Annotated in this window: 181 protein-coding genes and 1 pseudogene (2 of these 182 running past the window's edge); 98 read left to right on the top strand and 84 right to left on the bottom strand. The window is 67.4% G+C overall.

Going from position 1 to position 230,686, the window contains the following annotated elements:
• A protein-coding gene (locus BST42_RS05205) for an IclR family transcriptional regulator (protein WP_276009623.1) crosses the window boundary here: on the bottom strand, positions 1 to 587 show its 5' portion. It extends 175 nt beyond the left edge of the window; only the first 587 of its 762 coding nucleotides appear in the window; its start codon is at positions 585 to 587; its stop codon lies off the left edge, out of view.
• An 89-nt stretch (positions 588 to 676) separates the two neighbouring features.
• On the opposite strand from BST42_RS05205, the gene BST42_RS05200 reads away from it, so the two are divergent.
• The 3 genes from BST42_RS05200 to BST42_RS05190 all read left to right on the top strand — a co-directional run bounded on the left by BST42_RS05200 (position 677) and on the right by BST42_RS05190 (position 4,353).
• Positions 677 to 2,017 carry an FAD-binding oxidoreductase gene (locus BST42_RS05200; protein ID WP_083117510.1) on the top strand — a complete coding sequence of 447 codons (1,341 nt, stop codon included), beginning with the start codon at positions 677 to 679 and terminating at the stop codon, positions 2,015 to 2,017.
• Positions 2,014 to 2,799, top strand: coding sequence for a DAPG hydrolase family protein (locus BST42_RS05195; RefSeq protein ID WP_237159284.1), 786 nt, complete (start codon positions 2,014 to 2,016; stop codon positions 2,797 to 2,799). Before BST42_RS05200 ends, BST42_RS05195 begins: the two co-directional genes overlap by 4 nt.
• 114 nt (positions 2,800 to 2,913) lie before the next feature.
• Positions 2,914 to 4,353, top strand: a complete 1,440-nt coding sequence (locus BST42_RS05190; protein ID WP_165760786.1) for a PE-PPE domain-containing protein — start codon at positions 2,914 to 2,916, stop codon at positions 4,351 to 4,353.
• 84 nt (positions 4,354 to 4,437) lie between these two features.
• Here BST42_RS05190 and ilvD read toward each other — a convergent pair whose 3' ends face one another.
• Positions 4,438 to 6,135, bottom strand: coding sequence for a dihydroxy-acid dehydratase (gene ilvD / locus BST42_RS05185; RefSeq protein WP_083117507.1), 1,698 nt, complete (start codon positions 6,133 to 6,135; stop codon positions 4,438 to 4,440).
• A gap of 80 nt (positions 6,136 to 6,215) precedes the next feature.
• On the opposite strand from ilvD, the gene BST42_RS28965 reads away from it, so the two are divergent.
• The 5 genes from BST42_RS28965 (at position 6,216) to BST42_RS05165 (ending at position 11,090) form a co-directional block, all read left to right on the top strand.
• The gene (locus BST42_RS28965) at positions 6,216 to 6,809 is read left to right on the top strand and encodes a DUF305 domain-containing protein (RefSeq protein WP_110918478.1); all 594 of its coding nucleotides are present in this window, start codon (positions 6,216 to 6,218) and stop codon (positions 6,807 to 6,809) included.
• Positions 6,810 to 7,100 carry a copper-sensing transcriptional repressor RicR gene (ricR, locus tag BST42_RS28960; protein WP_110918477.1) on the top strand — a complete coding sequence of 97 codons (291 nt, stop codon included), beginning with the start codon at positions 6,810 to 6,812 and terminating at the stop codon, positions 7,098 to 7,100.
• 71 nt (positions 7,101 to 7,171) lie between these two features.
• A complete protein-coding gene (locus tag BST42_RS05175) occupies positions 7,172 to 8,392 on the top strand; it encodes an MFS transporter (protein ID WP_435406011.1) in 1,221 nt (406 codons plus the stop codon).
• A 145-nt stretch (positions 8,393 to 8,537) separates the two neighbouring features.
• Positions 8,538 to 9,575, top strand: coding sequence for a L,D-transpeptidase (locus BST42_RS05170; RefSeq protein ID WP_083117505.1), 1,038 nt, complete (start codon positions 8,538 to 8,540; stop codon positions 9,573 to 9,575).
• A 66-nt stretch (positions 9,576 to 9,641) separates the two neighbouring features.
• Positions 9,642 to 11,090 (top strand): alpha/beta hydrolase, encoded by a 1,449-nt coding sequence (locus BST42_RS05165; protein WP_237159256.1) that lies wholly within the window; start codon positions 9,642 to 9,644, stop codon positions 11,088 to 11,090.
• Here the strand turns inward: BST42_RS05165 and BST42_RS05160 are convergent.
• Entirely contained in the window at positions 11,056 to 12,270 is a 1,215-nt protein-coding gene (locus BST42_RS05160; protein WP_083117504.1) for an MFS transporter, read from the bottom strand. The two genes, BST42_RS05165 and BST42_RS05160, sit on opposite strands and share 35 nt — an antisense overlap.
• Positions 12,271 to 12,375: 105 nt before the next feature.
• Between BST42_RS05160 and BST42_RS05155 the strand changes: the two genes are divergently transcribed.
• A complete protein-coding gene (locus BST42_RS05155) occupies positions 12,376 to 12,717 on the top strand; it encodes an ArsR/SmtB family transcription factor (RefSeq protein WP_435406010.1) in 342 nt (113 codons plus the stop codon).
• A gap of 1 nt (position 12,718) precedes the next feature.
• On the opposite strand, the gene BST42_RS05150 is transcribed toward BST42_RS05155, so the two are convergent.
• Positions 12,719 to 13,234, bottom strand: a complete 516-nt coding sequence (locus BST42_RS05150) for a nitroreductase family protein (RefSeq protein WP_083117503.1) — start codon at positions 13,232 to 13,234, stop codon at positions 12,719 to 12,721.
• A gap of 4 nt (positions 13,235 to 13,238) precedes the next feature.
• Positions 13,239 to 15,215 carry a M13 family metallopeptidase gene (locus BST42_RS05145; RefSeq protein ID WP_083117502.1) on the bottom strand — a complete coding sequence of 659 codons (1,977 nt, stop codon included), beginning with the start codon at positions 15,213 to 15,215 and terminating at the stop codon, positions 13,239 to 13,241.
• A gap of 70 nt (positions 15,216 to 15,285) precedes the next feature.
• On the opposite strand from BST42_RS05145, the gene BST42_RS05140 reads away from it, so the two are divergent.
• Positions 15,286 to 15,873, top strand: a complete 588-nt coding sequence (locus BST42_RS05140) for a hypothetical protein (RefSeq protein ID WP_083117501.1) — start codon at positions 15,286 to 15,288, stop codon at positions 15,871 to 15,873.
• Complete coding sequence (locus tag BST42_RS05135; protein ID WP_083117500.1) at positions 15,870 to 16,559, top strand: hypothetical protein; 690 nt, start codon at positions 15,870 to 15,872, stop codon at positions 16,557 to 16,559. The genes BST42_RS05140 and BST42_RS05135 overlap by 4 nt, the downstream gene beginning before the upstream one ends.
• Here BST42_RS05135 and BST42_RS05130 read toward each other — a convergent pair.
• The 3 genes from BST42_RS05130 to BST42_RS05120 are packed head-to-tail and all read right to left on the bottom strand — an operon-like array spanning position 16,546 to position 20,403.
• Positions 16,546 to 16,968 carry a CoA-binding protein gene (locus tag BST42_RS05130; protein WP_083117499.1) on the bottom strand — a complete coding sequence of 141 codons (423 nt, stop codon included), beginning with the start codon at positions 16,966 to 16,968 and terminating at the stop codon, positions 16,546 to 16,548. The genes BST42_RS05135 and BST42_RS05130 overlap by 14 nt on opposite strands.
• 4 nt (positions 16,969 to 16,972) lie before the next feature.
• Positions 16,973 to 17,467 carry a transcriptional regulator gene (locus tag BST42_RS05125; protein ID WP_083117498.1) on the bottom strand — a complete coding sequence of 165 codons (495 nt, stop codon included), beginning with the start codon at positions 17,465 to 17,467 and terminating at the stop codon, positions 16,973 to 16,975.
• Positions 17,464 to 20,403, bottom strand: a complete 2,940-nt coding sequence (locus BST42_RS05120) for an MMPL family transporter (protein ID WP_083117497.1) — start codon at positions 20,401 to 20,403, stop codon at positions 17,464 to 17,466. Before BST42_RS05120 ends, BST42_RS05125 begins: the two co-directional genes overlap by 4 nt.
• A 276-nt stretch (positions 20,404 to 20,679) precedes the next feature.
• On the opposite strand from BST42_RS05120, the gene BST42_RS05115 reads away from it, so the two are divergent.
• The 4 genes from BST42_RS05115 to BST42_RS05100 all read left to right on the top strand — a co-directional run bounded on the left by BST42_RS05115 (position 20,680) and on the right by BST42_RS05100 (position 23,816).
• Positions 20,680 to 21,216, top strand: a complete 537-nt coding sequence (locus BST42_RS05115) for a hemophore (RefSeq protein WP_083117496.1) — start codon at positions 20,680 to 20,682, stop codon at positions 21,214 to 21,216.
• A 166-nt stretch (positions 21,217 to 21,382) separates the two neighbouring features.
• The gene (locus tag BST42_RS05110) at positions 21,383 to 21,754 is read left to right on the top strand and encodes a heme-binding protein (RefSeq protein WP_083117495.1); all 372 of its coding nucleotides are present in this window, start codon (positions 21,383 to 21,385) and stop codon (positions 21,752 to 21,754) included.
• A 57-nt stretch (positions 21,755 to 21,811) separates the two neighbouring features.
• Complete coding sequence (locus BST42_RS05105) at positions 21,812 to 22,480, top strand: response regulator transcription factor (protein WP_170310646.1); 669 nt, start codon at positions 21,812 to 21,814, stop codon at positions 22,478 to 22,480.
• Between the two features lie 7 nt (positions 22,481 to 22,487).
• Positions 22,488 to 23,816 carry a HAMP domain-containing sensor histidine kinase gene (locus BST42_RS05100; RefSeq protein ID WP_083117494.1) on the top strand — a complete coding sequence of 443 codons (1,329 nt, stop codon included), beginning with the start codon at positions 22,488 to 22,490 and terminating at the stop codon, positions 23,814 to 23,816.
• On the opposite strand, the gene BST42_RS05095 is transcribed toward BST42_RS05100, so the two are convergent.
• Together BST42_RS05095 and BST42_RS05090 are read right to left on the bottom strand one after the other, a co-directional pair.
• A complete protein-coding gene (locus tag BST42_RS05095; protein ID WP_083117493.1) occupies positions 23,813 to 24,190 on the bottom strand; it encodes a DUF3054 domain-containing protein in 378 nt (125 codons plus the stop codon). The two genes, BST42_RS05100 and BST42_RS05095, sit on opposite strands and share 4 nt — an antisense overlap.
• A 25-nt stretch (positions 24,191 to 24,215) precedes the next feature.
• Entirely contained in the window at positions 24,216 to 25,400 is a 1,185-nt protein-coding gene (locus BST42_RS05090) for a lysylphosphatidylglycerol synthase transmembrane domain-containing protein (protein WP_083117492.1), read from the bottom strand.
• 76 nt (positions 25,401 to 25,476) lie between these two features.
• On the opposite strand from BST42_RS05090, the gene BST42_RS05085 reads away from it, so the two are divergent.
• A complete protein-coding gene (locus BST42_RS05085; protein WP_083117491.1) occupies positions 25,477 to 26,631 on the top strand; it encodes an AI-2E family transporter in 1,155 nt (384 codons plus the stop codon).
• On the opposite strand, the gene mmpL3 is transcribed toward BST42_RS05085, so the two are convergent.
• Genes mmpL3 through trmB form a run of 3 tightly spaced genes read right to left on the bottom strand, consistent with a single transcriptional unit; the run spans position 26,632 to position 31,200 of the window.
• Complete coding sequence (mmpL3, locus tag BST42_RS05080) at positions 26,632 to 29,706, bottom strand: trehalose monomycolate exporter MmpL3 (protein WP_083117490.1); 3,075 nt, start codon at positions 29,704 to 29,706, stop codon at positions 26,632 to 26,634.
• A 49-nt stretch (positions 29,707 to 29,755) separates the two neighbouring features.
• Positions 29,756 to 30,445 carry an NYN domain-containing protein gene (locus BST42_RS05075; protein WP_110918475.1) on the bottom strand — a complete coding sequence of 230 codons (690 nt, stop codon included), beginning with the start codon at positions 30,443 to 30,445 and terminating at the stop codon, positions 29,756 to 29,758.
• Positions 30,442 to 31,200 carry a tRNA (guanosine(46)-N7)-methyltransferase TrmB gene (gene trmB / locus BST42_RS05070; RefSeq protein ID WP_083117488.1) on the bottom strand — a complete coding sequence of 253 codons (759 nt, stop codon included), beginning with the start codon at positions 31,198 to 31,200 and terminating at the stop codon, positions 30,442 to 30,444. Before trmB ends, BST42_RS05075 begins: the two co-directional genes overlap by 4 nt.
• A 93-nt stretch (positions 31,201 to 31,293) precedes the next feature.
• Here trmB and BST42_RS05065 point away from each other — a divergent pair, with 93 nt between their 5' ends.
• The 5 genes from BST42_RS05065 (at position 31,294) to BST42_RS05045 (ending at position 38,145) form a co-directional block, all read left to right on the top strand.
• On the top strand, positions 31,294 to 32,196 hold the full coding sequence (locus tag BST42_RS05065; protein ID WP_083117487.1) for a hypothetical protein: 903 nt from the start codon (positions 31,294 to 31,296) through the stop codon (positions 32,194 to 32,196).
• The gene (locus tag BST42_RS05060; protein WP_083117486.1) at positions 32,193 to 33,626 is read left to right on the top strand and encodes a hypothetical protein; all 1,434 of its coding nucleotides are present in this window, start codon (positions 32,193 to 32,195) and stop codon (positions 33,624 to 33,626) included. The genes BST42_RS05065 and BST42_RS05060 overlap by 4 nt, the downstream gene beginning before the upstream one ends.
• A 153-nt stretch (positions 33,627 to 33,779) precedes the next feature.
• Positions 33,780 to 35,606 carry a phosphoenolpyruvate carboxykinase (GTP) gene (locus BST42_RS05055; protein WP_083117485.1) on the top strand — a complete coding sequence of 609 codons (1,827 nt, stop codon included), beginning with the start codon at positions 33,780 to 33,782 and terminating at the stop codon, positions 35,604 to 35,606.
• Between the two features lie 64 nt (positions 35,607 to 35,670).
• Entirely contained in the window at positions 35,671 to 37,206 is a 1,536-nt protein-coding gene (fadD4, locus tag BST42_RS05050; RefSeq protein WP_083117482.1) for a fatty-acid--CoA ligase FadD4, read from the top strand.
• Positions 37,207 to 38,145 carry an enoyl-CoA hydratase/isomerase family protein gene (locus BST42_RS05045; RefSeq protein ID WP_083117481.1) on the top strand — a complete coding sequence of 313 codons (939 nt, stop codon included), beginning with the start codon at positions 37,207 to 37,209 and terminating at the stop codon, positions 38,143 to 38,145.
• A gap of 113 nt (positions 38,146 to 38,258) precedes the next feature.
• Here the strand turns inward: BST42_RS05045 and BST42_RS05040 are convergent, their stop codons facing one another.
• Together BST42_RS05040 and BST42_RS05035 are read right to left on the bottom strand one after the other, a co-directional pair.
• Positions 38,259 to 38,978: a GntR family transcriptional regulator gene (locus tag BST42_RS05040; RefSeq protein ID WP_083117479.1), complete on the bottom strand. Its 720-nt coding sequence runs from the start codon at positions 38,976 to 38,978 to the stop codon at positions 38,259 to 38,261.
• Between the two features lie 6 nt (positions 38,979 to 38,984).
• The gene (locus BST42_RS05035) at positions 38,985 to 40,142 is read right to left on the bottom strand and encodes an acyl-CoA dehydrogenase family protein (RefSeq protein ID WP_110918474.1); all 1,158 of its coding nucleotides are present in this window, start codon (positions 40,140 to 40,142) and stop codon (positions 38,985 to 38,987) included.
• A gap of 169 nt (positions 40,143 to 40,311) precedes the next feature.
• Here BST42_RS05035 and BST42_RS05030 point away from each other — a divergent pair, with 169 nt between their 5' ends.
• The 14 genes from BST42_RS05030 (at position 40,312) to BST42_RS04965 (ending at position 54,291) form a co-directional block, all read left to right on the top strand.
• Complete coding sequence (locus BST42_RS05030; protein ID WP_110918499.1) at positions 40,312 to 41,232, top strand: hotdog family protein; 921 nt, start codon at positions 40,312 to 40,314, stop codon at positions 41,230 to 41,232.
• Between the two features lie 107 nt (positions 41,233 to 41,339).
• A complete protein-coding gene (locus BST42_RS05025) occupies positions 41,340 to 42,521 on the top strand; it encodes a CoA transferase (protein ID WP_083117476.1) in 1,182 nt (393 codons plus the stop codon).
• Positions 42,515 to 43,804 carry an amidohydrolase family protein gene (locus tag BST42_RS05020; protein ID WP_083117474.1) on the top strand — a complete coding sequence of 430 codons (1,290 nt, stop codon included), beginning with the start codon at positions 42,515 to 42,517 and terminating at the stop codon, positions 43,802 to 43,804. The genes BST42_RS05025 and BST42_RS05020 overlap by 7 nt, the downstream gene beginning before the upstream one ends.
• A 148-nt stretch (positions 43,805 to 43,952) precedes the next feature.
• Complete coding sequence (locus BST42_RS05015; protein ID WP_133057416.1) at positions 43,953 to 44,432, top strand: hypothetical protein; 480 nt, start codon at positions 43,953 to 43,955, stop codon at positions 44,430 to 44,432.
• Positions 44,429 to 45,337 carry an ABC transporter substrate-binding protein gene (locus BST42_RS05010; RefSeq protein ID WP_165760785.1) on the top strand — a complete coding sequence of 303 codons (909 nt, stop codon included), beginning with the start codon at positions 44,429 to 44,431 and terminating at the stop codon, positions 45,335 to 45,337. The genes BST42_RS05015 and BST42_RS05010 overlap by 4 nt, the downstream gene beginning before the upstream one ends.
• Positions 45,334 to 46,404 (top strand): ABC transporter substrate-binding protein, encoded by a 1,071-nt coding sequence (locus BST42_RS05005; RefSeq protein ID WP_083117471.1) that lies wholly within the window; start codon positions 45,334 to 45,336, stop codon positions 46,402 to 46,404. The genes BST42_RS05010 and BST42_RS05005 overlap by 4 nt, the downstream gene beginning before the upstream one ends.
• The gene (locus BST42_RS05000) at positions 46,401 to 47,294 is read left to right on the top strand and encodes an ABC transporter permease (RefSeq protein ID WP_083117470.1); all 894 of its coding nucleotides are present in this window, start codon (positions 46,401 to 46,403) and stop codon (positions 47,292 to 47,294) included. The genes BST42_RS05005 and BST42_RS05000 overlap by 4 nt, the downstream gene beginning before the upstream one ends.
• Positions 47,291 to 48,109 (top strand): ABC transporter ATP-binding protein, encoded by an 819-nt coding sequence (locus BST42_RS04995; RefSeq protein ID WP_083117469.1) that lies wholly within the window; start codon positions 47,291 to 47,293, stop codon positions 48,107 to 48,109. Before BST42_RS05000 ends, BST42_RS04995 begins: the two co-directional genes overlap by 4 nt.
• Positions 48,106 to 49,008, top strand: a complete 903-nt coding sequence (locus BST42_RS04990) for a carbon-nitrogen hydrolase family protein (RefSeq protein WP_083117467.1) — start codon at positions 48,106 to 48,108, stop codon at positions 49,006 to 49,008. The genes BST42_RS04995 and BST42_RS04990 overlap by 4 nt, the downstream gene beginning before the upstream one ends.
• Positions 49,005 to 50,528 (top strand): amidohydrolase family protein, encoded by a 1,524-nt coding sequence (locus BST42_RS04985; protein WP_083117466.1) that lies wholly within the window; start codon positions 49,005 to 49,007, stop codon positions 50,526 to 50,528. The genes BST42_RS04990 and BST42_RS04985 overlap by 4 nt, the downstream gene beginning before the upstream one ends.
• Entirely contained in the window at positions 50,525 to 51,907 is a 1,383-nt protein-coding gene (gene hydA / locus BST42_RS04980) for a dihydropyrimidinase (RefSeq protein ID WP_237159253.1), read from the top strand. Before BST42_RS04985 ends, hydA begins: the two co-directional genes overlap by 4 nt.
• Entirely contained in the window at positions 51,904 to 52,611 is a 708-nt protein-coding gene (locus BST42_RS04975) for a GntR family transcriptional regulator (protein ID WP_083117464.1), read from the top strand. The genes hydA and BST42_RS04975 overlap by 4 nt, the downstream gene beginning before the upstream one ends.
• Before the next feature lie 32 nt (positions 52,612 to 52,643).
• The gene (locus BST42_RS04970; protein WP_083117462.1) at positions 52,644 to 53,054 is read left to right on the top strand and encodes an allophanate hydrolase-related protein; all 411 of its coding nucleotides are present in this window, start codon (positions 52,644 to 52,646) and stop codon (positions 53,052 to 53,054) included.
• Complete coding sequence (locus BST42_RS04965) at positions 53,035 to 54,291, top strand: Zn-dependent hydrolase (protein WP_165760784.1); 1,257 nt, start codon at positions 53,035 to 53,037, stop codon at positions 54,289 to 54,291. Before BST42_RS04970 ends, BST42_RS04965 begins: the two co-directional genes overlap by 20 nt.
• Positions 54,292 to 54,323: 32 nt before the next feature.
• On the opposite strand, the gene BST42_RS04960 is transcribed toward BST42_RS04965, so the two are convergent.
• From BST42_RS04960 to BST42_RS04950, 3 genes are read right to left on the bottom strand one after another with little or no spacing between them, the layout of a single operon-like run.
• A complete protein-coding gene (locus BST42_RS04960) occupies positions 54,324 to 55,487 on the bottom strand; it encodes an acyl-CoA dehydrogenase family protein (RefSeq protein ID WP_083117460.1) in 1,164 nt (387 codons plus the stop codon).
• On the bottom strand, positions 55,487 to 56,587 hold the full coding sequence (locus BST42_RS04955) for an acyl-CoA dehydrogenase family protein (protein ID WP_083117459.1): 1,101 nt from the start codon (positions 56,585 to 56,587) through the stop codon (positions 55,487 to 55,489). Before BST42_RS04955 ends, BST42_RS04960 begins: the two co-directional genes overlap by 1 nt.
• Positions 56,588 to 56,591: 4 nt before the next feature.
• Complete coding sequence (locus BST42_RS04950; RefSeq protein WP_165760783.1) at positions 56,592 to 57,479, bottom strand: alpha/beta hydrolase; 888 nt, start codon at positions 57,477 to 57,479, stop codon at positions 56,592 to 56,594.
• 128 nt (positions 57,480 to 57,607) lie between these two features.
• Between BST42_RS04950 and BST42_RS04945 the strand changes: the two genes are divergently transcribed.
• Both BST42_RS04945 and BST42_RS04940 read left to right on the top strand, forming a co-directional pair.
• Entirely contained in the window at positions 57,608 to 59,551 is a 1,944-nt protein-coding gene (locus BST42_RS04945; protein ID WP_083117456.1) for a flavin-containing monooxygenase, read from the top strand.
• Positions 59,552 to 59,558: 7 nt separating this feature from the next.
• The gene (locus BST42_RS04940; protein ID WP_083117454.1) at positions 59,559 to 60,584 is read left to right on the top strand and encodes an alcohol dehydrogenase catalytic domain-containing protein; all 1,026 of its coding nucleotides are present in this window, start codon (positions 59,559 to 59,561) and stop codon (positions 60,582 to 60,584) included.
• A 1-nt stretch (position 60,585) separates the two neighbouring features.
• Here the strand turns inward: BST42_RS04940 and BST42_RS04935 are convergent, their stop codons facing one another.
• Positions 60,586 to 62,223, bottom strand: coding sequence for an amidohydrolase (locus tag BST42_RS04935; RefSeq protein ID WP_083117873.1), 1,638 nt, complete (start codon positions 62,221 to 62,223; stop codon positions 60,586 to 60,588).
• 101 nt (positions 62,224 to 62,324) lie between these two features.
• Here BST42_RS04935 and BST42_RS04930 point away from each other — a divergent pair, with 101 nt between their 5' ends.
• The 3 genes from BST42_RS04930 to BST42_RS04920 all read left to right on the top strand — a co-directional run bounded on the left by BST42_RS04930 (position 62,325) and on the right by BST42_RS04920 (position 66,125).
• Positions 62,325 to 63,311 (top strand): glycoside hydrolase family 6 protein, encoded by a 987-nt coding sequence (locus tag BST42_RS04930; protein WP_083117451.1) that lies wholly within the window; start codon positions 62,325 to 62,327, stop codon positions 63,309 to 63,311.
• Between the two features lie 140 nt (positions 63,312 to 63,451).
• Entirely contained in the window at positions 63,452 to 64,648 is a 1,197-nt protein-coding gene (locus BST42_RS04925) for an alpha/beta hydrolase (protein WP_083117450.1), read from the top strand.
• Between the two features lie 58 nt (positions 64,649 to 64,706).
• Entirely contained in the window at positions 64,707 to 66,125 is a 1,419-nt protein-coding gene (locus BST42_RS04920) for a WS/DGAT/MGAT family O-acyltransferase (protein ID WP_083117449.1), read from the top strand.
• Here the strand turns inward: BST42_RS04920 and BST42_RS04915 are convergent.
• Genes BST42_RS04915 through BST42_RS04900 form a run of 4 tightly spaced genes read right to left on the bottom strand, consistent with a single transcriptional unit; the run spans position 66,122 to position 70,676 of the window.
• Positions 66,122 to 67,063, bottom strand: coding sequence for a DUF4436 family protein (locus BST42_RS04915; protein ID WP_237159252.1), 942 nt, complete (start codon positions 67,061 to 67,063; stop codon positions 66,122 to 66,124). The genes BST42_RS04920 and BST42_RS04915 overlap by 4 nt on opposite strands.
• On the bottom strand, positions 67,056 to 68,342 hold the full coding sequence (locus BST42_RS04910) for an alpha/beta hydrolase (RefSeq protein ID WP_083117448.1): 1,287 nt from the start codon (positions 68,340 to 68,342) through the stop codon (positions 67,056 to 67,058). Before BST42_RS04910 ends, BST42_RS04915 begins: the two co-directional genes overlap by 8 nt.
• Positions 68,311 to 69,936, bottom strand: a complete 1,626-nt coding sequence (fadD12, locus tag BST42_RS04905; RefSeq protein WP_083117447.1) for an acyl-CoA ligase FadD12 — start codon at positions 69,934 to 69,936, stop codon at positions 68,311 to 68,313. The genes BST42_RS04910 and fadD12 overlap by 32 nt, the downstream gene beginning before the upstream one ends.
• Entirely contained in the window at positions 69,936 to 70,676 is a 741-nt protein-coding gene (locus BST42_RS04900) for a 1-acyl-sn-glycerol-3-phosphate acyltransferase (protein ID WP_276009813.1), read from the bottom strand. Before BST42_RS04900 ends, fadD12 begins: the two co-directional genes overlap by 1 nt.
• Before the next feature lie 154 nt (positions 70,677 to 70,830).
• On the opposite strand from BST42_RS04900, the gene BST42_RS04895 reads away from it, so the two are divergent.
• The gene (locus BST42_RS04895; protein WP_083117445.1) at positions 70,831 to 71,613 is read left to right on the top strand and encodes a crotonase/enoyl-CoA hydratase family protein; all 783 of its coding nucleotides are present in this window, start codon (positions 70,831 to 70,833) and stop codon (positions 71,611 to 71,613) included.
• Position 71,614: 1 nt separating this feature from the next.
• Here BST42_RS04895 and BST42_RS04890 read toward each other — a convergent pair whose 3' ends face one another.
• From BST42_RS04890 to BST42_RS04880, 3 genes are read right to left on the bottom strand one after another with little or no spacing between them, the layout of a single operon-like run.
• On the bottom strand, positions 71,615 to 72,661 hold the full coding sequence (locus tag BST42_RS04890) for an acyl-CoA dehydrogenase family protein (protein WP_083117444.1): 1,047 nt from the start codon (positions 72,659 to 72,661) through the stop codon (positions 71,615 to 71,617).
• Positions 72,658 to 73,857, bottom strand: coding sequence for an acyl-CoA dehydrogenase family protein (locus tag BST42_RS04885; protein ID WP_083117443.1), 1,200 nt, complete (start codon positions 73,855 to 73,857; stop codon positions 72,658 to 72,660). The genes BST42_RS04890 and BST42_RS04885 overlap by 4 nt, the downstream gene beginning before the upstream one ends.
• Before the next feature lie 5 nt (positions 73,858 to 73,862).
• Positions 73,863 to 74,705 (bottom strand): PaaI family thioesterase, encoded by an 843-nt coding sequence (locus BST42_RS04880; protein WP_435406009.1) that lies wholly within the window; start codon positions 74,703 to 74,705, stop codon positions 73,863 to 73,865.
• Between the two features lie 274 nt (positions 74,706 to 74,979).
• Here BST42_RS04880 and BST42_RS30280 point away from each other — a divergent pair, with 274 nt between their 5' ends.
• Entirely contained in the window at positions 74,980 to 77,490 is a 2,511-nt protein-coding gene (locus BST42_RS30280) for a hypothetical protein (RefSeq protein ID WP_165760782.1), read from the top strand.
• Between the two features lie 53 nt (positions 77,491 to 77,543).
• Here the strand turns inward: BST42_RS30280 and BST42_RS04870 are convergent, their stop codons facing one another.
• Complete coding sequence (locus tag BST42_RS04870) at positions 77,544 to 78,173, bottom strand: TetR/AcrR family transcriptional regulator (protein ID WP_083117442.1); 630 nt, start codon at positions 78,171 to 78,173, stop codon at positions 77,544 to 77,546.
• Positions 78,174 to 78,311 (bottom strand): hypothetical protein, encoded by a 138-nt coding sequence (locus BST42_RS29540; RefSeq protein WP_165760781.1) that lies wholly within the window; start codon positions 78,309 to 78,311, stop codon positions 78,174 to 78,176.
• A 264-nt stretch (positions 78,312 to 78,575) separates the two neighbouring features.
• On the opposite strand from BST42_RS29540, the gene BST42_RS04865 reads away from it, so the two are divergent.
• Together BST42_RS04865 and BST42_RS04860 are read left to right on the top strand one after the other, a co-directional pair.
• A complete protein-coding gene (locus tag BST42_RS04865) occupies positions 78,576 to 80,405 on the top strand; it encodes an acyl-CoA dehydrogenase (protein ID WP_083117441.1) in 1,830 nt (609 codons plus the stop codon).
• Positions 80,406 to 80,424: 19 nt separating this feature from the next.
• The gene (locus BST42_RS04860; RefSeq protein WP_083117440.1) at positions 80,425 to 80,883 is read left to right on the top strand and encodes a MaoC family dehydratase; all 459 of its coding nucleotides are present in this window, start codon (positions 80,425 to 80,427) and stop codon (positions 80,881 to 80,883) included.
• 60 nt (positions 80,884 to 80,943) lie between these two features.
• Here BST42_RS04860 and BST42_RS04855 read toward each other — a convergent pair whose 3' ends face one another.
• Both BST42_RS04855 and BST42_RS04850 read right to left on the bottom strand, forming a co-directional pair.
• Entirely contained in the window at positions 80,944 to 82,416 is a 1,473-nt protein-coding gene (locus BST42_RS04855) for an aldehyde dehydrogenase (protein WP_083117439.1), read from the bottom strand.
• Positions 82,417 to 82,457: 41 nt separating this feature from the next.
• Positions 82,458 to 83,234: a class I SAM-dependent methyltransferase gene (locus BST42_RS04850; RefSeq protein WP_083117438.1), complete on the bottom strand. Its 777-nt coding sequence runs from the start codon at positions 83,232 to 83,234 to the stop codon at positions 82,458 to 82,460.
• A gap of 101 nt (positions 83,235 to 83,335) precedes the next feature.
• On the opposite strand from BST42_RS04850, the gene BST42_RS04845 reads away from it, so the two are divergent.
• Complete coding sequence (locus BST42_RS04845) at positions 83,336 to 84,493, top strand: glycosyltransferase family 4 protein (RefSeq protein WP_083117437.1); 1,158 nt, start codon at positions 83,336 to 83,338, stop codon at positions 84,491 to 84,493.
• Between the two features lie 71 nt (positions 84,494 to 84,564).
• Here BST42_RS04845 and BST42_RS04840 read toward each other — a convergent pair whose 3' ends face one another.
• From BST42_RS04840 to pgfA, 7 genes are all read right to left on the bottom strand, one after another.
• The gene (locus BST42_RS04840; protein ID WP_083117436.1) at positions 84,565 to 85,104 is read right to left on the bottom strand and encodes a TetR/AcrR family transcriptional regulator; all 540 of its coding nucleotides are present in this window, start codon (positions 85,102 to 85,104) and stop codon (positions 84,565 to 84,567) included.
• A complete protein-coding gene (locus BST42_RS04835; protein WP_083117435.1) occupies positions 85,088 to 85,534 on the bottom strand; it encodes an SRPBCC family protein in 447 nt (148 codons plus the stop codon). Before BST42_RS04835 ends, BST42_RS04840 begins: the two co-directional genes overlap by 17 nt.
• A gap of 31 nt (positions 85,535 to 85,565) precedes the next feature.
• A complete protein-coding gene (locus BST42_RS04830; RefSeq protein ID WP_083117434.1) occupies positions 85,566 to 87,260 on the bottom strand; it encodes a diol dehydratase reactivase ATPase-like domain-containing protein in 1,695 nt (564 codons plus the stop codon).
• A gap of 2 nt (positions 87,261 to 87,262) precedes the next feature.
• The gene (locus BST42_RS04825; protein ID WP_083117433.1) at positions 87,263 to 87,598 is read right to left on the bottom strand and encodes a diol dehydratase small subunit; all 336 of its coding nucleotides are present in this window, start codon (positions 87,596 to 87,598) and stop codon (positions 87,263 to 87,265) included.
• The gene (locus BST42_RS04820) at positions 87,595 to 89,814 is read right to left on the bottom strand and encodes a propanediol/glycerol family dehydratase large subunit (protein ID WP_083117432.1); all 2,220 of its coding nucleotides are present in this window, start codon (positions 89,812 to 89,814) and stop codon (positions 87,595 to 87,597) included. The genes BST42_RS04825 and BST42_RS04820 overlap by 4 nt, the downstream gene beginning before the upstream one ends.
• Before the next feature lie 141 nt (positions 89,815 to 89,955).
• Complete coding sequence (locus BST42_RS04815) at positions 89,956 to 91,689, bottom strand: MmpA family trehalose lipid delivery protein (protein ID WP_083117870.1); 1,734 nt, start codon at positions 91,687 to 91,689, stop codon at positions 89,956 to 89,958.
• An 8-nt stretch (positions 91,690 to 91,697) separates the two neighbouring features.
• Complete coding sequence (gene pgfA, locus BST42_RS04810) at positions 91,698 to 92,897, bottom strand: cell envelope lipid trafficking protein PgfA (RefSeq protein ID WP_083117431.1); 1,200 nt, start codon at positions 92,895 to 92,897, stop codon at positions 91,698 to 91,700.
• Positions 92,898 to 93,068: 171 nt separating this feature from the next.
• Here pgfA and BST42_RS04805 point away from each other — a divergent pair, with 171 nt between their 5' ends.
• Genes BST42_RS04805 through BST42_RS04790 form a run of 4 tightly spaced genes read left to right on the top strand, consistent with a single transcriptional unit; the run spans position 93,069 to position 97,783 of the window.
• Positions 93,069 to 94,247 carry an acyltransferase family protein gene (locus tag BST42_RS04805; protein WP_110918473.1) on the top strand — a complete coding sequence of 393 codons (1,179 nt, stop codon included), beginning with the start codon at positions 93,069 to 93,071 and terminating at the stop codon, positions 94,245 to 94,247.
• 33 nt (positions 94,248 to 94,280) lie between these two features.
• A complete protein-coding gene (locus BST42_RS04800) occupies positions 94,281 to 95,606 on the top strand; it encodes a glycosyltransferase (protein WP_083117430.1) in 1,326 nt (441 codons plus the stop codon).
• 4 nt (positions 95,607 to 95,610) lie between these two features.
• Positions 95,611 to 96,822, top strand: coding sequence for a glucosamine kinase (locus tag BST42_RS04795; RefSeq protein ID WP_083117429.1), 1,212 nt, complete (start codon positions 95,611 to 95,613; stop codon positions 96,820 to 96,822).
• Positions 96,812 to 97,783: an SIS domain-containing protein gene (locus BST42_RS04790; RefSeq protein ID WP_083117428.1), complete on the top strand. Its 972-nt coding sequence runs from the start codon at positions 96,812 to 96,814 to the stop codon at positions 97,781 to 97,783. The genes BST42_RS04795 and BST42_RS04790 overlap by 11 nt, the downstream gene beginning before the upstream one ends.
• Position 97,784: 1 nt before the next feature.
• Here BST42_RS04790 and BST42_RS04785 read toward each other — a convergent pair whose 3' ends face one another.
• From BST42_RS04785 to BST42_RS04770, 4 genes are read right to left on the bottom strand one after another with little or no spacing between them, the layout of a single operon-like run.
• Positions 97,785 to 99,251, bottom strand: a complete 1,467-nt coding sequence (locus tag BST42_RS04785; protein ID WP_083117427.1) for an AMP-binding protein — start codon at positions 99,249 to 99,251, stop codon at positions 97,785 to 97,787.
• Complete coding sequence (locus BST42_RS04780) at positions 99,244 to 100,233, bottom strand: phosphotriesterase family protein (protein ID WP_435406008.1); 990 nt, start codon at positions 100,231 to 100,233, stop codon at positions 99,244 to 99,246. The genes BST42_RS04785 and BST42_RS04780 overlap by 8 nt, the downstream gene beginning before the upstream one ends.
• 11 nt (positions 100,234 to 100,244) lie before the next feature.
• Positions 100,245 to 104,495, bottom strand: a complete 4,251-nt coding sequence (locus BST42_RS04775) for an alpha-(1->3)-arabinofuranosyltransferase (RefSeq protein WP_083117426.1) — start codon at positions 104,493 to 104,495, stop codon at positions 100,245 to 100,247.
• A 46-nt stretch (positions 104,496 to 104,541) separates the two neighbouring features.
• The gene (locus BST42_RS04770) at positions 104,542 to 104,715 is read right to left on the bottom strand and encodes a DUF2613 domain-containing protein (RefSeq protein WP_071948071.1); all 174 of its coding nucleotides are present in this window, start codon (positions 104,713 to 104,715) and stop codon (positions 104,542 to 104,544) included.
• Between the two features lie 140 nt (positions 104,716 to 104,855).
• Here BST42_RS04770 and BST42_RS04765 point away from each other — a divergent pair, with 140 nt between their 5' ends.
• Together BST42_RS04765 and BST42_RS04760 are read left to right on the top strand one after the other, a co-directional pair.
• Entirely contained in the window at positions 104,856 to 106,067 is a 1,212-nt protein-coding gene (locus BST42_RS04765) for a glycoside hydrolase family 3 N-terminal domain-containing protein (protein WP_083117425.1), read from the top strand.
• Between the two features lie 50 nt (positions 106,068 to 106,117).
• Positions 106,118 to 106,738, top strand: a complete 621-nt coding sequence (locus tag BST42_RS04760; RefSeq protein WP_083117424.1) for a TetR/AcrR family transcriptional regulator — start codon at positions 106,118 to 106,120, stop codon at positions 106,736 to 106,738.
• On the opposite strand, the gene BST42_RS04755 is transcribed toward BST42_RS04760, so the two are convergent.
• On the bottom strand, positions 106,735 to 107,550 hold the full coding sequence (locus BST42_RS04755; RefSeq protein ID WP_083117867.1) for a MaoC/PaaZ C-terminal domain-containing protein: 816 nt from the start codon (positions 107,548 to 107,550) through the stop codon (positions 106,735 to 106,737). The genes BST42_RS04760 and BST42_RS04755 overlap by 4 nt on opposite strands.
• A 40-nt stretch (positions 107,551 to 107,590) precedes the next feature.
• The gene (locus tag BST42_RS04750) at positions 107,591 to 108,961 is read right to left on the bottom strand and encodes a 3-oxoacyl-ACP reductase (RefSeq protein ID WP_083117423.1); all 1,371 of its coding nucleotides are present in this window, start codon (positions 108,959 to 108,961) and stop codon (positions 107,591 to 107,593) included.
• 66 nt (positions 108,962 to 109,027) lie between these two features.
• On the opposite strand from BST42_RS04750, the gene BST42_RS04745 reads away from it, so the two are divergent.
• Positions 109,028 to 110,380: an acetyl-CoA C-acetyltransferase gene (locus tag BST42_RS04745; protein WP_276009633.1), complete on the top strand. Its 1,353-nt coding sequence runs from the start codon at positions 109,028 to 109,030 to the stop codon at positions 110,378 to 110,380.
• Between the two features lie 220 nt (positions 110,381 to 110,600).
• On the opposite strand, the gene BST42_RS04740 is transcribed toward BST42_RS04745, so the two are convergent.
• The 3 genes from BST42_RS04740 to BST42_RS04730 all read right to left on the bottom strand — a co-directional run bounded on the left by BST42_RS04740 (position 110,601) and on the right by BST42_RS04730 (position 125,126).
• Positions 110,601 to 111,827: an alpha/beta hydrolase family protein gene (locus BST42_RS04740; RefSeq protein WP_110918498.1), complete on the bottom strand. Its 1,227-nt coding sequence runs from the start codon at positions 111,825 to 111,827 to the stop codon at positions 110,601 to 110,603.
• Positions 111,828 to 112,001: 174 nt separating this feature from the next.
• Positions 112,002 to 113,837 carry an acyl-CoA dehydrogenase gene (locus BST42_RS04735; protein ID WP_083117420.1) on the bottom strand — a complete coding sequence of 612 codons (1,836 nt, stop codon included), beginning with the start codon at positions 113,835 to 113,837 and terminating at the stop codon, positions 112,002 to 112,004.
• A gap of 303 nt (positions 113,838 to 114,140) precedes the next feature.
• Positions 114,141 to 125,126 (bottom strand): type I polyketide synthase, encoded by a 10,986-nt coding sequence (locus BST42_RS04730; protein WP_083117419.1) that lies wholly within the window; start codon positions 125,124 to 125,126, stop codon positions 114,141 to 114,143.
• Positions 125,127 to 125,482: 356 nt separating this feature from the next.
• Between BST42_RS04730 and BST42_RS04725 the strand changes: the two genes are divergently transcribed.
• The 3 genes from BST42_RS04725 (at position 125,483) to pe (ending at position 131,061) form a co-directional block, all read left to right on the top strand.
• Positions 125,483 to 126,892, top strand: coding sequence for a condensation domain-containing protein (locus BST42_RS04725; RefSeq protein ID WP_083117418.1), 1,410 nt, complete (start codon positions 125,483 to 125,485; stop codon positions 126,890 to 126,892).
• Positions 126,893 to 126,970: 78 nt separating this feature from the next.
• Complete coding sequence (locus BST42_RS04720) at positions 126,971 to 129,949, top strand: MMPL/RND family transporter (protein ID WP_083117417.1); 2,979 nt, start codon at positions 126,971 to 126,973, stop codon at positions 129,947 to 129,949.
• On the top strand, positions 129,946 to 131,061 hold the full coding sequence (gene pe, locus BST42_RS04715) for an acyltransferase PE (RefSeq protein WP_083117416.1): 1,116 nt from the start codon (positions 129,946 to 129,948) through the stop codon (positions 131,059 to 131,061). The genes BST42_RS04720 and pe overlap by 4 nt, the downstream gene beginning before the upstream one ends.
• A gap of 19 nt (positions 131,062 to 131,080) precedes the next feature.
• On the opposite strand, the gene BST42_RS04710 is transcribed toward pe, so the two are convergent.
• On the bottom strand, positions 131,081 to 131,719 hold the full coding sequence (locus BST42_RS04710) for a GAP family protein (RefSeq protein ID WP_083117415.1): 639 nt from the start codon (positions 131,717 to 131,719) through the stop codon (positions 131,081 to 131,083).
• A gap of 11 nt (positions 131,720 to 131,730) precedes the next feature.
• Positions 131,731 to 133,440 (bottom strand): AMP-binding protein, encoded by a 1,710-nt coding sequence (locus BST42_RS04705; RefSeq protein ID WP_083117414.1) that lies wholly within the window; start codon positions 133,438 to 133,440, stop codon positions 131,731 to 131,733.
• Positions 133,441 to 133,558: 118 nt separating this feature from the next.
• On the opposite strand from BST42_RS04705, the gene BST42_RS04700 reads away from it, so the two are divergent.
• Positions 133,559 to 134,041, top strand: coding sequence for a flavin reductase family protein (locus BST42_RS04700; protein ID WP_083117413.1), 483 nt, complete (start codon positions 133,559 to 133,561; stop codon positions 134,039 to 134,041).
• A gap of 24 nt (positions 134,042 to 134,065) precedes the next feature.
• On the opposite strand, the gene BST42_RS28955 is transcribed toward BST42_RS04700, so the two are convergent.
• The 5 genes from BST42_RS28955 to BST42_RS04680 all read right to left on the bottom strand — a co-directional run bounded on the left by BST42_RS28955 (position 134,066) and on the right by BST42_RS04680 (position 138,244).
• Positions 134,066 to 134,221, bottom strand: coding sequence for a hypothetical protein (locus BST42_RS28955; protein WP_110918472.1), 156 nt, complete (start codon positions 134,219 to 134,221; stop codon positions 134,066 to 134,068).
• Positions 134,222 to 134,329: 108 nt separating this feature from the next.
• On the bottom strand, positions 134,330 to 135,085 hold the full coding sequence (locus BST42_RS04695) for a succinate dehydrogenase/fumarate reductase iron-sulfur subunit (protein WP_083117412.1): 756 nt from the start codon (positions 135,083 to 135,085) through the stop codon (positions 134,330 to 134,332).
• Positions 135,086 to 135,087: 2 nt separating this feature from the next.
• Positions 135,088 to 137,004: a fumarate reductase/succinate dehydrogenase flavoprotein subunit gene (locus BST42_RS04690; protein ID WP_083117411.1), complete on the bottom strand. Its 1,917-nt coding sequence runs from the start codon at positions 137,002 to 137,004 to the stop codon at positions 135,088 to 135,090.
• Between the two features lie 37 nt (positions 137,005 to 137,041).
• Positions 137,042 to 137,878, bottom strand: coding sequence for a succinate dehydrogenase subunit SdhC (gene sdhC / locus BST42_RS04685; protein ID WP_083117410.1), 837 nt, complete (start codon positions 137,876 to 137,878; stop codon positions 137,042 to 137,044).
• Positions 137,879 to 137,947: 69 nt separating this feature from the next.
• A complete protein-coding gene (locus BST42_RS04680; RefSeq protein ID WP_083117409.1) occupies positions 137,948 to 138,244 on the bottom strand; it encodes an Rv0250c family protein in 297 nt (98 codons plus the stop codon).
• Positions 138,245 to 138,398: 154 nt separating this feature from the next.
• Here BST42_RS04680 and BST42_RS04675 point away from each other — a divergent pair, with 154 nt between their 5' ends.
• On the top strand, positions 138,399 to 139,160 hold the full coding sequence (locus BST42_RS04675) for an isocitrate lyase/PEP mutase family protein (RefSeq protein ID WP_435406007.1): 762 nt from the start codon (positions 138,399 to 138,401) through the stop codon (positions 139,158 to 139,160).
• Between the two features lie 78 nt (positions 139,161 to 139,238).
• Here the strand turns inward: BST42_RS04675 and BST42_RS04670 are convergent, their stop codons facing one another.
• From BST42_RS04670 to BST42_RS04615, 12 genes are all read right to left on the bottom strand, one after another.
• Positions 139,239 to 142,142, bottom strand: coding sequence for an MMPL/RND family transporter (locus BST42_RS04670; protein WP_083117407.1), 2,904 nt, complete (start codon positions 142,140 to 142,142; stop codon positions 139,239 to 139,241).
• Complete coding sequence (locus BST42_RS04665; protein WP_083117866.1) at positions 142,139 to 142,579, bottom strand: MmpS family transport accessory protein; 441 nt, start codon at positions 142,577 to 142,579, stop codon at positions 142,139 to 142,141. Before BST42_RS04665 ends, BST42_RS04670 begins: the two co-directional genes overlap by 4 nt.
• 14 nt (positions 142,580 to 142,593) lie before the next feature.
• Positions 142,594 to 143,109, bottom strand: coding sequence for a MarR family winged helix-turn-helix transcriptional regulator (locus tag BST42_RS04660; RefSeq protein ID WP_237159248.1), 516 nt, complete (start codon positions 143,107 to 143,109; stop codon positions 142,594 to 142,596).
• A gap of 163 nt (positions 143,110 to 143,272) precedes the next feature.
• Positions 143,273 to 143,824, bottom strand: coding sequence for a GNAT family N-acetyltransferase (locus BST42_RS04655; RefSeq protein WP_083117406.1), 552 nt, complete (start codon positions 143,822 to 143,824; stop codon positions 143,273 to 143,275).
• Between the two features lie 10 nt (positions 143,825 to 143,834).
• Positions 143,835 to 144,728 carry a 5-oxoprolinase subunit C family protein gene (locus tag BST42_RS04650; protein WP_083117864.1) on the bottom strand — a complete coding sequence of 298 codons (894 nt, stop codon included), beginning with the start codon at positions 144,726 to 144,728 and terminating at the stop codon, positions 143,835 to 143,837.
• Positions 144,725 to 145,366: a 5-oxoprolinase subunit B family protein gene (locus BST42_RS04645; RefSeq protein WP_083117405.1), complete on the bottom strand. Its 642-nt coding sequence runs from the start codon at positions 145,364 to 145,366 to the stop codon at positions 144,725 to 144,727. Before BST42_RS04645 ends, BST42_RS04650 begins: the two co-directional genes overlap by 4 nt.
• A 24-nt stretch (positions 145,367 to 145,390) precedes the next feature.
• Complete coding sequence (locus tag BST42_RS04640; protein ID WP_083117404.1) at positions 145,391 to 146,116, bottom strand: queuosine precursor transporter; 726 nt, start codon at positions 146,114 to 146,116, stop codon at positions 145,391 to 145,393.
• Positions 146,117 to 146,130: 14 nt separating this feature from the next.
• Complete coding sequence (locus BST42_RS04635; protein ID WP_083117403.1) at positions 146,131 to 147,117, bottom strand: ABC transporter substrate-binding protein; 987 nt, start codon at positions 147,115 to 147,117, stop codon at positions 146,131 to 146,133.
• 9 nt (positions 147,118 to 147,126) lie between these two features.
• A complete protein-coding gene (locus tag BST42_RS04630) occupies positions 147,127 to 147,726 on the bottom strand; it encodes a LysE/ArgO family amino acid transporter (RefSeq protein ID WP_083117402.1) in 600 nt (199 codons plus the stop codon).
• An 82-nt stretch (positions 147,727 to 147,808) separates the two neighbouring features.
• Complete coding sequence (locus BST42_RS04625; protein WP_083117401.1) at positions 147,809 to 147,988, bottom strand: hypothetical protein; 180 nt, start codon at positions 147,986 to 147,988, stop codon at positions 147,809 to 147,811.
• 143 nt (positions 147,989 to 148,131) lie between these two features.
• Positions 148,132 to 148,935, bottom strand: coding sequence for a siderophore-interacting protein (locus BST42_RS04620; protein ID WP_083117400.1), 804 nt, complete (start codon positions 148,933 to 148,935; stop codon positions 148,132 to 148,134).
• Entirely contained in the window at positions 148,935 to 149,543 is a 609-nt protein-coding gene (locus tag BST42_RS04615; RefSeq protein WP_165760780.1) for a TetR/AcrR family transcriptional regulator, read from the bottom strand. The genes BST42_RS04620 and BST42_RS04615 overlap by 1 nt, the downstream gene beginning before the upstream one ends.
• A gap of 86 nt (positions 149,544 to 149,629) precedes the next feature.
• Between BST42_RS04615 and BST42_RS04610 the strand changes: the two genes are divergently transcribed.
• The 7 genes and pseudogenes from BST42_RS04610 (at position 149,630) to BST42_RS04585 (ending at position 155,085) form a co-directional block, all read left to right on the top strand.
• Positions 149,630 to 150,880 (top strand): cytochrome P450, encoded by a 1,251-nt coding sequence (locus BST42_RS04610; protein WP_083117398.1) that lies wholly within the window; start codon positions 149,630 to 149,632, stop codon positions 150,878 to 150,880.
• 71 nt (positions 150,881 to 150,951) lie between these two features.
• Positions 150,952 to 151,224, top strand: coding sequence for a hypothetical protein (locus BST42_RS04605; RefSeq protein ID WP_083117397.1), 273 nt, complete (start codon positions 150,952 to 150,954; stop codon positions 151,222 to 151,224).
• Positions 151,221 to 152,120 (top strand): LysR family transcriptional regulator ArgP, encoded by a 900-nt coding sequence (locus tag BST42_RS04600; RefSeq protein ID WP_083117863.1) that lies wholly within the window; start codon positions 151,221 to 151,223, stop codon positions 152,118 to 152,120. Before BST42_RS04605 ends, BST42_RS04600 begins: the two co-directional genes overlap by 4 nt.
• Before the next feature lie 63 nt (positions 152,121 to 152,183).
• A complete protein-coding gene (locus BST42_RS04595; RefSeq protein ID WP_083117396.1) occupies positions 152,184 to 152,453 on the top strand; it encodes a hypothetical protein in 270 nt (89 codons plus the stop codon).
• 185 nt (positions 152,454 to 152,638) lie between these two features.
• Positions 152,639 to 153,391, top strand: a pseudogene (locus tag BST42_RS04590) (L,D-transpeptidase); the annotation flags it as partial.
• Between the two features lie 68 nt (positions 153,392 to 153,459).
• Positions 153,460 to 153,591 (top strand): hypothetical protein, encoded by a 132-nt coding sequence (locus BST42_RS30275; RefSeq protein WP_264046616.1) that lies wholly within the window; start codon positions 153,460 to 153,462, stop codon positions 153,589 to 153,591.
• 27 nt (positions 153,592 to 153,618) lie between these two features.
• Positions 153,619 to 155,085 (top strand): peptide MFS transporter, encoded by a 1,467-nt coding sequence (locus tag BST42_RS04585; RefSeq protein ID WP_083117861.1) that lies wholly within the window; start codon positions 153,619 to 153,621, stop codon positions 155,083 to 155,085.
• Here the strand turns inward: BST42_RS04585 and BST42_RS30390 are convergent.
• Genes BST42_RS30390 through BST42_RS04565 form a run of 4 tightly spaced genes read right to left on the bottom strand, consistent with a single transcriptional unit; the run spans position 155,082 to position 161,412 of the window.
• Entirely contained in the window at positions 155,082 to 158,219 is a 3,138-nt protein-coding gene (locus BST42_RS30390) for a long-chain-fatty-acid--CoA ligase (RefSeq protein WP_083117395.1), read from the bottom strand. The two genes, BST42_RS04585 and BST42_RS30390, sit on opposite strands and share 4 nt — an antisense overlap.
• Positions 158,216 to 159,271, bottom strand: a complete 1,056-nt coding sequence (locus tag BST42_RS04575) for an acyl-CoA dehydrogenase family protein (RefSeq protein WP_083117394.1) — start codon at positions 159,269 to 159,271, stop codon at positions 158,216 to 158,218. Before BST42_RS04575 ends, BST42_RS30390 begins: the two co-directional genes overlap by 4 nt.
• A gap of 1 nt (position 159,272) precedes the next feature.
• Positions 159,273 to 160,487 (bottom strand): acyl-CoA dehydrogenase family protein, encoded by a 1,215-nt coding sequence (locus BST42_RS04570; protein WP_083117393.1) that lies wholly within the window; start codon positions 160,485 to 160,487, stop codon positions 159,273 to 159,275.
• Between the two features lie 13 nt (positions 160,488 to 160,500).
• Positions 160,501 to 161,412 (bottom strand): enoyl-CoA hydratase, encoded by a 912-nt coding sequence (locus tag BST42_RS04565; RefSeq protein WP_237159279.1) that lies wholly within the window; start codon positions 161,410 to 161,412, stop codon positions 160,501 to 160,503.
• Positions 161,413 to 161,622: 210 nt separating this feature from the next.
• On the opposite strand from BST42_RS04565, the gene BST42_RS04560 reads away from it, so the two are divergent.
• The 5 genes from BST42_RS04560 to BST42_RS04540 are packed head-to-tail and all read left to right on the top strand — an operon-like array spanning position 161,623 to position 168,279.
• Positions 161,623 to 162,732, top strand: a complete 1,110-nt coding sequence (locus tag BST42_RS04560; RefSeq protein WP_083117391.1) for an LLM class flavin-dependent oxidoreductase — start codon at positions 161,623 to 161,625, stop codon at positions 162,730 to 162,732.
• A 17-nt stretch (positions 162,733 to 162,749) separates the two neighbouring features.
• Positions 162,750 to 165,287, top strand: a complete 2,538-nt coding sequence (locus BST42_RS04555) for an FAD-binding oxidoreductase (protein WP_083117390.1) — start codon at positions 162,750 to 162,752, stop codon at positions 165,285 to 165,287.
• 13 nt (positions 165,288 to 165,300) lie between these two features.
• Positions 165,301 to 166,356, top strand: a complete 1,056-nt coding sequence (locus BST42_RS04550) for an alpha/beta fold hydrolase (RefSeq protein ID WP_083117389.1) — start codon at positions 165,301 to 165,303, stop codon at positions 166,354 to 166,356.
• Between the two features lie 13 nt (positions 166,357 to 166,369).
• Positions 166,370 to 167,470 carry a 3,4-dihydroxy-2-butanone-4-phosphate synthase gene (locus BST42_RS04545; protein ID WP_083117388.1) on the top strand — a complete coding sequence of 367 codons (1,101 nt, stop codon included), beginning with the start codon at positions 166,370 to 166,372 and terminating at the stop codon, positions 167,468 to 167,470.
• A 38-nt stretch (positions 167,471 to 167,508) separates the two neighbouring features.
• Positions 167,509 to 168,279 (top strand): SDR family oxidoreductase, encoded by a 771-nt coding sequence (locus BST42_RS04540; protein ID WP_083117387.1) that lies wholly within the window; start codon positions 167,509 to 167,511, stop codon positions 168,277 to 168,279.
• 17 nt (positions 168,280 to 168,296) lie between these two features.
• Here the strand turns inward: BST42_RS04540 and BST42_RS04535 are convergent, their stop codons facing one another.
• A complete protein-coding gene (locus BST42_RS04535) occupies positions 168,297 to 169,502 on the bottom strand; it encodes a TetR/AcrR family transcriptional regulator (RefSeq protein WP_083117386.1) in 1,206 nt (401 codons plus the stop codon).
• A 197-nt stretch (positions 169,503 to 169,699) separates the two neighbouring features.
• Between BST42_RS04535 and BST42_RS04530 the strand changes: the two genes are divergently transcribed.
• A complete protein-coding gene (locus BST42_RS04530) occupies positions 169,700 to 170,662 on the top strand; it encodes a helix-turn-helix transcriptional regulator (RefSeq protein ID WP_083117385.1) in 963 nt (320 codons plus the stop codon).
• Positions 170,663 to 170,666: 4 nt separating this feature from the next.
• On the opposite strand, the gene BST42_RS04525 is transcribed toward BST42_RS04530, so the two are convergent.
• Positions 170,667 to 171,530, bottom strand: a complete 864-nt coding sequence (locus tag BST42_RS04525; RefSeq protein WP_083117384.1) for an alpha/beta fold hydrolase — start codon at positions 171,528 to 171,530, stop codon at positions 170,667 to 170,669.
• A gap of 195 nt (positions 171,531 to 171,725) precedes the next feature.
• Here BST42_RS04525 and BST42_RS04520 point away from each other — a divergent pair, with 195 nt between their 5' ends.
• Positions 171,726 to 172,058, top strand: a complete 333-nt coding sequence (locus tag BST42_RS04520; protein ID WP_083117383.1) for a hypothetical protein — start codon at positions 171,726 to 171,728, stop codon at positions 172,056 to 172,058.
• Positions 172,059 to 172,072: 14 nt separating this feature from the next.
• Here BST42_RS04520 and BST42_RS04515 read toward each other — a convergent pair whose 3' ends face one another.
• Complete coding sequence (locus BST42_RS04515; protein ID WP_083117382.1) at positions 172,073 to 172,831, bottom strand: DeoR/GlpR family DNA-binding transcription regulator; 759 nt, start codon at positions 172,829 to 172,831, stop codon at positions 172,073 to 172,075.
• Between the two features lie 10 nt (positions 172,832 to 172,841).
• Entirely contained in the window at positions 172,842 to 174,809 is a 1,968-nt protein-coding gene (locus BST42_RS04510; protein ID WP_110918470.1) for a PTS mannitol transporter subunit IICBA, read from the bottom strand.
• A gap of 172 nt (positions 174,810 to 174,981) precedes the next feature.
• Between BST42_RS04510 and BST42_RS04505 the strand changes: the two genes are divergently transcribed.
• The 3 genes from BST42_RS04505 (at position 174,982) to BST42_RS04495 (ending at position 177,395) form a co-directional block, all read left to right on the top strand.
• The gene (locus tag BST42_RS04505; protein ID WP_083117380.1) at positions 174,982 to 176,040 is read left to right on the top strand and encodes a zinc-dependent dehydrogenase; all 1,059 of its coding nucleotides are present in this window, start codon (positions 174,982 to 174,984) and stop codon (positions 176,038 to 176,040) included.
• A gap of 90 nt (positions 176,041 to 176,130) precedes the next feature.
• A complete protein-coding gene (locus BST42_RS04500; protein ID WP_083117379.1) occupies positions 176,131 to 176,685 on the top strand; it encodes a CsbD family protein in 555 nt (184 codons plus the stop codon).
• A gap of 29 nt (positions 176,686 to 176,714) precedes the next feature.
• On the top strand, positions 176,715 to 177,395 hold the full coding sequence (locus BST42_RS04495; RefSeq protein WP_083117378.1) for an IF2 family translation initiation factor: 681 nt from the start codon (positions 176,715 to 176,717) through the stop codon (positions 177,393 to 177,395).
• Positions 177,396 to 177,453: 58 nt separating this feature from the next.
• On the opposite strand, the gene BST42_RS04490 is transcribed toward BST42_RS04495, so the two are convergent.
• From BST42_RS04490 to BST42_RS04480, 3 genes are read right to left on the bottom strand one after another with little or no spacing between them, the layout of a single operon-like run.
• Positions 177,454 to 178,914, bottom strand: a complete 1,461-nt coding sequence (locus tag BST42_RS04490; RefSeq protein WP_083117377.1) for an aldehyde dehydrogenase family protein — start codon at positions 178,912 to 178,914, stop codon at positions 177,454 to 177,456.
• 1 nt (position 178,915) lies between these two features.
• A complete protein-coding gene (locus BST42_RS04485) occupies positions 178,916 to 180,109 on the bottom strand; it encodes an acyl-CoA dehydrogenase family protein (protein WP_083117376.1) in 1,194 nt (397 codons plus the stop codon).
• A 3-nt stretch (positions 180,110 to 180,112) separates the two neighbouring features.
• Positions 180,113 to 181,456 carry an NAD-dependent succinate-semialdehyde dehydrogenase gene (locus tag BST42_RS04480; protein WP_083117375.1) on the bottom strand — a complete coding sequence of 448 codons (1,344 nt, stop codon included), beginning with the start codon at positions 181,454 to 181,456 and terminating at the stop codon, positions 180,113 to 180,115.
• A gap of 108 nt (positions 181,457 to 181,564) precedes the next feature.
• Between BST42_RS04480 and BST42_RS04475 the strand changes: the two genes are divergently transcribed.
• On the top strand, positions 181,565 to 182,170 hold the full coding sequence (locus BST42_RS04475; RefSeq protein WP_083117374.1) for a helix-turn-helix domain-containing protein: 606 nt from the start codon (positions 181,565 to 181,567) through the stop codon (positions 182,168 to 182,170).
• A gap of 46 nt (positions 182,171 to 182,216) precedes the next feature.
• Entirely contained in the window at positions 182,217 to 182,465 is a 249-nt protein-coding gene (locus tag BST42_RS04470) for a hypothetical protein (protein WP_083117373.1), read from the top strand.
• 6 nt (positions 182,466 to 182,471) lie between these two features.
• On the opposite strand, the gene BST42_RS04465 is transcribed toward BST42_RS04470, so the two are convergent.
• Together BST42_RS04465 and BST42_RS04460 are read right to left on the bottom strand one after the other, a co-directional pair.
• Complete coding sequence (locus tag BST42_RS04465) at positions 182,472 to 184,205, bottom strand: sulfatase-like hydrolase/transferase (RefSeq protein ID WP_237159278.1); 1,734 nt, start codon at positions 184,203 to 184,205, stop codon at positions 182,472 to 182,474.
• 31 nt (positions 184,206 to 184,236) lie between these two features.
• Positions 184,237 to 184,707 (bottom strand): SRPBCC family protein, encoded by a 471-nt coding sequence (locus BST42_RS04460; protein ID WP_083117371.1) that lies wholly within the window; start codon positions 184,705 to 184,707, stop codon positions 184,237 to 184,239.
• Positions 184,708 to 184,774: 67 nt separating this feature from the next.
• Here BST42_RS04460 and BST42_RS04455 point away from each other — a divergent pair, with 67 nt between their 5' ends.
• From BST42_RS04455 to BST42_RS04445, 3 genes are all read left to right on the top strand, one after another.
• The gene (locus BST42_RS04455; protein WP_083117370.1) at positions 184,775 to 185,374 is read left to right on the top strand and encodes a GNAT family N-acetyltransferase; all 600 of its coding nucleotides are present in this window, start codon (positions 184,775 to 184,777) and stop codon (positions 185,372 to 185,374) included.
• A 93-nt stretch (positions 185,375 to 185,467) separates the two neighbouring features.
• Entirely contained in the window at positions 185,468 to 186,826 is a 1,359-nt protein-coding gene (locus BST42_RS04450) for a hypothetical protein (protein WP_083117369.1), read from the top strand.
• 61 nt (positions 186,827 to 186,887) lie between these two features.
• Positions 186,888 to 188,222, top strand: a complete 1,335-nt coding sequence (locus tag BST42_RS04445; RefSeq protein ID WP_083117368.1) for a salicylate synthase — start codon at positions 186,888 to 186,890, stop codon at positions 188,220 to 188,222.
• A 6-nt stretch (positions 188,223 to 188,228) separates the two neighbouring features.
• Here the strand turns inward: BST42_RS04445 and BST42_RS04440 are convergent, their stop codons facing one another.
• Complete coding sequence (locus tag BST42_RS04440) at positions 188,229 to 189,824, bottom strand: (2,3-dihydroxybenzoyl)adenylate synthase (RefSeq protein WP_110918469.1); 1,596 nt, start codon at positions 189,822 to 189,824, stop codon at positions 188,229 to 188,231.
• Positions 189,825 to 189,935: 111 nt separating this feature from the next.
• Here BST42_RS04440 and BST42_RS04435 point away from each other — a divergent pair, with 111 nt between their 5' ends.
• From BST42_RS04435 to BST42_RS04355, 17 genes are all read left to right on the top strand, one after another.
• Entirely contained in the window at positions 189,936 to 193,349 is a 3,414-nt protein-coding gene (locus tag BST42_RS04435) for a non-ribosomal peptide synthetase (RefSeq protein ID WP_083117366.1), read from the top strand.
• Positions 193,342 to 199,782 (top strand): non-ribosomal peptide synthetase, encoded by a 6,441-nt coding sequence (locus BST42_RS04430; protein ID WP_083117365.1) that lies wholly within the window; start codon positions 193,342 to 193,344, stop codon positions 199,780 to 199,782. Before BST42_RS04435 ends, BST42_RS04430 begins: the two co-directional genes overlap by 8 nt.
• Positions 199,779 to 204,059 carry a non-ribosomal peptide synthetase gene (locus BST42_RS04425; RefSeq protein WP_083117860.1) on the top strand — a complete coding sequence of 1,427 codons (4,281 nt, stop codon included), beginning with the start codon at positions 199,779 to 199,781 and terminating at the stop codon, positions 204,057 to 204,059. The genes BST42_RS04430 and BST42_RS04425 overlap by 4 nt, the downstream gene beginning before the upstream one ends.
• On the top strand, positions 204,056 to 205,345 hold the full coding sequence (gene mbtG, locus BST42_RS04420; RefSeq protein ID WP_110918468.1) for an NADPH-dependent L-lysine N(6)-monooxygenase MbtG: 1,290 nt from the start codon (positions 204,056 to 204,058) through the stop codon (positions 205,343 to 205,345). Before BST42_RS04425 ends, mbtG begins: the two co-directional genes overlap by 4 nt.
• Positions 205,326 to 205,538: an MbtH family protein gene (locus tag BST42_RS04415; RefSeq protein ID WP_083117364.1), complete on the top strand. Its 213-nt coding sequence runs from the start codon at positions 205,326 to 205,328 to the stop codon at positions 205,536 to 205,538. Before mbtG ends, BST42_RS04415 begins: the two co-directional genes overlap by 20 nt.
• Before the next feature lie 88 nt (positions 205,539 to 205,626).
• Positions 205,627 to 207,456, top strand: a complete 1,830-nt coding sequence (gene eccA, locus BST42_RS04410; protein WP_083117858.1) for a type VII secretion AAA-ATPase EccA — start codon at positions 205,627 to 205,629, stop codon at positions 207,454 to 207,456.
• A complete protein-coding gene (gene eccB / locus BST42_RS04405; RefSeq protein ID WP_083117363.1) occupies positions 207,456 to 208,982 on the top strand; it encodes a type VII secretion protein EccB in 1,527 nt (508 codons plus the stop codon). The genes eccA and eccB overlap by 1 nt, the downstream gene beginning before the upstream one ends.
• Entirely contained in the window at positions 208,979 to 212,974 is a 3,996-nt protein-coding gene (eccCa, locus tag BST42_RS04400; protein ID WP_083117362.1) for a type VII secretion protein EccCa, read from the top strand. Before eccB ends, eccCa begins: the two co-directional genes overlap by 4 nt.
• The gene (locus tag BST42_RS04395; RefSeq protein WP_083117361.1) at positions 212,971 to 213,282 is read left to right on the top strand and encodes a PE family protein; all 312 of its coding nucleotides are present in this window, start codon (positions 212,971 to 212,973) and stop codon (positions 213,280 to 213,282) included. Before eccCa ends, BST42_RS04395 begins: the two co-directional genes overlap by 4 nt.
• Positions 213,282 to 214,820: a PPE family protein gene (locus tag BST42_RS04390; protein ID WP_083117360.1), complete on the top strand. Its 1,539-nt coding sequence runs from the start codon at positions 213,282 to 213,284 to the stop codon at positions 214,818 to 214,820. The genes BST42_RS04395 and BST42_RS04390 overlap by 1 nt, the downstream gene beginning before the upstream one ends.
• A gap of 13 nt (positions 214,821 to 214,833) precedes the next feature.
• A complete protein-coding gene (locus BST42_RS04385; RefSeq protein ID WP_083117359.1) occupies positions 214,834 to 215,127 on the top strand; it encodes a type VII secretion protein EsxS in 294 nt (97 codons plus the stop codon).
• On the top strand, positions 215,127 to 215,414 hold the full coding sequence (locus BST42_RS04380; RefSeq protein WP_083117358.1) for a WXG100 family type VII secretion target: 288 nt from the start codon (positions 215,127 to 215,129) through the stop codon (positions 215,412 to 215,414). The genes BST42_RS04385 and BST42_RS04380 overlap by 1 nt, the downstream gene beginning before the upstream one ends.
• Positions 215,415 to 215,417: 3 nt before the next feature.
• Positions 215,418 to 216,257 (top strand): ESX secretion-associated protein EspG, encoded by an 840-nt coding sequence (locus BST42_RS04375; RefSeq protein WP_083117357.1) that lies wholly within the window; start codon positions 215,418 to 215,420, stop codon positions 216,255 to 216,257.
• 18 nt (positions 216,258 to 216,275) lie between these two features.
• Positions 216,276 to 217,667 (top strand): type VII secretion integral membrane protein EccD, encoded by a 1,392-nt coding sequence (gene eccD / locus BST42_RS04370; protein WP_083117356.1) that lies wholly within the window; start codon positions 216,276 to 216,278, stop codon positions 217,665 to 217,667.
• On the top strand, positions 217,664 to 219,031 hold the full coding sequence (mycP, locus tag BST42_RS04365; RefSeq protein ID WP_083117355.1) for a type VII secretion-associated serine protease mycosin: 1,368 nt from the start codon (positions 217,664 to 217,666) through the stop codon (positions 219,029 to 219,031). The genes eccD and mycP overlap by 4 nt, the downstream gene beginning before the upstream one ends.
• Complete coding sequence (eccE, locus tag BST42_RS04360) at positions 219,028 to 219,906, top strand: type VII secretion protein EccE (RefSeq protein ID WP_083117354.1); 879 nt, start codon at positions 219,028 to 219,030, stop codon at positions 219,904 to 219,906. The genes mycP and eccE overlap by 4 nt, the downstream gene beginning before the upstream one ends.
• Positions 219,907 to 219,931: 25 nt before the next feature.
• Positions 219,932 to 220,642 carry a siderophore-interacting protein gene (locus BST42_RS04355; RefSeq protein WP_083117857.1) on the top strand — a complete coding sequence of 237 codons (711 nt, stop codon included), beginning with the start codon at positions 219,932 to 219,934 and terminating at the stop codon, positions 220,640 to 220,642.
• Here BST42_RS04355 and BST42_RS04350 read toward each other — a convergent pair.
• Both BST42_RS04350 and BST42_RS04345 read right to left on the bottom strand, forming a co-directional pair.
• Complete coding sequence (locus BST42_RS04350; protein WP_083117353.1) at positions 220,608 to 221,633, bottom strand: CopD family protein; 1,026 nt, start codon at positions 221,631 to 221,633, stop codon at positions 220,608 to 220,610. The two genes, BST42_RS04355 and BST42_RS04350, sit on opposite strands and share 35 nt — an antisense overlap.
• Positions 221,634 to 221,728: 95 nt before the next feature.
• Complete coding sequence (locus BST42_RS04345; protein ID WP_083117352.1) at positions 221,729 to 222,925, bottom strand: DNA polymerase domain-containing protein; 1,197 nt, start codon at positions 222,923 to 222,925, stop codon at positions 221,729 to 221,731.
• A 66-nt stretch (positions 222,926 to 222,991) separates the two neighbouring features.
• On the opposite strand from BST42_RS04345, the gene fadD2 reads away from it, so the two are divergent.
• Positions 222,992 to 224,671: a long-chain-fatty-acid--CoA ligase FadD2 gene (fadD2, locus tag BST42_RS04340; RefSeq protein WP_083117351.1), complete on the top strand. Its 1,680-nt coding sequence runs from the start codon at positions 222,992 to 222,994 to the stop codon at positions 224,669 to 224,671.
• A gap of 126 nt (positions 224,672 to 224,797) precedes the next feature.
• Complete coding sequence (locus BST42_RS04335; protein WP_083117856.1) at positions 224,798 to 226,636, top strand: DUF1214 domain-containing protein; 1,839 nt, start codon at positions 224,798 to 224,800, stop codon at positions 226,634 to 226,636.
• 10 nt (positions 226,637 to 226,646) lie between these two features.
• Here BST42_RS04335 and BST42_RS04330 read toward each other — a convergent pair whose 3' ends face one another.
• The 3 genes from BST42_RS04330 to BST42_RS04320 all read right to left on the bottom strand — a co-directional run.
• Positions 226,647 to 228,845, bottom strand: coding sequence for an acyl-CoA dehydrogenase family protein (locus BST42_RS04330; RefSeq protein ID WP_083117350.1), 2,199 nt, complete (start codon positions 228,843 to 228,845; stop codon positions 226,647 to 226,649).
• Between the two features lie 155 nt (positions 228,846 to 229,000).
• Positions 229,001 to 230,323: an MFS transporter gene (locus BST42_RS04325; protein WP_083117349.1), complete on the bottom strand. Its 1,323-nt coding sequence runs from the start codon at positions 230,321 to 230,323 to the stop codon at positions 229,001 to 229,003.
• A protein-coding gene (locus tag BST42_RS04320; RefSeq protein ID WP_237159245.1) for a 2-hydroxyacid dehydrogenase crosses the window boundary here: on the bottom strand, positions 230,301 to 230,686 show its 3' portion. Its footprint extends 601 nt past the window's final position; the window shows 386 of its 987 coding nt (coding positions 602–987); its start codon lies beyond the right edge, outside the window; the stop codon is at positions 230,301 to 230,303. Before BST42_RS04320 ends, BST42_RS04325 begins: the two co-directional genes overlap by 23 nt.

The raw sequence follows: 230,686 nt of genomic DNA, 5'->3' as shown, positions 1-230,686 counted from the left end.
TACGCCACCCGGTCGGTGCGGATGGTCCGGATCTCGGCGCGCACCCGATCGGCGTTGTCCGGCTCGAGGGCGGCAAGCACCTGGTCGACGTCGTCATCGCCCAACAACGCCAGAACCGCCTTCCCATTGGCGGTGTCGCACAACGTGAATCGCCCGCCGATCGCCGAGACCGCACGCAACCGGTGCGGCGACTCGATCTGGTCGATGAACAACATCTGGCCACCGCGATATACCGAGAGGTCGACCGTTTCACCGGTGGCCTCGGCCACCCGCTCCAACGTGGACCGGAATGCCGACGTGATGTGGGCCGCGTCGGCGTTGACCAGGCCGAGCAGGCGGTCCCCGAGGACGATGCGGCCGTCGTCGTCCACGGCGGCGAACCCCACCTCGACCAGACCGACGAGGAGTCGCCGGGCGGTTGACTTGGCCAGTCCCAGTCGGCTGTGCAGGTCGACCAGGCGCAGCCGGCCCGGGGCGGTGGCGATTTCGTCGAGCGCTGCCGCGGCGCGACGCAGTACCTGTATGCCGTCGTCACGGGCATTCGCGGGACGTCCATCACCGACCACAGAAATTTTCGCGTCAGTCAACTGACATCCCTTCCGTTGGCGTCGCCGCGGCGGTAATGTGCCGCAATACGGATCATAGCGATTCGCTATGTGAACCATAGGAGGCTTCGGTGGGGTCACTTCCCGAGGGTCGGCATTTCTTTCACGGTGACGACGGCTACGAGAGCGCACGCCAGGCGACGGTGTGGAACCAGCGGGTTCCCGACCGCTACCCGGATGTCATCGTCGCGGCGGTCGACGCCGACGACGTCGTGGCGGCGCTGCGCTACGCCAAAGCGAACAACAAACAGGTCAGCATCAAGTCCGGCGGCCACAGCTGGGCGGCCAGCCACCTGCGCGACGGCGCGGTGCTGCTCGACATGAGCCGGGTCGACCAGACCAGCATCGACGCCGACGCGATGACGGCGGTCGCGGGACCGGGCAAGGGCGGCAGCGTGCTGGCCGCCGAGCTCGATGCGGTCGGGCTGTTCTTTCCCGCCGGGCACTGCAAGGGCGTGTGCATCGGGGGCTACCTGCTGCAGGGCGGTTACGGCTGGAACAGCAGGGTGGTCGGACCGGCCTGCGAAAGCGTCATCGGGCTGGACGTGGTGACCGCCGACGGCGACAAGATCTACATCGACGCCGACCATCATCCGGACCTGTACTGGGCCGCGCGCGGCGCCGGACCGGGGTTCTTCGCCGTCGTCACCGCGTTCCACCTCAAGCTCTACCCGAAGCCCGCAGTGCTGGGCAGCAGCTTCTACGCCTACCCCATCGAGCTCGCCGACGAGATCTTCACCTGGGCCCGCGACATCTCCGCCGACGTGGACCGGCGGGTCGAACTGCAGATCGTCGCCACCAAGAGCGTGCCCAACGCGGGCATCGACCGGCCGGCGATCGTGATGGCCTCGCCGGCGTTCGCCGACACCGAGGCGGAGGCCAAAGAAGCGTTCGGCCTGCTCGACCGATGCCCGGTGGTCGACAAGGCACTGATCGCCGTGCCGTATGCGCCGATGGGCCTGCCGGATTGGTACACCGCGGTGATGAGCAACTACCTGGAGGACCATCGGTACACCGCCGACAACATGTGGACCAACGCCTCGGCCGCCGAGTTGATGCCGGGCATCCACCGCATCCTGGACACTCTGCCGCCGCACCCCGCGCACTTCCTGTGGCTGAACTGGGGCCCGTCGCCGCAGCGCCAGGACATGGCCTACAGCTTGGAAAGCGAGATCTACCTGGCGCTGTACGCCGGCTGGATGGACCCGAACGACGACGAAAAGTACAGCGACTGGCCACGATCCAACATGGCGTCGATGGCATCGCTGGCGACCGGCATCCAGCTGGCCGACGAGAATCTGGGCCGCCGCCCCGCCAAGTTCGTCACCGACGAGAACATGGCCCGGCTCGACCGGGTGCGAGCCCAGTACGACCCCGACGGCCGGTTCCACAGCTGGATGGGGCGACTCTGATGGCCGAGACCTACCTGGGTTACCGCCCCGGAGACGATGACACCGCATGGGGTAAGTACTTCAACCCGCAGATGGCCGAGCTACCCCGTCATGCGGTGATCGCACTCGAGCACGGTCCGCAGGCCGACCAGGCTATGCTCGGATTCGATTCGGCTGCAACGCTTCTCGACGAGGGATACCAACAGACCGAGAACGGCTACGGCGCGCTGCGTGGCGGCGGATTCCACGTCGCGATCCGCACCGACATGCCCGGCGTCACGCCGGCGATGTGGGACTGGTGGTTCGGCTGGCACGGCAGCGAGTCCAGCCGCTACAAACTGTGGCATCCGCGTGCGCATGCGTCGGCGCACTGGGGCGACAGCGGGCCCGATGGCGCCTACGTCGGACGGACCTCGATCATCGAGGAATACCTAGGCTCGGCCTACGCCAAGGCGGCCATCGCGTTCCTCGAACCGTCGGCGCTGGGCCTCGACGAATCGCGGCTGGGCACCGATGTCGCGGTGTGCGCGCGACTGGGCTCCAGCGAGGTGCCGGTCGACATCGGCTGGTTCATCCATCACGTGCGGGCTGTGCCGGGCGGCGCGGAAATGCGATCGCGGTTCTGGATGGGTGGTCCGTACATCGGGGTGCGCCGCGGCAACCGCCTCGCCGATTCGGTGATCCGCCCGATCGCCGCGCACCAACTGCCGGAGCCGCGGGATCTGCTGGTGCACTGCGCGCAGGAGATGAACCACCTCGCGAGCTTCCTGCCGAAAATTTACGCGGAGTTCGCTGAAACCTGACCAGCGTCACCTCTGGCAACAGAGATTGCCAAATCCCCACCGCTGCCGACCTGAGGGGTTATGTTCGCAGAACAGCCTCGTGGGGGCAGCGATCGGGGGTTTCAGATGGTAGCTGTGGCGTTTTCAAAGAAGATCCGGCGGGGTTTGACGGCCGGAACCAGGAAGACCGCGTTGCTTGGCGCAGCCGCCGCCACCGCTGTGGCCATGACGATGGGCACGGTCGCCGAACCGGTGGCGCCCGCCGCAAACGCCCTGACCCTCGACACCACCACGACCGGGCCGCTGCTGTGGCTGGTCAATCAGCTCGGAGTGGACAGCTACACCTTCGACAACATCCCCGTCGTCGGATCCATCACCCTGGCTTTCGACTGGCAGAAAGCCGACCCGGTCGGACTGAACAACCTCCTGAACGCGGAGCCGTTCGGTGGATTCGTTCTCGGCACCGCGACCCGGCCGAACATCCTGGCCAGCAGTCCCACCGGCCCGCTGCTGATCGCCTCGGGCACAGGCGTTCCCGCTGCGCTGCAGACCTATCAGGCGCTGCTGTCCAGCGCCAATGGCAACACCCTGCCCGGCTACGATCCGCTGGTCGCTGCCGGCAAGGTCAGTTCGATCACCGGCCAGCCGTGCTCGTCGGGTCTCACCTGCGTCCAGGGCACCAACGTCACCAACCTGCCGATTGCGTTGGTGCGCAACCCCGAGACACCGAACGGCGGCCTGTACTCGCGGTTCGCCCCGGTCTTCAATCTGTTCGGGATGAATCCGGTCAGCCCCAACGCGGGCTCCGGATCCAGCCTCGGCATCAGGTTCAACGGTGCGTTCGTCAACGTCGCTCTCGGCTATGACATGTTGTCGGACTTCCCGGAGACGCTGAACCCGTTCTCTCTGGCCAACTCCGTCATGGCGAGCGTGCTGCCCACCTACCTGCTCGGCGGCGCGGAACTGCAGGGCACCAGCATCAACACGATCGAGGGCAACCTCATCGCGCTGCTGACCCTGGGCACTCCCAGCACCACGTACAGCACACTGGTACCCACCGATCTGCCCTTGCTGGAGCCGCTGCGGCTGCCGTCACGCATCCTCAACGCGGTCTTCAAGGCGGCGAAGATCCCGATCACACTGGGCACTCCGCTGGCCGATGCGCTGCAACCGGCCCTGTCGATTCTGGTGAACATCGGCTACACCGATGTGCAGACACCCAGCGAGGGCGGCACCTACAACCGGACGTATGACCAGTCGTCGCAATACGTTCCGTTCCTGTCGAAAGCGACGCTGACCCCGCAGGAATGGGCCGCGGTTCCCGGCGACGTGGTCAAGGCGCTGGTCACCGGCTTCCGGGATGTGTTGAGCGGCAAGCCCACGACGACGCCCGCGCCGGCCCCGGGGCCCACGGCATCTGCGGCTGCCGCAGCACCGACCTTGGCGGCCGTACCCTCGCCGAGCGCCAAGTCCGGCAAGCCGTCGAAGAAGTCGAGTTCGACGTCGAGCAAGAAGGCGTCAGCGCCCAAGCCGTCGGCCAAGAAGGGTGTGGGCGGGTCCAAGCGGGCCAGCTAGTTGTGGGTGCTGACCGCCCCGAGTGTGGGCCTCATGCACGGAATTCGAGCGATTTCCGTACACAAGGCCCACAGTGGGAACCGACTACCCGCAGACGGCGCCGTTCGCGGCCGAGCCGACCAGCTTGCGGTACTTGGCCAGTACACCGGTGGTGTACTTCGGCGCGGGCGGGGTGAATCCTGCCTTGCGCGAATCGAATTCGGCGTCATCGACCAGGACGTCCAGCGTGCCCTTGGCCACGTCGAGGCGGATCCGGTCACCGTCCTGGACGAACGCGATCGGCCCGCCGTCGACCGCCTCCGGTGCGATGTGCCCGACACACAGGCCGGTGGTGCCGCCGGAGAACCGGCCGTCGGTCATCAACAGCACGTCCTTGCCGAGGCCGGCACCCTTGATCGCACCGGTGATCGCCAGCATCTCGCGCATGCCGGGGCCGCCCTTGGGGCCCTCGTAGCGGATGACGACGACGTCATTGGCGACGATCGTGCCGTCCTCCAGGGCATCCATCGCTGCGCGCTCGCCGTCGAAAACCCGTGCGGTGCCCTCGAACACGTCGGAGTCGAAGCCGGCCGACTTGACCACCGCGCCCTCCGGGGCGAGCGAGCCGTGCAGGATCGTGATGCCGCCGGTCGGGTGAATCGGATTGCTCAGCGCGCGAAGCACTTTGCCGTCCGGATCCGGTGGCGCGATGTGGGCGAGGTTCGCGGCCATGGTCTCACCGGTGACCGTCATGACGTCACCGTGCAACAGGCCGGCGTCCAACAGTGCTTTCATGACCACCGGCACACCGCCGATGCGGTCGACGTCGAACATCACGTGCTTGCCGAACGGCTTGACGTCCGCCAGGTGCGGCACCTTGGCGCCGATGCGGGTGAAGTCCGCCAGATCCAGCTTCACGTTGGCCTCGTGGGCGATCGCCATCAGGTGCAGCACCGCGTTCGTGGACCCACCGAATGCCATCACGACCGCGATCGCGTTCTCGAAGGCTTCCTTGGTCAGGATGTCGCGGGCGGTGATCCCGCGGCGAAGCAGTTCCACGACGGCTTCGCCACTGCGCCGGGCGTAACCGTCGCGGCGCCGGTCGGTGGCCGGCGGGGCCGCGCTGCCCGGCAGCGACATCCCCAGCGCCTCGGCTGCGGACGCCATCGTGTTGGCGGTGAACATGCCGCCGCAGGCGCCTTCGCCCGGACAGATCGCCCGCTCGATGGTGTCGACGTCCTCGCGGGACATCAGTCCGCGCGCGCACGCGCCGACCGCCTCGAACGCGTCGATGATCGTCACGTCCATCTCGGTGCCGTCGGACAGCTTGGCGCGGCCCGGCAGGATCGAACCCGCGTAGAGGAACACCGCGGCCAGATCCAGTCGCGCGGCGGCCATCAGCATGCCGGGCAGCGACTTGTCGCAGCCCGCCAGCAGCACCGAACCGTCGAGGCGCTCGGCCATCATGACCGTCTCGACGCTGTCGGCGATCACCTCTCGGGACACCAGCGAGAAGTGCATGCCCTCGTGGCCCATCGAGATGCCATCGGACACCGAGATGGTGCCGAACTCCATCGGATAACCGCCGGCACCGTGCACACCCTCCTTGGCGGCCTGCGCGAGCCGCTGCAGCGACAGGTTGCACGGCGTGATCTCGTTCCACGACGACGCCACCCCGATCTGCGGCTTGGCGAAGTCCTCGTCACCCATGCCTACCGCGCGGAGCATCCCGCGGGCAGCGGCCTTCTCCAGGCCGTCGGTGACGTCGCGACTGCGGGGCTTGAGATCGGGGGTTTGGCTCACCGGACAAGTATGCCGTGGTCGGGGATGCCCACCAAATTTCTTTTTATACCCCCGAGGGGTATTGAAGGTACGGTGAAAACATGACATCCACGCCCAGCCGCATCGTCGCGGTCGCCGCGGCCTTCGCCACTGCCGTCGTCGTGTCGTCCTGCAGCAAGACCGAGGACCACACCCAGCACGCCCCCGCGACCGCATCGACCAGCGAAGCGGTGGCCGCGCACAATGCCGACGACGTCATGTTCGCCCAGATGATGATCCCGCACCACCAGCAGGCGATCGATCTCGCGGCGATGGCTGCCGTACACACCACCAACCAGGCCGTCCGCACGCTGGCCGGCAAGATCTCGGACGAACAGCAACCCGAGATCGACCAGATGACGGCACTGCTGCAGCAGTGGAACGTCGACCCCGCGATGGGAGACCACAGCGGGCACGGCGCGGCGATGCAGGGCATGGTCGACGACGCGACGATGACCAAACTCAAATCGCTCAACGGGCCGCAATTCGACACACTGTGGTTGCAGGCGATGATCGGCCACCATCAGGGCGCCATCGAGATGGCCAAGGCCGAGATCGCCAACGGTCAGAGCGCCGACCTGACCGCGATGGCCAAGTCCATCGTCACCGCGCAACAGGCTGAGATCGACCAGATGAAGCAGATGCTTGGAGGCTAAATGACTGGCGCACATGGCTATTCGTCGCAGAAAGACAACTACGCCAAGCGGCTGCGTCGCATCGAGGGTCAGGTCCGCGGCATCGCGAAGATGATCGAGGAGGACAAGTACTGCATCGACGTGCTGACCCAGATCAGCGCTGTCAACAGTGCGCTGCAGTCCGTTGCGCTCGGCCTGCTCGACGAACACCTCGGGCACTGCGTCAGCCATGCCGTCGCCGAGGGCGGCGACGAGGCCGACAAGAAGCTGGCCGAGGCCTCGGCTGCGATCGCGCGCCTGGTCCGCTCCTGACGCAGCACCGCCCGGCGACATAGGCCGGTCAGATAAGCCGGAGTCGGCGCGTGAGCCGATACCGTGAACCCGTGCCCACAGTGCAGCGCACGTGGACACCGCGAGTCGCCACAGCGCTGGCCGTGCTGGCCGCCGCGGCGTTCATCTACGTCACCGCCGAGATCATGCCGGTGGGAGCGCTGTCCGCCATCGCGCGCGACCTACACGTCAGCGAAGCGATGGTCGGCACCCTGCTGGCCAGCTACGCCCTGGTGGCCGCACTGGCCACGATGCCGCTGGTCCGGTGGACGTCGACCTGGCCGCGACGGCGCACGCTGTTGTGGACGCTGGCCTGCCTGTCGATTTCGCAACTGATCTCGGCGCTGGCGCCGACCTTCACGGTGCTGGCCGTCGGCCGGGTGCTGTGCGCGCTCACCCACGGATTGATGTGGTCGGTGATCGCGCCGATCGGGGCGCGGTTGGTGCCGCCGAGCCACGCCGGCCGCGCCACCATGGCGGTCTACGTCGGCACCGGCCTGGCGCTGGTGGTCGGCAGCCCACTGACCGCCGCGATGAGCGAGCTGTGGGGCTGGCGGCCCGCGGTCGGCGTCATCGCCGCGGCGTCGGTGCTGGTGCTGGTGGCGGCACGGCTGGCGCTTCCGGCGATGGCGTTGACCGGCGCGGCCGGCGGCGCGCGGCCCCGCAGAATCCTCCATCACCGCAACCGCCCGCTGCTGATACTGAGCGTGCTGACGCTGGTGGGTGTCACCGCCCACTTCATCTCCTACACGTTCATCGTGGTGATCATCCGGGACGTGGTCGGTGTGCGCGGGGCCCACCAGGCCTGGCTGCTCGCGGCCTACGGGGTGGCCGGCCTGACCGGCATGGCGTTGCTGGCCCGGCCGGGGGACCGGCGGCCGAAGGCGGCGGTGATGGGTTGTCTGGCCGCGTCGTCGCTGGCGTTCGCGGGACTGGCGGCGCTTGGTCACCTCGGGTGGCGCACCGTCGCCGTCGCAGCGGCCGGGGCGCTGGCGATCGTGTTGTGGGGTGCCACCGCGAACGCGATGCCGCCCATGTTGCAGGCCGCGGCGATGCGGCACTCGCCGCAGGATCCCGACGGCGCCTCCGGGCTCTACGTGGCGTGCTTCCAGGTCGGCATCATGGCCGGCTCGCTGACCGGCGGGCTGCTCTACCAACGGGCCGGAGTCGCGATGATGCTCACCGCGTCATGCGTGCTGATGCTGGGCGCGTTGGCCTGCGTGATGGTCAGCCGGGGCCTGTTCGCGGACCACCCGGCTACCAGCGAAAAGTAACGCTTCTCACCCCGTTCCCGACGATCTGCACAGTTCAGGGCAGTGACGGAGTTCGCGGCCGGGTTCGCTGGCCGATGAACTCCAGAAGTGCACCCAGCGTGTTATGTCAGACTGGGACAGAGTCGGTATCGAGGGAGTTTGGGTTATGACGCTGCGGGTGAAGGGGGCGATCGCCACCACGCTGTGCGTGGTCGGAGTGGCCGCCGGAATCAGTCTCGGCAGCGGTTCGGCGTTCGCCGATCCAGACCAGGCGCCCGCCGATCCCGGGATCGCCGACGTGCCACCCGCGCAGGTGCCCGCACCCGATCCGTTCGCGCCCCCACCGGTCGACCCGGCGGCATTCCCGCCGCCCGCTCCGGCCGGAGACCCGGCCGTCCCGCCGCCCGACCCGGTGGCCGCCCAGCAGGCCGCCGCGGCAGCCGCCGGTCCGGTCAAGGGCCAGAACCCGACGCCGTACACCGGTGACCCGGTGTTCGCGCCGCCGTCATTCAATCCGGTGAACGGCGCGATGGTCGGCGTCGCGAAGCCGATCATCATCAACTTCGCGCGTCCGATCGCCAACCGGCCGATGGCCGAGCAGGCGATCCACATCTCGTCGGTGCCGCCCGTTCCCGGGGCGTTCTACTGGACCACCGACACCCAGGTGCGCTGGCGGCCCTACAACTTCTGGCCAGCCGGCACCGTCGTGAACATCGACGCCAGCGGCGCCAAGTCCAGCTTCCGGGTGGGTGATTCGTTGGTGGCCACCGTCGACGACAAGACCCATCAGATGACCGTGACCAAGAACGGCACGGTGCTGAAGACCTTCCCGGTGTCGATGGGCAAGCCGGACGGCAAGCACGAGACCAAGAACGGCACCTACTACGTGCTGGAGAAGTTCCCGGACATCATCATGGATTCGGCCACCTACGGCGTGCCGAACACCTCCCCGGAGGGCTACAAGCTCAAGGTCCAGTGGGCGGTGCGGATCGACAACAGCGGCGCCTTCGTTCACAGTGCGCCGTGGTCGGTCGCCGATCAGGGCAAGCGCAATGTCAGCCACGGCTGCATCAACCTTTCGCCGGACAACGCCAAGTGGTTCTACGACAACTTCGGCAGCGGCGACCCGATCGTGATCAAGAACTCGGTCGGCACGTACAACAACCCCGACGGCGCCGACGACTGGCAGTGGCAGCTCGCGTAGCCAGTCGTCCACTGGCCTAACCGGTCTCAAAGCTCAGGCACAGAAACGAACTCCACAATGGGGTTCGTGCCGCCTACCCCGACACCGCCGCCGACGCCGACGGCACCGCTGCCTCAGCTGCCCGCGCCGGACTTCCACCAGTACGCGCACGGGGTTTCGCTGCTGGGCGGCTGGCTGCCGCTGACCATCGAGATCGTCGCCGCGATTGCGCTGATCGTCGCGATCGGTTGGCGGCGGAGCAGGCGCTGGTGGCTGCTGTGGCTGCCGGTCTGTGTGGTCGTCGGCCTGCTCGGCGCGCTCGCCGCGCGCATGTACGTCAACTCCGAGGGGCTGGCCTCAGACCCGGCGCCGTTCTACTTGTGGGTCTGGGTAGGGGTTTTCGCGGCCGGGATCGCGGTGGCGATCCTGGGCTGGCGAGGAAATTCCTGGTGGCGACGAGGTGTCGCCGTCCTGGCGATTCCGTTGACCTTGGTTGCGGCGCTGCTCGCGCTGAACAAATGGGTCGGCTATTACCCGAGCGTCCAGACTGCCTGGGGCGCGTTGACCGCCGGACCGCTGCCCAACCAGATCGACGCCGCCGACCTGCCCGGCCTTCGCAACACCGTGCAGACGGCAGGCAAGCTCGTCGAGGTCGACATACCGTCAGACGCAAGCGGATTCAAACACCGCAGTGAATACATCTACCTGCCGCCGGCCTGGTTCGCGGGTGCGACTCCACCCCGGTTGCCGGTCATCATGATGGTCGCCGGCGAGTTCAACACCCCGGCTGACTGGATCCGCACCGGCAACGCGATGCCGATCATCGACGGGTACGCGAAAGATCATGGCGGACAAGCGCCGATCTTCGCGTTCGTCGATTCCGGGGGCAGCTTCAACAACGACACCGAATGTGTCAACGGTCCCCGCGGCAACGCGGCCGATCACCTGACCAAGGACGTCCGGCCTTATGTGGCAGAGCATTTCGGTGCGTCGGATCAGGCGGCCAACTGGGCGGTGGTCGGCTGGTCGATGGGCGGCACCTGCGCGATCGATTTGACCGTCATGCATCCGGATCTGTTCAGCACCTTCGAGGACATCGCCGGTGACCACGGCCCGACCTCGGGGACCAAGGAACAGACGATCAGCCGGCTGTATGGCGGAGACGCCGCCAAGTGGGACGAGTTCGACCCGCGCACCGTGATGATGCGGCACGGCCCGTATCAGGGCGTCGCGGGCTGGTTCGAGGACACCGTGACACCGACCAACACCGCATCACCGTACGGCGGGGGCAGTGGGCACCGGCCACAATCCGACGCCCCCACCGGCTTCGGCGGCCATGACGAGTTCAAGGACTCCGACGAGGCCGGGGCTGCCGACGATCTGTGCGCGACGGCGAAGACGGTCGGCATCTCGTGCTCGGTACACCGGATCATCAGCTTCCACACCTGGCAGTTCGCCGAGCGGGCCTTCTCCGATGCGCTGCCGTGGCTGGCCGCTCAGATCAAGACGCCGGGCGCGACGGACTCGCCGGCCTGACACCCACTGCCGCAGCACCTAGGCAGGCCAGCGCCACGATCGTCGCGAACCACGGGAACACCTGCGCCAGAGGCCATTTGGTGGCAGCCCAGCCCGCCGCGATCGTCGGCAGTGCCATCGCGGTATAGGCCAGCAGGTAGAACGCCGACATCGTCTCGCCGCGGCGGTCCGAGGGCACCACGTCGGACAGGTGACGCAGCGAGCCGCCGAAACCGAGGCCGAACGTCGCGCCCAGCAATGCGGCGGCGGCGAACACCAACGGCCAACGGTGGGTGAGCAGCACCGGGATCGTCAGCAGCAGAGCGGCCGCCATGCCGATGTCGCCGATCACCGCCGAGCGCCTGGCCGGAATCCTGGTGGCGACCAACTGCGCCATGGCCGCGCAGAACGCGGTCACGCCGACCACGCCGCCGCCGAACACCAAGTTGTGCACGTGGGTCTGTTGCGCGGCCAGCGACGGGTACAGCGACAGCAGTACTCCGAGCACCGACCACGATGCCATCGCGCCGAGCGCGGCGAACCAAAAGTCCTCGCGGATCGATTGCGGCACAGACGGTTTGCTGATCCGGATTCGGCCGCCGGTGCGGCCCTCATGGGTCTCCCGCAGGGCAACCACGCCGATGCCGACGATCGCGCACACCACCGCGACGACCGCATACGGGGTGCGCAGCGGGTGCGCGACGTACTGCGCCAGCAGCGACGAACCGACGATGGCCACCGTCATGCCGATGTTGAAGCTCACGCCACTGAGCTGACCGCTGCGCACCCCGTGGTGCGGCCGCAGGTCCAGCAGCGCGGCGGCGGCGGCGACGACGATCGAGCCGACAGCGGCACCGTGAATTGTGCGGGCCAGCAGCAGCATTTCGATGCTGTCGGCGATCAGGAAGATACCCAGACCGGCGATCAGTGCGATCAGCGCACCGAGGAGCACCGGCTTGCGGCCGACGACGTCGGAGATGCGGCCGGAGACCAGCACCGCGGCCAGCGCGGCGAAGGCGTACACCGCGAACACGACGGTGGTGGCGAGCGGCGAGAGATGCCAGTTCGATTCGTAGATGCCGTACAGCGGCGCGGGCAAGCCCGAGACGCCGAGCGCGACGCCGCTGAGCACCAGAAGCAGGGGGTACGCCCAGCGCTGGGCGGCGACGTCGGCGGGTGACGTCTCCTGCACACAGGCCATGACAACTCCGGAGTAGTTTGATGGTCATCGAACTTGTTCGAGCGTACGCTAGGTTTGATGACGATCAAACTTCGCAGGCCGTGACGGCGGACACAGGAGACAACCGTGGTTGAGGTGGAGGCATTCCACACCGACAGCTATCCGGTGCATCCGGTCGGGCCGCTGCACCAGGTGCTCGCGGCGCTACAGGATCCCGCCCGGCTGGAGATGATCCGGCGACTGCGCAACGCGGGCACACCGCTGCAGTGCAGCGCGCTCTACGACGGCATCAACAAGTCCACCGCCACCCACCACTTCAAGATCCTGCGCGAAGCCGGATTGCTCGAGCGACTGGTCCTCGGCGGCCTCACCCACCAGCGGCTGCGCGCCGACGAAGTCGACGCGGCACTACCAGGGCTGCTGGCCTCGGTGGTCGACGGTGCCAACCGCGAAGCGGGCGCGCGCTGACCTACCAGCTGCCGCGGTGGACGACCTCGTCGAACGGGCGACGGTTGGGCTTGCGAATCGGTGTGAGCGGACGGTCTTCGGGATACCCCAGCCCCAGCAGATAGGCGACCAGATAACCGGGCGGGACACCGAGGATCGATCGGGCCTTGTCCTGTTCGCCGATCGCCGAATGTCCGGTGCCGATACCCAGGTCGGTCGCGGCGATCGCCATCGCCATGGTGGCTTGGCCCAGGTCGTACTGGTCGAGGAGCTTCGTCCGCTCGTCAGGTGGCTCGGGAATCACCAGTGCGATCGCGGCGCGGGCCTTCGCGATGTGGCCGGCGCCGACCCAGACCGTCGAGAGTTCTTGCAGCGTGGCCGGATCCGTGACGATCACGAAATCCCAGTGCTGGTTGTTGCGCGCCGAGGGTGAACGCCATCCGGCCTCCAGAATCCGGTCGATGTCGTCGCCCGGTATCGCGTTCGAGGTGTAGCTGCGCACATTGCGCCGAGCGCGTATGGCATCCCAGGCTTCCATGGCGTCAGCTCCAGATGCGGACGCGCCGGTCGGGTTCCAGGTACAGCGCGTCGTCCTCACTGACGTCGAACGCCTCATAGAACGCGTCCATGTTCCGGATCACGCCGTTGCAGCGGAACTCCGGCGGCGAGTGTGGATCGGTCGCCAGGCGCCGAATCGCCTCGGCCTCACGAGATTTCGTACGCCACACCTGAGCCCAGCCGAAGAACACCCGCTGGCGGCCGGTCAGCCCGTCGATCACCGGAGCTTCCTTGCCGCCCAGCGACAGCTCGTAGGCCAGCAGCGCGATCGAGAGCCCACCCAGGTCGCCGATGTTCTCCCCGACGGTGAACGCACCGTTGACGTGGTGGCTCGGCGCGAGCCCGCGCGGCACGAACTCCTCGTACTGCTCGATGAGTTGTCTTGTGCGCGTGCCGAACTCGGCGCGGTCCTCGTCAGTCCACCAATCGACGAGGTTGCCGTCACCGTCGTATTTGGCGCCCTGATCGTCGAATCCGTGTCCGATCTCATGACCGATCACGGCACCGATCCCGCCGTAGTTCGCCGCGTCGTCGGCTTCGGCATCGAAGAACGGCGGCTGCAGGATCGCCGCGGGGAACACGATCTCGTTCATGCCCGGGTTGTAGTAGGCGTTTACGGTCTGCGGGGTCATGAACCACTCGTCGCGGTCGACCGGTCCGCCGAGCTTGGTCAGCTCCCGGTCATGGGCTACCTCGGCGCCGCGAATCACATTGCCGTACAGGTCGTCTCGATCGATCACCAGCGTCGAGTAGTCGCGCCACTTCTTCGGGTAGCCGATCTTCGCGGTGAACTTGTCCAGCTTGGCGAGCGCGCGCTGCCGTGTCTCCGGCGTCATCCACTCCAGGTCGTTGATGCTGACCCGGTAGGCCTCGCGCAGGTTGTCGACGAGTACGTCCATGCGGGCCTTGGCATCCGGCGGGAAGTGCCGCTCCACATAGAGCCGTCCGACCGCGTCACCCATCAGGCTTTCCACCAGCGACACCGCCCGCTTCCAGCGTTCGCGGATCTGCTCGGTGCCCGAAAGCGTACGACCGTAGAAGTCGAAGTTCGCTTCCACCACCGCCTCGGTCAGGTAGGCGGCCCTGGCGTTGATCAGCCGCCAGCGCGCCCAGTCCTGCCAGTCGGCGAAGTCGTGACCCGACCACAGCTCGGCGAACGCCGTGAGGTAATCAGGTTGACGCACAACCAGTTCGGCCACCACGTCCGGGGTGGTGCCCTGCGCGCCGATCCAGCCTGCCCAGTCGAAGCCGGGCGCTTCGGCGGTCAGATCGGTGAAGTTGCGCAGGTTATAGGTCAGATCCGCGTCACGGCGCTTGACGACATCCCAGTGCGCGGCAGCCAGTTTGGTCTCCAGTGCCACGATCCGCGCGGCGCGCTCGATGTGGTCGTCGGCCGTGCCGCCAAGGACGAGGGCGAACATCGTGGCGATGTGTGCCGGGTAGGCACCCAGGATCGAGGCGTGCTGCTCGTCGCGGTAGTACGACTCGTCCGGCAGGCCCAGACCCGACTGCGTGACGTGCAGCAGGTAACGCGTCGAGTTCTTGGAATCGGTGTCGATGTAAAGGCCGACGCCGCCGCCCACCCCGGTGCGCTGCAACGAGCCGATCACCGCGGCCAGCGCCGCCGGATCCGCCGCCGCATCGATATGCGCCAGTTCGTCGAGCAGCGGCTGCACGCCGCGGCGCTCAACGGCCTCGGCATCCAGGAAGCTCGCATACAGGTCGCCGATCCGTTGCGCATCCGTGCCGGGCTCACCGCCCGCGGACATGATGAGCTCTCGCACCTGTTCCTCGGCCCGGTCGTACAACGTCCGGAACGCGCCGTCGGTGGCCCGGTCACCGGGGATGGTGTACTCGGTCAGCCACCGTCCGTTGACGTGGCCGAACAGATCGTCTTGGGGGCGAACCTGGGCTTCGACGTGGGACAAGTCGATACCCGAGCGCAGCGTTTCTACCGTCACCCAACCATCCTTACCAGAGGTCCGACCTCGGCGTCCGGCCCGCAGGTGGCCGCCCGGTAGCCTCGCCTTCATGCCCGAGGCCGAACCGACCGATGACGGCGCCGACGAGCGGACCTTCACCGGCTACGGCGTTGCCTCCGCCGTTCTCGGTGTGGTGGCCGTCGCGGCCGTCGTACTCGGCGCGCTGATCTGGTCCGGGCACCACGACGCCGCCGACGAGCGGGCGTATCAGTCCAAGGTGATGTCGGCCGCCGCGAACTGGACAACTGTTCTGATCAACATGAACGTCGACAACGTCGACGCCAGTCTGGCCAAACTTCACGACGGCACCGCCGGCCAGCTCAACTCCGATTTCGAAGCCGCCATCAAGCCCTACCGCGAGGTGGTCCGCACCCTGCAGGCCCGCACCACCGGACAGATCGAGTCGGTGTCCTTCGAGGCGGTCCACCACGATTTGAACGTGCAGCCGGGTAAGGCCCCGCAGGCTCCCGCGCTGCCGCCGGAACTGGCCGAACGCACCGACTCCGTGCTGGTGGTCGCCACCTCGGTCAGCGAGAACTCCGGCAACAAGCCCACGACCGTGCGCTGGAACCTGCGGCTCGGCGTCTCCGACGTGGACGGCAAGCTGATGATCTCTCGGCTGGAGTCGCTGCGATGAGGAACCTGGCCCGCGTCCTGGCCTTCGACATCGTGGCTCCGCTGGCCGCCATCGCGGCCCTGCTGGCCATCGGTGTGGTACTCGGCTGGCCGCTGTGGTGGGTGGCGGTCTGCTCGATGCTGTGCCTGCTCATCGTCGAGGGCGTGACCGTCAATATTGTGCTGTTCCGCCGGGATTCGGTCACCGTCGGCACCGACGACGACGGTCCCGGCCTACGCCTGGCCGTCGTCGCGCTGGCCACCACGGCGCTGGTCGCCACCGTCGTCGTCGGCTACACCCAATGGACGCGGCCGGACCGGGATTTCACCCGCGACTCCGCCGAAGTGGTGCGCATCGCGACCGCCGCGTCCGAAGCCACTGCGACGTTCACCCCGGCCGACCCGATGTCGTCGATCGACCGGGCCGCGACGTTCATGGCACCCGACCGGGCCGATGCGTTCAAGAACGAATTTGGCAAGGCCACTTCGGATCTGGCCAAGAAGAACATCTCCGCCACGGCGCAGACCATGTCCGCCGGCCTGGAGGCGCTCGGTCCCACGGCGGCCAGCGTGGCGGTGGTGATGCGGGGCACCCAAAGCCAGCCGGGTCAGCAGCCCAGCACCGCGGTGCTGGCGTTGCGGGTCAGCCTGGCCAAGCAGGACGACCGCTGGCAGGTTCTCGACATCTCGCCGATCAACGCCCGATGAGCCGGGCGTAGTCCACCTTCAAACACCGGTCCATCACGACGCGCAGCCCGGCGGCGTGCGCCTGCTCAGCCACCTCGTCATGCCACAAACCCTGTTGCAGCCACAGGTATTTCGGATGCGGGCTCAGCGCGAGGGTGTCCGCCAGCACCGCAGGAAGATCGTCGTAGCGGCGGAACACGTCGACCATGTCCGGCACCACGGGTAGATCGGCCAGCGACGGATAGACCGGGGTGCCGTCGATGTCACTGATGTTCGGGTTCACCGGATATAGCTCGAAATCGCTGAACCGCGCCAGGTATTGGTACACGTCATAGCTCGGCCTGGCCGGGTTGTCAGAGGCGCCCACCACCGCAACCGTGCGGGTGTCACGCAGAATCGCTTCCAGCTCAGCCGAATTCGGCGAGGACACCGGCCTACTCCCCGCCGGACGCGCGCTGGGCACGCATCTTGGCGAAGCGGTCCGACAACCTGCGCATCCGGATCATCAGCGACGCGGGCGGACTGACCGTGCCGTCGAGGTAGGAGATCAGATCCGATTGGGCAACCCCGATGCGGGAGGCGAATTCCTGCTCGGCCAAGCCGGACCGGTCGAGCAGCAGCCGGACGTGCCGGGCAGCCTCGGCGCGCTCGTTGGCCTCCAGGTGGCTACGGGCGCGCAGCAGCACCTCGGCCAGTGCCTTGGAGATGCCGTACGGCTGGGAGTGTTCGAGCACTTCCTCGACCTGGCGGGCGGTCCGGCCGTAGGGATCGCGCTTGATGGCCATCACGATCCGCTGCCAGACGGTGATGTCGCCGGTCTCGAGCGCCTCGCGGATCGAGGCCGTTGGCCAGAACTCGACGGGACGGGGATCGATGTACGACTGCGCGGCCGCTGCGGGTACGGCATCGCGTTCCGCTGCCACCGTCACCTCGCCTCCTCCAGGATCGCCACCGCCACCGCAAGGCAACGCTGCCTGATCCGCTCCCATTCGGCGGCTCCCTCCGGCCCTGCCCACCGCTCGTCGTCGCCGACGTCGGACGGGTCGGGGTCGGCCAGCCGGCGGACCAGCTGAGTTGCCACCCATTGTCGCTTAGGTTGTCCAGAACAGTAATACCGGTCCATCCCTGCGAGTACCACCGCGGCGGTCTCGGTATCCATCCCACCCACCAGGTCGGCGAACTCGGCGAAATCCGACCGGCTGTTACGGCACATGATCAGGAACGCCTGCATGCGCAGCGTCTCCGCACACGTCGGGATCTGCAGCCGGTCACCGGTCGACAGCTGCACGTGGGTGGTCTCCACCGGGCTGAGCCGCTCCACGCCGCCGCGCCGGTCGTCGGCGGCCCCGGTCTCCAACGCGTCGAGGGCGATCGCGAGCCGGCCCCGCCACATCGTGACCGGGTGGATCGGCCGCGGCGCCGACGTCCTGGCGCTGCGGTAGCCGCGGATCAGCTTGACGGTCGACGTACCGCCCGGGCCGATGCGGATGGGCCTCGCGCGGGCGTCGTCGCTGCCCTTGACCTTGCCTGCCAGCTCGGTGCATCCGGTGAACGCCAGCGGATCTGCCACGCTGACGGCGTCCGGGGCCAGGGTCTTCAGCTTGGCTGCGCCCTTGACCACCATCTTCAGATCGGCGGCGGGCGGCGCCAGTGACGAGATGTCGTCGGGGATGACGACGAGGTCCCCGAGATCGACCTTGGGCAGCGGCTTCTCGAAGTCGACCGACGGCAGGATCCGGGCCAGCCACGCCGGCAGCCACCAGTTCCACTGGTCGAACATCGCCATCAACGCGGGCACCAGGATCAGCCGGACGATCGTGGCGTCGACGGCGATGGCCACCGCACACGCCACCCCGAGTTCGGCGACCAACGGCATGCCGGCGAACGCGAACCCGATGAACACCGCGATCATGATCAGCGCGGCGCTGGTGATGGTGCGGGCACTGGTGGACACGCCGTAGGCGACGGCGTCGCGGGTGTCACCGACCTGCACGTAGCGCTCCCGGATCCGGGTGAGCAGGAAGATCTCGTAGTCCATCGACAGGCCGAACGTCATCGCCAGCACCAGTGGCGGGATCGTCGAGTCGATGGAGGTGATCCGATGAAAGCCCAGCCCTTCCAGCCAGCCCCACTGGAAGACCATCACCAGGCTGCCGTAGGCCGCGGCGACGGACAGCACCGTCATCAGCACGCCCTTGAAGGCCAGGAACACCGACCGCACCGAGATCAGCAGCATCACGAACGCGATCGCCGCGACGAACACGAACACCAGCGGTTGGGTGTGCCCAACCCGGTCGTCGAAGTCCTTGATCAGTGCGGTCGGGCCTCCGACGTCGATCTGCGCGCCCTTCGCCGCGGGCAGTGCGGTGAGGTGGCTGCGCATCCAGTCGATCGAGTTGCGGGCGGCGAGGTCCTCGGGGTCCACCGACAGGATCGCCGAGATCAGTGCGCTGCTGTTGTTGTCGGCGAACACCGGCGTAGACACCGAGACGACGTCGGGCGCCTTCGAGATCTCGGTGTTGATCGCGTCCAGCGCGGCGGCGTTCTTCGGGTCGGAGGCCGCGCCACCCGGGAAGGTGACCAGCACCCGCACCGGGCCCAGCGCGCCCGGCCCGAGCGCCTGGGCGGCCGCGGCCACCCCGCCGCGGACCTCATGGGTGGCCGGGAACTGGCGCTGCATGCTGTTGCCGAGCACCATCGAGAACGCGGGTGCGGCCATCAGCAGGAGCACCGCCGTCGCCCCCAGCGCCGACAGCCACGGCCGGCGCATCACCTCGCCGACCCAGCGGGTCCAGAACCGCGATTGGGTCGCCTCGGCGCGGCGTGACCACTGCAGCATCCGCGAACGTCGGGCCACCGGCCTGCCGAACGTGGCCAGCACCGCCGGCGTCAATGTCGTCGAGGTCAGCACCGCGACCGCAACGGCCAGGATCGCGCCGGTGGCCATCGACCGCAGCACCGGCGTGTTGATCAGGTAGATGCCGGTCAGCGAGGCGATCACGGTCAGACCGGACAGCAACACCGCCAGACCCGAGGTGCCCATCGCGGCGTCGGCGGCCTGCTGCGGGTCACGGCCGGCCCGCAGTTCCTCGCGGTAGCGCATCAGGATGAACAGTGAATAGTCGACGGCCAGCGCGATGCCGAACATCGACACCGTCGACGTCACGAACACCGACATGCTCATCACAGTCGACAGCAGATAGACCACGCCCATGGTCACCACTACGGTGCACACGGCCAGCAGGAGCGGGACCGCCGCGGCAGCCAGCGAGCCGAACACCGCGAGCAGAACAATCAGAACGATCGGCAGGTTCCATCGCTCGGCCTCGGCGATGTCGTGCTTGGTGCTGGTCTGGGCGGCGGCGCCGAGCGCCCCCTGGCCGATCACGTACAGCTTGACCCGGCCGTTCTGGATCTGGCCCGGCTGGTCGCCGGTCACCCCGATCTTCTGGCGCAGCTGCCGCGCGACGTCGACCGCACCGGTGTTGTTGAAGTCCAGCCGCAGGGACACCACGTAGGGCCGGTCCGGGGCGGGTGCGGGCTGACCCTGGTTCGGCACCACCACGACGCTGGGGACCTGTTTGGCCGCCTCTTCCAACTGCGCGACGGCACTGTTCATGTCGGCGTAGCTGGCGTCGGCGCGAGGCGCGGCCACCAAGGCGAGAGGGGAAGCGCCCTGGTCGGGGAAATGGTCCTCGAGTTGATACTGCACATGCAGCGACTGGGACCCGGCCACGTCGAAGCCACCACCGGTCAGGTGATTGGACTCGGTGAGGGCCAGATACACCGACGGCACCAATGCCAGCAACCAGCACGTGAACACCAGCCAGCGGAATCTGCGCAGGTTGCTGCTGAGGCGCATCATGAACTGCTGGATGGCTGTCTCCCCGCATTCTCCCCGGATTGCGTGGTTGCGAGCGTACCGCAGATGCCTGTGCGCTGACCTGTCGTGATCGGCGGTCTTAGCTGGATTGAGACCTTCTGATCAGGCGCTCGTTACCCGCGCACGAGTGGCGGACCTGCCGTTGCCGATGGCAGGATGTCCACCGACCACACCAGGGGTCGGGGACCGTGCCGAGTCGTAGCGACGCTGCGCCGCGGCGTGACGTCATTCAAACGTCAGCGAAGTCGAGGAGTCCCCATGTCTGCGTCCACCATCTCCGCGACCGCGCCACTGCGCCGCGGGGTGTGCGCTGTGTTGGCCGCCACCGCCGCCGGCGGTGCCGCCCTGTTGGCGCTGTCGACATCGTCGGCGACCGCCGCCCCCGACCCGTGCGCGGCCAGTCAGCTCGCCAAGACGGTCGGCGCGGTGGCCACCAACACCGGGACCTATCTGGACGCGCACCCGCAGACCAATCAGGCGTTGACGACGATCTCCCAGCAGCAGGCCGGTCCGCAGACGGTGGTGGCGCTGAAGAGTTATTTCGACGCCAACCCGCAGGCCGCCAAGGACCTGCAGGCCATCCAGCAGCCACTGACGAGTATGTCCACCCAGTGCAAGTTGCCGGTGAGTCTGCCGCAGCTGCTCGGCGTGCTGCAGTCGGCTCAGACCGGCGGTCTGCCCGCACCGGCGCCGGGCGTGCTGACGGCTACGACACCGGCGCAACAGCTCTCCGGCAGCCAGGCTCCGCTGGGCAACGGCCCGCTGCCGGGCCCGGCCACGATTGGTACTCGCTGAATCGGCGCGTGCGCCGCTCCCTCATAAGCGGCCCTGAGCAGCCACATCGGAACATTCTCACGATTGGTTAAGCTCAAGGCGCGAAAGTCTGCAGCAATTCTGCTTAGCTTTCTTCTGTCAGTACCGGTTACTGGCAGTGCTTCTCCCAACGCTAAGGAGTCCGAGCATGTTGCTTAATGCCCGTCTGGCCCGTCGCGCGGTCGTCGGAGCGATCGGCACGGGCGCCGTCGCCGGCGCGATGCTGATTGGCGCGGCCCCGTCGGCGCTGGCCGATCCGCCGCCGAACTGCACCGCCGCCGACCTCGCCGGTGTGGCCGCGGGTGTGTCCGCGGCGACGTCGGCCTACCTGTTCACGCACCCGGACGTCAACGCGTTCTTCACCGGTCTGGAGGGTGCGCCGCGCGACACCATCCGGTCCGAGGTGAAGCAGTACCTGGACTACAACCCCTCGGTGAAGGCCGACCTGCAGGGCATTCGTCAGCCTTTGGTCGATCTGAAGAACCGCTGCGGTAACGCTCCTGACGTTCCTGGCGCCTAGCCCGCGGTGCGGGTAGGACAGCAGCCCGCCCAGGAAGGCGCTGGCCGCACCGTCCTGATGGTCGACGACGACCCGGACGTCCGGACTTCGGTTGCCCGCGGATTGCGGCACTCGGGGTTCGACGTCCGGGTAGCGGCGACCGGCAAGGAAGCGTTGCGGCTGTTGGCGAACGAGAATCACGACGCGTTGGTGCTCGACGTCCAGATGCCGGAGCTCGACGGTGTCGCGGTGGTAACCGCGCTGCGGGCACTGGGCAACGACATTCCGATCTGCGTACTGTCGGCGCGCGACACCGTCAACGACCGGATCGCAGGCCTGGAAGCGGGCGCCGACGACTATCTGACCAAGCCGTTCGATCTGGGCGAGCTGGTGGCCAGGCTGCATGCGCTGCTGCGGCGGGCGTCGCATTCACACGAGGGTTCCGACGCCGTGACGATCGGGCCGCTGACCATCGACACCGCCCGGCGGCTGGTGTTCGTCAACGGCGACCGGGTCGAGCTGACCAAACGCGAATTCGACCTGTTGGCGGTGCTCGCCGAGAACTCCGGTGTGGTGCTGTCCCGGCAGCGGCTCCTGGAGCTGGTGTGGGGCTACGACTTCGACGTCGACACGAACGTCGCCGACGTGTTCATCAGTTACCTGCGCCGCAAGCTCGAACGCGAGGGTGTGCCCCGGGTGATCCACACGGTGCGGGGCATCGGGTACGTCCTGCGGTCGGAGCCGTGATCCGGTCGTGAGTTCACTGGGCCAGAGCCTGTCCCTGCGCAGCCGGGTCGCACTGGCCGCCGCGGTGGCCGCCGCGATCGTGGTCGCGCTGCTGGCGGCGCTGACCTCGGTCGTGCTGGCGAACAACGATGAGGCGCAACTGGACAAGCGCCTCGACTCGATCGTCGACGCCAGCATGTACCCCGAACAGCTGCGTGATCCCAGTCGGGTGGTGACGACGGGACGATCCCGGCGTACCGGCCAGGTGATGTTCCAGCGCGGGTTCCAGTTGCCGCCGCTGCCGCCCGGGACCGCGACGGTCACCGTCAACGGCTTCGACTATCGGGTGCGGACGGTGAGCGTCGACCAGTCCGGCGGGATCCTGGTCTCGATCGGTATCCGCGCCGACAGCATCCTGTTGAGTCGCGCCCGAATTCCGCTCTACGTATTGATCGTCTGTCTCGCGGTGATGGTCGCGCTGGCGTTGGGCTGGATCCTGGCCGGCCCGGCGATCCGGCCGCTGCTGAAACTCACCGAGCAGACCAGGCGGTTGGGGACCGGCCACGATCGCCTCGATCCGGTGCACGGCTCCCGGGAGGCCGAGGACCTGTCCGAGGCGATGATCGCCATGTTGAACCGGCTCGCGGATGCCCAAGCGGCCACCACGAATTCGCTTCAGGCTGCACAGGATTTCGCGGCCAACGCCGCCCACGAACTGCGCACCCCGCTGACCGCGATGCGCGCCGATCTGGACACTCTGCGTATCCACGATTTGCCGCCCGAGGAACGCGACGAGGTGGTCGGCGATCTGGCGCGCGCGCAGCGCCGGGTGGAGGCGATCATCACTGCGCTGGGGCAGCTGGCGTCGGGGCAGCTGGCCCGCGCCGAGGACCGCGAGCCGATTGATGTCGCCGAGATGCTCGATCGGGTTGCGCGGGAGAACATCCGGTCCGGGGTGGGGGAGATCATCGTGGAGGCCGATGAGGCCGGCACGGTGTGGGGCTGGCCGGCCGGGTTGCGGTTGGCCGTGGACAACCTGGTCCGCAACGCGATCACTCACGGCGGAGCCACCCGGATCGTGCTGCGTGCCCGCCGCCAGGGCCCGCTGCTGGCCATCACCGTCGACGACAACGGCCGTGGCCTGCCGGCCGAGGAGCATCGAAAAGTGTTGGGCCGCTTCGCTCGTGGCAGCACAGCCACCGCGGGCGGTTCAGGTCTCGGCTTGGCGCTGGTGGCTCAGCAGGCCGCGCTGCACGGCGGCGATATCGAACTCTCCGACGGCCCGCTCGGCGGCTTGCGCGCCGTGTTGACGGTCTCGACGGCCCCGGAACCGCTCGCCCCGGCGGGGCAGGCTTAACCGCTGCGTTTGCGGACGACGGCGGCGACGCCGCGCCAGCCCAACAGCAGCACCGCCGTCACCACCGACGCCACGATGATGAAGCTCACCGCAACCCCCTGAGAACTGGCCTTGCGCAACAACATTCCCACCACGACGGTCGAAAGCCAGACGATCACACCGGTCGGCGCGATCGCGGTCGGTGCGCGCCAGGCCCGGGAGATCAGCCAACCGGCCAGGGTGCCGGACAGAAACGGCCATGCCGTCTCGGCGACGCCGGCAAGCGTCAAGCCCTCGGCGTGGCTGCGGCGACCGATCGCGCAGAACACCACGACGCAGACGATGTCGCCGGCCAACGCCAGTACGGCCGGGCGGGTGTCGCTACGAACTGCCATGCTCGGATTCAAGCACACCGTCGGATCAGGGCCGGGTGTCGTCGTCGTGGTCCGGGCATGGCGGCGGCACCGGACCCTGGAGCGCGGTGTCGGCCGGATCGTCGACGACACCACGGCCGCTTTCGGCTTGCGCTTCGGCTGCGGCGATCTCGTCGGCCACGGCGTCCGGGTCCAGGGGGCCTTCGGTCCGGAACAGGAAGAAGAACACCACCCAGCCGATCGTCGAGATGAAGATCCAGCTGACCAGCCGATAGATCAGCATCGCCGAGATCGCGCCGGACAGCGCCATCCCGCTGGAGACCAGGCCGGGCACCAGCACGGCCTCCACGACCAGCAGGCCGCCGGGCATCAGCGGGATCGAGCCGACCGCGCGGGCGGCGGCGTAGGCGACGGTCAGACCGGCCAGCGACGGTCTCCCGCCGGTGGCGTAGGCGGCGAAAGCCAGGCACGCCACGTCGCACACCCAGTTGAAGAACGACCAGCCGAACGCCACCCCGAGGGTGCGGCGGCTCAAGCTGACCGATTCCAGTTGGTTCAGCGTTTCGCGCCACCTGCGCAGACCGGTGTCGGTGGGCTTACCGCGTACCGAGTTGACCCAGCCCAGGACCTTGACGCCGATGCCGTCGATGAGTTCGGGCCGGGTCGCCACCGCCTGCGCGAGCAACAGCAGGGCGATGAACCCGCCGAGGGTGAACAGCAGCGAGAACGGATTGTTCTTGGCGCCCAACAGGAATGCGCCGCCGAGGCCCAGCAGCGCCAGGCCCACGACCTGCAGCGCGCCCGACATCACCAACTGCCAGGACGCGACCACCGGAGAGGCGCCCCACAGCCGCTGCTGCCGATAGACGAACGTCGCCGAGAGCACGGGACCGCCGGGCATCGTGGTGCTCAGCGCATTGCCTGCGTAGAACGCCGCTTCGGAGCGCCACTGGTGGACGATCACCCCGGCCGAACGCAACAGCGTCCGCTGGATCTGGGCGAAGCTGTGCATCGACAGCATGGCCGCGGCGGCCGCCGCCAGCACCCACCAGCCGTTCGCGGAGATCAGGCTTGTCCAGGCTTTGGCCAGTTGATCCCACACCAGGGTGGCCTCGACGACCAGCACGATCAGCGCGACGCCGAGCACCGCCCAGCGGACCCACCAGTACTTCCCGCGTACCGGGGGGCCGTGATCCTCGCGGGCGGCGTTCACCGACGCGTCGTAGGACACGCAGATCAGCGTAACGGTCCAGGCGTGTCTCGACGGTCTCCGCCTGCGGGATGTCGAGCCGGTTACGCTTGGCCGCATGCCGGCCACCCGCGTTTCGGACGACGACTCGGTCGATCCCTTCCTCCGTAAAACCGCAGCGTGGTCCTGGCGCCTGCTGGTGGTCGGGGCGGCCATCGTGGCCTTGCTGTGGGTCGTCAGCCGCCTCGAGGTCATCGTGGTTCCGGTGGCACTGGCCACCATGCTGGCCGCCCTGCTGCTGCCTGCCGTGGACTGGCTCGACCGTCGCGGAGCTCCCCGGGGCGGGGCGGTGGCCCTGATCCTGCTCGGCGGCTTCGCGATATTCGGCGGGATCCTGACTTTCGTTGTCAGCCAGTTCGTTTCGGGTCTGCCAGGCCTGGTGGAGCAGGTCACCTACAGCATCGACGGCTTGCGCCGGTGGCTCGTCGACGGCCCTGCGCACCTGAGTCGCGAACAGATCGACAACGCAGGCAACACGGCCATCAAGGCGCTGCGTGACAACCAGGAGCAGCTGACCACCGGCGCACTGTCGACGGCGGCCACCCTCACCGAGCTCGTCACCGGCGCGCTGCTGGTGCTGTTCACCCTGATCTTCCTGCTGCACGGCGGCCGCAACATCTACAGCTTCGTCACCAAGATCATTCCGTCGCACGCCCGCGAGCGGGTGCGGGACGCAGGCCGGGCCGGCTTCGGCTCGCTGATCGGCTACGTGCGGGCCACCGCGCTCGTCGCACTCGTGGACGCCGTCGGTATCGGCACCGGCCTGGCGATCATGGGCATCCCGCTGGCGCTGCCCCTGGCCTCCCTGGTCTTCCTCGGTGCGTTCATTCCCCTGGTGGGCGCCGTGGTCACCGGATTCCTCGCGGTGGTGGTAGCGCTGCTGGCCAAAGGTGTGGTCTACGCGGCGATCACGCTGGGGCTGATCATCGCGGTGCAACAGCTCGAGGCGCACATCCTGCAACCGCTGGTGATGGGGCGCGCGGTGTCGATCCACCCGCTGGCGATCGTGCTGGCCATCTCGGCCGGTGCCGTGCTGGCCGGCATCGTCGGCGCGCTGTTGTCGGTGCCGTTGGTGGCCTTCCTCAACAGCGCCATCCGGGTTCTCGTCGCCGACGACCCCGCCGAGGAGGCAGCCGAACTCGAGGAGAACGACGACGGCATCATCCTCAATGCCGAGCCCGACGTCGTCCCGCCCAAGCGCGAGCGGGACTAGCTACAAGCGACCTTCGCGGCGCAGCAGATCCGCCGCGCTGACCCCGCCACCGCTACCGCGACGGCGTTGCTCATCGCCCTCTTTCTTGCCGCGTGAGTTCAGCTTCTCGGTCGCCACCTCGGAGTCGCCCTGATCGGGTCGGCTGACCGGGATGGCGCGGGTCTCCTCGGCGCTGAGCGCGGGGGAGACGTCGTCGTTCTGCTCGCGCTGGGCCGGGATCGCTGTCGTCGCGTCCTCCGGAGCCGACATCGCCTGAGTCGGCTGTGCCGACGGCTGCTGCGGCGGAGTCGGAGTCGAGCCCGGCTGCAACGACCCCCGGCCGCTTCGCTCCTGCCCGCCGGATCCCCGCAGCTCACCCAGCCACGACTCGATCTCCCGATCCGGCGCCGGTGGCGCTGGCGGGCGGTTGGTCCTGGCCGCCGAAGCAGCGGTGTTCACCGCGTTCTTGACGGCGTTCTTGGCCACCGAGAACCTGGTCGTCGGTGCTTCGGCGATTCCCCGGTCGCTGCGCTCCTGCCCGCCGGCGGTGATTCCCCGGTCGCTGCGCTCCTGCCCGCCGGCGGTGATCTCGGTGCGGGCTTCGACCGGATCCGGCATCCGTGCGGTTCCGGCGGCCGACGGGGCTTCCTGCGGCGGCGGCGGGTTGCGGTATTCGGCGCGGCCCACCACACGCGGCATCGCGCGGCCCTCGACAGGATGGGTCGGGTCGTGCGCCGGGCGTCGGGCCCCGGCTGCCGATACCGGTGCACCGGCACCCACGAGGGCGGGATCCGGTTCCCGCACGACCGGCCGCTTGCGCTCGTCGGTCAGGTGGGTCTCGCCGAGGCCGATCCGCACCTGCAGGCGCTTCATCCAGCGCGGCGCCCACCAGCAGTCGTCTCCGAGCAGCTTCATGATGGCTGGGACCAGGAACATCCGGATGACGGTGGCGTCCAGCAGCAAAGCGATCAGCAGACCGAAGGCCAGATACTTCATCACGACCAGGTCGGAGAACGCGAATGCTGCGACCACCACGGCGAGCACCAGCGCGGCACCGGTGATGAGTCGGCCGGTGGTGGCCGTGCCGATCCGGATGGCCTCCGCGGTGGACAGGCCGCGCTCGCGGGCCTCCACCATCCGGGAGACCAGGAACACCTCATAGTCGGTGGACAGACCCCAGATGACCGCGATGATCAGGCCGATCATCGGGGCGAACAACGGCTGTGGCGTGTAATTCAACAGCCCGGAACCGTGTCCGCCCTCGACGAACATCCAGGTCAGAATGCCCATTGTGGAACCCAGCGTCAATGCGCTCATCAATGCGGCCTTGATGGGAAGCACCACCGAGCCGAACGCCAGGAACATCAGGACGGTGGTGGTGAGCACCAGGATCAACACCATCAGCGGCAGCTTGTCGAACAGCGTCAAGATGCTGTCCTGTGCCAGCGCCTGGGTACCGCCGACCAGGACCGTAGTACCCCGGGGTGGGGTCAGCGCGCGCAGCTGTTGGATCTTCTGGGGTGCGGTACTGCTGTCTATCAGGCCGTTCTGAATTACCCGCACGGACGGGTCCTTCGATCCGCCGTTCTGGGCCGAGCGCTCCTCCCACATCTTCGAGGGGTCGTCGCTGCCGGCGAAGCCGGACACCGTTTGCGCTTCGGCACGGAGATCGTCGAGCTGCTGATCGGTGACCGGCGAGCCGTTGTTGGTTTTGATGACCAGGGTCAGCGGTTCGGTGCGGAAACTGGAGAACTCTTTGTCGAACTGCTCCTGGGCGCTGCGCACCGGATTGTCCGGCGGCAGGTACTTCTCGCTGAGCCCGCCCAACGCCAGCTGCCCCATCGGGATGATGAGCAACGTCATGATGATCACGATGGGAGCGGCAAAAGCGATTGGCCGCTTCATCACCACATTGACCAGGCGGCCCCAGAATCCCTTTTCGACCTCCTCGCGGGTCTTGGTCTTCTGGGTTTTTTCGATAAACCAGTCGATGATCTTTCGCGAGAACGGCCAGTTGGCCAGGAACGGCACTCTGAGCAGAGTCCGGACCCCGAGCGCGTCGACATTGGCACCAAGAATTCCCAGGACCGCGGGCAGCACTGTGATCGACAGGAAGGCCGCAAGCAGCACCGACGCGATGATCGCGTAGGTGATCGACTTGAGGAAGCCGAGCGGGATCAGCAGAAGCGGTAGCGATGACGCCACGATGATGACCGAGGAGAACGCGACGGTGCGTCCCGATGTCATCACCGACCGCCGTACCGCCGCTTCGACGTCGTACCCTTCGGCAAGTTCCTCCCGGAACCTGCTGACCACGAACAATCCGTAGTCGATGGCGATGCCGAAGCCCATCATCGTCACGACGGGCTGGGCGAAGAAGTGCACCGGTCCGAACTCGGCGGTCAGCCGGAGGATGCCGAGCGCCCCGCCGATGGTGAGACCACCGATGATGGCGGGCAACGCGGCCGCGACGGCGCCGCCGAAGACGAAGAACAGAACGACGGCCACCAGCGGGACGATCGCGAGCTCGGCCCGTTGCTGGTCGGTGCCGATAGTCCCAGTGAGCTCGCTGGCCAGCGGATTGAGGCCGGCGAGTTGGATAGTCCCGCCGTTGATCTTCTTCAGCGCCGGCTCGATGGTTTGGTAGTTCTTCAGGATGGTGTCGTCGTCGTCGCCCTTGAGGGGGATGCTGACGAAGGTATGACGTAGATCCGCCGTCTTCATCTGATTGACGGTCGGGTCGGTGGTGTCGGGGGCTTTCAGCCAGCCGACCCAGCCCACGATCTGGTCGGGGTGGTCCTTGACCACCTGATCGAGTTCATCGGTGACCGTCTTCTGCCAGTTCTTGTCAGTCACCTTCTCGTCGCCGGGCGGCGTCAGGATGGCGACGACGTGGCTGGTGCGGTCCCGGCCGTACACCTCGTCGGCGAGCGTCGAGGCCCGCACCGACTCGCTGCCGTTGTCGTAAAAACCGCTCTGGGTGACGTGCTTACCCAAGGAGGCCCCGTATACGGCGCCACCGAGGCACAGCGCGACCATGACCCCGATCACGATGTATCGATATCGATACACAGTTCGACCCCACCAGGCGAACACCTAAGCTCCTAACCAAATCTTCTGCGACCTGCGCATCGGTTTCTCCTACTCAGACGCGCGATGTCAGTAATGAGGACAGCGGCCGGAACGGTTGTAGCCATGCCCCCTGCTCTGGGAGCGAATCTAGGCCGATTCGCGGCAGCGGCTCTCGGAAAACACCAGGAATGTCCTCCAGGTCGACAAACTCCAAGGTATCCGACGCTAACGCCCAGCTGGCATGTTCGCGAAATCCGAGCACGTAGGCGGGGGTGCCCGACTTGGCGATTTCCTCCAGCGGCGCGCGAAAGGCCTGCCCGTCGGCCGAGGCGACCAGGACGGCGGCCAGGCCCTCTGTGCGACGCAGCTCGATGTGGGCCAACATGTCGGAGTCGACGTCGCTGTCCTCGTCGATCTTGGGTTTGGCGAACACGGCGAAACCTACATTGCGCAGCGCTTCCACCCAGGGGCGAACGACGTCCGCGCTGCCGGGCGCGATGTTGGTGAATACTGTCGCCTCCGGTTCCACCGAGATGTCCGGGTGGCCGGCCGACAGTTCGGCGGTGCGGTTCAGGAGCCAGCGGCCCAGCGCGTCGAATCGCGGCCGGTGTGCGGCGGTCGGTCGACCGCCGAGGATCGAACCCAGCCCCATGTCCAGGTTGGGCGCGTCCCAGACCAGAAGTACCCGCTGAATCGGCGGACTCACCGGCTGATCCCCGCTGTCCGGCAGCGCGGGTGCTGTTGCGTCTTCGATCACACTCATCGCTGCCTCACCCAGAGGAGTTCGGCCACCGCGCTGCCCGCCTCAGCGGCCTTCGTCTCGTATTTGGTCCTCGGACGTTGCACCGAGATCGGCAGCTCGTCGCCGGGCTGCGCGCGACGCAGCAGCGGTTCGGCATCGCCTGCCTCGGCGATCTGCTCGGCGTAGCCCGCGTGGTCGGTCGCGGCGTGCAGCACACCGCCCGGCCGCAGCCGGTCGGCGATCAGCGAGATCGTGGTCGGCTGCAGCAGTCGGCGCTTGTGGTGCCGTGACTTCGGCCACGGGTCGGGGAAGAACACCCGTACCCCGGTCAGCGAGCCCGTGCCGAACATATTCTCCAGGACGTCGACGGCGTCGCCGCGGACCAGCCGGATGTTGGATACACCTTCGCGGCCGACCGCGCTGAGCAGCTGAGCCAGCCCACGTTTGTAGACTTCGGCCGCCACGACGTCGATGTCCGGCTCGGCCATCGCCATCGCCAGCGTCGAGGTGCCGGTTCCGCAGCCGATCTCGAGGACGACGGGCGCCTGCCTGCCGAACCACGCGGTGGTGTCCAGCAGGCCCGCGGGATCCTCGCCCTCGCGTGCCATAGTGCCCATCTCGGGCCACAGCCGGTCCCACGCGTCCTGCTGCGACTCGGTCAGCGTCGAGCGCCGCGAACGGAAGCTGGTGATCCGTGGATAGGGATGCGCCGGCCAGGCATCGGGCGTGGCTGAGCCACCGTGGCGCTGCGCATGCATCCGTCCATGGTCGCTCATGAACAGAGGTGTACCCGCTCCGTGGTGCAGATTGATACCCAACAGTTGCCTTCTCCTGGTAGTGGCTCGCGCCACACGCCCGCTGATGCCAGCATGTCCGATGTGGTGGGGCTGCCGGTGCGGGTCAGGGTGGTCGGCCGACCCGGGTGCGGCCGGCGCACGGTGACCCGCGTGCTGCGTGGGGCCGGTGTGGCAGTGGTGGCACCGACTGCAGCCGCCGACCTGGACGTTCACGTATTCGCCGAGACGTTGAAGCCGGAGGACCGGCGCGCGCTGACCAGATCGTCGCGGCCCGTCGTCGCCGTCCTCAACAAGGCGGACCTGACCGGATTCGGCGGCGCGGGACCGGTCGCGGCCGCTACTGAGCGCTGCCGGCTGCTCGGCGAGAGCGTGGGTGTGCCGGTATATCCCTTGGCCGGTTTGGCCGCGGCCGCCGCGGTGGACGATCGGATCCTGGACGACGAGGTGCTCGGCGCGCTGCGAACGCTGACCGCCGACCCGGCCGACCTGGGCTCGACCGACCGCTTCGTGACCGGTGAGCACAAGCTGCCGGACGCGGTGCGGCAGCGGCTGCTCGTCGACCTCGACCTGTTCGGCATCGCGCACGCGGTGCTGGCGCTGCGTAATGGCGCGGGCCGGGCCGAAGTGAGCGCGGCGCTGCGCGCGGCGAGCGCGCTCGACGGGTTGCTCGGCGGGCTCGAGGCGGCCGCGGCACCGGTGCGCTACGAGCGGCTGGCCGGACTGGGTTCGGCCACCGACGAGGCCGTCGCCGCGAGGATGGCCGCGGCTATCGAGGTGGTGCGGGCCGTGGGGATGATCGTCGATGCTGACGTCAGCGCGGAGGCCCACCTGCGGCGTGCCGTTGCGTGGCAACGGTATTCGCGCGGGCCGGTGTCGCGCCTGCACGCCTGCTGCGGTGCCGACATCGCGCGCGGCTCGCTGCGGCTGTGGGAACGCGCAGGCGGTGTTCCCGAAGCGGTAGAGGCCGAGCCGTGACCGACCGCGTCGAGTCGCTGGTGTCGCAGATCGACCCGGCCCTGCCGATGCCCCCCGTCGTCCGGCGCGACGTGGTGCTGGTGGCCGGTCCGTGGCTGGCTGGGACCAGCAGCGTGGTCATCGCCCTGCGGGACCGGCTGCCCGAGCACACCGTGGTCGAAGCCGACGAGCTCGCCGCCGGCCAGGCGCCGGCAGCGGTGGTGTTCGTGGTGTCGGCCACGGCGCCGCTCACCGAGTCGGACTGTGCGCTACTGGATTCCGTCGCCGCCGACACCGACGTGGTCATCGGGGTGGTGGCCAAGATCGACGTCCATCGCACCTGGCGCGAGGTGCTCGACGCCGATCGTGCACTGCTCGCGCAGCGGGCGCCCCGCTACCGCGACGTGCCGTGGGTGGGTGCGGCCGCCGCGCCCGATCTCGGGGCGCCCGTCGTCGACGAGCTCGTCACCGCGCTGCGCGAGATCCTCGCCGACGAAACGGCAGACCGACGAAATCGCTTGCGGGCCAAGGAGAATCAACTGCTTACAGCGAATCGGCGGTTGGCGGCCGCCGTGATCGGCCGCGGCCGGGATGCGAGGCTGGAAGCCCTGCGTGCTCAGCGCGCCGCGGCGTTGCACCGATACCGGGTGGACAAGTCGCAGCGGTCCATCGCGCTGCGCGCCCAGATCCAGCAGGCCCGCCTTGAGCTGACGTATTTCGCCCGCAACCGGTGCGCGTCGGTGCGGACCGAGTTGCAGGAAGACGTGGCGGCCCTGAGCCGACGCGGCCTTGCCCGGTTCCCCGACGAGGTTCGACGCCGGGCGGGCGAGGTGGCGAACGACGTCGGCGCCGGCGTCGCCCGGCACCTGGCCGACGTCGGCGAGGAAGTGGGTCTGGCGGTCGGGCCGGTCGGCGCACACCCCACCGTCGAGGTGGACGCCCCGCCGTCGCGGGCCCGCGGCGCGGAGAACCGATTGATGCTGCTGCTGGGAGGCGGCTTCGGGGTGGGGGTGGCGTTGACGCTGACCCGGGTGTTCGCGGACTTGGCGCCGCGGTGGGCGGTCGGCGGCGCACTCGGCGGCGCCGTGATCGGGGTCGCCCTGACTGTGTGGGTGGTCGGGGTCCGCGGCCTCTTGCATGACCGGGCCGTCCTCGATCGGTGGGTGGTGGAGGTCATAAGCCGACAGCGCACCGCGATGGAGGAGTGGGTGGCCACCCGGGTGCTCGGGGCCGAGGCGGCGCTGACTCGTGCCGCCGCCGAACGCGACGCCGCGGACCAGTCCCGCACCGAGGACGCCATCGCCCGGATCGACCGCGAGATTCGCGAACATGCGAGCGCGGGTGCCCGTGCTCTCGCGCTACGGGACCGGCATGTCCCAGTGATCGAGAGTGCGCTGGCGGCGATCCGGGACGAATTCGATGCGTTGAATACAGCCGAACAGGCCAATTAGCGCGCTTCTGAATCGTTCCTGTGAGTCATCGGACATAATCCCGATTAACCGCGGGTATCTCACCCGCGTTAACCTACTTTTCAGGGAGGACCGTGTCTCGGCGCGGAATCCGGCCTGCGTCCTGGCCATAAAAGTAAGCAGGAGAATAGAGCGATGACTTCAGCGACCATCCCCGGTCTGGATAACGCACCGACCAAGCATCAGGGCCTGCTCGCTTGGGTCCAAGAAGTCGCCGAACTCACGCAGCCCGACCGGGTGGTCTTCGCCGACGGCTCCGAAGAGGAATACCAGCGGCTGTGCGACGAACTGGTCGCCGCCGGAACCTTCACCAAGCTGAGCGACTCCGAGGAGCCGAGTTCGTATCTCGCGCGTTCGGCCCCGTCGGACGTGGCGCGCGTCGAGTCGCGCACGTTCATCTGCTCGGAGCGGGAGATCGACGCCGGCCCCACCAACAACTGGATGGACCCGGCCGAGATGCGCGGCCTCATGACCGACCTGTACCGCGGGTCGATGCGCGGCCGCACCATGTATGTGGTGCCGTTCTGCATGGGCCCGCTCGGCGCCGACGACCCCAAGCTCGGCGTCGAGATCACCGACTCCGAATATGTGGTCGTCTCGATGCGGACGATGACGCGGATGGGCAAGGCCGCGCTGGAGAAGATGGGCGAGGACGGCTTCTTCGTCAAGGCGCTGCACTCACTGGGCGCGCCCCTCGCGCCGGGCGAACAAGACGTTCCGTGGCCGTGCAACGACACCAAATACATCACCCACTTCCCGGAGACCCGCGAAATCTGGAGCTTCGGTTCGGGTTACGGCGGCAACGCGTTGCTGGGCAAGAAGTGCTACTCGCTGCGGATCGCCTCGGCCATGGCGCATGACGAGGGCTGGCTCGCCGAGCACATGCTGATCCTCAAGCTCATCTCGCCGGAGAACAAGTCGTATTTCGTCGCCGCCGCGTTCCCGTCGGCGTGCGGCAAGACCAACCTCGCGATGCTGCAGCCGACCATCCCCGGCTGGCGCGCCGAGACCGTCGGCGACGACATTGCCTGGATGCGCTTCGGCAAGGACGGCCGGCTGTACGCCACCAACCCGGAGTTCGGCTTCTTCGGCGTCGCGCCGGGCACCAACTGGAGCTCGAACCCGAACGCGATGAAGACCGTCGCGGCAGGCAACACCGTCTTCACCAACGTCGCGCTCACCGACGACGGCGGCGTCTGGTGGGAGGGCCTGGAAGGCGACCCGCAGCACCTGATCGACTGGAAGGGCAATGAGTGGACGCCCGACTCGGAGGAGAAAGCCGCTCATCCGAACTCGCGCTACTGCACGCCGATGTCGCAGTGCCCGACGCTGGCACCTGAGTGGGATGACCCGCAGGGCGTGCCGATCTCGGCCATTCTGTTCGGCGGCCGCCGCAAGACCACGGTGCCGCTGGTGACGCAGGCCCGCGACTGGCAGCACGGCGTCTTCATCGGCGCGACGCTGGGCTCCGAGCAGACCGCCGCCGCCGAGGGCAAGGTCGGCACCGTCCGTCGTGACCCGATGGCCATGCTGCCGTTCCTGGGCTACAACGTCGGCGACTACTTCGCCCACTGGATCAATCTGGGCAAGAACGCCGACGAGTCGAAGATGCCGAAGATCTTCTTCGTCAACTGGTTCCGTCGCGGCGACGACGGCCGCTTCCTGTGGCCGGGCTTCGGCGAGAACAGCCGTGTGATGAAGTGGATCATCGAGCGGGTCGAGGGCAAGGCCAACGGCTCCACCACGCCGATCGGCATCGTGCCGAGCGCCGCCGATCTGGACCTCGAGGGGCTGGACGCCGATCCGGCCGACGTCAACGAGGCACTGGCGGTCAACGTGCAGGAATGGCGTGACGAGCTCCCGCAGATCGAGGAGTGGTTCTCCTTTGTCGGCGAGAAGCTGCCGACCGGGGTGAAGGACGAGTTCGAGGCGCTCAAGCAGCGTCTCGCCGAAGCCGAGTAGTTTCTGAGCAGGCAGCGCAGGCCCAGTTGACACCTGTCAACTGGGCCTGTCGTATTGTGCTCCCATGCAGATCCGCGAGTATGCGCAGGCCACTCCCGACAAGCCGGCCGTCATCCTGTATCCGTCCGGAAAGACCGTCACGTTCGGCGAGATGGAAGCCCGGGCCAACCAGCTGGCACACCTGTTCCGGCAGGCCGGGTTGCGCGAGGGCGACGCCGTCGCGATCCTCATCGAGAACAACGAGCACTTCCACACCGTGTTGTGGGCGGCGCGTCGTTCCGGGCTCTATTACGTGCCGATCAACACGCACCTGACTGCGGCCGAAGCCGCGTACATCATCGACAACAGTGAGGCCAAGGCTGTCGTCGGCTCGGCCGGCCTGAAGGACACCCTCGCCGGGCTTGCCGCGGAGCTGCCCAAGGGGCTGCCACAGCTGCGCATCATCACCGACGGTGAACTCGACGGCTGGCTCAGCTACCCGGAATGCATTGCGGACCAACCAGTTACACCCATCGACGACGAGATCGAGGGCGACCTGCTGCAGTACTCGTCGGGAACGACGGGGCGGCCCAAGGGGATCAAGCGCGAGCTTCCACACCTGCCGCCCACCGAGGTGCCCGGCCTGATGGCCGCACTGATCGGATTCTGGATGAACCCCGACGCGGTCTACATCAGCCCCGCTCCGCTGTACCACACCGCTCCCTCGGTGTGGTCGATGCAGACGCTCGCGGCGGGCATCACAACCGTGGTGCTGGAGAAGTTCGATGCGCAGGGTTGCCTGGACGCGATTGCGCGGCACAAGGTCACCCACGGTCAATTCGTCCCGGTGATGTTCACCCGAATGCTGAAACTGCCTGAGGACGTTCGCAATTCGTACGACATCTCGAGCCTGCAGCGGGTCATGCACGCCGCCGCGCCCTGTCCGGTCGAGATCAAGAAGCAGATGATCGATTGGTGGGGCCCGATCGTCGACGAGTACTACGCCTCGTCCGAGGCAATCGGGTCGACGTTGATCTTCGCCGAAGACTGGCTCACCCATCCGGGCTCGGTCGGCAAGCCGATGGCGGGCGGCCTGCACATCCTCGACGAGGACGGCAACGAGTTGCCGCCCGGCCAGGCGGGGGAGATCTACTTCGAGGGCGGCATGGACTTCGAATACCTCAACGACGCCGAGAAGACCGCGAAGTCGCGCGACAGCCACGGCTGGAAGACGGTCGGCGACATCGGTTATCTGGACGAGGAGGGCTACCTCTACCTCACCGACCGCAGGCACCACATGATCATCTCGGGCGGGGTGAACATCTACCCGCAGGAAGCCGAGAACATGCTCGTCACACACCCGAAGGTGATGGACGCCGCGGTGTTCGGTGTACCCGATGACGAGATGGGCCAAAGCGTCAAGGGTGTGGTCCAGCTGGTCGACGCCTCGGACGCGACGGAGGAATTCGCCGCCGAGCTGCTGGCGTGGTTGCGTGATCGGCTCTCGCACTACAAGTGCCCGCGGTCGATCTCGTTCGAGTCGGAGTTGCCCCGCACCGACACCGGCAAGTTGTACAAGCAGGAACTGATCGTCAAGTACTCGCCCGCGCCGACCGGCTAGATGCGTCTCGTCGACCTGTCCGACCCGCCTCCGATCGGGGTCACCGGTCCGCCGGGCGTCGTCGTCGCGGTCGGGGCGCCGTCGACACCTGAGGGCGAATTCTGGCTCGACACAGCCACCTTCGCGCTGGCCGCGACCGAACAGGAAGACCGACGGTACGTCTTCGTGGGGTCGGTCGACGATGCGGTGGCCGAGCTGCGGGAGCGTTGCGAGCGCTGGCCGTATGCTTCTGCGGTCTGTGATGACGTTCTGCGGTCGGTCGACGTGACCGGCCCCGCGCTCCCGGGCATAGTCACCGAGTCGCTGGCGTACTCGACGCTGCAGTCCGGCCCGGAGTTCGCCCGTTGGCTGGACTCCCGCGGTCCGGCGTCGGTGTCGGACATTGCCGACCCGGTGCTCGCCGAGCGGGACGGCGGAACCCTGCGAATCCGGTTCAACCGCCCGCAGCGCCACAACGCGTTCAGCACCGACGCCCGGGCCCTCCTGCTGGAGGCGCTGACCGTCGCGCTGCTCGATGACACCGTCACCGAGCTGGTGCTCAGTGGCAATGGCGCATCCTTCTGCAGCGGTGGCGATCTCGGTGAGTTCGGCACCTTCGCCGACCCGGCTTCGGCGCATCTGGCGCGCACCCGGCACAGTCCGGCGTTGGCCCTCGACGAATTGAGCCGGCGCCTCGGGCGGGCCTGCCGGGCCGATATCCACGGCCGCGTTCTCGGCAGCGGACTGGAGATGGCGTCGTTCTGCGGTTGGGTCAGCTGCCACCCCGACGCGGTGCTGGGATTGCCGGAGCTGACGCTGGGCCTGATCCCCGGCGCAGGCGGAACCGTCAGCATCACCCGGCGGATCGGCCGTTGGCGCACAGCATATTTGGTGTTGTCCGGCCAGGCCATCGACCCGGCTACCGCGCTGTCGTGGGGCCTGGTGGACGAAGTCGCCTAGTGCCCCGTCATGCGCCGAACGTGGTTGTTGTCGTTGACGTTTCGTCGATTCTCAACGACAACCCACACGCTCGGCGGTCGCGACCACTGCGAACGACCTAATGAGTCACGAACCTAGCTCGAGCGGCGCAGGGTGACCCGGTAGGTGTACTGCTCGGGCAGGAAGTGACTGACCGACAGCTCCACCGGGGTGCCGGTGGTATCGGAGTACAGCCGGTCCACCCGCAGCATCGGGTGGTTGAGCTCGCAGCCCAGCGCCTTGGCAACGGGGTCGTCTGCGGGCGCGACCGTGATCGACTGGGCTGCTTCGTCGATAGGCTGATCCAGGTGCGGTTCCAGGACACCGATCACGGTGTTGGTGCCGACCGCGCCGGTGGTCAACTCCGCGGAGTCGAACACCAGGCGGGCCACGGACTCCGGCAGGTGCACGGTGGTCACCACGAACGGAACTCCGTCATGCAGACGACGGAACACCACGGTGTACACCACATCGTGGTCGAGGCGCAGCCTGCTGGCCGCTGTCACGTCAATTCGGCGCGAAAGGCCTTGCAGCACTTCCATGCTGGTGTCTTCGGACAAACTCATCAGGTCCTCGATGGAGCCGAGTTGTCGCAGATATCCCCGATTGGCGTACGTCCCGCGGCCCGGCACCCGGTACACCACACCTTCGGCCACCAGATCCTGGAATGCCCGGCGCACCGTCTGCCGCGACAGCCCGTGCTCGGCAACCAGTTCGGACTCCGTGGGCAACCGGACGCCGTCGGGGTAGGCCCCGGCCGCGATCTCGTCGCGAAGTCGTTGCCGCAGAACCTGATACGCGGGTTCGGGTTTCATGGTCGGTCAGATGCCGCCTCGCGCGACCAGTTGACCGGCGATCACATTGCGCTGGATCTCGTTGGTGCCCTCACCGACGATCATCAATGGTGCGTCGCGGAAGTACCGTTCCACGTCGTATTCGGTGGAGTAGCCGTAGCCGCCGTGGATGCGCACCGCATTGAGCGCGATCTCCATCGCCACCTCCGAGGCGAACAGCTTGGCCATCCCCGCTTCCATGTCGCAGCGATCGCCGCTGTCGTATCGTTCGGCGGCGTAGCGGGTGAGCTGGCGCGCTGCGGTGAGCTTGGTTGCCATATCGGCCAGATAGTTGCCCACCGCCTGGTGCTTCCAGATCGGCTGGCCGAAGCTCTCCCGGTCCTGGGCATAGGCCAGCGCGTCCTCCAAGGCCGCCGTCGCCACCCCGAGGGCGCGCGAGGCGACCTGAATGCGCCCCGTCTCAAGGCCTTTCATCATCTGGCTGAAACCGCGACCGGGTGCACCGCCCAGGATCGCCGAGGCCGGCACCCGGCAATCCTCGAAGGCCAGTTCGCAGGACTCCACGCCTTTGTAGCCGAGCTTGGGCAGGTCTCGCGAGATCGTCAGCCCTGCCGTGGGTGACTCGACCAGCACCACCGAGATGCCCTTGTGGCGGGGCGTGGCGTGCGGATCGGTCTTGCACAACAATGCGATCAGGCCCGACCGGCGGGCGTTGGAGATCCACGTCTTGGCCCCGTTGATCACCAGTTCGTCGCCGTCGGCGCGGGCAATGCACGCCATGTTCTGCAGATCCGAGCCGCCGCCCGGCTCGGTGAGCGCCATCGTCGCGCGCACCTCGCCGGTGGCCATTCTCGGCAGGTAGGTCTGCTTCTGCTCCTCGGTGCCGAAGATCTCCAGCAGCTTGGCGACCACGGTGTGACCGCCCATCGCGCCGGCCAGGCTCATCCAGCCGCGGGCGAGTTCCTGGGTGACTTCGACGTAGCAGGGCATCGACACCGGGTTGCCGCCGTACTGCTCGCTGACCGCCAGGCCGTAGATCCCGATCTGCTTCATCTGCTCGATCCACGCCTCGGGGTAAGTGTTGGCGTGCTCGACCTCGCGGACCGACGGTTTGACGTCGCGGTCGATGAACGCCCGCACGGTCTCCACCAGCATGGTCTCTTCGTCGTTGAGTGCAGCGCTCACGTAGTCCGCTCCAAAAAATCGTGAAATGTACGGCCATATTGACATGTGCCGCGCAGAAGCACCAGGATGGGCGACTGTGACTTTGTACGGCCATATAGGCGGAGGCGAGTCGGGTGGACCGTATTTCGACGATCTGGTGATCGGCCAGGTCTTCGACTGGGCGCCGTCGATGACGTTGACCTCCGGCGCCGCCGCCGGCCACCAGGCCATCGTCGGTGATCGGCTGCGGTTGTCCCTGGACGCCGGGCTGGCATACGCCGTGGTGGGCAGCACCGCGGAGCTGGCCCATCCCGCGCTGGTGTGCGACGTTGCGATCGGCCAGAGCACCTTGGCCACCCAGCGGGTCAAGGCCAACCTGTTCTACCGGGGGCTGACGTTCTACCGCTATCCGGTCATCGGCGACACGATCTTCACCCGAACCGAGGTGGTCGGGCTGCGGCAGAACAGCGCCAAGCCCGGACGGGCGCCCACGGGCCTGGCGGCGCTGCGGATGACCACCATCGATCAGGTCGGCCGACTGGTACTGGACTTCTACCGCTGCGCGATGCTGCCGATGAGCCCTGGCGCGCCGGACACCGGGCACGCCGACGACCTGTCCCTGATCGGCGCCGAACTGCCCGCGGCGGCCCAGCCGACAGCCGACTGGAATGCGGTGGCGTTCCGCGAGCGGGTTCCCGGCCCGCATTTCTACCCGGACATGGCCGGTTCGGTGCTGCGCAGCACCGGCGATGTGGTGAGCTCCGCGCCGGAGCTGGCCAGGCTGACCCTGAACGTCGCTGCCACCCACCATGATTCGCGGGTAGGCGGGCAGCGGTTGGTGTACGGCGGCCACACGATCGGGTTGGCGTTGGCTCAGGCCGCGCAGCTGCTGCCGAATCTCGCGACGGTGCTGGGGTGGGCGTCGTGCGATCACACCGGTCCGGTGCACGAGGGCGACACCCTGTACAGCGACCTGCACATCGAGGCGGCCGATCCGCTGCCCGGCGACCGCGGCGGGGTGCTCACCCTGCGGTCGGTGGTCTATGCCGTGGCCGATGAGGGCGACGATCGGCAGGTGCTGGACTGGCGGTTCACCGCCCTGCATTTCTGATCCGCGCGACAATCCTGGGCAATCACCAGCCCGCCTCATCGAGATCGACGCTGGCGGTTGTCGCAGGATCTCTGCGGGGGCGTCCGGGCGCGCGCGACAATGGCCGGGTGAACGACACCGGCGCCGACTGGGCCAGCAGTGGCCTGGCTTGGCTGACCGGCCTGTCCGACGGCCCGCCCGACCATTCCAGGTCGGCGGTGCTGACCCGCGCCGACGGCATCGCCACCGAGCTGACTCAACTGCTGGGCATCCAGGTCGACACCGCCGCCACCCTCACTGGGCGGGCCGCTCAGCTCGGCCTGCACCGGCAGGGACGAATCTCGGCCGGCGGCGCCACCCGGCTGATGCGCACGCGCGACGGCTGGTGGGCGCTCACGCTCTCCCGCGCCGACGACATCGAGGCCGTCCCCGCGCTCGTCGAAGCCGATACCGTGGCCGACGACCCGTGGCCCGCGGTCGAGGAGTGGGCGGCCTGTCGTCGCGGCGACGACGTCCTCGACCGGGCCACCCTGTTGGACCTGCCTGCCGCCCGGCTCGGCGAGACGGCGCCGGCGGAACCCATCGTGCGATCGGATGGCCGTCCGACAGCGCCCCGCTCAGCCGAGGGGCTTCTGGTCGCCGACCTGTCGTCGATGTGGGCGGGCCCGCTGTGCGGTCAGCTTCTCGCGACGGCGGCGGCCACCGTCGTGAAGGTTGAGAGCCCGACCCGGCTCGACGGGACCCGATCGGGTGATCCGGTCTTCTACGATTGGATGAATCACGGAAAGCTCTCCTATGCAGTCGATTTCGACAGCACTAGCCTTCGCGCACTGCTGGCCGCCGCGGACGTCGTCATCGAAGGCTCGCGGCCCGGTGTGCTGGCCCGGCGCGGCGCGAGTCCGGAAGCCTTGCCCGGCCCCGACGGCCGGGTGTGGTTGCGCATCACCGGCCACGGAGCGCAGTCACACCGGGTGGCGTTCGGTGACGACGCGGCCGTCGCGGGCGGACTGGTCGGCATCAGTGCGAGCGGCCCGGTCCTCTGCGCCGACGCCATCGCCGATCCCCTGACCGGGCTCGAAGCCGCCCTGGCCGTCGCCCGTTCGCTGCGCCGTGGCGGTGGTGAGACCATCGAGATCGCGATGGCCGGCGTCGCGGCCACCTACGCGGTATTGCCCACCGGGTCGTCGCTGTCGCCGATTCGGGCTGTACCCCCGAGGCCACCCCGGCGGGTTGCCCCGGCGGCACCACCGGGTGCGCACAATGCCATAGTCGACGCCATTGTCGCCCAGCGAAATTCGGTCCGATGCTGATCCAGCGGGCCCAGCTGTTGGACGGGCGAATGGTCGACATCCGGCTGGGCGCCTCGATCGACGAGGTTGCCGACTCGTTGACCCCCCGCCGCGGCGAGGACATTTTCGACGCCACGGGCGGCACGGTCATACCGGGCCTGCACGATCACCACGTGCACCTGCGGGCCGCCGCGGCCGCACTGGACTCCGTGCAGGTCGGCCCCGCGCTGGTCCACAGCCGCGCGGAATTCGCCGCCGTGCTCGCCAACGCGCCGATCGGCGATGACGGCTGGGTCCGGGCCGTCGGCTACCACGAATCCGCCGCGGGCCCACTGGACCGCGGGGTGCTCGACGAGCTCACTCCCGCTGTGCCGGTACGCATTCAACATCGCAGTGGCGTGTTGTGGTTCCTCAACTCCGCGGGCCTGTCCGCGGTGGGGTTGCCCGACCATCCCGACGGCAGACTGCGCAGCTATGACAACTGGTCGGATGCGGTCGCGCGCCGCGACACCTCGCTGGCCACGGTCAGCAGGCGGCTTCTCGGCTACGGCGTCACCGGCGTCACCGATGCCACCCCAAACCTCGGCGCCGACGACATCATCACCCTGACCGAGGAACACCGGCACGGTGGGTTGCATCAGAACGTGCATTGGTTGGCACCGGGAAAGCGCATCCTGCACGATGATTCGCTCGATCTCGACGAACTCACCGAGTGGATCGCCGCACAGCACCGGGAGAACAGAGCTGTCGCCCTGCATTGTGTGACGGCGGGCCAGCTGGTGGTCACACTGGCCGCGCTGCGGGCAGCGGGCGCCCACTCCGGCGACCGGATCGAACATGCTGCGGTGGTTCCCGAGGACGCCCTCGCCGACCTCGCCGACATCGGTGTGCTGGTGGTGACCCAGCCGAACTTCGTCGCCGAACGTGGTGATCAGTACCTGATCGACGTCGACGCCGTTGACCAGCCCGCGCTGTGGCGGCTGGCATCGCTGACACACGCCGGGGTGCGGGTGGCCCTGTCGACGGACCAGCCGTTCGGTGATGCCGACCCGTGGGCGTGCATGCGCGCCGCGGTGCACCGCACCACCAAGATCGGTGAGGTGCTGAACTCCGACGAATGCGTCTCGGCCACAACGGCACTCACCCTGTTCACCGGACATGCCGAGCGTCCCGACGTGCCAAGGACAGTAGAGCCGGGTCAACCCGGTGACCTGTGCGTGCTGAGCGCGCCGCCCGCCGAGGTGCTCGACGCCCTCAGCGCCGACCTGGTGACCGCCACCGTCATCGGCGGTCACGTCCACTAGCCGACCGGTCGGCCGATCGTGGTGAGGAACCGTTAACACGGAGCGCCGGTCTGGGTAACGCGATCGAAACGGTCGCCGCCTCTAATAGCTGACTATGCGTTGTATACAGGACACAACCGGTCAGCTGACCGTTGTCGAGTGGCATGGTGTGGCTCCCGATCACGCATTCGACCACCTCGATCGGGTACTGAGCCGCCGCCTGCACATCGCGACCGGCAGCAGTCGCCCGTGCTGCGGGGCACAGACCGAACTGGTAGCGCTGCACCCCGACGATCACACGCTGCCGGCCGCGACTCGTGCGGCTCTTGCCGTGCTGGCGCCAGGTAGCGCGGTGGCCTCCACGGATCTCGCGGAAGTCGCAGGCGGCTGGATCGCGGCGCCGGGTGTGAATATTCGCGTCCGCGCGGTCGCCGACCTCGGTGGCTCCGTGATCGCCATCAGCTACGACGACGCAGCCGCGCTGTTGGCCGCGGACCGCGACGGCCGGCTCGTCGTGCGCACCGTCGCGGTGCTGGCCAGGCCACAGGAGCACACACCACCGGGTTGGCGCGTCGTCGCTGTCGACGCGGAGTCGGCGGCCCTGCCGACCAGCACGGCCACCGGACACCGAGCGGGATGCGCGGCATGAGCGAGACCCTGGTCCTCACCCACGGGTGCTCCCTGTCGAATCTTCCGCTATTCGTCGCCGTCGGCGAAGGCCTCTTCGCCGACCAGGGTCTGCGCGTAGAGGCGCCCTACTTCGACGACATCACCTCCACCGCAGAGCTTCTCGTTACCGGGGTCGCCGATCTCGGCACCGCGGGCTTCACCCAGCCGTTGATCGACTCAGAGCGAACCGACCCGCCGGTACTGGTCGCAGGCAGTGGGCTGATGGGAGTTTTCGTCCTCACCCGGGAGCTGTTGCCGAACGCCTCTGCGCTGGCCGGCGCACCAGTCGGGACCTTCCGCACGGACCCGATGGAGGTACTGCTGCACGATGTGCTGGCCGCCTCAGGGCTGTCCATGAGCGACGTCGAGATCCGCTATTTCGACGTGCTCAACCACGCCATCGAGGAGTTCGAGGCCGGTGAACTGGCCGCGCTGACATTGGCTGAACCGTACGCGGGCCGGGTGCGCGCCGCGGGCGCACACGTCCTCAGCGACGGCACCGACGTGTGGGGAAACCCGTTTCCCGACACCACCCTGGTGGCGTCCAGCCGGTTCCTGCGGGAACGTCCCGACCAGGTGCGGGCCGCCATCCGCGCGATGCTCCGCGCCTACGACGTGATCCTCGCCGACCTCCCCGCAGCCCTGCGGCACGCCCGAGACTACTTCCCGGGCTACTCCCTCGACGAACTCGTCGACGCTGTCCGACGGCAGCCCTCGAGGATCGATATCCGTGACCTCACCGCCACCGTCTACGGGAGATGGGACACCCTGCGGTCGTTGGACCTGGTGTCACAGGACGCCGAAATGCCGCTTCATGCGGTCAATCTCGACCTGCTCAATGCCGAGCTCGCCGCCGTACCCGCAGCCAAGGAGATCGCCCGATGAGAGACACGTCCACCGCACCCCTCAACCGCCGTATGTTCTTCCGCAACGCCGCGATCGCCGGCACCGCGGTCGCCGTGCCGGCCTGGCTGCTCAGCGGGTGCTCGGGCGCCGGCAGCGCGGGGACCGCACCGGCGCCCAACGCTGCCGGCCTCACCACGCTCAAGGCGACTCACGGCACCGGCCTGTGTAACCTCGGCATCTTTCTGACCAAGGAGCGCAAACTCAGCGAAACCGACGGCGCTGCCATCGATTTCGTCGTCACACCCACCAATGCCGACATCGTCACGCTGTTCGGAGCCGGCCAGGTCGACATGTCGCTGATCCCCTACACCCAGTTCCTGACCCTCTATGACGCCGGCGCGCCGGTGACCATCGTCGCCGGCGGTGGCGTGGAGGGCTGTTCGATCGTGGCGCAACCGGGTATCACCTCGGCCGCGGACCTGAAAGGCAAGACGCTGGGCACCTTTCAGGCCGACACCCTCGAGATGCTGCCGTACGACTACCTGAAGAAGGCCGGCCTGTCCTTCAAGGACATCAACGTCCGCTACTTCGGTACCTCGCCCGAACTCGCGCAGGCGTTCGTCAGCGGTTCCATCGACAGCATGAGTCACATCGAGCCCTACGTCACCCAGGCGCTCAATGCCCGCAGTGGTTCGGTGCTGCTCTCCGACGGTAAGGACGTCTATGGCCCCGGTTACACTGATTGCGTTCTGGCCGTGCGTAATCCACTTCTAAAGGAGAACCCGAAGGCCATCAAGGCGGTGATCAAGGGCCTGTTCGAGGCGCAGCAGCAGGCCGAGACCGATCGCAGGGCCGCCGTCTCGCAGGTCGTGGGCAGTTACTTCAAAACCAGCCTCGACGACGCGCTGGCAGCCTCCACCAAGCAACCCAACGTCGTCGACCAGCGCAACAAGACCCAGTTCATGCTCGAGCGTGCCGTTGGTATGAAAGACCTTGGCTACCTGAAGAAGCTGCCCGACGAGAAGATCGCCGACTGGTCGCTGCTCGAGGACGTCATCAATGAGAACCAGAGCCTGTACAACTCGCTGAAGTTGAAGACCGCATGACCGCGATCACCCACTTCGACCTGCCCGCCCAGCGCACGGCGCCCGCTACGCAGCGGCGCTCGCGCAGCAGGTACCGCCGACTCGGCGCCGCCGCGGCGTGGTGGCTGGCATCGGTGACCTTGTTCGCCGGTCTCTGGGAACTGGCGTGGCTGATGGGGTGGGCGCCGGAACTGCTCCTGCCGCCGCCGCATATCTTCCTGCAGCACTTCGGCAGCCAGGCCCGGTTCTTCGACACCTCGACGATCGGCGCCGAACAGACGGCCCCGGTGGTCGCGGTGGCGACCACGGTGCTCGCGACCGTGCTGCGGGTACTGGCCGGCCTAACCCTCGGCTTCGTCGCCAGCCTCATCACCGGGGTGCTGATCAGCCAGTTTCTCGTGGTGCGCGGCCTGGTACTGCCCACGATCACGCTGCTGGCGCCGATCTCGCCGATTGCTTGGCTGCCGGTGGCGATCTTCCTGTTCGGTATCGGTAATCCTCCGGCGATATTCATGGTGTTCATCGGTGTGTATTTCGTCATGACGCTGGCCACCATCGGCTTGATCAACGAGGTGCCTGCGACCTACATCAATGTGGCGCGCACGATGGGCGCCTCGCGGCGCCAGATCCTGTTTCAGGTGGTTCTGCCCGCCATCCTGCCGGGCCTGCTGCAGAGTCTGCGGCTGAACCTGTTTGCCGCGTGGATGGTGGTGCTGCTGGCCGAGGCGGTCGGCGTCGGCAGCGGACTCGGCCAGGTGGTGATGCTCGCCCGCAACACATTCAACTCGAGTCTGGTGTTCTTCACGATGACGGTCATCGGCATCTCCGGTTACCTGCTCGACATCGCGTTCCGCCAGTTGCAGAACCGATTGCTGTGGTGGCAGGCAGCCGGCGGAGGTGCGCTTCGATGACACCCACCGCAGCTGAAGGAAAGCGGGCTACCGGGGCGGTGCAGTGCCGAGCCGTCAGTAAGGTGTTCGGCGACAACGGATCCGAAGTGCTCGCTGTCGACTCCGTCAACCTCGACGTTGCCCCTGGCGAGTTCGTCGTCATCCTCGGCCCCAGCGGCTGTGGGAAGAGCACGCTCTTATCGATGATCGCCGGCCTGGAACCGACCACTTCCGGCGAGATCGTGGCCGACGATGCCCCGGTCGTCGGGCCCGGGCCCGACCGCTGCATGATCTTCCAGCAGTCCTCGCTCTATCCGTGGATGTCAGTCGTCGACAACGTCAGCTTCGGGCTGAAGCTGCGCGGCATGCCGAAGTCTGATCGACGCGAGATTGCACGGGATCTGTTGCACACCATGGGATTGGGAGAGTTCGCGGACGCGCATCCGGATGGCCTGTCCGGCGGAATGCGCCAGCGTGCCGCGATCGCCCGCGCGCTGGCGATGCAGCCCCGGGTGGTGTTGATGGACGAGCCCTTCGCAGCTCTGGACGTGCAGACGCGCGCAAAGTTGCAGAACTACGTCGCCTCGCTGCGCGAGGAGAGCGGTGCCTCGGTCCTGTTCGTCACTCACAGCATCGACGAGGCGGTAGCGCTGGCGGACCGCATCGTGGTGTTCACCGCGCGCCCCGGCCGCATCAAGGCGATGGTCGAGGTGGACATGCAGCGCCCCCGCGATCCGCGGTCGCCGGAGTACCACGCACTGCACGATCAGCTCGTCGATCTACTGGCCGATGAGGTCGACCGCGCCTTCGCCCAGCAGGAAAGAGCGCGTGCGTGAGTGCGCTCGTTGTTGCGGCAGCCCAACTCCCTGCGTGTGGGGACGACCCGGAGCAGAACCTGGCGGTCATCGAGGCAGCGCTGACGCAGGGGGCCGCGGCCGGTGCCGACCTCGTAGTGTTCCCAGAATTGGCCACCACACCTTACTTCGGCGGCGAACGGCCCGGTGCCTTCCGCGACCGGGCGCAGTCCCTGCCCGGCCCGCAGTCCGAGCGAATCGCCGATCTCGCAGCCGAACTCGGTGTGGCGGTGGTGCTTCCGATCTTCGAGCGGGACGACAGCAGCCACGGTGGCGACCCGAGCTTCCATAACTCGGCGGTGGTCCTCGACGAGCAGGGCGCCGTGGTGCCGTGCGTCGACCGCACCGGACAGTCCCACCTGGTCGCCCGCAAGTTGCATCTGCCCGTCGGCGACCACCCGGCACCCGGCTTCGACGAGCCCGCGCACTTCAGCCCCGGACAGTGGCTCGGGGTACACACAGTGCGCGGCGCGCGGCTCGGGGTCCTGATCTGTTACGACCGGCGCTTCCCCGAGTGCTGGCGCGAACTGAGGGCGCTTCGTGCCGGTTTGGTGGCCGTCCCGGTCGCCGGCAGTGGCGGCGACAGCGTCGACTTCTTCCTGGCCGAGCTGCGCACCCACGCTCGCGAGAACGGTCTGTTCGCCGTAGTGGCCAACAAAATCGGCGTCGAGTGGGTCGGCGGCCACGCCGTCGACAACTACGGCGAGTCTTGCATCGTGGGGCCTGACGGCGATCTGATCGCGCACCGGCCAGGCGCCGACGGCCCGGGCTTGGTGATCGCGGAGATCGACCTTGACGTCCTGGTCGAAACGCGCCGCACACTGCGCTATTTCGAACACCGCCGCACCGACCTTTTCCCCAGTGCCGAGGAGATCGCATGAGCACTCTGTTCCGCAACGCCCTCGTCCTCGCGATGGACGACGCCCACCGCAGCAAGCCCTTCCGCTCCGACGTGCTGGTGGCAGACGACCGGATCACCGCCGTGGCGCCGGATCTGCCTGTGCCCGACGGGGCGGAGGTGATCGACTGCACCCACCGGCTGCTGATGCCCGGACTGGTCAACGCGCACGTGCATTCGTGGGAGGCACTGTTCAAGGGCCGCTACGACAATCTGCCGCTGGAACTGTGGATGTTGTTGTCCTATCCCGTCCTTGGCCTGGAACCGATGTCGGAGCGTTTGATCTACCTGCGCACCCTGCTGGTCGGCATGGAGTCACTGCGCAACGGCGCCACCTGCCTGCTCGACGACGTCATCGAATCCCCCACGCAGAGTCTGACCGCACTGGAAGCCGTCTTCCGGGGGTACGAGGACATCGGGATCCGGGCGAACTGCTCGGGCAACATCGTCAACCGGCTCTACATCGACACGATCCCGTTCGTCGACGAGATGGTGCCGGCCGGGCTGCTCGCGGAGGCCCGCGCGGTCGCCCCGAGGACCACCGAGGACTACCTGCAGTTCAGCAAAGAGGCGCTGACGCGGTTCGACGGCCGCGCGGGCCGGCTTCGCTATGTGGTGGCCCCCAGCGGCCCGCAGCGGTGTACCGGCGAGTTGTTCGTCGCGGCCAACGAACTGTCGCGTGAGCACGACACGACCTTCCATGTGCACGTCCTGGAAACCAAGATGCAGGCGGTGACCGGTCGCGAGTTCTACGGATCTACCCTCGTCGAATACCTGGACTCGCTCGGTGTGCTGACGGATCGGGCCACGCTCGCGCACGGAATCTGGCTCACCGGAAGTGACATCGAACGGCTCGGCGCAGCCGGGGCGTCGGTGGCGCACAACCCGATCTCGAATCTGAAGCTGGGTTCGGGCATTGCGCCGTGGCGCGCGCTTCTTGATGCCGGGGTCAACATCGGATTGGGCTCGGATGGGTTGTCCAGCAACGACTCTGCGAGAATGTTCGACGTCGTCAAGTCGGCCGCCCTGTTGCACAAGGTGACTCAGCCCGATTTCGACGCCTGGCCCACCGCCGACGAAGTGCTGTGGGCGGCGACCCGCGGCGGCGCCCGGTCGGCCCGGCTGGCCGACGAGGTCGGCGCCATCGCTCCCGGCCGCAAGGCCGACCTGGTGATGCTGGATCTCAACTCGCTAAACTTCACCCCGGTCAACGACATCGCGCAGCATCTGGTCTACGTGGAGAACGGTGACTCGATCATCGAGGTGTGGGTCAACGGCGAGGTGGTTGTTCGCGACAGGCGCTGCTTGCACATCGACGAGGACGCGGTATTGGCCGAGGTGCGCGAGCTCGGCGGGGAGTACCTGGCCCGATACGCCGATACCGAACAGCGCAATCGTGCCCTGATGCCGCACTTCCGCGCGATCTACCAGCGCTGCTGCCGAGAAGCCTTGGGATTGAACAGGTTCAGTGACGACGAACGAGCATGGGTGGGGACGCTGTGAGCTTGTTGATCACAGGTGCGCGGGTGGTCACCGCCGCCGACGTCTATGTTGCGGACGTATACGTCGCCGACGACAAGGTAACAATGATCGGTGCCGCCCTGGATGTCCCGGCCGATCAGGTGATCGACGCCAGCGGCTGCTATCTGCTGCCGGGCGGGGTGGATCCGCACACCCATCTGGCGTTCAGCCTGGCCGGCACCACCACAGCCGACGACTATGCGTCAGGCACTATCGCCGCGGCGATCGGCGGGACTACGACTGTGGTGAACTTCGCCCAGCAGCGTAGGGGACAGCACCTACGGGCCGCCATCGATGACGGGCTGGCTGCGGCTGAGGGCAAGGCCGTCATCGACTACGCCCAGCACATCGTGATCACCGACATGGCGGCCGAATCCCTCGGTGAGATCGACGAACTGGTGGCCGAGGGAGTCACCAGCATCAAGATGTTCATGGCTTACCCGGGTGAGCTGATGGTCGACGATGCGACCCTGTTCGAGGTCATCGAGCGGGCGGGTCAGCTCGGCGCGCTGTGCTGCATCCACGCTGAGAACGGTCCCGTCATCGACGTCCTGGTGCGTCGCGCACTGGCTCAGGGCCGCACCAACCCATCCTGGCACGGCCGCACCCGGCCCGAGCTGGCCGAGGCCGAAGCGACACACCGCGCGATCGCACTGGCCGAGATGGCCGATGCACCAGTGTATTTCGTCCACCTGTCCTGTGCGGAGGCATTGCACGAGGTGACTGCTGCGCGCGACCGCGGCCGACCGGTGTTCGCCGAGACGTGCCCGCACTACCTGTTCCTGGACTCCAGCGTCTACGACGACGACAGCTTCGACACCGCCAAGTATGTGCTCACCCCGCCGCTGCGCGCGGCGCACCACCACGAGCATCTGTGGCGCGGTCTGCGTACCGATGACGTGCAGGTGGTCTCGACCGACCATTGCCCGTTCTGCCTCAACGGGCAGAAGTCGATCGGCGCCCACGACTTCTCCCAGATCCCCAACGGTGGCCCGGGCATCGAGCACCGTCTGCAATTGCTGTACTCCGGAGGTGTTGTTGCGGGCCGTTTCTCGCTCCGGCGCATGGTCGAGGTCTTCTCGACAACACCGGCGCGGTTGTTCGGGTTGTTCCCGCGCAAGGGCACCATCGCTGTCGGCTCAGACGCCGATCTGGTGATCTTCGATCCGAACGGATCGACGACCATCAGCGCGGATACTCATCACATGAAAGTGGACTACAGCCTTTACGAGGGGTGGACGCTGACCGGCGCGGTGCGCACCGTGGTCGCGGCCGGGCGGCCGGTGGTCGTCAACGGCCTGTTCGTCGGCAAGCACGGCTCCGGGCGGTACCTCCAGCGCGACGCGAGCGGTCAACTGTGAGCGGGTCGGAACGGCTCGGAGCCGTCCCGTCGCTGTCGGCACAGATTCGGCGCAAGACCTACGAGCACGTGTATCGGGCGCTGCGGCATGCGCTGATCACCGGGCAGATCCCGCATGGCACCCACCTGGTCGAGACCGAACTCGCCGCCCAGCTCGGAGTCAGCCGGACACCGGTGCGCGACGCGCTGCGCAGGCTGGAGGGCGACGGGTTCGCCGAGCGCGGCAGCGGCGGCGGCCTGTGGTCGCGCGGGATTGTCGCCGAGGAGATCGAGGACCTGTTCCTGGTCCGCACCGAACTGGAGAAGTTGGCCGCCCGGTTGGCCTGCGAGCGTGCCAAACCCGAGCAGTGGGCCGAGCCCCGCGCACTGCTGGCCACGATGGCCACGGTGATCGACACACACGGGGTGGGCTCCGAGGAGTTCGCCGAGGTCCATCTGGCGTTCCACAGCTCGATCTACCGAATCGCCTTCGGCGAGAGGTTTGCCGGCCTTCTCGACGGTTACCTGCTGCAGTGCCTCGACGTAGCCGCTGAGCTGAGTTACCGCGATCCCGACCGCACGCTGCCGGCGGTCGAGCAGCATCAGCATCTGCTCAACGAGGTGTGCAGCGGACACGTCGACCGCGCGGTCGCCGCCGCTGAGGCGCATGTGCGCCGCGGGGCCGACGACGCACAGCGCGCCCACACCGACACCGCTCTGTCCTGAGCGCCTTACCGAAAGGGCTTTACGTGCAACACATGTTCCTCAACGGCACCGCCATGTCCGGACAAAAGGACCACGGCTGCATCGCCGGTCTGGCGAAGCTGGTCGGCCCGGTGACCACCGCGCCGGACTTCCGGTTCTTCGCCGTGCGTGACGAGTTCCCCGGTCTGTTCCCGGTGGAGCGCAGTGGGCGGCCGATCACGGGGGAGCTCTACGAGATGCCTGACGAACTGCTGTTCGACGTCCTGCTGCCTCAGGAACCCAAGGAGCTCGAACTCGGCTCGATCACACTCGCCGATGGGACCAGGGTGCGGGCCATGATCCTGCAGCCAGACCGGATTGCGACCGGAGACAAGGTCGTCGACATCGCCGACTTCGGCGGCTGGCGGGCCTACCAGGCACATCTGGCGGCAAATGCCAGGGTTGATGACGTCCTCGGCTTCTGATCTCGAGGTCGACGGCGGCCTGCTCCTCGCGCGGTTGCGGCAGCTGTCCGCAATCGGCACCGATCCCCGTGGCGGGGTCACCCGGTTGGCGTACTCGGCGGAGGATGTCGACGCGCGCGACACCGTGGCGGACTGGATGGCTGCCGCGGGCCTGCAAGTCTGGGTCGACGAGGCCACCAACTTGTTCGGCCGGTTGCCCGGCCGCGATCCGCACGCGGGTGCTGTGTTGACCGGAAGCCACCTCGACAGCGTGTCGAGGGCCGGGGCGCTGGACGGTCCGGCCGGCGTTATAGCGGGACTCGCGACCGCGCAGGCGCTGAGGGACGCGGGCGCGGCGCTTCGCCACGACCTCGTCGTGGTGGCATTCGGTAACGAGGAGGGCACCCGCGGAACCCCTGGCATGGTCGGCTCCAAGGCGATCGCCGGACTGCTCACACCAGAGGATCTGGCGCGGCCCGGTGACGGCGGCGTCACCCTGGCCGACCGTCTGCGCGGGGCGGGCGGTGATCCGGAACGCATCAGCCGGGCGGCGTGGTCGCCGGACCGGGTCGCGGCGTTCGTCGAGATGCACATCGAACAGGGACCCGTGCTGGAAGCCGAAGATGCCCGCATCGGAGTGGTCAGCTCGATCACCGGCCAGGTCGGTGTCACCGCGTCGATCACCGGAGCAGCCAATCACGCGGGTACCACCCCGATGACGCGACGGCGCGACGCGGCGGTGGCCGCCGCGCATCTGGTGCTCACAGTTGAATCCCTGGCCAGGGACGGTCATGTGCGGGTCGCCACGACCGGCATCCTCGGGTTGGTGCCGGGCGCACGCAACGTGATCCCTGGCGAGGCGGTGCTCGGCATCGACATCCGTGATGGTGATGTCGGTCGGATGGCCGCCGCGCTCGAGCTTCTGGGCAGACAGGCCACCGAGGTGGCCGCGCGAACCGGCACCACGATTCGTTTGACGGTCGGGCCGGTCCAGAGCCCGGTGGCCACCGACTGCCGGCTGGCCGGGCACATCGTCGACGCCGCCGAAGGGCTGAGCGCCCGTTGGTGCGAGCTGACGAGCGGAGCAGGTCACGATGCGCAGGTCATGGCGGCGCTGGCACCGGTGGCCATGGTGTTCGTGCCCAGCGTGAACGGGGTCAGCCATTCCCCGCATGAGGACACCGATCCCGAAGATCTTGTGCTCGGCGCCAATGTGCTACTGCGCGCACTCGTCGCCGCCGACCTGGAGCTGCCCTGAGCGGTGACTGATGAGGCGGCGAGATCCGGCCCCTAGCTCGATGTCGGCAACTCCCGGAACGCGGTATTGCGATACGGCTCCGGCTCTTTCGGCAAGCCCAGCACCCGCTCACCGACGATGTTGCGCTGAATCTGATCGGTGCCGCCGCCGATCGAGGTGAAGTACGCATTCAGCGTGCGGAACGTGACCGCGTCACCGACCGGATTGTCCGGGCCGGTCAACATCGCCTCCGGACCGACGATCTCGGTCTGTACCTTCGCCGTCTCGTGCAGGATCCGCGACATCGCGATCTTGCCAAGCGCCAGCAGCGTGGCGGCCTCGGCACGATCAGAGGTTGCCTTGGCGCGCTGGGTATTCCACCGGTTCACCGCCGCGTAGCCTTCGACCCGCGCGATCTCTTGGCGGATGAACGAGTCGCCCAGCGTGCCGGCACGGCGGGCCATCGCCACCAGGCTGTCGGCATCGGCCTGCGGCTTGCGCGCCCCGCGCGATGTGCGGGCCAGGTCGCCCATCAGTCGCCGCTCGTAGGCCAGCGCCACCTGCAGCACCGACCAGCCGCCGCCGGGCTGGCCGACCAGGTTGGCGTCGGGCACCCGCGCCTCGGAGATGAAGACCTCGTTGAACTCCGACTCGCCGGTGATCTGATGGATCGGACGAATTTCGACGCCGGGCTGGCGCATGGGGAACATGAAGAAGCTGATCCCGTTGTGCTTGGGCACATCCCAGTCGGTGCGCGCCACCAGCAGCCCGTAGTCGGCGGTCTTGGCGAACGACGTCCACACCTTCTGGCCGTTGATCACCCAGTCGTCGCCGTCTCGTTCGGCGCGGGTGCGCAGCCCCGCCAGATCCGAACCGGCGCCGGGTTCGGAGTACAGCAGGCACCACTTGGTCTCGCCGCGGATCGAGGGCGGGATGAGGCGCTGCTTCTGCTCGTCGCTGCCGAGGTCATGCAGGGTGCAGGCGAACAGGTTGGCCCGGTCGTGACCGGTTCCCGGTGCGCCCACCGCGGCGAATTCGGCTGCCACGATGCGAGATTGCGGGTCGGTCAGGCCGCGACCCCACCACTGCGGCTCCCAGCTGGGCACCGCCCAACCGGCGTCGAACACCCGCTGTGCCCAGGTGCCGCGGTCCAACTCGGGGTCCCAGTTGTCCGCCAGCCACCTGCGGACCTCGTCGCGCACGTCGTCGTCGGTCATCACTGTGCCTCCCGCAGTCGCACGTAGCGTTCCCGGTGCCACGCCGGGTCGCCGAACAGTTCGGCGTCGGTCCGGGCGCGCCGCAGATAGAGGTGGGCGGGATGCTCCCAGGTGAACCCGATGCCGCCGTGCACCTGGATGCTGTTGGCCGCGACGGTGACGAACGCCTCCGAGCAATACGCCTGTGCAACAGCCAGATCCGCGAACCGTGAATCGTCCCCAGCGTCGAATGCCGCCGCGACGTGCCGGGCTGCCGATAATGCCGACTCGGCCTCCAGAAGCATGTCGGCGCACATGTGCTTGATGGCCTGGAAGCTACCGATGGCCCGACCGAACTGGAACCGGGTCTTGGCGTAGTCGGCGGCCATCCGCATCGCGCACATCGCGCCACCGGCCTGCTCGCCGAGCAGTGCCACCGACACAAGGTCAAGAGCGTGGCCGAGCGCCGCCGCACCAGAGCCCGCCGCACCGACCAGCCGGGCAGGCGTGTCGTTCAACACCACTGCGCCCAGCTTGCGGGTCTGGTCAACCGTCGACAGCACGGTCACCTCCAGGCCCGGTGCGCCGGCCTCCACCGCGAACACGCCGTCTCCGGCCAGCACGTAGATCCGTCCGGCGCTCGTCGCATCCAGGACATAGGTCTTGCTACCGGACAGCCGCCACTCCGCCCCGTCGGCACGCGCCATCGTGGTCGAGGCCAGGGGCGGCCGTGCCGACCCCGCCTCGGCGAACGCCACCGTCGTGATCAGCTCGCCCGCGGCGATCCGCGGCAGCACGTCGGCCTGCTCGTCCGAATCGCCAAGTGCCGCAAGCAGTTGCGTGGTCAGCACGGCGGTGGACAGGTAGGGCGCACAGAGCAGCGCCCGTCCCATGGCCTCCATCACCAGGCCCACCTCGACGGCACCGGCACCGGAGCCGCCGAACTCTTCGGGTATCGCCAGGCCCAGCAGTCCCATCGCGGCGAGCTCGGCCCACACCTCGGGGTCGTAGCCGCTGTCGGTGGCCATCAGCCGGCGTACCTCGGCCTCGGGCGACCGCTTGGCCATCAGGTCGGTCACCGCCTCGGCCAGGTCTCGCTGTTCGGTGGTCAACGCCGACATCGGCTCAGCTCCTGAAACTCATGCGCAGGCTCTCGCACTGGCTGTTGAAGAACGCCTTGGACACGTCGGCTTTCGCGACGATCCCGTCGAACCCGTGGAAGGCGCCGGGAACCACGTGGACTTCGCACGGCACACCCGCCGCCTGCAGCCGCGCCGCATAGTCGAGGTCTTCGTCGTGAAACAGGTCCAATGTGCCGACCCCGAGCCAGGCCGGTGGCAATCCGGCGAGATCGGTGCGCCGCGCGGGCGCCGCGATCTCGGGATCGGCGCCACCCAGATAGGCCTGCCAACCGAACCGGTTGCTGGTGGCGTTCCAGAGTCGCTGTCCCGGATCGTTGAGGTGCTGACCCACGCTGCGGTCGTCGATCATCGGGTAGACCAGCAGCTGAAAGACCGGCTTCACGCCATCGCGATCGCGGGCCAGCAGCGCGAGTGCGGCCGCAAGTCCGCCGCCGGCGCTGGCCCCGCCGATCGCGATCCGGTCGGCGTCGACGGCGGGCAGCCCGGCCAGCCACTGCAGGGCTGTGTAGCAGTCTTCGAGCGGAGCGGGGTACGGATGCTCGGGCGCCAGGCGGTAGTCGACGGAGGCGACCGTGATGCCCAACGCCCGGACGAACCGGCGGCACAGGGCATCGTCTTGCGCCGCGGTCCCCAGGACATAGCCGCCGCCGTGGATCCACAGCAGCGCCGGCGTGGTCGTGGGCGCACCGGCAGGCCGATAGAGCCGGATACCGATCCCCGACTCCAACGTCAGGACCTCGACCCCGTCGTTCTTCGGTCGTTGCAGGCCCGTCAGCCGCCGCAGGACCGGCAGGGTCCTGGGGGAGATCAGCGCACGCGGGGTGAACCGCGCGGCTTTGCGCAGTTCGGGATGGATGTCGGTGTTCGCCACGCCGCCCAGTATGCAAGACCGCATCCTAGGACTGGACCTTGATCCTCGACGGCGCCGACAGTATCGTGGTGGCGGCAATTACGGAACTGTGCGTAGCGTAATTGCCGCTGGGTGAGAGGACACCGTCGATGACGACCAATCCGTATGCGGGCCAACCGTTCACGTCTTCCGACGAGGAGATCGCGGCGGCATTGGAGCAGGTCAGCATTCCCACGCTGCTGTTGTCGTTGGTCCACATCACCGGCGATCCGCGCTTCATCCGGGAGTTCACCCAGGCCGGTGTATTCCTCAACGAGGTGCAGGGCTTCATGTCCGAGGAGGACAAGGTCAAGGCGCGGGCGCTCGCCCTGCCGATCATCGCCGACTACCGCGACCGGGGCTGCCCGGGTCCGGTGCCGCTGAGCCCGGAACTGATCGGCGAGATGCTGGACTGGACGGCCTGCGAGCACGTCGACGACGAGTACCGTCCGATGGTCCTCGAGGAGATGGACCTCGAGGACGTCGACCCCCGCCGCCCCGTCGCGCTCGACCCCGCCGCGACCGCCGACTTCCCGGTCGTCGTGATCGGGTGCGGGGAATCGGGTCTGCTCGCCGGCATCCGGCTCAAGCAGGCCAACATCCCGTTCACGATCGTGGAGAAGAACGCCGGCCCGGGCGGAACCTGGTGGGAGAACAGCTATCCCGGTGCCCGGGTAGACGTGGCCAATCACTTCTACTGCTACAGCTTCGAGCCGAGCAACGACTGGTCACACTACTTCGCCGAACAGCCCGAGCTGCGGGCCTACTTCGAGACCGTGCTCGCCCGCCACCAGCTCGACGCCAATGTCCGCTGGCAGACCGAGGTCGTCTCGGCCGAGTGGAGCGACGAGGACGGAATCTGGCGAGTCATCGTGCGAGACAAGGACGGAACCGGATCCACGATCGACGCCCGCGCCGTCATCACCGCGGTCGGTCAGCTGAACCGGCCCGCGCTGCCCGACATCGAGGGCGCCGACACGTTCGAGGGCCCGGCCTTCCACTCCGCGGCGTGGGACCATTCCCTGGATCTGACCGGCAAGCGCGTCGCACTCATCGGTGCCGGAGCCAGCGGCTTCCAGATCGCTCCGGCGATCGCCGACCGGGTGGCCCATCTGACCGTGTTCCAACGCACCGCGCAGTGGATGTTCCCCAACCCGATGTACCACGACAGCGTCCCCGACGGCGTGCGGTGGGCGATGAATCACCTTCCCTACTACAACCGTTGGTACCGATTCCTGCTCCTGTGGCCCGGTGCGGACAAAGGTCTCGAGGCGGCCCGCTCCGACCCGGACTACGTCCACCCCGACGACCCGAACTACGCGGTCAGCGAGATGAACGCGATGGCCCGCCTGATGTTCACCGATTGGATCACCACCCAAGTCGGCGACGACCAGGAGCTGTTGGCCAAGGTGCTGCCCAACTATCCGGCGACCGGCAAACGCACGTTGCAGGACAACGGAACCTGGCTCACCACCCTGCGCCGCGACGATGTGGAGTTGGTGCGGACCCCGATCGAGCGGATCACGCCGCACGGTGTGGTGACCACCGACGGAGTGACCCGCGAGATCGACGTCATCGTGTACGCCACCGGGTTCCGTGCCACCGAGGTGCTCTACCCGATGCAGATCACCGGTCGCGACGGGGTGGATCTGCGCGCCTCCTGGGGTGAGCGGCCCGCCGCCTACCTGGGTATCACCGTGCCCGGCTTCCCGAACTTCTTCATGCTGTACGGCCCGGGCAATCACCTCGCACACGGCGGCAGCCTGATCTTCAACTCCGAGCTGCAGATGCGCTACATCAACAGCTGTCTGGCCGACATCATCGAAAACGGCTGGCAGACAATCGAACCGACCGCGGAAGCCACCGACGCGTGGCACCGCAAGCACCAGGACGAAATCAACCTGATGGTGTGGGCGCACCCGTCGATCGAACACTCGTACTTCAAGAACCCCGACGGGGAGATCCACACCGTGAGCCCGTGGCGGCTGCCGGTTTACTGGAATGCGGTGCGCACCCCGGAATGGTCGAACTTCGTTGTGACAAAGGGAGAGTGAGGACACCATGCGCGCGGTGCTCATCGACACGCCGGGATCGGTCCGGGTCGACGACTGGCCCGATCCGGTGCTGCCCGGATCGACCGGCGCGATCGTCGAGGTGACGGCGGCCGCGATCTGCGGCTCGGACCTGCACTTCTATGAGGGTGACTACCCCCTCTTCCAGCCTGTTTCGCTGGGCCACGAGGCCATCGGGACGGTCGTCGAGGTCGGCTCGGACGTGCGCACGGTGACGGTCGGCGACCAGGTCATTGTGTCCTCGGTGGCCGGCTGCGGCGCCTGCACCGGATGCGCGACCAAGGATCCGATCCTGTGCGCGTCGGGTCCGCAGGTGTTCGGTTCCGGGGTGCTCGGCGGCGCGCAGGCCGAACTGATGGCCGTCCCGGCCGCCGACTTCCAACTGCTCAAGATGCCGGAGGGCATCGACACCGAGCAGGCCCTGCTGCTCACCGACAACCTGTCCACCGGTTGGATCGCCGCCAAGCGTGCTGACATCCCGCTCGGCGGCACAGCGGTGGTCATCGGACTTGGTGCGGTCGGGCTGTGCGCGGTGCGCAGCGCGCTGTTCCAAGGTGCGGCAACGGTTTACGCCGTCGACCCGGTCGCCGAACGTCGGGATCGGGCCGCCCGCCTCGGTGCGATCGCGATCGAACCGGCCGCTGCGCAGACCGTCATGGACGCGACCGGCGGTCTCGGGGCGCACTCGGTGATCGATGCCGTCGGCAACGACACGACCATCGACGACTCGCTGGCCACCGTGCGTGCCGGCGGCACGGTGTCGGTGGTCGGGGTGCACAACCTCAACCCGTACCCGTTTCCGGCGCTCACCGCCCTGCTGCGCAGCCTCACCTTCCGGATGACCACCGCGCCGGTGCAGCAGACCTGGCCGGAACTCATCCCGCTGCTGCAGAGCGGTCGCCTCGACGTCGACGGCATCTTCACCACCACAATGCCGCTGGAGCAGGCCGCCGACGGCTATGCCGCCGTCGCGGCGCGGTCGGGGGAGGTCGTCAAAGTCCTGCTCACGCCGTGAGCTATGCCCGGTAGACCGTCGAACCTTCCTTGATCGTCTCGACGACGCTGATGTCCTTGATCATCATGGGGTCAACTGTCAGCGGATTATCGTCCAGCACAACGAGATCGGCGAGTTTGCCGACCTCGAGCGAGCCCTTGGTATCCGCCTCGCGGTACTGGCGCGCGGCGTTGATCGTGATGGCCTTCAAGGCCTCCAGTGCGGTGACGCGCTGGTCGGCGCCGATGGTTTCGCCGCTGCGCGAGATCCGGTTCACCGCGGTCCACACCACGAACAGCTGATCCAGCGGCGTGACAACGAAGTCCGTGTGGTTGGTGGGGTGTAGCCCCAGGTCTATCGCCGCGCGCATCGGGGACAGGAAATCTGCCTGTGTCTTGCCGCGCAACCGTACGTGCGCGTCGCCGAAGTAGAAGGTGTGCGGGGTGAAGAACGACGGGGTGATCTGGTAGTCGACGTAGCGCCGCAGTTGATCTCGACGTACGAACTGCGAGTGCACCATGACCGTGAGACGGTCCTTGCCGAGATCACCGGCGCCCGCGAATTCATGCGCGGCAAGCGCGACGTCGATGGCCGCGTCTCCGTTGGCGTGGATGTCGAGCGGCAGGCCGAGGTCGTAGACCTTCTTGAACCAGCCGTTGACCGTCTCCTGGGAGAAGCCGAGTTCACCGCACCAGTCGTGCTGCCCGTCCGGGCCATCGGCCAGGTACGGCGTCGTGAAATATGCGGTGCGGCCTTGCGGTGAGCCGTCGAGCGTGACCTTCACCCCGCCGAGCTTGACCCGGTTGTGATAGCTGCCGAACGTCTCCGCGGGGTGGCGTTGCAGCACCTCGTCGAGTTCCAGAATGAAGGGATAGGCCACCACGTCGATCAGGGTCGCTCCGCCTTCGGCGGCCCGGTAGATCAGTTCCACGTCGGAGGCGTGGGTGGCACCCTCATGCGCGGTCGTGATGCCCGCCGCCGCATAGAGCAGCTGGCCCGCCTTGCTCCAGGCGATCTCTTGGGACGGTGTCGGTTTGGGCATGGCGGCGAAGATCGGCAAGAACGCGGTCTCCATCACCAGTCCGTCCGGCTCGGTGGAGCCGTCCTTGCGGACGATCACACCGCCTGCCGGGGTGACGGTGTCCGCGGTGATACCGAACATCCGCATTGCCGCCGAGTTGAGTACGGCGCCGTGCATCGAAACATGCCCGACCAGTACCGGATTGGCGGGGAAGTCGATATCGAGATCTTCCTTGTGCAGCGTCCGCCCGCCAGGCATCAGGGTGTCGTCGTAGCCGTAGGCGACGATCATCTCGCCCGGCGGCACTCGATGTGAGTCCCGGAACGACCTGAGGGAGGCCAGGATGGCCTCGACGTTCGAGCCCGGTCCGGCCGGCGGCGCGAAGACGTTCACCTGATTGGCGACGGTCAGCGAGTTGATGTAGTGGCTGTGCGGGTCGAGGAAACCGGGCAGCAACGTCGCCCCGTCGAGGTCGACCACTCGGGTGCCCGGCCCCCGGTGCGCCGCCGTCACCTCGTCCCGGTCGCCTACCGCTGCGATCCGGCCGGCCTGCACGGCCAGCGCCGTCGCCGACGGGTTGCGGTCGTCGATGGTGACGATGTCGCCACCCACGTAGATCACATCTGCGGCCTCGGCCATCGCGGCCTCCTTCAGGGTCACCTGAGTGTAGGGAAGAAGTGCCTTTCGGTGCGCCTGACAGTTGGCGTTTGCCGTCGGTGCGCACTAGCTTTTCTCCGGTGATGTCCTTCGCTACCGGTGCCGTCGCACGGTGGATCGCTCCGTTGTTCGCCGTCGCCGTCGTCGCCGGGCTGGTCTTCTCCGCCGCCCCGGTTCACACCGGCCCCATCCGTCTCGTGGATGACGCCGCGCCGATCGGCGGAGCGCCGTTCTACGTCGACCCGAACTCGGCAGCCATGCGGGCATCAAAGGCCAATCCGGACAGCCCCGAACTGGCCTACATCGCCAACACCCCCCAGGCCTACTTCATCGACAACCTGGTCCCGGCCGCTGCGGTGAGTACCTATCTCAACGGGGCCTGGGCGGCGGGCGCCATGCCGATGCTGGCCATCTACTCCCTGCCGAACCGCGACTGCGGCAGCTTCGCGGCAGGCGGATTCGGCTCGGGCGACGCCTACCGAGGGTGGATCGACCGCGTCGCCTCCCAGATAGGTGGCGGCCCGGTAACGATCATCCTGGAACCGGACGCGCTGGATATGGCCGACTGCCTGTCGCCCAGCGCGCGTCAGGAGCGCTTCGACCTCATCCGCTACGGCGTGGACACGCTGACCCGCAACCCCGCCGCCGCCGTGTATGTCGACGCCGGACACTCGCGTTGGCTGCCCGCCGACGAGATCGCCAACCGGCTCAACCAGGTGGGTATCGAGAAAGCCCGCGGCTTCAGCCTCAACGTGTCCAACTTCTTCACCACCGATGAGGAAATCGGTTACGGCGAAGCGATTTCCGGCATGACCGGGGGAAAGCCGTATGTCATCGACACCTCGCGCAACGGCAACGGACCTGCCGACGGCGAACTGTACTGGTGCAACCCGAGCGGCCGGGCGCTGGGCGTCCAGCCCACCACCAACACCGGAAACGGCCATATCGACGCGTTCCTGTGGGTCAAGCGTCCGGGCGACTCCGACGGGTCCTGCGGCCGGGGAAATCCGGGCCCTGGCCACTTCGTGAATTCATTCGCAATCGAGCTGGCGCGAAACGCCGGACACTGAGCGAACACTGACGTCCGGGCAAACCCTGGCGCACCGCGGGATTCGCTGGGCACGACTGAATCTCGATTCGGCCAGCAAAGCAGTGAACATTCCGAAGAATTTGTCGTTTCAGAAAGTGCCAGCGGGGTACGCTTCGCGCCATGACGGTTAATCCGTGGACGACAGCCCGCTGGCTGATGCAGGCGGGTCCGGCCGACTACCTGATGGCGATGAGCATGGCCTCCGCCCAGCTGCCGGTAGTCGGCAAGCATCTCGAACCGCTGGGCGCGCTGAGCGCCATGAGTGTCTGGGGTGCCAAGCAGATGCCCGAGCTCCTCGGCGCGGCCGCCAAGTCGTGGCTGGCGCCCGACGCCGGGCGGGTACGCCGGGTTCAGCGGGAAAGCACCCGCCAGGTTGCGGAGTCCGGGTTGCGGGGTGTGGTGCTGCCCGAGGACCTGCAGATCGACTGGCCGGCACCCGACACCAAGCCGCCGGTGGCGAGGGCGCTGGAGCACCGCAAGCATCTCTACCGTTCGTCCGTCCGCTACGGCGATCACCCGACCCAGGTCCTCGATGTCTGGCGGCGCAAGGATCTGCCCGCCGAGCCCGCACCGGTTCTCGTGTTCGTCCCGGGCGGCGCCTGGGTGCACGGCAGCCGCATCCTGCAGGGCTACGCGCTGATGTCGCATCTGGCCGCGCAGGGTTGGGTGTGCCTGTCGGTGGAGTACCGCGTGGCACCGCACCACCCGTGGCCGCAGCACATCCACGACATCAAGGCGGCGATCGCCTGGGCTCGCGCCAACGTCGACCGGTTCGGCGGCGATCGTGACTTCGTTGCCGTCGCCGGCTGTTCGGCCGGCGGTCACCTGGCCGCGCTGGCCGGACTCACCATCGACGACCCCGAGTTCCAGGAACACCTGCCGGAGGGTTCGGACACCGCCGTCGACGCCGTCGTGGGCATCTACGGCCGGTACGACTGGGAAGACCGTTCGACGCCGGAACGCACCCGGTTCGTGGACTTCCTCGAGCGCGTGGTGGTCAACAAGAAGCAGAGCAAGCACGGCGACCTGTTCCGCAAGGCCTCGCCGATCGCGCGGATCCATCCCAAGGCGCCGCCGTTCCTGGTGGTGCACGGCTCCGGTGACAGCGTGATTCCCGTCGCGCAGGCCCAGAGCTTCGTCGAGCGGTTGCGTAGCGTGTCCCACGCGCCGGTCGGATATGTCGAACTGCCCGGTGCCGGACACGGTTTCGACATGACCGACGGTGCCCGCACCGGGTCGGTGTCCACTGCAATCGGCCTGTTCCTCAATCGCATTCACCGTGACCGTGCGGCGATGTCCACCAAAGAGGTCATCTGAGACCTACTCGGCTGTATCGTCCCGAATCGGGACGGGGCAGGGGCGGAGAGGCGCACGGATGAAGAGATTGCGTGGCTGGGATGCTGTGTTGCTGTACAGCGAGGCTCCCAACGTGCACATGCACACCCTCAAGGTGGCGATCATCGAATTGCAGGACCTCGGTGACCGTACCTTCGGTGTCGAAGAGTTCCGTCAGGTCATCCGGGGCAGGCTCTACAAGCTCGACCCGTTCCGCTATCAGCTGATCGACATCCCGTTCAAGTTCCACCACCCGATGTGGCGGGAGAACTGCGACGTCGACCTCGACTACCACATCCGCCCATGGCGGGTGAAAGAGCCGGGCGGCCGGCGCGAACTGGATGAGGCGATCGGCGAGATCGCGAGCACGCCGCTGGCCCGGGACCGCCCGCTGTGGGAGATGTACTTCGTCGAAGGCCTTGCCAACGGCCGCATTGCCGTTGTCGGCAAGATCCACCATGCGCTGGCCGACGGAGTCGCCTCCGGCAACCTGATGGCGCGTGGAATGGATCTGCAGAGCGGACCCGACCCGGACCAGGATTTCTCGACCGACCCCTCACCCCGGCGCGGTGAGCTGGTGCGCTCGGCGTTCGCCGACCATTTCCGGCAGATCGCCAAATTGCCGAGTGTCATGAAGTACACCGCCGATGGTATGGCCCGGGTGCGACGCAGCAACCGCAAGCTGTCGCCCGAGCTGACTATGCCCTTCACCCCGCCGCCGTCCTTCCTCAACCACATGCTCACCCCTGAACGACGGTTCGCCACAGCAACTTTGGCACTCGCCGAAGTGAAAGAGACCAGCAAGCTCCTCGGCGTCACGATCAACGATATGGTGCTGGCCACCGCCGCAGGCGCCTTACGCACACTGCTGTTGCGCTACGACGGGGTGGCCGATCACCCGCTGCTGGCGTCGGTGCCGGTGAGCTTCAACTTCGACCCGGATCGGGTGTCGGGCAACTACTTCACCGGCATGATGGTGGCCGTCCCGGTCGACGTCGCCGATCCGCTGGAGCGGGTGCGGCAGACGCACGACGCCGCAGTGCTGGCCAAGGAGAGCCATCAGTTAATCGGGCCGGAACTGATCAGCCGGTGGTCCACCTACCTCCCGCCGGCGCCGGCTCAAGCGTTGTTCAAATGGTTGTCCACCAAGGACGGCCAGAACAAGGTGCTCAATCTGCCGATCTCCAATGTGCCCGGCCCGCGCGAACACGGCCGGGTCGGCGGCGCGCTGGTCACCGAGATCTACTCCGTCGGTCCGCTGACCACCGGCAGCGGGATGAACATCACAGTGTGGAGCTATGTCGACCAGCTCAACATCTCGGTGCTCACCGACAGCGCCACGGTCGGCGACCCGCACGAGGTCACCGAGGCCATGCTGGCAGCATTCTCCGAAATACGGGTGGCGGCAGGGCTTTCCGGTGAACTCGCGGTCGTCGAGACCGCGATGGCTCAGGCCTAGGGTCGCTCCGCGGCCACCGTCGGGGTGTCCTCGAGCGGGGTCTCGTCCAGCACCTCGGTGGTGGCGCTTTCGGCGAGCTCAATCTTTCGCTGGTGCCGGAAGCCCACGACGATGCTGGAGATCAGCGAAATCGAGATCACCGCTTCCGCGATGAAGAACGACCCGAAGTCGATGATCGAACCGATCGGCGGATTGCCGGGCACCGCATTGCGCAAGGGGATCAACGCGAACAGGATCGCGGCCATCATGGAGCAGGCCGGGAAGATCAGGCCGCGCCGCCAGTTCAGGATGTAGAAGGCAGCCACCACCGCGCCGATCGCCAGGCCGAGCATCAGCACCATGATGAACACCGCGAAGATGATCGTGGGCATGCTGCGATGAAGACCGAGATTCACCAGCACGCCGCCGTTCTGGGATGTTCCTGCCGAGGTGTTCAGCCCGAAGAAGGGGTCGGTGTTGATCACGGTCAGCGCCACCGGAATATTGCTTCCGTCGGCGCCGTAAACATGGACTTCGAGCCGTCCGGTGTACCGGTCGAACGGGTAGTCGGTGACCGCGCCGTCGACGCCGACCTTCTGATCGATATCGGGGGCGGGATCGCCGGCCTTGATCTCGGCTTTCCAATTGCCGATCGCGGCCGTCGTCAGCGTCACATCCTGGGCGAAGTTGCCGTCCGGGTCGGCCAGCTTACCGCTCGCTGCCACATCGATAATGGTCACCGAAAGTTGTTGTGTCGCTGAGTCGACCTTCGTGATCCAGGCGGTGACGTTGACCCGGTCCGGATTGTCCCCGTCGCCGAAGTAACTTTCCTGGTCGGTGTTGTTCCTGCTGGTGAGATACCCCGCGACACTCGCCGCGATCACCGCCACCAGCAGCGCGGAGGCAATGATCAATCGGCGCAGCCCGACATCACGGACCCGTCGGATGTGTTTACGCATGCTCCCCCTTGTTCATCCGCTTCGCGTATACCCAGGACAGAAACTGTCCGACCGCTTCGGCGGACTGATGTGCCCGCGGCGAGGAGAAGATGTCGAAAGCGTGCTGCGCGCCGGGCAATTCGGCATACAGCACCGGCGCCTGCGCCACCTGGCGGAATTCGCCGACGAAATCCCGCGCCTCGTCGACCGGGATCACCGAGTCGTGCTCGCCGTGCAGGATGAAGAACGGCGGTGCGTCCGCGCGCAACCGGCGGATCGGTGATGCGGCGGTGTAGATCTCGCGGAACCGGCTGAACTGCCGCTTGACGACGAGGCGCTCGAGGTAGCCGATGAACTGGCGGCGGCCGTTGCCGTGCGTGGTGTACCAGTCGTAGCGGCCGTACACCGGGACCGCGGCCACCACGGAGGTGTCGGCATCGGTGAACCCAGGCTGGTACTCCGGGTCGTTGGGCGTGAGGGCAGCCAGCGCCGCCAGATGCCCACCTGCTGAACCACCGGTGATGGCAACGAAATTGGGGTCGCCGCCGTAGTCGGCGATGTTTTCCTTGATCCACGCCAGCGCACGCTTGACGTCGACGATGTGGTCCGGCCAGGTGTGCGCCGGACTGACCCGGTAGTTCATCGCCACACAGATCCAGCCGCGGTCGGCGAGGTGGCTCATCAACGGGTAGGCCTGAGGGCGGCGCCAGCCGATGGCCCACGCGCCGCCGGGAACCTCCAGCAGCACCGGCGCCTTGCCCTCGCGGGGGAGGTCGCGGCGGCGCCATACGTCGGCCAGATTGGCCCGGCCGTGCGGTCCGTAGCTGATCGTGCTCGTCTTGTCGACGAAGCGTCGACGCGACCACGTGGTGCGCCAGGCCGTGGGTCGGCCCGACGGGGACGGCGCGCTCGGAAGAGTTTCCAGAACATCGGTGAAGTTCTCGCCGAGCCCTTCGGTCAGCGCGTCGCGCAACACCGGTCGCGGCGTGGTCACATTGCGGCGCTGGATCGCCAGCAAGAACAGCCATGACGCGGCCGTCAGCGCAAGGGCGGCGGCACCTCGCCGGCCGCGGAAGTCGCCGCGCAGGCCGCGCCGTGCCGCGTCGAGAACGGAGCCGCCCAGGTAGAGCATCGGTACTTCCGAGGTGGGCCAGCCGAAGGAGAAGACCACCAGCGTCTTGTAGCCCTGGCGCCCCAGTGGGCGAAATCCGTTGGCGGCATTGGCCAGTTCGACGAGCGCGCGGGCCAGCGGGCGCGGGCGCCGCAGCTCAGCCGTCAGCCGTGTGAGCGATGAGTTCATTACGCAGGATTTTGCCAGTGCTTCCGCGCGGCAGTTCACTCAGGATGGTGATCTCCCGGGGAACCTTGTAGTTGGCCAAGTTCTCCCGGACGTGCGCCTTCAGGTCGTCCGGGTTCGCGGTCGCGCCGTCGGTGAGGACCACGAAGGCCACCAGCCGCTGGCCGAACTGTTCGTCGTCAACGCCCAGCACCGTCGCTTCGGCCACCTCCGCGTGCCCGGCCAGCGTCTTCTCCACCTCGATCGGGTACACGTTCTCACCGCCCGAGACGATCATCTCGTCGTCGCGGCCCACCACGAACAGCCGGCCCGCGTCGTCGAGGCGGCCGATGTCGCCCGACGACATGAAGCCGTCGTGAAAGTCCTTGGTGTTGCCGGAGGTGTAGCCGTCGAACTGGGTGGAGTTCTTCACGAAGATCCGCCCGACCTCGCCGGTGGGAACCGTGTTGAACTCGTCGTCGTAGATCCGGATTTCGGTACCCACGGCAGGCTTTCCCGCCGTATCGGGTGCGGCCCGCAGGTCGGTCGGGGTCGCGGTGGCGATCATGCCTGCTTCGGTGGCGTTGTAGTTGTTGTAGATGACGTCGCCGAATTCGTCCATGAACTTGGTGACGACGTCGGGCCGCATCCGCGATCCCGAGCAGGCCGCGAACCGCAGTGTGCGGCCGCTGTATTTGGCGCGAACGTCATCGGGCAGGTCCATGATGCGGTCGAACATCACCGGAACCACACACAAGCCGGTGGCCTTGTACTTGTCGACCAGGGCCAGCGTCGCCTCCGGATCGAACTTGCGCCGGGTCACCACGGTGCAGGCCATCGCCGAGGCGAACACCAGCTGCGAGAAGCCCCAGGCGTGGAACATCGGTGCGACCACCACGGTGGTCTCGCCCAGCCGCCACGGCGTGCGACTCAAGATCGCGATGAGATTGCTCGCCCCGCCGCCGGAGTGCTTGGCGCCCTTGGGCGTTCCGGTGGTTCCGGAGGTCAGCAGAATCAGCTTGCTGTTGCGCTCACTCTTGGCCGCCCGTTGACCCGAATGCGCCTCGATCAGCTTTTCGACGGTAGGTGCGTCCGTCGCCTCGTCGGTCCAGGCCAGGATGCGGATGGCCTCCGGCCGGTCGGCCACTGCCCGGTCCACCGATCCGGTGAATTCCTCGTCGTAGATCACGACGTCGGCGTGTTCGCGGTTGACCACCTCGGCCAGCGCCGGGCCGGCGAACGAGGTGTTGAGCAGCAAGACGTCGGCGCCGATGCGGGTGGCGGCGATCAGCGACTCGACGAACCCGCGGTGGTTGCGGGCCATGATGCCGACCACTTCGGGTGTGCCACCCGGCAACTGCTGCAGCGCGGCTGCCAGTGCATGGGCTCGCTGGTCGAGTTCACGCCAGGTCAGGGTGCCCAGCTCGTCGATCAGGCCGGGACTGTCGGGGCGGCGGGCCGCGGCGGTCGCGAACCCGGTGGCGATCGACAAGCCCTCGGCGCGCGCGGCATTCACCATCGCGACCGTCCGGTCGGGACGCATCGGGGTCAGGAAGCCGGCCTTGGCCAGCGTGACGACGGCGTCGCCGACGGACGTCAACCGGGACAGCAGGTCCATCAGCCGATCACCGGAAGGCGACGTTCGGCGGCCAGTTCGTCCAGCGCCCGTTGCATGACGCCGCGCACATAGGCGTCGACGGCGTGGATGTCGGGGTCTTCGCCGAACTGCTCGGTGATGTTGATCGGCTCGAGCGCGCGGACCACGATCTTGGTGGGCAGCGGCACGTTCACCGGGATGACGGCGCTGAGTCCGAACGGGAAGCCGAACGAGATCGGCAGGATCTTCGCTCGCAACAGCTTGTCCAGTCGCAGCGTCTTGGCCAGGCCGGTCCCGCGGGACAGGAAAATCTGGCTTTCCTGCCCGCCGATCGCCACCGTCGGCACGATCGGAACGCCGGCGTTGATGGCGGCCTTGACGTAGCCGGTGCGGCCGTCGAAGTCGATCTTGTTCTGGGCCAAGGTCGGCCGGTAGACGTCGTAATCGCCACCGGGGAAGACCACCACCACGCCGCCGGAGCGCAGGGCTTCATCGGCGTTCTCGTGATTGGCGTGGATGAAGCCGTTGCGTTTGAAGAAGCCCGCTGTGGGGCCGGTCAGCACCAGGTCATGGCTTAGGGTGTAGACCGGCCGGTCATAGCCGAAGTGCTCGTAGAAGCCGAGCGCGAATACCGGCACGTCCATCGCGAACAGGCCGCCGGAGTGGTTCGACACCACCAGGGCACCGCCGGCCGGGAATGTGTCGAGACCGCGGACCTCGCTGCGGTGGTAGAGCTTGAGGAACGGACGCAGCACTCCCATGGTCTTCTCGACCAGACCGGGGTCCCATTTCTCCGTCTCGGCGGGTGTCGCGTCGCTCGGGCTCACACATCCTCCTAGGAATTGGAACGTGTTCTAGTTTTGATGGTACCGGCCTGGCCGCGCTCGCCGTACCTGGATAGTTACCATTCCGAACGTGACTGAAAACGCCGTTACCGAAGAGCCCGCCGTACTCACCGAGCGCCGCGGCCGAATTCTGATCATCACCATCAACCGGCCCAAGGCCAAGAACGCGGTGAATGCCGCGGTCAGCAATGGTCTGGCCGCCGCCATGGACGAGCTCGACGACGACGCCGGCCTGTCCGTCGGAATCGTGACCGGGGCCGGCGGCTCGTTCTGTGCGGGCATGGACCTCAAGGCGTTCGCCCGCGGGGAGAACGTGGTGGCCGAGGGTCGTGGCCTGGGCTTCACCGAGCGGCCGCCGCTCAAGCCGCTGATCGCCGCGGTCGAGGGGTACGCGCTGGCCGGCGGGACGGAGCTGGCGCTGGCCACCGATCTGATCGTGGCGGCCAACGATTCGGCGTTCGGTATCCCGGAGGTCAAGCGTGGCCTGGTGGCCGGCGGCGGCGGGCTGCTCCGGCTGCCGCAGCGCATCCCGTATCAGATCGCGATGGAGCTGGCGCTGACCGGCGAGAACCTGTCCGCGGTGCGCGCACACGAGCTGGGTCTGGTCAACGCGCTGGCCGAGCCGGGGCACGCGCTGGATGCGGCGATCGAGCTGGCGGAGCGGATCACCGTCAACGGCCCGCTCGCCGTGGCCGCCACCAAGCGGATCATCACCGAGTCGCGCGGCTGGTCGCCCGAGGAACAGTGGAAGAAGCAGGCGAAGATCATGATGCCGGTGTTCGGGTCGAAGGACGCCCAGGAAGGCGCGATCGCGTTCGCCGAGAAGCGCGCCCCCAACTGGACGGGCAGCTGAGCTACACCCCGCCGACCACGAAGTCCCACGGGTCGTCGGCCGCCAACGCCATCCGGCCCAGTCTCCTTGCGTGCCAGGCGGTGTCACCGAACTCGTCGATCCAGCTGCGCGCGCGCATCGTCGCCAGCCACAAGCGGTGCTCGAGCGTCACGCCGATGGCGCCGTGCAGCTGGTGGGCGGCCGTGACCACGGTCGGTACAACCCGGCCCAGCACCACCTTGGCGACGGTGACGGCGTAATCGGCTTGGACGCTGTCGAATCCGTGGACCGCGACGGCGGCGACGGCCAGCTCGGTGGCCGCGCGCGCCCGCTCCACCTCGCCGGCCATCGAGGCCAGTGTGTGTTGAACGGCCTGGAACGCGCTCAACGGACGGCCGAACTGCACCCGCTCCCGGGTGTGTGCCACCGAGAACTCGACCGCGGCATCCAGCGCGCCGAGTGCCTGGATGCAGCGTGCCCAGGCGCCGCGGCGCGTGAGCTCCTCGGCAGCGCCGTCGACGGTGACAAAGCCGTCCGCCGGCACCGCGATCGTGGCGCGCGGTTCACCGCCCAGGTTGTGTCCGATGTCGGTGATCGTCGGCTCGGTGACAGCCACCGCGAGTGTGGCGCCGTCGCGCAGCGCCACCACCACCGCGCTGGCGGCACCCGCATACGGAACGCCGCTGACGGTTGGCGTCCCGGTGTTGCCGATCGCGATCGTCAATGGCCCCTCGTCGGGAACCGCAAGGCCGGCCTTCGCAGCCAGCCAGGCGGCGAGCACATCGGTTTCAGCCAACGGGACGGTGACCGCATACCGGGCCAGCGCCCGCAGCACCACCGCCGATTCCGTTGGGCCACCACCCGATTCGGGATCACTGGTCAGGCGGGTCAGCCCGGCGTCCTGCAGATGTCCCCACGCGACGGTGTCGAAGTCGTCCGGCAGACCGCGATGACCGATCCGCTCCTCGGAGGACCGGGCACCGATGTCCCCGGCGAGCTGCCGCAGATCGGCCAATTCATCTGTGCCACTGTCTGTTACGAATACCCCGCCGGTCAGCACCCGCGTCATCTCAGCCCCATTCCGCGGGCCACCACACCGCGCAGCACCTCGTTGGTTCCGCCACGCAAAGTGAACAGTGGCGAGTGCAGCCGTGCCACGTTCAGCAGCGCGGCCACCCGGTCTCGATCAGGTGCGTCGGTCGCGGCGTAGCCGAACAGGTCCGCCGCCAACTCCACCGACTCCTGCTCGAAGCGGGTGCCCAGGTCCTTGACCAGTGCAGCCTCGTTGACCGGTGACTGCCCGGCGGCCAGCGCCCTGGCCACCGACACCGACAGCTGCCGCAACGAGATCACCCGGGCCAGCAAGTCACCGACGGCCGCGGCGGCGTGGTCGTCGAGATCGTCCTGGCCGGCCAGCAGCGCCACCAGTGCGGTCAGCAGCGCGGCGGTGCTCAGGATGCGTTCCGGGCCACTGCGTTCGAACGACAGCTCAGCGGTGACCTGATGCCAGCCGTTGCCGACCTCGCCGAGCAGATTGTCGTCGCTGATGAACACGTCGTCGAAGGTCACCTCGTTGAAATGGTGCTCACCCGACATGATCACAATGGGGCTGATCGTGATGCCGTGGCTCGGAGGGCAGGAGCGCAGCGACTCGGGAATCGATCGAGCCGTCGGCACGATGAACTGGCTGAATCCGGCGTGACGGCGGTCCGGGTCGACCGGGCTGGTGCGAGCCAGCACCACGATTTGATGGGCCAGGTGCGCACCGCTGGTCCACACCTTGGTGCCCGACAGCAGCCAGCCGCCTTCGGTCTTGGTCGCTTTTGCGGCTGAGGCGGCCAGGTCGGACCCGGCCTGTGGCTCACTCATGCCGATCGCGGAGAAGTATTGTCCGGCAGCAATTTTGGGTAGTAACCGTTGCCGTTGCTCTTCGGAGCCGTAGGCCAGCAGCCCGGGAGCGACCTGGCGGTCGGCGATCCAGTGCGCAGCCACCGGCGCGCCGATCGCCAGCAGTTCCTCGGTCACCACATAGCGATGCAGATGGCTCAGTCCCTGCCCGCCGTATTCGCGCGGAATGGTCAGGCCGAGGAATCCTGCCGCGCCCAGGCGGGCGCTGAACCCCTCGTCCCAACTCGACAGCCACGCGTCCACGGCGGGCTGCCAACCGAATTCGGCACGATCGGCGGTCAGGAAGTCCCGGATCGAGGCCCGCAGCGTCGCCAGCTCGGGCTCGTTGGCGCACAGCGTCGCAAAGTCGTCGGTCATGGTCCTCACCGGTATCCCGTGACACGCGCCAAGATCGCCACCTTGCCGTCGTCACCGACAGCCCGGGCATCGCCGACGGCCGAGTTGCGTCCGACCCGCAGTGCGGTTCCCTCGTAACGGGATTTGTCGCCTGCGAAGAACGGCCGCAGGAAGTTCACCCGCAGCGATGCGGTGCGCAGCGGTTCGGACTGCCCGTGGTTGATCGCCGCCGAGGCAACGAGTTCCAGTCCGGCGCTGCTGACCCCGCCGTGCACGATCCCGATCAGGTTGTTGATGATCGGATCGGGCCGCTGGTCCATCCGATACGTGCCGTCGTCGTCCGGGTGCGTCTCGGTCGACATCAACTCCGCCAGCGTCGTCTCCCGCGTGCGCACCAACGTGTCCGGTCCGCGATGGATGGGCGCGTCGGGCCCACCGCTGATGGCGACCGTGCGCACGGTGCCGCCGCCGATCGTGCTGCCGCGGTGGCTCAGCGTGCAGATGGACAGCAGCGTGGCGCCATGCGGTCCGAGCGGGCGACTGCTCGCCACGACGGGTTCGTCCGGCGCTGCCTGCAGGCTGTCGATCCCGTCGGGGCTGAGTTCGATGGACAGCTCGCTGGACACCGTCCATTGGCCCGCGCCGCGGCGATAGAAGTTCGCCCGGCCGCCGACATCGTCGACCAGGATGGCCAGCGGCCCGATCGTCGGCATCTGAGTGAACGGGTTGGTCAGGTGGCCCACCGGCATCGAGGCCACGACGGTGAACTCGGTGAAGTTCTCGTCGAGCGTCTCGATGCCGAACCGGGTGATGACACTTTCCGGAGTCTCCGGGTCCTGCATGCCGGTCGTTCGCTCGGGCGTCGTCACCCTCGTATTCCAGCATCAGCTGCTGTCGCACCGCGCAGGTAGGTCCGCACACCGGCCACCCGGTCGCGAAATCATGGTGATCGGCAGTCGAACTCAGCATGAGCGTCGGGCGAATCATTTCGCTGCCGAGCGCTGTGCCGAGGTAGCGAGGGTGCCGAGAAACGCCCATCTGCGGGCAAAACTCCGAAATACCTCCTGCGCCGCTGAGGGTTCGGTAACTTCCCTGTAACGGGCGGGGGCACGGGGTTCTCGCATGAGACGGGCGAGGAATCACATGACCGTGCGCACTTTGTCGCAAAGCACCGACCACACCGACGCCTCGACGTCCGGCTACGCCCGTTGGGTGGGTCGGGTCGGCGTGCTGGCGGTTGCTCTGGGCGTCGGCGCCGCCTCGGCGGCCCTGCCGGTGGCCGCAGCGGATACCGGCGGTGCCGGCGGCTCCAGCGGGTCGGGTTCGGGCCGTTCCTCGACCGGCTCATCCCACGCGAGCGGCGACTCGTCGACCAAGGCTTCCCCGAAGGCGGGCACTGCGCGCAGCGCCCCCCGGCACCGCGCTGCCAAGCCGTCGGCCTCGGCGGGTGGTTCCGACTCGACGCCCGCGGTCAAGGACGACGCCCCGGCAGCGGCCGCCACGCCCGCGGGTGCGACCGATTCTCCGAGCGCCCCGGCCAAGTCGACCTCACCCGCTGCCAAGGCGGCCGGGGTGGCGTCGCCCGGAGCGGCCGCGATGGCCGCGCTGGCCGGCAACCCGATCACTGACTTCATCCGGATGTACGTCGGCAACGGCACCGCCGACCACCCCAATGCCGGCATCTTCTGGGGGAACGGCTACAGCTACACCTCGACCTCGTGCACCGGCACCACTGCGTGCAACGGCGGCAACGCGGGTCTGTTCGGTACCGGCGGCAACGGCTTCAACGGCGGCAACGGCGGCGCGGCAGGCTGGTTCGGCACCGGCGGTAACGGCGGCGCGGGCGTGGCCACCGTCAACGGTGGCAAGGGCGGCAAGGGCGGCGCCGGTGGCCTGATCACCGGCAGCGGCGGCGACGGCGGAGCAGGCCTGGCCGGAAGCGGCGCCGACGGCGGTGACGGCGGCAGCGTCGGAGCGCTGTCCGTCAGCGGCAGCGGCGGCTTCGGCGGCGCAGGCGGATCCGGCGTGACCGGTTCGACCGGTGCCACCGGAGGCAGCGGCGGCAAGGGTGAGGCCGGCGGCAACGGTGGCGCCGGCGGCAAGGGCAGCATGATCTTCGGTTCGGGCGGCGGCGGCGGCGCCGGCGGTAAGGGTGGCACCGGTGGCACGGGTGGCACCGGCGTTGACGGCGTGGATGGCGTCAGCGCGGCCGGCGATGGCGGAGCAGGCGGCGAAGGCGGCGTCGGCGGCGCGGGCGGCGCGGGCGGCGCGGGCGGATTCTTGTTCATCTTCGGTTCCAGCGGTGCGGCAGGCAGCGGCGGCGTCGGTGGTACCGGCGGCACGGGCGGTGCCGGTGGTGCAGGCAAGGGCCTCCTGGCAGACGGCTCGACGCAGGCCGGCGGAAACGGCGGCGCAGGCGGCAAGGGCGGAACGGGAACGGCCGGTGCGGCATTCGGTACGGGTGGTGTCGGCGGCGCCGGCGGTGCCGGTGCGAGTGACGGCGTCGGAGCCACCGGCGGCAAGGGCGGTGCGGGCGGCAAGGGTGCCGTGGGCACCGCGGCTGCGGCCGGCCTCGGTGGTGGCGGCGGTGGTGGTGGCGGCGGCGCTCATGTCGAGGGCCTCAATGGTGGCGCGGCTGCCGGTACCGCCACCGGTGGTGCGGGCGGTGCGGGCGGTGACGCGACGACCGTAGCGGGAGTCACCGGTGGCAAGGGCGGCGGCGCCAGCATCGTCGCGGACGGTGTGCTGAGTTCGGCCAGCGGTACCGCCACCGGCGGTGCCGGCGGCAAGAGCGGTGCCGGTGCCCAGGGTGGCGCCGGCGGCGCCGCGGGAATTCAGTCCGGCCCGAACGGCACGGCGTCCGGAAGTGCCAAGGGCGGCAGCGGCGGTGATGCCACCGGCGCAAGCAGTGTCGGCGGCGACGGCGGTTCGGCTCAGCTGCAGGCGGGCATTGTCGGAACCAACTCCGGCGTGGTGAGCGGTCTCTCGACCGGCGGCAACGGTGGGGCAGCCAGCGGCGGCGGCACCGGTGGTGCGGGCGGTGACTCCTCGGTCACGGCCGCAGGTCTGATCGGCTCCGCCATCGGCATCACCTCCACCGGCGGTAACGGCGGCGCGTCCAGCGTCAACGGGAAGGCCGGCGGTGACGGCGGCTTCTCGGAGGTCATCGGTCTGAACGGCACGATCACCGGCGGGTCGGCGATCGCAGGCAACGGTGGTGCCACCAAGGGCGCTCTCGGTGGTGACGGTGGGTTCGCAAAGCTCGACGCGGCCGACGCGGGCGCTCCGGCAGGCACCGCGATCGTCAACGGCACGTCGACCGGCGGTAACGGCGGTGACGGCGGAGCCAATGGCACCGGCACCAACGCCGCGGCCGGCGGCGCGGGCGGCACCGGCGGCAACAGCACCTTCCAGCTGTCCGGCGGTCAGACGTCGACCAACGGGGTCAATACCGGCGGCAACGGCGGCTCCGGTGGCAAGGGCACCAACAGCGGCACCGGCGGCAGCGGAATCGGCGGTAAGGGCGGTGACGGCGGCAACGGCGGCAATGCCTCGGGCGCCCTGGGCGTCGGCACCGCCGGTACCAACGGTGGCGATGCGCAGGCCAATGGCACCCCGGGCACGGCCGGCACCGACGGGACCAACAATCCCTGATCGTTAGTTGGAAACCAACGGGCACAGCCATTTCGGCTGTGCCCGTTGGCCATTCAGGGGTTCAGGGTCGGCACGCCGAACTTCGTCACGAATTCCTTTGCCTTGATCAGGAATTCCATCTGAGCCGCGACGTCATGAAGGGGCTGCAGGCTGCGCGCCGATCGGCACAGCACCACGGCCCCCTCCATCGCGGCGAGGGTGGTGTCGGCCAGTGCGCTCGCGTCGGCCTCGTCGAAACCTTCGCGTAGGTAGGCCTGCTTGGACGCCTCGCGCCAGCGGCTGAAGATCTGCCCGGCGACGGCGGTGAGCTGGTGTTCGTCCTCGCCGGATCCGATAGCGGCGGCCAGCACCGGACACCCTGCGGTGTAATCGCTTGTGATCAAGGCGTTTTCCCAGAGCTCGACGAAGCGGCGTAGCAGCACTCCGGCGTTCTCGCAGGCAGCCGCGTCGATACTCTCGGTGATCACGTACCCGGCGTACTCGAGCGCCTCACGCAGAATCTGGCTGCGGCCTTCAGGAAAGTGGTGATAGACCGAACCGCGCGGCGCACCGCTGCGGGCCAGTACCTCGTCGATGGTCACGCCGGCCGCGCCGCGTTCGCGCAGCACCTCGGCGGCGCTCACCAGCATCTTGGTGCGGGTGGAGCCTCGACTTTTTCGATCGGTTGGTGGCGTCCGGGTCATTCAGGCGGCGGGGGTGTGACGGACATGGCTACCCCGCCACGCCAGCGCCCGAGCTCCGCGACCGAACAACTGCCGGCGCTTGTCGGGTACCTCGCGCGTGAACCGGTGGCCGGCGATGTTCAGCTCGATCAGCCACATTTCTCTCTCCTTGCGGGGGCAGGTCTGGAGACCAACTCCATAACTATGCTTACGACCATAAGATAAGAGTCCGGTGAGCGCAACCCGGCAGTTGACGTCTACGTTAACGGCAGGCAAACCGGCACCGTCGCGCCGAGCCTTCGATGCGCCGACATGCGGTTATATGGTTTCGACCATATTTCTGGACGCTGCCTGAACAGGCTGATCAGCGCAGGTGAACCGAGCTAGGCTCGGGCTCAGCCGGCGATGAGGAGGACGCACGCGATGAGCCACTACAAGAGCAATGTCCGCGACCTCGAGTTCAACCTTTTCGAGTTCCTCGACTTGGAGAAGGCGCTCGACGACTATCCCGATCTCGATGCGGACTCGATCCGCGAGATGCTCAACGAGGCTTGCCGCCTGGCCGAGGGGCCGGTCGCCGAATCGTTCGCCGAAACCGACCGTCATCCGCCCACATTCGACCCCGGCACCCATGCCGTGTCCTTGCCCGAGCCGTTCTGCAAGTCCATGCGGGCCTGGCAACAGGGGGAGTGGTTCCGCATCGGGCTCTCCGAAGAGGTGGGTGGCGTCCCGGCGCCGGCGATGGTCACCTGGGCGATCGACGAACTCGTGCTGGGTGCCAATCCCGCGGTGTTCATGTACATGGCCGGCCCGATCATGGCGAACATCCTGTTCCACATCGGAAACGAACAGCAGAAGCACTGGGCGACGCTGGCCGCCGAACGCAATTGGTGCGCGACGATGGTGTTGACCGAGCCGGATGCCGGCTCCGATGTCGGCGCTGCCCGGACCAAGGCGGTCGACGCCGGCGACGGGACCTGGCACATCGAGGGCGTCAAACGCTTCATCACAAACGGTGACACCGGCGACTTCTTCGAGAACATCCTCCATCTGGTGTTGGCCCGCCCGGAAGGCGCCGGACCGGGAACCAAGGGTTTGAGCCTGTTCCTGGTGCCCAAGTTCCTGCTCGATCCGCAGACCGGTGAACCGGGCGAACGCAACGGCGCCTACGTCACCAATCTCGAACACAAGATGGGTCTGAAAGCTTCGGCCACAACCGAACTCAGCCTCGGGTTGCACGGCAAGCCGGCGATCGGCTGGCTGGTGGGTGACGTCCACAACGGCATCGCCCAAATGTTCAAGGTCATCGAGTACGCCCGAATGTTCGTCGGCACCAAGGCTATCGCCACCCTGTCCACCGGTTACCTCAACGCACTGGAGTACGCCAAGACCAGGGTGCAGGGTGCCGACCTGACGCAGATGACCGACAAGACGGCACCGCGGGTGACGATCATCCATCACCCCGATGTTCGCCGTGCCCTGATGACGCAGAAGGCGTACGCGGAAGGTCTGCGCGCGCTCTACCTCTACACTGCGGCCCATCAGGATCCTGCAGTGGCACAGATTGTTTCGGGCGCCGACGCCTCGATGGCGGAGCGGGTCAACGACCTGCTGCTGCCGATCGTCAAGGGTGTCGGCTCCGAACGCGCCTACCAGTGCCTGACCGAGTCGCTGCAGACGTTCGGCGGCTCCGGCTTCCTGCAGGACTACCCGATCGAGCAGTACATCCGCGACGCCAAGATCGACTCACTCTATGAGGGCACCACCGCGATCCAGGCTCAGGACTTCTTCTTCCGCAAGATCGCCCGGGATCAGGGCGGGGCGCTGGCACACGTCGTCACCCAGATCGAGAAGTTCATCGACAGCCCGGACCCCCGGCCCGAATTGGCCACCGCCCGTGCATCGTTGGCTGACGCGCTGGACAACGTGCGCGCGGTCGCGACCGTGATGACCGGCTATCTGCTGGGGGCCCAAGAGGATGCTCGCGAGCTCTATCGTGTGGGACTCGAGTCGGTGGGGCTCCTCCTCGCCGTCGGCGACCTCTTGATCGGCTGGTTCCTGTTGCGCCAGGCCGAGATCGCGCTGCAGGCCCTCGACGGTGACCCGGATCCGCGCGAGCAGGATTTCTATCGCGGCAAGGTGGCGGTGGCGAAGTTCTTCGCGGATAACGTACTGCCGCGGCTGGCCGCCGAGCGCAAGGTCGCGGAGTCGATCGACCTGGCGATCATGGACCTGCCCGAAGAGGCGTTCTGACGCTGGCTATGGTGAGCCCATGAAGGTGATCACATCTATCGACGACGCGACGTCCGCGATCGGTGAGGAACTCGGCGTCAGCGACTGGCTGCAGATCGACCAGAAACGCATCAACGATTTCGCCGACGCCACCGGGGACCATCAGTGGATCCACGTGGATGTCGAAAAGGCGAAAGCCGAAAGCCCGTACGGCACACCGATTGCGCACGGATTCCTCACCCTGTCGCTGATCCCCGCGCTGTCCAAGGACAACTTCCGCATCGAGAACGCCAAGATGGCGATCAACTACGGACTCAACAAAGTCCGGTTCGTTGCGGCCGTCCCGGTGGACAGCAGCATCCGGGTGCGCTCGGAACTCGTCGGCGCCGACAAGGTCGACGACAACACCGTCAACCTGACCGTCAAGCACACCATCGAGATTGACGGTGTCGACAAGCCCGCCGCCGTCGCCGAGATGATCGTGCGCGCGCTGTTCTGACCAGACGGAAAAGCCCCCGCACGCGCGGCGTGTCGGGGGCTTTTCCGTCTGGTCGGCGGGTTACTCGGGCTGGTACCCGAACGGCAGCAGCACGCTCTTGGCCTGGGTGTAGGCCTCGATACCCTCGGGGCCGTTCTCCCGGCCGATGCCGGAATTCTTGTAGCCACCGAACGGCGAACCCGGATCGAACGCGTACATGTTGACCGCGTAAGTGCCGGTGCGGATCTGGGCAGCGATCTTCATCGCCTTGTCGTTGTCGGTGGTGTAGACCGACCCGGCCAGACCGTAGACGGAGTCGTTGGCGATGCGGACGGCGTCCTCTTCGGTCTCGTAGGGGATCACCGCCAGGACGGGTCCGAAGATCTCCTCCTGCGCGATGGTCATCGAGTTGTCGACATCGGCGAACACCGTCGGCTGCACGAACCAACCGCCGTCGAGCCCCTCGGGACGCTCACCGCCGGTCACCAGTCGGGCGCCTTCCTCGACACCCTTCTTGATGTAGCCCTCGACCCGCTCGCGCTGCTTCTCACTGATCAGCGGGCCGATCATGGCGCCCGGGTTGTCGGGCAGTCCGATCGGCATGGCCGCGACGGCGGCGGACAACTTCTCGACGACCTCGTCGTAGCGCGACCGGGGCGCCAGGATGCGGGTCTGGCCGACGCAGGCCTGCCCGCAGTTCATCAGTCCGGAGAAGACCAGCATCGGCAACGTCGAGTCCAGGTCGGCGTCCTCGAGGATGATCGCGGCGGACTTGCCGCCCAACTCCAGGGTGCACGGCTTGAGCTTCTCGGCGGCGATCTTGGCGATCTCCTTGCCGACCCCGCTGGAGCCGGTGAAGGTGAACTTGTCGATCTCAGGATTGGCGGTCAGTGCGCGACCCGTCTCTGGGCCACCGGGCACCACCGAGAGCACACCCTCCGGCAGGCCCGCTTCGGCGAAGACCTCGGCCATCGCGAACAGCGACAGTGGGGTCTCGGCGGCCGGCTTCACGACGATGGTGCAGCCGGCCAGCAGCGCCGGGCCGAGCTTGTTGGCGGCCAGGAAGAATGGCACGTTCCACGCGGTGACGGCTGCGACCACGCCGATCGGCTCACGCAGCACCATCGTGGTGCCGTACACGCCGTCGCGGAAGTCGCGCCAGGTGAACTTGTCGGCCGCACCGGCGAAGTACTGGAACGACGACATCGCGGCGCCGTACTGCATCATGTCGACGATCGTCGGCGGCTGGCCGGTTTCGGCGGCCAGCAGGAACTTGAACTCCTCGGCGCGCTCTTCGAGGATTTTGACGGCGCGGGCCAGGATCTCGCCGCGCTCGGTCGGCGACATCTTGGGCCACGGGCCCTCGTCGAAGGCCTTGCGGGCGGCGGCGCAGGCGGCGTCGACATCGGCCTTGGCGGCCAGCGGCACCTTGCCGACCAGCTCGCCGGTGGCGGGGGAGTGCACTTCAATGACCTCGGCGGTGGACGGTTCGGTCCACTTGCCGCCAATGAACAGCTTGTCCCATTCGGTTCTGAATGCCGTGCTCTGTGTCATGACCGTCACACTACCTACTGGAGACAGAAACTAGAACCTGTTCATTTCGAGCGAATCGGTGGCCGCAGCACCAGCACCAAATTGCTCACCAGGAACTCCCGTACACCGGGTACATCGGCCAGCCCCCAGGCCCATCGCGGGTGGTAACGCGGGAATGCCGCGACCAGTGCTCCGGTTCCCGCCGCCCAGCGCAGGCCCGCTGCCGCGGAGACGGCGAACAGCGACGACCCGTAGTTGTTCTTGGGCGGATGGCCGTGCTTGCGGGTGTACCGGGCGGCCGCCCGGGCCCCGCCCAGATAGTGCGTGAGCCCCATCTCATGCCCGCCGAACGGCCCGAGCCAGACCGTGTACGACAGGATCGCCAGGCCGCCGGGCCGGGTCACCCGCAGCATCTCCGCCCCCAGCTGCCACGGGCGGGGCACGTGCTCGGCGACATTGGACGACAGGCACGCATCGACACTGCCGTCGGCGAACGGCAACGCCATGCCCGAGGCCCGCACGAATGAGCCCGGACCGGCCTGCCGGACCTGCTCGGCGGCGTGCATCTCGCTCGGATCCGGCTCCACGCCGATGTAGTTCCAGCCGGATCGGGTGAATGCGGCGGCGAAGTAGCCCGGGCCGCCGCCGACGTCGACGAGCGTGTGGCCTGCCACCGGGCCGTTGGCGGCCTGCCACAGGTCGGTGACCATGTCCGCGGTGTCGGTGGCCAGGGCGCCGTAGAAGCGGGCGGGGTCGGACTGTTCGTAGCGGAATTCACTGAGCAGCCGCGTCGATCGGCCCAGCGTCGCGCGCCGGGCGAACAGGTCGGTGACGGCCACGGACTCACAGTAGCCACGCGCCGAAATTCACGTTTCGCAGAAAAAGTGCGAGTGCGCAGCTGCAAAAGGTGAAACTCGATCGGCGGACTAGGCTGGCTGCGATGTCCACACCCGTTCGCTCCGTCCTGCTGCTGTGCTGGCGGGACACCGGCCACCCGCAGGGTGGCGGCAGCGAAACCTACGTCCAGCGCATCGGCTCGCTGCTGGCCGAATCCGGCATGGACGTCACTCTGCGCACCGCCCGATACCGCGGTGCTCCCCGTCGCGAGCTCGTCGACGGTGTCCGCATCAGCCGCGGCGGTGGCCCCTACAGCGTGTACATCTGGGCGGGGCTGGCCATGGTCGCCGCCCGGGTCGGCCTCGGGCCGCTGCGGCGCGTGCGTCCCGACGTCGTGATCGACACCCAGAACGGGGTGCCCTTCCTGGCCCGGCTCGCCTTCGGGCGGCGGGTCGCCGTTCTGGTGCACCACTGCCACCGCGAACAGTGGCCGGTGGCGGGTCGCTTCTTCGGCAGGCTGGGCTGGCTGGTCGAATCGCGGCTCTCTCCGCGCATGCACCGGCACAACCAGTACGTCACCGTCTCGCTGCCCTCGGCCCGCGACCTGGCCGACCTCGGCATCGACACCGCACGGATCGCCGTGGTGCGCAACGGCCTCGACGACGCACCGCCGGAAACCCTGACCGCGCAACGGTCCCCGACGCCCCGGGTCGTCGTGCTGTCACGGCTGGTGCCGCACAAGCAGATCGAGGACGCACTCGATGCGGTGGCGGCGTTGCGGCCCCGCGTCGACGGCCTGCACCTGGACATCGTCGGCGGCGGCTGGTGGCACGACCGCCTGGTGGACAGAGCCGAGCACCTCGGCATCTCCGACGCGGTCACCTTCCACGGTCACGTCGACGACCGAACCAAACACGCTGTCGTGCAACAGTCCTGGGTGCACGTGCTGCCGTCGCGCAAGGAAGGGTGGGGCCTGGCCGTCATCGAGGCCGCCCAACACGGCGTGCCGACCATCGGCTACCGGTCCTCGGGCGGACTCACCGACTCGGTCATCGATGGGGTGACCGGCGTCCTGGCCGACGATCACCAGGATCTGGTGGATCGCCTGGAACGCCTGCTGGCAGACCATGTTCTGCGTGACGAGCTGGGCGCCAAGGCCAAGGCCCGCAGCCAGGACTTCTCCTGGCAGCAGAGCGCCGATGCCATGCGTACGGTCTTGGAGTCGGTGCACGCCGGCGCCCGGGTCAGCGGCGTCATCTAGCACGACGCGAGATCGACGTCAGGGCTGCGATTGCGTCCAGACAACGACCGTGGCGTCGATTTCGGTGATGCTCACGCTCGTTGGCTCCGAGAGCCGATCAGCGCGGCGAACACACGCGCCGCCGCATCGACGCCGGCGTCGTCATTGGTACCGGCCAGATCCAGCAGCAGGCCGCGCATCACCGCCAGGCTAAGCCGGGCCAGAGCCGGGTCGGCCGCTGACCGGGTCACCGAGAGCCACCGGTCAACGGCGCCGGGCAGCATGGTCGTGAACGGCGACTCACCCTGCGCCCCGCGCGCATAGCACTCGAAGAACAACCGCTCGAGCGCCCGCAGCTCCGGCCTGCGCAGGTGATCCCACATCGCGGCGAACCCCGTGCCGTCGGCCATCAGCTCACTCAGCAGCGCCATCTGCCGCCGCTCCACCTCGTCGACAACGGCCAGCAAGAGTTCGTCCCGAGAGCCGAAGTGATGCAACAGCATTCGGTGACTGGTCCCGACCGCATCGGCCAGCTCCCGCAGCGACCGCCCACCGACACCGTGCGCGGCGCATTCGTCGACCACTGCGTCCAGCAGTTCCCGGCGCCGCTTGAGGTCAGGCGTTCGAGCCACGGAGTTTCCGCAAGCCTTCGCTGCGCGCCTTCAATCCCTGCGCCTCCATCGCCAGGTAGCGGCGAGTCATCGGTCGCATCAGCACGCCGACCACAGATCCGACGATGCCACGCTGGGCGAGTTCCTGGCGCACCAGCGTCGCGCCGTCGGCGGCCGCGATGACGTCGTGACGGGCCGACGTCAGCCCGCCGGGGGAACGCTGGATCCACGTCCACGACACCCCGGGCTCGACCTCGGTCACCGTCCAGACCAACCGTGGCATCCGCGGTTGCTTGATTTCGAAGCGCCGCCCGACCGCGAGTTGCGCGCCGTCGAGCCCGCGCAGCCGGGTGACCGATGCGGTCCAGTCCGGCCAGTGCTCGACGTCGCTGAACACGTCCCACACCAGACCCGCAGGTGCCTCGATTAGGACGCGGCTCGAACTCAACATGTACCAAATGGTACATCTTTGGCCGCGTAGCTCAGTAGCTTTCGGCGTGAAGATGTACCAGGCCGGAGGCGACGGCATAGCGAGGCCCGTGTGCACCGTCGACGTTCGCCCGGCCGACGGCCACCGGGACGGAGCGCAGCGACTCGCCGACCGTCCGCAAGAGTTCGTCGTCCAACGCGCCGCCGCCGGCCAGCACCAGCGCGACCGGCGGCTCTTCGAACGCTTTCAGGCAGCGGGCGATATTGGCGGCGACCGTCTGCTGCTTGATCGCCAACCGCAGGCTGCGCCACTCCTCGGCGGCCAGCCGGTTGGAGAACGGGACCAGCCCGGCACTGCCGCGGGTGCACAACCGGCCGATCGCCTCGCTCGGGGCGGGCGCGTCCAGAAACACCCGGCGACCGTCCTCCTCGTGAGCGATATGCGGCCCCTCCACCCGGATCGCCGGTGAGCGCTTGACCTGCTCGGCCAGCGCCCGCGGAACTCCGAGGGTCGCGGCGACCGCGGTGGTGATGGCCTCGCCCGCGCCGGCGGCCACCACCTCCTGGTTCGCGCCGATCAGGTCGATGGTCCCGCCGCCGATATCGCACACGATCGATCCCGGCGGCAGATGCGGCGTGGTGTGCGCGCCCCGCGCGGCCGCACGGGGCTCCGACGCGATGGTCCGTGCCGGACGCCCACACATCTCGGCCAGGGTCGACGCCGCGTCGGCCACCTCATCCGCCGCCAGCAGCGCGACCACCGTGCCGCTGGTCTCCGCGACTCCGCGGCGCAGCCACGCGCCGTCGTCGATCGCTTTGAGGCTGGTGAAGTAGGCGTCGTCGACCGCGATTCCGGATGCGGCAGATGGCAGGTCGCCGAGGCGCACCGCGACCACGGTGCCGGGCGGGCGCACCCGCAGCAGGCTTTCGGCCTCGGCAGGCGAGTACCGACGGATCACACCGTCGACGCGGCACTCCGCATAGTCGTCGTCGGCGGACGGCGGCTCGGGCTCGGAGTCGCGCAACGTCACGGCGATGGCCGGTGAATCGGCCAATTCCCGGGTGAATTCGGCGATGTGGTGAATGTGCTCGTGCGCCACCCCCAGCGCCGCCGACAGCGCGATCGGGTCGGCCAGCGCACGGTACGACCGGCCTTGCGCCACCACTTCGATCGCCACCGGGGCACCTGGGCGCAAACCGGCGAGGTCGACCTCGTCGACCACCGGGATCCCGCCCGGTATCCGGTTGGCGATCAGCACCGCCTCGTCGCGTTCGATGATCACCCCCGCGATCTGCCACCCTCGTTCGACGGCCTCGCTGATCTGGCGTGCTGCGACCTCGAAATCGACTGTCGCATCCACCGATACGATCACCAGGCCGGCCAGTGCAAGCCCCGCGACATCGGCCAGTGGTACGTGCGCGCCGACCGCCGATCCTGAACCGGCCGGCGTGCTGGCGCTGGGGCGGCGCAGGCTGCGGACGGGGCAGTGTGGCGGCGTCGGCGGTGGCAGCGGCGCGGTGGCGGTGTCCACCGGGCGCAAGGCTGAGAGCACGACCTCGTCCACCCGGCACTCAGATTGCAGCTCGAGTTTGTGCAGCAACGCCGCCGCGCCGGCCAGCGATTCCCAAGATCCCTTGCGGCCCCGGGTCGGCGCCTGCCCGTGACATACGGGTTCCACTGAGCCAGACGAAGTTCGGGCGATGACGATCTCGGTGGTGTGGTTCCCGACGTCGATTCCGGCCACCACACTCAACGCAGCAGACCCCTGCGTTGGTACACCACCGCCGCGTGACGCACCAACTCCGCGCACCGGGTGGCGCCACGCCCCTCCAGGGCGGCGACGAGTGCGTCCAGCTCCGGTACCGTCGACCGATGCGGACGCAATGCCTCGTAGAGACTCATCACCTCGTCGTCACTCATTGTCGCCAATTCAGCTGCGCGCAGGAAGTTTTCGGCCAGTTGTGGGTTGCCGCCCGACCCGGCGACCTCGGCCTGATGGACCAGCGCGGCGGGGTCCATCCGCAGATCCGTCAGCGTCAGCTTGCCGTCGACGGCGGCCGCGACGGTGAATCGATCATCGGTCATGCTCGCCTCGCTTCGACTGTCACGGGGGCTTCACCCGGTTCGCTCGCTTCACGTTCCAACGCGACGAGTGCGACCGCCCTGGCGTGATAGCGCGCCGATATCGACTCGTCGGTGCCGCCGGTGAAGATCGGCACCGGTGCCATGCCCTTGGCGTGACGGGCGGCGTTCTTGCCCAGCTGGCGGTACATGTCGGCGTCGAGCAGCGGCGCCACGCTGAACAGCTCCAGGTTGGCCAACGGTGCCAGGTCTCGGCGATGGATCAGTGCGGTTCCTTTGCCCTGCAGGCCGATTCCGATGCCGGATCCCGACAGCTTCGCCGCGGTCAACCCGATCAGCCCGACATCGATGGTCGATCGGACACGGACCAGCCGGGCCACGCAGCCTTCCTCTTCCAGGCCGGCTTCGATCTGCCGCAGCACCTCACCGACGGTCAGTCCGCACAAGGTCAGCCATACGCTGCGGCCCAGTGCCGGCGACAAGCCGATGCACACCTCGCGGGGATCGCTGCCCTGCCTGGCAGGTTCGACCGGGGTGAACGTGATGTGGCCGTGGTGGTCGGCTTGATCGGCGGTCAGCTCCGCGGCGGTCCTGGCTTGGCGGATATCGTCGATCTCCGAGCGCCGCTGCGTGGACAACGCGTAACCCGTTCCCGGACCGGCATAGTCGTTGGGATCGGTGAGTTTCGACAACACGGTGAAGTTCTCGTCGAAGATGGCCGAGGTCTGCAGCTGATCGCCACGCAGCCGCTCGGCGGTCAACCGCATGATCGCTTCCGCCTCCGGTTCGAAACCCGTCCGGTGCAGCGCGGCAACGACATCGAACACCGTCAGCTGACGGGCCTCGATCGCGGCCGCCGCCTCGGCGACCATCTTGGGATGACCCGCGGGCAGGTCACGAGAACCGTTGGCCACCACCACTTCGTCGACGCGGGCGTCGTCGTAGTCGGCCAGGCCGAGATCTCGGTAGACCGCCTGCACCGCGGTGGCCGCACGACGTCGCACCCGGGCCAGATGCTCGGGCGACACGGTCCGCAGCCCGCCGTCGGCTCCCCAGTCCCGCTGCAACACCAGGAAGTCGTCCATGTCGTCGGAGTTGAAGTTCGACAGTGCAAAGGCGTTGTCGTAGCGGGGAATCGAGCCGAATCCGGAGAAGATGAAGTCGGCCCCGGCGAGTAGGACAGGCAGGGTGTGGGCGCTGCGGCGGATGTCGGACTCGGAGATCAGGTTGTCGTTACCCGCGCACGATTCCAGGTCGCGCAGCATCACCATGAGGTTCTCGGCCAGCAGCTCCTTCATTCCCTCGGGAACCGAGGCCACCACACCGACACCGTCGATGCCACCGTTCTGAACGCCTTGCGACCCGAGTGCCCGGGCCAGTGACACGCACCGCGACTCCAGGTACAGGATCGAGCACTTCTCAGCCGCACCCATCAGCACCTCGGCGCCGCCGCCGCTGGTCACCCGCATCTTGAGACCGCGGGAGGCATAGGCGGACGTGAGGATTGCCTTGGAGAACGGGGTGTCGTCACCGTCGACAAACACCTGCTCGGTGCCATAGATCGAGATCGTCTCGGCGTAACTGGTCAGGCCACGCAGACCCAGCCGCAGCTCGAGTGCTTCCTCGATCGAACACTGGGCCATCGCACCGGGAATGCCCACCTGGCTTCCGATCAACAGTGCCACCGCATTCGACGGGGCGTCACCGAGGACCGGCACCGTCGTCTCGACCTCCCGGAAGCCATACGCCACCGCGCTGGCGGCGTCGGCGGCGATCAGCAGTGGGTCGTCGAGCTGATTGGTGACGTGCGCCTGATTACTCGGGGTACGGCGGGCGCGCATCTTGGCCATCGCCATCTGCATTTCGACCGGTGTCATCAGCGCGACCACCCTGGCCAGCTTGGCCGGCGTGGTGCCACCGACCAGGCGCACCACCTCCGAGCGGGGCACATTGACGTCGACGGCCATCCTGGCCAGCGCGGCGTCGTCGAGCGACATGGCCTCGGTGGCCGCCTCGAGGTCGATGCCGTGCCGTGCGATGAACTCGTCGATGACGTCGAAGTCGCTCGCAGGTTTCCCGTCGAGTTCGACGACGACACCGTCGCGAACCACCAGCGACGGTGCCGGGTCGTGCGGGCTGTGCATCGCGACCAGGCCCAGGGCGGGGTCTGCCACGCTGAACCCGTCCAGGTTGACCGCTTTCGCATCGAGGATCCGCATCCGCCCCTGGTCGAGATCCTCGGGGCGAGATAGTACCTCGTCGTCAAGTCCAGCCATACTCTCCGTCATCCTCGTTCCCGCGCCCAGTGCAGTACTCACACCTGACACGAATCGCCTTGTCCTCGAATACGATACGGGCGATCAGGGCGCCGCGTCGGGGGTCGCCGAACTTGACCCGCGGCGGCGGCGGCAGGCCCCGGACAGTGCCGCCACCGCGGCGCCGAACAGCGTCGCCAGCCATACCAGGTGGGCGGCGATCACCGCGGCCCGCGCTGTGGGCGTCGCACCGCGGCTCGTGCCGCCGACCCGGTACAGCGTCAGGTCCTCGTCACGGTAGGCGACCGGAAACCGTTGCAGCGTCCGTTGCGCGTCGCCGACGGTGCCTGCGCTGCCCGATTCGACCACCACCCAGCCCACGCCTGCGCCGGCGAGCGCCTCGGGGGAGCCGCCGGCCACCAGCATCCGCTGAACGTCGCGGGCATGACCGCCCTCACCGGGCACGGTGTGTCCGGAGATGGTGAGGTCGCCGGTGGCCAGCACGTCGGCGCGGACCCAGCGCGGCAACGGATCGAGCACCGGCGCCGCACCGGCCCACGCGACTTGGCGCATGCTGTCGGCGGGCAGCACGGCGACGTCGGCCGGGTAGGCGTCGATCATCGCCGCCACCGTCGCCCAGCCCTGGGGATAACGCACCGGCGTGACCTTTCCCCAGACGCCGAAGGCCAGATCGGGCAGCACCGCGATGAGCGCCACGACGCCCACCACCGCGGTGGCGCCGGGCCGGAGCCGGCCCCGCAACGTCACCACCGCCGCCGCGGCAGCGACCGCATAGCCGGGCATCGCCAGCGCAACCCACTTCTGCCCGTCGCGCAGGATCCCGACCGCGGGCACGGCCTCTACCACGTCGCGCAGCGCCGCGAGCCCCGGTCCGGTCGCTGCCGCGGCGGGCAGCAGCACTCCGATCGCGGCAAGCACCAGCAGCGGCAGGACGGACCGGCGACGCAGTACCGCAGGCAAGCCGATTGCCACCACGCCGAGCAGCACCAGCGTCGCCGGCAGCGCGAAAAGCATTGTGCGCGAGGAGGGAACGGCCTCGGCGTTCCAGATCCCGCCTAGTCCGGCCAGGCTGCCGAGGGTACCGAGCCCCGGCTCCGCGCGCGCCGCGAACGCCGTCACCCCCGGGGACGGCGACGAGCCGAGTCCGTCACCCAACGCCGACGCGGTCAACCAGGGTGACGCCGCGAGCAACGCGGCCGTCAGCACCCCGGCAGCGCACCATGGCCGCGACGCCCCCGTCCCGGGAACCGCGACACAGGCCAGCGCCACCACGGCGGCCAGCAGCAGCCCGGTCGGCGTCAGCCCGGCCAGCGCGATCCAGAACACCACCGCCGCCCAGCGGGCCGCGGTCGCCTCATCCCGCACCCGAATCACCGCACAAGCCACCCACGGCAGGCAGCCGTAGCCCACCAACAAGCTCCAGTGCCCCTGCAATAGGCGCTCCGCCACGTAGGGGTTCCACACCGCGAGCGTCGCCGCCACCAGTTGCCCGGGTATCCCCGCGTCCGGCACCAACTCCGCGGCCAGCCGTCCGGCTCCCCAGCCGGCCAGGAAGATCCCGGCGATCAACAGCGCCTTCACCACCACGCCGCCGTCGAGCACCGGCGTCAGTGCGGCGATCAGGAAGTCCTGCGGGAGGGCGCGGGGCGCCGATTCGGACAGACCCAGTGCCGCATCGGAGAAATACGACCGCGGCGTGGACACCGCGTCGCGCAACAACAGGTAGCCGGGCGCGAGCAGTGGTGCGGTGACCGCGACGGCCAGCAGGAGTGCGTACCCCGGCACCACCCACCGGACGGCCCGGCGCGCCTGGGTCACGGGCGTGCTCACCGCTGCGGCGGCGGGGGCTCCAGGTCCGGTCTGGCCGCGGGCAGCTTCTCGGTGGCCGCCTCGGCGGCCGGCATCGGTCCCGTCTCGTCCTTGCCGAAGAAGCCGTGGTCGGCGGTGTCCAGGCCGGGGTCGATCAGCGCCGACTCGGCGCGCAGGCTGAACGTGCCCAGCAGCGCCCCGCCGACGAGTGCCACCAGACCGGCGGCGGTGAAGCTGATCGGCAGCACTCGCGACCACAGTCCCACCCGGTCGCGCTCGTCGCGGGCGGAGGCCACCCGGTTCTCGATGGTCTGCTCGGTGGAGGTGACCTTGTAGTCGGCCAACTCCATCTCCGGGCGCAGCGCGTCGCGGGCGTAGTAGTGGTTGGCGTGCTCGGTGGACTTGACGATGACGCCGGTGACCGGGTCGACCCAGAACGTGCGCTGCGCGGCGTAGTAGCGGGTCATGGTGACCGGCTCGTCCGGCGGCCCGGGCAGACCCCACAGCTCGGCCCGCGCGGTCACCTCGCCGTCCTCGTTCTTGTCGTACAGCGAGGCGTACTTGATCGGGTCGACCAACTTGCCGTCGGCGTCATAGCCGACGTTCTGGGTGAACCGGTAGGTGGTCAGCCCGTTGACATCTTCCTGGCCGTCGTAGTTGGCGTCGAACGCCTTCTGCGCGATCGGGTCGAAGAACGGATAGGTCTTCTTCTCGGTGTCGAACGGGAACCGGTAGGCCAGGCCGTCGTGGGGCAGCGCGATGTTCGTCGGCGGCTTGTTGTCCTCGAAGGTGCGCGGCTTCTGCACCGAACCGCCCGGATGGGTGTCGTCGGACACCGCCATCGCGGTGCTGCGGTTGACCGTCACGGTATCGACCATGGCCAGCAGCAGTCCGTTGTCCTGCTGCTTGTCGCTGCGCCGCACGCTGGTGCCGGCCTGCAGCGTCACCACGTCGGCGTTGGCCGGCGACTCGACGGTGATCTGCTGCTGGGAGACCAGGGGGACGTTCTTGTCGACGACGAACTTCTCACCCAGCAGGGACGCCGGATCCAGTGCGCTACCGGTGCCGTCGCTGACCAGTGTCTCGTCGATGTTCAGCGGGATCTTCTTGATCTTGCCGGAGGTGTAGGTCGTCAGCAGCAACGCGGCGATCAGGAGGGCGGCTCCGAGCCCGATGACGCCGAATGCCGCGATACGCACCATGCCTGCGCGATTCACGCTGCCGTGGCCTCCTCACTGCCGATCGTGCCGTGCCTCGCCTGACGGCGAAGCAAACCGGGTTCGACCCTAACAGCCCAGCCCAAGGCACCGGTTCATTAGGAGGTCGCCACCGCAGGCCAGGTGTACCCACTTTCGCGCAGCACCCTCCTCCGGCGCACACTGGCATCCATGACGACGGAGGTGGACCGGGTCGGGGGCACCCGTGGCTTCCTGCCCGCCGTCGAGGGCATGCGCGCGTGCGCCGCCATGGGGGTGGTCCTCACCCACGTCGCATTCCAGACCGGCACCACCGGCGCCGTGATCGGACGGCTGCTGCATCGCTTCGACCTGGCCGTTGCGGTGTTCTTCGCGCTGTCGGGCTTCCTGTTGTGGCGCGGGCACGCCGCGGCGGCCCGGGGACTGCGCCGCCGGCCGCCGACCGGGCATTACCTGCGTTCGCGGCTGGTGCGCATCATGCCCGGATACGTGGTGGCGGTCGTCGTCATCCTGACGCTGCTGCCGGAGGCCAACCACGCCAGTTGGACGGTGTGGTGGGCGAACCTGACGTTGACCCAGGTTTACGTCCCGCTGACGCTGACCGCAGGGCTCACCCAGATGTGGAGCCTGTCGGTCGAGGTGAGCTTCTATCTGGCCTTGCCGATCCTGGCGTTCCTGGCCCGCCGGTTGCCGGTGCGGGCCCGGGTCCCGGTGATCGCGGCCGTCGCGCTGGCCAGCCTCGGCTGGGGTCTGCTGCCGATCCACACCGTGCAGGGCGTCAACTTCCTGAACTGGCCGCCGGCCTACGCCTCCTGGTTCGCCGCGGGCATGCTGCTGGCGGAGTGGACGGTCAGCCCGCTGGGGTGGGCGCACAAACTGGCCCGAAACCGTCTGGCCGTTTTCGGCATCGCGCTGACGGCGTATCTGATCTCGGCCTCACCGCTGGCCGGCCCGAAGGATCTGGTTCCCGCCACGCTGGGGCAGTTCGTGATCCGCACGTCGATGGGGGCCATCGTCGCCGGTGCGCTGCTGGCACCGCTGGTGCTCGACCGGCCGGACACCCCGCACCCGATTCTGGGCAGCCGGTTCATGGTCACCCTGGGCCGGTGGTCCTATGGGCTGTTCGTGTGGCATCTGGCGGCGCTGGTGATGGTGTTCCCGATGGTCGGCCGGTTCATGTTCAACGGCAACCTGATCGTGACGCTGGTGTTGACGCTGGTGCTGGGCTTCGCGATGGCAGCGGTCAGCTATGCCCTCATCGAATCGCCGTGCCGGAATGCACTGCGGCGCTGGGAGTATCGAGGTAAGGCTCCGGTTCCGTCGCTGGACAGTTCGGTTGATGATGCACCGGAGCCGGTGATTGCGCGATGATCTTTGCCTGACCCGACGTCGGAAGGGATCGCCATGGCTTCTGAGGCACTGACCATCATGTTCTGGCCGGAGTCGGCCTACGGCCCGACGAACCAGTGCATCGGTCTGGCGGCCATCCTGCGCGGGCGCGGCCACCGGATCGTGTTCGCCGCGGAAAGTTCATGGGCGGGCAAGCTCGCACCGCTGGGCTTCGTCGAAGAGCTGGTCGATCTGGCCGAACCTGCCGAGGGCGCGGCCGACGAGGATCCCGGCAAGTTCTGGACGGACTTCATCGCCGAGACCGCGCCGGAGTTCCGCAAACCGACCGTTTCCCAGCTCGAAACCTTCATTCAGCCGACCTATCAGGCGCTGATCGACGGCGCGAAATATTGTGAGCCGCGGCTGCGGGAGATCGTGGCCGAACATCAGCCCGACGTGATCGTCGAGGACAACGTGGTGCTGTTCCCGGCGTTGGTCAGCGCAGGAGCACCGTTCGTGCGGATCGTGTCGTGCAGTCCGCTCGAAGTGCCGGGACCGAATGTGCCACCACCGTTTTCCGGGCTGCCAAGTGCCGATCCGGCGCAGTGGGACGCGTACCGGGCCGAGTTCGACCGCACCCATCGTGCGATGTGGTCCGACTTCAATGCCTGGGTTCAGCGCCACGGCGCCGACCCGTTGCCGGATCTGGAGTTCATGCCGCGCGACAACGCTGCCAATCTCTACGTCTATCCGGCCGAGGCCGACTACGTCGGCGCACGTCCGCTCGACGGCAGCTGGACGCGGATGGACTCCAGCGTCCGGGAGACCGACGCGGAGTACGAGCTGCCCGCATCAGTCGCCGACCGACCGGAGTCCAGCGCGTTGATCTACCTGTCGCTGGGATCGCTGGGCGGCGCCGACGTGGAACTGATGCAGCGCCTGGTCGACGTGCTGGGCACGACCGAGCATCGGTACATTGTCAGCAAGGGTCCGCAGGCCGATCGGATCACGTTGGCCGACAACATGGTCGGCGAGCAGATGCTGCCGCAGACCAAGGTCATCCCGCAGGTCGATCTGGTCATCTCGCACGGCGGCAACAACACGGTGACCGAGACCCTGCACTTCGGCAAGCCGCTGATCGTGCTGCCGCTGTTCTGGGACCAGTACGAAAATGCCCAGCGCATCGACGAACTCGGCTTCGGTGCGCGACTCGACACGTATGGCTTCCGCGACGAGGAGCTCATCGCGGCCGTGGACCGGATCCTCGCCGACACCGAGCTCCGCGGCCGGCTGGCCGACATCGGCGCGGCGATCCGGGCCCGGGACGGTCTGCGAGTCGGCGCCGACGTGATCGAGCAGGTGGGACTGCAGCATCGGAACCGCGACAGCACGTCAGGCTGATGACGTGGGCGGTGAACTCGACTCACTCGATCTGGCTGTCGGTAAACGACTTTCGGTCGTCGCGACCGCGAACGGGTTGACCGCCGACCCGCAGGTCCGCAACCCGGACGGGTCGTGGCGGCGCGCCCGGCCCGGCGATGGTGTCGCCGAGGCGCTGGTGGCGCTGCTGTCGACGGCGCCGGAGGTGTCCGAGATCGGATCGTTCACTCTGCACGCCTGGGCGGCACGGGTCGCGACGGGCGAACGGGCGATCACCGTGGATCAAACCAACGAATCGGTGATCGTTGGCGACGCGGCGGTGGTGAAATGGGCCGCGCATCTGCAGGCCGGCCCGCATCCGGCGCCCAGCCGGATCGAGACGTTGCGCACCAATGGCTTTCGGCATATGCCGTGCCCGTGGGGGCTGATCACCTGGCGATCTCGAGACGGCGCCGAGACGCTGGTGGCCGGCGTCGACGAATATCTGCCCGGCGCCGTCGACGGGTGGACGTGGGCGGTGGACCTGATCGCGACGGCGGCGGCCGGGCCCGGGGCCCCAGCGCATGACCTGGCGTCGGCGGCCGCCGACGTCGGCACCGTGATCGCCGAACTGCACGCTGCCCTGGCGGTCACCGCGACCGTCGCCTCGCCCGCCGATGCGCAGAGGTGGCGGACGGCGGCGGCCGCAACCCTGGATGATGCTCGGGCGCACGCTGATCCGGTCATGCGGGATCTTCTCCAAAGCCGGGCGATCAACGAGATTCTGGACGGTCTCGGCGGGATGGCCGGTACCCCGCTGATCGAGGGCCACGGCGACCTGCATGTCGGTCAGGTGCTGCGACATCCCGGCGGATACGCGGTCATCGATTTCGACGGCAACCCGGTACTACCGCCCGCCGAGCGGATCCTGCCGATCCCGGCTGTCCTCGACGTCGCCGGATTCGCGCAGTCGCTGACCCACGCGGCTATCGTGGCCCGCCGCCACCACCGCGTCGACGAACAGGCATTGTCCAGGGTCGAACGGCTGGCTCGCGATCAGTTCACCAGCAGCTACACCACGCACCTGGCCGCACTGGGACACGGCGGGTTGTACGATCCGGCCTGTCTGCGGGCATTCCGCCTGCAGCAGGTGTTGCGGGAAGTCGTCTATGCGGCACGGCATCTGCCGCGCTGGATGTACGTACCCGAGGCCGCCCTATCCATGTTGCTCGACGAAGGAATCACCGGTGGACGCTGACGGCTTCGCCGCGGACCTGGCCCGCAAGCCCGAGGTGTTGTCTCGGCTCGCTGAGCGCCTCGCCGCCGACAATCCCTGGGCAGCGGTCGTTCCTGCCGGCACGGAGCGGGTGGTGTTCCTCGGCATGGGGTCCTCCGCCTACGCCGGGGCCGTCGCGGCCGCGCGGTTGCGGGCGCGAGGGTTTCTCGCGGTCTCGGAGTTGGCGTCCACGCGTCTGCTGCCCGCGTGGGGGCCCGGCACCCTGGTTGTGGCGACGTCGGCAACGGGAGGTTCGGCGGAAACACTTGATGCGCTTCGCCGGCTGCCCGCCGGGGTGACCGCGGTGGCGCTGACCAACACCGCGGGATCACCGATCACCGAATCATGCTCACCGGTCGTAGATTTGGCTGCCGAACCCGAGCGCGGCGGGGTGGCCTGCCGGAGCTATCAGCACACCCTGGCACTGCTCATGGCGCTCGAGGTGCATCTGGCCGGGCACGACACGGTGGGCGTGGCCGAGTCGATCGCGAAGGCAGCCGAGGCGAGCGCGCACCTGCTCGGCACCGAGGCGGCCTGGCGTCCCGAGGTGGCCGGCATGCTACTCGGGCCGGCAGGCACCCATCTGGTGGCGCCCGCCCACCGGTTCTGCTCGGCGCAGCAGGGCGCGCTGATGCTTCGCGAGGGGCCGCGCCGCCCTGCCGTCGGGTGTGAGACCGGCGACTGGAGCCACGTCGACGTCTACCTCACCAAGACCACCGACTACCGGATGCTGGTGTTCGCCGGCTCGGAGTGGGAGGACCAGATGGCGGAATGGACGACGTTGCGCGGCACCACCGTTGTCGCGGTGGGCGGCACCGTGCCGGGGACCCGGCTCGAGGTCCGCTACCCCGGCGACGACCACGACGATGTGCGGCTGCTGACCGAAGTTCTGGTGCCCGAGTTGGTCGCGGCCCGCGCCTGGCAGCAGACCGCGGCGGGCTGAGCTAACCCTGCAGCCGGGCGATCACCTGATCCCGGACCGCGGATCGGCGGGCTTTGCCCGCGTCGTCGCGCAGCGGGGTGTCCACGAATTCCACAGCGCGCGGCACCTTGTAGTCGGCAAGCCGCTGCGCGACGAACGCTTTGACATCCTCTTCGGTGAGTACATCACCGTCGGTGTGCACCAACGCATATGGCACCTGGCCGAGGTCTTCGTGCGGTACCCCGACGGCCAGACAGGACAGCACGGCGGGGTGCTCGGACAGGGCACTCTCGATCTCCGCGGGGTACACGTTGCGGCCGCCGACGGTGAACATGTCGACCCGGCGGTCGGCCAGATACAGATAGCCCTCGGCGTCGAACCAGCCGAGATCGCCGAGTGAATCCCAGCCGTCGCGGGATTTGGCGGTGCTGCCGATGTAGCGGTAGGTGGGGCTCGAGCCCGGGTTTGGGCGCATGTAGATCTCACCGAGCACGCCGGGCGGACATTCGTTGCCGTCGTCGTCGAGCACCTTCATCTCACCGGCCACCACGCGACCGACCGAGCCGCGGTGGGTCAGCCATTCCGAACCGCTGATGAACGTCAGTGCCTGAAGTTCGGTGCCGCCGTAGAGTTCCCACACCGCGTCCGGGCCGAGCAGATCGATCCACGCCTGCTTGACGTTCGGCGGGCACACGGCGGCGACGTGCCACAGCCGGCGCAGCGACGACAGGTCGTAGGCGCCCGGGTTGGCGTGGTAGACCGGCAGCAGGCGCTGCATGATCGTCGGCACGGTGGTCAGGTAGTTCACCTTATAGTCGGTGATGACCCGCAGGAAGCGCTCCGGGTCGAACCTGGGCAGGAGCACCAGGTGCTGCCCGGTCGCCAATGCGATGGTGGCCGAGGTGAACCCGGTGTTGTGGCTCAGCGGCACCGGCACCAGTTGGGTGTCGGTCGGCTCGTTGCCCATCCCCATCGCCACCAGGTCGGCCGGGTACCGGCTGTCCCCGCCGGCCTCGATCAGTTTTGGTCGCCCGGTGCTGCCACCCGATGCGATCGACTTCCAGGCCGGTGAAACCGCTTCGGGCAGTGGATCATCGGACAGGTCGGCACGTCCGGTGAAGTCGGCGGGCACCGACGGCACCACCCCGCGCGGGTCGGCACGGCCCACCAGCAGGGCGCGCGGCTTCAACTCGAGCAGCCCCTCGAACTCGGCGTCCGGCATTCGCGGCGACAGCGGTTGCGGGATGGCGCCGAGCTTCCACACCGCCACCGTCGCCTGCACCCACTCGATCGAGTTGGCCACCGCGATCGTCACGTAATCGCCTTGGCTGACTCCCAGTTCGGCGTAGGCGCGGGCCAGCCGGTTCGAGGCCGACTCCAGCTGCGCGCGGGTGACGGTGCGGCCCTCGCACGACACGGCAGGACGATCAGGTGCCTCGGCGGCCAGCTGGCTCAGCCGGGCCCCGAGCGCAGGGGTTTGATCACGCATAGGCGCCCTGCTTGGCGAAGATGGTGCGGGGGTTGTCCACCAGCATGGTGGTGATCTGCTCGTCGGTCACCCCGCGCCGCCGCAGTGCGGGCAGCACATCGTTGTGGATGTGCCGGAAATGCCAGTTGGGCATGGCCACCGGGATGACTTCCTCCGGCAGCCAGTCGATGTAGCAGGACGCGTCGTGGGACAGCACCATCTTGTCGGCGTGCCCGCGTTCGCACATCCGCACGACGGTGTCGACGCGGTCGTCGAAGCTGAGGAAGCCGTCCAGGCCGAACCGGTCCATGCCGAGATAGGATCCGGCGGCGATCAACTCTTCGAGGTAGCCGAGGTCGGTGGTGTCGCCGCTGTGCCCGATGATCACCCGGCTGAGGTCGACGCCTTCTTCGGCGAAGATCTGTTGCTGCTCGAGACCGCGCCGGCTGAGCGCGTGCGTGTGGGTGGTGATCGGCACACCGGTCTGCTTGTGGGCCTGGGCGACCGCGCGCAGGACTCGCTCGACACCCGGGGTGACACCGGGTTCGTCGGTGGCGCACTTGAGGATCCCGGCCCTGACGCCGGTGTCGGCGATGCCTTCGGTGATGTCCCGGACGAACAGTTCGGTCATGATCTCCGGACCGTCCAGCAGGGTTCCCGGGCCGGTGAAGTGGAAGTACATCGGGACGTCGTTGTAGGTGTAGATCCCGGTGGCCACCACGATCTGGAGATCGGTCTGGGCGGCCACCCGCTGGATGCGCGGAATGTAGCGTCCCAGTCCGATGACCGTCGGGTCGACGATGGTGTCCACCCCGAGCGCCTTCAGCTCGTTGAGCTTGGCGACGGCATCGGCTTCCCGGGCGGCCTCGTCCCCCCAGCCCTCGGGATAGTTGGCCATGATCTCCTGCGACAGGATGAAGACGTGTTCGTGCATGAACACCACACCCAGGTCGCTGGTCGCGACCGGGCCTCGAACGGTGGCGACCTGTGACAGCTCTGTCATGGGGTGAAACCCTAGTGCGAAATGCTTGTGCCGTCGTCGGTTTCGCTGTCAGTTGGCTCCGGCTGTGGAATCGGTCGCGGTATCGCCGAGGCAGCCAGGGCGCCGACCGCGATCAGCGCCAGCAGCTGGACCCAGGGAGAGTGGCCGATATAGCCGTCGACCGAGCGCCACGGGTAGCGCGAGAGTAGCGCGCCCGCCGCGATCAGCCCGCAGGCACTGGCCGCCAGCGTCAGCCGGTCGCGCAGCCGGGCCCGGCTGCGAAGCAGGTATCCGAGCAGCATCGCGGTCCCGAACACCGCCAGGCCGCCGAGGCCGGCGATCAACCCACCGGCGGCCAGCACCCCGGCGCCGGCCAGCAGGGGAACCGCCCAGGGCCGGGCCGGCTCGTAGGTTGTCGGCGGCCGTCGTGGCGGCACCAACGTCAGCAGCAGGAGCAGCGGCAGCAGCGAAAGGCCGACGGCCAGACCGATCCGGTAGACCCGGTTGGACGGGAAGCTGACCGTGACGGTGCCCTGTTCACCGGCAGGCACCACCCAGCCTTGTTGCCAGCCGTTGACGATGACCGGCGTGAGGGTGACCCCGTCCGGCAGTCGGGCCACCCAGCCGGGGTTCACGCTCTCCGGGACGACCAGCACGCGTGCGGTGGGCGCCCGGCTGACGTTGAACTCCCGCCGGTCGGCACCCCAGCTGGTGATGTCGGCGGGAGTCGTTGCTGCGGTGGCGATCTGGCTTGCCAGCGGGCCGGACAGCTGGACTCCGTCCACCACGAATGCCGAGCCGGGGCTGATCAGCAGCTCCTGTTGGCCGGCGGGCAGAGCGATCGGCGCCGGGTCGCACGCGCGGGCCGGTACGGGTTCACCGTCCAGCAGGGCGCCGACGGTGGTGGTCACCGAGGTCTGCACGAACCGGCCCGAGACCGCCACGATCGGTCCCTGGCCGCAGGGGATCTCGATGGTGCGTTTGCGATTGGTGGCCGCATCGGCCGCCGCGACGGGCTTGCCGTCCGGGCCCAACACCCCGACCTCGGCCAGACCGGGCGGCTTGAGCTGATCGAAACCGAGTGCGGTGCGGTCGATCACGTCATTCCAGTTGAGCAAGCTGATCCGGACGGTGTCCGTCAGCCGCGGATGCAGCGTGACGGTTTGCGCGCCGGCATCCGGTCCGCCGTCCAGCCTGCGGACCTGCGGCCCGTCACCGAGGTCGACGGCCACCATCGTGGGATGGGTGGGCAGCGCCGACGAGCTCGGGGTCAGCACCAGCCCGGTGACCTCGGTCGGCTTCGGCAGGGTGACTGTCAGGGTGGGGGCACTGCGATGCTGTACCACGTTCTGTGGTGCCGTCCACGAGGTACGTGGGTCGCCATCGGTTGCGGCATAGGCGGATCCGTCGACATCGATCAGATCGGCGTCGGCGCGTGAGCGGACGGTGCCGGGCTGGGCGATGAGGTCCGCGAGGTGCGGTCCCTGCCGGGCGCGCACCCAGACCGTGGGGGTGACGTCGATCGGTTTGGGCACGGTCAGCGTGCGACTCAACGTGACCGGCTCCTCGGGAGCCTGAGACATCGACGCCGCGCAGTGCACTCCGTCGGGGGAATCCGCGCAGCCTTGCCGGCCGAGCAGTTCGGAGCCCAGATCCCACGCGGCGATCGCGGACCCACCGGGCGGGCCGGGCACGACGATGCTGTGCCTGATGTCGACGGGATGGGCGAATCCGGAGGCGTCGAACTGGGTCACCGACAGGTCGGTGATGCCGAACTGCACGCCCGACGAACCGTCGTCGGTGCCGATCGCGGTGATCCGGACCCACGGTGACTCGCCGTACGGCAGCGCCACCGTCAGAGGTTTGCCCGGCTCGTCGAAACGCACTGTGGTGGTTCCGTTTTCGGTGGACACCTGCAGTCGGCGGACTTGAGCGCCGACGGCGGTGGCGCTCGGGGTGATCGTCAGTGTCGCATTGGTGACCGGATGGTCGAAGTCGACCTGCAGCCACTGTCCGATTGCGGACTGCAAGGAGTTGGACACCCACGCGGTGGCGGAGTCGCCGTCGATGGCGGCGGCGGGTCCGCTGGCCGGCGCGACGTTGGGCAGCGCGGTGGCGTCCGACGACGAGCTCGACGCGGACAGCCGCCCACCGGTCCAGGCGCCGTGGACCTGCTTGGCACCGGGAACCGGGTAGTCGGGCACCCGGTTGAAGGTGTTGCGGTGGTCGCCCTCGGCCCGGGCCGCCGACGAGTGGTCGTCGACCCGGCCGTAATCGGTTTCGCGGTCGACGGGGGTGTCGGTCACGGTGACCACCGGCACCGGGAGCCCGGCGCGCTGGGCATCGGAGGTCAGCAGCATCGGGCCGAGCGGGGGCAGTCCGAGCAGCCTGCGGCGTTCGTCGAGACGCAACAGCACCTCGGGACCGCCATCTATCCGGGCCATCCGGTTCGCATCGGTCAAATATGGTGTCGCCGGATTACCTTGGGCGCCAACGTGATAGATCTCGACTGCGGGATAGCGTGGCCGAAGCCCGCTGTCGCTGATGAAGCCGTCCAGGGTGCCCGGTCCGACCGGCTCGCCGAACTGTGCCACCTTCTGCAGCCCGGGCGATCCGTCGATGGCGCGGTGCACCAGCAGCGGGCGGGCCGAGCGCGACTTGTCCGGGTCCAGGTCGTTGCGGACCACCACGTAGGAGATGCCCTGCCGGGCCAGGGTGTCGGCAAGCCCCGCCGAGGGCCGGCCCGCGGCGAACAGCCGCTGCACCGAATCCAGTGCGCGAATCGTCTGCGGCGGAGTCAACGGGATGGAATCGCGTACCCCCCATGGGCTTTCGCCGAGCACCTGCAACGGCTCGTCATGGCTGTTACCCCAGACCTGGGTGGCGAACGGCGCACCGGGAACCACCAGCACCCGGCCCGGTGTCGGCTGACCGGTGTTGTTCTTGGTCAGCCAGTCCGCCGCCTGGTGCCAGTAGTCCGGGATTGCGCGGAATGCACCGGGCGGGGTGAGCCTGCCGGTCCATGCCATCGACGTGGCGACCATGAGCGCGGCCATCACCACGATGCCGACCGCCACCCGCTTGTCGTTCTCGGGATGCGCGAACGCGCGCACCCACACCGGCCGGGGCGCGCTGCCGGGCAGCGGGATTCGGCTGAGCAGGTGTGCCAGTCCCAACACCAGCGGAAGGCGAATCACCGGCTCGAGCTTGTGGACATTGCGCAGCGGGGCGCCCGCCGCGTCGAGGAAGGCTTGCACGTGCTGCGCCACCGGCGAGCCGAGTCCACCGGAGTAGCCGAGGCCCAGCAGCACCACACCGGTGAGCAGCATGATGATCAGCCGTCCACGGGCCGGCATGGATCGCAGCGCCAGCCCCGCCATCCCACCCGCCGCGACGAGAGTCGTGGCCAGCACCATCGCCGGCTGGGTCACCAGCTCGGCCGCGGCGGTGGCGTTCGGCGAGACGAACGGCGTCCAGCTGTCGGTGCCGCGCAGCATCTCGGTCAGCGACGCCCACTGCGTGGTGACCCCGGACGACTCGATGAAGTCCAGGAACGGCGGACTGATCCGGCCCAGCAGCAGCAGCGCGACCACCCACCACGTGACCGCTAGGGCCGAGGCCAGCGCCCACCAGGCGCTGAACCGCAGCCACACCCGGTTGGGCCGATGGCACAGCCACCAGATGATCGCGGGCAGGCAGCCGGTGAGCGTCGCGACGGCGTTGACCGCGCCCATCAATGCCAGCGCCAGACCGGCCCGCCCGGCGAGTATTCGCAGCGACCTTCCCTCCCCGCCGCGCAGCGCGAGGATCACCGGCAGCAGCACCCACGGCGCCAGCATCATCGGCAGCGTCTCCGATGAGATCGACCCCAGCGTCGTCAGCACCCGTGGAGACAGGGCGAACGCCAGAGCACCGATGATGCGTGACGATCGCGTCCCGATGCCGAGAGCCTCGGCCACCCGCAACAAGCCCCAGAATCCGGCAGTCAGCAGCAACGCCCACCAGAGCCGCTGAGTGACCCAGCCGGGCAATCCGAGGGTGTCGCCGAGCAGGAAGAACGCCCCGTGCGGGAAGAGGTAGCCGTAGGCCTGGTTCTGCGCCTGCCCGAACGGCAGGTCGCTGTTCCACAGGTTGGCCGCGCGGGTGAGGAAACGCAGCGGGTTGGCGGTCAGGTCGAGCTTGGTGTCCGGCGAGATCAGTCCCGGCGACTGGGCGAAGCACAACACCAGCGCGACGAGGAAGACACAGGAGAGCCAGCGCCGCGATAGCGGCGGGGTCGTGATGGGCGCCTCCGTGACCGCGGGGGAGGCGGCGGTGAGCGTGCTCAGGCTAGCCGCGGTTGCCGTACTCGACGCGGTTCAGCACCGACGACGCAGGGTCGCCAGGCGACAGCGGCGGCTTGGTGTCCTGCTGGATCATCAACGTCACGCCGAAGATCGCGGCGGCTCCGAGCAGCAGACCGACCACGATGCTGGCGGCGGCAGGAACCACGAACCGGGTCATGGTCGCTTCTCCTCGCGGTGCTGGGACGGTGCAGATCATCGGGTGAAGACCGGCAATGTCACGGGTGAATACCCGCTGGCAAACCTAGCACGCGGCCAATCTTGGTTGGCCCTCGGCGAGGGCCGTGACAGCATGTGCGGATGCCTAACCGCCTGTTCTCGATTCGCGGAGTCGCGGCCCTGTCAGCACTACCCCTGCTGCTTGTCGGCTGCTCAGGGACGGCGTCGCGCCCCGCGGCGTCGTCGTCGGCCCCGGTCAGCACGCCGTCGTCGGCCAGTTCGGTGCCGATGGCCGGACCGGTCCCGGCGCCTGCCTCTCCGGCGCCCCCGGCGTGTGGCGATGGCCCCGCGTTGCTCAGTGCGATGTCGACCCGCGACAAGCTCGCCCAGGTGTTGATGGTCGGGGTCAAGGGCGCCGCCGACGCGCGCAACGTGGTGGACACCTATCACGTCGGCGGCATCTTCATCGGCAGCTGGACCGACCTGTCGATGCTGACCGACGGCTCGCTGCCGGATTACGCCAACGCCGGCCCGCTCCCGCTTGCGGTGAGCGTCGACGAAGAGGGCGGCCGGGTGCAGCGGCTGACGTCGCTGATCGGCGACGCCCCGTCGGCGCGGGTGCTGGCACAGACCCAGACTGCCGACCAGGTGTACCAGCTGGCCCTGGACCGAGGAAAGAAGATGCGCGGCCTCGGCATCACCATCGACTTCGCGCCCGTCGTCGACGTCACCGACGCCCCGGACGACACCGTGATCGGAGACCGTTCCTTCTCCGACGACCCGGCGAAGGTGACCGAATACGCCGGTGCGTATGCCCGCGGTCTGCGTGACGCCGGCCTGCTCCCGGTGCTCAAGCACTTCCCCGGCCACGGACACGGCTCGGGTGACTCGCACACTGCCGGGGCGGTCACCACCCCGCCGCTGGACGCCCTCATGGCCAGCGACCTGGTGCCCTACCGCACGTTGACGACGGAGGCGCCCGTCGCCGTCATGGTGGGTCACCTCGAGGTGCCGGGGCTGACCGGGACGACGCCGGCAAGTCTGAGTGCCGCGGCGGTGGGTCTGCTGCGCAGCGGCGGCTACGGCGGCCCGGGCTTCGATGGGCCGGTTTTCAGCGACGATCTGTCCAGCATGGCGGCCATCTCCGATCGGTACGGGGTCGCCGAGGCGGTGCTGCGCAGCCTGCAGGCCGGCACCGACGTGGCGCTGTGGGTGACGACCGACGAGGTGCCCGCGGTGCTCGACCGGCTCGAGAAGGCGGTCAACGCGGGTGAACTGTCGCTGCCCGCGATCGAGACTTCGGTGTTGCGAATGGCGCGTCTGAAAGGGCAAAGTCCCCGCTGCGGCGGTTAGCCTGAGAGATCACGGACACAGCGATGCGGGGTCTGGCGGGAGGCGGTGATATGGCGGGTGGCACCAAGCGGTTGCCCCGTGCCGTGCGGGAGCAGCAGATGCTCGACGCCGCTGTACAGATGTTCTCGGTCAACGGCTATCACGAGACGTCGATGGACGTCATCGCCGGTGAGGCGCAGATCTCCAAGCCGATGCTGTATTTGTACTACGGCTCCAAGGAAGAACTGTTCGGGGCCTGCCTGGCCCGCGAACTCAGCCGCTTCATCGAAGCGGTGCGTGAGGACATCGACCTCAAGCAGAGCCCACATGACCTGTTGCGCAGCGTGATTCTGTCGGTGCTGCGCTACATCGACGCCAACCGAGCGTCCTGGATCGTGCTCTACACCCAGGCGACCAGCTCGCAGGCGTTCGCGCACACCGTCCGCGAGGGCCGCGAGAAGATCATCGACATGGTGGCCCGGCTGCTGGAGGCAGGCACTCGACATCCTGAGCCCGGCACCGACTTCCACATGATGGCCGTCGCCCTGGTGGGCGCGGGTGAGGCGGTCGCGGCCCGCGTCAGCGCAGGTGACGCCGACGTCGACGAGGCCGCCGACATGCTGATCAACCTGTTCTGGCGTGGCCTCAAAGGCGCCCCCTCGGACAAGGAAGCCGCACCCGCGACTTCCTAGAGCCCGCGAACCGTTCCGGTCAGGTGCGGGTATCCCTTGCTCAGGTTGCGCATCGAGATGTCCCACCCATCGGTCACCCGGTCGACGTAGAGCCCGGCGGTGGCAGGCAGGATGACCGGCTTGCCGAACTTCACCGAGTAGCGGACCCCGTCGGGGATCTGCGCTTCGATATTCGCCAAAACCGCTGCCGCACTGAACATCCCGTGTGCGATCACAGTGGGGAAGCCGAACAGTTTCGCGCCGACCGATGTGGTGTGGATCGGATTGTGATCGCCGCCGATCGATGCGTAACGCCGGATCTGGCCGGGGCTGATCCGCAGGATCGCATTGGGCGACGGCAGCTTCGGCCGCTTGGGCGGCTCGGGCTTGGGTCCACCGGACAGGCTGGTGCGCTGCTGGTGCAGGAACGTCGTGACCTGATGCCAGGCGCGCTCGTTGCCCACGTGGATGTCGGCGATCACGTCGACCAGCAGACCCTTGCGATGCTCGCGGAGGTTCTCGGCGTGCACCTTGAGCTTGACGGTGTCGGTGACCGCGATCGGGCGGTACCGGGTGATCTCGTTCTCCACGTGGACCGCGCCCATGGCGGCGAACGGGAAGTCGAAACCGGTGATCAGCGCCATCACGGTGGGAAACGTCAGCACGAACGGATAGGTCAGCGGCACGGTGTCGCCGAAGCGAAGGCCGGTGACCGCCGCGTAGGCGGCGACGTTGGACGGATCGATGGCCAGGTCATCGACCGTCAGGGTGCGGGTGGGCAGATGATCGCTGCGCGGGATGAACGGCAGCGAGCCCGCCGCGGCGCGCAGCATGTTGCGCAGTCCGCTCGGCTGTTCGGTCACGGTGCTCACCCTAGGCTCCCAGCATGGCCTGGCCGCAGACTCGGATCGTATTGCCGGTCACGGCATTCGACGCCGGGCTGGCGAAGTAGGCGATGGTCTCGGCGACGTCGACCGGCTTGCCGCCCTGATACAGGGAGTTCAGCCGGCGGCCGACCTCACGGGTCGCCAGCGGGATCGCGGCGGTCATCGCGGTCTCGATGAAACCCGGTGCGACGGCATTGATCGTGATGCCCTTCTCGGCCAGCGACGGCGCCAGCGCCTCGGTGAGGCCGATCATGCCGGCCTTGGTGGCCGCGTAGTTGGTCTGGCCGCGGTTGCCCGCGATGCCGGCCATCGAGGACAGCCCGATGATCCGCCCGCCCTCGCCGATGCTGCCGTTCTCGATCAAACCTTCGGTCAGGCGTTGCGGTGCAAGAAGATTCACCGCAACAACCGCATCCCAGCGGGCATCGTCCATGTTGGCCAGCAGCTTGTCGCGGGTGATCCCTGCGTTGTTGACCAGGATGTCGGCGCGGCCGCCGTTGTGGTCGGAGTAGTGCTCGCGCAGGTGGTCGGTGATCTTCTGCACGGCGTCCTCGGCGGTGACATCCAGCGGCAGGGCGGTGCCGCCCACCTTCACAGCGGTTTCGCTCAACGCGTCACGCGCGCTATCGACGTCGATCGCGACCACCTTGGCGCCGTCACGGGCGAACACCTCGGCGATCGTGGCACCGATGCCGCGGGCCGCACCCGTGACGATCGCGACCTTGCCCTCGAGGGGCTTGTCCCAGTCGGCGGGCGGGGTGGAATCATCGGCGCCCACATAGAAGACCTGTCCGTCGACGTAGGCCGACTTGCCCGACAGCAGGAACCGCAGCGTCGACTCCAGGCCGGTCGCAGCGGGCTTCGCCGCCGGCGACAGGTAGACCAGCGAGACGGTGGCCCCGTGGCGGACCTCTTTGCCCAGGGACCGGGTGAATCCTTCGAGGGCGCGCTGGGCGATACGCTCGTTGGCGCTGCCCGCCTGGTCGGGGGTGGTGCCGATCACGACGATGCGACCCGAATGGCCGAGGTTGCGCAGCAGCGGGGTGAAGAACTCGTAGAGGCCGCGCAGTCCGGCCGGCTCGGTGATGCCGGTGGCGTCGAAGACCAGCCCGCCGAACGAGTCGGCCCAGCGGCCACCCAGATTGTCGCCGACCACGTCGTAGTCCTCGGCCAACGCCGCGCGCAGCGGCTCGACCACGCGGCCGTCACCACCGATCAGCAGCGAACCGGCCAGCGGTGGCTCACCGGCTTTGTAGCGGCGCAGCGTCTCGGGCTGCGGAATGCCGAGCTGCTTGGCCAGCAGGGAGCCCGGCGCTGAGTTGACGATCTGCGAGAAAAGGTCGGAAGCCACGAACATGCCTTTCGAGTTGCGATGCGGGTGGACCGGGAACGAACTTACTCCAGAGTAAGGACCGTGTTTAGTATGGGTGGGTATACCCCCTCTCAAACCGAACCCAAAGGGGAGATTGACGTGGCCTCTACCACTGGAAACAGCCGCCGGGTCGCCGTGATCGGCGGCAACCGCATTCCGTTCGCACGCTCCGACGGCGCATACGCGCAGGCGTCCAACCAGGACATGTTCACCGCTGCGCTCGGCGGCTTGGTGGACCGATTCGGACTGGCCGGCGAGCAGCTCGGCGCGGTGATCGGCGGCGCGGTGCTCAAGCACAGCCGCGACTTCAACCTGATGCGGGAAAGTGTGCTCGGCAGCCAGCTCTCGCCGTACACCCCCGCCATCGATCTGCAGCAGGCCTGCGGAACCGGTCTGCAGGCCGCGATCGCCGCCGCCGACGGAATCGCAGCCGGGCGCTACGAGGCCGCGGCTGCGGGCGGCGTGGACACCACCTCCGACGCCCCGATCGGACTCGGCGACGAACTTCGTCGCACATTGCTCAATCTGCGCCGGTCCAAGTCGAACGTGGACCGGCTCAAGCTGGTCGGCAAGCTGCCCGCCTCCCTCGGCATCGAGATCCCGACCAACGGCGAGCCTCGCACCGGGTTGTCGATGGGCGACCACGCCGCGATCACCGCCAAGCAGATGGGCATCAAGCGCGTCGATCAGGACGAGCTGGCCGCCGCAAGCCATCGCAAGATGGCCGCGGCCTACGACGCCGGGTTCTTCGACGACCTCGTCACCCCCTTCCTCGGGCTGTACCGGGACAACAACCTGCGGGCCGACTCCAGCGCCGAGAAGCTGGCCAAGCTCAAGCCGGTGTTCGGCGTGCGCAACGGTGACGCGACGATGACGGCGGGCAACTCGACGCCGCTCACCGACGGTGCCTCGGTGGTACTGCTCGCCAGCGATGAGTGGGCAACGTCACACTCGCTGACCCCGCTGGCCTACTTCGTCGACTCCGAGACCGCCGCCGTCGACTACGTCAACGGCGCCGACGGCTTGCTGATGGCACCCACGTACGCGGTGCCTCGCCTGCTCGCCCGCAACGGCCTGACCTTGCAGGACTTCGACTTCTACGAGATCCACGAGGCGTTCGCGTCGGTGGTGCTTGCCCACCTGCAGGCGTGGGAGTCCGAGGAGTACTGCAAGGAGCGTCTCGGCTTGGATAGTGCACTGGGTGCGATCGACCGCTCCAAGCTCAACGTCAACGGCTCCTCGCTTGCAGCCGGCCACCCGTTCGCCGCGACCGGCGGCCGGATCGTGGCCCAGCTGGCGAAACAGCTGGCGGAAAAGCACAAGGAGACGGGCCAACCGGTGCGCGGGCTGATCTCCATCTGCGCGGCAGGCGGCCAGGGCGTGACCGCGATTCTCGAGGCGTAGAAAAAAATCGAAAAAAGTTTCCGCGGGTTTGTAACGAACCTGTACGGGCAACAGATGTATTGGATAGCTCCGTGTTGCCGTCTGACCCCCCGACCCGACGGCAACACGGGGCATCCTCTTTGTTTGTGTCCTGGTGACGCGAACGAAGGACCGCCGCTGGACAAGAGGGGATTCCAGCGGCGGTCACTATGAGGACTTCGATCTCCGCTGGAGACTCTCTCTATCCCCGGTCTACGAGCCCCGACTGCACGAGTGCGGCGTCCACGAACTGCTGGACCGGACGGGCTTGAAAAAACCCGGTGTGCCCGCCGCGGTACCAGCCGATGTCCGGCCGCCCCCAGTGCTCCCACAAGCCCAGCACCTGCTCGCGCGGGTGCACGATCCGGTCGGCCACGCCGGCGTAGATGAACCGGCCCTGCGGCGCGACCTTCGCTTGCAGCGACAGCGGCGAGATCATGTCGCCGATCGGTGCGGCCAGCTCCAGAGTCCGGTGCCGCGGATCGTCGACGCTCAGTCCGGCGTGCCGGCCCAGGATCGACACCAGATTGGCCGGCGGTACGCCGAGAATGGCGCACGTCAGGTCCTCATCGAGACTGGCGACCAGGGCGGCGATGTAGCCGCCCAGCGAGATGCCGTTCACCCCGATCCGCGCGTCGGGCTGCTGCGACCTGATCCAGGCCAGAACCCGGCGCACGTCCCACACCGCCTGCGCGGTGGCGTGGACGTCGTCCATCACGTCCTCGCCGGGGAACACCGCGCCCTTGGGCAGGCCTTTGGCGCGCGGGCCGTGCATGGGCAGCACCGGCAGGATGACGTTGAGGCCGAATGCCTCGTGGAGATGCCACGCCCGGAACAAGGTGAGGTCGAGGTTCACGCGGCCCATCTCGGTGCCGTGGATGCACACCAGCCACGGCCGGGGCTCGCTGTGGCGCAGCATCAGCGCGTACTCGCGGCGGTTGCCGGTGTAGCTGAGCCACCGCTGGCGGCCCGGTTCCTTCGCATACGGCGCGTAGCCGCTGTCGAATGACATCCGTTCGTGTGTGCGGTTGCCCTTGCCGAACGTCCGGATCGAGACATTGGTCGGCGCGGGCGGCGCGGCGAAGAAACCCTCCGGCCTGGCCAGCCAGCCCTGCTTGCCGTAGAAGTCGATGGCTTTGACGACTTCGGCGTTGATCTTGTCGTAGACCGCTGCGTCGCTGAGCGGACGGCGCATACGCAGCCCGACCAGAACGATCTCGTCCCGCAGGGCGTGGGTGGCCAGCGAAAGGGTCGGTCGGGCGACCGGCAACTCGCCGCTACCGCCGTCGAGGTATGCGCCCCAGGAGCGCGCGTAGTACCCCGCGGTCTTGGTGAAGGGCGCGACAATATTCGCCAGCGGCGCGCCGACGCCCGGCTTCTTGCCGGTAGACGCGGCATGCGCGGGAACTGCATCGTTGCTGTCGAGCATTGCCATCCCTCGAATGTAGCGGATCGCCGGCTGACTTCCAGGGCCCAAAGTCCCGATATCAGTCCAGCGGGGTCGTCAGCTGGCACAAAGGGACGAAAGTCCCCGGGTGAGTCGGCACCGAAACGCCAACGGCTCCGAGACCCGAAGGTCCCGGAGCCGTTGTGCGTGGATAACTCAGAATGCTGCTTCGTCGAGCTCCATGATCTCGTTGTCGATCGTCTCGATCACCTGGCGAGTGCTGGTCAGCAGCGGCAGCATGTTCTTCGCGAAGAACGACGCGACCGCGATCTTGCCCTCGTAGAAGGCGGCGTCGGCGCCGCTGGCACCGGCGTCGAGCGCCGCGATTGCCACCGCGGCCTGACGCTGCAGCAACCAGCCGATGACCAGGTCGCCGACGCTCATCAGGAAGCGGACCGAGGCCAGCCCCACCTTGTAGATGCTGGCGGCATCCTCCTGCGCGGCCATCAGGTAGCCGGTCATGGAGGCGGCCATACCCTGGACGTCCTCGAGCGCCTTGGCCAGCAGCTCGCGCTCCGACTTCAGCCGGCCGTTGCCCGACTCGTTGGAGATGAACGCCTCGATCTGGCCGGCCACGTGCGCCAGCGCAACACCCTTGTCGCGCACGATCTTCCGGAAGAAGAAGTCCTGCGCCTGGATGGCGGTGGTGCCCTCGTAGAGCGAGTCGATCTTGGCGTCGCGGATGTACTGCTCGACCGGGTAGTCCTGCAGGAAGCCGGAGCCACCAAAGGTCTGCAGGCTCTCGGTCAGCTTGGCGTAGGCCTGCTCGGAACCGACACCCTTGACGATCGGCAGCAGCAGATCGTTGACCTTGACCGACAGTTCGGCGTCGACGCCGTGCAGAGCCGCGGCGACTTCGGCGTCCTGGTAGGTCGCGGTGAACATGTACAGCGAGCGCAGTCCCTCGGCGTAGGCCTTCTGGGTCATCAGGCTGCGACGGACATCGGGGTGATGGGTGATGGTGACCCGCGGCGCGGTCTTGTCGGTCATCTGGGTCAGGTCGGCACCCTGCACGCGCTCCTTGGCGTACTCCAGAGCGTTCAGGTAACCGGTCGACAGCGTGGCAATAGCCTTGGTGCCCACCAGCATTCGCGCCATCTCGATGACGTCGAACATCTGGGCGATGCCGTCGTGAACCTCACCGACGAGCCAGCCCTTGGCAGGCACCCCGTGCTGGCCGAAGGTCAGCTCACAGGTGGTGGAGACCTTCAGGCCCATCTTGTGCTCGACGTTGGTGACGAAAGCGCCGTTGCGCTCGCCGAGCTCGCCGGTCTCGGGGTCGAAGTGGAACTTCGGCACGAAGAACAGCGACAGGCCCTTGGTGCCCGGGCCGGCGCCCTCGGGGCGGGCGAGCACCAGGTGGAAGATGTTCTCGAACATGTCGTCGGAATCGGCCGAGGTGATGAACCGCTTCACGCCGTCGATGTGCCACGAACCGTCGTCCTGCTTGACGGCCTTGGTGCGGCCGGCACCGACGTCGGAGCCGGCATCCGGCTCGGTGAGCACCATGGTCGAGCCCCAGCCGCGCTCGGCGGCGAGGACGGCCCACTTCTTCTGCTCGTCAGTGGCCAGCTTGTAGAAGATGCTGGAGAAGCCCGCGCCACCGGCGTACATCCAGACCGCCGGGTTGGCACCGAGCACGTGCTCGGCCAGCGCCCAGACCAGGGCGCGGGGAACCGGCGTGCCGCCGAGTTCCTCTTCGATACCGACCTTGTCCCAGCCCGCTTCGGTCACAGCGTGCACGGACTTCTTGAACGCCTCCGGCAACTTCACGGAGTGGGTCTCGGGATCGAAGACCGGCGGATTGCGGTCACCCTCGACGAACGACGCGGCGACCGGACCTTCGGCCAGCCTGCTCATCTCCTGCAGCATCTCGCGCGCCGTGTCGGCGTCTACATCGCTGTAGCTGCCCTGGCCGAGCGCCTTCTCGAGACCGAAGACCTCGAACAGGTTGAATACCTGATCGCGCACGTTTGACTTGTAATGGCTCATGACGGCTCCTCCTCAGCGAGAATGTCATCTGAATTTGGGCTTTGTGGTTGAGTACTTCGGTCTAAGTTACCCACCAGTAACACGGCTTACTATACCCACGGGTAATGGGAAATCAACCGGGTGTGAGCAAGTTCAGCCGACTAACCAACCCACCGGTCGGTTTGGGGCTCTGCGGCGATCCTCGGCTCGCCGCTTTTCGACCGCGACGGCCTTCTGGCCAGCGGAAATTCGACGAACCGTGAGACGTGCGCGCAACGCCGCAGCGGTGCGATCTTCGTCACACTGCTGCGGCGTTGCCGCGTTTCAGTCCTCGGTCGCGGGTGCGGACGCGGGCTCCGCCGCGTCCGCGGAGCTGACCGCTTCCGGCTCGGCGGCGGGCTCGTCGGAATCCGGCAGCTGCGAGACCAGATGCTCGGCGAGCTCCCCGATGGTCGGGTGGTCGAACACCGCTGTGGGGCTGATGTCGAACTTTCCGCCGAACTGACCGAACAACCGGTTGCGCAGTTCGACCGCCATCAGGGAGTCCGTGCCGAGATCCAGGAACCGGCTGGACGCGGCGGGCGGCTGTGCGAGGCGCAGGAAACCCTGCACCTCTTTCTGCAGGAACTCGGTGATGAAACCGGCTCGCGCCGCCACCGGAAGTTCCTGGAGCTGCCGCAGCAGTTCACTGTCGCCGACCACCGTGCCGTCGCCGCTGGGCAGTACCTGATCCAGCAGTGGCGGACGGATACCGCCGAGCACCTTCGCGGTCCGCTGCCAGTTGGCCTTGAGCACGGTGGCTTGCGCCGCGCCCTGCCGGATGGCCTCGCCGAGCGCGGCCAGCGCCGCGGACGGCTCCAGCGGCATCATGCCCTGGGCACTGAGGTTGGCGACGGCGGCCTGCGAGCTGGCCATACCGCCCTGCCCCCACGGACCGAAGTTGACCGCGGTCGCAGGCAGCCCCTGCGCCCGCCGGTGCGCGACGAGCCCGTCGAGCAACGCGTTGGCTGCGGCGTAGTTGCTCTGTGCGGGCGAGCCCAGCACTGCCGACGCCGACGAGTACAGGATGAAGAACTCGAGGTCATCATCCTTGGTCAGCCGGTGCAGGTGGTGCGCACCATAGGCTTTGGGCCCCAACGTGGTCCGGAACCGGCCGAGATCCTGCTGCGGAAGCAGGGCATCGTCGAGCACACCGGCCAGATGTGCCACGCCCGCCAGCGGCGGCAGCTCGGCCCGGATCCTGTCCAGCAGCTCGACGACCTCGGACTCGGCGCCGACGTCGGCAGCGAAAACGTGGATCCGGCAGTGGAAGCGCTCGGCGATGCCGTCGATGGCCTGCTGAGCTTCCGCATCCGGCGCCCGACGGCTGGTGAGCACGATGTCACCGGCGCCGAGCTGAGCAAGATACGACGCCGTGTGCAGGCCCAGCGCACCCAGACCACCGGTGACCAGATAGCTCCGATCACCGCGCGGCTGAAGCGGTTTGGGCATCTGCACCACGATCTTGCCGATGTGGCGCGCCTGCTGCATCCGCCGGAACGCGGTCCTGGCTTCGGTCAGCGGGTAGACCTCGGCGGGCACCGGGGTCCACTCACCCTTGGCCAGCCCGTCGGACACCTCGACCATCAGCCGCTGAATGTGATCCGGGTCGGTCATCATCGTGACGTCGAGCGCAACGATCTCGTAGTCGATATCGGGACGCAGTTCCGCCATCTGCTCGGCGGTCCAGATATCGCGCTTGGCGATCTCGGCGAACCGGCCGTTCTTGGCGGTGGCACGCACCGTCGCCTCGACGAAGCCCTCACTGGTCAGCGAGTTGAGCACCACGTCGACACCCTCGCCGCCGGTGTCGGCAAGAATCTGGTCGGCGAATTCGGTTGTGCGCGAGTCGTAGACGAACTCCACGCCCATCTCCCGCAGGGTGGCGCGCTTGTACTTGCTGGCGGTCGCGAACACGGTCGCGCCGTGCGCGCGGGCCATCTGTACCGCGGCCAGACCCACGCCACCGCTGGCGGCGTGGATCAGTACCTTGTCGCCGGGCTTGAGCTTCGCCCAGTCGAATGCGAGCCGGACCGTGAGCGCCGCAGCGGGAATGGTGGCTGCATCCACCGCGCCGATCCCGTCCGGCACCGTCGCCAGCAGCGGCTCGGGCACGTTCAGCCGGCTGGCGAAAGCACCCTGCATCGAACCGAACACGCGCTGACCAACCTCGAATCGGGTCACCTCGGAGCCGATTTCGGTGACCACACCGCACAGGTCACCACCGATCGGGCCGGGGTCGCCGGGGTACAGGCCGAGGACATTGAGCACGTCGCGGAAGTTGAGGCCGGCGGCCTCGATCCGGACCTGCACCTCGTTGGCCTTCGGCGGGGTCACCTCGATCTCGGTCAGCCGCAGGTTGTCGATCGCGCCGCGCTCGGTGGGTGCCAACGCGTAGTCGTCGCTGCGCGGCATCGGCAGCTGGCCGTTACGGGCCCAGTGCAGGAGCCGGGATACCAGGAACCGACCCTGTCGCACAGCCATTTCCGGCTCGACGACCGGCGTGCCCAGCGCACCGGCCATCCAGCGCAGTGACTCGTCGGAGCCGTCGGAGTCGACAAGGCGAACCCGCAGGCTCGGCTGCTCCGCGATCAGCGTGCGGCCGAATCCCCACAGGGCCGCCTGGACCGGATCGACCGGCTCGCCGGGCTCGGTGGCCACCGCACGTTCGGTGACGATCCACAGACCGTCGGCCAGCGTGTGATTGCCCTCGGCCAGCGCGGTCTGCGCGGCGCCGAGGAAAGTGGCGATCTGAGCTTCCAGGTGAGCGGCGAGCTCGGTCGTCGAGCCGTCGGCATCCCCCAGTCGCGCACTGCGCCAGACGATTCCGCTGACCGGCGCACCGCGCTCGGCCGCCTCGGCGAAGACCCGTTGCCACGACTGTGGATCCGTGGCCGCGTCGACCGTCACCGCGCCGGGTACCTCGGCTGCGAGTGCGTCGAAGCCGGCGATCAGCCAGGTGCCGTTCGTGGTCTTCTCGGCGTCATCCGCCGGGGCCGCGATCTCCTGCCAACCCAGGCTGTACAGCAGCCGGGTGGAGTCGCCGCCGAGCCCGCGCATCAGCGCCTCACGCGGGGCGCGTTTCACGGTGAACTCGGCGATACCACCGAGCACTCGCCCGTCCCGATCCAGGAAATCGATGTCGAAGACCTGGGTTTCGTTGTTGATGGTGTTCTCGTGCCAGCGGGCCCGGCAGTAGAACCGGCGCGGCATCTTCTCGGCGATCGTCACCTGTCCGTACCGCAACGGCAGGAACAGATCGGTCATGCCCTGCTCGGCGGCCAGCGTCGCGGGGAAGGCCGGGAAGGCCACACCGGTGCACAGGTCCAGCAAGACCGGGTGGATCGGCTCAGTGCCGAGATGCTCGCCGAGTTCCTCGCCGACCGCGATGTCCCCGATCGCCTCATCCTTGCCGACCCACAACGACTTCAGCGAGGTGGACCACGTGGGACCCCAGGCCAGTTCCATGTCACCGAAGATGTCGAACAGTTCCTGCGGGCGGGTGCGATTCATCTGCTCGATCGCCTCGTCCGGAGCCACCGTGTCCGCCGGCGCCGCATCCGGGTCGACGCCGGAGAGCAGGGTGCCGTCGGAGTTCAGCGACCACTCGGCCTCCCGAACCCCGTAGGGCCGGCTGTGCACCTGGAACTTCCAGCCGTCGTCGACGGGATGCAGGGTCAGCTGCACCTCGCGAGAGGCCTTGTCGGGCAGGATGATCGGCTCGTAGAAGAAGACTTCCTTCACCCGCGCCGGTGCTCCCGCGGCGGCCATTGCCATCGCCGCGTACGTCGCGCCGGGCACGACCACGGTGCCGTAGATGACGTGATGGGCCAGCCACGGCTGGGTCTTCACCGAGAGCACGTTCGTGTAGACCGTGTCGCCCGAGGCCAGATCCTTGGCGCTGCCCAGGATCCCGGACGCCGCGGTGCCGTCGGGCCGGATACCGGAGGTCTTCGGCCAGTACCGGCGGCGTTGGAACGGATATGTCGGGAGTTCGAGTCGGCGCCCCGCCGTGTGGAACCGGGCCGAGAAGTCCGGGCGGTGCCCGCAGATGTACGTCGTGGCAAGCGCTTCGGTCATCTGACGCGCAGCGTTGGCGCCCTTGCGCAGCGACACGATCGCCCGCGGCGTCGCCGAGGACTCCGGCCAGATCTGCAGTGCGGCCGCGGTCAGAATCGGCTGCGGTCCGATCTCCATCAGCACCGAACAACCCAGGCCCGCGACCGTGCGCACGCTTTCGGTGAACTGCACCGGCTGCCGGGAATGCCTGCGCCAGTACTGCGCGTTGATCGGCGTCTCGGCGGTGAGCACCGCGCCGGTCCTGTTGCAGACCAGCGGCCGGGTCGGCACCGCGTACTCGAATTGGGTTGCGAACGTCTCGAATTCGTCGAGCACCGGGTCCAACAACTCGGAGTGGAAGGCGTGGCTGGTCTCCAGCCAGGTGCAGCGGGCACCGTCCTCACTGCAGGCCGCGACGATCTGCTCCAGATCCTCGCCCGGACCAGACAGCACGGTGTTTCGGCCGTTGTAGGCACCGACCGACACGCGCGGGAAGCTCGCCGCGGCCCGCTCCACGTAATCGGGATCGGCGAACACCGCGACCATCCGGCCGCCCTCGGGCAGGCTGCCGAACAACCGGCCACGCTCGGCGATCAAGCGGATACCGTCCTCGAGGCTGAACACGCCTGCCACGCACGCAGCCGCGTACTGGCCGACGCTGTGGCCCAGCACCACGTCGGGTTCGATGCCCCACGACTGCCACAACCGGGCCAGGCCCATCTCGACGGCGAAGATCGCCGGCTGGGCGAATGACGTGTGCCGCAGGGTTTCCGCGTTCTCCCGGTCACCGGAGAACAGCACGTCGAGCAGCGGGCGCGGCAGCATCGGATCGACGGCCTGCGCGCAGCGGCGCAGGGTGTCGGCGAATACCGGCTCCGATTCGAACAATTCCTTGGCCATGCCCGGGTACTGGCTGCCCTGCCCCGGGAAGAACCACGCGGTGGTCGGCGGGTCGGCGCACTCGCCGCGGAGCACGCCCGGACGCAACCGGTTGGCCACCAGATCGTCGAGCAGCATCTTGGCCTCGGACACGGAGTTCGCGACGACGGCCGCCCGGTGCTCGAAATGCGATCGTCCAGCGCCCGCGGTGTAGCTCACGTCGGCGATCGAGGCATCGGGATGAACTGCCAGCCAATCGGAGTAGCGCTGCGCCAACGCCAGCAGGCCCTGCCCGGACCGCGCCGACAGCGGCAGCACGCTCAGCGGCTCACGCACCGGCTCCGGCACGACGACCTCGACCGGCTCGTCGGCGTCGTCGCCGAGCGCGGGCTGCGGCGCCTCTTCGATCAACACGTGGGCGTTGGTGCCGGTAAAGCCGAACGAGCTGACGCCGGCGCGGCGCGGCCTGCCGTTGGCCACCCACGGGGTGGGCTCGTCGACGACCTTGACGGGCAGGGAGTCCCAGGGGATGTGCGGGGACGGATTCTGGAAATGCAGGTTCTGCGGCAACAATTCGTTCTGCAGCGACAGCACGACCTTGATCAGACCGGCCACACCGGCAGCGGACTCCAGGTGTCCGATATTGGTCTTGGCCGTTCCCATCAGCAGCGGACGGATCGGATCGCGGCCCGTGCCGTAGACCGCCGCGGCGGCCTGCACTTCGATCGGATCACCCAGCGGGGTGCCGGTGCCGTGCGCTTCGAGGTAGTCGACATCGGCGCCGCCGAGCCCGGCGCGGGTCAGCGCCGCCGAGATAAGGCGTTGTTGCGCACCGCCGTTGGGCACCGTCAGGCCGCTGGATGCACCGTCCTGGTTGACCGCGCTGCTGCGGATGACGGCGGCGATGCGGTCACCGTCGCGCTGCGCGTCGGAGAGCCGCTTGAGCACCAGGATGCCGCAACCTTCACCGCGGACGTAGCCGTCGGCGGATGCGTCGAAGGTCTTGCAGCGGCCGTCGGGGGCCAGCATCCGGGCCCGCGACGCAGCCACGATGGACGCCGGGCTCAGCAGGACGTTGACACCGCCGGCCAGGGCCATGTCGCAGTCACCGGAGTGCAGCGCCTGGCTGGCCTGGTGGACGGCCACCAGCGACGAGCTGCACGCGGTGTCCACGGCCATCGCGGGGCCTTCGAGGCCGAGGGTGAACGCCACCCGGCCCGCGATCGCATTGAGTGCGTTGCCGGTGATGAAGTGCGCCTCGAGGTTCTCGACCGATTCGCCGGACAGCAGATGCGAGTACTCGTTGGCACCCACGCCGACGAAGACGCCGGTGCGGCTGCCGCGCAAAGAGGACGGCGCGTACCCAGCCTTTTCTAAGCCCTCCCAGGCGATTTCCAGCATGAGGCGCTGCTGCGGGTCGATCCACACCGCTTCGCGCGGGGAGATGCCGAAGAACTCCGGGTCGAAGCTGTCGACGCTCTCCAGGTAGCCGCCGCTGCGGGTGTAGATCTTGCCGGGCGTCTGCTGATCGGGGTCGTAGTACTGGTCGACGTCGAAGCGGTCCTCGGGGATCTCCCGGATCGCGTCCACTGCTCCGGACAGCACGTCCCAGTACGCGTCGGCGTCGGCCGCACCCGGGAACCGGCAGGCCACCGCGATGATCGCGATCGGCTCGTCGGTCGCCGCGCCCGCCAGCGAGGCAGGCGCGGCCGCGAGCTGCGCGCCCGCCTTCTCGTTGAGGTTGAGCACGTCGCCGAGGATGTAGTCCGCGACATCGGTCAGGCGGGGGAAGTCCATCGCGAGTGTGGCCGGAAGTTCCTTGCCGACAGCCTGTTCCAGGCGACGGCGCAATTCGACCGCCATCAGAGAGTCCATGCCGAGGTCGAAGAACCCGGCCTCTTCGCGGACCTCCGACGCGTCGACCCTGGTCACCTCCGCGACGGTGTTGCGCAGGTACTCCAGAACGAGTTTCTTGCGCTGCTGCACCGGCGCGGCGGTGAGCTGTTCGACCAGCCGGGTGGTGCCGGATGCTCCGGTGGCCACGGGTACCGACTCCGGCACTTCGCGGGCCACCTCGGCCAGCAGCGACCGGCGGCCGGCCTGCAGGTAGATCGGCAGAAAACGGGCCCAGTCCATGCGCGCCACAACGGCTTCGGCCGGACCTTGCGATCCGGCGGCGGCCATGATGTCGGCCATTCCGGCCAGCGCATCGGTGGGCGACAGGGTGCGGATCCCGCGGCGGTCCAGCTGCGCGCGGGCGTCCTGGTCTGCCATGCCCGCCGACCATGGACCGAAGTTCACGCTGATGCCGTGGACGCCGCGTCCCCGCAGCCGCCAGGTCAAGCCGTCGAGGAACGCGTTGGCCGCGCTGTAGGCGCTCTGGCCGTAGCTGCCCCACACCGACGAGATCGACGACGTGGACAGGAAGAAGTCGAGCTTCAGATCGGCAGCTGCCTCACTGAGGTACCAAGCGCCCCAGACCTTTCCGGAGAAAACCCGGTCGATCTCGGTGCTGTCGAGCGAGCTCAGCGGGGTGGTGCTGTTCTCGCCTGCGGCGTGAACGATGCCGGCCAGCGGTGGCAGTTCGGCGGCCACGGTCGCGAGCAGTCGTGCGACGTCGTGCGGGTCGGCGACATCGGCTGCGATCACCCGGACCGAGCAGCCGTGTTGTTCCGCCAGCAGGTCGATGCGACGTTGGGAGTCCTCATCGGGGGCGCGGCGGCTGGTCAGCACCAGCTGGCGGGCGCCGTGCGCGGCCAGGTATCCGGCGATCTCCAGCCCGATCGAGCCGAGTCCACCGGTAACCAGGTAGGTTGCCTGCGGGCGCAGTTCCAGCGGAGTCGAGTTCGGCTGGCCGGTCCGCCGGACCAGCCTCGGCACATGAACACCGCTGTCCCGCAACGCGATCTGATCCTCGCCAGGTGCCGCGGTGACGACCTGCTTGATCAGGCGCGACCATTCGTCGGCGCCGGTCCCGGACAGATCCGCCAGACCGCCCCACACCTGCGGGTACTCCAGTGCCGCGACGCGGCAGAAGCCCCACAATCCGCTCTGCTCCGGCGCCACCGTGTCCGCGTCACCGACGCGTTGCGCGCCTTGGGTCAGCACCCAGATCGGGGTGCGCAGTTCGGCGGTGGACGCGGCGCGGAACAGGCGCTGGGTGCCCCCGAGCACCCGATGCTGCATCCGCAGCAGGGACCGCATCGACGACTCGCCGTCGGAGTCCAGTGCCGCGACGTGCAAGATGCGCAACGCGGGCTCGTCCTGCACCGCTGCGATCAGTTCGGTGACGAGGCGCTCCTCGTCGGCGTCAGAGACCGGCAAACCGAGGACCCGGTAGCGGTGGCCGTGCGCGGTCAGCGCATCGACCAGTGGGCGCATCACGGCGTCGTCGTCACCGATGAGCAGCCAGGCTGCGCCCTCGCCGACCTCGGTCGACGAACCGAGCGCCTTCTGCTGCCAGCGGATCTCGTAGCGGATGTCCGCGATCGATTGCGCACTGCGCTGCCGATTATGTTGGGCGGCAAGCTTGCTGAGCACCTCGGCGGCCGTGGTGGAGCCGTCCCCGCCGAGTAGCGCGGCCAGTTCCTCGATCCGGCCGTCCTCGAGCAGCTGCACGGCCTCGGTGCGGGCGGCATCATTCGCGGTCGACTGGGACTGCTTGGTCTGGTACCAGTACTGGCGATGCTGGAAGGGGTACGTCGGCAGATCGAGCTTGCGCGCCGGCTCGTGCACCAGTGCGCCGAAGTCGGGAACATGTCCGGCGACGTAGGCACCGGCCAGCGCTTCGGTCAGCTGCCGGTGGTCTGCGCCGTTACGGCGCAGCGATGCAACGGCTTTGGGTGCGGTCGCCGGATCCGGCCAGGCCCGCAGTGCGGCGGCGGTGAGCACCGGCTGCGGCCCCACCTCGAGCAGCAGCGTGCAGCCGAGTTCGGCCAGCGTCGCCACCCCCTTGGCGAACTGCACCGGCTGACGGGCGTGGCGGCGCCAGTATTGCCCGTCGAGCTTGGCGGTGCGGCCCAGTGTCGCCCCGGTCCGGTTGCACACCAGAATCCGCTGGGGGGCCGCGAATTCGAATCCGTTGGCATAGGTCTCAAAGGCATCGAGCGCCGGGTCGAGCAGCGACGAGTGGAATGCGTGGCTGGTGTCCAGCCAGTCGCACCGGGCACCCTCGTCCGACAGCTGGGCGACCGCGCGCTCCAGGTCGGCGGCCGGCCCCGACAGCACGGTGTTGGCGCCGTTGTAGGCGGCCACCGACAGGCTCGGGAACTCGTCGGTCAGGCTCTCCACCCGGTCCGGGTCGGCGAAGACAGCGCACATCCGTCCGCCCGCGGGCAGGTCACCGAAGAGCCGACCCCGTTCGGCGAGTAACCGCGCGCCGTCCTCGAGGCTGAAAACCCCTGCGACACAGGCGGCCGAGTACTGGCCGACGCTGTGGCCGAGCACCACATCCGGCTCGAATCCCCACGATTGCCAGAGCCTGGCCAAACCCATCTCCACCGCGAAGATCGCGGGCTGGGCGTGCCGGGTCTGCTTCAGGGTTTCGGCGCCATCACTGTCGAATATGACGTCCAGCAACGGCTTTTCGAGCGCCCCGGCGACGGCTTCGGCACACCGGTTCATGGTGTCGGCGAACACCGGCTCGGTCTCGTAGAGCTCGCGGGCCATGCCGGCGTACTGACTGCCCTGTCCGGGGAACAGCCAGGCGGTCTTGGGCGCGTCGACGCAGTCGCCGCGTACCAGTCCGGGAGCGGGCAGATCGTCGGCGAGCGCGCCGAGCAGCTCGCGGGCCGACTCGACGGAGTTGACCACCAGGGCGGCGCGGTGTTCGAAGTGGGCGCGGCCCGCTCCGGCGGTCAGACAGACGTCGGCGAGGGTGGCGTCGGGGTGTTCGGCCAGCCAGCTGCGGTAGTCCTGTGCGGTCTGTACCAGGGCGGCCGGGGTGCGGGCCGACAGCGGCAGCACGGCGAACCGGCGGTCGTCCGGCGCCGCGTCGGCAGTGACCGGGCTGCTGACCGGTGCCTCTTCGAGAATGACGTGCGCGTTGGTGCCGGAGAACCCGAACGAGCTGACGCCGGCGATGCGGGGCCGCTCCGAACGCTGCCAGGGGCGCAGCTTGTCGACGACCTGCACCGGGATCCGGTCCCACGGGATGTGCGGGGAGGGGTTCTTGAAGTTGAGGTGCGGGGGCAGCTCGGAGTGCTCGAGCGACAGCACGACCTTGAGGACGCCCGCCACGCCCGCGGCCGCCTCCAGGTGGCCGATGTTGGTCTTCGCCGACCCGATCAGCAGTGGCTGGTCGGCGTCGCGGCCCTTGCCGAGCGCGGCCGCGGCGGCCTGAACCTCGATGGGGTCGCCCAGCGACGTCCCGGTTCCGTGGGCTTCCAGATAGTTGATGTCGGTGGGCGTCAGGCCGGCCCGATCCAGCGCCTCGGCGATCACCCGCTGCTGGGCGACACCGTTGGGGACGGTCAATCCGCCCGAAGCGCCGTCCTGGTTTACCGCGCTGCCGCGGATGACGGCGCGGATGTGGTCACCGTCGCGCAGCGCGTCGTCCAGGCGTTTGATCGCGATGACACCGCAACCCTCGCCACGCACGTATCCATCGGCGGCGGCGTCGAACGTCTTGCACTTGCCGTCGGGGGCCAGCATCCGCGAGTGCGAGAACGTGATCATGGTGGCCGGGCTGAGCATGACGTTCACCCCGCCGGCCAGCGCCAGATCGCATTCGTCCAGCAGCAGTGCCTGGCAGGCCTGGTGAATCGCCACCAGCGAGGAGCTGCAGGCCGTGTCGACGGTGACCGCGGGACCCTGCAGCCCCAAGCGGTAGCTGATCCGGCCCGCGGCGGCCGCGCTGGAGGTACCGACCGCCAGGTAGGCCTCGATCTCGGGGTAGGTCAGCGCATCGGAAGCCATCCCCAGGAAGTCGTGGGTGGCCAGACCGACGAATACACCGGTCCTGGTGTTCGCCAAAGCCGTTGGCGCAGTGCCGCTGTGCTCGACAGCGCGCCACGCGGTCTCCAGCAGCAGACGGTGCTGCGGGTCCATCATGTTGGCTTCGCGCGCGGAGACCCCGAAGAACGGTGCGTCGAATCCGGTGGCGTCGTCGACGAACCCGGCCCGCCGGGTGACCATCTTGCCCGCCGCGTCGGGGTCGGAGTCGAAGAACTGCTCGACGTCCCAACGGTCGGCGGGGACCTCCGAAATCGCGTCCCTCCCGCTGTGCAGGACGTCCCAGTACTGGTCCGCATCCGCGGCTCCGGGAAGACGGGCCGCGTAACCGATGATTGCGAAACGGGGTGTCTGCTGCGTCGGATGTTCGGTGGGTGCCATCAGGTTGTGTTCTCCGCATCGGGCCGGTGAAGTGTCGCTGTGCTGTCGTGGGAGACCACGTCAGGGCCAGGAACAACTTCCGAACGGCCACGGCTCGGTCATCTCCCGACAGCGACGGCCGGCTCATCTCCCGACGGTCAGTATTGCACGGGCGTTGCTGAACAAGCGGGTTTCACTCTGGTGTCGAGGAGGGCGTGGCCAGGCGTTACACGTTTATTTAGGGCCTTTAGTCACTAGTTGTGACCAGGGGCTTTGCGGGTGGACGGCAAACTGCCACAGCGACAGGCGCTATCTTGGTCTGGCCACCAGGTTGCCGGTCTCGAGGCCGTAGCCGCTGTAGACCCGGGAGGGGAATTTTGCACATCGGGAAGATCACGATCGGCACAATCGATGATTGGTCGCCGACCCCCGGTGTGGTGATTTCCTGGCACCCGACGAAAGCCGCAATGGACAAAGCGCGCCAGGCACCCGTCAGTTCGGTGCCTGTCAGCTATATGCAGGGCCAGCATATTCGCGGCGTCTACGAACAGGACAAGGCCGGACTCGACTATTCGCGGCAGATCATCGCCACGTGTGAGGTTCCTGGTCAGTGCGATATCGACGCCATGAATCACGCGCTGAACGCGTATCTACGCCGCCACGACACCTACCGGAGTTGGTTCGAATACTCCGGTTCCGGAGATATTGTCCGGCGCACCATTGCCGATCCCGCTGACATCGAATTCGAGCCGATCGACAACGGTGTGATGGCCGCCGAGGATGCGCGCAAACACATCGTCGACATTCCCACTCCCATGGAATGGGGCTGTTTTTCCTTTGGTGTCGTACAAAGCGATGATCACTTCGATTTTTATGCCAGCATCGACCACGTCCACGGGGATGCCGCGTTGATCGGGATCACCATGCTCGAAGCGCACGGCATGTACACCTCACTGACCATGACCGGACAGCCCATGGCGCTGCCCGAGGCGGGCAGCTTCGACGACTTCTGCATCCAGGAGCGCCAAGCCACCGCGGATTTGACCGTCGATTCTCCCGAGGTCCAGGCCTGGATCGAGTTTGCCGAGAACAACAACGGCACGCTGCCCGAGTTCCCGCTTCCGTTGGGCAACGCACTGGAGCCGACGGTCGCTGACATGGTCGGCGAGATGATCTTGGACGCCGATCAGACCGCGCGATTCGAAGCGGCGTGCACCGCGGCCGGCGTTCGCTTCGTCGGCGGCCTGTATGCCTGCACCGCCATGGTGGAACACGAATTGACGGGCGCGACAACGTATTACGGCCTCACCCCGCGGGACACCCGCAGAACCTCGGACAACTTCACCACCCAGGGCTGGTTCACCGGCTTGGTGCCGATCACCGTGCCGATCGCCGCGACGACGTTCGGCGAGGCCGCCTGGGCGGCGCAGACGTCGTTCGATTCAGGCCTGAGCCTGGCGCGGGTGCCGTATTACCGGGTACTGGAGCTGGCTCCGTGGTTGGAGAAGCCGCACCCGAACTTCCCGGTCTCGAACTTCCTGCATGGCGGCGCCGCACCGCTCAACGCCGTACTCGCGGCCGCTGACATGGGCTATTCGAACAACATCGGGATCTACTCCGACGGCCGCTTCAGCTATCAGCTGACGATCTATATATTCCGGTACGAGGCCGGCACCGCGATGGCGGTGATGTTCCCGGACAATCCAACCGCCCAGAAATCGGTCGCCCGCTACATCGCGGCGATGAAGTCCGTGTGTGGACGCATCGCCGACAGCGGGCAGTGGTGACGTGCTTGTTGGTTTCAGTGAAGTTCGATGCAGTGAAGGGGCGCGCGGCCTGAGGGTCTCGCGCAGTGTGAGGAAATTGTGCGACGGCTGACCGATTTCGTGGTGCGGTGGCCCTGGGCTGTGATCGGCGTCTGGGTTGCCCTGGCGGTCGCGCTGCCGCTGAGCTTCCCGAGCCTGACCGAGATGGCCCAGAAACATCCGTTGTCGATGTTGCCGGGCGACGCCCCGTCCAGCGTGGCTGCGCGGCAGATGACCGAGGCGTTCAAGGAACCGGGTGGGGACGACCTGCTGCTGGTGGTGCTGACCGATGAGAAGGGTCTGACCCCCGCTCACGAAGCCACCTACCGCAAGCTGGTCACCGCGCTGCGCGACGATCAGCACGACGTCGTGATGCTGCAGGATTTCGTCGGAACACCAGCTCTGCGTTCATTTTTGACGAGTAAGGACAACAAATCCTGGGTGGTGCCGGTCGGACTCGCGGGCGCGTTGGGGACTCCGCAGTCCTATGAGGCCTACAACCGGGTGGCCAACATCGTCAAACAGAGCACCGCGGGCAGCCCGATGGAGGTGCATCTCACCGGCCCCGCCGCCACCGTCGCCGACCTGACCGTGGCAGGCGAACGAGACCGCTTGCCGATCGAGATCGCGATCGGCGTGCTGGTGCTGCTCGTGCTGCTGATCGTGTACCGCAATCCGATCACCATGCTGCTGCCCTTGATCGGCATCGGAATCTCGCTGGTGATCGCGCAATCCGTGGTCGCGGGGTTGTCGCACACCACCGGTCTGGGGGTGTCCAACCAGGCGATCATCCTGCTGAGCGCGATCATCGCCGGTGCGGGAACGGATTACGCCGTCTTCCTGATCAGCCGCTACCACGACTTCATGCGCCGCGGCGAAGACTCCGACGCGGCGGTGAAGCAGGCACTGAACTCGGTGGGCAAGGTGATCACCGCATCCGCGGCGACCATCGGAATCACGTTCCTGGGCATCAGCTTTGCCAAGATGGGCGTGTTCTCGACGGTCGGTGTGTCATCGGCGGTCGGCGTCGGGGTGTCCTTCCTCGCCGCGATCACGCTGTTGCCTGCCATCATCGCGCTGGCCGGTCCGCGCGGCTGGATCACCCCGCGCCGCGAGCTGACCGCACTGTGGTGGCGACGGTCCGGCATCCGCATCGTGCGCAGACCGCGAGCACATCTCGTGGCCAGTGTCCTGATCCTGATCCTGCTGGCCAGTTGTGTGGGATTGGCGCATTACAACTACGACGACCGCAAAGCGGTCTCGCCGGGGGCCCCGAGCTCGGTGGGCTACACGGCTCTGGAGCGGCACTTCGACCTCAACCAGTCCATTCCGTCCTACGTGCTGGTCCGATCTCCGCGCGATCTGCGCAACCCCCGGGCGCTCGCCGACCTCGAGCAGATGGCGGAGCGCATCAGTCAGGTGCCGAACATCGCCATGGTCAGCGGTATCACCCGGCCTCTTGGTGAGGTGCCACAGGAGTTCCGGGCCACCTATCAGGCCGGCCTGGTCGGCGACCGGCTGGGCACCGGCTCGGCGATGATCGCCGACAACATGGGCAGCCTCGACCGGCTGGCGGGCGGCGCCAACACCCTGGCAACGAATCTCGGCGACGTGCGGGGTCAGGTCGGTCAGATCACCAGCAGCGTGCAGAGCGTGGTCGATGCTTTCGGCTCGCTCAAGGGCCAGTACGGCGGGGACAAACTCGTCAAGAACGTCGAGGTCGCGACCAAGCTCGTCAACGCCGTCAACCGGCTCGGCAATTCGATGGGGGTGAGCTTCACGGCGGCCAGGGACATGTTCGCCTGGGTGGGCCCGGTGCTGGTCGCGTTGCACGGCAATGCGGTCTGCGACCTTGATCCCTCCTGCGCCGAGACCCGCGGGCACTTCCAGGCGTTGGTCGACGCGCGCAACGACGGCACCCTCGACGAGATCAATTCGCTGGCAACGCAATTACAGTCGATGCAGGACAAGCAATCCCTCAACGCGACGCTCAACCAGCTCAACGACGCATTCGCCCGGCTGACCAAGCTGATGAAACAGATGGGCTTCGATTCCCCCGGCGGCGCGCAGGCGGGCACGGCCAAGCTCCGGCAGGGTGCCGACCGCGCCGCCAGCGGAAGCCGGGAGGTCGCCAACGGTGTGGACCAGGTCGTCGACCAGATCAAGCTCATGCGCACCGGACTCGATCAGGCTGCCGCGTTCCTGCTGTCCATGAAACAGAACGCCGCGTCACCGGCGATGGCGGGGTTCAACATTCCCCCTGAGGTTCTCGAGCTGCCTGATTTCAAAATGGCGTCGAAGATGTTCATCTCGCCCGACGGACATTCGGTGCGGTATCTGGTGCTGACCAAGCTCGATCCGTTCAGCGCCGCGGCGATGGATCAGGTCAATGCGATCAGCGACGCCGCCCGCAGCGCGCAGCCGAACACGTATCTGGCCGATGCCACGATCTCGATGGGCGGGTATCCCGCCGCGCTGCGCGACACCCGCGACTACTACCAGAAAGACATCCGCTTCATCATCGCGATCACGATGATCGTGGTGCTGCTGACGTTGATGCTGTTGCTTCGGGCGATCATCGCACCGCTGTATCTGGTTGGCTCCGTGGTGCTTTCGTACTTCGCGGCACTCGGTATCGGCGTCCTGGTTTTCCAGTACCTATTCCATCAACAGCTGCACTGGACGGTGCCGCCATTGGCGTTCGTGGTGCTGGTCGCCGTCGGGGCCGACTACAACCTGCTGTTCGCGTCGCGGCTGCGGGACGAGTCCGGCGACAGCACGCGGTACGGCGTGATCCGGACGTTGTCGTCGACCGGTGGCGTGATCACCGCGGCCGGGCTGATCTTCGCGGCGTCGATGTGGGGCTTGTTGTTCTCCAGCATCGGTACCGTGGTCCAGGGCGGGTTCGTCATCGGCGCCGGAATCCTGCTGGACACGTTCCTGGTCCGGACGGTGACCGTACCCGCCATGGCTACGCTGGTCGGAAAAGCGAACTGGTGGCCGTCACGATCGAGCTCGCAGGGGAGCGTCAAGGCATGAAGAAGCTACTCGCTGCGGCGACAACGCTGATCACGGTGTGCGCCACGGCCGGAATCGCGGCCGCCGACCAGCCGACTCCCGACCATCCGAACGGCGACGGTCCACCGATCGGCACACCTGGCCGGGGCTATGCCCTCGGTGGTGCGCACGTGCTCGGCATCCCCTACGACGAGTACATCCGCCGTACCGGCGCCCAGTGGTTCCCGGGCCTGGATCGGCAAATCGTCGACTACCCCGCCGGCCAGGTTCAGGGCCACACCCTGGAGCGGTTGTTCCCCGGTATCGGCAAGCTCGACGACAACTTCCCGGGCCTGGGTATCGACGGCCCGAGCATCGGCGAGTCGGTCGACGAGGGTGAGGGCAACGTCATCCGGGCGGTTCAGGCAGGTGGACCGGGTACCGCGATCGGTCTGTCGGAGGGCGCGATGGTGCTCAACGCCGTGCAGAACCGGTTGGCCACCGATCCGAATGCGCCGCCGCCGGATCAGTTGTCGTTCGCGACCTATGGCGATCCGATCTCCCCGCACGCGTTCGGTGCCGGCTTCCTGGCCCAGAACTTTCCGGTCGGCAGTGTCGTTCCGGCGCTGGACTACCGGATTCCGCCGCAGGTGGACAGCCAGTACGACTCGTACCGGTTCGTGTCGGCCTACGACAGCATCGCCGACTGGCCGGACCGCCAGGACAACTGGATGGCGTTGGCGAATGCGGTCGTGGGCCTGGCGACCGGACACACCGCCGTCGCGTTCACCAACCCGAGCATGGTCCCGCCGCAGAACATCAGGACGACAGTCAACTCCAGGGGCGCGAAGACGACGACGTACCTGATCCCGGAACAGCACCTGCCGCTGGTGTTGCCGTTCAAGTACCTCGGCGTGGACGAAGGGACGCTCAACAAGCTGGACGCGGTGCTCAAACCCTCGGTGGATGCCGGATATTCGCGCAATGACGACCCGCTGACCGCGCCCATCGAGGTCGACCCGGTGAACGGCTACGACCCGGCCGCCGTCACGGCGCCGGCCACGCAGGCCGCCTTCGGTGGCGGCACCGATCCGCTGTCGCAGCTGACCGCGGGGCTGCAGTACGTGTTGAACCACGGTCCCAGCGCACACTGAGCCGCGCGGCCGACCGATCTCAGACGCCGAGTAGACCTGCCGCGAGCAGCACGACGCCGACCACGGCCAGCAGCACGGCCACCTCGCGGCGGCGTCGCGCCCGAACCCAGCCATGCAGTCGGGTCATCGCCGCATGCGTGCGCTGCGGGGCCGCCAGGTAGGCCAGCAGCGGAATCTCGACGAGCGCGAAGGCGATCACGGTGAACGTCAGCAACGCACCGAGTCGGACCGCGGGATCGGTGGTGCCCGCGCCGATCACGGCCAACGCCGCCAGGTAGTCCACCGAGGGCAGCGCGATCCCCAGACCGGCGACTCCGGCGACCCACAGCGAGGGGCCGTCGAGCAGACGGCTCAACCACGCCGGTACCGTCCGGTCACGGCGGCCCTTGGTGACCGCCAGAACGGCCGCGGCCGCCAGGGCCAGCGCACCGATCACGATCTGCACTCGCGGCAGGGTGAAATGCGCCGAGGCCGGTATGTGCGATTCCAGCGCGAACAGCACCACGGCGCCGACCGACAAACCCATCACGAAGCCACCGCACAGGAACGCGGCCAACTGCAGATGCGGGCGGGGACGATTCAGCATCACCACCGACATGCCGATGCGAAACGGTTCCAGACTGACGGCCACGGCCATCACCAACAGGGTGAACCACATCGGATGATCAGCTACGCATCCAACCGCACGAACTGTCCTTGCCGATACTGTTCGATGCACGCGGCCCGGCGGATCTTGCCGCTGGTGGTGGTCGGCATGGACCCGGGCTCCACCAGGACGATGTCCGCTACCTGCAGACCGTGTGCCCGCGAAATAGCCGCGACCACATCGCTTTTGACCGATTCGAGGTCGGTGTCGTCGCGGACCTTCAGTTCGACGACGGTGACCAGCTTTTCGGTCTCCTCATCGGACACCGCGATCGCCGCGACCCGGCCGCCGGTGATCTTCTGCACCGTCGCCTCGATGTCGTCGGAGTAGTGGTTGCGGCCGCGCACGATCAGCATGTCCTTGATACGTCCCACGATGAACAGGTCACCCTCGGAGACGAAGCCCTGATCGCCCGTCCGCAGCCAACCGGTCGGCGGGACATCCCCCGCCGGTCGGGCCAACGTCGCGCCGAACGCGGAACCGGTCTGCTCGGGTTTGCGCCAATATCCGGCCGAGACGTTCTCGCCGTGTGTCCAGATCTCGCCGACGGTGCCGTCCGGGCATATCTGGCAGCTATCGGCGTCGACAATCCGCACGAGGGGAGACACCGGCAGTTGGTACCGCAACAACTGGGTGCCACCGGGCTTACGAATGGCATTGCCCAGCGTCAGTTCGTCGGCATCGAACTCGACCACCTCCGGCACCCGGGCGGCTCCGCCGCTGGCGACGTAGACCGTCGCCTCGGCCAGACCGTAGGACGGGGCGACCATTTCGGGCCGAAAACCGTTGGGCGCGAGGCGTTCGTTGAACCGCACCAGGGTATCGGGATGGATCCGTTCGGCTCCGTTGATGATGCCGATGACCCGGCTGAGGTCCAGCCCGTCGAGCTCGTCATCGGTGGCCCGTCGTGCGGTGAGGTCGAACGCGAAGTTCGGTGCGCCGGACCACGACGTGTCGGAACGGGCCATCATCTGTAGCCATCGCGCCGGGCGGCTCAGGAACGCGATCGGGCTCATCAGGTCGGCGTGATTTCCGCTGAGAATGGGCGCAGCGATCCCGAGCATCAAACCCATGTCGTGATAGAACGGCAGCCACGAGACCAGGCTGGTGTCCGGCGGGAACTTGCCGCCGTGGTGGGCCAGGTATTCGGCCATCAGCTGCTCGAAGTTCGCCACCAGGTTGCGGTGCGAGATCATCACGCCGGCAGGCAGCCGCGTCGATCCCGACGTGTATTGCAGATACGCGACTTCGGGACCGTCGTGCAGGTCGGCAGCGTCGGCTGCGGGTGCGTCGAGATCGAGCGTGTCCACGGCGATCGTGGCGATCACGGCGGCGCCGTCATCGACGTACTGTGCGGCCACCTCGAACACCGCCGAGGTGGTCAGCACGACGGTCGGCGACGTATCGGTCACCACCGCGCTGACCCGCTCGTCGTGGGAACCGGGCACCGGTACCGAGAGCGGGACGGCGATGAAGCCGGCCTGCATGGCGCCAAGGAACGCGACGATGTAGGCCAGGCCCTGCGGAGCGATGATCAGCGCCCGGTCGCCCGGGGCGCCCTGCTGGCTGATCTCCTGCGCGACGTTGAGGGTGCGACGGTACAGCTGGGACCAGGTCAGGCTTTCGGCGACGCCGTCCCAATCCCGGTCGTAGTCGGTGAACGTGAAGGCGACGTCGTCTGGCGTCGTACTGGCGCGGTCGCGCAGCACGGACAGGATGGAGACGTTCGGCACTGCCCAAGGCTACTTGGGCGGACATGTGAGCTGCGCCCGCCCCTAGGCGTCTCAATTGACCTCTGGGCGGGATCTGATCTGGCCGCAGCCGACCGCGACGTGGGAAGATGTCAGCGTTATGAGCAACACAGAGCTGAGCCCCGCCTCGCTGCGTGAGGCGTTCGGCCATTTCCCGTCCGGGGTCATCGCGATCGCCGCGGAAGTCGACGGTGTCCGGGTGGGCCTGGCTGCCAGCACCTTCGTGCCGGTGTCGCTGGACCCGCCGCTGGTCTCGTTCTGTGTGCAGAACAATTCCGAGACCTGGCCCAAGCTCAAGGACCTGCCGTCCTTGGGGATCAGCCTGCTCGGCGAATCACACGACGCCGCGGCCCGCACCCTGGCGGCCAAGACCGGCGACCGGTTCGCCGGGCTGGAGACGCATTCGCATTCCAGCGGTGCGGTGTTCGTGCACGGCACCAGCGTGTGGATGCAGAGCTCGATCGAGCAGTTGGTGCCCGCCGGCGACCACACCATCGTGGTGCTTCGGGTCCAGGACATCACTGTGCATGACGTGCCGCCGATTGTCTTCCATCGCAGCACGTTTCGCAGACTGGGCATCTAGCCCAGCCTGATCCCGCACCCGCCGTCAGCGCTTCTCGGCGAGTTCGTCGCGATAGCCGGCGATGCGCTGCTCGAGTTCGGCCGCATCGTCCGGGCGGCCCTGCTTGCGGGCCAACTCGGCACGGGCGGACAGCTCGCGAATCGCGGTGCGGATGTCGTTGATGCTGTGGACAGTCCCCATCTGTTCGAGGCTACTCACCTCCGATGGGAACCTTCATCGGCGAGCAGACATAAACGCCCCCGAACACTGGGCGTGTCGGGGGCGTTTACGTCTGCTCGCGTGGGAAAGCTACTTGTCGCGACGGAACAAGATGTTGCCCAGCCAGACCACCGGGTCGTACTTCTTGTCGGCCACGCGCTCCTTCATCGGGATCAGCGCGTTGTCGGTGATCTTGATGTGCTCGGGGCACACCTCGGTGCAGCACTTGGTGATGTTGCAGAAGCCGAGGCCGTTCTCGTCCTGGGCCATGTCGCGACGGTCGATGGTGTCCAGCGGATGCATCGACAGCTCAGCCTGGCGCATCAGGTAGCGCGGGCCGGCGAAGGACTTCTTGTTCTCCTCGTGGTCACGGTTGACGTGGCACACGTTCTGGCACAGGAAGCACTCGATGCACTTGCGGAATTCCTGGCTGCGGTTCACGTCCTCCTGCTGCATCCGGTAGTCGCCGGGCTGCAGATCCTTCGGGGGAGTGAACGACGGGATTTCCCGTGCCTTCTCGTAATTGAAGGACACGTCGGTCACCAGGTCGCGCATCACCGGGAACGTTCGCAGCGGAGTGATCGTGACGACCTCGTCCTCACCGAACGTCGACATCCGGGTCATGCACATCAGACGCGGCCTGCCGTTGATCTCGGCAGAACACGAGCCGCACTTGCCTGCCTTGCAGTTCCATCGCACCGCGAGGTCGCCGGCCTGGGTGGCCTGCAGCCGGTGAACGATGTCGAGCACCACTTCGCCGTCATTGACCTCGACGGTGTAGTCCTGCAGATCGCCGCCGTCCTCGTCGCCGCGCCAAACCCGCAGTTTCGCGTCGTAAGCAGCCATTGTCAGCCCTTCCGGTCCGGGTGCTCGGCCAGTTGATCGTCGGTGTAGTACTTCTCGAGTTCGGACAGCTCGAACGTGGCAAGCAGATCCGGCCGCATCACCGGCTGCTGCTCAGGTGTGACCGTTACGTCGGGCACGACAGCCTCGGCGTCGCCCGGTGCCACCCGGCACACCAGCAGCTTGTTGCGCCAGTGTGAATCCATCTTCGGGAAGTCGTCGCGGGTGTGTCCGCCGCGGCTTTCGGTGCGCGCCAGCGCGGCCTTGGCCACGCACTCGCTGACCAGCAGCATGTTGCGCATGTCGATCGCCAGGTGCCAGCCCGGGTTGAAGATCCGGCCACCCTCGACGACGACGTTGGCGTAGCGGGCCTTGAGCTCGTCGATCTTGCCCAGCGCCTCTTGGAGTTCACCTTCCTTGCGGATGATGCCCGCAAGGTCGTTCATCGACTGCTGAAGCTCGGCGTGCAGGGTGTACGGGTTCTCGGGGTTGTCCTTCGGCTCAAACGGAGCCAGCGCCAGCTTGGCTGCCTCGTCGACCGCCGCGTCCGAGACGGCGGGACGCTCCGAGAGCGCTCGCACGTAGTCGGACGCACCGAGGCCGGCGCGCCGGCCGAACACCAGAAGGTCCGACAGCGAGTTGCCGCCGAGCCGGTTGGAACCGTGCATACCGCCCGAGCACTCGCCCGCGGCGAACAGGCCCGGCGTCGCACCGGCACCGGTGTCGGGATCGACCTCGATGCCGCCCATCACGTAGTGACAGGTCGGACCGACTTCCATCATGTCCTTGGTGATGTCGACCTCGGCCAGCTCGATGAACTGGTGGTACATCGACGGCAGCCGGCGCTTGATCTCCTCGGCGGGCATCCGGGAGGCGATGTCGAGGTACACGCCGCCGTGCGGCGTTCCGCGACCCGCCTTGACCTCGTCGTTGATGGCACGGGCGACCTCGTCGCGAGGCAGCAGGTCAGGCGTGCGGCGTGCCGAGTCGTTGTCCTTCAGCCACTGGTCGGCTTCTTCCTCGGTTTCGGCGTACTGCCCCTTGAACACGTCGGGGATGTAGTCGAACATGAACCGCTTGCCCTCGGAGTTCTTCAGCACTCCGCCGTCACCGCGCACACCCTCGGTGACCAGGATGCCCTTCACCGACAGCGGCCAGACCATGCCGGTCGGGTGGAACTGGATGAACTCCATGTTGATCAGGCCGGTGCCGGCCCGCAGCGCGAGCGCATGCCCGTCGCCGGTGTACTCCCACGAGTTCGACGACACCTTGAACGACTTGCCGATACCGCCGGTGGCCAGCACCACGGCAGGCGTCTCGAACAACACGAACTTGCCGGTCTCGCGGTAGTAGCCGAACGCGCCGGCCACCTTGCCGTCGTCGAGGATCAGGTCGGTGATCGAGCATTCGTGGAAGACACGGATGCGGGCCTCGTAATCGCCCAGCTCCTTCTTGTCCTCCTGTTGCAGCGAGACGATCTTCTGCTGCAGGGTCCGGATGATCTCCAGGCCGGTGCGGTCACCGACGTGCGCCAGGCGCGGGTAGGTGTGGCCACCGAAGTTGCGCTGGCTGATCTTGCCGTCTTTGGTGCGGTCGAACAGAGCACCGTAGGTCTCCAGCTCCCAGACCCGGTCCGGGGCTTCCTGCGCGTGCAACTCGGCCATCCGCCAGTTGTTCAGGAACTTGCCGCCGCGCATGGTGTCACCGAAGTGCACCTGCCAGTTGTCCTTGGTGTTGACGTTGCGCATGGCAGCGGCACAGCCACCCTCGGCCATGACGGTGTGTGCCTTGCCGAACAGTGACTTCGTCACCACGGCGACCTTCAGACCCCGTTCGCGGGCCTCGATCACCGCTCGTCGGCCCGCGCCGCCGGCACCGATCACGACCACGTCGTAGGAATGCCGTTCGACTTCCACCGTCATTTGACCTCGCTAAAGCTATGGATTTTCAAAGTTCTTGTCAGCCAACGAATCTCAGGTCAGAGATGGTGCCGCTGGCCACCAGCATGACGTAGAAATCGGTGAACATCAGAGTGCCGAGCGTGATCCAGGCGTACAGCTTGTGCCGGGTGTTGAGCTTGCTGACCTGAGTCCAGATCCAGTAGCGCACCGGATGCTTGGAGAAGTGCTTGAGCCGGCCGCCGGTGACGTGCCGGCAGGAGTGGCAGGAGATCGTGTAGACCCACAGCATCACCACGTTGCCGACCAGAATGATGTTGCCCAGTCCGAATCCGAAGCCGCCGGGGCCGGTCTCGGAGTGGAACGCCACGATCGCGTCGTAGGTGTTGATGATCGAGATGATGCCGGCGATGTAGAAGAAGTACCGGTGGGTGTTCTGGATGATCAGCGGAAAGCGGGTCTCGCCAGTGTATTTCGCGTGCGGCTCGGCCACTGCGCAGGCCGTCGGGGACTGCCAGACCGAGCGGTAGTAGGCGCCGCGGTAGTAGTAGCAGGTCAACCGGAACAGCAGCAGGAACGGCAGCGACAGGAAGGCGTACGGCAGCAGCGACAGCGGCCCGGTCGCGGGCAGGATCTGCGGCCAGAAGTCGCTCGCCTCACCGCATGCCTTGGAAAGGCACGGCGAGTAGAACGGCGTCAGGTAGTGGTACTGCGGGACGAAGAAGTGGTCTCGCTGGAACGCGCGCACCGTCGCATAGATGACGAACGCCGCGAATCCGAGGTCGGTCCAGATCGGCGCTTTCAGCCAGTTGTCGGTCCGCAGCGTGCGTTGCGGTATCTGGGCACGGCCGGGTGAGAAGACGCCGGTCTTCGGGCGGTTAGCCGCAGGTGCGCTCATCTACTGTGATCCCCTTCGCATGAACTCATCGGAGGGTACCCAGATCACGGCACCCGGTTAAATTCGGGGTCAGCGGCGGTTGTGGCCGCCCACGCCCTCGTCGTCGACGTCGCGCCAGAACGCGGAGTCGTATGGGGTGTCGGGGATCCCGATCTTCTCGGTCGACGTCACGGCCGTTTGCTGGGTTAGGGCAAGCTCATTGGCGTCGATATCGAGAAGTTCCACGTCATTGAGGATGCGCTCGGCATCATTGACGATTCGGCGCATTGCCGGACTGTCGGCGTAACGGCTCTTCAACGAACTCACGCAGCGCCGCAATCCACCGATCAGATGGTGAAGTTCGGCCAATTCTGTGGTGGTGGACAAGGGGACCTCCCTGGGCTGAAGGTGTTATGGATCACAGTACGACACCCGATGCTAGCCACATTCGGATCCCAACGTGAGACAGGTCACGTCGGGAATGGCGTTGCGGCAGTCGTGTTGGACAGCTCGGGATCAAGCCGATAGATAGGGGAACCTGGTGTCCGATAAGAGCAGTCTTGCCAAGCACGCCGACGCACTGCTGGCCTTGCATCAGCCGGGCAACCCGGTGGTGTTGCCGACGGTGTGGGACGCCTGGTCGGCGAAGCTGGCGGTGGCCGCCGGATTCGCGGCACTGACCGTCGGCAGTCATCCGATGGCCGATTCCGTCGGCAAGCCGGACGGCGAGGGGATGAGCTTCGACGACGTCGTCGCCCGCGTCACCCAGATCACCTCGGCGGTGGACGTGCCGGTCTCGGTGGACATCGAATCGGGTTACGCGCAACCGGCCGAGCGTCTCATCGACGGTCTGCTGAGCGCCGGCGCGGTGGGCCTGAATATCGAGGACACCGTGCACAGCGAGGGCAAGCGACTACGGTCGTCCGCCGAGCATGCCGAACTGGTGCGCGCGCTGCGTGCCGCGGCCGACAGTGCCGGGGTCCACGTGGTGGTCAACGCCCGCACCGACCTGTTCCTGCGCAACGACGGTGACGACGCCGACCGGGTGGACCGGGCGATCGCCCGGCTGACCGAAGCGGCGTCCGCCGGGGCCGACGTGCTCTACCCGGTGGGCCGCCACGACCCGGAGACGTTGCGCCGCTTGGCAACTGAGCTACCGTTGCCGATCAACGCGATCGCGCTGCCGGAGTCCGACGACCCGGCATCGTTCGGGCCGCTGGGGGTCGGGCGGATCAGCTTCGGGCCGTTCTGGCAGCGGGCGCTGAGCGTGCGGGCCAACGAGATCCTGGACCGCTGGCGCTAGCAGTTCCATACCGAGCGTGGGGGACCCCGTCGAGAATCCGCGAAAACTCGACAAGAACCCCCACGCTCGGCGAGGTTTCTAGGCCTGTGCCGGCATCGCCGACGTGTCCGCGTCGTCGGTCGAGCGCTTGCGCGGCTGCGGGGGCAGGAAGTGGTAGTTGCCTCGCGGGTAGACCACCTGCGGCCACCAGAACCACCGGCCCAGCATCGTCGCAATCGACGGCATCAGCAGCGACCGCACGATGAACGTGTCGATCAGCAGGCCGATCGCGATCGTCGAGCCCATCTGGGCCAGCACGACGAGCTTGCTGATCATCATGCCCGCCATGGTGGCGGCGAACACCAGCCCGGCTGAGGTCACCACGCCACCGGTGCCCGCCATCGAGCGGATGATGCCGGTCTTCAGGCCGGCGTGGATCTCGTCTTTGAACCGGGATACCAGGAGCAGGTTGTAGTCGGAGCCCACTGCCAGCAGGATGATGACCGACATCAACATGACCAGCCACTGCACCTGGATCCCGAACAGGTCCTGCCACAGCAGCACCGAGATGCCGAACGACGCGGCGATCGAGCTGCCTGCCGTCCCGACGATCACCAGCGCGGCGACGACGCTCCGGGTCAGAATCAGCATGATCATGAAGATCAGCGTCAGCGAGGACACGACCGCGATCAGCAGGTCGTAGCGCGCGCCGTCGGACATGTCCTTGTACGTCGCCGCGACACCGCCGAGATGGATCTTGGCGTTCGACAGCGACGACATCTTCAACGCCTCTTGGGCGGCCTTGCGCTCGGAGTCGACGCGGGCGATACCGTCCACTGTCGCAGGATCACCCTCGTGGGTGATGAACATGCGGGTGGACTTGCCGTCGGGGGAGAGGAACATCTTCAGGCCGCGTTGGAAGTCCGGGTTCTGGAAGGCCTCGGGCGGCAGGAAGAACAGGTCGTCGTTCTTGGCCTGGTCGAAGCTCTCGCCCATCGCCAGGGCGGTGTCGTTCGACGCCTGCGACTGGTCCAGCAAGGCCTTTTGCGAGTTGTACGACGCCAGCGCGAGATCGCGGCTGACCTTCATCGAGGCGATCGTCTGCGGCAGCAGCGCGGTCAGCTGGGGTGCGAGGTCGGCCAGTTGGTCGGTATTGCCTTGCACCCCTTCGGTTGCGTCGGTCACTCGGTCGATTCCGTCAAGGGAGTCGAACAGCGACCGTGCGGCCGCGCACAGCGGGATGTCGTAGCAGTGCGGCTCCCAGTAGAAGTAGTTGCGCAGGGGCCGGAATTGGTCGTCGAAATTCGCGATGTTGTTGCGGAGGTCCTTGGTGATCTCCAGCAGTTCCTTCGATTTGGCGTCGGAGTCCAGTGTGAGCTGGGTCTGCTTGAGCGACAGTTGATACTGCTTCTCCAGGATGTCGATTGAAACATTCATCGCGTCAACGGTTTTCAGCTGATTGTTCAACTGGTCCCGCTGGAACGGCAGATTCATGTTGGTGGTCTGGCCGGCCACACTCGTCTGGAAAGGGATCGAGCTGTGCTGGATCGGAATACCCAGTGGCCGGGTGATGCTCTGCACCATCGCGATACCCTCGGTGTGCATCACGTTGCTGGCGACTTTGTTCAGCACCAGCATGTCCGCGGGATTGCGCATGTCATGGTCGGCCTCGACCATGAGGATGTCGGGGTTCATCCGGGCTTGTGAGAAGTGCCGGTCGGCGGCGGCGAATCCCTGATTGACCGGCGCATCCTTGGGCAGGTAGTACTGGTCGTTGTAGGCGGGTTTGTAACCGGGGATGGCCACGATGCCGATCAGCACCACGAACAGGCTGGCGACGAAAATCGGTGCGGGCCAGCGCACTACGGCGGTGCCGACCCGCCGCCAGAAGCGGCTCTGCGGTGGCCGCTTCGACTCGTAGAGCCCGACGCGGCTGCCGAGGTAGAGCACGGCGGGGCCGAGAGTGACAGAGATCGCCACGACCACGAGCATGCCTATCGCTACCGGGGCGCCCATGGTGCTGAAGTAGGGCAGGCGCGCAAACGACAGGCAGTAGGTAGCGCCCGCGATCGTCAGACCGGAACCCACGATCACGGGCGCGACGGACTTGAACGTGGCGTAGTAGGAGTCGTCGCGGTCCAAGCCCATGCCGCGGTCTTCGCGATACCGGCCGAAGATGAAGATGCCGTAATCGGTGGCCGCCGCGATCGCCAGCATCGTCAGGATGTTGCCTGCGAACGTCGTCAGGCCAAAAGCGCCGTTGATAGCCAAAATCGACACCACGCCCCGGGCGGTCAACAGTCCCAGGAACGTCAAGAACAGCTGGATCAACGTGGTGCGGATCGAGCGGTAGACGACCAGCAGCATGCCCGCGATGGCGGCCAAGGTGATCAGGGTGATCATCGCGAGGCTGGCGTTACCGATGACGTGCAGGTCGTCGGTGAGCGCGGCCGGGCCGGCGACGTACGCCTGGACGCCCGGCGGTGCCGGGGTCTCCTTGATGACCTTGCGAACGGCGTCCACGCCTTCGTTGGCCAGCGTCTGGCCTTGTTCGCCTGCGAGGTTCAGCATCACGTAAGACGCCTTGCCATCGGCACTTTGAGCGCCGGCAGCAGTCAGCGTGTCACCCCAGAAGTCCTGGATGTGCTGGATGTGCTCGGGGTCCTGCTCCAGCTTGCGGATGATCTCGTCGTAATACTGGTGGGCGTCCGGGCCGAGCGGCTTCTGGCCTTCTATGACGACCATGATCGTGCTGTTGGAGTTGAACTCTTTGAAGTTGGCCCCCATCAACTTCATCGCCTTCATCGACGGGGCGTCCTCGGGTGCCATTGGCGCCGAGTGCATCTCGCCGACGATTTCGAGCTGGGGTGCGACGACGTTGACCAGAACGGCTATCGCGATCCAGAACAGCACGATCGGCAGCGCGAGGATGCGCAATAGGTGCGGGAGAACAGGACGCTTCGGCTTGCTGGCGGGTTCGGGCGCGGTGACGGTGTGGGTCATGCCGACTTCACCAGGCAGTAGGTCTGGGCGTTGACGCCATCGGCGGATTGCTCCTCACGAACGATTCCGTTCACAGTGACGCGGCATCCAATCTGATCGCCGTCGGTCCGCGCCATGAGGCTCGCGCTGACTGCAGGCAGGGTTGTCGACAGGGTGATGGACCAGGGCAGCGGGACGGTGACGGTGTGCACCTTGGCTTCCGGGTCGAAATAGCTGATCTGGGCGTTGGTTCCCGGCGCGCCGTACACGTCGTAGACCATCACCTTGGGGTTGAACTGGACGATCTCGATGCCCGACCCGGCCCCGGCGTTCAGGTCCTGGGACGCGAACATCTTGTGCAGTCGCGAGACGACAAGTCCGGAGACGGACAGCACCACGATGAGAACCAACGGTATCCAGATGCGCTTGAACACGCGGCCGACCGGAATAGCTTTCACCCGAACACCTTCCGTCACCTGCCCGGCCGCGGCGCGGCCGACCCTTCTTCTACGTGCTCGCCAATGCCATCTGTCCCGCAGTCGGCATTGGCGACGAGCCGGCCGATGAGCGGCAGGGCCACTCGTGCCGAGAGCCACAGCGCGGACTGCTCTTCGGGCGTCAGTGTCGTCATCAATGCCGCCAGACGTTCCCGGCGTAAACGCTTGCGGTCATCAAGCAACGCCTGACCCTCGGAGGTGATTCCGATCAGGCAGGCCCGGCCGTCGTCGGGGTCGGGCAGCCGGGTCACCAGCCCGGCGCGTTCCAGCCGCTGGACCAATTGGGTCATCGACGGCTGGCTGACGCCTTCCTTGCTGGCCAGTGTGGTCAACCGGACGGGGCCCTCGCGGTACACCCGGTTCATCGTGAATGCCGCCGACGCGCTGAGATCGGCACGGTCGCTGAGGAATCGGATGGTCAAGTCCATCGCCTGGTCGAGGGCATCGCCCACGCAATCGCTGACGTCGAGATCGGTCAGCTGTTTTGCCACTGGGTATCTATATCACGGGGGCTATGTAGCAGCAATCGGTTCACGAGCTGCTCGGCCCACAGGCGGCTCCCAGGGTGAGGTCGTGTCCCGGTGGAGGCCCTGCCGGGCCCAATCTCAACAACGTGTGTGCTGGGTTATATTCCGCCCACTATCTATTGTGCGCTTACCAGACGTCGCCGAGGCGCCAGTCGCACGCCAGCTCCGCCGTGGCGTCGACCTCGACGTCAACCGGCAGGACGAAGATCGAACCGTCGTCAGCCGGGGTGCGGGTTGAGCCGCCCGGAGCCAACACCGAGGTCGGACCCTGCCAGTGCAGCCACCCGCGGGGCCGGTAGATCGTCTCGCCGAGCGGGGTCGAACTGAGGGCACCGATTTGGTAAGCGCCACGGATCACCTGCTCGACGGCGTCGAGCACGGCATGGGCCAGTCCCTGCCCCCGCCAGTCGTCACGCACCGCGACGGCCTCGACATAGCCACAGCGCAATGCCGTGCCGCGGTAGAGCAGTCGGCGCTGGACTACGGCCGCGTGGGCGATAAGCGCGCCGCGGTGGGCGATGATCGCGTGCATCCCGCCGAGTGCGTGTTCCCAGTCCGAGTCGGTGAAATCGGCCGGGCCGCCGAACGCGTCGGTGAGCATCTGCCGGGCGCTGTGGCGGGTCTCGGCATCCAGGTCGCTGGTGTGGATCAGCCGGGCGGTGTGAACCTGCGCGTGCACACCCTCAGCTCTACCAGTCCGGCGAGCCGTCCGCTGGGATACGAGGTGTAGTCCAGCGCAGTCGCACCGCTTGGCCGGCGCGGATCTGCGCCACCCTGTCGGTATCGGCGTCGGTGACCACGCCGATGACGGGGTAGCCCCCGGTGACCGGGTGATCGGGGCCCAGGATCACCGGTTGGCCGTTGGGCGGCACTTGAATTGCGCCGCGCGTCGCCCCTTCGCTGGGCAGCTGGCGGTCGGGCCACCGGTACGTCAGTGGGCGACCGGTCAGTCGCATGCCGACTCGGTCGCTTCGGTCGGTGGCCACCCAGCCGGTGTGGACCAGGGCGTCGGGGTGGGGGAACCAGTCGTCGCGCGGTCCGGGCACAACGCGCAGCTCGATTCGGCCCGTGGCGATCGCGGCCACCGGCGCCTGGTCGAGTTCGGGGTAGTGCTCGCTCTGGGCGCCCACCGCAAGCACGTCGCCCACCCGCAAAGGCGGGGGCCCGATTCCCGACATCGTGTCGAAGCTGCGCGAGCCGAGCACCGGTTCGACGTCGATCCCGCCGCGCACCGCGAGGTAACTACGCAGGCCGGCGCGCGGTGCGCCGAAAGAGATCACTTCTCCGGCTCGAACGCGATGAATACTGTTGGTGCCAAACGGAATTCCGCCTACCGCGGGATCGGCGTCGGCGCCCGTCACGGCGATGTCGACGTCGCCGCCGCGTACCCGCGCGGCGAATCCGCCCAGGGTGATCTCCACGGTCGCGTGGTCGTCGGGGTTGGCCACCAGCCGGTTGGCCAACCGGTGTGCGTCGCGGTCAGCCGCTCCCGAGCGGGTCACCCCGACGTGCGCCAGACCGGGCCTGCCGAGATCTTCGAGCAGCGCCAGGGGGCCGGTCCGCAAGACTTCGAGCGCGATCATGACCGGCCCCGCGTGATCGCCCGGAACCGTACCCACATGCCGGGCAGGAGCAATGCGGGCTGCGGGCGTCCGGTGTCCCACAGCACCGCGTCGGTGCGTCCGATCAGCTGCCAGCCGCCGGGCGAGGGCCGTGGGTAGATTCCGCTGAAATCGCCTGCCAGGCCCACCGATCCGGCCGGCACCGCGGTGCGGGGGTCGCTGCGCCGTGGCACCGTCAAACGGGAGTCTCCGCCGACGAGGTAAGCGAAACCCGGTGCGAATCCGCCGAATCCGACTCGCCACGGCGTTCGGGTGTGGGCCTCGATCACCTCGGCGGTTGTCATGTCGGTGTGCCGGGCGACGTCGCCGAGGTCGGGGCCGTCGTAGGTCACGTCGATCGTGACGTCGGCCTCGCCGCTGGGATGGTGCTCGACGCGGCCGGGGTCGATGCGCAGCTGGGTGAGGCGGTGGCGCGTCGGCGCTTGGTCGGACGGGTCGTCGAGTGTGACCAGCACGGTCCGGGCGGTCGGCACGACATCCAGGACACCGGGCAACCGTGCCGCCCGCAGCGTCGCGGCCAGTGCCAGCACCTCGTCGGTGGACGGGCACTCCAGCAGCAGCGCCCGGTCGCCATAGTCGCGAATCGTGTTGGACACCATGGGGTTTGTCGCCCTTGCCGAAGATCAGACCATCAGGGTGTAGGTCGGCTCGTGACGCTTGATGTATCCGATGACCCGATACGTCACCGGCAGCATGACCACTTCGACGGCCGTCTTGTAGACCCAGCCCAGCGCGGTGTAGGTGACGAAGTCGCCGAAGCTGGTGATGCCGATGGCGCCTGCGGCGATGCTGCAGAACACCAGGGTGTCGCCGAGCTGGCCGGCGAAAGTCGAGCCGACCAGCCGTGCCCACAGGTGCTTTTCCTTGGTGCGTTCTTTGATCTTGACGACGGTCCACGCGTTGATGGTCTGGCCGACGATGAAGCCGGCCAGGCCGGCGACGATCAGCTGGGTGTAGGCATGGACGATGTTCTCGAAGTGTTCCTGGTTGGTGTAGAAGTCGGCTGACGGCAGATAGATCGTCACCCAGAACGCCAGCGCCGCCAGGATGTTCATCGCGAAGCCGAGGATGATGGCTCGGCGCGCGGCCTTGAATCCGTACACCTCGGACAGCACGTCGCCGATCACGTACGTCAGCGGGAAGACGATGAACCCGCCGTCGGTGATGATCGACCAGTTCCCGATGACGGGCCCGAATGCGACGCCTTTGGTGGCGGTGACATTGGAGATGATCACCAGAGCCGTGAAGACCGAAACGAAGACCGGATAGTAGCGAGAACCGACCTGCGCGAATCCGGGAGTGGGGACGTCGGCGCGTGCGGTGGCCTGGCTGCTTGTCACAGGTGCCATCCAAGCACGGCAGGTCAGCCCAGCGCGCGTGACAGCAGCGGCGGCAGCTGATCGGCCACCACCGGGTAGGACAGCGGCGAGGCGAACGCGATCGCCCCGGCGAGGTCAAGGCCGGTGAACACGTTGCGGTTCGGTTTGGCAGCGGCCAGCTTGGCGACTTCAGGATCGGCGGACAGCGCCGCTTGATCGGCGTCGCTCTCGGTGGACCAGATCAGCACATCGGCGGAGTCGAGGGCGTCGGCGAGCTTGTCGCGGGGGATCGCTGCCCGATGGTCGTCGACGGCATAGGCCGTGATGCTGTCGGCGATCTGCAAGCCCATCGCGGTCAAGAAGTCGGTGCGCCAGCCGGGCAGCGTCGCGGTCAGGGTGCCGCCGGTGAAGCTGCCCGCCAGCAGCACCGCCTTCTTGTCTTTGAAAGCGGGATTGTTCTTGGCCACGTCGGCGAACTTGGCGTCGACGTCGGCGATCAGTTGCTTCATCTGCCTGCCCTGGAACACCGCGGTTCCCACTGCGGCGGCCTGGTCCTTCCACGGTTCGAAGAAGGCGTCGTCGTCGGACTGGGCGATGGTCGGTGCGATCGCCGACAGCTTCTTGTACGTGTCCGCGTCCAGCCCGGCGTTGACGGCAACGATCAGGTCAGGTTTGAGTGCGGCGATCTGGTCCACCTGAATGCCGTTGTCCAGGTTGAGGACAACGGGCTGGGCCGACCCGAGCTTGGCTTGGGCCCACGGCCACACGCCGAAGGGTTGGTCACCGAACCAGGTGGTCACCGCGACGGGGACGACGCCGACCGCCAGCAGATCGTCCTGCTCGGTGAAGCCCGCGCTCACGACTCGTTTCGGTGGTGCCGCGATCGTGGTTTCGCCGAAGATGTGCTTGATGGTCACCGAGGTGGGATTGGCGTCGTCACCGGATGTGTTCGACGAACACGCCGCCGCAACCAGCACCCCCGCCGCGCCGGCGGCTCCCAGGAATCCACGCCTCGTCCACTGCGCGCTCACGGCGCGAGATTAACCCACCACCAGCGAGATGCCGAGTCCAATCATTGCGACGGCAATCAGACCGTCGAGGATGCGCCACGTCAGCGGAGTCGCGAACAGCCCGGCCAACCGACGCGCGCCGAACCCCAGGCTGAAGAACCAGACGACGCTGGCGGTCACCGCTCCGGTGCCGAACAACCAGCGACTGTCGGCATGTTGATTGGCCAGCGTTCCGAGCAGCACGACGGTGTCCAGATACACGTGCGGGTTGAGGAAGGTCATGGCAAGACAGGTCAACAGCACCGAGATCAGTCGGGTGGAGCCGTCCTGCGCCGGCGCCATGCTGGCCGATTTCAGCGCTCGGCGTGCCGCCATGGCGCCGTACCCGAAGAGGAATGCGGCCCCGCCGATCTTGGCCACGGTGACGGTGTTCGGGTGCGCGGTGATGATGGCACCGATTCCGGCGATGCCGGCGGTGATGAGCAGCAGGTCCGAGACCGCGCACACGCTGACCACCGCCAGGACGTGCTCACGCCGAATGCCTTGACGCAGGACGAACGCGTTCTGCGCGCCGATGGCGGCGATCAGCGTGAACGACGTCAAGAATCCGACGAGCAGGGGTGAGGTCATGCCTCGACGGTAAGAAGGACCGACACAACAGTCCAACTAAAGTTACTTGCGGTGGTTAAGCACCGCTAATGCGTGAGCGGCGTCAGCAGATGGCGGCGGCCGCGATGAGCCCGAACGAGATGAGCACGATGCTCAGCACGAACGCTGCGTGACCCATCGACAGTGCCACGACCACGCCGACGACACCGGCGACGAAGATCGCGACCATCAGGAAAGCCATCAAACCGGAGTGCGGATTGATGGCAGCGCGGGGGAGCGGCACGACTCTCGGTCCTTGAGGACGTTCCATGGAGCTCATCGAACACCTCCGGTTGTGACCTGGCTCATCATTCGGAGTATAGGTGATAGAGATCACAAACAAGCCACGTTTGCTGCGCAGCCGCGCGGCATTCGTGCACGTCACGACTAGAGGCCGATCCGCTCCAGGGCGTCATCGACTTCCTCCGCGGCCGCCTTGTCGCTCTTGCCGTCGGCGATCGCCTGCCGGTACATCGCGACGAAGTCCGTTCCGGCCATCGCGAACCGCGCGTCCCAGGCGGCCGAGTCGTGGCGCCAGTAGCCCATGACGTCGTACTGATCGATGGTCCAGCCGCAGCCACGCAGGTGCTTGCGGACCTCTCGCGATGCGCCCGCCTCCCCGCCGAACCAGCAGTAGCCGCCAGCGGGCAGCTCGAGGTCGCGGACCAGCTGCGCGAGCCGGCTCGCGCCGGCGCCGTTCCCGCTGCCCAGGCTGGGTATGAGGGTGACACCGGCCCGGGTCGGCAGATAGTCGAGATCGCCGCGATCGAGTGCCTCGACCACGACCGTGGTGGAGACCGTCGGTGGCGACTCGTCCATGATGCGGGCCAACGCGGGTAGTCCTGCGAGATCGGCCACCAGCAGCTGCCACGTCGTACCGGGTGGCGGCCGGTACCACGCGCGTGCATGGTCCAGCCCGACGCGATCGCCCACCCCGGCGGTCTGCGCCCACCTGCTGCCGGGGCCGCCGGGGTGCACCAGAATGTCGAGATCGAGGACGTTCCCGGCCTGGCGCCGCACGGAATACGTGCGGCCCTGGTTCGGTGACGCCACGTCGAAGTACACCCCGACCGCGGAATCGGCGCCCGGCCCCAGGGCCAGCGATTCAGGGGAGTCCACCCGCAGCCGGAGCCGACGCAGCCGGGGGTTCGGCGCGAACGACTCGACGACGGTCGCGGGCGTGAAGCTCATCAGACCGCCCCGGCCGCTCCGAGTGTGGTGGCGGTCAGCGTGGCGACAAGAGTGTGTTCGTCGGTGTGGATGTCGCCGTGCAACCAGCCGATGATCAGTTCCGTCGCCGCGGTCACCGCTGCCCGGGTCGCCAGCAGGCGGTCCACCGACGGCTTCGGTTCGCCGGTGAACGGCATGGCTTCGGCAGCGATCCGCTCGGTGAACTCAGCCACTTCCCGCTGCTGGAGTTCGCGCAGCCGGGGAAACCCGGGCGACTCCATGTAGAGCCGGGCGTCAGCCGCACTGGCGACCAGCGTATGGACCACGGTCTGCAGGACGCCGTGGGCCCGATCCGGCAGCGGAACTGTGGTGAGCACTTCCTCCATCGCCGCTTTGAGCCTGCCGTACAGGTCTGCGGCGCAGGCGTCCAGGAGATCGTCCTTCGTGCTGAATTCGGCATAGAAGTAGCGCTTGCTCAATCTCGCCCGCTGGCAGACCAGGTCGACGGTCAGCGGGGCCACGCCGACCTCGGCGATCAGGGCGCGGGCGGCGTCGAGCAGCCGTGCACGGCGCTCCTGCGAGCGCTGCAGGGAACTGAGCCCGCCGTAGGTGCGTCCTTCGACAACCATGACGCCATCTTGACCCATTGTGTGTGCCACGCCATAATCCAGAACGAATTCGTTCCAGATTACTCGCATGGCGCAAGGAGTCACCGATGACGACCCGGATCATGGATGAGGCGGCGCGCGTCCTGGCCAACCCGCAGGCCTACACCGACGAGGCGGGGCTCCACAGCGCGCTTGCTCACCTGCGTGCCCATGCTCCTGTGTCGTGGGTGGACGTCGACGGTTACCGGCCGTTCTGGGCGATCACCAAACACGCCGACATCATGGACATCGAACGGCAGAACGACCTGTTCACCAACGACCCCCGTCCGATCCTGGTGGTGCAGGACCTCGACGACAAGCTGCGCGCCGACCGGGAAGCCGGGGCGGGCCTGAGCACACTGATCCACATCGACGACCCGCATCACCGCGACTTGCGCAAGATCGGTGCCGACTGGTTCCGACCGAAAGCCATGCGCGCGTTGAAGGTTCGCTGCGACGAGCTGGCCAAGATGTACGTCGACCAGATGGTGGAGCGCGGACCGGAGATCGATTTCGCCCAAGAGATCGCGGTGAACTTTCCGCTGTATGTCATTCTGACGCTGCTGGGCCTGCCGGAGTCGGACTTCCCGCGGATGCTCAAGCTCACCCAGGAGCTGTTCGGCGGCGACGACAGCGAGTTCCAACGCGCTGAGGACAAAGACGCGATGATCGCGGTGCTGCTGGACTTCTTCGGGTACTTCTCGGCGTTGACCGCCTCGCGCCGCGAGCATCCCACCGAGGACCTGACGTCCGCGATCGCGAATGCGACGATCAACGGAGAACCGTTGTCCGACATGGACACCGCCTCCTACTACGTGATCGTCGCCAGTGCCGGCCACGACACCACCAGTGCCGGAATCGCGGGTGGTCTGATGGAACTCATCCGCAACCCGGGTGAGCTCCAGCGCCTGCAGGACGACCCGTCGCTGATGGGCACCGCGGTCGAGGAGATGATCCGCTGCGTCGTGCCGGTCAAGGAGTTCATGCGCACCGCCCAAGCTGACACCGAGGTCCGCGGCGTTCCGATCGCCAAGGGCGAAGCCGTACTGCTGTCCTATGTCTCGGCCAACCGCGACGAAGAGGTGTTCGCCGACCCGATGCGCTTCGACGTCGGCCGCGACCCCAACAAGCACCTGTCCTTCGGCTACGGCGTGCACTTCTGCCTGGGCGCCGCCCTGGCCCGCATGGAGATGAACAGCTTCTTCACCGAACTCGTTCCGCGGATCAAGTCGATCGAACTCGCCGGCGATCCCGAACTCATGGCCACCACCTTCGTCGGCGGTATCAAGCACTTGCCGATCCGATACGCCTTGAAGTGATTTCTCCGCGGCGACCCCCGCCAACGGCGATAATTGCCGGTGAGTCGGTCGCACGAGGGGAAGTACTGACGATGAAGAAGCTGGCAGCAGCGCTGTTGAGCGCCATGGCACTGGCTGTTGTACCGGTGGCCGTCGCACCCGGTGCGCATGCCGATGTATGCGGAGACGTCGGCGGACGTCATGTGAACGTCGGCGGGTGCACGAACGTCGCCGGCGATGTCGCCGTCGCGGGCGCGGTGGCCTCCGATGACGACGCTGCGGCGCAGGCGGCCTCTGGGCAGCCGCCGTGCTACACGCCGCAGGGTGTCCCGTACTACACCCCCGGTTCGGATCCCTGCTACTGAGCGCTCCCGGTGAGGCTCGCCTGGACGCGGGCCAACTCGCGGCGTTCGCCGCGATAGTGGAACTCGGCAGTTTCGAGGCGGCTGCCGATCGGTTGCATGTGACCCCGTCGGCGGTCAGTCAGCGCATCAAGGCTCTGGAAAAGCAGGTGGGCCAGGTGCTGTTGGTCCGCGGGAAGCCCTGTGTGGCAACGCTGGCCGGCACACCGCTGCTTCGGCTGGCCGCGCAGACCGCGATGCTGGAGGCCGAGGCCATCGCCGAGATGACCGGTGGTGGTGAAGGCGCGCCGCAGCCGCGGATAGCCATGGCGGTCAACGCCGACTCGATGGCGACCTGGTTCGTCCGGGTGTTGTCCGATCTGCCCGATGTGTTGTTCGACATCCGCATCGAGGATCAGGATCACTCCGCCCGGCTGTTGCGGGAGGGTGTGGTCATGGGCGCGGTCACCACCGAGCGCGCCCCGGTACCCGGCTGTCGGGTCCATCTGCTCGGCGTGATGCGGTATCTGCCGGTAGCCGGTGCCGATTATGTAAAGCGGTATTTTCCAGACGGTTTCACCGCAGAGCGGGTGAGAACGGCGCCGTCTCTTGCGTGGAATCGCGACGACGCTCTGCAGGATATGCTGGTGCGCAAGGCATTTGGACGTGCAATCAATCGGCCCGTCTCTTATGTGCCGACTGCGGAAGGCTTCGGCGCCGCGGTACACGCCGGCCTCGGATGGGGGATGTATCCCGAGCAGTCCGCCGCCGAGGCGCTCGCGGACGGATCGTTCGTCCAGGTCAGCGATGTCCACCTGGACATCCCGCTGTTCTGGCAGTGCTGGAAGCTCGATAGTCCCCTGATGGAGTCCCTGACCGCGACCGTATTGGCCGCAGCGAACGCACTGCGCAGGGGCTGACAGAAAGATCACAGTCACTGCACACCGGTTTGCCACCGTGCTGATGCGGATAACCCTGGCGACATGAACGCGAGTCGATTCCCCCGCTCCAAGATCGTCGCGGCAACGGTGGGTGCAAGCGCGGCCTTGGCGAGCGTGTTTCTGGTGGCGATACAGGTGGAGCGCGGTAGCGACGCGACGGTGATCTCCGATCCCGGAACCGTCTCCGCCCCGGTCACCAACACGATGACCACCGGCGTGACCACGAGTACGTCGCCGGGTCAGCCGTCGGTGTCGGCACCGGTCGCGACTCCGCAGATCACCACCACACCGACCTCCGCCGAGCCCGGCTAGCAGCGTAAGTGGGCAGAATTGCTGTGATGCACCATGATTGATCGGTTGGGCGAGAGATCGTGGAGATGTGAATGGTTGTAGTGGGTCGCAGGGCGCGAGTTCTGCTGTCGGCGGTGCTGGCTCTGATGGCAGTTCAGGCCGGTCGGGCTGTCGTAGCGCACGCCGATGATGTGCTGCCGCCGGTGAGCTTCACCACCACCTCGAATGCGCCGCTACACAACGGCGGCACCTACGGCATCGGCACCGTGATCGTCGCGCACTTCGACGCTCCCGTCGGTGATCGTGCTCTGGCCGAGCAGGCACTGCAGGTCGACACATCGCCATCGGTGGCCGGTGCGTGGCACTGGGTCGACGACCGCACCATGCACTGGCGGCCACCGCAGTACTACGCGCCGGGCACCGTGGTCACCGTGACACCCGGGCCCGGGGCGCCGGTCTCGTTCACCATCGGTGCGTCACATGTGTCGATCGCCGACGACGCGACCAAGCAAGTGACGGTGTTCGACGGCGGAAAGCTGGTCCGGACCATGCCTACATCGATGGGCCGAGGGGGCACCGAGAAAGTCGGCAACACCACCCTGAGCTTCTGGACCCAGCCCGGCGTGTACACCGTTCTGGACAAGAGCAATCCGGTGGTGATGGACTCCTCGACCTACGGACTGCCGATCAACTCGCATCTCGGCTACAAGGAGACGATCCCGTACGCGGTGCGCATCAGCACCGACGGCGTATATCTGCACGAGCTGGACGCGACGGTGTGGGCGCAGGGCAACACCGACACCAGCCATGGTTGCCTGAACCTCAACCGCGACAACGCAATCTGGTTCTACAACTTCTCGGTGCCCGGTGACGTGGTCGAAGTGCGCAACACCGGGGGTAAGCCGCTCCAGCTGTGGCAGAACGGGGACTGGAGCGTGCCGTGGGATCAGTGGGCCTAGCCGGCGTGGGGCGGTTTCGAGTAGCGACTACTCGTGACACCGGGTGTCCGTCCCACGAGACTGAGGGCGTGACATCCCCGCCCGCAGAGCCGCGACTCGCCGACATCGTCGAGTTGCCGCTGGGCCGGTTGGCCGACGATCGTGACCCGGCGGGCGAGGACGACGGGCGCGAGCCGGAGACCATCATCCTGCTCTGGTGACGGCCTGGATATGGCATGGTGAAATCCATGGCAGATGCCGTCGGAACTGAGAACGCACCCAGGCAACGAACATTCTTCGGGCACCCCGTCGGTCTGGCCAACCTCTTCGGCGTCGAGTTGTGGGAGCGCTTCTCCTACTACGGGATGCTCACGATTCTCGGCTATTACCTGTACTACTCGCTCACTGAGGGCGGTCTCGGCCTGCCGAAGGCCACCGCGACCGGCGTCGTGGGGGCCTACGGCGGCTTGGTGTATCTGTCCACGGTGCTGGGCGGCTGGGTCGCCGACCGGTTGCTCGGCATGGAGCGGACGGTGCTCTACGGCGGCGTCGTGGTCATGTTCGGCCACATCGCGCTGGCGGTGCTGCCCGGACTGACCGGGGTCGGCGTGGGCCTGGTACTGATCGCGCTGGGGTCCGGTGCGCTCAAAGCCAACGCGTCGTCGCTGTTGGGCACGCTCTATGAGGACGGCGACCCCCGTCGAGACGGCGGTTTCACACTGTTCTATCTCGGTATCAACCTGGGTTCGTTCGTAGGCCCGCTGATCACCGGCCTCCTGCAGACCAAGTTAGGTTTCCACTACGGGTTCGGTGCCGCTGCCGTCGGCATGGCGCTGGGCCTGACCCAGTACGTGGTGTTCCGGCGCAATCTCGGCAACCACGGCCGGACCCCACCGAATCCGCTGTCCCGCAGTCATTTCGTGCGCACCGCGAGCATTGCGGCAGCGGTCGTGGTGGTCGTGGTTGTCGCCTTCGTCTTCGGTTTGATCACTCTGGCCACCCTCTCTCAGGTGACCACCGGAATTCTGGTCGTCGCTTCGATCGGATACTTCGCGGTGATGCTGCGCAGCCCGCGTGTCGAACCGATCGAGCGCACGCGGGTGCGGGCGTTCATCCCGCTGTTCATCGCCAACGCGGTGTTCTGGTCACTGTTTCAGCAGATTTTCACCGTCCTCGCGGTGTACTCCGACGAGCGGATGAACTGGTCGATCTTCGGTTGGCGGGCACCGTCGAACTGGATCGGCTCGATCGAACCGGTGTGGATCATCCTGCTGTCCCCGCTCTTCGCGGCGATGTGGACCAAGCTGGGCCGCCGCGCACCCACCACCCCGCGCAAATTCGCCTACGGCGTCATCGGCATGGGTGTGGCGTTCCTGCTGTTCCTGCCAATGGCGGGAACGACGGGGCGCACCGTGCCCGCACTGTTCGTGGCGGCGATCATGGCCGTCTTCGCCATCTCCGAGCTGATGCTGTCACCGATCGGCCTGTCGGTGACGACACAGTTGGCGCCCAACGTATTTCGGGCGCAGATGATGGCGCTGTACTTTTTCTCGGTCGGACTGGGCACGTCGATGTCGGGCGTGCTGTCCGGGTACTACCACCCGGACCGTGAGTTCGCCTACTTCGGCATCCTCGGTGCGGTCGCGGTCGGAGTCGGCGTTGTCGTGTGGGCGTTCGCACCGCGGGTGAGCCGTTTGATGGAGGGCATCCACTAAGGCCGCGCTTCCAGCAGCCGCACCATCTCGTCGCGCATCTCGACCTTGCGTACTTTCCCGGTCACGGTCATCGGGAACTCGTCGACCACCCGCACATAGCGGGGGATCTTGTAGTGCGCCAGTTTTCCGGCCGCGAACGCCCGCACGCCATCGGCGTCCAAGGGTGCACTGCCGGAGCGCATCTTGATCCAGGCGCAGATCTCCTCACCGAAGCGCGGATCGGGCACACCGATCACCTGGACGTCGTCGATGTCGGGATGGGTGTGCAGGAATTCCTCGATCTCCCTGGGATAGACGTTCTCACCGCCACGAATGACCATGTCCTTGATCCGGCCGACGATCGTGCAGTAGCCGTCGTCGCGCATCACCGCGAGATCACCGGTGCGCATCCAGCCCTCGTCGTCGATCGCGTCTCGGGTTCTGCCCTCGTCGTTCCAGTAGCCGAGCATGACCGAGTAACCGCGAGTGCAGAATTCGCCGGTGGTACCGCGCTCGACGACCGCACCGGTGTCCGGGTCGACGATCTTGATCTCGACGTGTGGATGCGCGCGTCCCACGGTGGCGGTGCGCCGTTCCAGGTTGTCGTCGTGCAGGGTCTGGCAGGAGACCGGCGAGGTCTCGGTCATTCCATAGGCGATGGACACCTCCGACATGTTCAGCTCGTCGACACAACGCTTCATGATCTCGACCGGGCAGGGGGCACCCGCCATGATGCCGGTACGCAGCGACGAGACGTCGCGGTGCGCGAGGTCCGGATGCCCGAGCACCGCGATGAACATCGTCGGCACCCCGTACAAGGCCGTGCAGCGTTCCTGCTCCACGGCCGCAAGAGTTGCCGCCGGGTCGAAGCCGGCTGACGGGATCACCATCGTGGCACCGTGGGTGGTGCAGCCGAGATTGCCCATGACCATGCCGAAGCAGTGGTAGAACGGCACCGGAATACACAGCCGGTCACCGGGTCCGAAGTTGATCAGATCGGTGACGAAGTATCCGTTGTTGAGGATGTTGCGGTGCGAGAGCACCGCCCCTTTCGGGGAACCCGTTGTGCCGGAGGTGTATTGAATGTTGATCGGGTCCGACGGCGTCAGCGTCTCCATCCGGGCGCGCAACCGGTCGGTGGACACCGCCTCCCCGCGCTGCCTCAGCGACTCCCAGTCGGAGGAATCGAGGAACACCACCTCGGCCAGATCGGGCACCTCGGGGCGCACCTCGGCGACCATACTGCGGTAGTGGGATGACTTGAACTCGTTGACGCACAACAGCATTCGCACGCCCGCGTGCCGAAGCACGTAGGCCAGCTCATGAGTTCGGTACGCGGGGTTGATGGTCACCAGGATCGCGCCTGCCTTGGCGGTGGCGTACTGCACCACGGTCCACTCCGCGCAGTTGGGTGCCCAGATGCCGACCCGATCGCCCTTGTTGATCCCTGATGCGATCAACCCACGTGCCACCAGGTCGATCTCGCGGTTCAGCTCGGCATAGGTCCACGAGCGGCCGGTCGCGACCTCGACGAGTGCGTCCACATCGGGCTGCGCGGCGGCGGTGCGCTCGAAGTTGGCGCCGATCGTCTCGTCGAGGAGCGCGCTGTCACCGGGTCCTGCCGCATACGACCCTGGTGCACCGTACTGTTCGCGCAGAGCGCCTTTGAGCACCTTGCCACTGGCGTTGCGGGGCAAGGACGCGACGATCGCGATACGCCGCGGACGCTTGTAGGGAGCCAGGTGTTCCCGGCAGTGCGCCTCGATATCGGTCTCGCTCGGCGGGTCGCCCGGGTCGCAGGCCACGATCACCGCCAGCGGAGTTTCGCCCCACTTCGGATCCGGCACGCCGATGACCGCCACCTCGGCGACCTTCGGGTGCGCCGCCAGGACGTTCTCCACTTCGGCGCTGTAGATGTTCTCTCCGCCCGAAATGATCATGTCTTTCTTCCGATCGACCACGTAGATGTAGCCGTCCTCATCCTGCCGGACCAGGTCACCGGAATGGAACCATCCGCCGTGGAAAGCCGCCGCGGTGTGGGCGGCGTTGTTCCAGTACTCCTTCATCACCAGCGGACCCTGGTAGACGATCTCGCCGACCGCCCCAGCGGCGACGTCGTTCATGTCGTCGTCGACGATGCGGGCCTCGACGTTGAGCATCGGAGTTCCGACCGAACCGATCTTGCGGATCGCATCGTCGCCGCGCAGCAGGCAGGTGATGGGGCTGCACTCGGTTTGTCCGAACGCCGCGACGATCTCCGCATCGGGGAACGCCGCGGTCATGCTCTGCAGCAATGTGGTGGTCGCGGGGGCGGCGCCCCACCAGATCCGCCGCAGATACGACAGGTCCCACTGCCCGAGACGGTCCATCGCGCAGACTGCCTGCCACTGGGATGGGGTCATCCAACAGGAGGTGACCCGCTCGCTGACGATGGTGCACACCGTCGTCTCGGGATCGAATCCGCCGGAGGGCGGAATGATGACCGTGCCCCCGGTGAAGAACGCGGGCAGCATTCCCGATACCCCCGCGGTGTGGAACAGCGGCGCCACCCCCAGCCAGCACTCGTCGGGCAGGTGACCGAGCGTGGCGATCGAGCTGAAGGCGTGGAGGTAAAGGTTGCGGTGCGTCAGCACAGCACCTTTCGGGAACCCGGTGGTGCCCGAGGTGTACATGATGAAGGCGGGCTCCTCGTCGCCGACGACGATGTCGACGGGCTCGCCGGCGGCGTGGTCGATGGCGGACTGGAAGTCACCACCGATGGTCAGAACCGAATGCGCCGATGCCGCCCGGGCCCGCTCGACGACAGGGGCCAGCGCGTCGTCGACCACGACTGCCGCCGCACCGCTGTCGGCGAGCAGGTAGGCGATCTCGTCGGCCACCAGACGGAAGTTCAGGGGTACGACGACCGCGCCCAGTCGCAGTGTGGCGAACCAGGTCTCGACGACCTCGAGACTGTTCAGGCCCAGCACGGCGACCCGGTCTCCGCGGCCGATTCCGCGCTGGGCCAGTGCGTTGGCCAATCTCGTCACCCGCGTGTCGATCTCGCCGAAGGTGCCGCGACGGCGCGGGTCCGCGAAGCCGACGGTGTCGGGTCGCACCCGCGCGTGCCTGGCCAGGACATCACTGAGTGTGATCCCCGTCGATGCGGACGTCACAGGCCGGCCCGGTCAGCCAGGAGCGCCCGGTGCCTGCTGCTGCTGCCGAACAGCGCCTCGCAGGCCTTGGCTCGACGCAGATAGCGGTGCAGATCGTGCTCCCAGGTGAACGCGATGCCGCCGTGTACCTGGGTTGCGGTGTTCGCACACAGGGTGAAGGTGTCCGCCGCCTGCGCCTTCACCAGCGGCGCTGCGAGGCTGAGTTCATCGGGGTCGTCCGCGCTCAGCGCAGCGAACATCACCGCCACCCGGGTCGCGTCGATTTCGATCGCCATCTCGGCGCACATGTGCTTGACCGCTTGGAACGTTCCGATGGGGCGATCGAATTGAGTTCTGCTGCAGGCGTACTCGATGCTGCGGGCCAGACAGGCTTCGGCGCCGCCGAGCATTTCGGCGGCCAGTAATACTCGCGCGGTGTCCAGTACCCGTTCCAGATCGTCCCGGTCCGTGCCAAGGCGTTCGGCAGCGGCCTGCCGCAGCGCCACCCGAGCAACCGGCCGTGAGATGTCGAAGGAGGGGAGTTGTGTCACGTCGACTCCGGGCGCAGCGGTGTCGACCGCATACAGTCCAACGCCGTCATCGGTGCGGGCTGCGACGACGAGCAGATCGGTGCCGTGACCGTGCAGTACCGGACCGCACCCGCCGTCAAGCACAGTGCGGTCACCGTCTGCGGTGGCCGAGATTGTCGCCGACACGGCGTCACCGGCGCCGGGCCCGGTCGCCGCGAACGCTGCCACGAGCGCCCCGCTGAGCAGGCCGGGCAGCAGGCGATGACGCTGTTCGTCGTCGCCCATGCGCAGCACCGCATGGACCGCGAAAACGTGCGACGCCAGGGGAAGTGGGCTCAGTGCGCGGCCGAACTCCTCGAACACGATGGCCGATTCCACCAATGTTGCCCCAACACCGCCGTACTCCACCGGCACGGCCAGCCCGGGCAGTTCCAACTCGGTGCACAGCCTGGTCCAGCCACGCTCGTAACCGCCGTGGGCAGCCAGGAATTCACGTGTCGAATCCCGCAACGCCGCATGCTCACCGCTGTATTGGAAGTCCATATCAGCGCGGCTCCTTGGGCAGTCCGAGTAGCTGTTCACCGATCACGTTGCGCTGGATCTGAGAGCTGCCGGCGTAGATGGTGGCGGCGCGCGCGTAGAGAAACTCGTCGAGCCAGCAGGCGACCGAATTCGCCGTACCCGGTGCCGGGATGATCAGTGCGGCACCGTTTCCCGGACCGTCCGCGCAGAGCGCGTCGGTGCCCAGGATGTCGACCGCGAGATCGGTGTAGCGGCGGAAGTATTCGCTCCAGATCACCTTGTTGATGGCCGCTTCGGCGGCTGGACGTCTGCCGTTCGCCAGTGCGGTCAGGCCGCGGTAGCCCTGGTAGCGCAGGATTTGCACGCGCGAGTAGCACCAGGCGAGCTCGTCGCGAACCAGCGGATCGGTGTGCCGGTCGCGTTCGGCCGCCAGTTTCCGTAACCACTCAAGTCCGCGTCCGAATTCGATTGCTGCCGTGGTGATCTGGGACCCACGCTCGAAGCCGAGCACCGTCATCGCGGTCGCCCAGCCGCCGCCCACCCCGCCGAGCACGTCGCCGGCTGCGGCACGGGCATCGGTGAAGAAGACCTCGGAGAACGACGCGTGTCCGGCCGCGTTCACAATGGGCCGCACCACGACACCGGGCTGGTCGACCGGTACCAGCAACAGCGACAAGCCCTTGTGCTTCGGTGCCGCGGGGTCGGTACGGGCCAGCACGAAAATCCAGTTGGCCGTCGGTCCCGCCGACGTCCAGATCTTCTGCCCGTTGATCACCCACTCGTCGGTGTCGAGAACCGCTCTGGTCCGCACCGATGCGAGGTCCGAACCTGCCTCCGGTTCGGAGAAACCCTGACACCAGCGGTCCTCGCCGGACAGGATGCGCGGCAGGAACCGCGTCTTCTGCTCCTCGGTGCCCAGCGCGATCAACGTGTTGCCGAGCAGATCGATACCGAACATGTCGTTCTCGTCGCGCTCGGGGGCGCCCCAACGGGCGAACTCCTCGGACAGCACCGCTTGTTCCATCACCGAGAGTCCGCCGCCGCCGTACTCTTTGGGCCACGAGACTGCTACCAGTCCGCGGTCGGCGAGAACTTTGCGCCACCGGTGCCGCAGTTGCTCACGTTCCTCGGGCGCCACGGCACCCGGCCCGGCCCAGTCGGCAGGTAGGTGCTCGGCCAGGAACGCCCGGATCTCCTCGCGGAAAGATTGCGCTTCGTCGGGATAGTCGATGTCCACCTGTGCTCCGCTTTCAGGGCCGGTTCTTCACGGCGGGCAGGATCTGCGGGGACAGCCGCCAATCCTCGAGTCCGTACTCAGGGGTGCCGATACCCAGCGGGTCGCCGGTGAGCTCGGCCCAATGCGAATGATTGAGCTGGTGCAACGAGAAGCAGGCGTCCAGCGCGGTGGAGAAACCCATGGCATCCACGGTTTGGTTGACCGACTCTTTGATCAGCAACGCGGCTATGGTCGGCACTTTCGCGATGCGGGTGGCGAACTCGATGGTCCGCGCCGACAGTTCGGCATCCGGGAAGACCTTGCTGACCATGCCAAGCGCGTGGGCGTCGTCGGCATCGAGTGAGTCACCGGTGAGCAGCAGTTCCTTCGCCTTACGCGGCCCGAACTCCCAGGGATGGCCGAAGTACTCCACACCACACATCCCGAGCCGGGTGCCGACGACGTCGGCGAAAATCGTGTCCTGCGCGGCGACGATCAGATCGCAGCACCAGGCGAGCATCAGCCCGGCGGACAGCACCATTCCGTGGACTTCGGCGATCGTGACCTTCCGCAGGTTCCGCCAGCGCTTGGTGTTTTGGTAGAAGTAATGCCACTCCTGGCGGTGTCGGGCATCCGCCCCGGTCAGGGTGCCGCCATTGCACAGGTAGGTGGGATGTTGTCCGGGACCGGGTGAGCGTTCCCGGACATCGTCGGCGGAGCCGAGGTCGTGGCCGGCGGAAAAGCAGGACCCCGCCCCGCGCAGGATCACCACGCGCACCGTGTCGTCCTCTTCGGCCAGTTCGAACGCCGTGCCGAGTTCGACGAGCATGCCGCGGTTCTGCGCGTTGCGCTGTTTTGGGCGATCGAGCGTGATCACCGCGATCCGGCCGTCCTCGATCAGTTCATAGCCGATGTAGTCGAAATGCTGCACGAATGCTCCTTTCAGTTGCCGCCGATGGCCGCCGCTGAAGCAGCACGCTACGCGGCCAACAACGAAAATGTCCATAGCCAATACGCCATAATGGGAACGATAGGATCGGCAAACATCGAAGAAAAATGGATCTTGCATCCGATCAAGTATCTTGCTAGTACTGTGGTGTAAGTCGCAGCCGAGGGATGAGATGCGCTTGCTCGACCACTACCGAGAGGGTTCAAGATGGAGATCGGACTTTTCCTGATGCCGGCGCATCCACCGGAGCGCAGCCTGTACGACGCGACCCAGTGGGACCTCGACCTGATCACGCTGGCCGACGAGCTCGGCTACGTGGAGGCGTGGGTCGGTGAGCACTTCACCGTGCCGTGGGAACCGATTTGCGCACCGGACCTGCTGCTGGCCCAGGCGCTGCTGCGCACCAAGAACATCAAGCTCGCGCCCGGCGCCCATCTACTGCCGTATCACCATCCGGTCGAGCTGGCCCACCGGGTGGCCTACTTCGACCACCTCGCGCAGGGCCGTTTCATGCTCGGTGTCGGGGCCAGCGGCATACCGGGGGACTGGGCATTGTTCGACGTCGACGGCCAAAACGGTGAGCACCGGGAAATGACCCGGGAGGCTCTCGAGATCATGCTGAAGGTCTGGACCGAGGATCAGCCGTGGGAGTTCCGTGGAAAATACTGGAACGCCAACGGAATCGCGCCGATGTTCGAAGGTCTGATGAAGCGGCACATCAAGCCCTTCCAGGCGCCTCACCCCCCGATCGGGGTGACCGGGTTCAGTGCGGGTTCGGAGACCCTCAAGCTCGCCGGCGAGCGCGGCTACCTACCGATGAGCCTCGACCTCAGCACCGAATATGTTGCCTCGCACTGGGATGCGGTGCTCGAAGGTGCCGAGCGCTCCGGGCGGACTCCCGATCGGCGGGATTGGCGACTGGTCCGAGAAGTGGTCGTCGCCGAAACCGACGAACAGGCATTCCGCTATGCGGTCGACGGCATGATGGGCCGCAACATGCGTGAGTACGTGTTGCCGACGTTCCGGATGTTCGGGATGACCAAGTTCTACAAGCACAACCCGTCCGTGCCTGACGAGGATGTGACCCCGGAGTACCTGGCGGAGAACACATTTGTGGTCGGTTCGGTCGAGACCGTCGTGGACAAGCTGGAAGCCACCTACGACCAGGTCGGTGGCTTCGGACACCTGCTGATCCTCGGTTTCGACTACCTCGACAATCCAGGTCCGTGGAAGGAGTCCATGCGGCTGCTGGCCGAAGAGGTCATGCCGCGGCTCAATGCCCGGATAGCCAAGAAGCCCGTGTCGGCGATCGTCTGAGGAGAAGGGCGAAAGACATGCAGCAGCCCGAGATCACCGTGCGGTATTCGGACGGAACGGCCAAGACGATGGCGGTGCAACAGGATCAGTCGATCCTGGAGGCGGCCGAGGAACACGGCATCGCGATCGTCAACGAATGCCAAAGCGGGATCTGCGGGACCTGCGTGGCCACCTGTGTCGCAGGCGAGTACGAGATGGGCCGCACTGAAGGGCTTTCCGAAGTCGAACGCGACGCCCGCAAGGTCTTGACCTGTCAGACGTTCGCGAAATCCGACTGCGTGATCAGCGTGCAGTATCCCGCCGACGACAACGCCGCTCGGCTGGTGACCGGTACCGGCGTGGTGACCGCGGTGGAGCAGGTGTCCCCGTCGACGGCGCTGCTGCGCGTCGACGTCTCCGGGCTCGGACCGCTGGTCTACCTGCCCGGGCAGTTCGCCCAGTTGCAGGTGCCCGGAAGCGCTGTGTGGCGCAACTACTCCTACGCGCATCCCGCCGACGGGCGCTCCGAGGTGGAGTTCATCGTCCGGCTGCTCCCTCAGGGCGTGATGTCGGACTACCTGCGCGACCGGGCCAAACCCGGCGATCGAATTGCCATGCGGTGCAGTAAAGGTGGCTTCTACCTGCGACCGACTGCACGCACGGTGGTCCTGGTGGCCGGCGGCACCGGACTGTCGGCGATCCTCGCGATGGCACAGAGTCTGGACGACGGTCACAACGGGACGGTCCATCTGCTCTACGGAGTCAGTGACGTCGACGACCTGTGCAAGCTCGACGAGCTCGAGGCACTGAAGCGACGTTTGCCCGGGCTGGCGATTCACACTGTCGTCTCGCGTCCCAGTACCCGCTGGGACGGGCCGGTGGGCCGGGTTACCGACGCGCTCGAGGCGAGCATGTTCGACGGCGGTAACGCCGATGTCTATCTGTGCGGTCCGGCCGGACTGATCGCCGACACCCGGAAATGGCTTGACGACAACGGTATCCACGGAGTCGGGCTGTACTACGAGAAGTTCGTGGCCAGTGGCGCCGCGCGCCGGCGATCAGCACCACGGCTGGACTACGCCACGGTCGATCTCGCCGATGTCCGCCGCCGCGGGCGTGGCACCGCGGTGGTGGTCGGTGGGAGCATCGCGGGTATCGCCGCCGCCAAGGTGCTCAGTGAGACCTTCGACAAGGTCATCGTCCTGGAAAAGGATGCTCCCCATACCCGCCGCGAGGGCAGGCCGGGCGCGGCGCAGGGCTGGCACCTGCACCACCTGCTCACCGCGGGCCGCATCGAACTGGAGCGCTTCTTCCCCGGAATCGTCGACGACATGGTCCGTGAGGGCGCGTTCGACGTCGACATGGCCGCCCAGTACCGCATCCGGCTCGGCGGCACCTGGAAGAAGCCGGGCACCGGGCCGATCCAGATCGTCTGTGCCGCGCGACCCCTATTGGAATGGTGTGTTCGGCGCCGCCTCGACGACGAACCGCGGATCAGCTTCCGCTATGAAGCCGAAGTGGCCGACCTGGTCTATGACCGCGCCGACGACACCGTGGTCGGTGTTGCAGTCGCCGGAGACGGTGACGAACTCGAGGTCATAGCAGCCGAATTCGTGGTCGACGCGTCGGGAAAGAACACCCGGTTCCCGGAATTCCTGGACCGCATCGGCATCGGGGCGCCGGAGGTGGAGCAGGACATCATCAACTGCTTCTACTCCACCATGTTCCACCACGTGCCGCCGGAGCGGCAGTGGGACGACAAGGTGATGGTCATCTGTTACGCGTACCGTCCCTATGAGGACACCTACGCTGCGCAGTACTACACCGACAGCTCCCGCACGATCCTGTCCACATCGCTGGTGGCCTACAACTGCTACTCGCCGCCGCGCACGGCGCAGGAGTTCCGCGAGTTCGCCGAGCGGATGCCGTCGGCGGTGATCGGGGAGAACATCGACGGCCTCGAACCAGCCTCACCGATCTACAACTTCCGCTATCCCAACATGCTGCGGCTGCACTACGAGAAGAAGCGCAACCTGCCGCGCGCGCTGGTGGTGGTCGGTGACGCCTACACCAGTGCCGACCCGGTATCCGGTCTCGGGATGACGCTGGCGCTCAAAGAAGTCCGAGAGATGCAGATACTGCTGGCCAAGTACGCGCCCACCGACGCGGATCTGCCTCGTCGCTACTTCCGCACCATCGCCAAATTGGCTGACACCGCCTGGTTCGTGATCCGGGAACAGAACCTGCGCTTCGACTGGCTCAAGGACGCACACAAGAAGCGGCCGTTCTACTTCGGCGCACTGACCTGGTACATGGACCGCGTGATGGAGTTGGTGCACGACGACCCGGAGACCTACAACGAGTTCCTGGCCGTCGTGCATCTGGTCAAGCCCGCTGCGGCACTGATGACGCCGAAGGTGGCGGCACGCGTGGTCGGCAAATGGGCCCGGACCAAACTCTCCGGGCAGAAGACCCTCATCGCGCGCAATTACGAGAACCGCACCATTCCGTCCGTCGAAGACTTGATCCGAACCGAGGAAGTACCAATCGGTTTGGCTGCCACCCGGTCCCATTAGAGAAGAGGTCGTGATGTCGCAGACTCATCGGATGCTCAACTGCCGGGGCACCCGGATTCACGCCGTGGAGGACGGCGAGGGGCCGTTGGTGGTGTTGGTCCACGGCTTCCCCGAGTCCTGGTACTCCTGGCGCCACCAGATTCCGGTACTGGCCGAGGCGGGCTACCGGGTGGTGGCCATCGACCAGCGGGGCTACGGGCGGTCGTCGAAATACCGTGTGCAGACCGCGTATCGGATCAAGGAACTGGTCGGGGACATCCTCGGCGTGATCGACGCCTATGGCGAGAAGCAGGCAGTGGTCATCGGCCACGACTGGGGTGCGCCGGTCGCCTGGACGTTCGCCTGGCTGCACCCCGAGCGGTGTCGTGGTGTGGTCGGGATCAGCGTGCCGTTCGCCGGCCGAGGAGTGATCGGGTTGCCCGGCAGCCCATTCGGGGAACACCGGCCCAACGACTACCACCTGGAACTGGCCGGGCCGGGGAAGGTCTGGTACCAAGACTACTTCTCCGAGCAGGACGGCATCATCACCGAGGTCGAAGAGGATCTGCGGAGCTGGCTGCTCGGTCTGACCTACACGGTGTCCGGCGATGCGATGGCCGCCGCGACGCAGGCCGCCGAGGCGGCCGGGGTGAATCTCGCGGCGATGGATCCGATCGAGGTGATCCGGTCCGGCCCGCTCTGTATGCCGCATGGTGCGCGACTCAAGGACGCCTTCGTCTACCCCGAGACCATGCCGGAGTGGTTCACCGACGCGGATCTCGACTTCTACACTGGCGAATTCGAGCGATCCGGACTCGGCGGACCGCTGAGCTTCTACCACAACATCGACAATGACTGGCACGACCTTGCCGAGTACGAGGGCACCCCGCTGACCCCGCCTGCTCTTTTCATCGGCGGTCAGTACGACGTCGGCACCACCTGGGGATCCGAGGCGGCCGAACGTGCGCACGAGGTGATGAGAAACTACTGCGGCACTCACATGGTGGACGGCGTCGGGCATTGGATCCAGCAGGAGCAGCCCAAGGAGACCAATCGGCTGCTCCTCGATTTCCTTGGCGGACTGAGCTAGTGGTGTCACGACGATGAAGACCGCATACGGACGGGTGCGGCGCGCCATCGCCGCCGTGGCCACCGGTCGTCCCGCCGTCGTGGTCGACGACTCGGAGGACCAGGGTTATCTGGTGTTCGCCGCGGATGCCGCGACGGCACAACTGCTCACGTTCACGGTCCGGCACACCTCCGGTTACGTCCGGATCGCCCTGCCCGGTGCGGACTGTGAGCGACTCAACCTGCCGCCGGTGTGCCATCGAGATGGCGAGTCAATGGGTGTCGCCGCTCAGCGGGTGACGGTGGACTTTCGCGAAACCGGCACCGGCATCTCGGCGATCGATCGGGCCCGCACCATCGCCGCGCTCGCCGACGCCGACGCCACGGTCGCCGACTTCCGCAGGCCCGGGCATGTGATCCCGGTGCAAGCAGGCGAGCACGGCGTTCTCGGCCGGTCCGCGGGTGCCGCCGAGGCGGCAGTCGACTTGGCCCGGCTCGGGATGCGACGGCCCGCGGGAGTGCTGTGTGAGATTGTGTCGCAGCGGAATCCGGCGGACATGGCGGGCCGTCCCGAACTGGTGTCGTTCGCGGCCCGGCATGGCCTGGCCCTGATCTCGGTGGCGGAGCTGGCGATGCACCGGCGTCGCACCGAGCCGCAGGTCGTGCGTTCGGCGGAGACCACCCTGCCGACCGAGTCGGGCGCTGTCACGGTGGTCGGCTACCGCGACCCCCGAGAAGGATCCGAGCATCTTGCGGTGATCGCCGGCAATGCCGGCGCGGACGCGCCGATGCCGGTGCACATCCACCTCGAATGCCTAGGGGGTGACGTGTTCGGTTCGCTGGCTTGCGGTTGCGGTGCGGAATTGGCCCATGCGGTCACCGCGATGAGGGTCCGGGGCACCGGCATGATCATCTATCTGCGGCCCCCGACCGCCCGCGCCTGCGGCCTGCTGTCCCGCACGACCACACCGGATCTGTTGTCCGAGACCGTCGCATGGATTCTGCGCGACCTCGGTGTGTACACCGTCCGGTTGTCCGACGACGCACCGGAGCTGGGGCTGCTCATGTTCGGCGCGATCCGGGAACACGGACTGCACGTGGAATCGCCCACGACGGTGTGGCCGGTGGCAGGCTGACACATGTTCGCACGCAACGGGTTCGCACAGGAGAAGTGATGACGCATCCCGACCTGGCAGGCAAGTCCGCGATTGTGACCGGTGCGGGTGCCGGCATCGGCTTGGCCATCGCCACACGGCTGGCCGCCGAAGGGTGCCATGTCTTGTGTGCGGACATCAACGCCGACACCGCGAAGTCCGCGGCGGACGGGATCGGCGGCGGTGCAGTCGGTCATCAGGTCGACGTGAGCGACGAGGAGCAGGTGGCGGGGATGGTCGAGGCGTGCGTCGCGGAGTTCGGTGGCGTCGACAAGCTCGTCGCGAACGCCGGTGTGGTGCATTTCGCCCCGCTGCTGGACACCGAGGTCGCTGACTTCGACCGGGTGATCGCAGTCAACCTGCGCGGCGCCTGGCTGTGCACCAAGCACGCCGCACCTCGCATGGTCGAGCGTGGCGGCGGCGCCATCGTCAACATGTCCTCACTGGGCGGTCAGGTCGCGGCCGCGGGCACCGCGGCCTACGGGATGTCCAAGGCGGGAATCATCCACCTCAGCCGGATCACCGCCGCCGAACTCCGCACGGCCAACGTGCGATCCAATGCGTTGCTGCCGGCGTTCGTCGACACCCCGATGCAGCAGACCGCGATGACGATGTTCGACGAGGCGCTCGGAGCGGGCGGAGCGGACACGATGATCGGTCGTCTGCAAGGCCGGATGGCGGGACCGGAGGAGATGGCCGGCATCGTCGCCTTCCTGCTCTCCGACGACGCGTCGATGATCAACGGGACGGCGCAGGTCGCTGACGGCGGAACCCTTGCGGCACTGTGGTGATCGGTCTTCTCGCCGGATTACTCGGGTGCGTCGGCCTGGCTGGTCAAGATTGCCAGCGCGATCGCGGTCATCTCCTGCGCGACGTCGGTCCTGCGGGTGAGATGCCATGTCCGCGAGACATCGTCGATGAAGCTGACCGCGGCCGAGACCAGTAGGCGGGCCTGCGCGACGGTGGTCTGCGGGACCAGCGTGCGAATGAGGTCGATCCACAGACCGTCGCGGTCGGCCTGGTTCCTGACGACGCTGTCGCGAACCTCGTCGGACGCCGAGGAGAGTTCGGTGATCGATACCGACACCAGGTCGGGGTCATCCAAGCTGATCCGTACCCGCCCGGCCACCAGCTCGCCAAGCCGTTGCGCCGCAGGACTATCGGTGCGCAGTGCCCGGATGCACTCCAAGGCTGACCATTCGTCGAGCCGGCGGACCAGGGTGTCGAGGATGGCCTGCTTGGAGGAGAAGGAACGGTACAGCCCGGGCCCGGCGATCCCGACCGTCTTGCCGATGTCGGCGGTGCTCACGGCGGGATATCCACGGGCACGGAACAACTGTGCACCTGCGGCCAGCAGCGTCTCATACCGCGAGAACGCCACTGACTCCCGGCCTGCCGGTCCGTCGATCGGTTCGAGCGCCCCGACCGGTGCGGCACACGCGGCTGCCATACACGCCCGGTACAGCAGCCCCCTCAGTTCGGTACCGGGCAGGCTGAGGCTGTGTCGCCCAAGGCTTGTCAGGGTGCTGGACACCGCCCACGCCCGTAACTCGGCATGCGGGGGGCTCAGGTCGGGCATCTCCAGACGCACGCCGGCCTGCATGCCCGCCACGATGGCGTTGATCCGTCGCCGGACCTCGGCGCGGTCGTCGTCGGTGAGATACCGCGCCTCGCGTTGCCACAACACGGTCAGCGCCCGGGTCTCGACGGCCGCAGCGATCAGATCGGGCAACTCGTCATGGAGCGGGCGGGCGGTTGCCTCGGGTGTGCGTCCCTCAGGATTGCGGAAGCTCTGGTATTCGTCCTGCGCGTTGAGGATCACCGCAGTGAGCAATGCCTGCTTGTTGTCGTAGTGGCGGTACAGGGCGCGAGCCGTTACGCCGGCGGCCTCCGCAATCTCCTCCAGCTTCACCAAATGAAACCCGCGGTCGATGAACAGCCGGGCGGCCTGATCGAGGATCTGCTTCTTGCGGTCCTTCGGCCTGCGTCTGACGGCCGGGACGGTTGGCTGCATCGCTGGAGTGTCCCTTCCTGCCTGCCGGATTCGAACATCCTCCCAGATGGCGTCCGTCCCGGTAGCAGAACGTAACAAACAAGTACATTGGCGTAAGAAATATGCCTATTGCGTGGCAGATTGGGCGGACAAATCATCGCCATAACTGTTATTGGTTATAGACATAAATCATCATCCCGCGTACGCTCGCGGAGGTGATGGGTCGTCTCGACACCGCGGTGAAGACATCTGGCGAGACTTCGCTGGGGCGTCTGTCTGCGGTGGTGGGCGGCCCCGCCCGGGCCCGCAGCGCCGTGCACGAGCCCGGCTCCGACGGTCTCGTCGCCGGCGTGCAGGATGCCGTCAGTCAATTGGTCCGCGCGTCGTCGATGAACGAATTACTGGGGCTTGCGGCCGAGGCGGCGGCTCGAATCGGGTTCACCCGCGTTCTGCTCTCCCGGATCGACCACGGAATCTGGGTGACGCACACGGCCTACAACGAACATGATGCCGATTTCGCCGAGCAGCTCCTGGCCTTCGGAACGGCACACTCTCAGCGGCTGGCCGGGCAACTGCTGGAATCCGAGATGCTACTCAGTGGCGCCCCGATCCTGGTGTGTGATGCGCAATCCCATCCCCGGGTGTTCCGCAAGATCGTGAAGTTCACCCGGGCAACCGACTACGTGGCGGCACCCGTCCAGGCGTGGGGCGCTCCGGTGGCAATGGTCCACGCTGACCGCTACCCCGACCGCAGTGTCCACGAGCTCGACCGCGACCTACTCGGCCTCTACGCCGGCGGTCTGGGTCTTGCCATCGAGCGGGCCCAACTCGCCGACCGGTTGAGAGTGATCAACCAGGCATCGGCATCCCTGGGAGATAGGGCCTGCGACGACGCTCCGGGCGGCGGCCCATCGGCCACTCAACCCCCGCCGCGGCTGGCCGCGGTGTCGCCGTTGCCACGCGCCGAGCGGGCCACCGAACGGCTGTCGCCGCGCGAGTGGGATGTGTTGCGCAGCATCGCCCTTGGCAAGACAAACGCTCAGATAGCGACCGCCCTGTTCCTGACCGAGAACACGGTGAAGGTACACGTGAAGCGAATTCTGCGGAAGTTGGGTGCCGCCAACAGAACTGAGGCCGCAGCGCTGTATCACCGGCTCACCCGGCGCGGCCCGTGCGACTAGTGCGCTACGCCGTCGCCATCGGCGTCCAGGGCGTCGTCGAGTTGACGAAGGACTCGAGCGAGTCCGCAACGGCCGCAGGCGCTTCCAATTGCGGTGTGTGCCCGACGCCGGGAAGAACCAGCAATCGGCTGCCGGGCAGCGCGTCGTGCGCGGCCTGACCATGGGCGACAGGGATGATCGGATCCTGCTCGCCCCACACCAGTGAAACGGGCAGTCCGTGGGTGACGTCCAGCCGTGAACGGGCACTGACCGCCTGCCCGCGGTAGTCGACGACCGAGCGCAGGGTGCGCAGGAATGCTTGGCGGGTGGCGCGGTCCGACAACGAGGCATAGGTCTCCCACGTCTCGGTCGTGGCCATCTGAGGCGGCCGGACGGACTCCAATCGGGTCAGCAGCCGATTGCCCATGGCGACAACTGATTTCGGAGCGATCAACGGCGCGATGAGTTCAGCGGCCGGTGAGGCGAGCAGCCGCAGACTCAGGCCCACCTCGGCGCCCAGTCCGCCACTGGCGATCAGCGCGAGCCGCTCACAGTACTCGGGATGCTGGTGGACGAACTGCATGCCGATGCCCCCGCCGAGGGAGTGCCCTACTATCGTCGCCCGAGGAATGTCCAACGCGTCGAGGAAGTTTCGCAACCACACCGCGAAGGCGCCCAGCGAGTAGTCGGTCCGCGGCTTCGCCGACTGGCCGTGACCGAGCAAGTCGGGTGCCACCACCCGGAAATGTTCGGACAGCTGGGGGGCGACCGCGCGCCACGTGCGTGAACTACTGCCGATCCCATGCAGCATCACCAGGGTGGGGCCATGCCCGCTGTCCCGGTAGGCGACGAGTTCGCCGTGCAGCCGCACGTACTTGAGCTCAGTCATGGAAACCTCCTAAGTTACCCACTGGTAACCTACGGTACCGTAACCTGGGCTCCGCCGTCGAATGCGGCGCGGTCAGGGCGGTGCCGTCCTAGTTGAACGGCCCAGGCGGGTGCCGATCAACGGCTAGGGTTTCGCCAGTAGCAGCGCGTGGTGACCGGGGGATCGCCTGCTGACTTACCACCGGAAGGCACGCGCATGAGCATCGAACCGTCCGACGGACTGCCTTCGGTAGAGGATTTCCGTAGACGGGTTGGGCATGTCGACCGGGAGTTCGCCGACGCGCGGCGGTACCTGTCCGCGTTGTGCGACGACGACAACCACTCATTGGGCGAGCTGATGACCGAAATTCACCGAAGCGGACGGGCCATGCAGGTGCTGGCGGCCATGGCGGTGCTCGCTCTGGACTTTGCGAAGCTCTCCGAAGACCGCCTTGGCGGTGACGTGCAGAGATGGCTGGACCAATCCGAGATGACACAGGACCAGGCCGATGCCGAGCGAAGCCAGAATGAACTCGGCGGTGAGGCATAGCCTCCCCGGGCGGATCAGGTTCGCACGACGACGGGCCCCATCGCCTCATACCGTCGGGCGTCGGCGGCTGGTAGCTCCGTGCCGGTCACGATCGAGTCGAAATCGGCCACGTCGGCGAACCGGCAGAAGCTGCTGACGCCGAACTTCGTGTGCGCGGCCACCAGAACCCGGCGACGGGCGACTTTGACTGCCATGTGCTTGACCGCGGCGACGGCCGGATCGGGTGTGGTGAGGCCATGCTCGGGCGAAATGCCGTTCGTACCAAGGTAAGCGACGTCGATCACCAGGCTGCCGAGCATGTCGGTAGCCCAATGATCCACCGTCGCCAGCGTGCGGCCGCGCATCCGGCCGCCGAGCAGCAGTACCGTCACCGACTCACTGTGTGCCAGCGCCTCCGCGGCCAGCAGTGACGAGGTCACCACCGTCAGCTCCTGATCGGCAAGCCTCTCGGCGATCAGCCGGGGCGTGAAACCTTCATCAAGATAAACCGTTTCGGCTCCGTGCAACAACTCGGCGGACGCCCCGGCGATCCGGTGCTTTTCGGCGAGGTCGACCTGGCTGCGGTATTCGACTGTCGATTCGAACGCCGCGGTCTCCAGCGGTATGGCGCCGCCATGCACGCGTTTGAGGATCCGTCGGCCCGCCAGCACCTTCAGGTCGCGGCGAATCGTCTCGGCAGCGACGTCGAGTTCCTCGGCCAGCGCCGCCACCTCGACTCGCCCCCTGGTGCGGGCGAACTCGACTATGCGGCCCTGGCGGGTATCCGAATCCACCTCGGTATTCTCACCCGCCGTCGCCGCCGAGCACCGCCCGGACCTCGTCGGCGCTCGTAGCGGCCCGGAGCCGGGCCACCTCGTCGTTGTTGAGGAACACCCCGGCGATCTTGGTCAGCAACGCCATGTGGTCCTTGCCTGCGCCCGCGATGCCGACGACGAACTCGGCAGGCTTGCCGTTCCAATCGATCGGTTGGGCGTAGCGCACGAACGAGATCCCGGTGCGCCGGATGGCATCCTTGGCCTCGTTGGTGCCGTGCGGGATCGCCAGGCCGTTGCCCATATAGGTCGACACCGACCCCTCCCGCTCGTGCATCGCGTGGACATAGGACGGCTCAACCGCGCCGCAGGCCACCAGCAATCGGCCTGCCTCGCTGATCGCCCCGTCCCGCGTGGTGGCCGTGCCGGTCAGCACGATCGACTCGACGGCCAGCACGTCCTCGCCGGGTGTCTCGGCAGCCGGTTCCGCCACGCCCGCTGCACCGGCGGCTGCGCCGTTGGCCGAGCCGAGCAATTCCACGATCTCGTCGTACTGCGGGGCGTTCATGAAGTTGTCGACCGAGACATGGGTGGCCGACGGGGTCTTCTGCCGGGCGCGATCGGAGAGATCCTGATGCGTCACCACCAGTCCGTAGTCGTCGGTGAGATTCGAGATCGCCTGATTGGTGACCTTTACGTCGGTGAAACCGGCGCTCTGAATCTTCTTGCGCAGCACCGAGGCTCCCATGGCGGATGATCCCATGCCGGCATCGCACGCGAACACGATGTTGGTGATCGGGCCGCGGCCGGCGGATCCCACCAGCGCCGAGGACACGCTGGACTTCTTGCCTTTCAGGGCCTCCATGCCCGCGGTCGCGGCGGCCAGGTCTCCGTCGTCGTCGGAACGGTCGGTCTTCAGCAGAAGTGCGGCCACCGCGAATGAGACTGCGGCGGCGCCCAATACCGACAGCGTGACACCGAGGAAGCTGCCCGAGGCGGTCTGGGCGTAGACGGCGATGATCGAACCGGGTGCTGCGGGTGCCCGCAGGCCGGATCCGAAGAGAACGTTGATGAAGATCCCGGTCATGCCGCCCAAGATGGTGGCCGCGATCAGCTTCGGCTTCATCAGCACGTACGGGAAATAAATCTCGTGGATGCCGCCGAAGAACTGGATGATCGCCGCGCCCGGCGCCGACGCCTTGGCGGCTCCTCGACCGAATGCCATGAACGCCAGCAGAATTCCCAGCCCCGGTCCGGGATTGGCCTCCAGGAGGAACAGCACGGACTTACCGGTTTGCAGCGCCTGGGTGGTACCCAGCGGTGTCAGCACCCCGTGATTGATCGCGTTGTTGAGGAACAGCACCTTGGCCGGCTCGATGAAGATCGACGTCAGCGGCAGCAGGTCGTGGGCGACCAGGAAATCCACCACCCGGCCTGCGCCGTGGCTGAAGCCCGACACGATCGGACCGATGCCGAAGAACCCGAAGGTGGCCAGGATCAGCCCGACGATGCCTGCCGAGAAGTTGTCGATGAGCATCTCGAAGCCGGGACGGACTTTGCCGTCCCAGATGGCGTCGACCTTCTTCATCACCCAACCGCCGAGCGGCCCCATCATCATCGCGCCGAGGAACATCGGGATGTCGGTGCCGGCGATCACGCCCATGGTCGCGATCGCGCCGACCACGCCACCGCGGATTCCGTACACCATCCGCCCGCCGGTGGCGCCGATCAGGATCGGCAGCAGGTAGGTGATCATCGGCGCGACGATGCCGCCGTCGGCGAAGTCGCCCCAGCCGCCGATCTTGGCCACCCAACCGGCTGGGTCGCGCAGGCCCGGGAAGATCCCGGTGAGCCACCCGGCCTTGATGAACAGTGCGGTGATCAGGCCCCAGGCGATGAAGGCGCCGATATTGGGCATGACCATGTTCGACAGCGACGTGCCGAGCTTCTGAACATGAACCCGTGCCCCGGTCCGCGGTTTTGTCTCGGTGGTGGACAACTCGGTGCCTCCGATTCTTTCTGGTGATGCCGATCACATCTGGTGACCAGTAAAACCCACATATGGGCATGAGTGCAAGCATTCGGTCATAAACGGGCAGTAATGACTGTGGTTTTATGCCCGGAATGCCGCTAGAGTGTGGGTCAGCTCACCCGTAGGAAGGACCATCGCCATGAAAGCCTTGCGCTTCTACGCACCCGAGGATGTCCGGCTCGAGGACGTCCCGGAGCCCACCTGCGGGCCCGATGAGGTCAAGATCCGGGTGCGCAACTGCTCGACGTGCGGCACTGACGTCAAGATCTTCTACAACGGCCACCAGAACCTGACCCCGCCGCGGACGATCGGCCACGAGATCGCCGGTGAGGTCGTCGAGGTCGGAGCCGAGGTCAACCAGACCTACGGCAGCGACTGGCAGATCGGCGACCGGGTGCAGGTCATCGCCGCGGTGCCGTGCGGGCATTGCCACGAATGTCGCAAGGGCTGGATGGCGGTGTGCCAGAACCAGACGTCGGTCGGCTACCAGTACGACGGCGGTTTCGCCGAATACATGATCGTGCCCAAGCAGGTCCTCGCGGTCGACGGACTGAACCGGATTCCCGACAACGTGGGCTTTGACGAGGCATCTGCCGCCGAGCCCTTCGCGTGCGCCATCAACGCCCAAGAACTGCTGGGCATCGAGGAGGGCGACACCGTCGTCGTCTTCGGCGCGGGCCCGATCGGCTGCATGCACATCCGGATCGCCCGCGGCGTGCACAAGTGCGGACCTGTCTACCTCGTCGACGTCAACGACAGCCGCCTGGCCATGTCGGCTGATGCCGTCCATCCTGACGGGGTCATCAACGCCGCCGATGTCGACGTCGTCGCGAAGGTCATGGAGCTGACCGACGGACGGGGCGCCGACGTGATCATCACCGCGACGGCTGCCAACATCACCCAGGAGCAGGCGATTGCGATGGCCGCGCGCAACGGGCGCATCTCGTTCTTCGGCGGCCTGCCCAAGACCAATCCGACGATCACCTGCGACTCCAACGTCGTGCACTACCGCCAGCTGCACATCCACGGCGCCAACGGCTCGGCGCCCGAGCACAACAAGCGTGCGCTGGAATACATCTCCACCGGGCAGGTCCCCGTCAAAGACCTGATCACCCGCCATATTTCCCTCGACAACGTGCTCGACGCGTTCGCCATCGTCAAAAGCGGCGAGGCCATCAAGGTCACCGTCGAGCCGTAACCCATCTCACCGGGGCCGTCGCCCGGTCGGGGTTTCATCCGCGCTGTCCGTGGAACGTAGTAGGTGCACGCACGCCTACGAGGGGACCGGATGAACAACAAAGCGGAGCAGGCCCGTGAGGGTCTGATCGACTCGATCAAAGGCAAAGCCAAAGAAGTGGTCGGCGCCGTCACCGGCAATGACTCATTGACGGCAGAAGGTCAGCTCGAGCAGGTCGGTGCCAAGCACCGCAAAGAGGCCAACGCCGAGAAGGCCATCGCCGACGCCGAGGCGGCCGAAGCCAGGGAGCAGAAATCCGAGGCCACAGCCGAGGCCGCGCAAGCCCGAGCCGAGGTGACCGCGCAGGCCGCCACCGCCGAGCAGGCCATCGGCAACGACGCGGCCGCGCAGAAACGCGGTGCTGAGCAGGACGCCAGCCAGCTGGCCGCCGCCGCGTCGGCCCAAGCCGAGCAGGACGCCCAACGTCAAGCCACCAGCGCCGAAGCACGAGCGCGGTTGGAGTCCGAGCAGGCCGGCGAGAAGGTCGAGGCTGCCGTCGAGGATCACCAGGACGCGGTTCGCGACGCCGCCGCCGCCAGGGCAGAGGCTGATCGGCTCAGAAGCGAAGCCGACCAGCTGACCAAAGACGCTGATTTGCCGCAGTGACAACGACTATCGGAACGAAGAGGAATTCAATGAAGCTTTCCGATGTGCCCTTTGCGATCCTGCGACTGCAGTATCGGGCCGCCCGGGTACCCCTGCAGATCGTCGAGGATCAGGTGGTCGCCCGTCTCGACAGCGAGTCACCGACGAGGTTGATCTATGAACGGTCGTTCGGCGCGCTGGATGTGACCGTCGGAAACCTGCTGAACGCACCCGACCTCGCCGAGCGCGGCGCCGCCCTGGCCGATCGCAGCGAGGCGCTTCGCCTTGCCGCCGAGTTGGACGCCGAGGCGGGCGCTGAGGTGCGCGAGGCCGGCCAGGAGTTCAAGGCCCGCCGGGAAGAGGCCACCGAGCAACGCCAAAACGCCCAAGCCACAAAGCAAAAGACGGTGCAGGAGACTCGGCAGCAGGCCGAGACACGCAAGCGTGAGGCCGCCAAGAATGCCGCCGACCGCGTCACCGCCGTCAAGGACCGGGTGGACAAGGCCGCATCGCAGCGCACCGCCGCGGTCGAGAATGCGAAGAAGACCGAGCAGGCGAACATCAGCGCGGCGGAGAAGACCGTGACCAAGGCCGCTCAGGCGAAATTGGACGACGCCGCCGACAAGCGCGGTGAGGCCGCTGGCATTCGCAAGGATGCCGACCGCCTCGATGCACTGGCCGACGTCGAGAAGGAGAAGCGCCAGCAGGCGCGTGCCGCCGAGACGAGCTAGCCGTTGAGTGAGTACTGAGGTGCCATGTATCGGCTGAATTGCCGTCCTCAGTACTCACTCAATTCGCGTTGCCTCCACGCAGATACACCGTGGTGGTGTGGGTGAAGAACTCGCGCGCCGCGGTGCCCTGTTCTTTCGGGCCGAGGCCGCTCTTCTTCGCCCCACCGAACGGCACATGCGGATCTGCGCCCGCGGATTCCGAGTTGATGTGCAGCACCCCGACGTCGATGTCCTCGACAGCGTGGAGTGCCCGGGTCAGGTCTTGGGTGAAAATCGCTGCAGAAAGCCCGAAGTCGCTGTCGTTGGCCAGTGCGAACGCCTCGTCGGCATCCGCGGCACGCCGCGCCGCCAGTACCGGGCCGAACAACTCGTCGGACCAGATGTCGGCCGGTGCCGCCAGCTCGACCAGTGTGGGCGCGACGAAAAAGCCCTCCGCCAGCAGGCCTTTGAAGTAGGGCTCGCCGCCGGCCAGCACCTCGGCGTCCTGCCCCATCGCGGTACCGAGGCCGCCGTAGATGCTTCGCTGCGCGGCTCCGGTGATCACCGGACCCATCTGCGTCGCCTCGTCGGTCGGATCGCCGACCACCAGCGCATCGACCCGCGTCGCTAGCTCACTGAGAAACCGATCGGCAATAGCCTCGGTGACAATCAATCGTGATGTGGCCGTGCACTTTTGGCCGCTGGAGCGGAACGCTCCCAGCATCACCTGATCCAGAGCGAGTTCGATATCCGCGTCGTCGAGCACCACGGCCGCGTTCTTTCCGCCCATCTCGGCCTGGACCGGCACACCGCGGGCCGCGGCCGAGGCGGCGATGCGACGGCCCACCGTAGTGGAGCCGGTGAAGCTGATCGCGGCGAGGTCGGGGTGTTCGACCAGCGCCTCACCGATCGGCGACTCACCGATCACCAGATTGAGCACACCTGGCGGAAGGCCCGCCGTCGTCAGCGCCTCGGCGAGCCGGATCGCCAGCAGCGGAACGGTGGTCGCCGGCTTCCACACCACGGTGTTGCCGTAGACCAGGGCCGGAGCGATCTTCCAGGCCGGGATCGCGATGGGGAAGTTGAACGGGGTGATGACGGCGACGACGCCGACCGGCTTGCGGGTCACCAGAATCTGCTCACCCGCTCGCGGCGAAGCGAAGATCTCGCCGGCCTGGCGATCGCCTTCATTGCCGTAGTAGCGCAGGATCTGGGCCGCCCGGCGAACTTCGCCGATACCCTCGGCCTTGGTCTTGCCCTCCTCGGTCGCAAGTTCGAGACCCCATGCCTCGGCGTTGCGTTCGACGACGGCGGCCGCCGCCAGCAGGACGGCGCCGCGCTCATGAATGGGTGTGCGGGCCCAGCCCGTCAGCGCCTCACCTGCCGCGCCGACGGCACTGTCGACGTCGGCCGCCGTTGCGCAATTGCCTTCGGCGATAACCACACTCGGATGCGTCGGATTGACACTGCTGATGGAGTCACCGTGGCCGGGCTGCCATTCTCCGGCGATCAGGTGCCGCAGTTCGGTCGCGTCGGTCACCTCAGCGGAACGCAGCCTGGCCGGTCAGCGCACGTCCGATCGACAGCAGGTGCATCTCCGAGGTGCCTTCATAAGTCAGCACGGACTCGAGATTGTTCGCGTGTCGCAGTGGCGAATACTCCAGCGTGATTCCGCTGCCGCCCAGCAGGGTTCGGCATTCCCGTGCGATGGCGAGCGCCTCCCGGACGTTGTTGAGCTTGCCGAGGCTGATCTGCTCGGGGCGTGCGCCTTCGGCGTCTTTGATCCGGCCGAGGTGAACGGCCAGCAACATGCCCTTGCCCAGCTCGAGGGTCATGTTGGCCAACTTCTCCTGCGAGAGCTGAAAACTCGACAGCGGCCGGTCGAAGACCTCACGCTCACTCGCATAGGCGATTGCGGTCTCCAGACTGTCGCGGGCCGCTCCCAGCGCGCCGAACACGATCCCGAACCGGGCCTCGTTGAGGCAGGACAGCGGCGCACCCAGGCCGGTGGCCTCCGGCAGCTGGGCCGAGGCAGGCAGCCGTACGTTGTCCAGCACCAGCTCCGACGTCACCGAGGCCCGTAGTGACAACTTCTTGTGGATGACATTGGCGGTGAATCCGGGGGTGTCGGTTGGTACCAGGAACCCTCGAACCCCGTCGTCGGTCTGCGCCCACACCGTGGCGACGTCGGCGAGATTGCCGTTGGTGATCCACATCTTGGTGCCGTCGAGCACCCAATCGCTTCCGTCGCGCCTGGCACGGGTGCGCATCCCGGCGGGGTTGGAACCGAAGTCCGGCTCGGTCAGGCCGAAGCACCCGATCGCCTCGCCGGTGGCCAGCCGGGGCAGCCACTCGTTCTTCTGCTCCTCGGAGCCGTACCGGTAGATCGAGAACATCGACAGCGAGCCCTGAACCGACACGAAGCTGCGGAACCCGCTGTCGCCGGCCTCGAGCTCCATGCACGCCAGGCCGTAGCTGACCGCATTGGTCCCCGCGCAGCCGTAGCCCTGCAGGTGCATACCCAACAACCCCATGTCGCCGAACTCTTTGCCGAGTTCTTTTGGCAGGGTGCCGGATTCGAACCAGTCCTCGACATTCGGCCGAAGCCGGGTGTCGACGAATTTGCGGACGGTGGCGGCGATGTCCCGTTCGTCGGAATCGAGCAGACGGTCGGTTCCGAACAGCTCCAGCGGAGTGTAGATGTCCTTCTTGGCTGGCGCGGTGGTGGTGCTCATGGGTTATCCGATCCGGATCAGTTTCTTGTTGACGAACTCGTCGATGCCGAACCGGCCCAACTCCCGTCCGAAACCGGAGCGCTTCACTCCGCCGAACGGCAGCTCGACACCGTCGGCGCCGACCACATTCACGAACACCATTCCGGCGTCGATCTTGTCGGCTACCCGCTTGGCCTGCTCTTCATCCGTGGTGAAGACATAGGAGCCGAGTCCGAACGGGATGTCGTTGGCGAGCTCGACCGCCTCGTCCTCGGAGTTGACTTTAAAGACCATCGCCACCGGACCGAACAGTTCCTCGCGATAGGTCGCCGAATCGGGGGAGACCCCGGTCAGCACACCAGGCGGGAAGTAGGCGCCCTTGCGCTCGCCTTCCGATACCAGGTTCGCGCCGTCGGCCACCGCGCGGTCGATCTGTTCGGCCAGCCGCTGAGCCGCCCCCAGCGACGACAGTGGCGCCAGGCCGTCGGCGGCTTCCACGACCTTGGCCGGGAACTTGTCGAGGAACTCGTCGTAGAGGTCGGCGGAGACGATGAACCGCTTGGCCGCGTTGCAGGCCTGGCCGGTGTTCTCGAAACGGCCCGCCATCGCGGCCTCGACGGTCGCGTCCAGGTCGTCGCTGGACAGCAGGATGAACGGATCCGAGCCACCGAGCTCCAAGACCACCTTCTTCAGGTTGCGCCCGGCGATCTCGGCGACCGCGGCACCGGCACGCTCGGAACCGGTCAGGGACACGCCCTGCACCCGCGGATCGGCGATGGCATCGGCGATCTGCTCATTGGTCGCGTACACGTTGACGTAGGCCCCGGCGGGGTAGCCGGCGTCGTCGAAGATCTGCTGGATCGCTTCGGCGGATTCCGGGCACTGCGGGGCGTGCTTGAGCACGATCGTGTTGCCGAGCGTCAGGTTCGGTCCGGCGAACCGGGCCACCTGGTAGTACGGGTAGTTCCACGGCATGATGCCCAGCAGCACGCCGACCGGGCCGCGCTTGATCACCGCGCTGCCCTCGCCGTCGAGCAGTTCGATCGGCTCGTCGGCGAGGAACTTCTCGGCATTGTCGGCGTAGTACTCGTAGATCGCCGCGCTGAAGTCGACCTCGCCGAGGGCCTGGTCCAGCGGCTTGCCCATCTCGCGGTTGATGATCTCGGCCAGCTTCTCGCGGCGCTCGGTGTGCAGCGCGGCCACCCGGCGGATCAGGTTCGCCCGGTCGGCCACGGTCGAGGTCTTCGACCAGTCCCGGAAGGCCGCGGCGGCCGAAGCCAGCGCTTCTTCCATCTGTTCGTCGGTGGCCGTCGGGTACTCCCGCACGACATCACCGGATTTCGGGTCGACCACCGCGTACAGACTCATGCTTCGTCCTCAGGGTTTAGTGGTGTAAAACTTAACGAAGTTATATACCGCTAAACTCCCATGCCACAAGGGCAGGGTGCTGGCCGTCCGCCGAAGTGAGGTGTCCCTATGCAGGAGGGCACCGGCGTCGAGGTTCTCGCGGGGGTCGACGGCTGGATGACTCGGCTGGGCCCGAAGCTGCGCGAGATTCGCAAAGAGCGTGCGCTGACGTTGGAAGCGGTCGCCTCCTCGGCGGGTCTGACCAAAGGTTTCTTGAGCCTGCTGGAACGCGGTCAGACCACCATCTCGGTTCCCAATCTGCTCCGGGTATGCGAAACCCTCAGTGTCTCAGTGGGTTCGCTGTTCGACTATCCGGATTCGCCCGTCGTGCGCGGCGGCGGCGCCCCAGTAGAGATGGGCGGCACCGGAATCCGCGAGTATCTGCTGACGCCGGAAACCGAACGCAACTTGCAGGTGATGCGGACGGTGCTGCACCCCGGCGGCGGGACGGGCGGGGCGTACACACTGGATTCTGAAACCATCTTCGTTTTTGTCCTGCGGGGGTGCCTGCGCCTGACGGTCGATGGTCAAGAATCGGTCCTCAAAACCGGCGACTGCTACACCTTCTCGGCGAAGGCGGCACATTCCTGGGACAACCCCGGACCCGATGTCAGCGAGGTATTGTGGTCGATCACGCCACCGATCCCACGGATTTCGGACCCGAATCGGGCCTGAACGTGCTCTACTGACCAGACAGTTTGGTGCCGGGGAAGGTATTTGGGTGGTCAAGAAGTCAGCGGGAAAGCGCGCTGAGGGCGACGAGAAGATCGCCGTCGATCAGCGCGTCCGTGTCTATGTCGACACCGACGATGAGGTACGGGGCGTCGTCGTCGAGGATTTCGGCGACCTGGCCGGCCACGCCGTCGATGTCGGGGACGTGCACATCTCGGATGCGGCGCGGCGCTGGGCGGTTCTGACCGATGCCGGCACCCTGGTGTTCGTCGACAGCCACCAGATCGCCCCGGAGTAACGGCCGCTAGCCGAACAGGCGCCGGCGTCGCGGTGCCGGTGGTCGCCGTGAGGCATAGGGCCACGGATTGTTGCGCTCGGGAACCGCGTCGGCGCGCACCTGCTTGAGTTGGGTTCGCAGATTCGCTTTCAGCTCGTGCAGCTCGGGATCGGTCCAGCGATTGATCGCCTCGATCGGGTCGTCGGTCAGGTCGTAGAGCTCCCATTGGTCGTCGAGCGGACTGGTGCGATACGTTTCGCCCCCCACCCCGTTGGCGGCGAGATGCCGAACCCCGGGCTCGGTCCAAGTGCCTGGGTCGTCGAACGTGCGCACCAACTTCCACAGGTGACCGTCGACCCGGGTGACGAGCCCTTCGAAGTTCGCGGCGGTATGTGCCGGAATCCGAATACGCAATGGCGCAGGGGGATTCACCGTCTGCTTGAGGCGCCGGCCAAGACCCGAGGCGCCGCTGTCACCTTCGAGCATGTTGTCGCGGGTCATGATGTACACCGCGCGCGTGTCGTCGCCAGGCGCTCCGTCGACGATCGGCATGAGGTTGCGGCCAGGCAGTGGATGCACTTCGGTGAAGGATTCGGAAAGCGTTGCAGCAGCGGACTCTACGTCGATGCCGGCGGCACCGAGCAGGGTCGGCAGGAGATCCACGTGAGAGGTTGGTGCTGTCACCAGTCGCTGCTCGGTCGCACGGGCCCCGACCCGCGCGATCACGAACGGCACGCGAGTTGCCTCGTCGTAGAGGTTGAACCATTTCTGATGCAGTCCACCGTGCGCACCGAGCAGATCGCCATGGTCGGCGGTGCGCACCAACACGGCATGTTCTGACCCGCCGTCGGTCACCGCCCGGCGGACACGATCGATGGGTGCGTCAACTTCGGCGTGCAACCGATAGTAGAGATCCCGATAGCGTTGTGCGCCAGAGTCATAGACGCGCTGGATCGCAGCGGCGGGGCCATACCCGGAGTAATACGCCTCCCGGAAGGCGATCTGCGCGGCGGGCTTGGTGCGTAGGTCTTCTCCCGCAGTGGGCGCGGGCGGAATCCGCGGTGGATCCAGGGGTGAGGGCTCCAACGGGCTACGTCGCGACCAGGTGGGGAACAGCACGATGTCGTGCGGGTTCACGAAACTCGCCACCAGGAGGAAAGGCCGCAGTGCGGTCGCGTCACCGGCACGCCGACGGGCATAGCGATCCTGCAGCCAGGTCACCACCCGGTCGGCGATCAGCGGGTCGCGCCGGACGCCGCTGTTGGCCAGTCCCGCGCCGTGCGGTTCTGGACCGACCCAGCCGGAGAACCCGAATGGTGCGAGCGGATCGGCGTCGAGATAGCGCCGTACCGCAGCGGGGTCGACGACACCGTCGTCGTCATTGGTCGCCAGCGGGCCACCGGTCTCGGGATCGGTCAGGTCGGCGTGCGAGATGTGCCACTTGCCGTCGTAGTGGGTGTCATAACCCGCCGCGCGGAACCAGTTACCGAGAGTGGGCACTTCGCCGCGGCGCAACCACCGCATTCGCGAATCGTCGAATACCTTTCCGATGCCGTCGGTCTGGGTGACGCCGTGTAGGTCGGGGTACTGCCCGGTGAAGATCGTCGGGCGGCTCGGCACACAGGCCAGTGAGCCGGTGTAGTGGCGCCCGAAACTCACGCCGTGCTCGTCGAACCACCGCCGGCCGGTCAATATTCGCTGCCGCCAGTCCAGAACGTCGTCGGCCTCGTATGGCGGAGTCGCGCGTTCCTCGTCGGTCATCACGATGATGATGTCGGGACGTTCAGGCGCTTCAGACACAGTGGCCCTCCAATTCTCTTGCCAGGCAGGCGAGCAGCCGATCGAGCCGGGTGGCGGAAACGCGAACGAATACCCGTTCGGCAATCCGTTGCAGCGGATTGGATCCCACGGTCACCGCACTCGTCAGCGTCACCTCGGTGAGACCTCGGGCGATCGGCCGCAGTGTCCAGCTGTTGTGAAGTCTGCGCACCAGCGGGGGGAGTCCCTCGACGTCGTAGGCAAGTGTGTGCGGCGGGTCGAAGTCGGTGATCCGTTCGACGAGCGTTGTGCGCCCGAGTTGCACGCGGCGCGACGTGCCGACGGTGCCGCCGGCCGCTCCATGATCGAGTAGGCACGAGTGGTCGATGACGTCGGCCCACGAACTGATCGCGCCGAAGTCGGCCAGCACGTCCCAGATCTTTTGCGGGTCGGCGGCGATTGCTCGGCTGCGGCGGATGTCGGCCACCGGATCATTCAACCGCATTCGCGATGGTGATGAGGGCGATGTGGGAGGCCACCGTCAACCCTGTCGTTGGGCTACGCTGCGCGCGATGAACGAGGTTGTCCTTGCCCGCGCGCTTGCCGACCTGCCACCGGAGGTGGCTCGAGTCCCGGCTCCGGTCGTACCGATCGTCGATCCGCCGTACGCGATACGGGTGGCGACTGCCGCCGATGCCGAGATGGTTGCCGAATGGATGAACCGGCCCCATCTGGCACAGGCGTGGGAATACGACTGGCCCGTCGACCGCTGGAGACGGCATCTGCAGGCGCAACTCGACGGCACGTATTCCGTCCCGCTGATCGTCAGCCTCGACGGTGTCGACGACGGTTACCTCGAGCTATACAGGGCAGCAAAGGATTCCATCGCGCCCTGCTATGACGCGGACCCGTACGATCTCGGCCTGCATGCCGCGATCGCCAGCACTGGGCTTCTCAACCGGGGTGTGGGGCTCGGCCTGCTTCCCCAGATCATCGCCAACCTGTTCGCGGTCGAGCCGCAATGCCGCCGGGTGATGTTCGATCCCGACCACCGCAACGCGGCTGCGCGACGGGTGTGCGAAGCCGCGGGATGTGCGTTTCTCGGCGAGTTCGACATGTCGAACCGGCGCATGGCGCTTTACGCGTTCGAACGGGCTGCTGAGCTCAACTAAGTATGGTTAGGCGTACCTATTGAAACTTAGGTAAGTCTTAGCTAATCTCCGACGGCGATACTTACTCGTCAATATCTTGCAGAAGGAGATTTCGTGCACGCCGCTGTCAACTATTCGGGGGCTGATCTTGTTGCCAGCCCGGCAATCTCGGCGCGCCGCGCCAGCAGATTCACCATCGCCGGTGCGGCGATGATCACCGCGGGCGCTCTGGTCGCCGGTCCGGCCACCCAGTCACTGCCCGACGAAATCCAGCGACGGGCGATCCAGGCGGTCGAGCTGACCGGCCTCTCGGTCACCGCCTCACCGTTGACCATCTACCCGCAGATCGTGACCAACACGGTCACCAACATCGCGGCACTGACCCAGGCGATCGCGGCCGATCCGCTGCCCGTTCTGTCGCAGGTCGCCCGCAACCAGCTCGGCTACGCCACCGAGATCGGCACCGCCATCGGTGGCATTCCGGTCAACTGGGAGACCTACATGGCGGGTCGCGGCGGGACGTTCCTGGCGAACCTCAAGGTCGCCATCGAGCAGGGCAACAACGCTGAAATCGTGAACCAGTTGAGCAGTTTCGTACTGTACGGCGCGCTGGCGACAATCACGCCGATCTACAATGCTCTGCTGACCTACACCCCTCGCGGCAGCACGGTGCCGAATCCCGGTATTCCCCAACAGATCGCGCAGAACTTTGCGAATGCCGTCGGCGCGATCTTCAGCAGCACCACTCTGGTCAACGGCATCTTCCAGCCGGTCTATGGCGCGGCGCTGAGCGTGTTGGCCACCGCGGGAGACATCGTCGGTGGTCTGGTCCAGTCCGTCTCTGCCGGCGACGCGGTGGGGGCGATCAACACCGTGGTCAACACCCCGGGCCTGTTCGTCAACGCCGTGCTCAACGGCTGGAACAACCCGAAGTCCGCCGCGCCGTTCCCGGCTCTGCTGACCTTCATCCCGGTGGCACCCCCGACCGACCCGGCCAACGGTGTGACCGTGACCGGTCCGTCGATCGGCCTGCTGGGCCGGCTGCTGGTCTCCATCCCGCAGGCGATCGCCAAGGCCATCACCCCGGTCACCCCGACCACGGCCAGCAGCACCCCGGCGGCGACGGCGGTGGCCGCGGCAGCGGAACCGGCGCAGACGAAGGCAGTGACGGCCGGCACGGCTGAGGTCGCCGCGACCTCGACCGAGGGATCCACGGTGACCTCGGCGGCGAGCTCGACCGACACCACGACCACCGAGGCCGCGGAAACCGTTGCCAAGACCGAGGTTTCGGTACCGGCCGCGGCCGGCAAGACCGCGAAGAAGACGGCTACGTCGTCGACGAAGGCGAGCGGCGACACCGGCTCGGCGGGCAAGGCCACCGGCGGCAAGAAGTCGACCGCAGGCAGTGCCCGCAGTCCGCGCGGCAAGGCCTCGTCCTCGAGCTCGTCGTCGAGTTCGTCGGACGCCAAGTAACACCTATGAAGGGCCGGGCCCCCACATCGGGGGCCCGGCTTTTCCAGTGAGGACTGTCGACATGACCGACGTGACCGCAGCACCGATCGAGGCGGCCTGCCGCACCGCGACTCCGAAGGGCATGACACCGGCCGACGTGGTCGCCCAGCTGGCAGCCGCCGTTCCCGAACGGACCGGGGACGACTACCTCATCTACGAGCAGCACGGCCGCTGGACACTGGCGATCGGCACGCGCACATCCGTCGAGCTCGATCGCGACGAATGCCGCATCCGCGATGGACAGACTGTGCTCGCCCACCCATGGAGCGGACGTCCGGCACAGGTACTTGCGGCCGCGCTCGAGTCCACGTCGGTCGATGGTGAGCCCGCATTCGGCTGGATCGCTTTCGAATTCGGCGCGCACCGTCACGGTTTGTTCGACAAGCTTCCGTTGGATGCACCGCTGGCCCGCATCTTCACCCCGCGCAGCCGGGTCATCGTCTCGGATGACGGAATCCAGACGGTCAACGGCGACGAGGAGCTCGATGCGGCGATCTGTGCGTTGCAGCCGGACCGCCGCGACGCGCGGGTGGGCGCGGTGGATGTGACCGCCGACCCCACGAGGTATCGGGATCGTGTCGCGACTGCGGTCGCCGAGATCCGGGGCGGGCGCTACCAGAAGGTCATCCTGTCCCGAGCCATCGACGTGCCGTTCCCCGTTGACTTCCCGGCGACCTACCGCCTGGGACGCAGACACAACACCCCGGCCCGATCATTTCTGCTGCGGCATGGCGGGATTCGCGCTCTGGGGTTCAGTCCCGAACTGGTGGCAGCGGTGCGCAGTGACGGCGCCGTGGTGACCGAACCCCTGGCCGGCACGAGGGCGTTCGGGCGCGGACCCAACGACGACCGGGCGGCCCGGGATGATCTGGAATCCGACGCCAAGGAGATCGTCGAGCACGCGCTGTCGGTGCGAACCTCTCAGGACGAGATCGCCGAGGTCGCCGAGCCCGGCAGTGTCGCGGTCACCGACTTCATGACAGTGCGGGAGCGGGGCAGTGTTCAGCACCTGGGCTCGACCGTCGGTGGCACATTGCTTCCCACCCGCAATCGGATGGACGCGCTGGAGGCGCTCTTTCCCGCCGTGACAGCATCGGGAATCCCGAAAGGGCCCGGGGTCGAGGCCATTCTGCGCCTCGACGAGATGCCGCGCGGGCTGTATTCCGGTGCGGTCGCGATGTTCACCCCCGACGGCGGGATGGACGCCGCGCTGGCGCTGCGTGCGGTGTACGAAGCCGAGTCCCGGACCTGGCTGCGCGCCGGTGCGGGCATCATCGCCGCCTCGACGCCCGAGCGGGAGTTCGAGGAGACCTGCGAGAAGATGGCCTGTCTGGCGCCCTACCTCGTCGTGCAGTGAGCCGGCTCAGCCGGTCAACTGCGCGACGATGGAACGCTTGTCGACTTTGCCCACCGCTGTCGTCGGCAACGTGGACATCGGAGCGATCATGTCCGGGCGGCAGTGCACAGCGACGCCGCGGGCGTCGAGATGCTCGTTGAGCTCGGGTAGCGCAACCGGGCTGCCGCGGAAAACAACTGCCGCACAGATTTTCTCGCCCAGGTAAGGATCGGGCAGGCCGACCGCGGCGGCGGCCGCGATACGCGGATGGGTCAGCAGATGGCTTTCGAGATCCAGTGCGGCCACGGTCTCGCCGCCACGAACAATGACGTCCTTGACTCTGCCGGTCACCTCCAGATACCCGTTGGCGAACCGGCGGACCTTGTCGCCACTGCGGTAGAAGCCGTTCGGGGTGAACGAACGGTGGTTCTCGGCCTCCGCCCGGAAGTACCCGTTGATGGTGTACGGCCCGCGCACCAAAAGCTCTCCCGGCTCACCGTCGGGGACCGGGGCACCGGCATCGTCGACGATGTGCACCTCGTCGTCGTCGGCCAGCGGTCTGCCCTGGGTATGGTCGACGATCTCCGGGGGATCCCCAATCCTGGTGTAGCACAACAGCCCTTCGGCCATCCCGAACACCTGCTGCAGGCCAGGGGTGAGCACGGACCTGATATGGCCGGCATCGTCCGCGGCCAGCTTGGCGCCGCCGACCTGGAGCAGCCGCAGCGTGGTGGGGGGCTGCTCCTCCCATTCGCAGGCTTGCGCCCACAACCGGGCCAGCGCGGGGACCAGTGCAGTGGCCGTGACACCGTGGCGGGCGATGGTGGCGAACGCCGCTTCCGGGCTGGGGTCTCGGCCGAATACCACGGTGGCACCCACGCTCATCGCGCCGAGCAGGCCGGGGCACGCCAGTGGAAAGTTGTGGCCGGCGGGCAGCGCGACCAGGTAGACGTCGTCGTTCGTCAGCCGGCACAGCGCGGCACTGGCCGTGGCGTTGTAGACGTAATCGTCGTGCGTACGGGGGATCAGTTTCGGGGCGCCTGTCGTGCCACCGGACACCAGCAGCAGGGCTGGACTGCTGGGGTCGGGCTGCAGCCGCGGCGCCCTTTCGTTGCCCTCGCACAGCTGGGACCACGTGATGTGCGGACCCGCGGCACCGTCGATGATGATGTGCCGCAATTGGTTGGGGCGCTGCGCAAGCCGCTCGGCCATCGCCCGATAGTCGAACGCGGGGTCGCTGCCCACGATGATTCCGACCGCGCCACTGACGTCGAGGAAGTGCGCCAGCTCCGCGTCTCGATGGCCGGGCAGGCAGAGCACGGGCAGCGCGCCGGCGCGCAGCAGACCGAACAGCGCGATCGCGAACTGGCAGCTGTTGGGCAACTGAACCAACACGCTGTGCCCCGGCCCGATGCCCAGCGCGGACAGCCCGGCAGCGGCGGCGTCGGCTCGGCGGTCCAGCTCGGCGTAGGTGAAGTGAGTCGAGTCGTCGACGATCGCCTGCCGGTCGGGCCAGTGCGTCGCCGCCGTCCGCAAGATCTCGTCGAGGGGCCGGCCGCCCCAGTATCCCGAGTCGCGATAGCGGTTGGCGCGGTCCGGGGGGAAGGGGGTGAATCCGCTCATTGCGCTCCCTGACGTAGGCATCTCTGCCGAGCAAGCATAGGGTAGCCTTCCCAAAGTTAGGTGAGGCTGTTCTGAGGTAGGGAGGCGACAGTGACCGCGTCTGAAGCGGCCATGATCACCGACCGGATCGCCGAGGTACTCGGCGTCGACCACACCGACATCGACCCGGACGGCGACCTGATCGCGCAGGGTCTGGACTCGATACGCATGATGTCGCTGGCCGGACGCTGGCGCCGCGCGGGATTCGACGTCGACTTCGCCCGGCTGGCCGCCGCCCCGTCGGTCCGTGCCTGGACCGAGCTGCTGACCACAACCCGGCCGGCGAATCCTGTTCCTGCACAATCACAACCGGCCGACGGTGAGCCGTTCCCGATGGCGCCGATGCAGCACGCGATGTGGGTCGGCAGGCACGCCGATCAACAACTCGGCGGCGTGGCCGGCCACCTCTACGTGGAGTTCGACGGTGACGCGCTGGACCCCGAGCGGATCCGTCGGGCGGCCACCCAGCTGGCGGCCCGCCATCCCATGCTGCGCGTGCAGTTCTTGCCCGACGGCACCCAGCGCATCGGCGTCCCACCGGCAGGCTTCCCGGTCGACGTCGTCGACCTGCGTGAGTCCGACGACGTCGAGCGGCGGCTGGCCGCGATCCGGTCGGAGAAGTCGCGGCAACAGCTCGATGGCCAGGTCTTCGAACTCACGCTGACCCTTCTGCCCGGCGGGCGCAGCAGGCTGCATGTCGACCTGGACATGCAAGCGGCGGATGCGATGAGCTACCGAGCGCTGATGACCGATCTGGCCGTGCTGTATCGCGGGGACACGCTCACCGACATCGGCTACACGTATCAGCAATACCGTCAACAACTTTCGCTACCGGATCGGTACGACGCCGACCGTCAGTGGTGGTCGGACCGGGTGCCGGAGCTGCCCGATGCCCCTGCGCTACCGGTGGTACCCGCCGCTGAGCAGACGGACCCGCACCGTCCCGGCCGCCGCTGGCATTGGCTGGACCCCCACACCCGCGACGGGCTTTTCGACCGCGCCCGCCGACATGGCGTGACACCGGCGATGACGCTGGCGGCCTCGTTCGCCGACACGGTGGGCGGCTGGTCGACGGACTCGCGCTTTTTGCTCAACGTCCCGCTGTTCGGCCGCGAACCGCTGCACCCTGACATCGACGATGTGGTCGGCGACTTCACCTCGTCGTTGCTGCTCGATGTCGACCTCGCGACCGCCGACACCCCGAGCCGGCGGGCAAAGGCACTGCAGCACACGATGCACGAAGCGGCGGCGCACGCGTCGTATCCAGGATTGTCGGTGTTGCGGGACATCAGCCGTCATCGCGGAACGCAGGCGCTCGCGCCGGTCGTGTTCACCAGCGCCCTCGGCCTCGGCGAGCTGTTCTCTGCCGATGTGACAACGCAATTCGGCACCCCGGACTGGATCATCTCCCAGGGGCCGCAGGTCCTGCTCGACGCCCAGGTGACCGAATTCGCCGGCGGCATCCTGCTCAACTGGGATGTCCGGGAGAGTGCGTTCCGGCCCGGCGTCATCGACGCGATGTTCGCCCACCACATCGACGAAGTGCAGCGCCTGGCGCGCGAGGACGACGCCTGGGACAGCGGGCGCGGCGAGCTCCTCCCCCCGTCGCAGCGCGCCGCGCGGGAAGCGGTGAACACCAGCGCCGCATCGAGCGGAAAGATGTTGCACGACGGCTTCTTCGACCTCGCATCGCGTCAACCCGATGCGCCTGCGGTGTTCAGCAGCATGGGCGACCTGACGTATGAGGACCTGCGCCGACAGGCGCTGGCAGTGGCCGGTGCGCTGCGGGCCGCGGGACTTCCGGACGGCGGCACCGTCGCGGTGCTGGGGCCCAAAACGGCCGAACAGATCCCGGCGCTGCTGGGTATCCACGCGGCGGGCGGGGTGTACCTACCGATCGGCATCGACCAGCCTGCCGAACGGGCCCGGCGCATCCTCACGAGCGGGGCGGTCGACATGGCGCTGGCCTGCGGCGGCGCGCTGCCGGACGTGCCGGTTCCGTGCCTGACGGTGGCCGAGGCGGTGACGCGCGGTGGCGGCTGCGAATCACCGCCTTTCACAGGGGATCCCGACCGTCTGGCCTATGTACTGTTCACCTCGGGTTCGACCGGCGAGCCCAAGGGGGTCGAGGTGTCCCACGACGCCGCGATGAACACCGTGGAGTTCATCGCCGGCCATTTCGGGCTCGGGCCGCAGGACCGGTGCCTGGCGCTGTCCACACTCGAGTGCGACATCTCGGTGCTGGATGTGTTCGCCACTCTGGGCACCGGCGGCGCGATCGTCGTGGTCGACGAGGAACACCGCCGCGACCCCGACCACTGGGTGCGGCTCATCCAACGGCACGGGGTCACGGTCCTGCACTTCCTACCGGGCTGGCTGGCGATGCTGCTCGACGTCGCCGGCCCGCTGCCGACGGTACGGGTGGTACCGACCGGGGGTGACTGGGTCACCCCGGCGATGGCGCGCCGGTTGCGCGACCGGGCTCCCGACGTACGGTTCGCCGGACTGGGCGGGGCCACCGAGACCGCGATCCACAACACCATCTGCGAGGTGGCCGCCGTCCCCGAACACTGGACCGCGATACCGTTCGGGAAGCCGTTGCCGAACAACCGATGCCGCGTCGTCGGTGCCGGCGGTGCGGACTGCCCGGACTGGGTGGTCGGGGAGCTGTGGATCGGGGGGCGGGGACTTGCCCGGGGGTATCGCGGCCGGCCGGAGCTGACCGCGGAGCGATTCGTCGAACACGACGGGGTGCGCTGGTATCGCACGGGTGATCTGGCCCGGTTCTGGCCGGACGGGACCTGCGAATTCGTCGGGCGCGCCGATCACCGGGTGAAGCTCAGTGGCTACCGCGTCGAGCTCGGTGAGGTGGAAGCGGCGCTGCATCGGGTGCCCGGCGTGCTGGGTGCGGTTGCGGTGACCGTCCCCGGGCGCACCGAGTCCGCGGACCGGCTGGCGGCCGCCGTGCAGCTGGCGGCCGGGACGAGCCTGGACTCTCTTCACATGTGGATCGCCAAAGACCTTCCCGCTCATATGGTTCCGCGGCACATCGAGGTGTTCGACCGGATCCCCTACTCCGTCGGGGGAAAGGTCGATCGCCACACCGTCGCCCGACGGCTCACCGAACGAGCGGATGCCGGAACCGGACATCGTCGTCCGACGGGTCCGGTCCAGTGGGCGCTGGCGGCGATCGTCGCCGACGTCCTCGGCATGGCCGCGGTGGGCGCCGACGACGACTTCTTCGCCCTCGGCGGCGATTCCGTGCTGGCCACCACGCTCGTGGCACGGATTCGGCAACGATTGGACGCCACGGATGTCAGCGTCGCGGACATCTTCGCCACCCGCACCGTAGAAGCCTTGGCCCGGCGGCTCGGCGAGCTGGAGCCTGCCGACCGGCTCGACGCCATCGCCGAGCTGTACCTCGAAGTGGCCCTCATGGACACCGCCGAGGTCGCCTTGGCGCTCACCCGGAGATCTGATGACTGACACCCTCACCGACCCGTTCGACCAACAACGGCTGGAGTTGTTGCGCCAGAAGCTGTCCGAACGAGGATTGCTGACCGAACCGTCCACGTCGGCGGATCCTGCCGCGATGACCGACGGTCAGCGCCGGATGTGGTTCGTGCACTCCATCGACAGCACTGGCGCGCTGCTGAACGTCTGTGTGTCGTACCAGCTGAGCGGTGAACTCGACTCGACCCGACTGCGTGCGGCCGTCAATGCCGTCGCCGCACGCCATCCGATCCTGCGCACGACCTACCAGACGGATGCCGACGGTGAACCGCGCCCGACCGTCCACGCTGAACTCGCCCCCGGCTGGGCCGAGCACGACCTCCGTGAGCTCGGCGCGCAAGCCCGCGGACTGCGCCTGGAAGTTCTCGCGCAGCGTACGTTCACAGCGCCCTTCGACCTCGCTACTGAGTCGCCACTGCGGATCACAGTGGCCCGCACTGGTTCCGATGAGCACGTACTGCTGCTGACGGCACACCACATCGCCTGGGACGACGCCTCGTGGCGGGTGTTTTTCGCCGACCTCAGCACCGCCTACCGCGGCGGCGACCTCCCGCCGGCACCCCCGCCCGGAGCACCCGCATCCGGCAGCGACGACGCCGACGTGGAATATTGGCGCGCACTTCTCACCGACCCACCCGAGCCGCTGGAACTGCCCGGCCCCCGGGGATCCGCGGTTCCCACCGAATGGCGGGCCGACCGGCGCGCCACTCGATTGGACTCCCGCACCGTGGACGCGGTGATCACGCTGGCGCACGACAACGGCGCGACGCCCTACATGGTTCTGCTGGCGGCGTTCTCGGCGTTGATGCAGCGCTATACACACGCCGACGACTTCCTGGTCGCCACACCGGTTCTCAACCGCAGTTCCGATGACGTCATCGGCTACTACGGCAATACCGTGGCGCTGCGCATGCTGCCGAACCGCTGGAGCACCTTCGGTGATCTGGTCGGCGCCGCGCGTGATGCCGCGGTGGGCGCCTTCGCGCATCAGCGGGTCAACCTCGACCGGGTGGTCCGCGAGCTGAACCCGGACCGCCGCTACGGTGTCGAACGGATGGCGCGGGTGAGCTTCGGTGTGCGTCATCCGGACGGGGACGGCTTTCAACCGGGCGGCATAACGTGCCGGCGTGCCGAATTCCGGGGTCAGTTCGCCCAACTCCCGCTGGGAATCATGGTCGAGTTCGCCGGCGGTGAAGCAGAAGTGGAGGTCGAATACCTCACCGAGGTCATCGACGCGGACTTGGCCGAACAGATGCTGCGGAGTTTCGTCGTTCTGCTCGAGGACGCGCTGTCCCATCCGGATCGGGTGCTGGCCGATCTGGCCGTAATCGACGAGGCGGACACCACGCGGTTGTTCGAGATGTCCCGGGGTGAGGACTACGCCTGCCCACCGATGACACTCGGTGACCTGGTGGCCGAGCAGGCTGTCCGCCGGCCGGATGCGACCGCCGTCGTCTACGAGGGCCGCCACTACACCTATCGTGAGCTCAACGCGGCGGCCAACCGGCACGCGCACTGGCTTGCCTGCCAGGGCATCGGCGCCGAAGATCGTGTCGCGGTGCTGCTGGACAAGTCACCGGAGCTGGTCGTCACCGCGCTGGGTATCGCCAAGGCGGGCGCGGTCTATCTGCCGGTCGATCCCGAGTATCCCGCCGACCGCATCACCTACATCCTCGGCGACGCCGATCCCAAAATGGTGATCCGCCAGCCCATCATCGGAATCGAGGACTTCCCCGATCACGATCCCGGTCCGTCGGATCTGGTGCGCCCGTTCGGTCCGGCCAACACCGCCTACCTGATCTACACCTCGGGGTCGACCGGTCTGCCCAAAGGGGTGCCGGTACCGCATCGTCCCGTCGCCGACTACTTCCGGTGGTTCGCCGACGAGTACCAGATCGGTCCCGACGACCGTCTCCTGCAGGTGGCCTCACCGAGCTTCGACGTGTCGATCGGTGAGATCTTCGGGATGCTGGCCCACGGCGCCCGCCTGGTGATCCCGCGCAGCGACGGACTGCGGGACATCGGCTATCTCACCGATCTGCTGCAGCGCGAGGCCATCACGTCGATGCACTTTGTGCCGTCGCTGCTCGGGCTGTTCCTGTCGTTGCCCGGCGTCGAGCAGTGGCGCAGCCTGCGGCGGGTGCCGATCGGCGGCGAAGCGCTGCCCGGTGAATTGGCTGACAAGTTCCACGCGACCTTCGACGCGCTGCTGCACAACTTCTACGGGCCGACCGAGACGGTCATCAACGCCTCCCGCTACAAGGTCGAGGGCAGGCAGGGCGCCCGGGTGGTCCCGATCGGCACACCCAAGATCAACACCGCGATCCACCTGTTGGATGACGCGTTGCGGCCGGTGCCGACCGATGTGATCGGCGAGATCTACATCGGTGGGACGCAACTGGCGCACGGCTACCACAACAGGCCTGCGCTGACCGCGGAGCGTTTCGTCGCCGACCCCTTCACTCCCGGCGGTCGGCTCTACCGTTCGGGCGACCTGGCCCGGCGAAACCGCGACGGCGACCTCGAGTTCGTCGGCCGCGCCGACGAACAGGTCAAGATCCGCGGCTTCCGCATCGAACTCGGCGAGGTAGCCGCGGCCGTCACCGTGGATCCGAGTGTCGGGACTGCGGTCGTGGTCGCCGCCGACCTGCCCCAGCTCGGTAAGAGTCTGGTTGCCTACGTGGCGCCGGCGGCCGGCGATGTCGTGGACGTCGAGCGGATCAGAGTCCGGGTCGCCGCCGCGTTGCCGGACTATATGATCCCGGCGGCCTACGTCGTCGTCGACGAGATCCCGGTCACCGCCAACGGAAAACTGGATCGGGCAGCCCTTCCGGCGCCCGAGATCGGGCCGGTGGTCGACTACCGCGCACCGGTCACCGAGACCGAGCGCACCGTCGCCGCTCTGTTCGCCCGGTTACTCGGTGCCGGCGAGGTGGGTTGTGACGACTCGTTCTTCGCACTCGGCGGGCACTCACTGCTCGCGACCAAACTGGTCGCCGGGATCCGTGAAGCCTGCGGCGTCGAGGTTAGCGTCCGCGACATCTTCGAAACCGGCAGCGTCGGTGAGCTCGCCGCGGTGATCGACGGGCGCCGCGACCGTCAGGCACCGTCCACCCGGCCGCCGCTGGTCGCCGCCGGGGGCGACCCGGAGAGCGCACCGCTGTCAGCCGCCCAGCTGCGAAGCTGGTTCCAGTACCGTGTCGACGGACCCAGCCCGGTGAACAACATCCCGTTCGCTGCGCGTCTGACCGGCCCCTGTGATCCCGACGCACTGGCTGCCGCCGTCGGAGACGTGATCGGCAGGCACGAGATCCTGCGCACCGTCTACCGTGAGATCGACGGGGTCCCCCATCAGGTTGTCAACGCCGGCGACAGCGCTGCGGTCCGGCGGCTCGACGGGCCCGACAATGAGTGGCTGACAACGCAACTGGATGCCGAGCGGGCACATCGGTTCGAACTCGAAACCCAACTGCCGATCCGCGTGGCCGTACTTCGCACCCCCGGCGAATGTGTCCTGTCGATGGTCGTGCATCACATCGCCGCCGACCATTGGTCGGCCGGGGTGCTGTTCACCGACGTTCTCACCGCGTACCGGGCGCGACGGGAGGGCGGCGAGCCGTCCTGGCAGCCGCTGCCGATCCAGTACCGCGACTACGCCGCGTGGCAGATCCAGTTGCTCTCCGACACCGGGCTGATGGATGCCCAACGGCAGTTCTGGGTGCGACAGCTCGACTCACTTCCCGAGGACACCGGCCTGCGCCCGGACCTGCCCCGGCCGCCGATGGCCGGTGGCGCCGGTGCGGCCATCCCGCTGCACTTCGACGCCGCCGTGCGAGAACGGCTCACCGCGCTGAGCCGCGAGCTCGGGATCACCGAGTTCATGCTGCTGCAAGCCGCCGTCGCCGTCGTCCTGAGCAAAGCCGGTGGTGGTCACGACATCCCGCTGGGCACACCGGTTGCGGGCCGCACCGACACCGAACTGGACCGGCTGGTCGGCTTTTTCGTCAACATCCTGGTGCTGCGCAACGATCTGTCGGGTAATCCAACGCTGCGTGAGGTCCTGCTGCGCTCGCGGGAGATGGCGCTGGCGGCCTACGCCAACCAAGATCTCCCGTTCGACCGCGTGGTCGATGCGGTCAACCCGGTGCGCTCGCTATCCCGCAACCCGCTCTTCCAGGTGGTCGTCCACGTTCGAGAGGAGCTCCCGGAAAACCAGCTGATCGAAGCCGGCCCGGACGGCGACACCCGATTCACCGCCCTGGAACCGACTTTCGACGTGGCCCACGCCGACCTGAGCGTGAACTTCTTCGTCGGTGACGACGGCTATCGCGGACACGTGATCTACCGCACCGAGCTGTACCACCCGTCGACGATGGAACGCTTCGCGGGTTGGCTCGGCCAGGTCATCGCAGCGTTCGCCGCCGATCCTGATGTCCGGCTGCGTGATGTCGACCTGCTCGGCGCCTCCGAGCGGCAGCAGGTGCTCGCGCAGAGCCGAGGAATCGAATCGCCGGTCGACCGGCCGCGCACCGTTCCGGGACTGCTCGAGGCCGGCCGGGCGTTGGGTCAGGACCGGGTCGCGCTGCGGTGTGCTGGCGATGAGCTCGATTACGCTGCGCTGCATCACCGTTCGGATCGCTTCGCCCAGCTTCTGGCGCGCCATGGCGTCGGCCCGGGATCCCTCGTCGGCATGTCGATGCGCCGCGGGATCGATCTGGTGGTCGCGCTCGTCGGCATCATGAAAGCTGGTGCTGGATTCTTCCCGCTGGACCCCACCTATCCCGTCGCGCGCAAGCAGTTCATGCTCGACGACGTCCAACCCGCCGTCGTCGTCGTCACCGCAGAGGCCGGCGCGTCGATGCCGCCCGCCGACGGGGTCACGGTGATCTCGATGGACGATCCGGCGGTCCGTGCCGAGCTGGTGTCCACTGATCCCGTCGCCGCCTTGGCCCAGCCGCACCCCGACGACCCGATGTACCTGATGTTCACGTCGGGCTCCACCGGGAAACCGAAGGGTGTCGTCGGCACCCATCGGGCGATGAGCACCAGATTGACCTGGCAGCTCAAGCACTATCCGGTTCCGGGACACGACATCCGGCTCGCGCAGGCGCCGATGACCTTTCTGGAGGGGTGCATCGAGACGCTGGCCGGGCTCGCGGCCGGCGCGACACTGATCATCGCCGACGACGCCGAGCACCGCGACGCCGAGGCCATCGCGGGGTTGATCGAGCGGCATTCCGTTGCTCAGGTCACCGGTGTCGCCAGCCTGGTGTCCGCGCTTGTCGACAGCGCACCGAACGCCGTGCGTGCGTTGCGCAGGCTGGTGACCTGTGGCGAGCCGGTGAACGTCTCGCTGCTGGAACGTCTGGCCTCCTGTGTGGGCGACGGGGCGACGCGAAACATCGAGCTGCTCAACGCGATCGGCGCCACCGAAACCTCGGGCGCGTTGATCCGCGGACCGCTGGATCTGCCCGTCCCCAAGATCGGCACGCCGATGGAGGGGTCACAGGTCTACCTGCTCGACGAGGCGCTGCAACCCGTGCCGGTCGGTGTCGTGGGCGAGCTCTATTACGCCGGCGAGCAGATCGCGCGTGGGTACTGGAAGCAGCCCGCGCTGACCGCGTCGAGGTTCGTCGCGAATCCCTATGCGGCCGAACCGGGGTCGCGGTTCTACCGCAGCGGCGATCGGGGACGGTGGACCGAGGACGGCCATCTCGAGTTTGTCGGCCGTACCGACCACCAGGTGAAGGTGCGGGGGTTCCGGGTAGAACTCGCCGAGGTCGAGGCCGCTCTGAAGGCAGCCGAGGGTGTCGCTGTCGCCGCCGCGCGAACCTGGGACGGATCCAGCGGCGCGTCGCTGGCCGGCTACGTCGTACCGCGCGAGCCGGTGGACGATCCCGCGGCGTTCGCCGCCTCGGTGCGTGCATCGGTGGCTGCGGCGTTGCCGGGCTACATGACACCGGCGACGATCTCGGTGCTCGACGTGATGCCCGCGACCGAATCCGGGAAGCTGAACCGGCCTGCGCTGCCACGCCCCGAGGTGCACACCACCGGTGCGAGTGAGCCGGCTCGAACCGACACCGAACGGGCTGTCGCCACAGCAATGGAGCAGCTGCTGGACGTGGTCGAGATGGGCAGAGACGACGACTTTTTCGCACTCGGCGGGGACAGCATCCTTTCGGTGCAGCTCGCTGCGCGGATCCGTGCGGCCGGCCTGGCGGTCGAACCCCGGACGATCTTCGCCCACCCCACCGTCGCGTCGCTGGCCGCCGCGATCGACGACGGGCACATCGACCCGGCTGGCGGCCGCGCCGACACCCGGCGCGAGGCGATGAGCGTGTCGGGACTGTCGGCAGGCGACCTGGCCGCCCTGAAGTCGTCGTGGTCGAAGGCCCGACCGTCGTGACCGACGCCGTGGACATTGATGACATCGAGGACGTCCTGGCCCTCTCGCCGCTGCAACTCGGGCTGTACTCGCATGCCACGCTGATCGGACCGGACGGCGACGACCCCTACGTCATCGCGATGACGGCCGACGTGACCGGTCCACTGGACATCGCGCTGCTCCGCGACTGCGCGGCAGCCATGCTGGTGCGCCACCCCAACCTGCGGGCCAGCTTCTGGCACCAGGATCTGCCGCAACCCGTCCAGGTCATCCCCGCCACAGTCGAACTGCCGTGGCAGCATCTTTCGGCCACCGATGATCGGCAGGCCGCCGATATCGAACAACGGGAACGCGACAGGCATTTCGCATTACTCGACGGTCCGCTGATCCGGTTCCTGCTCATCGAGCTGCCGGATCAGCGTTGGCGACTGGTGGTCACCGCACACCACATCGTGCTCGACGGGTGGTCACTGCCGGTGTTCATCGGGGAGATGCTCACCCTGTACCGAGTCGGCGGCACCCCCGAAGCGCTACCGGCGCCACGGTTGTACCGGGACTACATCGGCTGGCTCACCGAGCGTGACACGCGGGCCGGGGAACTCCTCTGGCGCAGGCATCTCGCCGACCTGCCAGGGCCGACACTGTTGTCGCCGGCCCTTGGTGGTGGCGGTTCGGGGCTGCCGAAGCGCACCGAGCTGTCGCTGCCCGCCGCCGATACCGAACGACTGGCCGCCGCGGCCCGGTCCCGGGGCGTCACCCTCAACACGGTGATGCAGATGGCCTGGGCGCTGATCCTGGCCCGGCTGACCGACCGCGACGACATCGTTTTCGGGGTCACCGTGTCCGGTCGCCCACCCGAGCTGGCCGGTGTGGAAACCATGGTGGGCCTGTTCATCAACACCCTCCCGTTGCGTGTCCGTCTCGACCCGAACAGGACTGTTGGACAGCACTGTTCGGCCCTGCAGCGCGACGCGGCCGAACTACGCGACCACAGCTATTTGAGCCACTCGCAGCTGCGCACACTGGCCGGCGTCGGAGAGATGTTCGACACCCTGCTGGTCTACGAAAGCTTTCCGCCCGGCGGCGTGGTCGGCGGTCAACAGTTCTCCGCAGGCGACGTCACCTTCCGGCCCGCAGCGATGGAGAGCCTCACCCACTTCCCGGTGACGGTCGCCGCCTACCGCAACACCGCCGAGCTGACGCTACTGGTCGAGGTCACCGACAAGGCGCTGGGGATGATGTCGCCGGAGACGCTCGGCCGTCGGGTGCTGCAGACGATGCGCCGCCTCATCGAGGAGTGGGACCGGCCGCTGGGCGGGATCGGAATCCTGCTCGAGGGTGAGGCACCACCGATCGAGGTGCCCGCGGGCGCCGTCGGGGCCGGGGTAGCCGAGCGGTTCGCCGAAACCGCGGTCGTTCATCGCGATTCCGTCGCTCTTCGATGGAATGGCGGCCAGCTGACGTATCACGAGCTCAACGAGCAATCGGCCAGGATCGCGGGGTTCCTGGCCGATCGTGGCGTGCGCGCGGAGACGCCGGTCGCGATCCGACTCCCGCGAGGTGCTGACTACGTGGTGGCGATGCTCGCCGTACTCAAGGCAGGCGGCGTGTGTGTGCCGCTCGACCCGGCGATGCCGGCGGGCCGGGTGGAGTCCATCCTCACCCAAACCGAGGCTGCCATCGTCATCGACGACGCCACGATGCCCGCCGCACGAACTGCGCCGCGCCTCTGCGTGCCAACCCATCCCGGCCAGGCCGCCTACACCGTGTTCACTTCCGGCACCACAGGAGAACCCAAGGGTGTCATCGGAACTCATGCGGCATTGCTTGCCTACATCGACGACCATGCCGAGCGGATGCTGATGCCGGCTGCCGAACGCCTCGGCAGGCCGCTACGCATTGGCCACGCGTGGTCGTTCGCATTCGACGCCGCGTGGCAACCGCTGGCAGGACTGCTGTTCGGCCACGCCGTGCACATCATCTCCGAAACTGACCGCAGGGATGCCGAGGTGCTCGTCGAGATCATCGAGCGAGACGGCATCGACATGCTCGACGTCACCCCGTCGCTCTTCACCAGCTTGCGTCAGGCCGGGCTGCTGAATTCGGGGCAGCTCTCGGTGCTCGCGCTCGGTGGTGAAGCGCTCGGAGCGGGGGACTGGACCGATATCCGGAAAGCCTGCGCGGGAACGCTATTGGCTGCCCACAATTGCTACGGCCCCACCGAGACGACCGTCGAGGCAGTGGTGGCCGCGATCGCCGAGCACGACACACCGGTGATCGGTTATCCGACACGATCGACGCGCGCCGCCGTCCTCGACTCGTGGCTGCAACCCGTTCCCGACGGTGTGGTGGGCGAACTGTATCTGGCCGGCGATCAGGTGACGAGGGGTTACCTCGGTCGCCCGGCCGAGACCGCGATGCGGTTCGTCGCTGCCCCAGGCGGCGCCCGGATGTACCGCACCGGCGATCTGGTACGCCGGGATCAGGACGGCGCGCTCGCCTTCGTCGGCCGAGCCGACGCGCAGATCCAGGTCCGCGGGCATCGCGTCGAGCTGGGCGAGATCGAGGCGGTACTGGAAGAGGTGCCCGGGGTGCGGCACGTACACGTCGCGGTTCAGGGGCAGACCTCAGGTCACCGCCTGGTCGCGTACATCGCCGGGGACGTGACGGTGTCCGAACTGCGCTCGCTGCTGCGGAACAGGTTGCCGCGCTACATGCTTCCGCACCGGCTGATCGTGGTCGACGCGATCCCACTGACCGCCAACGGCAAGGTCGACGAGGCCGCGCTGGCGGGCACGGTGTCGCCCGACGAGGTTCCGGAGCCGCCGAGCACGCCGACCGAGATCGTCCTTGGCCGTGCCGTCGCCGAGCTGCTGGGCCTTCCCGCCGTCGACCTCGACGCCGACTTGCTGGAGCTGGGGCTCGACAGCATCGCCGCGCTGTCCTTGGTCCAGCTCGCGCGCAGCAATGGGCTGTCACTGCGCGCTCGACTGGTCCTGGAATGCGGCACGCTCCGCGAACTCGCAGCGGCAGTCGATCGCGACACCGCCGACGAAATGGTTGCCGGGCCGGAGCCGCAGGGGCCGATCCCCGCACTGCCTGCCGTGCACTGGCTCTATGAGCACGGCGATCCGCGACGCCTGTCGCAGGTTGAGGCGATCCGATTGCCCGCCGATGCGTCCGCCGAACGGCTACGTCGTCTGCTGGACGGGATCGCCGCCGGGCACGAGATGTACCGCAGCCGCCTCGACCGCGCGACCATGACGTTCGTCCCGGCCGGTCGCGACACCATTCCGCTGGTCGAGGTGGTGGTCCCCGGCGAGCTCGGTGACGCCGTCGCCGAGCACGCAGCCGCCGCGATCGAACGGCTCGATCCCGAGGCCGGCCACCTGACCGAGGCGCTGTGGCTGCACGGCCCGGACGAGCCGGGTGTTCTCGTGCTGGTCGTTCACGTTCTGGCGATGGATCCCGCCTCCTGGCGCGTCGTGCTGGCTGAGTTGATGGCCAACTGGTCGGCAGCCGGCTCGGCCGAGTTCGGTTCCGTCAGCGGTGAACAGGTCAGCTATCGCCGGTGGGCCCACAGCCTCGCCGATCGTGCGTCCGCACTCGACACCGTCGACTTCTGGCTCGCGCAGATCGACGGCGAGGACCCGGCATTGGGGAACCGGCGAGTACGCCCCGAGTCGGATCGGTTCGCCGATCTCGCGATCACCGTCACGGTCACCGAAGCCGACGTCACCGGCGCACTGCTACGCGCACGCACGCCGGTCCAAGACCTCCTTGCCGATGCGTGTGCCCGGCTGATCACTCGCTGGCGCGAGCGGCGCGGCGGTGTCAGCCCGGTTCCGCTGTTGGCGTTGGAAACTCACGGCCGCGCGGGCGCGGACGACACCGTCGGCCTGCTGAGCGCCATCTATCCGTTGCGAATCAGGCCAGGACACCCGATGCCCGAAATCCCCGGTCGGTCGACCGATTACGCCGCGCTGCGCTACCTGAGGCCGGACACCGCGAAGCTGCTGCAAGGTTTCCCTGGTCCGCAGGTACTCCTGAACTACCTCGGCAGGCTCGACCTCGATGCCGGAGCACTGCTGGACCGCGGTCTGCTCGCCCGTCTGTCGATCATGACCGAACCGAACGTCGCGGTGCGGCATGAACTGACCCTCGTTGCCGCCGTCGCCGGCGGAAAGCTGGTCACCCAGTGGCGAACTCTGCCCGACATCTTCAGCGCGACCGATGTCGCTGCGCTGCAGCAGATGTGGGCCGACATCCTGCAAGAGTTGGCGGGGGTTACATCGTGATACGGCGGTTGGCTGTTCTCGGCGCCGGAGCCAAGGCGGTGGCGGTGGCCGCGAAAGCGGCGATGCTGCGCGAGATGGGCGTCGCCACACCGGAAATCGTGGCTGTCGAGCGCACGGCGGTCGCAGCGAACTGGCGCGCCGGCGGCGGGTGGACCGACGGCCAGCACCGGCTGGGCACCAGCCCGGAGAAGGACGTCGGGTTCCCATACCGGTCGATGATCCTGCCCGGCCGCAACGGCGAACTCGACCAGCGGATGATGCGGCTGAGCTGGCAGTCCTACCTGGTGGGCACCGGACGCTTCGCGGAGTGGGTCGACCGCGGCAAGCCCGCACCGACCCACGAGACCTGGGCGAACTACCTGCGCTGGGTGGCCGACACCGTCGGACTGAATGTCGTTGACGGCGAGGTCATCCGGATGTCGCTCGACGGCCGGTCGTGGGTGTTGCACACCGGTGGCGGCGCAATCGAGGCAGACGCGGTGATGATCACCGGCCCCGGCCAGCCCGGCCGCTCGGTGTTGCCCGGCCATCCGCAAGTCCTCTCGATCGCCCAGTTCTGGGAGCTGTCGGCGTCGAAAGAACGGATCGACGCCGAGCGGGTCGCGGTGATCGGCGGTGGTGAGACAGCTGCCTCGATGCTCAACGAGCTGTTCGGGCACCGGGTGTCGACGATCACGGTGATCTCGCCGCAGGCGACGCTGTTCACCCGGGGTGAGAGCTTCTTCGAGAACCGGATGTTCAGCGATCCGACGGAGTGGGTCGGACTGACCCCGGCCGAGCGGCGTGACGTGATGGCACGCACCGACCGAGGGGTGTTCTCCGCGCGCGTCCAGGATTCACTACTCGCCGACGACCGGATTCGGCATCTGCGCGGCCGGGTCGCGCACGGTATCGCCGCCGATGGCCGGATCCGCATCACGCTGCAGACCGACCGGCACGGTGAGCGGCTGGAAACGGTGCACGGATTCGACCTCGTCATCGACGGCTCGGGTGCGGACTCGCTGTGGTTTCTGCCGCTGCTGGCTCAAGACGCCCTGGATCTGCTCGAGATAAGGCTGAACGGGCCGCTGACCAGCGACCGGCTGCAGCAGGCGATCGGCGACGACTTGGCGCTGAGCGGAGTGTCGCCGAAATTGTTCTTACCCAACCTTTCCGGGCTCAATCAGGGTCCCGGATTTCCCAATCTGAGCTGCCTGGGGCTGCTGTCCGATCGCATCCTCGGCGCCCGCCCCGGCGCGCAGTTGACCCAAACGAACAGGAGGAACGTTGAGTACCAATCCATTTGACGATGAGGACGGCCGCTTCTATGTCCTGGTCAATGACGAGGAGCAGCACAGCCTGTGGCCGGCCTTCGCCGAGATCCCCAGCGGCTGGCAGGTCGCGTTCGGCGTGGCGAGCCGCGCGGACTGTGCGGAGTTCGTCGAGCAGAACTGGTCGGATATCCGGCCGAAGAGCCTGCGCGCAGCGACTCGACAGTGAAGTTATGCAATGCTAACTTCTCTCTACATTGGTTAGGCAAACCTAAGGAGGCGGGGCCGGGTTCGACCGTCACCCCGAGACGATGCGCATGAACAACGGTGTAGTGACGCACGCGCGGGCCGCGCGCGTGGACGCGGATGTGGTCAGCCGATTCGCAACCTGCTGTAAAGCGCTCGGCCTGCCGGTGTATGACCGGCGCCGCCCCGCCGACATGCCGGCCGCGCGCCGGGCGTTCACCGAACTCACCCGGGTCGCACACGATCAGTGCGACGCGTGGACCGGACTGGCGGCAGCAGGTGGGGCGGACTCGCTGGAGGTGCTGGCCGCTATCGTCCGCACCGCCGACACCGCCGGCGTGCTGCAGAGGCGCATCGAGTTGCCCGCGGGCGCGTTGGGGTTCGACTACGACACCGGGCTCTACCTGCGATTCCGCGCCACCACCACCGACGATTTCCGGCTGGCCCATGCCGCCGCGCTGGCGACCGACGGCGCGTTCCACGCCGCCGACGAGATCATCAGCGAGATCCGCACCCGCAGGCCGCAGTGGCACGACGCGCGCTGGGTCGACGTGGCGCTGCGCTCCCGTGCGCACCGCTGGTCGGATGTGGTGAAGCTGCTGACTCCGGTGGTCAACGACACCGGCCTCGATCCCTACTTCGCGCACGCCGCGAAGGTGGCGCTCGGTGTTGCACTCGCCCGGCTCGGGATGTTCGCCCCGGCGTTGTCCTATCTCGAGGAGCCCGACGGTCCGGTTGCCGTCGCCGCGGTGGATGGCGCCCTGGTCAAGGCATTGGCTCTGCGCGCGTACGGCGACGAGGACACCGCCGCCGACGTCTTGCAGGACCTGTACGCCGCCAACCCGGACAACGAGCAGATCGAGCATGCACTGTCCGACCCGACGTTCGGAGTCGTCACCACGACCGCGGCGCGCATCGAAGCCCGCACCGACCCGTGGGACATCGAAACCGAGCCCACCGCAGACGATTTCATCGACCCGGAGGCCCGCGAGCGGAAGGCTGCACTGCTGGAGGAGGCCGAACGCGAGCTCGGCGAATTCATCGGGCTCGACGAGGTGAAGAACCAGGTGTCGCGGCTGAAAAGCTCGGTGGCGATGGCGTTGCGCCGCGAGGAGCGCGGATTGACCGTCGCTCAACGGACCCATCACCTGGTGTTCGCCGGCCCGCCCGGCACCGGCAAGACGACGATCGCGCGCGTCGTCGCCAAGATCTACTGCGGTCTCGGGCTGCTCAAGAGGGAGAACGTCCGCGAGGTGCACCGCGCCGACATGATCGGACAACACATCGGTGAGACCGAAGCGAAGACCAACGCCCTCATCGACAGCGCCCTCGACGGCGTGCTCTTTCTCGATGAGGCCTACGCCTTGGTTGCGACCGGCGCCAAGAACGACTTCGGTCTGGTCGCCATCGACACCCTGCTGGCCCGGATGGAGAACGACCGCGATCGCCTCGTGGTCATCATCGCCGGTTATCGCGCCGATCTCGACCGGTTCCTGGACACCAACGAAGGTCTGCGGTCCCGGTTCACCCGCAGCATCGTCTTCCCGTCCTACTCTGCTGCCGAACTCGTCGAGATCGCCGTCGCGATGGCGGCCAACCGGGACAGCGTGTTCGAGCCCGCGGCCCTGCACCATCTGGAGGAGTTGTTCGGCCGGCTGGCCGATTCGTCGACCCCCGACTCGAACGGCGTGGCGCGGCGAAGCCTCGACATCGCCGGTAACGGGCGCTTCGTCCGCAATGTGGTCGAACGGTCCGAGGAGGAACGAGAATTCAGGTTGGACCACACAGACCTGGCCGGTGCTGATTTCACCGACGAGCAGCTGATGACGATCACCGCGTCCGATGTGCGCGCGTCCGTCGTGCCGCTGCTGGGTGGCCTCGGCCTGACGGTGCCCGCGTAATGAGCGACGACCGACGGTCCTTCTCGTCGCGCACACCGGCCAACGACAATGCCGAGCAGGTCACGTACCGGCGCGGATTCATCACTCGCCACCAGGTGACGGGCTGGCGATTCGTCATGCGCCGCATCGCATCCGGACTTGCGCTGCACGACACGCGGATGCTGGTCGATCCATTGCGCAGTCAGTCGCGCGCCGTGTTGATGGGCGTACTGCTGGTCGTGACCGCGGTGCTCGGCTGTTTCGTGTTCTCGGTGTTGCGCCCCGGCGGTGTGCCGGGCAGCGACCCGGTGCTGGCCGACCGCTCCACCGCCGCGCTCTACGTGCGCGTGGGTGATCGGCTGCATCCGGTGCTCAACCTGACGTCCGCGCGGCTCGCTGTGGGACGGGCGGTGGACCCCACCACTGTCAGCAGTGAGCAGCTGGACAAGTTCGCCCGAGGCAGCCTGATCGGTATCCCCGGAGCCCCGGAACGCATGGTGCAGAACACTTCTCGCGACGGAGATTGGGCGGTGTGTGACGGCAGCGCCGGATCGGACCAGGCCGGGGTCACCGTGATCGCCGGGCAGCTGGAACGCGGCGGCGCCCGAGCCGCCTTGCTGGGTGAGAGCCGTGGCGTGCTGGTCGGCGGCGCCGACGGGACCTGGCTGCTCTGGGACGGCCGGCGCAGCGCCATCGACCTCGCCGACCGCGCCGTCACCGACGCGCTCGGACTGCCCGCCGCAACGCCTACCGCGCGGCCCATTGCGGCAGGTCTGTTCAACGCGATCCCAGAGGCCCCGGCACTGCGGATCCCGCAGATCCCCGAGGCGGGTTCGCCCGCCGGTTATCCGATTCCCGCCGGCGCCCCGATCGGCGCGGTGGTGATCGCCTATCGCAACGACGGCACCCCGGTGAACTATGCGGTGCTGCCCGACGGACTTCAACCGATCAGCCCGGTCTTGGCGGCGGCGTTGCGCAACGCCAATTCCTACGGGCTGGCGCAGCCACCGCAACTCGGCGCCGACGACATCGCCCGGCTGCCGGTTTCGGCGATGCTCGATGTGTCGGCATTCCCGTCGGAGCCGATCAAGCTGGTCGACGCCGCGACCGCACCGGTGACCTGCGCGCAGTGGACCAAGATCGATGGCGCTGCAACGAGTTCGACGACGTTGTTGTCCGGCTCGGTACTGCCGGTCGCCGGAGGAATGCAATCGGTCGACCTCGTCGGCGGAGGAAATCCCGGCACAGCGACCCGAGTCGCGCTGCCGCCCGGGCGCGGTTACTTCGTCCAAACCGTCGGCCAGCAGCCGGCGTCGCCCCCGGCGGGATCACTGTTCTGGGTGTCCGACACCGGCGTCCGGTACGGAATCGGCGGCGACCCCAAGTCAAGTGAGAAGACCGTCGCTGCACTGGGTCTGTCTGAACCGCCGTTGCCGATCCCGTGGTCGGTGCTAACCCTGTTCGCCCCAGGTCCGGCCTTGTCCCAAACCGACGCTCTCGTCGTGTACGACGCCGTCCGGCCCGTAGTCCAGCAGGAGAACCGATGAGCCGCCTGATCTTCGAGGCCGGCCGGCGGTTGCCGGTCCCCCCGACCAACACGGGGGCGATCGTCATCGAGCCACCCCCCGAGCTGCCACGGGCGGTCCCCGCGTCGATGCTTCGTCGCGCACTGCCGTTTCTGATCGTGATTCTGATCGTCGGCATGATCGTCGCGATGGTGGCCACCGGGATGAAACTCATCTCACCGCAGACACTGTTCTTCCCGTTCGTCTTGCTGCTCGCCGCAACCGCGCTGTACCGCGGCAGCGACAACAAGATGCGCACCGAGGAGGTCGACGCCGAACGCGCCGACTACCTGCGCTACCTGTCGGTCATCCGGGACAACGTGCGCGCCGAGGCTGCCGCGCAACGCGACGCGCTGGTGTGGTCGCACCCCGACCCGTCGGCGCTGACCGCCATCCCCGGCTCGCGCCGGCAGTGGGAGCGCGACCCGCACGACGCCGACTTCCTGGTGCTGCGTGTCGGGCTGCACGACGTACCGCTGGCCACCACGCTGCGGGTCAAGGACACCGCTGACGAGGTCGACCTGGAGCCGGTGTCACACAGCGCGTTACGTGCTCTGCTCGACACGCAGCGCACCGTCCGCGACGCCCCACGGGGTATCGACGTGACGACGGTGTCGCGGATCACCGTCCACGGCGACGCCGACGAGGTCAGAGCGGTGCTGCGCGCCTGGCTGGCTCAGGCCGTCACCTGGCATGACGCCGCGTCCCTGGGTATCGCGCTGGCCAGCCCCGAGCTGGAAGCACCTGACTGGAACTGGCTGAAGTGGCTGCCGCACACCGATATTCCCGGACAGCTCGACGGCTGTGGGCCGGCTCGATACCTGGCGGCGAACACCGACGACCTGATCGCGGCGATCGGGCCCGCACTTGCCGACCGCCCGCTGTTCGGTGTCGACGCCGACGATCCGCTTCGTCATCTGCTGGTGGTAGTCGACGATCCGGGCCACACGCCGGAGGATTCGGTGCTCGCCACCGGTTTGGCCGGAGTCACGGTGATCTACACCGCCGCAGTCCAATCCGGCCCGCGACCGGGACGGTACGCCGATCCGGACCGGCCGATCCTGCGGGTTGCCGGCGGGAAGATCGAGCGTTGGGAGAGCGACGGCTGGCAGACCTACGTCGCCCACGCCGACCAGCTGGCAGACGCCGACGCCGTGCATCTGGCCCGCGGCCTGGCGCGATGGGACTCGAACCCCACTCATGCCGGACTTCGCTCACCGGCCACCAGGGGAGCGAGCTTCACCACACTGATGGGCATCCCGGATGCGTCGGCGCTCGACATCGCAGACGTATGGGCACCCCGCCTTCGCGACGAGGAGCTGCGGGTGCCCATCGGTGTCACCGCGACCGGTGTGCCGCTGTACTTCGATCTCAAAGACGAGGCAGAAGGCGGTATGGGCCCGCACGGTCTGATGATCGGGATGACGGGTTCCGGTAAGTCTCAGATGTTGATGTCGATCCTGTTGTCGCTGTTGACGACTCATTCCGCCGACCGACTCATTGTGATCTACGTCGACTTCAAGGGTGAGGCCGGCGCCGACATCTTCCGCAACTTCCCGCAGGTGGTTGCCGTCATCTCCAATATGGCGGAGAAGAAGTCGCTGGCCGACCGGTTCGCCGACACACTGCGCGGTGAGGTCGCCCGTCGGGAGGGTCTGCTGCGTGACGCCGGCCGTCGCGTGCAGGGCAGCGCGTTCGGCTCGGTGGCCGAGTACGAGGCCGCGCGGCCGGCAGCGGAGGCAGCGGGCATCGAACTGCCGCCCCTGCCAACGCTGTTCGTCGTCGCTGACGAGTTCACCCTGATGCTGGCCGAGCATCCGGAGTACGCCGAGCTGTTCGACTACGTCGCCCGCAAGGGGCGTTCATTCCGCATCCATATCCTGTTCGCCTCGCAGACCCTCGACATCGGTCGCATCCGCGACATCGACAAGAACACCTCGTACCGGATCGGTCTCAAAGTGGCCAGCCCCGCCGTCTCGCGGCAAGTCATCGGTGTCGAGGATGCCTATCACATCGAATCAGGCAGGGAACACAAGGGAGTCGGCTTCCTGGTGCCCTCACCGGGAGCCGCACCGATAAAGTTCCGTAGCACCTACGTCGACGGCATCTACGACCCGCCGCGCCCGGTGACGTCGTACGCGGTGCCCTCCGCACCGGATCCGGTGCCGTTCACGGCCGGGCCGGCCGCGCTCGCCGAGGACATCGTGGTGCTGTCCGACCACGAGATCGCACCGGCCGCGGTGCCTCGCAAGCTGATCACGACCATCGGTGAGCAACTGGCACAGTACGGTCCGAAAGCCCCGGCACTGTGGCTGCCCCCGCTGGACGAGAACATCACGCTCGACGAGGTACTCGCGGGCGCAGCCGTGCCGGAGCGGCAGTGGCGCTGGCCGCTGGGAGAGATCGATCTGCCGTTCGAGATGCGCCGCGAGTCGCTGGTTTTCGACGCCACCTCATCGGCGGGCAATGTGGTGATCCACGGTGGCGCCAAGTCCGGCAAGTCGACGGCGCTGCAGACCTTTGTGTTGTCGGCGGCGCAGCTGCACTCGCCGCGCGACGTCACGTTCTACGTCCTGGACTACGGCGGCGGACGACTGCGGGGCCTGGAAGACCTGGCACATGTGGGCAGCGTGGCCTCGCCGTTGGAACCGGAGCGGATTCGGCGCACGTTCGGGGAGCTGGAGCAACTGCTGAGGTCGCGGCAACGCAATGCCGGACAGCAGGGTGGCTACACCGACTCCTACGGGGAAGTGTTCCTGCTGATCGACAACCTCTACGCCTTCGGTCGCGACAACACCGATCAGTTCAACACCCGAAACCCGCTGCTGGCCGACGTCACCGAACTGGCGAATACCGGCTTGGCGCACGGTATTCACGTCGTCATCACCACACCGAACTGGCTCGAGGTGCCGCTCGCGATGCGCGACGGGCTCGGGTTGCGTCTGGAACTGCGCCTGCCGGACCCCCGTGACAGCAACGTGCGGGTCACCGACAGCCTGCGCAGGCCCGCCGAATCGGTGCCGCACGACCAGCCTGGCCGTGGATTGACGATGGCGGGGGAGCACTTCTTGTTCGCCGAGCCCGATCTGACCCGGATACCGGCGATCAACGCCGCGTACCCGGGACTGCACGCTCCGGTGGTGCGGCTGCTGCCTGCCGACCTGACGCCCCAGGTTGTGGCCCCCCTGCATCGGGGTGGCGAGCGAGTGGTGTTGGGACAACGTGAATTCGATCTGGATGCGGTGGTCCACGATTTCGCCGAGCAGCCGCTGCTGATGGTGCTCGGTGACAGCAAGTCGGGTAAGACCACCTTGCTCCGGCACCTCATCCGCACCGTCCGCGACAATTCCCGCGCCGAGGACGTCGCCTTCACCGTGTTCGACCGTCGCCTGCACCTCGTCGACGAACCGCTCTTCGCGGACAACGAGTACAGCGCGAACATCGACCGGGTGACTCCGGCTGTGATGGGTCTGTCGGCATTGATCGAACAGCGCAGGCCGCCGGCGGGTCTCACCGCCGGCGAACTGTCGGCATGGGACTACCGCACCCGTACAGCCTCGGCGCACACCCACTTCCTGATCATCGACGACGTCGACCAGATCCCGGACGGCCCGGCGATGAGCGGGCCGTACGCCGGGCACCGACCATGGACACCGCTGATCGGACTGCTCTCCGCCGCAGGTGATCTCGGCCTGCGGGTGATCGTCACCGGCCGGGCAAGCGGTTCCGCGCATGCCCTGATGACCAATCCGCTGCTGCGCCGCATGAGCGATCTGCAGGCGGCAGTGCTGATGTTGTCGGGCAATCCCGCCGACGGCGCCAAGATCCGCGGGCATCGTTTCACCAGGCTCCCCGCCGGACGGGCGATGCTGCTCGGTGACAGCGATGGTGTCGAGCATGTCCAACTGGTCAACCCTTTTGCTCTCGCGCACAGCGCATCTCATGCGCGCTACCCGGAGGAGAACCCGTCATGACCCTGCGTGTTGTCCCAGAGGGGCTGGCTGCGGCCGGCGCCCAGGTGACGGCCCTGGCGGCGCGACTGGCTGCCGCGAACGTGGCTGCCGCGCCGTTGATCACGGCAGTGCTTCCACCCGGCTCCGATCCCGTCTCGCTGCAGACCGCAGCAGGCTTCAGCGCCCAGGGACTCGAGCACACCGCGACTGCCACCCAGGGTGCGACCGAACTCGGCCGATCCGCCGCGGCGGTGGGCGAGTCCGGAGCCGGGTACGCAGCCACGGATGCCGCCGCGGCGGGCTCCTACGTGATCGCACGGGGAGGCTGATGACCGCCCCAATCTGGTTCGCGTCGCCGCCGGAGGTGCATTCGGCGCTGTTGAGTGCCGGCCCCGGGGCCGGTCAGATGCTCGCCGCGGCCGCAGCGTGGGAGACGCTGAGCGTCGAATACGCCGGCGCCGCAGCCGAACTCACCCAGATTCTCGCTGCTGTTCAGGCCGGCTCATGGCAGGGTCCGAGTGCAGAACAGTACGTCGTGAGCCACGCGCCCTACCTGGCGTGGCTCGAACAGGCCAGCGCCCACAGCGCCGGGGCAGCCGCCCAGCAGCAGACCGCCGCCGCCGCCTACACCGCGGCGCTGGCCGCCATGCCGACGCTGCCCGAACTGGCCGCCAACCACACCGTCCACGGGGTGCTGATGGCCACGAACTTCTTCGGCATCAACACAATCCCCATCGCCCTGAACGAGGCCGACTACGTGCGGATGTGGATCCAGGCGGCCACCACGATGAGTGTCTACCAAACCGTCGCAGGCACCGCCCTGGCCGCGGCTCCCCGCGGCGTGCCCGCTCCGACGATTGTGCTGCCCGGCGCAGACGCCGCATCGTCAACGACGGCGTTCGCGTCCGCAGCGCAGCCCCAGGCCGGCGAATCGGGCTCGGCGCTGACCAATTCCAACAGCATCCTGGATCTGCTGGAGGCTTACATCAAGTCACTCCCGGACGGTGATCTGATCTGGGACTTTCTCACCCATCCGGTGCAGAGCCTCCAGCAGATCATCGTCGACTTCCTGACCAACCCGGTCCAGGCCTGGCAGACCTGGGGACCGCTGCTGTCCGCGTTGCTGTATCAGGCGATCTTCCAGCCGGTCGGGTGGACCACCTGGGGACTGGTTCTGAGCTCACCGCTGTGGGCCCCGATGCTCCTCGTCGCAGGCCTGCCCCTGCTGGGATTGCTGACGCTGGTGCCGAATCCGGCCGCCCCAGACGTCGCACCTGAGCAGGCCCCGGCGCCGATCCAAGCGCGGCAACCCAACGTCTGGCCGGTGTCGTCGGCGGCGCCGACCGTGCCCGCCACCGCGCCCGCGGCACCGACCGCCGCCGGTGCGCAGGCCCCCGCCTCGGCACCGACGGCACCGGCACCGGCAGCGCAGGCGGTGTTCTACGCGGTCGGCGGTGCCGACCCCGACGAGGGCCCGGGCCCGTCACTGACCGAGGGCAGCGGTGCCAAGGCCCCGGTGTCCGAGGCGGCACCCGCCGCGGCTGCGCTGTCCTCGGTGCAAGCCAAGGAACGCGCGCAGCGACGGCGTGCCCAGCGACTCAAGGACCGCGCGCACCGCGACGAGTACATGGACCTCACCAGCGACGCCGGCGTACCCGCCGAACCGGCTGCGCCGCCCACCACGTCGTCCTCCGACCGCGGTGCGGGAACGCTCGGATTCACCGGAACCGCGACCAAGGCTCGCGATGTGACCGCCGCGGGGCTGACCGAGTTCGCCGGCGACACACAGCATGAACGCCCCATCACGCCGATGCTTCCGGCCACGTGGGACAGCGATCCGTCCGACAGAGATCACCACCGAGAATGATGGGAGAAATACCGTGAGCATGCTGGATGCGCACATACCGCAACTCGTGGCCGCCGAGGCCGCCTTCGGTGCCAAGACGGCGCTGATGCGCAGCACCATCGCACAGGCCGAACAAGCCGCGATGTCTGCGCAGACGTTCCACATGGGCGAATCCTCGGCCGCCTTCCAAGCCGCGCATGCGCGGTTCGTCGAGGTGGCCGCGAAGGTCAACTCCCTGCTCGACATCGCGCAGATGAACCTCGGCGAGGCCGGCGCGACCTATGTGGCCCAAGATGCCGCAGCGGCAACGACTTACGGAGGCTTCTGATGTCCCAAATCATGTACAACTACCCGGCCATGCTGGGGCATGCCGGTGACATGGCCGGCTACGCAGGCACACTGCAGGCAGTCGGAGCCGATATCGCCACTGAACAGTCCGCACTACAGGGTGCCTGGCAAGGCGAGACCGGGATGACCTACCAGGCATGGCAGGCGCAGTGGAACCTGGCCATGGAGGAACTGGTGCGCGCGTACCGTGCGATGGCAGGCACCCACGAGACCAATACTCTGTCGATGCATGCGCGTGATCAAGCCGAAGGCGCCAAGTGGGGCTGAGACATGGCCGCACCTAACGCGGTCGAGCTGACCGCTGACGCTGCCTGGTTCGTCGCCGAAAGCATTGGCGCAGGTTCGTTTCCGTGGGTGCTGGCGATCACGCCTGCGGTGGCCGACCAGCGTGAGGCCCCGGCGATCCTGGCTCGGTTGCGAGCCGAGCTGACCCGCGCACGGGTGATGTCCGAGGACGAGACGATGGCACCCGCGGTGGCCCGGTGGACCCGCACGGTCTGCGCGCCGGACCGCTGGCTCGAGCTGCGCTACGTGCGGGGCGCCGGCACCGAGATGTTGCGCGGCCTGGTGGCCCGCCGCGCAGACCACACGGTGGTGGCGCTGCGCAGCGGGGAGCTCGTCACTCTCACCGAGCTCGACATCAGCGATCCGTTTGCGCTTGCCCAGGTCGTCGCGGCCGGGCTGGCCGGCCGCTCGCCGGCACGGTTCGCCGAGTTCACCCTTCCGACCCGCGCGGGGCACCGTGCCGACGAAAAGTTGCGCGCTGGAGCCGATCTCGATCGGGTCCTCGAACACCTGGGTATCCCCGGCTCGGCCGTTCCGGTGGTGCGGTCGGTGTTCACCGGACCGCGCAGTTACGTCGAGATCCGTGCCGGCTCCGCCCACGACGGTGTGCACCGCCTCAGCGAGGTCGGCGTGGGCATCGTCGACAGCGACGCCGGCCGCGTGCTGGTGAACCCGGAGCGCGCAGCCGACGGGGAGTGGCTGTCGACCTTCTCGCCGGGCACCCCGTTCGCGATCGCGCTGGCGCTCGACCGGCTCACCGACACCCTGGCCGATGGCCGCTGGTTCCCGTCCGCCACGCTGGCGCGCAACTTCACCACGAATTGATCTGGAGAGAGAACAACAATGACCGAAACCCCGGTGCTACCGATCGTCCGGGTCGCCGTTCTGGCGTACGGCCGGATCACCGATGTGGCGCTGCCCGCGGAGTTGCCGCTGCGCGAGATCCTGCCCGCGGTGAAGCGGCTGGTGCCGCCGGACTCCGACGACGAGAGCGCCAGCCCCACGCCGATGACGCTCGCCCCGATCGGCGGTCCGCCGTTCAGCGTCGACGCGAGCCTGGACACCGTCGGTGTGGTGGACGGTGATCTGCTTGCATTGCAGCCTGTTCCGGCCGGTCCGACCGTTCCCGGCGTGGTGGAGGACGTCGCCGACGCCGCCGTCATCTTCTCGGCCACCCGCACGCGGCCATGGGGGCCGCACCGTCTGCAACTGGGCGCACGACTGGCCGCCGCGGTGTTCGTGGTGGCATTGTCCGCGGTCGCGATCACCCACCGCGCCGTGACCGTCTCGACGATCGGCCTCTACGCGGTCGCCGCGCTGGCGATACTCACCGCGATCACCGGACTGGTGTTACGGGCCAGGTCCGCCCGGCTCGCGACCGAGGTGTCGGCGGCGGCTCTGCTGCCGATCGCGTCGGCGTTCTGGTTGGCCGTGCCGGGACTGTGGGGATCGCCGCATGTGATGCTGGCCGCGGCCGGGGTGGCGGCCTGGTCGTTGATCGTGTTGACCCAGACCGAGGACGGCGTCGGGTTGTTCACCGCCGCAGCAGTTGTCGGCGTCGGTGCGTTGCTGGTCGCCGGCGCCGCGGCGCTGTGGCAACTACCCGCCCGGACCGTCGGCTGTGCGCTGATCCTGGTAGCGCTGCTGCTCACTGTCTCGGCCCCCGCGCTCGCCGCGATGTGGGCCCGATTCCCGCTGCCGGTGATTCCGGCCCCCGGTGATCCGACGCCGTCGAGCCCCGCGTCCCGGCTGCTGACCGATCTGCCGCGCCGCGTCCGGGTCGCCGAAGCGCACCAGACCGGTGTGATCGCGGGCAGTGTGTTGCTGTCTTGCGCCGGGTCGCTGATGGTGGCCGGACGCACCGAAGGGCCAGGCGTCTGGGGCTGGTATCTGGTGGCGGCCGCCGCAGCCGCGGCCGTGCTCCGCGCCAGGGTGTGGGACACCGCGGCGTGCAAGGGCTGGCTGCTCGCTCAGCCGTTCCTGGTGACCGCAGGACTGCTGGCGGCCTTCGCCGCGCAGCACCGCTTCATCGCCGCGCTGTGGGCGCTCGTGGTGCTCGGAGCGCTCGCCGCAGTGTGGGTGATCGTGGCCGTCAATCCGGATACCGCGTCCGCGGAACGCTATTCGCTGCCGGTGCGGCGACTGGTGGGTTTCCTCGCCGCCGGCGTGGACGCATCGCTGATCCCGGTGATGGCCTACCTCGTGGGCGTCTTCACATGGGTCCTCGATCGATGATGCGGGCCGCCGCGGTCGCCGCGGTGGTACTGCTGGTCGCGGCACCCGCAGCCGGCGCAGTGACCCCGCCCGTCGCCGACCCCGGGGCGCAACCTCCGGCCGGGACGGCCGGACCAGCCGCCGGGATGTCCCAGCGGTCCGAATGCGTGACGACCGGGGTGCGTCCCGGCAGCGACCCAGCCGTTGTGAGCCCCAATCAGACAATGCTTGATCTGGCAGGGGCACAGCAGTATTCGCGGGGGGAGGGCCAGACCGTCGCCGTCATCGACACCGGTGTCCGGCCGGGACCACGGCTACCGAATGTGGTCGGCGGCGGCGACTACCTCGCCTCGGGCGATGGCCTGACGGATTGCGACGGCCACGGAACGCTGGTGGCCGGGATCATCGGCGGACAACCCGGACCCGACGGATTCAGCGGAGTCGCACCGGGCGCGCGGCTGCTGTCGATCCGGCAGGCTTCGCCGCGGTTCTCGCCCAGCGCCGGCGGGAGGGACCCGGCGTCGGTCCAGGCGAACGTGGAGATCGAAACGCTGGCCCGCGCGGTCGTCCACGCCGCCGACCTCGGCGCCACCGTCATCAACATCTCCACCACCACCTGCCTGACGCCCGACAAGCTCGGCGATCAACAGACTTTGGGCGCTGCGCTGCGCTACGCCGCGATCGACAGAGACGTCGTCATCGTCGCCGCCGCGGGCAATGCCGGGGCGTCCATTGACGGCGCGCCGGGTACTCAGTGCGCGTCGAATCCGCCGGGCGACTCGACCCGCGCGGGGGACCCACGGAACTGGGCGGGCGTCAGTTCGGTATCGGTCCCGTCGTGGTGGCAGCCCTACGTCCTGTCGGTGGCGGCGCTGACCGCTGAGGGACAGCCGACCGGCTTCACCATGGCCGGCCCGTGGGTGGGCATCGCCGCGCCCGGAGAGAACGTCGTATCGCTGAGCAACGATGGCGGGGGCGGGCTGGCCAACGGCATGCCTGACGGGCGCGGCGGGATGTCACCGCTGAACGGAACAAGTTTCGCCGCCGCCTATGTCGCCGGAGCCGCGGCACTGGTCCGCAGCCGCAACCCGGGCATGCGTTCCGACGAGGTGATCCGGCGCCTGACGGCGACTGCGCACAACGCGGCGCAGGACCCCTCCAACCTGGTTGGTGCCGGAGCGCTGGATCCGGTCGGCGCCCTCACCTGGACCGTAAGCCCGACCGGTGACATGGCACCGGCCACCAAACGGCTTGCGGCGCCTGCACCACCACCTCCGGTCGATCACACCCCGCGCACGGTGGCCTTCATCGGAACGGCCGCGCTCGCGGCTACCGTCATCGTGGTCGCGGTCGTCAGCCGCAGACGCAAGGAAGAACAAGAATGACTGATGTCAAGGGACCGGGCGCCGGTCGGCTCACTGTTGTCGGGTTGGCGATCGTCACGGCGGTGCTGGCGTATCCGTGGCGGTCCATAACTGACCGGTGGGCGCTGGGTATCGCGGTCGCTGTGGTCCTGGTGTCGCTGAGCTGGTGGCGCGGTCACTTCCTGACCACGCTCCTGTGGCGTCGCGTGCGAGTTCCGCTGAGCCGCAGACCGATTGAGGTCACTTCCGCCGACATCCTGGGCACGGGCACCGATGCGGTGACGACTGCTCTGCTGCGGGTGGACAGCCGACCCGGTGAGCTACCCCTTGGCCTGCTGACCGGCTACCTGGACCGTTACGGAGTGGTGTGCGACGCCGTCCGCGTCACCACCCGCGCGACTCCGGATTCGACCACGACCTGGATCGGTCTGACGTTCAGTGGTACACGCAATCTGGCTGCGCTGCAAGGCCGATCGCCGCAGATTCCGCTGCGTCAGACCGCCCAGAACGCGGCTCGCCGCCTGGCCGGCCATCTGCAGGAAACCGGCTGGACCACAGCGCTCGTCGACGCCGACGACGTGCCTGCCATCGCCGGGACGGATGCCCGCGAGCGATGGCGATCGGTCGCTGACTCGCGCGGCCACCTGACCACCTACACGGTCGTCGATCCGGAGACGGCGTTGGCCGCGGTGAGTGCCGCCGCGGCGCAGGAGGTGTGGACGGTGGTGGAGATCGCGGGCCCCTCGCCGCTCACCGATCTCAAGGCCGGTGTGGCGATCCGCACCGAGGGACCGCCGGCTGACTCAGCCCCGGCGCCGGGGCTGACGCGCATCTCCGGACGGCAGGCCAGCGCTCTGGCTGCGCTGCACCCGTTGTCCGGTATGCGACTTGTCTGAGGAGAGGAGCGCCGTGGCGAACGAGATGGCGTCGCGAGGCTGGCAGGGCACCATTCTGAGATTGTTCGGCGCCGCCGATTACGAACTGACGGTGACAGGCCGGGAACAGCTCAGCGAGCACTACCTGCGACTGAACTTCGATGCGGGCGGACTGTTGACCGAACGGGATGTGCATCCGACGATGTGGATCCGGATGTGGTTCCCGGACGGCGCGAAACTGCACCAGCGGGGATACACACTGGCCAACCCCGACCCGGCCGCCGACCGCTTCGACGTCGAGTTCGCGTTGCACGACGGCATCGCCTCGCGGTGGGCGTGTGCGGCTCGGCCCGGCGACACGATCGGCGCCACAGTGCTCGGCAGCAGCTTCACGCTGCCCGATCCGGCGCCGGCCGGCTACGTGATCGTCGGCGACACAGCATCATTGCCCGCGATCAACTCGCTGCTGGAGTCCATCGGCGATGCTCCCGCGCGGGTGTTCCTCGCGGCCGGCCACGACGACGACAAAAAGTTACCGGTGGTTCGCGACGCCGGGGTCGAATGGATCGACCGCACCGAATCAGGCGCGGGACTCGTCGACGCCGTGAGCGGGGCCGCCTACGATGCGCAGGACCACTTCGGTTGGGTCGCGTGGGACAACCGGACAACCCGTGCCGTCGCGAAGGTCCTCCGCGAGCAATACCGCATCCCGCGCACCTCGATCAAGGCGCAGGCGTACTGGGCACAAGGGGCTTGACCGGTCGGCGGGTACCCGCCCACATGGCGCCCGCGACGGCCGCGATCAGCACGACCCCGACGCCGAAGGTGCCCAGGTCGAACGACACCGCCGCAGAGCTGCCCGCTTGAGCGCGCGCCGAGCCGCGCAGGAACGGGACCACGGTCAGGACGCAGATCGCCACCAGTGCTTCGGCGAAGACCACCGCGGGGAAGTGTTGGGCGGCAAGGCGAAACAGGCCACGAGTATCGCCGTCGGACTGCGCGGCACGGATGCGCGGCAATAACACCCGCACGTTGTAGGCGCCGGCGCACAGCAGCAACACCACCAGGACCAGCTTGACCGCGAGCGCGCGCCCGTAGGCGGTGGTGAGCAATTGGCCGAGCGTTCCGACGTGACTCCACGCCAGCCAGGAGCCACTGACCACCAGCGCGCCGACGGCGATCGTCGCCACCAGACTGAATCGCTCCCAGATCCGCGCCCAGTCCGCCGCCACACCCTCGTGGTCACGAATCGTATTGCGTCGACCGGCAATTCCGGTCGCAGCCAACACCACCAGGCCGCCGACCCAGGTGATCGCACCGAGAACGTGCACGGCCGTCAGCACGCTCGACACCAGTCGAGTCAGATTGGTGAATTTCATGGGGATTTCGGGGATCACCGCCGCGACCACCGCGGCCGCAGCAACGCCGAGCGGCAGCGTCCGCGACTGATTCCATCGCATCGCCACCAACCCGCAGGCGGCCAGCGTCAACACGAACAGCTGAGCAAGCGTCATCGCGCTGAGGTGCGCGGCGGCACGGACCTGCAGCACCACACCCGTCAGCACGACGATCGCAGCCGGAACACCCAGGCTGCGAACCTGCCGCGCGACGGGACCACCCTGCGACTCAGGTGCGGCCAAAGCGCTTATCGCCAGCCCGATTCCGAGCGGAATCGACAAGCTCAGGTAGTAAACCACCTGGGTGACAACGTCGATGGCGGCCGGAGTCGGTGGGGTGGGGCCAGGCACGTGTGCTGTCCTATCGTCAGAGCTGCTATCGACATACACGATAGAGTTCGCGGCTTTGTTCACCCTGTGTGCGCCCTGTGCGTGGCATCGAGTCCTTACAGGCGGCCTTGGCGACCCGAATATCCCTCCCAGGGACTGTAATCCGCGATCAGCTCCTCCTGCGCCGGCCGCTGAGCCTCGGGAACATGTTCAAGGTTGACCCGGATGCGGTACCAGATGGAGCTCGGCCCGCGCATTCCGTCCACCAGGATGTCGGTGGGCTGCAGCACCGTGGCGGCCTCGGGGTGGCGGGCCCGCCAGACATCCAACGCCGCCATCGCCTCGTCGCGGGTCTTGGTGCGGGCCACCTCGATCAGCGGTTTGTTGCCTTTCGGCGGCTTCTCGGCTGGGCCGAGCTCCTCGGCCAGCACGAGCAATCGGTCCAGCGAGCCGACAGCGTCGTCCATCGACTCCCAGGGATCGCCGCGTTCGGCGAAGCGAGCGGGGACAGTCAGGATCGTGAAGTCCTCGGCCCGGCAGCCGGGCACCTCGTCCCACGTCAACGGCATCGATACCCGCGCGTCCGGGGTGGCCCGCACCGAGTAGGCCGAGGCGACGGTGCGGTCCTTGGCGTTCTGATTGAAGTCGACGAAGACTCGTTGGCCACGATCTTCCTTCCACCACAGGCTGGTCGCCAGGTCGGGCGCGCGGCGTTGCACCTCGCGGGCGACGGTCTCCGCGGCCAGCCGTACCTGCTTGAACTGCCAGTGGGGTGCGATCCGGGCGTAGATGTGGAATCCGCGCGAGCCTGATGTCTTGGGCCAGGCCGTCAGCCCGTGGTCCTCGAGCACCTCCCGCGCGACCTGGGCCACGTCCAGGATCTGCGGCCACTCGATACCCGGCATCGGATCGAGGTCGATCCGCAGCTCGTCGGGATGGTCGAGGTCACCCGAGCGGACGGGGTGCGGATTCAGATCGACGCAGCCGAGGTTGATCGCCCACGCCAAGCCCGCGGGTTCGCGGAGCACCGCTTCCTTGGCCGACGTACCGCGGGCATACCGCAGCTCAGCCACGTCGATCCAGTCCGGGCGCTTCTCGGGTGCACGCTTCTGGAAGATCGCTTCCTCGGTGATGCCCTTGACGAATCGCTTGAGAATCATCGGCCGGTCGGCGACACCGCGCAGCGCGCCGTCGGCCACCGCGAGGTAGTAGCTGACAAGGTCACCCTTGGTGACCGGAGCACGCCCGTCGGCTTCGGGGAAGACCACTTTGTCGGGATGACTGATGGTGACCTGGCGGCCGTCCACGTCCATCAGCCCATGGTAATTAGGCAGCTCGTTCCGTCTTGGCTGCGACGTGCGTCACCTAGGGTTGGAACCATGCCCAGTCTTTTCGATCTCCCCGCGCAGGCACTGGCCAAGGCTCAGCGATTGGCCGTCCGAGGCTCCGCTGAGCTGCACTACCTGGCCAAAATGATCGAGTCGGGCGCCTTCCGCCTGGAGCCGCCCCAGAATCTCATCGGGATGGTGGCCGACATCCGACGATGGGGCGAGATCGGGATGGTTCCGGCGCTCAACGCCCGCCGCACACCGAACAAAGCGGCGATCGTCGACGACGAGGGTTCGATGACGTTCAAAGAACTCGACGACGCCGCCAACGCTGTCGCCAACGCGTTGCTGGCCAAGGGCGTCACCGGTGGCGACGGGGTAGCCATCCTGGCGCGGAACCACCGCTGGTTCGTGATCGCGAACTACGGTGCCGCCCGGGTCGGCGCCAGGACGATCATGCTGAACACGGAATTCTCCGGACCGCAGATCAGGGACGTCTCCGAGCGTGAGGGCGCCAAGCTGATCATCTACGACGACGAGTACGCGGACGCGGTCAAGCTCGCCGAGCCGCCACTGGGCAAGCTGCGGGCACTGGGGACCAACCCCGATGCCGACGGTCCGTCGGGCAGCACCGACGAAACCCTGGCCGAGGTCATCAAGCGCAGCAGCACCGAACCCGCGCCGAAGGCCACCAAGCGGTCGTCGATCATCATCCTCACCAGCGGCACCACCGGAACCCCGAAGGGGGCCACCCGCAACACCCCGCCGACGCTCGCGCCGATCGGCGGGATTCTGTCCGCCGTGCCGTTCCGTGCCGGCGAGGTCACTGCGTTGCCGTCGCCGATGTTCCATGCCCTGGGATATCTGCATGCCACCATCGCCCTGACGTTGGGTTCGACGCTGGTGCTGCATCGAAAGTTCAAGCCGGACATCGTGTTGCAGGACGTGGCGAAGCACGGAGTGACCGCGATCGTGGTGGTCCCGGTGATGCTTGCGCGGATGCTCGATGCTCTGGAGAAGATGGAAACCAAACCGGACCTGTCGCCGCTGCGGATCGTGTTCGTCTCCGGCTCTCAGCTCGGCGCGGAACTGGCCACCCGGGCGCTGAAGGACATCGGTCCGGTCATCTACAACATGTACGGCTCAACGGAAGTCGCATTCGCCACCATCGCCGGGCCCAAGGATCTGCAGATGAATCCGGCCACGGTGGGTCCTGTCGTCACCGGCGTCACCGTCAAGATCCTCGACGACAACGGCAACGAGCTACCGCAGGGCGAGGTCGGGCGGATCTTCGTCGGGAACAGCTTCCCGTTCGAGGGCTACACCGGTGGCGGTCACAAGCAGATCATCGACGGGTTGATGTCGTCCGGTGACGTCGGCTATTTCGATCACAACGGCCTGCTGTTCGTCAGTGGCCGCGACGACGAGATGATCGTCTCCGGCGGTGAGAACGTCTTCCCGGCCGAGGTCGAGGACCTCATCAGCGGCCACCCCGACATCGTCGAGGCCACCGCGCTCGGCGTCGACGATCCCGACTGGGGTGCCCGGCTTCGCGCATTCGTCGTGCTGCGTGAAGAAGCCGAACTCACCGAGGACGCGATCAAGAACTATGTGCGCGAACACCTTGCGCGCTACAAGGTTCCGCGTGAGGTGGTGTTCCTCTCCGAGCTGCCGCGCAACCCCACGGGCAAGATACTCAAGCGGGAATTGCGCGACATCGAGGTGAAGTAGCCACCCTGTCCGAGACAGAATCAGCCAAGTGTTTCATCGGTTAGACAGACCATCCATACTGTTGCATTAGCGCTGTGATCTGTGCTACACCAGAGATTCTGAGTGACGCACCGCACAGGAGGCATGATGCACCAAGCGGCCTGGTCTGTCCGAGGTGTCGACGGCGGCTCGCCGCTGCGAACGAGTCACGCCAAGTACGTCGGCCGGGTAGGTGCATTGGCCTTGTTCCTCGGTGTCGGTGCGGCCATCGCCATGCCGACCGCGGAGGCCGACACTGGCGGCTCAGCGCATTCGTCGGGTGCGGGCTCGTCCTCGCACGCTGCGAGTGCGAAGAAATCCGGCGGCGCTGCCGCGAGTCAGCGTGCCCAGGCGGGGTCGGCGCGTGTCACGGCCACATCTGCCCCGGCCACGGTGACCGGCCAGCCCCGCGCAGTGGCGTCGTCGCACAGGGTCCGGGCCACTGATCCGGCCGCTCCGGTCGCATCACCCACCGATCTGGCCGCAGTGGCCTACACCCGTCGCCGCTCCGCGCCACTGCAGCAGGGCGCCGCGGGAACAACCATGGTCGAGTTGACCAACCAGGTCAGTCCGCTGGGCACCCAGCAGCAGGTCTCCCGCGAGCAGCTCGCCATGCAGGCGGTCCGCACACTGCCGGTGGCGCTGATGAAATTCGTTCTGCGCCAGGGCTTTCTCGCCGCAGCCAACAGGCAGTTCGCGCTGGTTGGCGGGCCCGACGCGGCGAACCTGGACGCGCTGAACAACGCGGTCGACGAGTACGCCCTGGCCTCGGCATTCTCCGAACAGATTCTCAACCCGATGAACCCTGCGGTGGTCACCCAGGTGGCGCCTCCGCACAGCTGGTACGGGGTGGATGTCGCTGGATCGCGGTTGCTCTATGACAACCCCGACACCATCTATCGGTTCATCCCTGTCAACAAGACATCGGAGTACGTGATCACCGGGCGCTTCTACGACGCGATCCCCGCCGACACCACATTCAGTGTGCTGGAGGGTAGTTCGGGCAAGACGTCGACGATCCTGAGCCTCAAAGACATCGATGTCAGCGATGACGGTTCGTTCGTGATCACGGTCAGCGGTGCGCCGGCGACGCCGGGGGAGAAGAACCATCTCCAGCTGACGTCAAGCTCCACCCTGGTCGCGGTGCGAAACACGCTGGGCGACTGGAACACCGAAGAGCCGATGGATCTGGCGGTGCACAAGGTCGGTGGGCCACCGAACAGTTTATTTGCTCAGCTCGGAGGATTCCTGTTCTTCGGCGCGGTGGTCAACAACAATCCGACGCTGGCGAAGTTGGTCTCTTTGGTGCCGCCGTTGCCGATCGCCGACACACCCATCGTGCACGGAACGCTGACGGCGTTACTGATGGTCATTCGCGGCGCGAACCAGGAAGCCAAGTACATGGCGTTGGCCACCACGGATCCCGCGACCGGGATGCCACGCCAGCCCAACACCATGACAGAGCCGGCAAGTAACGCCGAGTTCTTGGCCAATCAGTTGCAGAGCAACGGCTACTTCCAGCTTGCCGACGACGAGGCGCTGGTGCTGACCATCGATCCCGGCAACGCCAAGTTCGTCAGCATCCCGGTATATAACGACTGGACGATCACCGACGACTACTGGAACGAGCCCACAAGCCTCAACTCCGACCAGGCTGTGCAAAACGACGACGGAACCTACACCGTTGTGATCTCTCCCACCGATCCGCTTGTGGCCAACTGGATCTCGACCGGAGGCCTGAATCAGGGCATCATTTCGATGCGATTCCAGAATTTGGACACCGAGGATCCGGCTCAGCCCAGCGTCCAGTCACAGGTGGTCAAGCTCGACGAGCTCACCCACAACACCAACGGCACCGCTGTGATCACGCAGGCCGAGCGTGACCAACAGCTCGCGCTGCGCAAGGCCGGCTTCGACAAGCGTTGGGCGCCCTACCCGCAGGCCTGACCGCCGAGTTCTACGGGTCGCGGGGCAGGCCCAGCAGGCGCTCGGCGATGATGTTGAGCTGCACCTCAGAGGTGCCGCCGTAGATCGTCGTCGATCGGCTGCCCAGCAGATACTCTGCCCACTTGCCTTGCAGCTCTGCGGGATCACCGATGGCCCCGTCGACGCCGAACGAGGACACCGCGAACTCGGCGTACCCCTGCCCGGTGCGCATCGACAGCAGCTTCGAGATCGCGGCCGACGGCATCGCATCGCCGCCGGCCAGGGTCAGCAACGTCGAGCGCAGGTTCAGCAGCTTGGCCGCGTGCCCCTCGGCGATCAGTTCGCCTGCCCGGTGATGGCCGACCTGGTCGAAGTGTCCTTTGCTGACGAAGTCCACGAACCCGTCGAGGTTGGCCAGGAATCCCGGCTCGCTGCTTCCGATCGAAACCCGTTCGGCGGTCAACGTATTGCGGCTGACCTCCCACCCGCGGTCCACCTCGCCCAGCACCAGCTCGTCCGGAACGAACACGTCGTCGATGAACACCGTGTTGAACATGGCGTGACCGGTGAGCTCACGCAGCGGCTTGACCTCCACGCCCTCGGCCTTCATGTCCAGCAGGAAGTAGGTGATGCCGTTATGCTTCGGCGCGCTCGGGTTGGTCCGCGCCAGCAGTGCGCCCCACTGGGCATACTGGGCGCCGGTGGTCCAGATCTTCTGTCCGGTGATGCGCCAGCCGCCGTCGACCTTGGTGGCCTTGGTGGTCAGGCTGGCCAGATCGGAGCCCGCGCCCGGCTCGGAAAACAGCTGGCACCAGATCATCTCGCCGCGGAACGTCGGCGGCAGGAAACGCTGTTTCTGCTCATCGTTGCCGAACGCGACGATCGACGGGATCAGCCAGGCCGCGATTCCCATCTGCGGGCGCTTGACCTGTCCGGCGGTGAACTCCTGCGCGATGATGATCTGCTCGATCGGCTTGGCGGCCCGGCCCCACGGTTTGGGTAGATGCGGCTGTACCCAACCCGCCTCGGCGATCGCGACCTTGCGCTCCTCGCGCGGAATCGCCTTGAGGGCAGCAACTTCCGCACGGATCTCGTCGCGCAGCTTCTCGGTTTCGGGGTCGAGGTCGATGTTGATGGCCCGCATGCCCGTGCTGGTCGCGGTGTCGAAGACCTTCTGCTGGTATTCGCTCGGGCGCCCGAATGCGGCGACCAGACCCAGCGTGCGACGGTAGTAGACGTTGGTGTCGTGTTCCCAAGTGAAGCCGATACCGCCGTGCACCTGGATGCAGTCCTGGGTGGTGTGCTGGGCGGCAGCCGGCGCCAGACCGGCAGCCACGGCGGCAGCGAACTCGTACGCGGTTTGCTCGTTGTCCCAGGCCTTTTCGGCTGCTTCGTCCAGTGCGCGCGCAGCATCCCAGACCGCCGCCGTGGCCCGCTCGGTGGTGGCGATCATCTCGGCGCACTTGTGCTTGATGGCCTGGAACTGGCCGATCGGGCGGCCGAACTGTTCGCGGATCTTCGCGTACGCGGCGGCCGTGTCGGTGGCCCAGCGGGCGATGCCGACGGCCTCGGCCGACAGCAGAGTGGTGAGGATCGCTCGACCTGCCTCCTGGGAAAGGTTCGACAGCACGCGGTCGGCACTGACTTCGGCGGCGTTGGCCCGGACATGCGCCACCGGGCGCAACAGGTCCACCGAGTTGACCGGCTGAATTTCGAGTTGGTCGGCATCGAGGATCACCCATTCGACGCCGCTCTCGATCGCGACGGGGAGCACCAGAACGGTCGCCTGTGCGGCAGCGGGCACCGAGCGGGCCTCGCCGCGGATCACCAGCGAGCCGTCCTGGCGGGTCGCGGTCAGGCCGGACTCCAGCGCGCAGGTGGCGATCAGCTCGCCGGATGCCAACTTGCTCAGCAGCTCGTTTTCCGGGTCATGGGCGGAGATGAGCGCACTGGCTATCGCCGAGGTGACGAACGGCCCGGGGACGGCACCGTAGCCGAACTCGGCGATCACGATCGCAAGCTCCAACAGGCCGAAGCCCTGGCCGTCGACCGACTCGGCCAGGTGCAGGCCGTGCAACCCCTGCTCAGCCGCTGCTTTCCAGTACGGCGGCGGGTTGGGGATCGACGTCTCCAGGGCCTCGTGCAGGACTTCGGACGGCGCGACCCGTGCGACGAGGGACTTCACCGAATCGGCGAGGTCGTTGTGCTCCTGGGTGATGGCGATGGGCATGTCGGGTGCCTTCCCTATTAACCGGTGGGTTGGGGGCCAGGGTACCTGTCCAGTTACGGCCTACTCAGCCGTCCGGCCCGCCGTGGGTGAGGTCGAGTGTGCGACCAGATCGCTCCGCCGGTCTGAATCACGATCTGTGCGCACGCTCGGCGCCGTTAGTCCTGTGCGTCGCGCTCGGGGGTCGCGCGCAGCGCCACCACCACGACCGCGGAGATCAGCATGAATATGCCCACCGCCCACATGCCGGCCTTGTCGCTGCCGGTGAACTGGTTCAGCGCACCGGTGGCGTACGGGGCTGCGAATCCGCCGAGGTTGCCGATCGAGTTGATCAGCCCGATCCCGCCCGCGGCGGCGGCACCGGTGAGGAATTGCGCAGGCAGCGCCCAGAAGCTGGGGATCGCGCTGAAGACGCCCATCGCGGCGACGCAGACCGGGATCATCACCAGCAATGGGGAGTGCAGATACAGTGCGACCGGAATGGCCAAGCCGCCCAACCCCATTGGGATCGCAACGTGCCAGACGTGTTCATTCTGGCGGTCGGCGTGGCGCGACCACAGATACATCGCAATCGCGGCGAGGGTGTAGGGCACCGCGGTGATCAACCCGACCTGCACGATCGACAGGTGCACATCGAAGGTCTTCTTGAAGTCGGAGATGATCGAGGGCAGAAAGAACGCCAGCGCGTACAGGCCATAGGCGACGCCGAAGTACACCAGAGCCAGTAGCCAGATCCGCGGGCTCGTCAACGCCCGGCGCAGTGGGAAGTCGAAGCTGCCTGCGACATCGCGTTCCTCGTCGGCCAGCACGTCGATCAGCCATTGCCGTTCGTCGGGCTGCAACCAGTGCGCCTCGGCGGGCCGGTCGGTCAGGTAGAACCAGCAGATCACGCCGAGGATGATGGCGGGCAGTCCGACGCCGATCATCATGAATTGCCAGCCGGCCAGCCCGAGCATGCCTTCGCCGATCTGGATCATCCACGCCGCCAACGGAGTTCCCACGGCCGCGGCGATCGGGCTGGCCATCATGAACATCGCCACGATCCGCGCCCGGTAGGCGGCGGGGAACCAGCGGGTCAGATAGAAGATCACCCCGGGGAACAGCCCCGCTTCGGCGACGCCGAGCAGGAATCGCAGCGCCAGCAGGGTGGGCGCGTTGGGCGCGAATCCGATTGCGACGGCGACGATCCCCCATGAGACTGCGATACGGGCGAGCCAACGACGAGCGCCGAAGCGTTCGAGCGCCAGATTGGACGGCACCTCGACCAGGACGTATCCGATGAAGAAGATGCCTGAGGCCAGGCCGAACATGCTTGCCGTGAGCTGGAGGTGCTCGCTGATGTCGGCTTTGGCGATGCCGAGGTTGGTGCGGTCGAGGTAGTTGACGAAGTACAGCGCCATCAAGAAGGGCAGGGCGCGCACGGCCACCTTGCGCAGGGTGCGCGCTTCCAGCGACTTCTCACCGGTCGATACGACGGACATCCGGCCTCCCGTTGACGACGTTGACCAGGTCGCGCCCGTCGTACAGGCGGCGGCAGTTGTCGACGGCGTGGATCAGGTAGCGGCGCATGGTGTCGACGGTGCACCAGGTGACGTGGGGAGTCACCACGACGTTGTCGAGCTGTAGTAGCGGGCTGCCCGGGTCGACGGGTTCCTCGGTGAACACATCGAGTCCCGCGGCGGCCAGCCGGCCATCGCGCAGGGCGTCGATCAACGCGGGTTCGTCGATCACACCGCCGCGAGATGTGTTGACCAACACCGCATGCGGCTTCATGGCGTCCAGCGCAGCCCGGTTGATCAGCTTGTCGGTCACCGCGGTCAGCGGCAGGTGCAGGCTGATCACGT

The sequence above is a fragment of the Mycolicibacterium rhodesiae genome (assembly GCF_002086695.1).
GTDB lineage: Bacteria > Actinomycetota > Actinomycetes > Mycobacteriales > Mycobacteriaceae > Mycobacterium > Mycobacterium rhodesiae.
This window is presented reverse-complemented; position numbering and strand designations above follow the sequence as displayed.

Excerpts from the sequence above, each read along its gene's own strand:
- BST42_RS04445 (WP_083117368.1), top strand. The coding sequence starts at position 186,888 with ATGACCGACGTGACCGCAGCACCGATCGAGGCGGCCTGCCGCACCGCG.
- BST42_RS05095 (WP_083117493.1), bottom strand. The coding sequence starts at position 24,190 with ATGGCAGTTCGTAGCGACACCCGCCCGGCCGTACTGGCGTTGGCCGGC.
- BST42_RS04610 (WP_083117398.1), top strand. The coding sequence starts at position 149,630 with ATGACGACCCGGATCATGGATGAGGCGGCGCGCGTCCTGGCCAACCCG.
- BST42_RS04780 (WP_435406008.1), bottom strand. The coding sequence starts at position 100,233 with ATGACAGAGCTGTCACAGGTCGCCACCGTTCGAGGCCCGGTCGCGACC.
- ricR (WP_110918477.1), top strand. The coding sequence starts at position 6,810 with ATGACTGGCGCACATGGCTATTCGTCGCAGAAAGACAACTACGCCAAG.
- BST42_RS04820 (WP_083117432.1), bottom strand. The coding sequence starts at position 89,814 with ATGCGGATCCTCGATGCGAAAGCGGTCAACCTGGACGGGTTCAGCGTG.
- BST42_RS04475 (WP_083117374.1), top strand. The coding sequence starts at position 181,565 with ATGCAGGAGGGCACCGGCGTCGAGGTTCTCGCGGGGGTCGACGGCTGG.
- BST42_RS29540 (WP_165760781.1), bottom strand. The coding sequence starts at position 78,311 with ATGTGGCTGATCGAGCTGAACATCGCCGGCCACCGGTTCACGCGCGAG.
- BST42_RS05115 (WP_083117496.1), top strand. The coding sequence starts at position 20,680 with ATGTCTGCGTCCACCATCTCCGCGACCGCGCCACTGCGCCGCGGGGTG.
- eccE (WP_083117354.1), top strand. The coding sequence starts at position 219,028 with ATGACTGATGTCAAGGGACCGGGCGCCGGTCGGCTCACTGTTGTCGGG.
- BST42_RS04455 (WP_083117370.1), top strand. The coding sequence starts at position 184,775 with ATGAACGAGGTTGTCCTTGCCCGCGCGCTTGCCGACCTGCCACCGGAG.
- BST42_RS04440 (WP_110918469.1), bottom strand. The coding sequence starts at position 189,824 with ATGAGCGGATTCACCCCCTTCCCCCCGGACCGCGCCAACCGCTATCGC.
- BST42_RS04520 (WP_083117383.1), top strand. The coding sequence starts at position 171,726 with ATGAGCATCGAACCGTCCGACGGACTGCCTTCGGTAGAGGATTTCCGT.
- BST42_RS04695 (WP_083117412.1), bottom strand. The coding sequence starts at position 135,085 with ATGGCTGCTTACGACGCGAAACTGCGGGTTTGGCGCGGCGACGAGGAC.
- BST42_RS05085 (WP_083117491.1), top strand. The coding sequence starts at position 25,477 with ATGCCGGCCACCCGCGTTTCGGACGACGACTCGGTCGATCCCTTCCTC.
- BST42_RS04595 (WP_083117396.1), top strand. The coding sequence starts at position 152,184 with ATGAACGCGAGTCGATTCCCCCGCTCCAAGATCGTCGCGGCAACGGTG.
- BST42_RS04860 (WP_083117440.1), top strand. The coding sequence starts at position 80,425 with ATGAAGGTGATCACATCTATCGACGACGCGACGTCCGCGATCGGTGAG.
- BST42_RS04770 (WP_071948071.1), bottom strand. The coding sequence starts at position 104,715 with ATGACCCGGTTCGTGGTTCCTGCCGCCGCCAGCATCGTGGTCGGTCTG.
- BST42_RS04620 (WP_083117400.1), bottom strand. The coding sequence starts at position 148,935 with ATGAGCTTCACGCCCGCGACCGTCGTCGAGTCGTTCGCGCCGAACCCC.
- BST42_RS05170 (WP_083117505.1), top strand. The coding sequence starts at position 8,538 with ATGACGCTGCGGGTGAAGGGGGCGATCGCCACCACGCTGTGCGTGGTC.
- BST42_RS04745 (WP_276009633.1), top strand. The coding sequence starts at position 109,028 with ATGGGTGGGTATACCCCCTCTCAAACCGAACCCAAAGGGGAGATTGAC.
- BST42_RS04700 (WP_083117413.1), top strand. The coding sequence starts at position 133,559 with ATGAGCAACACAGAGCTGAGCCCCGCCTCGCTGCGTGAGGCGTTCGGC.
- BST42_RS04755 (WP_083117867.1), bottom strand. The coding sequence starts at position 107,550 with ATGCTGCGCGCCGCGGCGGGCTCGCTGCCGTTCATCCCGCGCAGCGAT.
- BST42_RS04345 (WP_083117352.1), bottom strand. The coding sequence starts at position 222,925 with ATGGACGTGGACGGCCGCCAGGTCACCATCAGTCATCCCGACAAAGTG.
- pe (WP_083117416.1), top strand. The coding sequence starts at position 129,946 with ATGAAGAAGCTACTCGCTGCGGCGACAACGCTGATCACGGTGTGCGCC.
- eccB (WP_083117363.1), top strand. The coding sequence starts at position 207,456 with ATGAGCGACGACCGACGGTCCTTCTCGTCGCGCACACCGGCCAACGAC.
- BST42_RS05005 (WP_083117471.1), top strand. The coding sequence starts at position 45,334 with ATGAGAGACACGTCCACCGCACCCCTCAACCGCCGTATGTTCTTCCGC.
- BST42_RS04760 (WP_083117424.1), top strand. The coding sequence starts at position 106,118 with ATGGCGGGTGGCACCAAGCGGTTGCCCCGTGCCGTGCGGGAGCAGCAG.
- eccA (WP_083117858.1), top strand. The coding sequence starts at position 205,627 with ATGAACAACGGTGTAGTGACGCACGCGCGGGCCGCGCGCGTGGACGCG.
- BST42_RS04800 (WP_083117430.1), top strand. The coding sequence starts at position 94,281 with ATGGCTTCTGAGGCACTGACCATCATGTTCTGGCCGGAGTCGGCCTAC.
- BST42_RS04585 (WP_083117861.1), top strand. The coding sequence starts at position 153,619 with ATGGCAGATGCCGTCGGAACTGAGAACGCACCCAGGCAACGAACATTC.
- BST42_RS04930 (WP_083117451.1), top strand. The coding sequence starts at position 62,325 with ATGTCCTTCGCTACCGGTGCCGTCGCACGGTGGATCGCTCCGTTGTTC.
- BST42_RS04575 (WP_083117394.1), bottom strand. The coding sequence starts at position 159,271 with ATGGACTTCCAATACAGCGGTGAGCATGCGGCGTTGCGGGATTCGACA.
- BST42_RS04690 (WP_083117411.1), bottom strand. The coding sequence starts at position 137,004 with ATGACGGTGGAAGTCGAACGGCATTCCTACGACGTGGTCGTGATCGGT.
- BST42_RS05135 (WP_083117500.1), top strand. The coding sequence starts at position 15,870 with ATGAGGAACCTGGCCCGCGTCCTGGCCTTCGACATCGTGGCTCCGCTG.
- BST42_RS04465 (WP_237159278.1), bottom strand. The coding sequence starts at position 184,205 with ATGACCGACGAGGAACGCGCGACTCCGCCATACGAGGCCGACGACGTT.
- BST42_RS04335 (WP_083117856.1), top strand. The coding sequence starts at position 224,798 with ATGCACCAAGCGGCCTGGTCTGTCCGAGGTGTCGACGGCGGCTCGCCG.
- BST42_RS04845 (WP_083117437.1), top strand. The coding sequence starts at position 83,336 with ATGTCCACACCCGTTCGCTCCGTCCTGCTGCTGTGCTGGCGGGACACC.
- BST42_RS04390 (WP_083117360.1), top strand. The coding sequence starts at position 213,282 with ATGACCGCCCCAATCTGGTTCGCGTCGCCGCCGGAGGTGCATTCGGCG.
- BST42_RS04330 (WP_083117350.1), bottom strand. The coding sequence starts at position 228,845 with ATGCCCATCGCCATCACCCAGGAGCACAACGACCTCGCCGATTCGGTG.
- BST42_RS04480 (WP_083117375.1), bottom strand. The coding sequence starts at position 181,456 with ATGAGTCTGTACGCGGTGGTCGACCCGAAATCCGGTGATGTCGTGCGG.
- BST42_RS05000 (WP_083117470.1), top strand. The coding sequence starts at position 46,401 with ATGACCGCGATCACCCACTTCGACCTGCCCGCCCAGCGCACGGCGCCC.
- BST42_RS04375 (WP_083117357.1), top strand. The coding sequence starts at position 215,418 with ATGGCCGCACCTAACGCGGTCGAGCTGACCGCTGACGCTGCCTGGTTC.
- BST42_RS04710 (WP_083117415.1), bottom strand. The coding sequence starts at position 131,719 with ATGTGGTTCACCCTGTTGGTGATGGCCGTGGCCGTCAGTCTGGAACCG.
- trmB (WP_083117488.1), bottom strand. The coding sequence starts at position 31,200 with ATGAGCGACCATGGACGGATGCATGCGCAGCGCCACGGTGGCTCAGCC.
- BST42_RS04430 (WP_083117365.1), top strand. The coding sequence starts at position 193,342 with ATGACTGACACCCTCACCGACCCGTTCGACCAACAACGGCTGGAGTTG.
- BST42_RS04380 (WP_083117358.1), top strand. The coding sequence starts at position 215,127 with ATGTCCCAAATCATGTACAACTACCCGGCCATGCTGGGGCATGCCGGT.
- BST42_RS30280 (WP_165760782.1), top strand. The coding sequence starts at position 74,980 with ATGACCGTGCGCACTTTGTCGCAAAGCACCGACCACACCGACGCCTCG.
- BST42_RS04560 (WP_083117391.1), top strand. The coding sequence starts at position 161,623 with ATGGAGATCGGACTTTTCCTGATGCCGGCGCATCCACCGGAGCGCAGC.
- BST42_RS05040 (WP_083117479.1), bottom strand. The coding sequence starts at position 38,978 with ATGAAACCCGAACCCGCGTATCAGGTTCTGCGGCAACGACTTCGCGAC.
- BST42_RS04945 (WP_083117456.1), top strand. The coding sequence starts at position 57,608 with ATGACGACCAATCCGTATGCGGGCCAACCGTTCACGTCTTCCGACGAG.
- BST42_RS05140 (WP_083117501.1), top strand. The coding sequence starts at position 15,286 with ATGCCCGAGGCCGAACCGACCGATGACGGCGCCGACGAGCGGACCTTC.
- BST42_RS04325 (WP_083117349.1), bottom strand. The coding sequence starts at position 230,323 with ATGTCCGTCGTATCGACCGGTGAGAAGTCGCTGGAAGCGCGCACCCTG.
- BST42_RS04870 (WP_083117442.1), bottom strand. The coding sequence starts at position 78,173 with ATGACCCGGACGCCACCAACCGATCGAAAAAGTCGAGGCTCCACCCGC.
- BST42_RS04920 (WP_083117449.1), top strand. The coding sequence starts at position 64,707 with ATGAAGAGATTGCGTGGCTGGGATGCTGTGTTGCTGTACAGCGAGGCT.
- BST42_RS04395 (WP_083117361.1), top strand. The coding sequence starts at position 212,971 with ATGACCCTGCGTGTTGTCCCAGAGGGGCTGGCTGCGGCCGGCGCCCAG.
- BST42_RS04640 (WP_083117404.1), bottom strand. The coding sequence starts at position 146,116 with ATGGCACCTGTGACAAGCAGCCAGGCCACCGCACGCGCCGACGTCCCC.
- BST42_RS04505 (WP_083117380.1), top strand. The coding sequence starts at position 174,982 with ATGAAAGCCTTGCGCTTCTACGCACCCGAGGATGTCCGGCTCGAGGAC.
- BST42_RS04540 (WP_083117387.1), top strand. The coding sequence starts at position 167,509 with ATGACGCATCCCGACCTGGCAGGCAAGTCCGCGATTGTGACCGGTGCG.
- BST42_RS05030 (WP_110918499.1), top strand. The coding sequence starts at position 40,312 with ATGACGTTGACCTCCGGCGCCGCCGCCGGCCACCAGGCCATCGTCGGT.
- BST42_RS04750 (WP_083117423.1), bottom strand. The coding sequence starts at position 108,961 with ATGTTCGTGGCTTCCGACCTTTTCTCGCAGATCGTCAACTCAGCGCCG.
- BST42_RS04525 (WP_083117384.1), bottom strand. The coding sequence starts at position 171,530 with ATGACTGAGCTCAAGTACGTGCGGCTGCACGGCGAACTCGTCGCCTAC.
- BST42_RS05160 (WP_083117504.1), bottom strand. The coding sequence starts at position 12,270 with ATGGCCTGTGTGCAGGAGACGTCACCCGCCGACGTCGCCGCCCAGCGC.
- BST42_RS05055 (WP_083117485.1), top strand. The coding sequence starts at position 33,780 with ATGACTTCAGCGACCATCCCCGGTCTGGATAACGCACCGACCAAGCAT.
- BST42_RS04460 (WP_083117371.1), bottom strand. The coding sequence starts at position 184,707 with ATGCGGTTGAATGATCCGGTGGCCGACATCCGCCGCAGCCGAGCAATC.
- BST42_RS04765 (WP_083117425.1), top strand. The coding sequence starts at position 104,856 with ATGCCTAACCGCCTGTTCTCGATTCGCGGAGTCGCGGCCCTGTCAGCA.
- BST42_RS05075 (WP_110918475.1), bottom strand. The coding sequence starts at position 30,445 with ATGAGTGTGATCGAAGACGCAACAGCACCCGCGCTGCCGGACAGCGGG.
- BST42_RS04555 (WP_083117390.1), top strand. The coding sequence starts at position 162,750 with ATGCAGCAGCCCGAGATCACCGTGCGGTATTCGGACGGAACGGCCAAG.
- BST42_RS28955 (WP_110918472.1), bottom strand. The coding sequence starts at position 134,221 with ATGGGGACTGTCCACAGCATCAACGACATCCGCACCGCGATTCGCGAG.
- BST42_RS04855 (WP_083117439.1), bottom strand. The coding sequence starts at position 82,416 with ATGACACAGAGCACGGCATTCAGAACCGAATGGGACAAGCTGTTCATT.
- BST42_RS05150 (WP_083117503.1), bottom strand. The coding sequence starts at position 13,234 with ATGGAAGCCTGGGATGCCATACGCGCTCGGCGCAATGTGCGCAGCTAC.
- BST42_RS04995 (WP_083117469.1), top strand. The coding sequence starts at position 47,291 with ATGACACCCACCGCAGCTGAAGGAAAGCGGGCTACCGGGGCGGTGCAG.
- BST42_RS04915 (WP_237159252.1), bottom strand. The coding sequence starts at position 67,063 with ATGCGTAAACACATCCGACGGGTCCGTGATGTCGGGCTGCGCCGATTG.
- BST42_RS05010 (WP_165760785.1), top strand. The coding sequence starts at position 44,429 with ATGAGCGAGACCCTGGTCCTCACCCACGGGTGCTCCCTGTCGAATCTT.
- BST42_RS04545 (WP_083117388.1), top strand. The coding sequence starts at position 166,370 with ATGAAGACCGCATACGGACGGGTGCGGCGCGCCATCGCCGCCGTGGCC.
- BST42_RS04835 (WP_083117435.1), bottom strand. The coding sequence starts at position 85,534 with ATGTTGAGTTCGAGCCGCGTCCTAATCGAGGCACCTGCGGGTCTGGTG.
- fadD2 (WP_083117351.1), top strand. The coding sequence starts at position 222,992 with ATGCCCAGTCTTTTCGATCTCCCCGCGCAGGCACTGGCCAAGGCTCAG.
- BST42_RS04985 (WP_083117466.1), top strand. The coding sequence starts at position 49,005 with ATGAGCACTCTGTTCCGCAACGCCCTCGTCCTCGCGATGGACGACGCC.
- BST42_RS04355 (WP_083117857.1), top strand. The coding sequence starts at position 219,932 with ATGGCGTCGCGAGGCTGGCAGGGCACCATTCTGAGATTGTTCGGCGCC.
- BST42_RS04970 (WP_083117462.1), top strand. The coding sequence starts at position 52,644 with ATGTTCCTCAACGGCACCGCCATGTCCGGACAAAAGGACCACGGCTGC.
- sdhC (WP_083117410.1), bottom strand. The coding sequence starts at position 137,878 with ATGAGCGCACCTGCGGCTAACCGCCCGAAGACCGGCGTCTTCTCACCC.
- BST42_RS04645 (WP_083117405.1), bottom strand. The coding sequence starts at position 145,366 with ATGGTGTCCAACACGATTCGCGACTATGGCGACCGGGCGCTGCTGCTG.
- BST42_RS04530 (WP_083117385.1), top strand. The coding sequence starts at position 169,700 with ATGGGTCGTCTCGACACCGCGGTGAAGACATCTGGCGAGACTTCGCTG.
- fadD12 (WP_083117447.1), bottom strand. The coding sequence starts at position 69,936 with ATGGACCTGCTGTCCCGGTTGACGTCCGTCGGCGACGCCGTCGTCACG.
- BST42_RS04670 (WP_083117407.1), bottom strand. The coding sequence starts at position 142,142 with ATGACCCACACCGTCACCGCGCCCGAACCCGCCAGCAAGCCGAAGCGT.
- mycP (WP_083117355.1), top strand. The coding sequence starts at position 217,664 with ATGATGCGGGCCGCCGCGGTCGCCGCGGTGGTACTGCTGGTCGCGGCA.
- BST42_RS04885 (WP_083117443.1), bottom strand. The coding sequence starts at position 73,857 with ATGACCGACGACTTTGCGACGCTGTGCGCCAACGAGCCCGAGCTGGCG.
- BST42_RS05110 (WP_083117495.1), top strand. The coding sequence starts at position 21,383 with ATGTTGCTTAATGCCCGTCTGGCCCGTCGCGCGGTCGTCGGAGCGATC.
- BST42_RS04965 (WP_165760784.1), top strand. The coding sequence starts at position 53,035 with ATGACGTCCTCGGCTTCTGATCTCGAGGTCGACGGCGGCCTGCTCCTC.
- BST42_RS04605 (WP_083117397.1), top strand. The coding sequence starts at position 150,952 with ATGAAGAAGCTGGCAGCAGCGCTGTTGAGCGCCATGGCACTGGCTGTT.
- BST42_RS04630 (WP_083117402.1), bottom strand. The coding sequence starts at position 147,726 with ATGACCTCACCCCTGCTCGTCGGATTCTTGACGTCGTTCACGCTGATC.
- BST42_RS04900 (WP_276009813.1), bottom strand. The coding sequence starts at position 70,676 with ATGGGAGTGCTGCGTCCGTTCCTCAAGCTCTACCACCGCAGCGAGGTC.
- BST42_RS05045 (WP_083117481.1), top strand. The coding sequence starts at position 37,207 with ATGCGTCTCGTCGACCTGTCCGACCCGCCTCCGATCGGGGTCACCGGT.
- BST42_RS04910 (WP_083117448.1), bottom strand. The coding sequence starts at position 68,342 with ATGAACTCATCGCTCACACGGCTGACGGCTGAGCTGCGGCGCCCGCGC.
- eccCa (WP_083117362.1), top strand. The coding sequence starts at position 208,979 with ATGAGCCGCCTGATCTTCGAGGCCGGCCGGCGGTTGCCGGTCCCCCCG.
- BST42_RS04925 (WP_083117450.1), top strand. The coding sequence starts at position 63,452 with ATGACGGTTAATCCGTGGACGACAGCCCGCTGGCTGATGCAGGCGGGT.
- BST42_RS05120 (WP_083117497.1), bottom strand. The coding sequence starts at position 20,403 with ATGATGCGCCTCAGCAGCAACCTGCGCAGATTCCGCTGGCTGGTGTTC.
- BST42_RS04890 (WP_083117444.1), bottom strand. The coding sequence starts at position 72,661 with ATGACGCGGGTGCTGACCGGCGGGGTATTCGTAACAGACAGTGGCACA.
- BST42_RS04960 (WP_083117460.1), bottom strand. The coding sequence starts at position 55,487 with ATGACCGACGACGACGTGCGCGACGAGGTCCGCAGGTGGCTGGCGGAC.
- BST42_RS04615 (WP_165760780.1), bottom strand. The coding sequence starts at position 149,543 with ATGGTTGTCGAAGGACGCACCTACGGCGGGCTCAGTTCCCTGCAGCGC.
- BST42_RS04550 (WP_083117389.1), top strand. The coding sequence starts at position 165,301 with ATGTCGCAGACTCATCGGATGCTCAACTGCCGGGGCACCCGGATTCAC.
- BST42_RS04935 (WP_083117873.1), bottom strand. The coding sequence starts at position 62,223 with ATGGCCGAGGCCGCAGATGTGATCTACGTGGGTGGCGACATCGTCACC.
- BST42_RS04740 (WP_110918498.1), bottom strand. The coding sequence starts at position 111,827 with ATGCTCGACAGCAACGATGCAGTTCCCGCGCATGCCGCGTCTACCGGC.
- BST42_RS04805 (WP_110918473.1), top strand. The coding sequence starts at position 93,069 with ATGACGACGGAGGTGGACCGGGTCGGGGGCACCCGTGGCTTCCTGCCC.
- BST42_RS04495 (WP_083117378.1), top strand. The coding sequence starts at position 176,715 with ATGAAGCTTTCCGATGTGCCCTTTGCGATCCTGCGACTGCAGTATCGG.
- BST42_RS05020 (WP_083117474.1), top strand. The coding sequence starts at position 42,515 with ATGCTGATCCAGCGGGCCCAGCTGTTGGACGGGCGAATGGTCGACATC.
- BST42_RS04735 (WP_083117420.1), bottom strand. The coding sequence starts at position 113,837 with ATGAGCCATTACAAGTCAAACGTGCGCGATCAGGTATTCAACCTGTTC.
- BST42_RS04500 (WP_083117379.1), top strand. The coding sequence starts at position 176,131 with ATGAACAACAAAGCGGAGCAGGCCCGTGAGGGTCTGATCGACTCGATC.
- fadD4 (WP_083117482.1), top strand. The coding sequence starts at position 35,671 with ATGCAGATCCGCGAGTATGCGCAGGCCACTCCCGACAAGCCGGCCGTC.
- BST42_RS04825 (WP_083117433.1), bottom strand. The coding sequence starts at position 87,598 with ATGACCGATGATCGATTCACCGTCGCGGCCGCCGTCGACGGCAAGCTG.
- BST42_RS04785 (WP_083117427.1), bottom strand. The coding sequence starts at position 99,251 with ATGCGTGATCAAACCCCTGCGCTCGGGGCCCGGCTGAGCCAGCTGGCC.
- BST42_RS05065 (WP_083117487.1), top strand. The coding sequence starts at position 31,294 with ATGTCCGATGTGGTGGGGCTGCCGGTGCGGGTCAGGGTGGTCGGCCGA.
- BST42_RS04435 (WP_083117366.1), top strand. The coding sequence starts at position 189,936 with ATGATCACCGACCGGATCGCCGAGGTACTCGGCGTCGACCACACCGAC.
- BST42_RS05105 (WP_170310646.1), top strand. The coding sequence starts at position 21,812 with ATGGTCGACGACGACCCGGACGTCCGGACTTCGGTTGCCCGCGGATTG.
- BST42_RS04865 (WP_083117441.1), top strand. The coding sequence starts at position 78,576 with ATGAGCCACTACAAGAGCAATGTCCGCGACCTCGAGTTCAACCTTTTC.
- BST42_RS04730 (WP_083117419.1), bottom strand. The coding sequence starts at position 125,126 with ATGGCACCCACCGAACATCCGACGCAGCAGACACCCCGTTTCGCAATC.
- BST42_RS04535 (WP_083117386.1), bottom strand. The coding sequence starts at position 169,502 with ATGCAGCCAACCGTCCCGGCCGTCAGACGCAGGCCGAAGGACCGCAAG.
- BST42_RS04940 (WP_083117454.1), top strand. The coding sequence starts at position 59,559 with ATGCGCGCGGTGCTCATCGACACGCCGGGATCGGTCCGGGTCGACGAC.
- BST42_RS04485 (WP_083117376.1), bottom strand. The coding sequence starts at position 180,109 with ATGAGCACCACCACCGCGCCAGCCAAGAAGGACATCTACACTCCGCTG.
- BST42_RS04955 (WP_083117459.1), bottom strand. The coding sequence starts at position 56,587 with ATGTCGGCGTTGACCACCGAACAGCGAGACCTGGCCGAGGCGGTGACC.
- BST42_RS04650 (WP_083117864.1), bottom strand. The coding sequence starts at position 144,728 with ATGATCGCGCTCGAAGTCTTGCGGACCGGCCCCCTGGCGCTGCTCGAA.
- eccD (WP_083117356.1), top strand. The coding sequence starts at position 216,276 with ATGACCGAAACCCCGGTGCTACCGATCGTCCGGGTCGCCGTTCTGGCG.
- BST42_RS28965 (WP_110918478.1), top strand. The coding sequence starts at position 6,216 with ATGACATCCACGCCCAGCCGCATCGTCGCGGTCGCCGCGGCCTTCGCC.